Here is a 187,327-nt window from a genome sequence, read left to right on the forward strand (position 1 = left end):
GTCGGCGAACAATTGCCAGATTTTACGGTGGTCGGTTTCTGCTGGCGAACCATCATTGCTTGGTATCCCCAAAGCTTGCAGAGATACGCCCCGACTATAAAGCATCCGCAAAAGGTAGTGATCAGGGATAATCAGTAATTCCGTCGGTGAACCAAAACGGGCTGCGGGATTAGCTAACAAAGCTGGATCTACGTGGCCGTGTGGGCAGACTAAAGGTAACGCAGATATGCTATCAAAAAATTGATGAGCTAATCGTCTTTGAATTGGTTCTGGAGAAAAGCAGCGATCGGGAGATAAACTCGGTTTTTTAGTTAACATAATTTTTGTATAAATTGTTTTGAGTTTTAAATTGTTAATAATGCTGCACTGCTACCACGCTTTAATAGAAAAGGAGATAAAACGCGGTTTTCCACAGTTTTTTCTTCTATTAAATCGAGTAACATTTGCATGGCATAGCCACCAATTTCCAACATTGGCTGGCTGATTGTGGTCAGTGCAGGCGTAACGTAACAACCCAAAGCAATACCATCAAATCCGACGAGGCTTAAATTTCGCGGTACTAAAATACCTAATTCTTGGCAAGCTAACAGAGCACCAACCGCTACCATATCGTTGTAACAAAATATGCCTGTAACTTCCGCAGTCAATAGTTTAGACAGCATATTTTGTCCGGTGTTAACGTCGCTGGTTCTGGTATCATATTCGTCACTAATTGAAACCCAATCAGCATTTTGTGGGATACCAGCTTCTGCAAGGGCCATTTGATATCCTTCTAGGCGCTGCTGGTTCGATCTGCTGCGATCGCCTACACCCAAATAACCAATAGCAGTGTGTCCTAAACTAATTAGATGCTCTGTCGCTAATTTAGCACCTAAGCGATCGTCTATTGCAACTGAATGAAATATTTCTGATTGGTCTTCAGTCTGACTATTAATTAAAACTGTTGGTACAGCAATTTGTGTGAGTTGTTTAGTATGCTGTTTACTAATTCGCGAGTCAGCTATTAAGATTCCATCCACCCTACGGCGATGAAAAGTATCAATAGCTGCCATTTCCTGCTCAAAATCTCGGTGTGAAGCACTCAATAAAACACTCAAACCCGCTGGTCTGGCTATCTTCTCTATTCCCTCTACCACCTCACCATAAAAGGGATCTGAAATTGAAGTTACTACTACACCAATAGTATTAGTACGTTTATTTTGCAGGCTTTGAGCAATAGCATTCGGCACATAGCTCATCTCCTGTGCCAGTCGCTTAATTTCTTCTCGCACTTTCGGGCTAATCAGAGCATTATCTCGCAAAGCACGTGAAACTGTCGAATGAGAAACCCCTGCTCTGCGGGCAATATCTTCAATTGAAATTCTGCGTTTATTCATTATTTTATCTTAGCTTTTAAGCATTGCACACGTGTGCATTCATATGTATTATAGAAAATAATTGTGATTTGTCAAGAGAATTTAGTACAACTCACATTTTGCATGGTAAGGAGTTAAAAGTCCTCACTTTCACCTCCGTCAATGATTACAACTACAAGTTACAAGTTACAAATTCCGAATTCCGAATTAGTTGAACTTTTATTAAGAAAAAAATGATTATTATCGTCATGGGTGTATCTGGTTCTGGAAAAACTACCATCGGAAAACTGCTAGCAGACTCCTTAGAATGGGAATTTAGCGACGCTGATACTTTCCACTCGCCAGAGAATGTTGAGAAAATGCGGCGCGGTATCCCTCTGAGTGAAGAGGACAGAATGCCCTGGTTACAAGATTTGCAAACAGCCATCAAGCATTGGCTACAAGAAAATAAAAATGTGGTGTTGGCGTGTTCGGCTTTAAAAAATAGCTATCGGCAATTTTTGGTAGTGGATAGCGATAGCATCAAGCTAGTTTACCTCAAAGGGTCTTACGAGTTGATTCAAATGCGGTTACAAGAGCGTAGCAATCATTACATGAGTGAAAAACTACTTGATAGTCAGTTTTATACACTAGAAGAACCAGTAGATACTCTATCTATGGATGTTGCACAGCCACCCCAGATAATTGTGCAAAACATTAGAACTGCTCTGGAAATTTAGCTGAGTGATGGCAACCGTAATATTAAGATTAATCACGTATCTAGGAAAACACGAACTTTTGGCAACTAAATCACATCACATGTAAGTCTAAAGAAATATCAAAGCAAGCAGATAACTGTAATGGTAGGAGAAAAGTAGTGTTTATAAGATTAGCGCAACAGCATCAGCAATTCGTTCAAGACTTGGTAATGAACCTGCAAGCCTTGACAATTATACTTGAGCGGCGTGGCTATACTGCGTCTTGTTATACGTGCGGCGAACAAATGAACAGTGCTTCATTTATGGTTAGCCTGAAAGAAAAGCACCTGATTCGGTTTTTAGTGTCTGATTACGGAATTACTTGGATGGAATTGTGGGACGATCGCGAGTTAATGAAGTTGGAGGGTGCAGAAGCGATAAACCAGCTACAAGAGTTGGCTAATCTTGTTAAGTATTCCACGACTGTACAATTGACAAATTGATACTAGGCTGGTTGAGTCAGACATAAATATTCATAATTATAGCTGTTGCACACGTGTGTAACCGAAAAGATTAGCTTATATTTAGTAAATTCATGCACGGTTGTGCAAAAAAATAAAAGCACTGTTTTCAATCTGAACCAAAGAGATTGGGTAAGACAGTGAGGGAAGTGGATTGTGCATAGGTATGCAAAGACGAAATGAAACTTAACACGCATTTTTGCACACGTGTGCAAAAATAAAAAATAAGTCCAATACAGGTTTTGCACACCTGTGCACAAAGGAGTGCGAAAGTACGATTTAACAAACATAATATCGACAACTAGGAAGATATGTCTCAAACTCTAAATAATGTCATTGCTCAAGCTCAAAACAATCCCTTACGTTCGCTAGAAGAATGGGAAGAAGACTTACTTAATCGCTATCCCGATCCAGATAACATCGTTAAAGAAGGTAAAACCACCGAAAAGTACAGGAATTACGAAACGACTATCAGAGATACGGTGAAAGAGTTTTATCGGTTAAATCATATTAATCAAACATATAATTTTGTACTTCAAAAAGAAAAAGAATTTTTGAAGTTTGATAAAAAAGAAATGTCTGTTTGGGATGCGGTCGAATTTTTGAATCAGTTGGTTGATGATTCCGATCCTGATACAGACATGGATCAGTTACAGCATCTATTGCAAACATCAGAAGCTATTCGCGCTGACGATCATCCTGACTGGATGGTACTTACTGGCTTCTTTCACGATATGGGGAAAGTGCTTTGTCTGTTTGGTGAACCTCAATGGGCTACCGTAGGGGATACTTATCCTGTAGGTTGTGCATTTTCTGATAAAATTGTTTTCTCAGAATTCTTCAAAGAAAATCCCGATTATAATAACCCCGATTACAACACTAAATATGGCATTTACGAGCCTAACTGTGGATTGAGTAATGTACATATTTCATGGGGGCATGATGAGTATTTTTATCAGATGATGAAAAACTATTTGCCCGAACCTGCATTGTATATGCTTCGCTATCACTCATTTTATCCTCAACATCGGGAAAATGCCTATGAGCATTTGATGGATAAACACGATCGAGAAATGTTTAAATGGGTACGTTTATTCAATCCCTACGATTTGTATTCCAAAAACCCTATTCCTCCTGATTGGCAGAAATTAAAACCATACTATGAAGATTTAATGGCTAAATATTTACCTGCCACATTAAAGTTTTAAACTGCTGAAAGAAAAATTTGCAATCTTCTATTTCTGAGGGGATAAAGTAAGAACAAAAATTGGTATACAACTTTCTTTATCCCTAATCAAGCTTGAAAATATTATCTTGTTTACTCTTCTATTGCCAATAAATACGCTTGTCAAGCTGATGAAAGTTAATTGTATAAATCTAACCAAAGGATGTTTACATTTTCCAAAATTTCGCACTAACAATCAAAAAACTCTCTACTTTAATAGTATCTTTTCTGAAGGAGATTGATTGAGAAATGTTAACGTTTTTAAAATCTACCCTAATATTGAATAGCCTAATTTATCCGAATGGTTTGGAATAAAGACTTTGAGTTATATCGAGAGATTTAAAACACTTTACATTTGTAAAGTTCGATAAACAAAATTAATGTTTGTACTGGAGCGAGATAAAATGAAAAAAGTCAAAAGAAATAAAGATTTACAAGTTTAATAAAACTAATTTTTGGAAGTTTCACTTAAAAGCTATTTTCAGGCTATGCACTACGAAGTAATTTTGTCCAAAAATAATGTAATTATTTGAAGTAGTGTAATGTTCTGATTTTTGCTTTAAAAATAAAACATTTTGTTCGTGAAACTAATAGTAATAACTCCAATTGGTCAAATCACAGGATTTTTGGAGTTTCAGTTCCAAAAATTAGTAGTAACGCTAGGTTAGGTCTAAGTTTTTCAGACCTAGTTTATCTGGTGATGACCTTTATCCAATTTAAATCAGTTGTTAGAAACAGATGAATATGAAGAGAATTTCGCTCATAGTTGGTATATTAGGTTTTGCGGTTGTTGGTTGCACAAATGGCGCCCAGAATCACAACGCTGCTACTAATACTACTAACAAGGCTACTAATATAAGTGCAGAGAGTCTTAGTACTTCAAATAGGAAATTGCAAACAATCGGCGTCGCTTTGGGTGACTTAGGCAATCCTTTCTATAATGCTGTGCAGAAGGGGGCCGAAACAGAAGCTCAAAAACTTGGGGGTAATATCAGAGTTAATGCGGTTTCCAGTGCCTTCGATCTAAACCAACAAACCAATCAAATCGAAAATTTTACGGCTGCAAATACTGACCTAATTATCCTCAGCGCTGTTGATAAAAAAGGAGTTAAACCAGTTATTGACCAAGCAAGGCTTGCAGGTAGGGTTGTTATTGCATTAGATTCAGCCGTTGATGCAGATGTGGATGCGATGATTAGTTCTAACAATACCCAAGCTGGTGAGGTTGCTTGCCAATATATTGCCGATCGCCTCAAAGGTCAAGGTAGTGTAGTCATCCTCAACGGTACTCCGATGGACTCAATCAATCAGCGAGTCAGTGGGTGTGAGAAATCATTGTCCAAATATCCGAATATTAAACTCATCTCTAAAGAGCAAAACGCTGAAGGGACAAGGGATGGAGGACTAAGAGTCATGAGCGATTTGCTGACAACTTTTCCCAAAATTGATGCCGTTTTTGCCACTAACGACCAAAGCGGTGTCGGCGCAGATTTAGCCGCTAAACAAGCAAGACGTAAAGAATTTTTTATTGTTGGGGTTGACGGATCGCCTGATGCAACCAAAGCAATGGAAGATAAAGATGGTGTGTTTGCTGCAACTGCTGCTCAAAATCCCGCAGGGATGGCTCAAAAAGCGGTTCAGATTGGTAACGATATCATCCAGGGTAAAAAACCTGAATCATCAAATATTCTGATTCCAGTCAAGTTGGTTACTAGAGAGAACCTTAGCAGCTATAAAGGCTGGTAATTTGTAATACTCGCCTCCGGCGAAAAGCAAGCTACGTAATTACAACACACAGAAAAAGGTTTGATACGGAAGGGTTAGAATTTTTGATCCTGTTTAAAAAAAATACATCAGTTCCAAATTTGGTGTAAATCAAAATGACTTTTAGGAGATATATGAATGTCAGAAAGATTGTAATTGCAGCTAGTCTACTAGGTATGATCGGTGGCAGTCTGATCGGCTGTACATATGGTTCTCCCGATGGCAACACTGCTACTAATACTGATATTAAACCTGTTACCAATACTAGTGCAGAAATTAAAACCGCCACTGGGAATAGAAAGTTGCGATCGGTTGCCTTCACCGTTGGCGATCTAAGTAACCCTTTCTTCGTTGTTATGGGACAAGCAGTTGAGGCAGAAGCGAAGAGAATTGGCGGAAAAGATGTCAATGTTATTATAGCTTCCAGTGCCTATGACCTCAACCAACAAGCCAACCAAATTGAAAATTTTACTGCCGCAAATACTGACATTATTGTTTTAAATGCTGCTGATAAAAGTGGAATTAGACCAATAGTTCAAAGAGCAAAAAAAGCAGGTAGAATTGTCATTGCCGTAGACACAGGTGCAGAGGGAGGTGTGGATGCAACCATCACGACTAATAATGTCCAAGCTGGAGAAGTTAGTTGTAAATATATTGCTGACCGCCTCAAAGGTAAAGGCAATGTAGTAATAGTTAACGGCCCGCCAGTGGACTCAGTAATTCAGCGAGTTAGTGGCTGCGAAAATGTATTATCCAAATATCCCAATATCAAAATTCTCTCTAAAAACCAGAATGCAGATGGTAGCCGGGATGGAGGACTGAGAGTTATGACTGATTTACTCACAACCTTTCCGAAGATTGATGCTGTTTTTGCTATTAACGATCCGAGTGGACTTGGCGCAGAACTAGCAGCGAACCAAGCACAACGTAAAGATTTCTTTATTGTTGGGGTTGATGGTGCGCCAGAAGCCATAACTGCGATCGCCAATAAAGATGGTATATATGCAGCAACTGCTACTCAAAATCCGCGAGGGATGGCCGAAAAAGCAGTTCAAGTTGGCAACGACATTTTAAATGGGAAAAAACCTAGCAGTTCTACCATTTTGATTCCAGTTAAGTTGATCGCAAAAGATAACGTCAGTACCGAAAAAGGCTGGAAGTAATATAAATTGTGAAATTACAATTGAAAAATATGCCTTTTGATATCAATCTTTGGGTGCATTTGTAAAGTTTTTGCACATACATAGAATGTCTGGCGGTTTTCACTTAAATTAATACCAAACCTCATCTTTGTTCCTATCTTTTATTTAATCGAAAGATGGGTTTAGAAAGAGGTTAAAACTCTGCTGCACCTAACTGAGAACCGCTATATATGTGCATCAGGGTAAAGTTTGCGTGTTTATTTATAGCACTCAGACTTTCCCAAAAACTTCTATTAAGTAACGTTAACAATCGAGTATGAAAATATCTTTTCCCGATTCCCTATTTTCAACCTAGTATTCAGCTTTTAAAAGATGATTTTGCGATCGAGCAAATATGAGTTTATTAGTTTCTAATTTACAATCGCGCGATGCCTACGGCGGGCTGCGCCTACGCGAATTTTAAATCGTTTTTACAGGTTTTGCTCATGACAACCAATATTGAAACCTCACGTTCTGATACACCAACTAGCATCCCAGTGCTAGAAATGCAAGGAATTACAAAACGATTTCATGGTGTACCTGCGCTCCAAAATGTTAATCTCACGATTTACCCAGGAGAAGTTCACGCCCTGATGGGTGAAAACGGAGCAGGCAAAAGCACATTGATGAAAATCCTGGCAGGGGCTTATATTGCCGACGAAGGAGAAATTCGCATCAATGGTCAACCCTTGAAAATTACCGATCCGGCGACAGCACGTAAATCGGGTATTAATCTTATTTATCAAGAACTGAATGTTGCACCGAATTTAACCGTTACCGAAAATATGTTTATGGGTAGCGAGTTGCGGCGAGGTCAGCTTTTAGACCGCCAAGCGATGCAACTGGAAGCAGAAGAAGTGCTGGACAGCCTTGGAGCTAATTTTACCGCCCAGACAATAGTTGGTACTTTGTCCATTGCCGAACAGCAGCAAGTGGAAATTGCCAGGGCGCTGAAGGATAAAAGCCGCGTTTTGGTGATGGATGAACCAACAGCAGCATTGTCTGACCGTGAGAGCGACCATTTATTTGAGGTCATTCGCAAACTGCGGCGTGATGGTATTGCCATTATTTACATCAGCCATCGCATGGAAGAAATCTATGCCCTAGCTGACCGGATTAGCGTGTTGCGTGATGGTCAATATATTGGCAGTCTCACACGCAGCGAAATTTCTCCACAGCGATTGGTGCAGATGATGGTTGGTCGCTCCATGCAAGACTTTTACGAACATCAACGACAAATGAATCCTGGCCCAGTGGTACTATCAGTCAGAAATATGAGCGATGCCCGCAAGAAGATTGAGCCGGCTAGTTTTGAACTTCATGCTGGAGAAATTCTGGGTTTAGCTGGGTTGGTTGGTGCCGGACGCACAGAACTATCCCGGCTGATTTTTGGTGCAGACCGTAAAGCTAGTGGCGAAGTATTCTTAAATGGCAAAAAACTGGAAATTAATACACCCAGTGATGCCATTGCTGCCGGAATTGGCTACGTTCCAGAAGACCGCAAAGACCAAGGTTTATTTCTGGAGATGAGCGCCCGCAAGAATATTGCTATCAACACACTCAAGCAAGATGCCAAGGGTGGGATTGTTAACTGGCCTTCAGTGAATCGCCTGTCAACAGAAGCGGTGGAAAACTTTAATATCCGCCTAGCCAATTTGGAAATTAGAGCATTGGATCTTTCTGGTGGTAATCAACAAAAGCTACTGCTAGCGCGTTGGTTAGCCATTAAACCGAGAGTGTTGATGTTAGATGAACCGACACGCGGCGTAGATATCGGTGCTAAAAGTGAAATTTACCGAATTATGAGCGAATTAGCAGCCCAAGGTGTTGCTATTTTAATGGTTTCCAGCGAACTATCAGAGATTGTCGGCATGAGCGATCGCGTCTTGGTGATGCGAGAAGGACAACTGGTAGGCGAACTGGATGGCAGTCTTGGCAAAGAAATCACCCAAGAAAAGATTATGCACTACGCAACTGGAGCATCGGAGGTATCAGCATTATGAGTCAGACAGTCAGACCGCCTATCAATAAATCAGCCAACAATCCCGCAGCTCGCAACCGGAAATCAATCAGCACCCTGTTGGAAGTTGCGGGTATTTTGCCAATCTTAGTAATTATCTGCATCTTATTTGCATTCCTTTCTCCCAACTTCCTCACCGGCGGTAACATCGTCAATATCTTGCGTCAGGCATCAATCAATATTGTGCTAGCGACAGGAATGACCTTTGTAATTCTCACCGGAGGTATTGACCTTTCAGTTGGGTCAATATTGGCTGTTTCTGCGGTAGTTGCATTGCTGGTATCGCTACTACCAGCTTTAAGTTGGGCGGCTGTACCTGCTGCGTTGCTAGCAGGATTGCTGTTAGGCTTACTCAACGGGGCGCTCATTACCTTCTTGGATGTGCCACCTTTTATTGTTACGCTAGGTTCACTTACAGCCTTGCGGGGTGTTGCCTTTTTAGTTGCCAAGGGTACAACCCTGATTAACCGGGACATAAATTTTGCTTGGGTGGGTAATACATATATCGGCCCCATTCCTTGGCTAGTGATAATTGCGCTACTGACTGTGATAGCTAGCTGGTTTATCCTGCGGCAAACTGTTTTAGGAGTGCAGATATATGCCGTTGGTGGTAACGAGCGGGCAGCCAGATTAACAGGGATTAAAGTTAATCGGGTGTTGCTATTCGTCTATGGTATTAGCGGATTGCTGGCAGGTTTAGCAGGAATAATGAGCGCTAGCCGTCTTTATAGTGCCAGTGGCGTAATAGGTCAGGGTTACGAATTAGATGCGATCGCAGCTGTTATTCTAGGTGGAACCAGCTTTACAGGTGGTATTGGTACCATTGGTGGCACTCTTCTAGGTGCATTGATTATTGCTATTCTCAACAACGGTTTAACCTTGTTGAACCTATCTTACTTCTGGCAATTAGTCGTCAAAGGACTAGTAATTATTTTGGCAGTAACGATCGATCGGTTACGCAGACGTTCTAGACGGTGAACAAGAGGCAGGGGAGCTGGGGAGCAGAGGATCTGGGGAGCTGGGGAGCAGAGGAGAAGTTGCAGTAAGTCTTTCCCCTCCGCCCCTCCGCCCCTCTGCCCCTCTGCCCCTCTGCCTCCTATACCCAATTCCCAATATATAAACTTATGTCTACCACTACTGTTCGTCGTAAAGCCAGCACGTTTTATGTAATTTTGATTGCTGGTGCTGCTGCCCTCGGCGGTTTTCTATTCGGTTTTGATACTGCTGTAATTAACGGTGCGGTTGGAGCTATTACCAAAGACTTTAACGCCAACAGCTTTGAGATTGGTCTTGCCGTATCCTTGGCATTGTTGGGTTCTGCGGTGGGAGCCTTTTATGCAGGCAAGATTGCAGACCGTTATGGTCGAGTCAAGGCAATGGTTGCATCTTCGGTGTTGTTTACCATCAGTGCCATTGGTTCCGGGCTGCCTTTGGGAATTTGGGATTTTACCTTTTGGCGGTTAGTCGGTGGGATTGCAGTTGGTGCTGCTAGCGTTATTGCTCCAGCTTACATCGCAGAATGTTCTCCCACCCATTTGCGCGGGAGGCTAGGATCTCTGCAACAATTAGCGATCGTAGTTGGAATTTTCATTGCACTGATATGCGACTACTTTATTGCTGTGTCAGCAGGTTCAGCCGAGTCGCCGTTTTTATTTGGTATAAGCGCTTGGCGCTGGATGTTTTGGACAGAAATTCCTCCAGCCGTACTTTACGGAATGTCCGCTTTAATGATTCCCGAATCTCCCCGATACTTGGTTGCTAAAGGACGAGAACCAGAAGCTGCTAACGTTCTGACCAAGATTTTAGGGGGTGACGTACTGCCAAAAATCGAAGAAATTCGGCAGACAGTACTTCGCGAACGGCAACCCAGCTTTTCTGACCTCTTAAGCAGAAGTGGCGGACTCTTGCCAATTGTTTGGATCGGAATAGGCTTATCTGTATTACAGCAATTTGTTGGGATTAATGTAATCTTCTACTATAGCAGCGTTTTGTGGCGGGCTGTTGGCTTTTCCGAAAAAGATTCCCTAACAATCACGGTAATTACAGGAGCCGTCAATATCATTACAACACTGATTGCGATCGCCTTTGTAGATAAATTTGGTCGCAAGCCCTTACTTATAGTAGGGTCGATAGGCATGACCTTTACTTTGGGGACGATGGCTTATCTTTTTGGCCATGCTCCCCTCGATGCTGCTGGGAACCCCAATCTTACCGGAAGCGCCGGGACTATGGCTCTCATCGCAGCCAACCTCTATGTATTTTGCTTCGGTTTCTCCTGGGGGCCAGTGGTTTGGGTACTGTTGGGAGAAATGTTTAATAACAAAATTCGAGCCGCCGCACTTTCGATTGCTGCTGCTATGCAATGGGTTGCTAATTTCCTCATTTCCACAACATTTCCTCCCATACTGCAATATTTCGGTCTAGGTTCTGCCTATGGACTCTATACAATTGCAGCAGCTACCTCATTCTTTTTCATTCTCTTTTTTATTAAAGAAACCAAAGGGATTGAGTTAGAGGATATGTAATTCGTAATTCGTAATACTTCGGCTACGCTCAGTACAAGTTCGTAATTCGTAATTCGTAGAGGAGGAGAGGTATTTTCTCTCTCCTTGCTTTCTTCTGCGATCCTACATCCAGTAAACAAATATCAGGCAATAACTAAATACCAAATTTCGCTTCAGTCAATTACTAAAAAGATGGAAATTATCAATACGGCTCTTTGTTCTTCTGGTTTATCCGGCATGGTATTTCATGCGCCGTTTATTGATTTACATCCCGGATTTAAATTAGCCGATTCTTGGGAAAGAAGCAAAAAACTGATACAGGAACATTATCCTAATGTCAAAAGCTATCCTTCTTTGGAAGCATTGCTAGCAGACGAGCGAGTAATCTTAGTGGTAGTAAATACACCCACTTATACCCATTACGATTATGCTAAACAAGCATTGCTGGCAGATAAACACGTAGTGGTAGAAAAAGCATTCACCACAACGGTAGCAGAAGCAAAACATCTCAAAGAATTGGCACAAAAACAGGGTAAAAAATTATCTGTATATCACAATCGGAGGTGGGATAGTGATTTTCAAACAGTCAAAAAAATTGTTCAAGCAGGCTTATTAGGTGATATTGTTGAAGCAGAATTTCAATTTCAAAAATATAAGCCAACCCTCAGTCATAAACAACATGTCGAAGTTCCCAGTCCGGGGGCAGGAACATTAAACAATTTAGGGCCGCACTTAATAGACCAAGCTTTGCATTTATTTGGGATGCCTGATGCTATTTTTGCAGACATCCGCATAACTAGGCTGCGATCGCAGGTAGATGATTGTTTTGAGTTGATACTATACTACGACAAACTGCGCGTCAAATTAAAAGCAAGTTTCCTTGTGCGTGAGCCTGCACCTGCCTATATCATACATGGCACTAAGGGTTCTTTTCTCAAAAGCAGAGCCGATAAGCAAGAAGAGTATTTAGTGGCGGGTATGAAGCCCAACACACTTGATTGGTATACAGAGCCAGAAAGTGAATATGGCTTGCTGCATACAGAAAAAGACACAAAAGTAATTCGAGAAAAAGTCAAAAGTTCACAGGGAAGCTATTTAGGTTATTACGATGCAGTCTATAAATCTATTGTTAGTAATCAGCCAATTGCTGTTACCGCCGAAGACGGAATTAATGTAATGAAAATTATAGAAGCAGCTATTAAAAGCAGCAATGAGCAAAAAGTCATAACGTTGCTTGAAGTGAGCTAAAACTCCAACTTAAAATATGTAACTTTAATGTTAATTAGCTCATACTTTCGTTCGAGGGTAATTTCTTTCGTTACAAGCTGATAATTCAACCATTTTCAATTAATAAATCAATGCTAAAAACTATTTTTCCTAGCTTTTTTATTTTATTTTTGGCAATTCCAGCAGTTTGGGCAGCACCTCCAGAAGACGATCCTAATGCAGCAGATGCTAATCGGACTTTGCAGGGACAAGTCACTTCTGTTTCCCAGTTTTCTGATGTACAACCAACCGATTGGGCGTTTGGTGCATTGCAATCGCTGGTGGAACGCTACGGTTGTATTGCGGGTTATCCGAATTCCACCTATCGCGGGAACCGTGCCTTAACCCGTTATGAGTTTGCCGCAGGTTTAAATGCTTGTTTGGATCGGATTAATGAGTTAATTGCTACAGCTACTAGCGATTTAGTTAATAAGCAAGATTTGGCAGTGATGCAAAAGTTGCAGCAAGACTTTGCCGCAGAACTGGCAACTCTACGCGGACGAGTAGATACCTTAGAGGCACAGACAGCAACATTGGAGGCGCAGCAGTTTTCCACTACTACTAGGTTGAATGCTCAAATTATTACCGCCGTTAGTGATACCTTTGGCGATAGAGTAGGTGGCGAAGATGATGAATCCCGCATTTACTTTGCAAATCGGGGTCGTCTCAACTTTGAGAGCAGTTTTACGGGCAAAGATTTATTGCGAGTTCGGCTAGAATTTGGTAACTTTGCGAATTCTAATGGTGCAAGCCAAATTGCCGCAGCCACAGGCACAGGGATGACACGCCTGAACTTCGATTATGACAGCAACGAGACAGTTTTTGCCCCCCACATCCGTTATTACTTCCCAGTCAGTGAATCCCTTAACTTCGTTGTTGGGCCTACAGGCATTGGTTACACCGACATTTCCACCACCGTCACTCCCCCCACAATTGCTGATGACGGCAATGGGGTTCCCTCACTTTTTGGATCGTACAGTCCCTTATTCCGGCGAGGTGGCGGTGGTGCAGCCGCTAACTGGAATATTACCAAAGACTTGGTTCTCACCTTGGGCTATTTAGCAAGCAGTCCTAATGTGCCATCGCCTAGCAACGGGTTGTTTGATGGCGGCTACAATGCCCTAGCGCACTTAGCCTATTATGGTAAGGAAGGAGCTATTGGTGTTGCCTACTCTCATGGCTATAGCCCTGGTGGAGTAGTCGATATCTCCGCTGGGACGGGTAGTGTCCTGTCAAACGCTCCTTTTGGCAACAACATTGCTACTTCCAACGATATTGTCGGCACACAGGGATACTATCGCTTCTCCCCGAATTTCCAAGTCCACGCTTGGGGTGGATATATTTGGGCAAATGCCGAGAGTTCTGGTTTGAGTGATATTTCCAATGGTAGGGGTGGATCGGATTCTCTGTTTGTGAACAATGGTGCCAATGCCAATGTCTGGTTTGGGGCGGTTGGTGTGTCGTTTCCCGATGTGGGTGGTAGAGGCAATCTCCCAGGCATTCTCTTTGGTATACCACCCCATGTCTCTAACAGTGATGTCCGTCAAGACCGAGACAACGCTTACCATATCGAAGCATTTTATCGTTATCGACTAAATGACAACATCTCAGTGACTCCTGGTTTTTGGGTGATTCTCAACCCGGAAAACGACAGCAGAAATGATACGCAGTATGTGGGTGTGCTTCGCACAACCTTCGATTTTTAACTGAATGTGAATGGTTTGCTCGTTCTAAAGAGTGCTGAGTATTCAGCACTCTTTAGAAACTTCCAGTGAAAAAACAAAAATTATTCTTCTGTTACTACCAAATTCCACAGCGCATCAATCCCAGCCATCAGATAATTTTAAATCTTCAGCTAAACAAGTACCTGCAAAGAAAAGATTGAGGTGCAGCCATTCTTGATGAGGAGTATCTGGTTGCAGAATTGCTTCAATAATTTGATTTTTAAAGTTTTTTGGGGAATGAATCAGCCCTGCCTGAGCGGTTACGATTTATTTTATATTTTTTCTTAACTGTCCTTGCCTTTAAATGAAATTTAATTTAATATTTCTTATTAACTGTCTTAACTGTCTTAACTGTCCTTGTTTTAAATAAAATATTGTGAAATACTATCAAATAAGTTCATCCGCGCGGAATAGTTGAACAGCAAAGTTGATACAACATTTCATAATAACGGAGATTAAATTATGCCTCTTGTTGAAACTCAAGATTTGTTGGATCGAAAATTCGATGTTTGTTTTACTCATGCTGACGTGAACGGTAACGGCGTTCTAGAACAAGCCGATGTACTCGCTCTCGCCGCTCGTGTTGCTACTTATCTCGGCGAGCCTATGGGCAGTCCCAAAACACAGAAACTGTTCCAAACGTTTGAACACTTTTGGACTCATGTACAAGCCAAGATGGATGTTGATAACGATGGCCAAGTGACTCCGGAGGAATGGCGCAATGGGTTAAAGTCCTTCGCCGAAGATTCAGAAGCCTATAAATCAGCCTTCCATCCCCTTGCAAAAGCGATTTTCACAATCTGCGATCGAGACGACAACGGTTTCCTCGAACAAAGTGAGTTCGCCAAATTCCACCAAGCTTTTGGCTGTAAGGCGGCGAACAGCCAGCTAGCTTTCCAGAAGCTCGACAGCAACGGCAACGGACAGCTTACGGTCGATGAACTCCTGATCGCGTGGCAGGAATACTACACCAGTAGCGACCAAAATGCGGGAGGCAACTGGCTGTACGGCGACGTTTGGGACAATACGGTGGTTGTCGGCAGCAAGACAAGATGACCTACTCAAGCGTCGTTGCCAGACTGACGCCACTCAAGCTTGGGTAGCGCAACGATTCACAAAAAACTCTGCCATATAGCTAAAAATCCTTACCTGAAAAGGTTTTCAGCTTTTAGCTATATGGTACTTATTAGTTATGAATCAACATTGCCTAGTTTGAGCCAATTTAGACAATGTTTAATAACTATTATTTGCAATCATCAGGGTTTTGGGCATTTCTCCGATGAGGTATCAGCTTCCCTTTTAGGCAATGAATAACTAGAATATCGCTCCTAAATAAATATTTTTTTAACTGTCTTAACTGTCCTTGTATTCTTATTTAGAGTCTGAGATGTTAAGAACTGATTTATTTTGAATAGTATAGTCTTTAGGTTGATAGTTTATGAGTTCTGAAATTTTAGATACTTGCATCTCACAGCAAGTGAGTAGTGTTGTAGTTGTTCAGGAGCCAGAAAGAATTTGTGATACAGATCATGGCTATGTTCGAGGCTGGGGTGTAACTGAAGAAACTGTCGGATCGAAGCACCTTAGTATGGCTCACGGCATAATTCCTCCAGGAGCAGGTGCAACCCCACACTACCATCCTTTTGAGACTGCGATATACATTATTACGGGAACGTGCAGAGTTTTGCTAGGTGTTGAGAATGATACATTTGTAGATATCAAAGCAGGCGATTTCCTCTATATTAAAACTGGTGTCGTGCATTGTCCGGTTAATTGCGGGCAGGAAGTGATGGAATATATCGTTGCCCGAAGTTCGCCACAAGAAATTTGTCTTTATCCTGACCAAAAATGTTGAAGCTGAATATTATCATTTTACATCTTTTAGGGAATGAAACAGCCCTGCCCTTGTAAAGGGGGGAAATAAGAAATCTTGTTCCCTCCCCAATGGATCTACCGTGTACACAGAAGTCTTGAAATCCCACCTAAAACTTGGTTTCGTTGCCCTAGCCCTAAAATAAGGGGGAGAAATTGAGTTTCCAGTTGCCCAAAAGTAGGGTATTAATGGGGCTAAAAGGTTTAAAACCCTTGCGGACTATACTTGTGTGTACACCTTAGCCCCAATGGATTGGGGAGGGTTAGGGTGGAGTAAAACTGACGCGAAAAACCAAGTGAGTAAGCTATTTCTGGCGAACTCATTTGTTATTTCGGCGAACGCATTTGTTATTTCGGCGTACTCATTTGTTATTTCGGCGTACTCATTTGCTATTTCGGCGTACTCATTTGCTATTTCGGCGAACGCATTTGTTATTTCGGCGTACTCATTTGCTATTTCGGCGTACTCATTTGCTATTTCGGCGAACGCATTTGCTATTTCGGCGAACTCATTTGTTATTTCGGCGAACGCATTTGCTATTTCGGCGTATTTTAGCCAATAGGCGCTACTTCTGCATATTCCGTTTCATTTGCTCTAACTCATCCTGAGTTTCCCAGTTACGGAACTTCTCTTCTAAGTCATCAAAACCACTAGAAAAAGTGCTAGTTTTATTCGACCAGCCAATGGTTTCCGAACGCTGCTGCGTTTGCGCTTTAGCACGGGCTGTCTGTGCTTCGGCGGCTTTAGCTTGCACTTCCTGCCGCCGTTGCTGAATTTTTTTCAGTAATTCCTGAGATTGGTTAATGCGTTCTTTCAGCCCTTGCATGTGTCCCCAGCGCTGATTACCTTCGCGCAACAGGGCTGCTTCTCGCTCACCCGCTGCTGCCGCCAAATCCTCTCTATTGGCGTTTTTGGCTTTTTGAATGCGGATATGCCAACGCTGAATTTCTTGCGCGGTGGAGAGAATTTCTTCTTCCGATCGCTTTTCTTGTAATTTTAAATCTGCGATTAGCCTTAATGTGTCTTCTTCTTGCTCACGCAGCTGTTCTAGCAGCGCCTCTAACTCCAAATGTGGATTATTACGCAAGAATTCTTCTAAACGGTTTTCTAAAAACCGACTCAAATCATCAAATAAGCCCACTGCTAGAACTCCAGAGATCGGGTGCGTGACTATTTTATTGTAGTAGTCAGGTGGACTTCTGGGTGTTAGTTAGATTCCAAAGTTGGGAAGAATGTATTTGGTGAAACTACGCAAATAACCCTGACTTACAAAATAAGGCTTTAATCAGTATGAGTTCTGATTTTCAACCGCCACCTAAGAGCTTGTCCATACTAGCTACTGTAGGAGGAGTCGTTACCGCTGCGATCGCGATCGCACTTTTAAATGGTTGGTCTAAGCAGCTTTCCAATACTTCTATAAAAAAACCTGAAATATCAACATCCCCAACTGCTTCCCAACCAGAGAAACCCCAAAACCCTGTCTCTAGTGCAGAAGAAGCTGAAATAGTTGCTAGCCTTGATGCTAAATCCGTAGTTTTGCCAGGTCAACCCATTCCCAAGAACCAATTAACAGTAGCCATAATTCCATACGTTGCTCCTGGAGTTGGAAAACTGACTCCAGAAGAAATGACAACAGCCCGTCAAGCTTGGTCATACTTCCAACGCAACTGGAACGATGAAACCGGCTTGATCAATTCTGTTGATGGCTTTGCCTCGATAAGTATGTGGGATCAGACAGCAGCGATCGCAGCTTTGGTCAGTGCTAAAGAACTGAATATCGTGCCTACGGCTGAATTTGAAGCCAAAATGAGCAAAATGTTGAATACACTGGCGTCAATGCCTTTATATAAAGGAGAGCTACCCAACAAAGTTTATAATGCGAAAACTCTCGTACCTGTTAATTATGGTCAACTAGAAAAACGGGAAGAAATTGGATGGTCAGCCATTGATTTGGGAAGAATGGCAATCTGGTTGAAGATTGTCGAGGCAAAGTATCCAGAAATGCGATCGCAAACAGCAGCAGTTTGGAAACACTGGCAAGTCAAGCGTCTGACCACAAACGGTCAAATGTATGGTACTGCTGTCATCAAAGGCAAAGAACAATACAATCAAGAAGGTCGCTTGGGCTATGAGAATTATGCTGCTTATGGTCTAAAGCTTTGGGGCTTGAATGTTAATAAAGCCTTAGATTATCAGTCCCATACTGCTTTTGTCGATCTTTACGGACAGGGAATTCCTTACGACAAACGGGACTATAAAAACTCTGGAGCCAATAACTACGTTCTTAGCGAACCCTATATCTTGGATGGCATCGAAACTGGATTTCAAGCTTTGCCTAAAGCTTATGCCGATCGGATTTTAGCTGCCCAAGCAGCGCGTTATGAAGCGACAAAACAATTAACCGCCGTCACCGAAGATAACTTAGATCGCGCGCCATACTTTGTTTACAGCAGCCTATTTGTCAATGGAAAACCTTGGGCAACCATCGCGGATACCAGAGAACAGCACAACAATTTGCGATTCCTCAGTGCCAAAGCTGCGATCGGCTGGCATGTGCTTTATAACACTGCTTATACCCGTCAGTTATTTGATTTCGTTCAAGGCAATCTTAAGTCTCAAGAAGGCTGGTACAACGGCTTTTATGAGTCTCTTCGTCAGCCGAATAAAACTCTCACCGCTAATAATAATGGTGTAATTTTGGAAAGCTTACTATATAAGCAAGTTGGGCAGCCACTTACCGTTTGGGCAGGAGTCAGGAGCCATAAGTCAACCGAGAAAACTATAAAAAGACCGTAATACCAATTCGCAATTCGCAATTCGCAATGGGCTAACGCAATTGAGAAATTTAGATGCAGCAAGGCAATCTCTGCTTACATCTGTTGCCTTTTTTTAGAGAATTGGTATAAGTTCTTTCATGTCCGCGATCGTATCCCTCCTCAATCCTCTATTTGCTACAGTGGGTAGATGGGTATTGCCCACTCAAAATAAATTGCATAAAAAAACCCCTAGTAGAAATACTAGGGGTGAGAAATAATACCATTTCACTTAATGTTTGTCTGAGATGACCCTGTTTTTGCCTCTGCTCTACGCAAGAGGCTGGAGTGTTTCTCAAATATTACAGTAAAAAGCGATCGGGTATAAAATTAGCCAACATTTGCCAAGAGCAATTCTCGTTTTTCTGATTTTTGTACTCTCACTTGAGAGTCATCATCAACATCGATAAGCGCTGTGTCTCCATCTGTAATTTCACCAGACAGCATTGCTTCGGCGAGAGAATCTTCTAGGAGGCGCATAATTGCCCGACGTAATGGCCTAGCGCCGTAGCTGGGGTTATAACCCTCTTGTACCACAAGCTCTTTGAAGCGATCGCTAACTTCTAGGATAATTCCCTTTTCTGTCAAGCGGCTAGCAACATCGCGCAGCATAATTTCGGCGATTTGCTTAACTTCATCCTTAGAAAGCTGGGTGAAGACGATAATCTCATCAAGACGGTTAAGGAACTCAGGACGGAAGTAAGCTTTCAATTCCTCATTTACCAAGGTGCGAATACGGTTATAACTAGCGTCGGCTTGAGTGTCGAAGTCAAAGCCTAAACCACTACCACCTTTTTCAATCACCTTGGAACCGATGTTGGAAGTCAATATGATCAGCGTGTTCTTGAAGTCCACTTTCCGACCTTTGGCATCGGTAAGATGACCGTCATCCAAGAGTTGCAGCAGCATATTGAATACATCGGGGTGTGCTTTTTCGATTTCGTCGAATAGCAACACTGTATAAGGTTTCCGCCGCACGGCTTCTGTAAGCTGTCCGCCTTCGTCGTATCCTACATAACCGGGAGGCGAACCAATTAGCTTGGCAACGGTATGACTTTCCATGTATTCGGACATATCTAGCCGAATCATCGAGTCTTCCGCGCCGAAGAAGTAGGAAGCTAGTGCTTTCGCCAATTCTGTTTTACCAACTCCAGTAGGCCCAGAGAAGATAAAGCTCGCAATAGGACGATTGGGATTTTTCAAGCCGACACGGGCGCGACGGATACCGCGAGAAACAGCCGTGACTGCTTGCTCTTGACCGATGAGCCGCTGATGCAGAGTGTCTTCTAGGTGTAAAAGCAACTCTGACTCAGATTCAGTGAGCTTATTAACTGGTACGCCAGTCCAAGAGGCAACGATTTGAGCGATGTCTTCTTCGTCAACTACAGTTGAGTTGACAGGTTGCTCGTTTGGTGTAAACGTTGCTTGCAGTTGTTCTGCGAGTTTTAACTCTTGGTCGCGCAGTTCTGTAGCTTTGTCAAAATCTTGGACTCTGACTGCTGCTTCTTTTTCTTTGGTAACGCCAGCGAGTTCGCGCTTCAGTTCTTTATTGGGAGAACTTTGGGAGTTCCGCAAACGAACGCGAGAACCAGCTTCATCAATCAAGTCAATTGCCTTATCGGGCAAGAAGCGATCGCTAATATAGCGGTCTGATAATTCTGCGGCTGCTACAAGTGCTGAATCCAAAATTGTGACTTTGTGGTGCTGTTCGTAAGCACCGCGCAAACCGTAGAGAATTTGTACGGTTTCCTCTACCGATGGTTCCCCGACCTGAATCGGTTGGAAACGACGCTCTAGGGCGGCATCACGCTCAATATGCTTCCGATACTCATCGAGGGTAGTTGCGCCGATGCACTGGAGTTCGCCTCGTGCTAAGGCAGGTTTAAGGATGTTGGCTGCATCCAAGCCACCTTCTGTACCACCAGCACCAACCAAGGTGTGAATTTCGTCAATCACCAAGATGATATTGCCGACAGTGCGGACTTCTTCCACGACTTTTTTGATGCGTTCTTCAAAATCGCCACGGAAGCGAGTTCCAGCTACCAATGACCCCATATCGAGGCTGATAACTTGCTTGTCTTGCAAACTTTCGGGAACATCCTGGTTGATAATCCGTTGAGCTAGACCTTCGGCGATCGCAGTTTTACCAACTCCTGGTTCCCCAATCAACACCGGGTTATTCTTAGTGCGGCGACCAAGAATTTGGATCGCCCGCTCAATTTCCTTCTCACGACCAACTACGGGGTCGAGTCTGCCTTCTTGTGCTAATTTGGTCAAATTTCTGCCAAATTCTTCCATTGTTAATGGTTGGGTGCGCTTTTGATTACCAGTACCAGCAAAAGCTGGTGCATTTTCACCCAAACGGCGAACTATGGCACTGCGGACACTCTTGAAGTCAACTCCTAGATTTTGCAGTACTTTGGCGGCGACACCTTCACCAGCCTCGGTTAATCCTAAGAGTAAGTGTTCAGTGTTAATGTAATTCTGTCCCAAACTATGAGCTTCTTTAAACGATTGCTCGAAGAGGCTTTTTACTTTAGGAGTAAAAGGAATTTCTGGTGGTACAAAGCCAGAACCCCTACCAATAATTTTTTCTACCTCGCGACGTGCATCTTTGAGGGTAACGCCTAATTCAGCTAGCACTTTAGCAGCAACCCCAGTTCCTTCTCCCATTAAACCCAGGAGAATTTGTTCTGTTCCTACAAAGTTGTGTCCCAGGCGACGGGCTTCCTCCTGAGCTAACATAATTACTCTAATGGCTTCGGAAGTGAAGTGTTCAAACATAATGGGTTCTTGCTCCCTCGCTGCTTGGACTTTGGGTGAGATAAAATTCACCCTCATCTAAAGTTTTTTGTATTTTCTTAAGGACTAATGTAACTTTATTTAAAGTTAAGTGGCAGTGGTGAGAGCCGTAAGACATCAGGTGTACTTGCCGTCTACTAAAAGTGTTGAGTAGAGTACGGGGAAAGTCAGAAGTGGCAAAGTTGACAGTTAAACTTTCGGTATTTGACAATTTTCTTTTGTCTGTTCTGTTTTCCACTGTCAGCTAAACTTAAAATTCAGGACTTAGCACTCTAAACTCAGGACTGACAATGACTGAAGCAACGGCCGGTAAAGATCAACAACATCCACTTTATAACCGCGATCGCCCCCTTATTGATATTTTACTCTCTCAAGAGGCGACAGACTATAACTTAGCAGAATTGGCTAGACTGCGAATGCGCTATCAAGGGTTTCCAGGGGCGAGAGACATCCAAAAAGACCTAGATAAAGTCTTGCAACAGTGGGGTTTTACCGAAGCCGAGCTTTTTGATAAAACTCGTCAAATTCACGATTTGGGTGGAATTTACAAAAGCCGTGGCAAGAAAGACGAACAGGATTGGAATTAGTTATTCTTTTCCATTCCTAACTCTTGACTCAGCTCTGGAATCGCGTTGGCAAAGCCCGCCGTAGGCATCGCTAATTCTGTGCCTTTGCCTAATTTAGATGTCACTGTGAATTGTACACCATGTTTTTCTTCTATAATCTACCGGGAAATGGCTAATCATAAGCCAGTATTTTTACTCACTGGTTTGGTGGTAAATGAATAATACCAATTTGAAAAAAGAATGCGACAAATAGACCATTTGTAGAGACGCGATTCATCGCGTCTTTACCCAAGGATGTATTGCTTCGTTTCCAGAACGAGATGAGTTTACACAAGTTTGCTTGGAAATAGTCTAAATCGATTGTGGCGATCGCTTCCTCAATTTCTGCTCCTGCGATCGGGAAAGGTTTGCCAATAAAGCTTGATATCTGCCAGAGAATCGTAAAACTTGAAACATGTTAGGAATTTGTCTTGGCAAAAGTATTACATTTCTGAGGATCGCCCGTTTGGATACCTTGTTTAAACCAACGAACCCTTTGGGCTGAACTACCATGTGTAAAAGATTCTGGCACAGCATAGCCTTTAGCTTGTTTTTGCAAGCGGTCATCTCCAATACTGCTAGCTGCGTTCAATGCTTCTTCAATATCACCTGTTTCCAAAATTTGCCGTGAGCGTTGAGCATGATTTGCCCAAACGCCTGCAAAACAGTCTGCTTGTAATTCTAATCGCACAGAAAGCTGATTTGCTTGCGCCTGACTCACTTGGTTTTGCAAACCTCTAACTTGCTGCGAAATCCCCAGTAAATTTTGGACATGATGCCCAATTTCATGAGCAATTACGTATGCTTGAGCAAAATCTCCCGGAGCCTGATATTGAGTCTTCAAATCGCGGTAAAAACTCAAGTCAATATACACCTTTTGATCGCGCGGACAATAAAACGGCCCAACTGCTGAACGTGCAAATCCACAAGCAGACTCTACCGCTCCTGAGTAAAGAACTAACTTTGGTTCTACATAAGTTTTTCCGTCTTGCCGAAACTGCTCACTCCATGTATCTTCTGTATCAGCCAGTACAACAGATACAAAATCCGCCATTCGATCTTGAGTTTGAGATCCTGTTGTTTGAGGTGACTCAGGTATCGGGCTATCACTTGGCGGGGAATCTTGTTGCCAAAGGGCACTGGGATCGCCACCCAATAGTAAAACCAGTAGCGATATGAGTGCTGCTCCTACGCCCCCACCCACCACAGGAGCGGAAATCTTCATCCCACGCCGATCTTCAACATTTGTACTCCGACGACCTATTTGCCAACGCATAATTACTGCTTACCAAACTGATAAAAAAATACGCCTTGAACTAGGTAGGATGAAATCTACACAAGCCTTTTAGCTATACAAATGAATATTACTTATTCTATGTATCGATCTCTTCTGCCTACGGACAAACTATAAATAAAGGACAGTCAGCCTTTAGAAAGGTTTTGTTAAACTGATTGTCTATCAAATCACACAGAATTCCCGGACTCGTTATAAAAAACACCACAGTCAGGACGGAAGCGGAATTTCAAAGACGTAATTTGCATTCCATGACCAAGCTGTGAGAATTTAAAATATCAACACAGGCGAATGTTGTTATGTCTGCGTTGGATATACACATGTATTTGAAGCTGTCCCGTGCCACTCACTAATAATTCTGCATCAGTTAGAGGTTTTTCCATCTTGGTGTATTTACTTTTTGACTCGCACCCTTGAGGGTGTTATTGCCTACCTCATGAGCGAAAGAATATATTTTATTACTAAGGATAGTTTTGAATTGAACCAACTCGTATTTAATATAACAAGTACTGAAGAATCAACTTTGTCAGTGATTAATCTTTCCCCTGCGACCAAGGAGTAATTATGGTTTTAAGTCAATATCAACGTGCTGTAGGCGTATTTACTCATCGGATAGATGCAGAGCAGGCAATACATGAGTTGAGAGCTTCTGGCTTGGCGATGGAGAAAGTATCTATACTTGTACAAAATTCAGATCGCAATCATGAAATTGCCGATAATAAAGTTAAAGAGGACACTGGTGATAAAGCTGACGAAGGTGCAACAGTCGGAGGGCTTTCAGGAGGCGCTGTTGGTGGGTTAACCGGTTTATTAGTGGGTCTTGGGACTTTAGCAATCCCTGGAGTTGGCCCAATAATGCTGGCTGGGGCGGCAGCAACTGCTTTGGTTACAACCCTTGTTGGGGCAAGTATTGGTGCTGCCACTGGGACTTTTGCTGGTGCATTAGTTGGTTGGGGAATGTCGTCAGAGCAAGCTAGAGCATATAACGAGCGAGTAGAGGAGGGACACTATTTAATAATCGTGGATTGTACATCTTTTGAAATTGCTAGAGTACAAGAAATACTACAGCGTTGGGGTATTGAAGAGTTTGGTATTTACGAACATTTCAACAGTGAATATGAAACTACAAATTCTCTAACCACAACGACTTCTGCTACTACCATTCCTAATAAAAGTGGGATGATGTCTAAGTATAGTGTTAGTTGCTTTAATAGCATAGATAATGCTGAAGCGGCAATTAAGGATATGTGTATCGCAGGTTTTTCAGTAAACCAGATTTCCTTAATTTGCAAAGACTTTTCTCAATTGGTTGTGCCAACAGGCATTAATTTAAGTGAACGCTTTGACGCTATGAGGTTAGGAATAGCAGATGAGTGGGCACGCTTTTATAATGAGCAAATAGAGCAAGGCAATTACATACTTATTGTTAGTGGCACAGATCGCGAGCAAGATATAGCTAGGTCTATTCTGTGTAATTATGGGGTGCAAGAGTCTCAAATTTATGACCCAATGTTAATTCGCTCTTAAAAGCGGGTGCTGTCATGAATGGGAGCAAATTTATTTAAGTTTTGGAAGATACAGCAGAATTCAGAATTCAGGATTAAAACACGCTTTATATCTGGGTAACAGAATTAGCTTGTGTACCTCACTTTCCTTGAAATCTGCTGTATCAATAAGCAATGGGTTTTGCAGCCTGAAAACTCTACTATGCAGACAATCGACACCTTTCAAGGTTATAGCAAGTGGTGTCGATGAGCTTCAATACATTCACCTGACAGTAAAATATCTTACTTAAAATTTTCAACAGTTTGGCTTTGCTCAGGGTCAGCAGTGAGCGAAGCTGAAGGGTCAACCTGTATTGCCTCTTTCTCCGTCTCCAGTTGCTCCCGTTGCTTGCCGTACTCCCGCAGCTGCTTCAAAAGGTTTTCTTGAGATGAGTTCGGGATAGACGGACTAGGAGTTGGTTGAAGGTCGGTGTCGGTACTTGCAAAATTAGCCGCTGAGGGATTAATTTCGTAGACTGATAGCGATTTGTCATTAAACATCGCTTGTTGGGTTGGTGCTGGGGTAGGAATTAGATTCTTTGGTTTGCTTACAGCAGCTTTTACCGAATCTAGAGTAGTAGCAACTTGCACTTGTTGCTGCATCTGTTGTGTGGAAGATACTAAACCACTTAAACCATTCACCAATTGCCGCAGATTTTTACGGAAATTAGGATCGCCTGTCAATTCATCTAAATCAGATGTAATTTTTTGGGTATTTTCAAAGGTTACTCGTGCTGAATCTAAAGTTTGTTGCAGCAACACCGCATTCTTTGGATCGTTTAAGGTTTTAGAAGCATCACGTAAATTAGCTGAGGCTTGGGCTGCATTTGCTGAAAGCGTTTCTAAATTGTTGAGTAATTGTCCTTGAGTCAATCGATTGACTGATGGTGATAAGCTACTGACTGTAACACGCAATTGGTTGCTGGTTTCAGTGATATTGTTCAACGCACCAACCAGCGTCGAACGATTTGTTGTCAACAAATTATCCAGGTTGTTCAGTAATCGATTTGCTTGATTTGCAGTTGCACCGAATTTATTGACTGTTTGATTTGCGGATGCATTAAGTTGGTTTGTCGCCCGTTGCACTGAATTAGCGGTAGCGGAAAAGGTAGTAAGTTGTAGTTGTAAGCTTTTGGTCAAACCTTGTAAATCCTGACTTAGCTCAGTAAAACTGGATGCTGCGCCTGTAGTAGTTTCTAGAACCCTATTGACATTTCTATAAAATTTTGGATCGTTGTATGCACCAGCTAACTCAGTTGAACTACGAATTAGTGCATCAACACTGATGCCAACCTGACCTTTTAACCGAGAGCCATTACACACTATGAGGCTGGTATCGCAACTTTTATCTAGGGGTTTAGCAGTCACAACCCCAGGAGGTAAGGTTGTTCTTGGTGTGATATCAATAATACTTTCGCTAATTAATCCGCTTTGATTAGCTTCCACCACTACATTACGGGGGATAATTAGGTCAGTTTGGGCAATTTCAATCACTACATCAATGGCATTTGCCCCTGGCCGAACCTGGGAAATAGTTCCTACCTTAACCCCACGATAGCGAACTGCTGCTCCCTTTTGCATTCCGCCAGCGTTGGCAAATTCTACAATAATTTTGTATGAACGGCCAGCAGCAGTAAATCTATTTAACCACAGAAAGAGTAATCCAAATACCCCTAGTCCTAGCAGGAGTAATAACCCCACAGAACCTTCTCTAAATGTTCGCCCAGACGCGAAGCGACTTGTCATAAGACCTCGCATTTTTTTGCCTCCACCAACAACCAATAACCAATTAGGAGTTAAAAGTTAGGAGTTAGTAGTTAAATTTAACTCTTTACTCCTGGCTTTTAAGTTTCTAGCCGGCGACTTTAATCGGGCCTTGAACACTTCCACTAATAAATTGTCTGATCAAGGGATGTTCTGTGTTGTATATTTCACTAACTGTACCTTGCCACTGCACTTTACCTTCATAGAGAAATATAAGTCTATCAGATGTACGGCGGATAGTGCTGTCCTGGTGGGTAACAACAGCATAAGTACTACAAACTCCATGTAAACATTGCAAGTGGCGGATTAAATCTTCGATGACTGTCGAGGCAATGGGGTCTAGTCCGGCCGTTGGTTCGTCGTATAGTAGAACTTCTGGCCCTTCATTGGGATTATCAGGGTTAGACATAATCGCACGGGCAAAACTTACCCGTTTGCGCATTCCCCCGGAAAGTTCGGCTGGGTAGAGGTGGCCTATTTCTGGCAAGCCTACCATCTCCAATTTTTCGTTTACCAAATCTCGGATGCGCGATCGCGGCAGCTTTGAATTTTGATAAAGTAAAAATCCTACATTTTCCTCCACTGTCAGCGAATCAAATAGGGCCGCCTGCTGAAACACCATACCAATGCCAACCTGCTGGCCGCCATCCTCAATCAAACCCTCTCGCCGCACCCCTTGCACATAAATTTCTCCTTCATCGGGACTAAGTAACCCCGCTATTACTCGTAAAATAGTTGATTTCCCAGTCCCTGATGGGCCAATAATACCCAGTGCTTCTCCCCGGTAAATGGTCAAGTCTACATTATCTAGAACTTTATGGCTACCAAAGGACTTAGAAACACCTTTCAGTTCAATCAATGGTTCAGTCATTAGTTATTAGTCACTTGTACTGAGCTTGTCCTGAGCGTAGTCGAAGGGCGCAGCCGAAGTATTGGTCATCGATCGTTGGTCATTCGTCAGTAGAAAATAAGCAAATGACTACTGAGAACTAACAAAGGACAAATATGCCCAATAGTGATTTGATGGTGATTGGTAGGACATTGTATAGTGTATTATAAGTAGATAATTAGCATTCTGATTAGCAAACTTTATTTTTTTAGCATAATATTTAGTTACTGGCGATGTTTATCGTCTCAAAGTACCCTCAACCCAAAGCTGAGGAAGACACCGTAGTAATTAAACATCTCAGTGATGTGAAAATAAGATTTTAGTTTTCTGTAGACATCAGCAAAGTCATTTATATATTATTAATATCCTACTTAACTTTATAACGATTCAGGTTGATACAAAATAGAAAAATCAAATTTAAGTTGTGAAAACCAAAAGATTCAGACTCGCTATTTTTTCTATAAGTCACAAACCTTGTTTTTCATTAATTATGAACTAGGGTTATAAAAAAATTAGCTTACTGCTATCCAAAGTTATTGTACTTAGCAGAATTATTAAATAATTGGAAAGATTAATAGTCATTACTCGCCAATGGATTTGGCAAAGTCAAAAATTATTTACTAAAATTGTAACAATTACTGTTAAAAATCAAAATAGAAATTATGAGTAGCCAATTAGAACAGTTTGCAAGTGATAATTCTTCTGGTATTTGTCCTGAAGCACTGGAATATATGATTAGGGCAAATCAAGGTAGTGTTCCAGCTTATGGAAATGATGAATGGACTCAAAAAGCAACAGATTATTTTCGGGAACTTTTTGAAATTGATTGTGAAGTATTTTTTACCTTTAACGGTACAGCCGCAAATTCTTTATCTTTAGCTGCTCTTTGCCAGTCATATCATAGCGTCATTTGCCATGAGACATCTCACATAGAAACAGATGAATGTGGCGCACCGGAATTTGCATCTAATGGCTCTAAATTGTTACTTGCTCACGGTAAGAATGGCAAATTAACATCAGAGTCTATAGAGTCAATTGTCACCAGACGTACTGACATTCATTATCCCAAACCTAAAGTTATTAGCATTACGCAATCAACTGAATTAGGAACTTTATATTCTATTGAAGAACTTTTAAGTATTAAAAAAGTTGCAAACAAATATAACTTAAAACTTCACATGGATGGCGCTCGTTTTGCAAATGCAGTTGCCGCTATGAATAAAAGCCCTGCTGAAATTACTTGGAAAACTGGAGTGGATGTATTGTGTTTTTGTGGTACCAAGAATGGAATGGCATTAGGTGAAGCCATTCTTTTCTTCAATAAAGCGCTAGCAGAAGATTTTGATTATCGATGCAAGCAAGCAGGCCAGCTAGCTTCAAAAATGCGATTTATTTCGGCTCCTTGGTTAGGTTTATTAGAAACTGGTGCTTGGCTAAAAAATGCTAGACATGCCAATCAATGTGCTGAATATTTAGAAAATCAACTATTAAACATAGAAGGTGTTGACTTGATGTTTCCTAGAGAAGCCAACGCCGTATTTGTAAAATTACCTGAAGAAGTAATTCACAGCTTAAAAGCCAATAACTGGCAGTTTTATACATTTATTGGTGTAGGAGGAGTGCGTTTTATGTGTTCTTGGAACACTACTCAATCAAGGATTGATGAGTTGATTGGTGATATTAAAAATGCAACAATGAAATAAGTGCAGCGATTCTAAAATTTAATCCGATTCAGTTAAGGGTTATTGGTGTAGATAATTGGTCTTTCAAGACGCGATAAATCGCGTCTCTACATGAGGGTTTTGTTGCTCATTCTCAACTGTATTGTTTTAAAATTGCTTCAGCTTATTATAATTGATAATGTCAGCGCTTACTTGGTATGTAACTTCAATTGTAATTTTGATTGTTGCCACAAACCCAAATGCTTATTTTTAGCATTGGCTTCTGCAATTAAAAATTGGGTTTTGCTCTCATAGCAATTTTGTAAAGACTCTTGGTCAACGACGGCATTACCTGACTCTACTAATAGCAGATTTACTGACCGATTATCTACAAATACTTCACCCGCTGGGCGACCACTTTTAATTTGTTCTGTGCTTCTAATCACGACAGGAGTTTGAGGTGGTAATAGCTGTTTTAGCCTTTGTGTTGCTGCTAAACCATAGCGCTTGTCAGTTGCCTCTGGTGCATTAATACACGCTAACTTGACTATAGTTGTTTGTCCTGCATTATCTTTAACCAAAATTGTGTTCCCGTCTGTAATACCAACTACTGTACCTAGCACCAACATTAGTTGAAGTAATTCCATCATTTTGTGTATAATATTTTATGCATAAATGGAATTTTATTTCAGTGCTGAGGTTGCTAGTGTGATTTAGCTCACAAGTTGCAAATCAAAATAAAAGTAATAAATATTATCATTGCCAAAACCTAGCGTTTATATCAATAGATATCCATCATTATTAGACTAATTCTGTAAGCAATAATTAGTTTAAAGCTCAATTCAAAATCTATCTTCTTGATTATGAAACTCAGAAATTTATTAATACTAATTTTGTCTTCTCTCGTCATGGTTAGCTGTGTCCGAGAAGTATCAAATAATGGATCTAAAAAAGTTGCGATCGCAGTGAATACATCTGTTCCAAAATCTTCAACTCCGGCGAAGTCTTTAACCCCTTTGGTACAATCTCAAAAGTCAGGTACTTTTGTTTATGGAGAACAGACAACTGAAGGAACAGTCAGTATTACTACCAAAGATAGTAAATCATTTCTAGAGCTTGGAGAATCGTTTAAAACCTCGGAATCAGGCCCGGATTTAGTCGTAATTTTGCATCGTTCAGATAATGTAATCGGTTCAACTAAGCCACCAGCTTATTCTTTAAAAAATGGAGATTATATCATTCTTGCCCCCTTAAAAAAATATAGCGGCGCTCAAACATATTCTATTCCTAACAATATCAATTTAGCAGATTACAAATCTGTCGCTATCTGGTGTCGCAAGTTCAATGCTACTTTTGGTGCTGCTAAGTTGAGTAGTTAAAATTAATTAAACAATCGCGGAGAGTAGGGATCGGGGAATCGCTATTCAGCTACAAAACTTTACACTTTCTCACATTCATAGTCACAAAGATGAAACTTTCTCTATTCAAGAGGTAGAATTAGAATTTCAGTTTGATGACTAGATTATCTGAGCAATTCCTAGAAGCTTTCTTCAATCTTCTAAAAGTCAACTCAACGGAATTACAAATTATCATTGTATTTGAAGAGTTTTAACTTCTAAATCCTAACTTTGTTTGTATGCCAGAACAACAGCAGTGGACTATAACAGCAACTGAACAACCACCAGAATGGTTTATCCAAGCAGTGAAACAGTATACACCTGCATCAAATGGACTGTATGCAGCGCAGTTGTTGTGGCAACGAGGTATTAAAGATCGTCAACAATTAACAGCTTTTATCAACTATAAAGTTTATCAACCAGCAGGTCCCTTTGAGTTTGGACAAGAAATGCATCTGACGATCGCACGCTTGCAGCAAGCATATAATACTAAAGAGAAAATCGCCATTTGGGGAGACTTCGATGCCGATGGCATTACCGCTACATCGGTATTTTGGGATGGATTGGGACAGTTTTATGCTCAAAATACTCAGTTAATTTACTACATTCCCAATCGTCTGAAAGAATCCCACGGACTTAATAATCAAGGAATTGAGAACTTAGCAAAACAAGGTTGCAAATTAATAGTTACTTGCGATACAGGTAGCACAAATGTTGAGGAAATTATCTATGCTAAACAGCTAGACATAGATGTAATAGTTACAGACCATCACACCTTACCAGCCGAACGCCCACCTGTCGCAGCAATTATCAATCCTCGCTATTTTCCAAAAGAACATCAGTTATTTAATCTTTCTGGGGTGGCGGTAGCCTATAAGTTGGTGGAAGCGCTATATCAAACTCTGCCCAATGTTGCAAAATATCCGTTAGAAGATTTATTAGATTTAGTTGCAGTTGGATTAATTGCCGATTTGGTGCAGTTAAGTGGAGATTGCCGCTACCTAGCACAGATGGGAATTCAACGACTGCAAGAAGATTTTAAACAGCCAGCAGCAGCACGGCGGCGGCCAGGGGTAGGAAGATTATTAGAATTGTGCCAGAAAAGTGGCGATCGCCCCACAGATATTTCTTTTGGTTTGGGGCCAAGAATTAACGCCGTTAGTCGCATCCAAGGCGATGCCAGTTTTTGCGTGGAATTATTAACTAGTCGGGATGTCAAACGTTGTAACGAACTGGCCGAAGTTACAGAACTCGCCAACGCCCGCCGCAAATCTTTACAAAAAGATGTGCAGGCACAAGTGGCGCAAAAACTTACTCAACTAGATTTATCAACCACCAGCGTTATTGTCCTAGAAGATGCACAATGGCCTGCGGGTGTATTGGGCTTAGTCGCTGGACAGATAGCACAAGAAACAGGTCGCCCGACGATTTTGTTGAGTACAGAAGGAGCAGGGGAGCAAGGGAGCAAGGGAGCAGGGGAGCAGGGGAGCAGGGGAGCAGGGGAGCAGGGGAGCAATTCTTCTCCTCTGCCCCTCCGCCCCTCTGCCCCTCTGCTTGCAAGGGGTTCCGCTCGTTCGGTGAATTCTGTTGATTTATACCAGCTGGTGAAAGAACAAGCACATTTGTTACATCGCTTTGGGGGACATCCCTTTGCAGCTGGTTTGAGTTTGTTGGTGGAGAATATTCCTTTATTTACAGCGGCGATTAATCAGCAGCTGCGGCAATCTTTAGGTAGTACAACTCTAACGCCAACTGTGCAAGCAGACTTGACGGTAACAGTAGCCGACTTGGGGAAAGAGTTATTTTTGGAACTGAAACTGCTAGAACCTTGTGGAATGGGTAATCCTGTTCCGAAATTGCTAATTCAAAACTGCTGGTTTGAAAATTCTTGGCATCGCAATCAGCAGGATTGGCAAGGGAAAAAGGTACAGTACATTAAAGCTGAGTTTGATATTCGGGATGATTCTAGCAGAAGTGCTTTTCCTGGCTTATGGTGGGGACACTACAAAGATGAATTGCCCATAGGAAGGTGTGATTGCATAGCAGAACTAGACTACAACACCTTCAAAAAACGTTATGAAATTAGATTGATTGCTGTGCGTTCTTCTGCTAACTCAGCACTCAACGCCCCGCTAGCGCTAACACCCTTTATCCTAGACTTACGGAATCAGGAACACTCAGCAACTCAACATTCAGGACTAATTATTGAAGATTGTCCCACGAATTGGGATGATTTACGTATGTGGTTGCGGCGATGTTTGGCGATCAGCCGCTCTACGTCTGGGCTTGACAATCATCCACAATTAGCGATCGCTTGGTCTAAACCTAAGCATCAACCACCTAATCAAATTTGGTTGACTCTTGTCGGAATTGCCAAATATCTCAGTCGCACAAATCAACTAGTTACCCGCGGACAACTTTTAGAGAAAATCGGCATCAGCGACCAAACCTTACTTGTCGGAATCAAAGCCTTAAAATACTTAGGGTTCACAGTTCAACGACAAGACCGTTCTTTACAAATTACCTGGAATCCAAACGATAGTGCCGAAAACCTAGCTGACGAAGCAGTTGCACGATTTTTAGCTGCTGTTCGAGAAGAACAATTTCAGCAACAGTATTTTGCGGAAGTTCCTTTATCTACGATTGTGGCGATCGCCAGCTACGACAGTAAATAATTTAAAGGGTTCACAGCGTTTGCGACACAGCCTCTTTCTCCCTGCCCCCCTGCCCCCCTGCTCCTCTGCTCCCCTGCTCCCCTGCTCCCCTGCGCCCCTGCCCCCTGCGGTCTAAATGATAAGTCTTAGCAGGACACGATATGAGTCCTATCGCGTGTCATCCCTGAAGTTACAGAGGTGTCCCAGAAGGCTGTTGCACCCTCTTGCTAACAGTTTTTCCTTCTACAAAACCATCTCGACCTGTAATCAATCTAGAGCGGCGATTACGAGTGATATAATTCCATCCCCACTGAATTGCTACTACCACTTTAGTGTCAAACTCGATTAAGAAGTAGATATGAATTACTAGCCAAAAGAGCCAAGCAATGAAACCTTTGAGTTTAACTAAGCCTAAATCTACAACAGCTAAATTTTGCCCAATCATCGCCAAAGTACCCACATCATTGTAACGAAACTCTGGCAAAGTCTCACCTTTAAGTCTGCGTTTAATGAGTTTAGCTACATACTCTCCTTGTTGTTTGGCTACAGGTGCAACACCAGGTAAGGGTTTACCATTTTGATGGGAAAAGTTGCCTAAATCTCCCACTACAAAAATGTTGTTATAACCCTTGATAGACAAGTCCGGTTCTACAATCACACGTCCGTCGCGATCGCACTCTACACCTGTACTTTTTGCTAGGGCTTTCCCCATAGGCGATCCTTGAACACCTGCTGCCCACAAGATAGTTTTTGAGGTAATTTCTGTCAATTCATCGCCTTGCTTGAAAGTAACGATGTTACCTTCAATATTTGTCACTCTGGTGTTGGTGTAGACAGCCACACCCAACTTTTGCAAAGATTCTGCTGCTACTTTCGATAATTCTGGTGAAATGTGTGGGAGGATGCGATCGCCACCTTGCAATAGTACAATTCTCGCTTCTGAAGTATTGATGCTGCGGAAATCTTCTGTGAGAGTTTGGTATGCTAATTCTGCGATCGCGCCGGATAATTCTACACCGGTAGGCCCACCCCCGACTATCACAAAAGTCAACAAAGCACGGCGTTTTTCAGGATCGGTTTGTTTTTCTGCTGCTTCAAATGCCGAAAATATCTGGCGACGCATTTCTATGGCATCTTCAACAGTTTTCAAGCCAGGAGCAAATTCTTTCCAGTTGTCTTTACCAAAATAGGAATGGTTAACACCTGTAGCGACAATCAATGTGTCATAAGGTACTACTTCATCACCCAGAATAACTTGTTGCGCTTTTGGATCGATATCATTTACCTCTCCCAACAACACTTTTGTATTCTTGCTTTTGCTGAATACAGATCGCAATGGTGCAGAAATATCAGCAGGTGATAGCGTACCTGTGGCAACTTGATATAAAAGCGGCTGAAATAGGTGAAAGTTACGTTTATCAATGAGAGTAACATTTACATTTGCTTTCTTCAAAGCTTTTGCTGTATACAGTCCACCAAAGCCGCCACCAACGACAACAACCCGATGTGGTGCATTCTTTTCAAGTGAGACTTCCATAAAAAATATTTCCTTGTGTTAAGAAGTTGTAACTATTCTTAACAAAGATGTAACAGCATTATGATAGTGGTTGCTGTCTATTTAGAACAATTGAAGAAATGATGAAAGTAGTCAAAGTTAGTTTTATATCGAGGAAGGCAGGGGGCAGGAGGCAGGTGGTCACTGAGCTTAGTCGAAGTGAGGCAGGAGGAAAACTTCCCGACGCTGGATGACTCACAGGACTTACGCGATAACTCTCTAAAACTCTTATTTCTCTGCGTCCTTTGCGTCCTTCTCTACGAGACGCTGCGCGATGGCGGTTCGTTTTTTCATTATGTTGCGTAAGTCCTAACTCACTACCGGTGTGCTATACGCCAGTCGTAGAGAATTCATTCTGAATTCTGACTCCTGACTCCTGTTCGCTCAATCAAGCCGCTCAAAATGTGCTTTGAATAATTCCGCCATCTACTTGCAGCATGACTCCATTCACAAATGAGGCTGCTGGTGAACTCAGAAATACCGCAACATTGGCAAACTCTTCTGGTGTCCCCATACGGCCCAAAGGGACTGTCCCATTGATTCTAGCAATTTCTGCTTCTTTCGTTTCACCACTTTTAGCAATGCGGGCATCGATCAATTCTTCTACCCGTTCTGTATATGTCCAGCCTGGTAGAATACTGTTGACGCGAATTTTATCGCTACCCAGTTCTTGACTAAGAGTTTTCGTTAAACCAATCACTGCTAATCGAATGGAATTAGATAAAACCAGATTTTGGACTGGTTGTTTAGTTGAGGTTGAGGTGATAGTCAGAATTGCTGGTGCAGTAGATTGGCGTAAGTGAGGTAAAGCGTACTTTACCAAACGTACCGCACTCAGCAAAGTCAAGTCGATCGAAGTTTCCCAAGTTGCCAAATCGATATCATCAAAAGTGCCAGCAGGTGGGCCGCCGGCGTTGGTAACGAGGATATCCAACCCGCCGAATTTTTCGACTGTGGCATTAATTACTCGTTCAATATCTTCTTGACTAGTAACGTCCGCACGCAGAGATAGCACTTCTGTACCTGTTTCGTTTGCAATCTCCGCAGCGGTTTTGTCAATTAACTCACTGCGGGCGCAGATGGCAACTTTTGCACCCTCACGGGCAAATTGCCTCGCTGTAGCTTTGCCCAAACCTTTACTAGCAGCTGTTACTAAGGCGACTTTGCCACGGAGTTGCAAATCCATAATCTTGATTTTCTTATTTACAGCAATTTGAAGCCAAGGTTATTGAGAGTTTCACGCAAGCGATCGCGTCCTCTCAATGATTCTACAGTAGCGATGCGTTGGGCTGAGTGTTCTGACCAATCGCCAGGAACATTCATCTTTTGTTCAGTATAGAATTCTTTGATGATGTCGTTGTAGTGAGCGATCGCTTCTTCTTGCTCTGCCAATTTATAAGTTTCACGATGCAGCACAGCTGACTGGGGCAACCTTGGCTTAATTGCCGCTTCTACTTCAGGATTTGGATAGCCCACACACAGCCCAAATACAGCATATACAGAGGAGGGCAAATTCAATATCTGTGCTACCTCTTGCGGGTGGTTTCGGATTCCACCGATATATACTGTTCCTAAACCAAGCGACTCAGCTGCAACTGCGGCATTTTGCGCCGCTAACGTTGCATCAATTGTTGCCATCACAAACATTTCCAAATATTCCAGCGCATCATGAGATATGCCGCGACTGTCAGCAACATGACTTAGACGCGCCAAATCTGCTAACCAAACCAAGAATAAAGGAACCTGCTTAATATGTGCTTGGTTTCCCGCCAGCTTGGATAACTCTTCTTTCCGCTGTTGATCTTCGACTGCTACCACACTCCAGGTTTGCAAATTCGAGGAAGTAGATGCAGATTGGGCGGCTGCAATTAGCAATTCCAGAGTTCCCGGTGGTAAAGGATCGGCTAGATAAGACCGAATTGAACGGTGAGATAGTAGTGCCGTTAGCGAATCATTCCATGCAATTTCGGGATTGAAGGGAATTTCACCGTAGCGCGATCGCAGTAGTTCTGTAGGATTAGTCATAATCAATTCCAAGATTTACATTTTCAAATTTGCTATTAATACCAATTTCATCTGTAGGTGCATACATCTCTATGCCCCTACAGCCGATTCATTGTACTAATTTAAGTTTTTGGTGAGAAAGCAGCATATTCTTCTTTTGTCAACACTGCATCCTTCACATTTATTTCTTTGGGAATTAACTTCAATTTGTAATATGTATCTGCAACACCTTGTTGTAGATTTATCAAATTGTCGTCAATTGGTACAATCCCAAAAGTCCGCCTGTTAGTTGCTTTTTTCATCGTTTCCAAGTCAATTCCTAACACAGGTGCGAGGGTTTTTGCTACCTCTTCTCGATTCTGTTTAGACCATTCTTCAAGATTTTTAATTTCCTCCACTATTGCCTTGACAGTTTGGGGATTTTCAGTGACAAATTTGCGAGTCATCAAATAATATCCTCCCTGTTTATTAATTCCTGTGCCATCAATCAGGACTCTGGCTTTAGTCGCCTCTTGAGCCGCTGCATAAAATGGGTCCCAAATTACCCAGGTATCTACACTTCCTTTCACAAATGCAGCACGAGCATCAGCCGGAGCCAAATATTTAGGTTCAATATCTGTATATTTTAATCCGGCTTTTTCTAAAGCTTGGACTAACAATAAATGGGCACTAGATCCTTTTTGAAAGGCAACTCTTTTGCCCTTCAAGTCAGTAACTTTTTGAATTTGCGAATTTTGAGGAACAAGAATTGCAGAACCAGCCGGACTAGCAGCAGTACCAACAACATAAGTTAGTGATGCTCCCGCTGCTTGGGCAAAGATTGGCGGTGATTCTCCCACAGGGCCAATGTCAATACTACCCACATTCATCGCTTCTAGTAGTTGTGGCCCCGCTTGAAATTCAGTCCACTTTACAGTTATTCCTTCTGGTGCCAAACGCTTTTCTAAAACACCCCTAGTTCTCAGCAAAATGGTCGATTTTTGATAGCCAAATCTGACTACTGTTGCTTTAGTGGAAGTAGAATTCCCCTGAGATGTGGCATTGGGATTAGGGGCATTAACAGTAGGTGTCGATGCACAAGCAGCAAATAGCAAGCTCAGACAAAGACCTGTAACAAAAGCCCCTACTACTGGTAAAGGAGAAGAAAAGAATAATTTATGTTGGTTGTTAAATGGGATATTTCTGAATTTTATCAACGATATCCACTTGGCAATAAAACGGCGAAAAATTTGGTTAATCATCAAAATGATTTCTCTGAGCTATAGCAATACTATAAACTTATAGGTTTACCGGAGTATATAAATAAATTTAGGTTTAGTTGACATCACAATAGCGGGAAGTGGGTTAACTGGAAACTTCCCCGCCTATTATGCCAATGCCAAAAAACACAGCACTAATTTAGTAAATCGGGTTCTTCGCGCACAATCCGATCGTAAAGCGGCTGGAAACTGAACCACCCACTTACATGTGACCCTACTTGAGTTTGTGTTAAACGGGCTGTTTCGTGTTTGATAGTAGTGGGTCTACCCGCAGCTTCAGCCAGCAGTTGCCCTTGGCACGATCGCTCTAAGCTAATGTACCAAAAGGCAGCTTCATCGACTGTATGTCCCACAGTTAAAATGCTGTGATTACGTAGGATTATGGCCTTCTTTGGCCCCAAGGCTTGCGCCAATCGCTGACCTTCAGAAGTTTCTAAAACAACACCTGTAAAATCGTCAAATAGGGCATGGTCTTCGTAAAAAGCACAAGAATCTTGAGTCAAGGGGTCAAGGAGACGCCCCAAACTAGACCAGGCTTTACCATAAAGTGAATGGGCGTGAGCCGCTGCGATGACATCAGGTCGAGCTTCATGAATCTGAGAATGGATGGCGAAAGCAGCTTGGTTTACCTCAGCATTGCCTTTAACCACTTCACCTTCTTTGTTAACTAGAATCAGGTCAGAAACTCGGATATGACCAAAGTATGCCCCGAATGGATTGACCCAGAAATGGTCTGTAAACTCAGGATCGCGAGCCGTAATATGGCCTGCGATTCCCTCACTGAAGCCAAACTTACCAAACAGGCGAAAAGCAGCGGCGAGACGTTGCTTGCGGTGGAGGCGTTCGTCTTCAACTCGCTCGAATACAGGGGGCTGTGGTCTAATGTAACTGGACATATTCTTTTTCTTCTTCTTTACAGGGAGCGTTGGAATATCCAGAGCGAAAGGATTTGACGCTGTGAGATTCTGGGATGAACTGGTGACGCAAAATACAACCAGTATCGTTACCTAAAATATGGATGGATACAGATGCGCTCTGGGATGTGGTTTTGACGGCGTGGATATCACCATCTGGTGGTAAGAGACGGTAGATATCCCCTAGTTGAAGCGATCGCACTTCAGTTACTTGTAATTGTGCGTGTCCTTCGGTATCACCCGTATCTACACGGCGGTAGACTGTTTCTTCTTGATTACCTTTGTATAAACCAATCAATCCCCAGGCTAAATGATCGTGGACGGGAGTCGTTGAACCGGGGGGAATCACCAAACTGAATACCGACAGCGAACGGTCTTTAGCGCGATAAAGCAGCCATTGACCAATACCGCCACCCATCCGGCTTTCGGGATTGACTTGGGCAAACTTTTGGGGTAGCCATTCCTGTTGAGCAAGGAGTTCTTGAAAATAGGGTTCTAGTCTAGCGAGAGTTTGTGTGCGATCGCTAACAGTACTAGCGCTAATTTCCCGCACTGTTGCGACAAAGGAGCGTAGTTCTTGGCTCTCAATAAACCATTGGTCTTCTGGTAACGGTTCTAAAATAGCGTGGTTCGTCATCTATATTCCTCTGTTTAGGAGGCGACTAAGATTAACTAATTACGAATTACAAATTACGAATTACGATTTATTTTAATACCAGGATGAATCTTGAAGCCAAGTTGCTCAAGTTTTAGATGAGAAAGGGACTCCTTCAAAATGATAGTAAAAGGATATCGCTGGAATACAGTAGCTTTACCTTGTGACAATAGCAGCCTAGCATGGCTGATGCGTACTGGATATAACGGTTGTTTGTTGGCATCGAGAATGAATACTTTAGTCATACAATTTTGAATTTTAGATTTGCGATCGCCAAATTGGGAATTGGGGACTGGACACAAGAGGCAGAGGTGGGGAGATGCAGAGGGAAAAACTTACTGCAACTTCTCCTCTGCTCCTTTTATAAAAGGAGAAGACAAGAATGAGAGTCTAGAGGTAAACTCCAGCACTCTCGTCTTTACCTCTCATTTAGGGATTTCCAAGAAATCAATCATCCAATTTTGTGGAGTGTCCCACAATCATTTGTAGTTGGATATTTTTATTAGGAAGCCTCTTAGCAGTTATATTAATTTCTGTAAGTACTATAAGTCGGTCGGATAACCGTTGAATTAACTACAAGCAGAAATTATCACATACAAATTTAAAAAGCAATAGGCTAGCTGTTAGGAAAGAAAAAGCGTAGCTTTAGCTCTTTGGGTTTCTTGGGATTCAAGGAATTAAGCTAATATACAGCAGAATTCAGGAGTAATATGATGTCTGTTAATGCGTCAGAAGGGCAGAATTGATTGTAAATGCAAGTTTTTTCCTAACTGCGGATGCTTGAAGCTAAGTTCTCTGGCGTGCAAATGTAACCGACTAGTAACTGCACGGCATCCATAAAGGCGATCGCCTAAAATAGTTATCCCAAGTCCTCGCGCATCAGCTGCATGAACCCTTAACTGATGAGTGCGTCCTGTTAGTGGCGTAAATTCTACGCGGGTGTAGTCTCCTTCTCTCGCTATGACCTGGAAGTGAGTCAAGCTGGGTTTACCGTGCTGCCAATCAACTTTTTGATATGGCCGATTTTCGGGATCTCCCCATAATGGGAGTTCAATTTTACCTTGCTCAATTGTCAAAACACCGGAAAGTATGGCTTCATAAACCTTGTGAACTTGGCGTTGCTGAAACTGCTGACTGAGTTGCCGATGGGTTTGGCGATCGCATGCCAACAACAAAATCCCGGAAGTTTCTCGATCTAAACGATGCACAGATATAAGCGCCATACCATCAGGTAAGAAATGACGTAAGCGACTCAAGACACTATCTTGGCGATCGCGATAACGACCGGGTACCGAAAGTAATCCAGCAGGTTTGTTGACAGCAATCAACCATTCGTCTTCATAAATAATCGGTAAAGTGACCTCTCCCCAAACCCCTCCCCTGATAGGGGAGGGGCTTCTTACTCCCCCTTCCCTCGCAGGGAAGGGGGCTGGGGGGTTAGGTCTTAACCCTGAGAGTAAAAACCCCATTAATGGCTGACATCGCTCGGCACAGGCTCCATAAAACTCTCCCGGAATTTTATCCTGATTTACGGAAGACTCACCCCACCAAAATTCTGCCATTGCTAGGGGTTTAAGATTATGTGTTGCCGCATAATGAAGCAGCTTTGGGGCACAACAGTCTCCTGTGCCAGTGGGCGAACCTCCTGGCATCAATTGTTGCAATGATTGCGATCGCCCGGAAAAATTAGTCAGGCTATAGCTAGCGTGCATTTGAGCTTGTAATTGACGGGAAAGTGCTTTGCGCCGTTGTTTCAGTTCGCTAATTCGCGCATCCGTTGCTGCAATTAATTGCTGGAGAGGGTGTAATACGGCATTTTGCTGGCGTTTAAGTTGTCGTCGCTCAATTCCCTGCTGACGACTCTCTTCGTCGAGTTGTTCAAGGGCAACGGTGAGTGCTTCGGGAGTGAGTGTATTGCAGATTTGCTGACGTTTTTCCTGTCGTTGATGTTTGCAATAGCGATGGCGATCGCTCATTGCTTGTAACTGCTGCTCAAAGTCATTAAACAGGATTTCATACTGCTGGCGTTCGGTTAGTTGCTTCAAGGTAATGATTTCTTGCTTAATCGCGTCCAACTCAGTCAAAGTACGGCTTTCCTCGAAAGCAACTTCATCTCGTCCCGGAATTGGTGGAACCCAGCCCTCAACCACACTGCAACCATTCAAAAGACCAGAAAAAGCTTTTAATACCCGTTGTTCGCCATTAGGCAGTTCAACCAATAGGATTCCATACATCTTCCCTTCACGAGAATAACAGTCATTCTTGGCAAGATATTGTATTAGTCCGTGGGCGATCGCTTCGGACATTGAAGTGCGGGGTAATTTTAGGCGATCGCCACTTTGCGGACAACGCCCTTCGTACCAATAGCTACAAGATGAGTCAGCGATCGCAAAATCGCAGTCGATGAAATCTGAAAGTGCGTGCAGAACTACCATACAAAGTATGATTGCAAATTTAGCCGATCATCCTAATATATATAGCGTTTATTTAAGAAGTCTATTGTGTTGAGTGCTTTTGGCAATTTGGCATCCAAAGTTTTTCTGTTGCAGTTTTAATTTATATATCAACAGGGTTACAGGGAGATTGAGAAAATTCTACAAGGGATTAATTCCCATCTCAAAATCCCACCCAATGGCCAGTTGTTGACGTTCGCGCTCTCCCAACCACCTTAAGGTGGATGCAGCACAAGCGTCACCGCTTCACCTACAACTGGCTAGAAATCAAACAGAAAATATATAGTACGAATGCACTGACACAGATATAAGCCGGTGATGGCAGTTTTGAGTCTGTAGTTGTCTGAGTTTATGTCAAGCTAAGTTTGGCGGACAGTAGCCCAATCCACGGATATAACTTTGTCGAAATACTTCAATCTCATTAGGCTGCGGTCTACCATGAGAAACTACTGCTACCTTATAGCGTTCCATAACATTAATTGCTGATTCTCCAGCTTCCAAACTGCTCAGAACATTACTAACGAATTCGGGTGGTGAGTAAACAATTCCCACTTCGCTCAAGAAAGCTTTAATATCTTTATCTTTTTGTTCCGATATAAAAGATTTAATTTTGGCGTTGATTATCCAACCATGAAATTGATTAATTACAGTAATAAATTCCAGAGAAAAGTCATTCCTACTAAAATATTCCACAACCCGCAGTGTCAGACTAGCATTGGCCAGATAGTATAGGTATTGCATAATTTCTAGAGCATAATTGAGACTTTCAAAAAATAATCTATAAATCTAAAGATTTAATGAGGGTTCTAAGTTTTTACAGAAAAAATAATTAGATAAATTTCTCATAATCAAGGTTAAAAGGAGTACTACGTTGTTTATTAAGCTTTATAAACAAATATGTCAGACTGCAAAATCTAAATTAACTTGTTGTATTGTTTGTAACAATATATTAAAATTAAACAAAAGTTTAACTACGCAGAGGGTGTGTCCTACGATCGCGAAGGTGTCATAAGCATCTTCTTTTGATACAACTTATGAAAATTTTGTTGGTAGAGGATGACGTATTACTGAGTACAGCACTCTTCGAGTTGTTGAGTGCAAATCATTATACTATCGACATCGCAAGCAATGGACAAGCTGGATTAGAACTAGCGCTATCGACTGAATATGAATTGATTTTGCTGGACTGGCTAATTCCGAAACTGGATGGGATTACCTTGTGTCGGCAACTGCGATCGCAAGGCTACCGTAAATCTATTCTATTGTTAACAGGGAAAAATTCTAATGCAGATATTGTGGCGGGGTTAGATGCTGGAGCAGATGATTACGTCATCAAACCCTTCGACCCAGAAGCATTACTAGCCAGAATTCGCTCTTTATTACGACGCAATGGGGCGATTTCATTATCTACCTTAACCTGGGGAAATCTCTGTTTAGATCCAAGTGCCGGCAGAGTAACTTGTAATGACCAGGAAATTCTCCTTACAGCCACAGAATACAAACTGTTGGAGTTGTTTTTGCAAAACCCAGACCGGATCTTTAGTCGTGCAGTGATTCTAGATCGGCTTTGGAGATTTGGGGATGCACCGACTGAAAATGCAGTTACGACTCATATTAAAGACTTGCGCAAGAAACTGAAAACAGCAGGTATAGCAGAAGAATTTCTAGAAACAGTATATGGTATGGGCTATCGCCTCAAGCCTGCACCTAATCGCCCCATCTCTGTTGGGGAAAAGAATCAAGATGGAAAGAAAAAACCCGGCCCTAAAGATATGACTTCTGTAAATCGAGTGCTGGAGCGATTTCGTAATTCCTTTGTTGGACAGGTTGCAGTGCTGGAGCAAGCAAAAACTGCACTCTTGGCAGGAAATTTAAATGAAGATTTACAGCAGAATGCATTGCGTGAAGCCCATAAGCTAGCAGGCTCAATGGGGTCTTTCGGTTATCCAGAAGGTTCCCGGCTCGGACAGAAAATAGAACATTTGCTGCTTGAAGATTCCTCGCTATCTCCAGAGCAAATCTCTGATTTCTCGCAACTGGTAACAGCATTACAGCAAGAGTTAACCAAGCCTGCTGTCACTTCCACTGCTCCAAGCGTTCCGATGAAGCAAACTTATCGTCTTTTAGTAATCGATAATGATACTATGCTGACGGAGCAGTTGCAGGCAGGAGCCGATTCATGGGGAATCAGGATGAAGGTTGCACCAAACTTAGCAACCGCCCGATCGCTTTTTTCCTTAAAAACTCCTGACGCAGTTTTACTAGATTTAAGTTTTACAACACCAGAGGAAGACGGATTAATATTGTTGAGCGAGATAGTAGAGCGATCGCCAAATATCCCAGTAATTGTTTTTACCGGACGAGATAGCCTAGCAGATCGACTGAAAGTATCGCGTTTAGGAGCTAGACAATTTTTGCATAAACCAGCGACAACCGAGGAGATTTTTCAGGCGATCGCTCGTGTCTTACCTCAACCTCAAACTTCCGAAGCCAAAGTTTTAATCGTAGACGATGACCCTGTAATGCTGGCTGGATTATCGGCGTTGTTAACTCCTTGGGGACTGGAAGTAATCACCCTCTCTCAATCACAACAATTTTGGAAGGTGCTGATTGCAACATCTCCTGATTTGGTGGTGCTAGATTTAGAAATGCCGATAGTCAACGGGTTAGAATTGTGCAAAGTTGTGCGCCAGGATGCCCAGTGGGGAGATTTACCGATTTTAGTAGTTACAGCCCATACCGAAGCAGAATTTCTTCAGCAAGCTTTTGCTGCCGGAGCCGATGATTTTATAAGTAAGCCAGTGCTAGGGCCAGAACTTGTGACACGGGTACTGAGCCGCATTCAAAGAACGCGTTGGCGCTCTCAGGCAGGGAAAAGTTAAGCATGATGAGAAATTATCAGCAATTATTGAAGTACGGTGTTGCTATTGGTTCAGCTGCGATCGCCCTGCTGCTGTCACTCTGGCTAGAACCGCTTCTTTCCCAAACCATTGGTGCTTTTTTCTATATAGCTATTATTGTAAGTACTTGGTATGGTGGCTTTCGACCAGGGATCGTTACAGTTGTCCTTTCCACACTAGCAATTGATTTTTACTTAATTCCCCCTCAATATCAACTGAGGATTAATCAACCAGGAGATATATTACGGCTAGGTTTTTTCCTACTAGTTGCCTTGATAATTAACCTGGTGACAGGCAATCTTCAGTACAGCAGACGGAAGATTCAACAACTCAACCAACAATTGTCTCAAGAAAATGCCGAGCAACTGCGGATGGCTCTTGACGAGCGCAAACAAGCACAAGAAACGCTGCAACATCAATTTGAGCAACAGCGCTTAGTAATGGAGATCAGCCAGCGCATCCGGCGATCGCTCAATTTACAAGATATCTTGCAAACTACTGTCGATGAAGTGCGGCAATTTCTAGAGTGCGATCGCGTCACAATCTTCCAATTTTATCCAGGTTGGGGCGGAACTACGATTGTTGAGTCTGTTGCACCGGAATGGATGCCAATTTTACCACTCCAGATTCATGACCCTTGCATTGGTAAAGAGAATGTCGAACCCTTTAAACAAGGCTTAGTCACGGCGAAAGCTGATATTTATACTGCTGGAATTAGTCCCTGTCACGTTGAATTTTTGGAAAGTCTCCAGGTGAGGGCAAATCTGGTCGTTCCTGTTTCCGTAGGAGATGAATTGTGGGGATTACTGGCAGCTCATCAATGTGCGGCTCCTCGTGAGTGGAAATCTTCAGAAATTTCTCTGTTGCAGCAGTTAGGAGCGCAGGTAAGCATTGCGATCCAGCAAGCAGATTTGTTTGAACAGGTGCAAACAGAACTGACAGAGCGCAAACAGGCAGAAATTGCCCTGCAACAACTCAATGCCGAACTTGAGCAACGGGTGCAAGAACGTACTGCACAACTCACAGAGACGAACGATCGCCTGCGAAAAACAGTTATAGAGCAGCAACAAACCCAACTCACACTTTTAGAACAGGCTCATCAACTAGAGCTTCAGGCTGTAATCACCCGAAATATGGGCGAAGGCATTTGCTTAGTGAGAATTGATAATGCAATCATTGTCTATGCCAATCCGAAATTTGAGCAGATGTTTGGCTATGACTCTGGTGAACTCAACGGTCAACACGTTTCGATTGTGAACTGTGTCACCAAATCGGTAACTACTAAAAATGTAAATCAAGCCACTTTGTCTGCCGTTTTACAAAATACTGAAGCCACCTACGAAGTCCAGAATCTTAAAAAAGATGGTACACCATTTTGGTGCAATGTGACGACTTCTGTATTCAGGCATCCGGACTACGGCGACGTTTTGGTTGCAGTTCACCAAGATATCACTGAGCGCAAAGGCATCGAAGAAGCTTTACGCGAGAGCCAAGAAAAGTTTCGTCAGATGGCAGAAAACATCCAAGCAATATTTTGGATCAAAGATATTCGCAATCAACAAGTTCTATATGCGAGCAATGCTTATGAAACCATCTGGCAAAGAAGTTGTGAGGACTTGTATCAAAACCATTCAAATTGGTTAGATGCAGTTCACCCAGAAGATCGTCAGCGCGTCGAAATTGAATTCATTGAAAAGTTCAGAACAGGGCAATATGATAACAAATATCGCATTATTCGCCCTGATGGTTCAATCCGTTGGATTCGCGATCGCGCATTTCCGATCAAAAATGAACTAGGCGAGTTAGTTCGGATTGCTGGTATTGCCGAAGATATCACTGAACTAGAACAGATTAATTTGATTAAGAGTGAGTTTATTGGCATCGTTAGTCACGAACTCCGCACTCCCTTAACTGCAATTCGCGCAGCATTGGGTTTACTACAAACTGGTATCTACGACAAAAAACCAGACAAATTCAAGCGGATGATTGAGATTGCAGCCATCGATAGCGATCGCTTAGTGCGTCTTGTCAACGATATTCTCGATTTGGAACGCTTAGAATCGGATCGAGCTGTCTTAGAAAAAACCACCTGCAATGCGGCTGATTTAATTCAACAAGCAGTAGCTGTAGTGCAAGCGATCGCCAATCAGCAAAATATTACCTTTGAGATCCACCCTACCAATGCTCAAGTTTGGGCGGCGGCTGATGCTATTGTGCAAACACTCACTAATTTGTTAGGTAATGCGATTAAATTCTCCCCTGCCGATTCTACTATTACCCTCAGTGTCCAACAGCAAACAGACCGCGCGCTATTCCGAATAACGGATCGAGGCCGAGGTATTCCAGCAGATAAGTTAGAAGCAATCTTTGGAAGATTTCAGCAAGTAGATGCCTCTGATTCTCGCACCAAAGGCGGCACAGGATTGGGATTGGCAATCTGTCGTAGTATTATTGATCGGCACGGTGGGCAAATCTGGGCTGAAAGTACTCTTGGTGTTGGCAGCACGTTTTTCTTCACTCTGCCATTGCCGATAAATTAGGCAGGGGGGCAGGGGAGCAGGGGAGCAGGGGAGGATAATTAAGGGACAAATGACAAATGACAAATGACAAAAAAATTGTTAATTGTGGATGATGAAGAACGAATCCGCGAATTAGTGCAAGCTTGTTTAGAAGATTTGGGAGGATGGGACACCCTGACAGCTGCATCGGGGTCAGAAGGATTAAAAATCGCCCAGACAGAACCTATTGATGCCATTCTGCTTGATGTCTCTATGCCTGACATGGACGGATTTGCAGTCTACGAAAAACTTCAGGCAAATTCAGGAACCCAAGGGATTCCAGTGATTCTGTTAACAGCGAAAGTCCAAGGGAGCGATCGCGCCCGTTTCGCCCAGATGGGAATTGCCGGGATTATCACCAAACCTTTTGAACCCACCTCTATTTGCAACGAAGTTAGTGAGATTCTGGGGTGGGACGATTAATAGTTAAGTTTGGTAACAAAATCTATATCTTTATTAGTTTTTTATTTTTATAATGTATTTTTTTTGGTTACAGATAAAACCTTTTATCTGTAACTAAGAAAGGTATATGAAATAAAATGAACATGCTAGAGGAGGTAAATATAATCGGTAAAACGATATTGCTCATTGATGATGAACTGCATGTCCGTGAGATAGTAAAATTTTGCCTCCAAGATTTAGCTGGTTGGAATGTGGTGACAGCAGATTCTCCATTAGAAGGATTGCAGAATGCAGTACACCATACTCCTGATGCGATTGTATTAGATATCTCAATCCCCGATCTGGCTAGTTTTGAGTTTATGAATAAACTAAGAAATCATCCAGAAACTCAAGCTATTCCTGTAGTCTTGCTCAGTGCGAAAGCGCGATGGTTGGATTCGCAAATTTTGCGACAGTATCAAGTCGCAGGTGTAATACTCAAACCCTTTAATCCAGTTACCCTCCCGGCTCAGGTTGCTCAATTGCTGGGTTGGGATTTTACTTGACTAAAAGATTAAACAAGAATTGATAAAACATCCAATATATAACAGGATTTGCAATTACTTGGAGTACAAAAAATTCCTAGAGACGCATAATATCATGTCCGACTAATTAGTTATAATTCCTAAATCTATGCAGAAAGCCCAAAAACCCCTCCCCTCTGCACCTCTGCGGTCTTAATGATAAGTCTTTAACCGGACATGATATAACTAGCTGTGCGTCCCTAGTGTGTATCTCATGCAAATGAAAATTCCTATAAATTCCAGTCCGAATATCAAGGTTTAGCCTTTAAGCAATTGGTTTGATTTTGAAGTTATTATCAACTACAGTAATCCTAAATCATTAGTAAAAAAGAGAATCGCTGAAACAGTTATAGATACTTACTTTCTGCCTATACATTTTCTCACGTTTCAATTCGGATTGCTATATCAAGTTTAAGCTTAAATTTAACTTAACGTTTTAAATAATTTGGAATAAAATTAAATACTAGGGAAAAGTTTTACATTCAGCTAAGTGCATATACATAGATTATTACTATGCTCTTCAATCGTCTATCGGGTTCTGAAATTGATTTAAAGCAAATCCTCGATCGAATTAGGATGCTGGCCGATCAAATTCATCAGTCACTTGAAGTGGGTGAAATTCTCAAGATTATTGTCAGCGAAGTTAGAACAACATTAGAAAGCGATCGCGCCATTATCTATCGTTTTTTACCGGATGGAGATGGAGTCATCGCAGAAGAGTCTGTAAGTAACGGATGGAAACCGATTCTAGGGCGATTAATTTACGATCCTTGTTTCAGTGCGACATGGGTAGATCGATATCGAGATGGAAGCATTGGTGTCATTGAAGACATTCATACTACAAACCTTGACCCTTGTTACAAAAAATTATTAACGGACTTGCAGATTCGAGCTAATTTAGTAGTACCAATTTTAGTAAACAATCAAGAAATTGATGGAGTTTCTAGTACATATCCTCATTTATGGGGCTTAGTAATTGCTCACCAGTGCAGTGGCTCGCGTCAATGGAGTTCTTTAGAAATTGAGTATTTCCAACTGATAGCCGCAGAGCTAGGAATCGCTCTTGGGGAAGCAGAACGCCATCAGCAAAGGGCTACATCCTGCCAAAAACTAACACTGCAACTCAATCAAAACCTGAAAAATTTGACAGTTCAGCCAAAGTTGAAGTCTAGCTCAATCAAAAGAACTCTGTATCAGAATTTTAGAAAAGTTATTATAACAAAAACAGCATTGCCAAAGAATATATCAGTTGCAGACTTGATTGCATTTGATCGGTTACAAACTCCAGTTTGGATTTATGACATTCAAAACTTGCAGATGTGGTGGGCGAATCAATCGGCTCTGCATATTTGGAATGCTCAAAGTCGAGAAGAATTGCTCAGTCGCAACTTCAGTGATGTTTCTGTGTCTACTCACACTCGAATGCAAAGCTATTTGCAAGAATTTCAGCAAGGGAAAACCATCACTGAAAACTGGACATTTTACCCAGAAGGAAAACCTGTTTCTCTACGCTGCATCTTTTCTGGAATTCAAATTGAAGAAGGGCGAATGGCGATGCTGGTTGAAGGATCGACAGAAATTATCAATCAGATCGATCGAGAAACACTCAGATCGATTGAAGCCCTACGTCACACCACAGTAATGATCTCCCTTTACACGATGGATGGTGTACCTTTGATGCAAAACCCGGCAGCCCTTCGCTGTTATCGGGATACCCTGTACCCTAACTCGTCAGCTGAGAATATTTTCCTGAGTCACTTTGTTGATAAGAGTGTTGGACAAAAAGCTATGAAAGCGATTAATTTCGGTGAGGCGTTCAGCATAGAGGCTCAGGTGTTTACTAATGAGGGAATTCAATGGCATGGGATAGATATACGATGCACCCGCGATCCCGTAACGGGTAACTCCATCATCCTCGTCAACGAAAATAATATTACCAAGCAACAAGCTGCACTACAAGAACACCAGCGTGCAGAATCAGAATTGCGCTGGCGGGAAGCTTTGCTGCGTTCTATGACTGAAACTTCTTTGCTGGGATTTTTTGTTGTTGACAATCGTACCGATGAAATCCTCTATTTCAATCACCACTTCTGTAAAATTTGGGGCATCGAACATCTAGAAGATCGAATGCGTTTGGGTGCTTTAAAAAATAATGACATCATTCGTGATTGCATATCTTCAGTTGTCGATGCATCGGCATTTGTCGAATCCTATAAACCGTTGCAGTCTGAAGAAAATCGTTGCACGATTGAGGATGAAATTTTATTTGTCGATGGGCGAACGATTCGCCGCTTTTCCAGTCAAATTCGGGATACTCAGGATCGATACTTTGGGCGATTATACATTTTTGAAGACATCACCCCACGTAAACAAATCGAAGCCGCACTCAAAACCAGTGAAGAAAGATGGCAGTATGCTTTAGAAGGAAATGGCGACGGAGTTTGGGATTTGAATGCTGAAACTAACGAAGTCTTTTTTTCCCGACGATGGAAAGAAATGTTAGGGTTTGCAGAGCATGAAATTGGAACTACCCTCAGTGAATGGGAACAGCGGGTTCACCCCGATGATAAAGCGAGGGTTTACGAGGAGATTAGCAAGCATTTGTCCAGTGAAACCCAACAATATGTCAGTGAATATCGGATTAAGTGCAAGGATGGAACCTACAAGTGGATTCTAGATCGGGGTCAAGTTTCAAGTCGCGCAAAGAATGGTTTTCCCCTACGGATGCTAGGAACTCATACTGATATTACTGAACGCAAGCGTATGGAAGAAGCGTTGCGAGAAAGCGAACAACGCTATCGTTCTGTAATTACAGTGATGGCAGAAGGTATTGTCCTACAGCAATCCGATAGGCGAATTACCGCCTGTAATGAGAGTGCCGAAAAAATTTTAGGGTTAACAGCCGATCAAATGATGGGACGAACTTCCATCGATCCGCGATGGCGAGCGATTCATGAAGATGGTACTTCTTTTCTAAGCGAAACTCACCCCGCCATTGTCACCTTACGCACTGGAAAACCTCAATTTCATGTGATTATGGGAGTTCATAAACCTGATGGCAGCTTGACTTGGATTTCAATCAATTCTCAGCCACTGTTTGAATCCGATGAATCAAAACCATCTGCGGTGGTGACATCATTTACAGATATCACAGACCGCAAACAGGCACAAATTGCCCTGCAACAGCAAACAGAACGGGAACGCATGGTCTATGCGATCGCTCAACATATCCGTAAATCTTTAGACTTGGGTGAAATTTTAAACACAACTGTTGCTGAAGTCCGACATTTTCTGCAAACCGATCGCGTCATCATTTATCGCTTTAATCGTGATTGGAGTGGTGTGATTGTCACGGAGTCTATAGCAGAAGGTTGGCAATCGATTTTGAATATGGAAATTACAGACAGCTATTTTGTCAAAATACAGGGACAGTCTTATCAAGAAAGTACGCTCAGAGTCACTCCAGACATCTACGCCGCCGGGTTTACACCTTGTCATGTGGAGTTATTGGAACAGTTGCAAGTCAGAGCCAAGCTAGTTGTACCAATTTTACAAGGCGATCGCCTTTGGGGTCTTTTGGTTGCTCATCATTGCAGCGCCCCGCGTCAGTGGCAATCTTGGGCAAGCGAACTGCTTCAGCAATTGGCAACACAGGTAGCGATCGCTATTCAGCAATCAGAACTTTATCAACAATTGCAGCGTGCCAACCAGCAGCTTGAAAATATGGTAATGGTGGATGAATTAACTCAAATCGCCAATCGCCGATGTTTTGATATTAAGCTTAATTCTGTCTGGCAATATCTTTTACGAGAACAAGGTTTTGTCTCACTACTTTTATGCGACATTGATTATTTTAAACAATATAACGATACTTATGGTCATGCGGCCGGAGATGATTGTTTGCGCTTTATTGCCCAAGCTTTCAAACAAAGTGTTAAACGTTCTAGAGATTTAGCTGCTCGTTATGGCGGAGAAGAGTTTGTTGTCATCTTGCCTAACACTGCTAATGATGGGGCTTTTCACGTTGCCCAAGAAATTCATAAAGCTATAGAACAGCTAAATATTCCCCATGCGGCATCGCCTGTGAGGCACCACGTCACTTTGAGTATCGGAATTGCCACAGTGATTCCAACACCCAATATGGTTCCTTTGGATTTGATTGAGGCAGCAGATCGAGCCCTTTATCAAGCCAAAGCAAACGGGCGTAATCGTTCTTGTATAAATAGACTGTCTTAAAGAACGAGCAATGCCTGCGGTTTTTGCGACCCTACGCTAATCAAGTAATTGTTAATATTTTCTAAAGTTTTTTCACTACTGTCGTTTCTTTATTAGTTCTTTATTTTCTGTTTATAAATTAAAGCTGTTGGTAGTTAAGCCAAGAGCAAACTACTTATTTGTGTTTAACTTTTTTAATAAAACAACAATTTTATGACAAACTGCCCTTGCTGTTCTAACCAAATGCTTCGTCACATTCGTTTACAAGAAACCTATTGGTTCTGCCGCCACTGCTGGCAAGAGATGCCTAACCTGAGTTTAGATAAAAGTACTTTAAATTTGACTATAAAAAACACATCATTAGCCAGAGAACCAATTTCAGCCAACCACAAACTTTTGAAAATGAATGTCAGAACAGAGATTTGTGCCTGAGTGAATCAGGAAGTAAACACCAAACGAGCTACGCTTACGCTTTAAGAGGATGTTTGAAAAGTATTAAAAATTATACTTTTCAAACATCCTCTTAAATAGTTATATGTATCATTTTAATACTGACTAAGAGGTTAAAATATCCCTATATTTACAGAATATTTCAAGTAAGTTAAAGACACAATTTCAGTCTCAAAATCGGCTATAAAAACTGCTTTGCTCCTGTTGCAGCAGCGAGGTATAGCCCCTTTTGACTCATGAATTATGAATTTTACTTTATCTAAATTTTATCTACAAAAATTTTAAAAAATTATAAGTTTTTCAATTATTTAAATTTAGAAAAAGAGCGATAAAGCCGTTTTAATGACTATCTTGTATCGCTTGGTAAGTTGCTTTTATCGCTAACGTAGACTGGATTTTAACCACTCTAAATTATGCGAATATTAAATGACTATTAAACCGTGTAATCAGGTACTCTTGCATCTTAGTTAAGTCTGATATCTTCTTGGGAACATCTTTGTTGTCAGGTAGATTGATGAGTCGAATTAATGGATTTGTCGGGCGGCGTAATTTTTTGAAATTCGCCAGTGTTGTAGGTATTGCAGCTACTACTTTTGGTGATAGCTTTTGGAATACAGAGCAAACTGCTGTTGCTGATATTCACCCAGTTAACCCTAATTCAATCAGTCCAGATGAAGCCATCAAACGCTTGCTTGATGGTAATCAAAGATTTATTCATCAAAAACGCCAATATCCCGATCAATCACTAGAACACCTACGATCAGTTGCCAAAGCTCAGTATCCCTTTGCCGCCATATTGGGCTGTGCAGACTCTAGAGTACCTGCGGAAATTGTTTTCGATCGAGGGCTTGGAGATTTATTTGTCGTGCGAGTTGCTGGTAATGTTGTCAGTGACACTGTTATAGGTAGTCTGGAATATTCTACAGCAGTATTGGGTTCGCAGTTGATTATGGTTTTGGGCCATAGAAGATGTGGTGCAGTCGCAGAAGCAATCAAAAACGAACCACTTCCGGGCAGAATTGGTTTGATTATTGAGGGTATCAAACCATCTGTAGAAAGGGTAAAGTTCAGAACTGTTGATAATATGCAAGATGCAGTTATAGCAAACATTCAGTATCAAACTGAAAAATTGCAAGAAAGCTCAACTATTTTAGCTAAATTTATTCGTGAAGGTAAACTAAAAATTGTTGGTGCTTGTTACGATATTGATACTGGTAAAGTCAACATTATTACTTGAATATGTCACACTAATATAGTGTAAGATTCTTACACTATATTAGTGTATTACAATTCATTAAAATCCCGATTATAAATTGAAATAAATCTAGTTTATTTTGAGAAATTGCCATTTCCTATTGCAATTCATCAAAATTCTTATATATAAAGATTGTTTTGCTCCTACCTCTTACATATCTCTCAGCAGATAGCTTGCTTGTTGAGCTTATCCGTGGTTTGATAAAGTACGGTATGTACATTAATTTGTCGTAGTTTATGACTACTCAATTACCTGAATTAACTTGTCAGCCATAAAATAAATATAAAACTTTCCATGCCTATCCAAACTATTGGTATTTTAAGTCCGGGTGATATGGGACAAGCGATCGCAGCTGTTCTCAATCAACATGGATTGAAAACTATTGCAGCCCTAGACGATCGCAGTGAACGAACTCGGCAATTAGCAGCCGCAGCCAACATCCAAGATGTGGGTTCCCTCAGACAACTGGTAATTGAATCTGATGTGGTGCTGTCAGTTTTAGTCCCCGCAGCGGCTACCCAAGCGGCGAAGCAAGTAGCTGAGGCGATCGCCAATGTTGGTAAACCCATTCTCTACGTTGATTGTAATGCGATCGCACCCCAAAAAGTCATAAATATCGGCCACCTCATTGAATCAGTTGGCGGAATATTTGTAGATGCATCAATTATTGGCCCACCACCGCGAGTTCCCAATCGCACCCGCATTTACACTTCTGGAAAACAGGCAAATCAACTCCAACAACTGCGAGATCATGGCTTGGATGTACGGGTAATTGGTGATGAAATTGGTCAGGCTTCCGGGTTGAAAATGTCCTACGCAGCACTGACAAAGGGACTTACAGCAATTGGCACAGAATTATTAATTGCAGCCCATCGTTTAGGTTTAGATAAGGAACTATGGGATGAAATATCTAGTAGTCAACAAGAACTTGCTAACATTTTAACCCGTTCCATTCCAGCGATGACACCGAAAGCGCATCGTTGGATAGGAGAGATGGAAGAGATTGCAGAAACCTTTAAAGAGTTAGGTCTGACAGAGCAGATTTTTTACGGAGCAGCTGACGTTTACCGTTTGGTGAAAGAAACCTCCTTGGGTAAAGAAACACCAGAAAAGTCTAATCGCGATCGCCCGTTGGATGAAATCATTACAATCCTTTCTAATGAAGCAAGTGACACTAAATCGTAAAAACTGAGAATCTATGACTCAAGAGCAGTGGACTGCGGTCGATCGTTACTTTACCGATCTGCTTGTGCCGTCAGATCCCGCACTGGATAAAGCCCTCCAAACCAGTGCCGCCGCCGGACTACCGCCGCACAACGTTTCGCCAAACCAAGGCAAACTGTTGTTACTGTTGGCGCAAATCCAAGGAGCGCGAAGCATCTTAGAGATTGGCACGCTGGGCGGCTACAGTACGATCTGGCTGGCGCGGGCGTTACCCAGCAATGGCCGCCTAATCACACTGGAAGCCGATCCAAAGCACGCCGAAATTGCCCACGCCAATATCGCTCACGCTGGTCTGTCTGACGTTGTTGACCTCCGCCTCGGACAAGCGCTCTCTACACTGCCACAGATTGCCGCCGAAGGTCACAGCTCATTTGACTTAATCTTCATCGACGCTGATAAGCCAAATAATCCCGATTACTTCGCGTGGGCGCTCAAGCTTTCCCGTCGCGGCAGCCTGATTATCGCTGATAATGTTGTGCGTAACGGAGCGGTGATTGATGCCAGTAGCAACGATCCTAGCGTTCAGGGGGTGCGCTGCTTCAACGAACTGCTTGCTTCTGAGCCACGCGTCAACGCCACGGCAATCCAGACTGTGGGTAGCAAAGGATATGACGGCTTTGCGATCGCGATCGTCACGGCTGACCAATAGCCAATATACCTGCCTTGAAAATAGTGTTGGCGATGTTTGAGTCGATCTACACTAACGCAAACTCATGAAAATTTAGAGAAAACTTAAGAGGTTGTTTGAAAAGTGTTTCGCTGTGATTTTAGGCACTTATTGATCCCCCCTAACCCCCCTTAAAAAGGGGGGAACCGGAATCAAAGTCCCCCTTTTTAAGGGGGATTTAGGGGGATCTAAAACGTTTTGCTACCAAGAAGAGAACTTTTCAAACATCCTCTAAAGCTTGTAACAAATAAACCCAGCAGGGACTATATAACAAGTCCCCCTGCCAGGAAGGTATAGTATATTCTGGCCATGTTTGATTAGATTAGCGCTTATTTGTAAAAAATAATTGCGTATCCCTAAATACAGTAGCTAAATACTTCGTAAAACACAGTTAAGAAAAGTTACTAAATAGGTTAATTTCCAATTAAAATCCAATACGCTTGGGTTAAGAGTTCTTCACTCTAGCTGAGTTGGTAAAGTCCTTAACAAACTCTCTAGACGTAAACTGTAAGACTTTAAATATTTAGTGAAATTAAATATGCGTTATCCAGAAGTATAGTAGAGACGTAGCACTACTACGTCTCTATCTTTTATTCCACCAAATGTCTCTTGAGTAGAGTAAGTGGCAGAAGTAAGCTTTTTTAGAATGGGATGAGATGGGTTACTTTTATGTTCGTCGATTAACTAGGGTAGCGCTGGCTTGGTCAACAGGCATTAGCACAACTTCATTAATATTCACATGGGGCGATCGCGTCACACAGAAAAATATCACATCAGCCACATCATCTGGTGTTAGGGGTGTAACTCCTTGGTAGACTTTGTTGGCACGTTCAGTATTTCCGTGAAAGCGTACCTCGCTAAATTCCGTTTCTACCATACCAGGATCGACAGAAGTTACACGGACTTGTGTACCCAACAGGTCTTGTTTTAAACCTTCAGAAATGGCTCTTACAGCAGCTTTGGTAGCACAGTAGACATTGCCACCGGGATAGGTTTGATGTCCGGCGATGGAACCTAAATTTACCAGATGACCGCGATCGCGACTTACCATTCCCGGAACTACATAGCGGGAGACGTAAAGTAAACCCTTAACGTTAGTATCAATCATGTCTTCCCAGTCTTGAAAGCTGCCTTCGTGTAACTTGTCTAAACCACGACTCAAGCCAGCATTATTAATTAGAATGTCGATATCAGACCAGGCAGAGGGTAGAGTCGCAATGGCAGATTCAACAGCATTGCGATCGCGCACATCTAGTTGTAGTAAATGAATTTCAGTACTAAAATCTTTACTCAGAGTATCTGCTAGCTGCTGCAAACGTTCTAACCGTCGTGCTGCTAAAATCAGTTTTGCACCCGCACCAGCAAATATTTTTGCACAAGCAGTACCAATACCACTACTTGCACCAGTAATCAAAATGATTTGATTTTGTAGGGAAGTCATTAGGATAGTTAGGAGTGAGGAGTTAACAGTTATGAATTATGAATTAGCACAAGTTTCATCGTTCATAATTTATCATCAGTCGGTCTATAACTCCTAACTCCTGTACGATTAATCGCGTCTCTCCCAACTCCTGTACAGACGCGATTAATCGCGTCTCTACTTCTTCACCACTTGCAAGCGCTGAGTTACCATCGTCATTCCATTACCTCGCAGAATGACAGCAGAAACCCATTGGCTACCTGGGGTAGATGGTGCTTGTCCTACTTTAAACAGTCCGCCAGATGTCAGTAATTCTAAATCCACGGGTGTAGGATTCAGAAATTTATCTGGTTGGATAGATTCTTCTAGCGCCGTTCCTAGTAGAAAATCATCCCCAAGTGGCTCTTGGACGATCGCATCAAAATTATACTTCTGACCGACTTGCACCTGCTGTGGTAATTTAATATCAATTTGGGGCGGCTTGCTGCCAGAGGTAAGTAAGGTACGTTCTGACAAAATGTCTTGGCGGACTATTTTTCCACCTTCAATGCGCTGACGCGATCTAATCGTGGCATTGAGAGCTAACTTATTACTGCTACCGGAGGGTAAGCCAGTTATTTTTGTTTCTGTTTCAGCAATAATCCCGTTGGCTCCGGGTTTTGAAGATAGCAGTTTCGTGCTGTATTGCAATTTCGGATATCGTTGCCAAAGTGAAGTCAAAGACTTTTCTAAGCTTTGGAGGTTTAATCCATCGCCATGAGTGAAATTGGGGCTGTAGAATTGCAACACCCCTTTAACATCACCTCGGCTAGCAGCGCTATCAACTTGTGTCAATAGATTTGTCAGAGCGGCTGGTGCATTTTGGGGGGTGGTGGCTTGGGATAACTGCTGTGGTGTCGTCGCCTGAGTACGTTGCCAACCGCTTGTTAAACCAATGGTCAGCAGAAACGAAACCAACCAAATATTTGCTGGAAATTTGAGTTGTCGTCTCACTAAGGCGGTAATAATGTTAGTCATTGGTAAGAATTTACTGATTTGATTAGAGAAAGTAAGCAAATTGTTTTATCTTAGTTAAGCTAGACGCTAAACGGTAGAGGTTTGATGGCAAACGCACCGATACGATTATTAATAGCTGCCAGTGGGACTGGTGGACATTTGTTTCCAGCGATCGCCCTGGCACAAAAACTTCCAGATTATCAAATAGAATGGCTGGGAGTACCCGATCGGCTAGAAACTCAACTTGTCCCCAAACAGTATCCCTTGAATACTATTGCAGTTGAAGGGTTTCAGCAAGGGTTTGGACTTTCCTCGATTCGCATTTTGGGTAAACTTACCCTTTCGATTCTAGAAGTTAGACGAATTCTCAAACAGGGACATTTTCAAGGGGTGTTTACCACAGGCGGTTACATTGCCGGGCCAGCCGTCATTGCGGCGCGTTCTCTCGGTTTACCCGTGGTTTTCCACGAATCTAACGCCTTACCAGGTAAAGTAACTCGCTTTTTTGGCCCTTGGTGTAGTGCGGTAGCCTTGGGATTTGAAGTCGCTGCTAAGTATTTACCTCGTGCCAAAAATGTCTATGTTGGTACTCCCGTGCGATCGCAATTTCTTGATGGGGCAATTAATGCGCCACTGGATTTAGCTATTCCTGATGGTGTGCCTTTAATTGTTGTTTTTGGCGGTAGCCAGGGTGCAGTTGCAGTAAATAAGTTGGTGCGCGAATCTGCAAAAGCTTGGTTTGATGCTGGTGTTTATGTAGTACATTTAACTGGCGATCGCGATCCCGAAGCAGATAGTCTCAAACATCCACAGTACATAGCCTTACCTTTTTACAACAATATGGCAGCGTTGTTGCAACGAGCAACTCTTGCCATTAGTCGTTCTGGCGCAGGTAGCTTAACAGAATTGGCAGTGTGTGGAACGCCAGCGATTTTGATTCCTTACCCTTTTGCCGCAGAAGACCATCAATCTTACAATGCAGACGTATTTACTTCATCGGGTGCAGCGTTAACGTTGAAGCAATCTGAGTTGACGACTGAAGTATTGCAAACTAATGTGTTGAATTTATTGCAGTCACCGCAAGAGTTAGCAAAGATGAAGGAAAAAGCTTATGCGATCGCTGTTCCTGATAGTGCGGAAAAGCTGGCGCAGTTAGTGCGTGAGGTGATAGAAACATAACGTTAATTATTTACCATTAAAGAATATGTTATTTAGCAAAAAATTACGCTTTACAGTAGGTTGTGCTGCCTTATTAGTTGTCAGTTTAGCAAGTAGTTATCTATATACCCAGTCAAAAACTAAACAACTAGCTCAAGAAAATCACTCATTTACTCAACAAGAAAATTCTGCCCTACTTCAATCACAGATTTCTCTGACCTCAAATCAAGCTGCCGAACAACTTAACTCAAGGCTTCAAAATACTTTTTCATCTCGACAGAATTTGTTAGCAGCATCTGCACCCTATCCAGTTGTTGATGAGTTCAAAAAATATAAATTTAACATTAATGGCAGCCAGATTGCTACTCCAGGAAAACTGCCAAATAGCAAGGTTAAATTCAATCAAGGAGATTTATTAACCGTTCTCGTTAATACTAGAAAATATTTTCAAGATTATGCTTCCCAAGACCCAGATATTATGCGTGCAGGAGTGCTTGCTACTCAAGGAGTTACTGTACCAGATGTCCTCAAAACTTTAGATTTCATGATTGCTGTTTTGAAGGAGGATATTGCTAATAATCGGGCTACTCGTTTACAAGACTCTAAATTTATTAATACCAATTTTCGAGTCATTAAATGGTCTGCCTACAACCCCAAAAGTAAACAGCAGAAGCAATTACGAATTACCAAATATGCTGTATTTACTCACCCTGGTTCCCGCAAAAAAACCTCTACTTTTAATATACCAATTTATAGCTTAAAAGATAACTCTAATAATGATAGATTCTACACTCGGTACACAAAGCAAGATGTTTTGTCTGGTATTTATGAACCAGGTGGTAGAGAATTTGGAAAAGTTAACACTCTTGCTTATCTAACCAGAAACGGCTTAGAAGAAGCAATTATGGAAGGAACAATCCTGATTAATTTTACCGATGGTGATAAGGCCTTTTTTAATGTAGATAGAAACAATGGAATAGCTTATATCCGCGGATTAAAGGCAACAGCACAAAAGCGTTATTGGTATTTTAGAGAAGTTGATGATATTAAAGGCTATGGATATAAAATAGATGCAAAAATTTCTATTAAACCCGGAGTTACTTTTGCTGGAGATGTTTTAAATATCGGTTTAGGTAAGGTGATTGTGATTGAGCATACTCAAGGTGGTCGCAAACATCTGCAAATGGGAGTCATCGCCGATACAGGCGGAGCATTTTTACCCAATCTTTATCAGCTCGATTTTTTGGCTGGTATTTTTAAGAATAAAACAGAATTTGGGCAGAATATCAGCCAATTACCGGACTATGCCACAGCATATTTCTTAGTCAAGAAGTAATGGGTTGACCTGATGTCAAAAATCTATGCACGGGTTAATAATTCTAAGTTGTGGCCATCGGAATCATAGAAATAGAAGCCGCGACCTTCATTCCAGTGGTTAATTTGCCCTTTCTTCCGATGCATGGGGTCGCTACTGTATTCAATACCCGCTTCTTTGACGCGTGCAAAAATTGCATCAAATTCTTCATCACTGACATGGAATGCATAATGATGTGGCTCGAACGCTTCAGCGTCGGCGAAGTCAAGCGTTAATGCATCATTTATATGTACAGCAGCAAAGTGACCAACGGGAAGCTCGACCTCTAAACCGAAAATTTTTGCAAAGAACCTCGCCGATGCTTCTTTGTCATGTGCGGGCACAATGGTGTGATTTAAAGTAATTGTCATGTCACACCTTCCCTCCTAATTTTGGTGGTAATCCATATCAACTCTCGATTTCAGAGTCGATAAAAACAATGTTCCTTTCTATTTTATCTTTTGGGCGCTAACGCCGGAGTAAATATATCTAGATCCTGTGTTCAATGTATTTGGAACAACCGCAAACACTAAACATCAAGCTTAAATAAGTAAACCTGATAACTCCTATCAGGTTTACTGAAGTAATAAAACTTGATTAAAAATTGTAAAGCATTGTAAAGTAGATTCACAGGCAAAGACGAAACCGCCTGATTCATAAATAACTAACCGCACTTATAAAACAATGACAGCAACCTTACAACGTCGCGAAAGCGCCAACGTATGGGATCGATTCTGCGAATGGATCACCAGCACCAATAACCGGATTTACATCGGTTGGTTCGGCGTAGTAATGATTCCAACCTTGCTAGCCGCTACCGCTTGTTTCGTAATCGCCTTCATCGCTGCTCCTCCAGTAGACATCGATGGTATCCGCGAACCAGTAGCAGGTTCTTTGATCTACGGAAACAACATCATCTCTGGTGCAGTAGTACCTTCCTCCAACGCTATCGGTTTGCACTTCTACCCAATTTGGGAAGCAGCTTCCTTAGACGAGTGGTTGTACAACGGCGGTCCTTACCAATTGGTAATTTTCCACTTCCTGATTGGCGTATTCTGCTACATGGGTCGTGAATGGGAATTATCCTACCGCTTAGGTATGCGTCCTTGGATTGCGATCGCATATTCAGCACCTGTTGCAGCAGCAAGTGCAGTATTCTTGGTATACCCCATCGGACAAGGTTCATTTTCTGATGGTATGCCTTTGGGTATCTCTGGAACATTCAACTTCATGATCGTGTTCCAAGCAGAACACAACATCTTGATGCACCCCTTCCACCAATTAGGTGTAGCTGGTGTATTCGGTGGTTCACTGTTCTCTGCAATGCACGGTTCTTTGGTAACTTCTTCCTTGGTTCGTGAAACAACTGAAACCGAGTCCCTTAACTACGGTTACAAGTTCGGTCAAGAAGAAGAAACCTACAACATCGTTGCGGCCCACGGCTACTTCGGTCGGTTAATCTTCCAATACGCTTCATTCAACAACAGCCGTTCACTGCACTTCTTCTTAGCAGCATGGCCTGTAATCGGAATCTGGTTCACCGCCTTGGGTGTAAGCACAATGGCGTTCAACTTGAACGGTTTCAACTTCAACCAATCAATCATTGACTCTGAAGGTCGTGTGATTGCAACTTGGGCGGATGTAATCAACCGCGCTAACCTGGGTATGGAAGTAATGCACGAGCGTAACGCTCACAACTTCCCTCTCGATTTGGCTGCTGGTGATTCTGCTCCTGTAGCTCTTACCGCTCCTGCTATCAACGGTTAATTCTGAAGTTTAGCTAAATCAAAAAGCGCTCTCCGTAAAAGGAGAGCGCTTTTTGTTTTAATGTATAGGAATTACTAATTGCTTTAACCCACTTTTCCTAACAATTCAAAATATATGGGAATAGACATCACTTATCAATAATAAATTGACGCATTCCTAATTATTTAAGCCAATTACTACGTAAACGACTTGAGTTAAGGAATAAATATATTTCTAGCCAATTTTTCACTACAGGGAACCATATCTCTCCAACATTTATATAATTTAAAGATGAAAACTGTTGAATTTTCTTTCTTCTACTTCCAAATAGTATTGCTATGGTAAAGCTGTAGCCAATGCTTCTATGCTGACAATTTTATCGATTGTAATAAATTAATCAAGATTTTTAGTATTAAATATTTGGCAAGTCAAAGTTCCTGTTTCAGGTGTTTTTCCTAGAATTCAGGAATTTTATCATTAAATAATGCTTATTGCGAATTAAGGCTCTTTATTGTTTTATCATAAATTGCCACATTCTTTAGTATGCAAGCATTTCGGGCTATTTTATCTTCCCCCCAAGCTGTACAAGTGATATTTTCTTAGTGTAAACTATCAGATACATAAAATTCTGAATCAGTAAAAGATTGGCTCGTAAAAAACAAATTTTGCAAAAAAAAATAATAATTATTTTAGATTTGAAATCATTAAATTTTAGTAGATAATAAAAACTTTTATCGCAAAACCACTAATGCTATTTTCTGAAAATGAAAGCCAAAAGAGTTTTAATTTACTTTTCTCTAAAAATCCCAATCCTATGTGGGTATATAACCAGAATAATCTGCAATTCTTAGATGTAAATGAAGCTGCTGTTTTTCACTACGGCTACTCACGAGAAGAGTTCTTGGAAATGCGAATAACTGACATTCGCCCTTCAGAAGATGTGCCTCTCTTGCTTGAATATTTACGACAAAAGCACTTTAGCTTGGACTTTACTGGACGATGGCGACATCAGCGAAAAAACGGACAGATTATTGATGTTGAAATTTTCACACAGACAATAGATTATGGCAGTTATAAGGCTGGCTTAGTTCATATACGAGACATCACAGAACACAAACAAATAGAAAGAACTCTTCAACAAAGTGAAGCTAGATTTCGAGTTATTTCTGAAGCTATTCCTGTTCCATTCATTATTTCGCGTGTGTCTGATGGGTTGATTTTATACGCTAATACAGAGTTGCTTCAAACATTTCAGTTTTCTCCAGAGTATTTAGTTAATCGCAAGAAAATTGTGGATTTGTATCATAATATTACAGATTTCGAAGCACTATTAAAACTTCTTAATCAGCAAGGTTTTATTCATAATTATGAATTGCAATTAAAAAAAGCAGATGAAACTCGTTTTTGGGCGATCGCTTCTTTACAGTATTTAGTTTTTAACAATGAATCAGCCATTTTAACAGTATTTAATGATATTAATGACCGCAAAAATGCCGAAACCAAACTTCAAGAACAAAATGAGTTTTTGCGGATAATTTTTGAGAACATACCATTGATGATTACCCTAGTCAATACCAATGGTGAACTCCAGTGGGTGAACCAAGAATGGGAAAATATTCTTGGTTGGAAATTCCAAGATTTCCAAACTCGTGATGTATTGGAAGCGCTATATCCTAATCCTGAATATCGGCAGTACGTAATTAGTTTTATGCAGTCTGCACAACGCATTTGGGGTGACTTTAAAACTCAGGTGCGCGATGGTCGTTTACTGGATACTTCTTGGACTAATGTTTACCTTTCAAATGGTCAAATTATTGGTATTGGGCAAGATATCACAGAACGTAAGCAAACTGAACTAGCTCTAAAAGCTCAAGCCGAGCGGGAGCAATTGATGCGAACTGTTGCTCAACGGATTCGTCAATCCTTAAATCTTCAAGATATTCTAAATGCAACAGTTCAAGAAGTGCGAGATTTACTTGGGGTCGATCGAGTAATAGTTTATCAGTTTGACTCAGAGATGATTGGCACAATTATGGCGGAATCAGTGGAACCTGGATGGACGGTTTCTTTGGGTGTAGAGATTCATGATACTTGTTTTCAAACAGGCTCAGGAGTGGAATATTATCAGGGACGCAAACGAGCGATCGCTAATATTTATGAAGCTGGACTAACTGATTGCCATATTCGCCTGTTAGAACAATTTGAGGTAAAAGCAAATTTAGTTGTGCCGATTTTACTAGAAGTAAGCTCTCAAAACCCTGGCTCTCACATTTGGGGTTTACTGATTGCTCACCAATGCTCTGGTTTTCGGGAGTGGGAAGAAAATCAACTAGATTTGCTCGATCAAGTGACAGTCCAATTAGCGATCGCAATTCAACAATCCAGCATTTTAGCGCAAGCTCAAACGGAACTTGTTCAAAGACAAAAAGCTCAAATAAAGTTAAAAACAGCCTTAGCTGAAAAAGAAGTTCTTTTAAAAGAAGTTCATCATCGAGTTAAAAATAATTTGCAAATTGTCTCCAGTTTATTACAACTTCAGTCTCAAACACTCAAAGATCCAGAAATAATCAAAGTTCTTCGAGAAAGTCAAAATCGAATTGAGTCAATATCTCTAATTCACAAAAATTTATATACTTCCGCTAATATCGGACAAATTGATGTCGCTGACTACATCAGTAATTTAGCAGCCAGCTTGCTCATTTCCTATCAAATATGCCCTGGTAAAATTTCTCTAGAAACTGATATAGATTCAGTAAGCTTGAATGTCGATCAAGCTATTGCCTGTGGATTGGTAATTAACGAATTAATCTCCAATGCCCTCAAACACGCTTTTCCCAATCAACAAGTAGGTACAATCAGTATTGCTTTACACAATAATGGCAATAGTATCGAGATGACTATCCGAGATAATGGGATTGGTTTACCAGATAACTTAGATTGGAGAAATACTGATTCTTTAGGTCTGTCGTTAGTACATGACTTGGTTACAGAACAACTAGAAGGCGATATTACTCTAGAACGCGATCGTGGAACAGTATTCAAAATTAAATTCACGCAGTTAACTTTGCATCAGTAAATATCAAATGGGTCAAGCTAGGATTTTAGTCGTTGAAGATGAAGTGATTGTAGCTAGAACTATTGCTAGTCAACTCAGTCAACTAGGATACATTGTTACGGGTACAGCTTCATCTGGAAAAGTCGCCATTGCCAAGGCATTGGAAACTCAACCAGAACTAGTATTAATGGATATTATTCTTAAAGGTGAGATGGACGGTATTACTACCGCCAGCCAGATTCGCGAGCAGTTAGATGTACCTGTAATTTATTTAACCGCTTATGGCGACGATCATACTTTAGAAAGAGCCAAAATTACTCAACCTTTCGGATACATCGTTAAACCATTTACTACAAAAGATTTAAAAATTGCGATCGAGATTGGTCTTTTGAAACATCGGTTAGAACGCGAACTGCGGGAGAATCGAGATCAGTTAGCAACCCTTTTAAACTCAATGAGTGATGCTGTAATTGCCGCAAATGAGCAGGGAAAAATAACATTTATGAATCCTGCGGCTGAGGCGCTGACTGGCTGGCAGCAAAAAGATGCTTTAGGAAATGAGGCTGCGAAGATTTTTCATATTGTCAATGAAGTTACAGAGTCTACATTAGAAAATCCTGTGACAAAAGTGCTGCGTGAGCAACAGGTTGTTTATTTAGGGGAATTCACATCTCTGATTACAAAAAACGGCAAAAGAGTTCCCATTGGCGATAGTGCTTCACCACTGAAGCGAGGAACTGACCAGATAAATGGTGTAGTAGTTGTTTTTTGGGATCTTAGCGAACGACGGCAAACAAAATTGCTAGAGCAAGCATTGGAAAAGGAGCAAGAACTTAACCGTCTCAAGTCCCTATTTATCTCTACCGTATCTCATGAGTTCCGTAATCCTCTAACTGTTGTTCAAACGGCAGTAGAACTCATGGAAATGCAAGGAGCAAATTTAACAGATATAAAAAGAGGCATATATTTAAAGCGAATTCAAGGTGCTGTCCAATCTATGGAACAACTCATGGAAGAAGTGCTGTTTATGGGTAGAGCAGAAGCAGAAAAACTCATATTCAACCCTGCTTCTCTTAACTTAGAGCAATTTTGTCGAGAGTTAATCGAAGATTTTTCGATTGTTGAAAATAGCGTGTGTGAAATTATTTTTACCTGTCATAGTGAGAATACGTCGGCTGTCATGGATGAAGGACTTTTACATTACCTATTTGGAAATCTGCTCTCAAACGCGGTTAAATATTCGCCCCAAGGTGGCAATATTCAGTTTGATTTAATATGTGACCCAATTGAGAAAGTAGCAACTTTTTATATTCAAGATCGAGGTATGGGTATTCCCGAACCAGACCAAGCTCGACTTTTTGAATCATTCTACCGAGCTTCAAATGTCAAATCAATTAAGGGTACTGGATTGGGGTTAGTAATCGTTAAAAGGTGCGTTGATACTCACAGGGGTCAAATCAGTGTCACAAGTGAAGTTGGAGTCGGTACTAAATTTACAGTAATTTTGCCCTTAAATTCTGAATCATGAGTTATAAATTATTCTTCAACTCACATCCTGATTTTTGTTACCAACTTGGGTTCGATAGTGGCGCCATTTTTCCTGCTGACGCGCTCTTTTCTCTTCGGTGAGGCTATCAAAACAATAGGGACAGGAAATACCTTGCTCATATTTGGGAGACACTTTATCTTCTTCTGAAATCGGACGCCCACAACATAGGCACAACTCATAATTTCCTTTCTCCAACCCATGACTAACGGCTACCCGCTCATCAAAAACAAAACATTCTCCTTCCCATAAACTTTCTTGTGCTGGAACTTCCTGCAAATACTTCAGAATGCCGCCCTTGAGATGATAGACTTCTGCAAAGCCTTGTGCAAGCATGAAGGATGAAGCTTTTTCACAGCGAATGCCGCCTGTACAAAACAGAGCAACCTTTTTGTGTTTAGTTGGGTCGAGATGGTGGCGCACATAATCAGGAAATTCGCGGAATGATTCAGTTTGGGGATTTTCTGCCCCTTGGAAAGTACCGATATTCACCTCATAATCGTTGCGGGTGTCAATCACGGTCACTTCTGGATTGGAAATTAAATCATTCCATTCTTCAGGGTTGACATAGATACCAACTTGTTCGTTTGGGTCAATTTCTGGCAAGCCCAAAGTGACAATTTCTTGCTTTAACCGCACCTTCATCCGTTCAAAAGGTGGGGTTTCGGTATAGGACTCTTTGGATTCTAAGTCTGCTAGACGGGGGTCAGAACGCAGAAACCAGAGAACTGAGTCAATCGCCTGACGCGAACCGACAATTGTACCATTAATCCCTTCAAGTGCCAGCAAAATAGTCCCTTTGACACCTTGCGTTTGGCAATAAGACAGCAGAGGATCTCGTTTCTCGGCAAAATCTGGCAGCTTAACAAATTTATACAGTGTTGCGACAACTTGGATATTTTCTGGCTTCATCCCTTTGGTAATAGAACGATATAAGTTACAATAACAACGGTAATCAAAGTTATCTACTATTTTAGTATGGGGGTTTAGCTCAGTTGGTAGAGCGCCTGCTTTGCAAGCAGGATGTCAGCGGTTCGAGTCCGCTAACCTCCATTAGAAATTTTTGATTGAAATGTGTGATGCCTGCTATTTTTGCTAGTCTATGCACATTCAAATCAATTAAAACCCCATTCATTTTCAAAAGATGGGATTATTTTTCCATGTTAGGCAGGGGGTTTGGGGAGAGGAATTATAGTTTGCATTCATTGCACCGATTCAAAGCCGTACTTAGTTAGAAGAATCTCTGGATCGGGAGGTGAACTCTGACTTGACAGCACTCAGGTAATTTTGACGTTCAAAATTGGACTTATCTATACTTAGGGGGTTATTTGGAAAAGCGTCCATTGGGGTTAGTGGCAATTGTTCTCTACAAAACATTTACCGCCTTGCTGCTTATGGTTACTTCGATCGCTTTATTATTGACATTAAAAAATTATCAAAATTTAGAGGCGTTTTCAGAAAATTATGTTTTAGAAGGTAAATCGGTCGTTATTGATTGGCTTTTAAAAAAAGTTGTTAACTTAAATCCTAGAACTCTGGCATTTAGCGGCATCGGAACCGGAATATATGCTATTGTTACCACTATTGAAGCCGTTGGTTTATGGTACGAAAAGCGTTGGGCACATGTCTTAGTATTGGGACTTGTCGGTATCAGTATTCCACCAGAGATTTATGAATTGATTCGAGGAATATCTTCGATTAAAACATTAGTTTTTGTGTTAAATTTAGCTGTATTTGTCTATTTATTCCGAAATTTTCCTAAACATCCAAACTAATTTTTGATTTGATAGTTAGAGTCTATCGTTGAAAAGTTTAGGAGTGCTGAGTAACCAAAAGAGCGAAAGGTAGTAATTAAAAAGCTTGACTGCCAAAAGCTCAGGGTTTACGCAAAACACGACCCCACGTTGTACAATCGCTAGAAATATAATCTGGAGAGCGACTTGCCTAGATCGATTCAGTCTACTCAACCACCATTGAAATTTATTCCCCAACGGTTGAATCCGCTGGTACTCCAGATTGTTCGGTGGTTACTGCCGATCGCACTACGGTTTCGCACTCGTCCTTGGCTACCAGCTGGGATTGTCAAAATTGAAGCCACAAATGTTGAAGTATTAGCTGAACTCTATCAACAATTTCAGGCTGGAAAAATTCGCTTTTTGTTGGCATTTCGCCACCCAGAGGTGGAAGATCCGCTCTGTATGCTGTATTTGCTTTCTCGGATTGTGCCACAAGTTGCTCGTCAAAAAGGTATTACATTAAAATCTCTGGTTCACAGCTATTTTCTTTATGACCGAGGTATGACAGTTTGGGCTGGAAAGTGGCTAGGTTGGCTGTTCTCTCTGCTGGGGGGTGTGCCGGTTCGTCGTGGTAGGCGACTAGATCGGCAAGCTATCCAAAATGCACGGGAGTTGTTTGCTAATGGCGCACTACCGATCGCAGTGGCACCGGAAGGCGGTACTAATGGTCATAGTGGCATTGTTAGCCCCTTAGAACCTGGTGTTGCTCAAATGGCGTTCTGGTGTGTAGAAGACTTAGAAAAAGCTAACCGTTCTGAGACTGCGATCGTTGTACCGATCGCCATCCAGTATCGCTACGTTGAGCCACCTTGGTCTCAGATAGATTGGCTATTGAGTAAGTTAGAAGCTGATAGTGGCTTGAAAGTTTTGGAAATTGATTCGGGCGATCGCGAAGAGATTTACCATCAACGCCTTTGTCGGTTGGCTGAATATCTGATTACCGAGATGGAAGAGTTTTATCGTCGCTTCTATCATCAAGATATCCCCAAAACCATCTCAAATGATGAATTGAAGAGTGCTAATCAGGTATTAATTGCCCGACTCCATCGCCTACTAGATAAGGCATTACAAGTTGCCGAGCAATATTTTGGAGTTCAAGGGCAGGGTAATTTTATTGACCGTTGTCGCCGTTTAGAAGAGGCTGGCTGGAGTTACATTTACCGAGACGATTTGCCAGATATCAATGCTTTAGCACCCTTCAAACGCGGTTTGGCAGACTGGATTGCAGAAGAAGCCGACTTGCGAATGCGGCACATGCGGATAGTGGAAAGTTTTGTTGCAGTCACAGCTACTTATATTCAGGAACAACCGACGGCGGAACGGTTTGCGGAAACAGCTTTGCTTGTATTCGATATGCTTTCTAGAATTCAGGATACAAAACTTCCGGGACGACCTCGGTTAGGTTTGCGACAGGCACAAATCACAGTGGGAGAGCCAATTTCGGTTACAGAACGCTTCAAAAATTGTCAGGGCGATCGCCAAGCGTCTAAACAAGCTGTGAGCGATTTGACAAAAGATTTGCAAACCGCTTTAGAGAAGATGATTAGATAATAGAAATTCTCAGATTTTTTCGCTCGAATTTTGTCAACGATTGCACCTTCATCAAAGATTTTTTTTTGAATTTCGCTCCATCCTCTTAGAGGATGTTTGAAAAGTTTTCTTCTCGGTAACAAAACGTTCTAGATTCCCCTAAATCCCCCGATAAATTGGGGGACTTTGATTCCGGTTCCCCCCTTAAAAAAGGGGGGTTAGGGGGGATCGGTTAGTGCCTCAAATCACAGCCAACCACTTTTCAAACAACCTCTTAAATCTTAAGCTTTGAAGATCGTTTTAATTTTAGGAAATTTGCCTTCCATTTCTTTTGTAAGAGTCAAGTCAATAGGACGAAATCTTAATTTGCTAAACTCTCGTTGCCCCTCTGGGGTGTAAAGATAATTCTGCTTTCCAGCGACACTAATTTGCAAATGTACATAAGTGGGCGATACTGGATTTGAACCAGTGACCCCATCCGTGTGAAGGATGTGCGCTACCACTGTGCTAATCGCCCAAGACCTTTTATATTACCATAACTTATTAAATAGCAACGTAAGTTGAAATGTTAAAGGCTGACTTGCTGCATCTACGCAATTGACGTTATTCTTCATCGTTCCCGTATGTCACGCAAGGACTGTCAATTATAAGTGCTGGCTCAAAAGAATCGCAGAAAATGACGGTAGAACAATTAACCCCAAATTCGTCAGGGTGAATGCACTTTATCGCTTCTTCTACTAAGGTATGGAAAGCACAATCATTGCAGATAGTCTGACATTTTTCCACTAAGTATAAATTTTTAAATGGTATTGCGATCGCACTTATATAAGTTAAATGAGAACAAGTAGCGGCAAAATCAAATGTTTAAATCGCGTAGAGCCAGACGAATTTGCTCGACTCGTCTGCGGTTGACACCAAGATCCGACTCTCCCACGCGAGATGCCGATCGCAAATGAATTACTGACTCATTAGGAGGTAAATAAAATTCTACATCATCAACAAATTTGAAGATACGGCTTTTAGAAAGAGCGTGGATGTAATTATCTGTTTGTTCTACAATTTCTGTACGCGGAACAACACCGATAACTTTTAGTAAGATTTCTCTAGCTGCATTGCGGTCTACATGATAAGGAATCGGGTCGATGGCGTGTTTTTGATCTGCGTTTTGACTGACAACACAGTTGTCTGAAGCCGGACAAGAACTAAGATGACCATTATCAACTCCCAAGCTAGAAGCAGCCCAAGTAGCCCCAGGAAGTATTAAACTACTAATCAAAGTTAAGAGTATTGCAAAAGCGATACTCCGCAAGAATTGCTGCCGGAACGCTGTTAGCAGACGGGACATGATAAATTTACTCCTTTTGTGCGGTTATTTTGAATGACTACTGCGAATTGCTGGTTCGCTCTACAGATTATCATCTATCCAGCCGCACTCTGAGTTTGGGCAATCCCAATGTAGCCGCGCCGACTAGTCTCTTGTGCCATTATTCCTACCAATAACGGAATTAAGCCAAAAAAGTGACCAATAATTCAGATTTCCATTGACTACGAACCCAAAATCATTAGCAGGGGTTGCGACTGCATTCCCTGGTGATTCCAGCTTTGACTTGGAAGAATTGGCTGGTATCGGCTTTGTTGTGGCCAATGTTAAAAAGTTTGATGATTGTAGATGAACATAGGAATAATCCAGCCTTACAGTAACGGGTTTTTAGAAGTTGTACCAGAAAGCGATTATTGGCAGATTGCAGCTATACACATAAATGGCCAAGCCTACTGTCCTACTCCTCAGCTTTATCGTTCAGAAAAAGTGGCATTAGCAAAAGCAACACAAATTTATGATTGGATAGCTGACCACGAACACCAAATCAGTGATGAGGCTTACTACTGCTCTGAATTGAAACTCATCCTATGGCAGCAACCAAAAGTATCTTAGTACAGCATTTCATTAATTCGTACCGAATTAAATTGGCAATACACGACAATGTTAATGCATGGGCTTGCGTTGTTAATGCATGGGCTTGCGTTGTTAATGCGTTGGCTTGCATTGTTAATGCGTTGGCTTGCGTTGTTAATGCGTTGGCTTGCATTGTTAATGCGTTGGCTTGCGTTGTTAATACGTTGGCTTGCATTGTTAATGCGTTGACTTGCATTAAAAACGCTACACTTTTACGCAAATCTGTACTTAGTTAACCAGGCAGATTGCTTGCCTTGGGCAAATCTGATACTAGTTTCGTATTAATGTTTCAGAGTCAGCCTATAGTCCCTGCCGCAAATGTGGGGATTTTACAAAGAAAGGCAGAAGGCAGAAGGAAAGAAGTACTAATGAAAACTTTAGTTGTGGGTTATTGCCTACTAGTATAAAAAAAACTGTGTCTCCTGCTACGCATCTCGACACAAGGCGTCCTTACTTCAATCCCATGTTTTTAAACGTGGGTTCCCTCCTGCCTTCTGCCTCCTGCCTTCTGCCTTCTGCCTCCTGCCTTCTGCCTCCTGCCTTCTGCCTCCTGCCTCCTGCCTCCTGCCTTCTGCCTCCTGAATTTGTTGATAGTAAGCATAGGCATACCCGCCCGCTTGAGAAATTCGTGTTAAGTCGAAGTAGCTAGGATCTAGGTGCAGGGGTAACTGAAGATTCATTTCTTTAGTTTATCTAAAGTCGCATCTAAGTTCTCAAATTACCTTTCTAAGATAGAAGCAGCAACTTATAAGTTGCTATAGATGACTAAAACCCAATTAACAGCTAGTGGCTGCGGAGAACATAAAAATGACTAAAGCGCCGGAATCTTTAGACTTATCTGCCTACGATGCTACAGACAGAGCCTTAGATCGTGACTGTACAACTTTATCCCGTCACGTCCTCCAACAACTTCAGAGTTTTTCGCCAGATGCACAGGATTTGAGTGCGCTGATGAATCGCATCGCCCTGGCCGGAAAACTGGTTGCTCGTCGCATGAGTCGCGCCGGTTTAATGGAAGGCGTTCTCGGATTTACTGGGGAAGTTAATGTCCAAGGCGAATCCGTCAAAAAGATGGATGTCTATGCCAATGATGTATTTATCTCAGTGTTTAAGCAAAGCGGCTTAGTCTGTCGCCTCGCGTCTGAGGAAATGGAAAATCCTTACTACATTCCCGAAAATTGCCCCATTGGCCGCTATACCCTGCTGTATGACCCAATTGATGGCTCATCTAACACTGATAATAATCTCAGCTTAGGTTCCATTTTCGCCATTCGCCAACAAGAAGGAACTGATAGCGATGGCAAGGCAACTGACCTGCTCGCCAACGGACGTAAGCAACTCGCTGCCGGATACATCCTATATGGGCCCTGCACGATGCTGGTTTATACTATAGGTAAGGGGGTTCATTCCTTTGTTCTCGATCCCAGCTTAGGAGAGTTTATTCTCACAGAAGAAAATATTCGCATTCCTAACCACGGGTCTGTTTACAGCGTGAACGAGGGTAACTTTTGGCAGTGGGAAGAATCAATTCGAGAATACATTCGCTACGTTCATCGCACAGAAGGCTACAGCGCTCGTTATAGCGGCGCAATGGTGAGCGACATCCATAGAATTTTGGTTCAAGGCGGCGTGTTTCTCTACCCAGGCACAATTCAAAACCCTGAAGGAAAATTACGCTTGCTTTATGAAACGGCTCCTCTTGCGTTTTTGATTGAGCAAGCAGGCGGCCGTGCTACTACAGGACTGGTAAATATCTTGGATGTGGTGCCAAAAAAACTGCATCAACGCACGCCTTTAATTATTGGTAGCAAAGAGGATGTAGCAAAGGTGGAGTCTTTTATTCAAAACGGACACTAGCACTGCAAGGCGGAAGTCAAAAGTTAACACTGAGCCGCTTGCCTTGAGCCTGTCCTGAGCGTAGCCGTTGGCGCAGCCTCTCGTAGAGAAGGGCGCAGTCGAAAGGAGTCGAAGTGTCAAAAGTCAAAAGGCTTTAATTTTGGTCTTTCTGGCTGTAATGAAATGGCTGCTGACCTGTACTAGTGTAAAAAGGTACGATTTAGAAGAAAACAAAGCTTGCAAATAAAGCTTTTTAAACTTTTTCAACTGGATAGTTATTTTTGCCATGTTGCACTAGAAGACGGTAATAAAAGGATCGAGGATGCGTCTAGCATCTGGCATTAATTAAAAGTTAATCATGGTGATTTAGGATTGGGAATGCAGAATCGCACTTCTTGAAGATGTATTAAAGATTATCTCAGCTGGCCGATGCGATAAGTGATTGGCAACGCCACAATTCAAAAGTAAGCATCAAATTTTGATGGGTTTTGCCAACTTACTTAGAATCATCACTATACAGGAGTGAAACAAATTAGAGCTATGTCTACCAATCATCTACTAGAAATTAACCAATACGGTCAAAGTATCTGGATGGATAATTTGACCCGTGACATTATTCAATCAGGTGAACTCAAAGACATGGTTGAAAATCAAGGTATATCTGGGATTACCTCAAACCCAGCTATCTTTGAAAAAGCGATCGCTGGTAACGTTATTTATGATGCCGATATCGAAGCCGGAGTTCGAGCTAACTTACCCATAGACAAAATTTACGAATCGCTAGTTTTTGCAGATATCCGTAATGCCTGTGATATTTTACGCCCTGTTTATGAAGCATCGAATGGATTAGATGGTTATGTGAGTATTGAAGTCCCACCAACCATTGCCCATGATACTGAAGCAACCATAGCCGAAGCCCGACGCTATTTCCAAGAAATTGGTCGGGAAAATCTGATGATTAAAATTCCCGGTACAGAACCTGGTTTGCCAGCAGTAGAACAGGTAATAGCCGAAGGGATGAATGTTAATATTACGCTGCTGTTTTCTGTAGAAAGCTATGTAAACACAGCAATGGCTTATATTCGGGGCTTAGAAAAACGGGTGGCTGAAGGTAAGGACATCAGTAAAATTGCTTCAGTCGCTAGCTTCTTTCTCAGCCGGATCGATAGCAACATTGACGGCAAGATTGATGCTAAGTTGAAAAAAGGCGTTGATGATATTTCCGTGGAAGCAAAGCTAAGAGCTGTTAAAGGAAAAGTAGCGATCGCTAACGCTAAGATTGCGTATCAAGAATACAAGAAAATCATTAGAAGCGAGCGTTGGCAAGATTTGGCAGCAAAAGGGGCTACAGTACAACGGCTACTTTGGGCTAGCACCAGTACCAAAGACCCCAACTACAGAGACGTGATGTATATCGAAGAGTTGATCGGTCATGATACCGTCAACACCGTACCACCAGCGACCATTAAAGCTTGTGCCGATCATTGTAACGTAGGCGATCGCTTAGAAACAGATTTAGATAATGCTTACACGCTGATCGAAAACCTCAAAGATCCCGACATCAACATCGATCTCGATAACGTCATGGATGAACTGTTAGTCGATGGTATTGACAAGTTTATCCAGCCCTTCCAGTCCTTGATGAACTCTTTAGAAGAAAAGATCAAGGTATTGTCACCAGTGTAGGGACTGGGTATTGGGGACAAGGGGAAAGGGAACAAGGAGAATAACCCATGCCCAATGCCCCATGCCCCATACCCAATGCCCAATCTCAAAATCCAAAACCCAAAATCCAAAATTGTTATGGTTAGTCTGCTAGAAAATCCCTTGCGCGTTGGTCTGCAACAACAAGGGATGCCCGAACCCCAGATTATAGTCATTTTTGGCGCTTCTGGCGATCTCACCTGGCGCAAACTAGTGCCAGCACTTTACAAATTGCGGCGAGAACGGCGTATTCCCCCAGAAACGACCATTGTCGGTGTGGCACGTCGAGAATGGAGCCATGAGTACTTCCGCGAACAAATGCAAAAGGGCATGGAAGAGGCACATGCCGATGTCGATTTAGGGGAACTCTGGCAAGATTTCTCTCAAGGTCTGTTCTATAGCCCTGGGGATATAGACAACCCCGAAGGCTACCAGAAACTGAAAAACTTATTGAGTGAATTAGACGAAAAACGGGGCACGCGAGGGAATCGCATGTTCTACCTCTCGGTTGCCCCCTCATTCTTTCCTGAAGCGATTAAGCAGCTAGGAAGCGCCGGGATGCTAGAAGATCCCTACAAACATCGTCTAGTAGTTGAAAAACCCTTTGGTCGAGACTTGGCTTCTGCCCAGAGTCTTAACCAAGTGGTACAGAAATATTGTAAAGAAAACCAAGTATACCGCATTGACCACTACTTGGGTAAAGAAACAGTCCAGAATTTGCTGGTGTTTCGCTTTGCCAATGCGATTTTTGAGCCGTTGTGGAATCGTCAATTTGTTGACCACGTGCAAATTACCGTGGCAGAGACCGTGGGAGTGGAAGACCGGGCTGGTTACTATGAAAGCGCCGGCGCACTACGGGATATGTTGCAAAACCACTTAATGCAACTTTATTGTTTAACGGCGATGGAAGCACCCAACGCAATGGATGCCGACAGCATCCGCACAGAAAAAGTGAAGGTACTCCGAGCTACTCGTTTAGCTGATGTTCACAATCTGTCACGTTCAGCAGTCCGCGGTCAGTATAGTGCTGGCTGGATGAAGGGTCAAGAGGTGCCAGGGTATCGGACGGAGCCAGGTGTTAATACCAACTCCACCACACCTACCTACGTTGCAATGAAGTTTTTGGTAGACAACTGGCGCTGGAAAGGTGTTCCTTTCTACTTGCGTACCGGGAAGCGGATGCCGAAAAAAGTCAGCGAGATTGCCATTCACTTCCGCGAAGTTCCGTCTCGGATGTTCCAATCCGCCGCCCAACAGACAAACGCCAATATTTTGACGATGCGGATTCAGCCGAATGAAGGTATTTCCCTGCGTTTTGATGTGAAAATGCCGGGGGCAGAATTCCGTACCCGTTCCGTTGACATGGACTTTAGTTATGGTTCCTTTGGCATCCAAGCCACATCTGATGCCTACGATCGCTTATTCCTTGATTGTATGATGGGCGATCAAACATTATTCACCCGCGCGGATGAAGTAGAAGCCGCTTGGCAGGTAGTAACGCCAGCCCTTTCCGTTTGGGATGCACCCGCCGACGCCAATACTATTCCCCAGTATGAAGCTGGAACCTGGGAACCAACAGAAGCAGAATTCTTAATTAACCAGGATGGCCGTCGCTGGCGCAGACTGTAAATATGAGTCATTAGTCATTGGTCATTAGTCACTAGTAACAACAAATGACATAGGCGCTTCTCTACGAGACGCTACGCGAACGCCTTCGGGCAGGGTATGACTAATGACCAATGATAAAATCCAAAATCCAAAATCCAAAATCCAAAACTTCCTATGGCTCCCCAAGCTTCTACAATTTATTCACTTCAGGCGCCAAAAGATATTTCGCTTAATGAAATAGAAGCGGAACTTCATAAAATTTGGCAAAGTTATGGCATTACTGGCGAGGACGGTGGGCTTCCTGCTGCCACCCGCGCCACGACATTTACCTTAGTCGTTTACGAACCCGAAGAAACCCAGTATCTTTTAGCTACTTTGGGGTTTTACAACGGCCCGCTTGACGGGATTTTAGGGCCTCAGATGGTAGCTGCCTTGCGCCAAGTGCAGACAAAATATGCCCTGCCAGATACTGGAACAGCAACACCTGAAACCCTGGCTATCTTGAGAGAAGAATTCATCAAACGTCAAGGAAACGGTGCTGCGGGAGACAATGGTTCTATTGAACTTCCCAGCTTAAATGCCCCAAGCCCCAGAATTGCTGATGAAATCGCCCTCCGCAACCCTTGCCGCATCATCGCGCTATTTCCCATTACTGGCGAAGATAAAGGGGTTAAGGCTCAAGTTTCAGCCTATTGCCCCATCCAAAAGCAATCGTCAAGCACACTAATTTGCTGCGAATACATCACTCTTAGTGGAACTGCTGCTGCCTTAGAACGCATCGGTGGTATGATTCCAGCATTGTTGATTGGTGGCTTACCGAAGTTTCTCTGGTGGAAAGCAACACCAGACCCCAATAACACTTTATTCAAACGGTTGGCAGCCGTCTGCAATAATGTGATTGTGGATTCTTGCCGCTTTAACGAGCCAGAAAGTGACTTACTCCACCTCCAAGATTTGGTGGAAAGTGGTGTTCCCTTGGCTGACCTCAACTGGCGTCGCCTGTCAGCATGGCAAGAATTGACAGCTGAAGCTTACGACTCACCTCATCGTCGGGCTTCCCTTCGGGAAGTCGACCGAGTAACTATTGATTACGAAAAAGGCAACCCTGCACAAGCGCTGCTGTTTTTGGGTTGGTTGGCAAGTCGTTTAGGATGGCAGCCAGTTTCCTATAAAAAGGAAACCGGAGATTATGAGATCACTCGTATTAACTTTATTGCTCAAGACCAACGCCAAGTAGAAACCGAATTAGCGGGTGTTCCCCTTGCTGATGTGGGTGAGATTGCTGGCGACTTGATTGCTTTGCGCCTCAGTTCGACCAATCCGAAGGCAGACTGTGGTACAGTAATTTGCTCGGAAACTGGTGGTTGTATGCGGATGGAAACCCACGGCGGCGCTCAATCTGCCGGTCTGTTTCAACAGGTGACTTCACTTTCGGAACAAAAGGCGGAAGCATTGCTGAGTCAGCAGGTACAACGCTGGGGTCGCGAGTCACTTTTTGAAGAAAGTCTGGGAGTGACTGCGAATATTTTCAAATTGGAAACAAATAGTTAGTTTCGCTTGGAAACAATAAAAGTTACCAGAATTGCGAAAACTAAACACGAACTCTTCAGATTTTTGGATATTTCAATAATCTGGAGGGTTTTTCTATTTTCCTTGGAGGCAAGAGACGCGATGAATCGCCGTCTCTACAAGAATCAATCCACGGGGATTTATCGCGTTTTTAGCGATCAATAATTTTTATCAAAAAATCTTAACCAAACCGTATTGCATTAACATAGCAGGTCAATGCATTGGCATAACAGGTCGATGCATTGGCATAGCAGGTCGATGCATTGGCATAGCAGGTCGATGCATTGGCATAGCAGGTCGATGCATTAACATAACAGGTCGATGTATTGGCATAACAGGTCGATGCATTAACATTGCAAGTCGATGCATTAACATAGCAGGTCAAGATGTGGGACAGCTTTAGAGGACTTTTGCGTACACCGTAGCCTTGCTTGGGAGAGGGATTTAGGGTGAGGGTTTCGATTCATGCAAGAAGTCTATTGAAAGGATATGTCGTATTTACCTCCACGCTCCAAGGCGCGTTTGTAAGCAGGTCGTCCATGAATGCGCTCGACAAATTCTTTGAGCTTTGGCCGACTCTCGACTTCTTCAGGAAGCGCAGCGATTACTTCTAGGGGAAAGCTCATTTGGATATCGGCGGCGGTAAATTCATTGCCTACAAACCACGTATTTTTACGGAGTTCGTCTTCTATGTAGTCAAAGTGAAGTTTAATTTGGGGGGCGACAAATCCGCTAACCACGCTGCTGTCGCCTGCCCCGAAATTGTTCAATATCAGCCGCATCACCAGCAGTGGCATTGCCGAGCCTTCGGCGTAATGCAGCCAATACTTGTAGCGCAGATGCTCCGGCGTACCGGATGCTGGGACTAACCGACCATTACCGTAGCGATCGACTAGGTATTCGATAATTGCACCCGACTCAGCGATCGTCAAGTCTGCATCTGTGATAACTGGTGATTTGCCGAGGGGATGAACTTGGCGTAGCGACTCCGGTGCCATCATCGTCTTGGCATCGCGTTCATAGAACTCGATCTCGTATTCGATACCTAATTCCTCAAGCAGCCACAGCACCCGCTGCGATCGCGAGTTGTTAAGATGATGCACAGTTATCATAAAACGTTCCTCTTTTGGTAGCTTATTGCTATCTAAGTCTCGGCTAATCTCCAACTATACTATTAGGCTTTTTCAGCCCAACTCCCCTAATTGGGTGGTTTTCTGGTTTCTAATTGGTATAAGTTTGAGTGAGTTGGTTTGAGAAACTGGTGCATCTGCTTTTGCATAAAGCGACGATGGACGCACAGCCAATAGTCAAAATAGTTGCTGCATAAAAACCTAATTTGTTTCATTTATGGCTTTAGTCATTGCTGGGGAACGTAGTGGGGTGGGTAAGACAACAGTCACGCTCACCCTTTTAGCATCTTTACGCCGTCGCGATCGCCTGGTGCAATCATTTAAGGTAGGCCCAGACTACATCGATCCGATGTTTCATCAACACGTAACTGGTCGTGCTTGTCGCAATTTAGACCCCGTGCTGACTTCTGAAGCCTACATTCAGGAATGTTTTGCCCATCATAGTCAACTGAGTGAATATGCCCTAGTGGAAGGGGTAATGGGGTTGTTTGATGGAGTGAAAGAGGGAGCAGGGGAGCAGGGGAGCAGGGGAGCAGAGGAGAAGAACAATGCTCAATGCCTAACTGACTTTGCGAGTACGGCACACATTGCACGGCTTTTAGATTTGCCTGTGGTGTTGGTGATTGATTGCAGTCGTTTATCTGGTTCTGTGGCTGCGATCGCTCACGGCTATCGATCTTTTGATCCCCGAATTAAAATAGCTGGGGTAATATTAAATCGCGTCGGGAGCGATCGCCATCTCTCTCTGCTCAAAGATTCCCTAGAATCCTTACAATTACCAATTCTCGGCGTAATGCGGCGTCAAGATAACATTACAATTCCCGATCGCCATTTGGGTTTAGTACCCACAGCCGAACTTCCCGAACTCAATGCTTTAATCGATCGCCTTGCCGATTTAGGAGATACTTGCTTCGACTGGCAACACTTATTACCTTTGTTAAAATCAGAACCCCTTTCTCCTTCTCCTTCATCCTCCTTATCTCCCTCATTCCCAGTTAGGATTGCAGTAGCCCGCGATCGCGCTTTTAATTTTTACTACCAGGACAATCTCGATTTGCTGCAACAACTTGGTGCAGAACTGGTTTTCTGGAGTCCCTTAGAAGATACTGATATACCAAAAGATATTCAGGGAATGTATTTTGGCGGTGGTTTCCCGGAAGTATTTGCCCAGCAACTAGCAGAAAATACCAGCGTTCGTGATGCAGTGAAAACGGCAATACTTAGAGGAATGCCTACAGTTGCCGAATGCGGCGGATTAATGTATTTGTGCGAGCAAATTATCGATTTTGAGGGTAAATCTTGGTCAATGGCAGGAGTGCTAGCAACATCTGCTGTGATGGGTGGACGCTTAACTTTGGGCTATCGTCGTGCTGTAGCTTTGCAAGATAATTTGTTAGTTAAGGCAAATACAACTGTTTACGGACATGAGTTTCATCGTTCCCATTTAACCTTAACTCCCACTCAGCCCCTATTTGAAACTTCTCGCTACGATTGCGAAGAAAATATGGGATGCGAAGGATGGGGTTTACCTGCAAATATTCATGCTTCTTATGTTCATCAGCATTGGGGAGAAAGTAGAGAAATTCCCCAGCAGTTTCTTAAAGAATGTCTAAAAGTAGCATCTTCAGGAACGTTGATTTAAGCCAACACAGTTCAGATAACCCCAAAACCCTCATGTAGAGACGCGATTTATACTGCCCCTCCGAGGCGGGTGTGGGGTGTGGGGTGTGGGGTGTAGTGAAAAAATTAGCCCCGTTCGCGCAGCGTCTCGTAGAGAAGCTAGGTTTTAAACCTCGCCCGCAAGTGGTGTGGCTTGTTTCCCCACACCCTAGTTAGAGTCGATGTCCGTATTGCTACGGCGCACCTCTCCTTCAGAACCGGACATGCACCTTTAGGCGCATCGCGGCTCCTAGCAACCTACGGGTAACTGGGTAAAAGCCCAAAATCCCATTCATAGCCCGTTTTCAGGTATTGACCTCCGTTACTTACCGTCTTGAGCCTTCCAGAACTGAAGGGGTATTGCAATCCCCTTTAAGCTGGGCAATTACAGCTTCAATCTTTCCGGCTTGTTCGCATAACTAACGTTTTCCTTAAGTTGTCGGTCTATGTTCCATCTAGTCTTCTCTTAGCCGTTTATTGGGGTTTGGGAGCGTGCCCGTCCGCGTCAATACGATCTGCTAACATTCCCTATGTTATTATCCAGTTACTAGTCCTGGAATGCAGTCCGTTTGTCTACGCATGGTCTAATCCATTTCTAGATTTCTTGGTTGCCGGAGGCAATTTCCGCCCCCATCCTACCCATCATCTTCCGATAGAAGCTTAATCACGGCTTCCCACATAAGTTGTCAACCTTATGGAGTTGATGACGTTTTTCCTCGTTCCGTTCCTTAGATTGTTTTGATACCGTAGGTGTCTCCATTTCGCCTACCATCAACCCAGAGGTTATGCAGCTACCAGGGTGAGGTGCTGCGGGTTTGTAAATGGTGATAGTCAGGATATAGCCAGATTCCTGCTATGGGTGTAAGACGCTTTTTTAGGAGCTTCACATTAAGTTCACCGTAGTATCTCCCCATTAGCGGCAGTGTGCCTAATCTGATTTAGCACTGATTCCGCCCTGCTTCCAGCTTCACTCTGGTGATTAGCCTCGGTGTGGACAGATAGGGAGTCACTTCTAACCTTGAAGGGGAGGGATTGCACCTCCATCCTGGGAACAGTTATGAGATTTTCAAGGTTCTGCCTTGACGTTTTCACTGCGGGTTATGAACCCACATTCCGCACCTACAACTGTCACACCCCAAGGAAACGGATAGATTTAGTACATAAGAACTAATAATTGAGAGAATTGACTAGAATCTATTAGAGATAAATAGGAATTATTATGATTAACTAAGATATACAGTTGAATATTTACGACTAAGTACAAAATTTGAGTTCTTAGGTTATTTTGATGTCAAAATTGGTTCAAAATCATTGAAAGCTTTATCCTCAATGACTATAAAAAGATAAAAAAACATTTTGAATCAACACAATCAGGAGAAAATTTCAACAGATACTTTTGTGGAGTTTCTGTTGCCATGTTTAGTGCTAAAGACCTAGAATTGAAGAAGATAGATCATTTAGGGATAGTAGCAGGAATAGTAGATTCAATTGGGATTGTAGAAATAATTAATAATTCCCTTGGGTCAGGGCCAGGAGAAAAAGTCAGTGCGGGTCAGGTGGTAAAGGCAATGATTTTAAACGGCTTAAGTATGATGTCACAGCCTTTATATATGTTCCCAAAATTCTTTGAATTAATCGCTTGTGAACACTTAATTGGTACAGGAGTAAAGCCAGAATACCTCAATGATGATAAGCTGGGGAGAATCCTAGATAAATTATTTATAAAAGGACTAGATACAGTATTTTTAGCAATCAGTTTAAATGCTGTACAAAGATATCAGATATCACTTTCATCATCACACTTGGATTCAACATCATTTCATGTAGATGGAGAATATGAATATAGTTTACCTGAAGTAATATTTGATAATCAAAAGCAATCAGATTATTTAGGAAAAGAAAATGAAGAAGGGAAATCACCTCAAGCGATAAAACTAACCTACGGTTATTCCCGCGATCATCGTCCAGACTTAAAACAATTTATTACAGAACTAGTATGTTCAGGAGATGGAGATATACCAATATATATCAAATCAGTCTCAGGAAATGAAGTTGATTCTAAAAGGTTTGGAGAAATCGCAGTCGAGTATCAAAAAAGGATACAAGTAGATAGTCTAATAGTAGCAGATAGCGCATTATATACAGAATCAAATATTAAGTTAATGTCGAGTATTAAATGGTTGACGCGAGTACCATTGACGATAAAATTAGCAAAAAGCTTAGTCAGGAGTTTAGCAGAATCGGAATTTGTGAAAAGTGAAAAGACAGGATATTCATACGCTCAAAAGAAAATAACTTATGGAGATATAGAACAAAGATGGTTAATTGTACAAAGTCAAGATAGAAAAAATCTGACTTAGAGGAATTATCAAAGAAAATACAAAAATCTTTGATAAACACTCAAGCTAAGTTAAAAAAACTAGCACAAGAAAAATTTGCCTGTGTTGCTGACGCTAGAAAAGAATTAACCAAAATAAGTAAAGGATTTAAATATCATCAGGTAGAAACTATTGAAACTCTCGAAAAAATTTCAAATATCAAAGAAGAGAATCAATCAAAATACTATCAAATTTCAGCAACTGTTAGTGAAAACAAAGATATTCTTGACCAAGAAATATTAAGTGCAGGAAGGTTTATAATTGCTACAAATGTTTTGTCAGATAAAGAACTGAGCAATGAAAAAATGCTGTCTGAATATAAAGCGCAGCAATCATGTGAAAGAGGGTTTAGTTTTCTCAATAATCCTTTATTTTTAGCAGATAGTATTTTTCTAAAAAGCCCAGAAAGAATAGAAGCATTAGCAGTGATAATGGGGTTATGTTTGCTAGTCTACACTTTAGCCCAAAGAGAAATTAAAGCAGCTTTAAAATCCTTAAACTATACTGTAAAAAATCAATTAGGAAAAGCCATAAATAATCCAACCATGCGGTGGATATTTCAATGTTTTCAATCAGTTCATCTTGTGACTTTTCAACAAAAAACAGAATTTTGTAATTTGACATCTGAAATGAAGTACATTCTCCTGTTCCTCCCAGAAGCTTGTCGTAATTACTATAGATGTATAAGTTGATTGAGCAATATTATTAATATTTTAATTAGACCATTTAGCTCATTAATAAAATTAATGTTCAGAACAAGTTATGGCGTTTTTAACTTTATTTTCAGACAAGCATAAGTTCCAAAGATGTATTGAGCTTGTAAGAATAAAATCGTCTTATTAAAATTTTTCACCCAACCACTCTTATCTTTATTGCTGCTTATTGAGAATATATTTAATAAATTTTTCTATCAAAAATCTGTTTTTTTTAGATAAATGTAATTTTTTACTCCTTTTCTATGAATTAACTTCCGTAATAACCGCTTGTGACAGTTAAGGTGCGGAATGTGGGATGAATTCACCGCAAACGAGTCGCACCACCCTACACCCCACACCCTTTTATCGCGGAGTATGGGGACAAAGAAACACAAAAAGGCAGTGAGATAATTCACCGCCTTCTCTTAGATCAACTCATAGTTCCATGTTAGTTTTGGACTTCAACCCAACGGCGGTAAAGCTTTTGAATTTGTTTGAGAAGCGCAGTGTGAGCTGGTTGATTTGACTCATTCGGCTTCGCCATATCCTGCAATTGCGTCAGGAGTCTGGCTTCTTCAACGGCAACTTCACCATCGCTATAAATTAAGCCACTGATAGCTTCAATCAGATTTTCGCAATCTTCAAGACTGGGGCGATCGCCTAGATACTCCCGCACCCAGTCGTAGCACTCTTTTGGCTGTACAGGAACTAATTCGTACAGCCAAGGCTTAATTTCTGGGTCGTTAGCTAAACCTTTTGCTTGAGCTATTTCGCGGAGATATTGCCGTTCTTCTGGCTGGATTCTGCCATCAATCCAGGCTGCTCCAATCAGGATTTTAACTAAGTTTTTCACATTGGAAGGGGAAACCATTGCTGCCTCCTCTGGTAGATTCAGGCCTCCACCAAATCGTACAATCCCAAACAGTATTCACTCGGAATTATTGGTTTTTCTTAAGCGAACCATAAAAAAACCATCCATATCCTGTCGATGGGGCCAAAGTTTAAACCAACCTTGAGGTGTACTATCGGTAGAATCAGGTAACTCAACGCCAATAGGAGACTCAATTTGCCACTGAGGTGAATCAGCTAAAAACGCCGAAACTACTTCTTCATTTTCCGCTGGATGCAATGTACAGGTGGCATAAACTAGCACACCACCAGGTTTGACAAAAGTTGATGTATGTGCTATTAATTCTCGTTGCAGTACCGAAAGTTCTCGGACGGATTCTGGTGTCTGTCGCCAACGCGCATCAGCATGACGGTGCATAGTTCCCAAACCAGAACATGGAGCATCAAGTAATACCCGGTCTGCGGTGTTTTGAAATTGATTGAAGTGGCGGCTGTCACCAGTGCAAATTTGAATAGATTGTAAATTCAGCCGTTGAGAATTTTCTTGGAGTTTGCGAAGACGAGAAGCAGTGCGATCGCAAGCCCAAATTTTACCCTCATCTGCCATTAACTCAGCGATGTGGGTTGTTTTCCCCCCTGGTGCAGCACAGGCATCAATCACCACCTCACCTGGTTGGGGGTCGAGCAAATGACCTACCAATTGAGCGCTGCTATCTTGTACAGTCCACCAACCTTCTTTAAAACCCGGTAATTTTTGAATCGACCCAGTATTACCAATAAATCGTAAAGCTTGGGGTAAATGAGGAATCCGTCTCACCAAAACACCAGCAGATTCCAAAGCCACCTCAACTTCCTCAATGGAAGTGCGAAGTGGGTTGATACGCAAGTCGATTGTTGGTGATTGGTTCATCCATTCACACAGTTGTTCTGTCTCAGTCAAACCCAATTGTTCTAACCAAACTTGAATAATCCAGTCAGGAAAACTGTGTAAAATACCCAAGCGTTCCACAGGGTTTTCTGGAAGTTCTAACGGATCAAAATGGGGAAGTAACAAAGAATCATTCTCCTCTGCCCCTCTGCCCCCCTGCCCCTCTGCCCCCCTGCCCCTCTGCCCCCCTGCTCCCCTGCTTGTCTAAGATACTGGCGTAATAAACCGTTAACAAAACCCGTGAGTCCAGAAAAACCGTTTTCTTTAGCGAGTTGGACTGTGGTATTAACAGCAGCTGAGGCGGGAATACGCTCTTGATAACGCAGTTGGTAAAAGCCTAGATGTAAGATAGTGCGGAGGTCTTGTGGTTGTTGATGAGATTTCTTTTTGGCGAATTGATCGATGAGAGTATCGAGGGTGCGTTGCCTTCTGACGCTCCCATAAACCAATTCTGTCACCAAGCGGCGATCGCAATCAGCCAAATTAAATTTTTGCAGCACTCTATCTAGGGCAACATCAGCATAAGCCCCCTTATGAACATCTCGTAAGGCGATAAAAGCTAATTGACGGGGGTTTGTCATGAAAACACGATTCAGGAGTCAGGAGGCTTTTGTATTCTAACTCCCAACTCTTGTACAGACGCGATTAATCGCGTCTCTCCAAACTCTCTTATCAAGACATATAGGGGTCTACACTGGCAATTTCAAACTCACATGCTCTAGAAACCTGTTCTGCTGGTAATTTTCCAAAGCTGATTAATGGTAAAAAAGTGGGGTCTGCCATCAGTTCTTTTGCTAATAAGAACCCAGTGATTGTCCAAGTTTGATATTTCCTAGCTTGTTTCCCAATCAGTCGCCCTTTTTTCCCATCGTAATACTCTGGCCATTCATCTGTACTAAGGCGTCCTTGGGCAACTTCAATCGCCTTTTGGGCGAGATTTGTTCTATTAGTTTTTACAGCCGCCGCCGCCAACATCCACATTAAAACAGGCCAACTACCAGCATTATGATACGACCAAGGTATATTTTTGGGGTCACATCCAGTCACAATTCTGTATTCTTCATGTTCCAAAGCTGGGAAACAAATTTTCATTGGCATATCTCCCACCAAATCATCCCATCGATCCTCAATGAGAGTCATAATCGCTTGTGACTGTTCTTCGGTGGCTAAGTCGGAAATGATTGCCATTAAGTTTCCGAGGGAAAAGAAGCGAGTATCTAGCTGCGACGGCCCGACATTACCTGCTAAATAACCACCTTTTTTTGGCAACCACTTATCTAATTCATAATAGGGAACAGAATCTACATATATGTTGAACAGATTAACAGCAGCCTTGCCATATTCTTCACTTTTGAAGCGATAAATTGCATTCAGACGATTAATATCTATCCAGTAATGCTGGCGAATATGAGCGCATAAAAGAGGCAATCGGTTATCAATGGCTTCAACAATATCAGAATTACCTTTACAAATTAGCAGTTCGCGAGATGCACGCAATGCCGTGTAAAAGAGGACTTGCAATTCTAAAGGATGCCCATAAATGCCCATACGACGGTCAATCATACAAGCGCCATCTGGAACCAACAGCGTTGGGTACATATCAAAACGATTCGCCAAGCAGATTTCCATGATTAACCTGATACCATTTTGGAATTCAGGTTGATAGGCGAGAGAAAAATCTTTTGTGGCGACTATATAAGCGCGCAACAAAATAATCCACCATAAGCAAGAATCTACAGGCGTAACTCTAGCGATCGCATGTTCTCCAAAGTCTGCTTCTAAATATTCTTGCCCATTTTCTGACACCACTTTAAAGCTAGCTGGTATTAATCCTCTTCCTGGCTTATAAGCATCTAATGCCCTTTCTTTAGGTTGCAACTTTAAGGTTTCTTCTAAGAAATTACGAACAATATCTGTTCTACCTTTGATCAGAAAAATTAGAGCCGAAGAAACAAAATCTCGGACAAAGCATTGATCGTAATTGAGCGCCTCTACAGAAACATCATAAGCGGCTACTGTCCCAACAGGGCGACCTTGATAATAGAGAATTGATTTTTCTAGTGCTAGCCATGCTTCTTCCACTTCTTTTAAATTCTCAGTAGTTTCCAATTCGTTTAGGTGCATTGCCAGAATAACTCCATGAGGATTGTGAATTTGTGGTAGATGTGTCTTCATTTATTATTTTTGCTATTCTCAGCATAACAAAAACGATTCTTTGAATAGCAAAGATAATTGGGCAAAAAATAATCAACTAACAAGGAATAAACTTGCTGACATTTATGCAACTTTATTATTAGTTAATTGCTTGCCATCTATTACTATTTTGGTGAATTATAATTGTTGTTTTCCACCGCAAGTAGTAAGATAATTCCTAAAAACAGTCACATAAGATATATTTTTAGATTATTTATCGTTCCCTTGTCTGTCCAGAATCATTGCTTTACCAAACAAAAACATCTCTACAGTGCTGTTTAGGAGTTGTGTGAAATTAAAACTGGTTGCAGTATATTTACTTGAGCAGGATTAGTTTTTGACACTAAGAAGTCATATTTTCCCCTATTATTTAATAATTTATAACGTTTTTTCTGAATATGCAAGATGAAGGCTATAAAATTTTAATATGTCAATACTTCTCAAGGGTTAAATATCTTACCCTGCTGATAGATGAGTTCCCGGTACGAAACTCAAAAGCCTTACAGTGATTGAGGTGAGGTAAAGAAAAATATACTCAATCACAAAGCATACTTGAGGTGTTACATAAAAAATATCACATTGACCGGGAGTTCAAAATTATCTTGCTCCTCAGTGGTGAAATGGATGAACAAATGACTCGGATTGACCATCTACTCTGTGATGAAAAGCTCCTGGAGTTAATGTCAGCAGACTTTTCAAAACGTTATCCACTTTCAACTAAAACAGGGAGAAAATCAACTCCTGTAGAAGTGATATTAAGGATGCTAGCCCTGAAACACTTACGCTGCCTAAGTTACGAAAATATAATTAAAAATGTTAAATAAAATTTATAAAACTATTAACTTGCGGATGTTTGGCAATCGTTATCGGACAGCTAGAAGAATATCTAGACAGATTGATAGTTTATCAAAAACGAGAAATGAATCCGGGAAACAAAAAAGAAAACAAGCATACATGAAATTCATTGAAGTTACGAAAGCTGCGTATGTATCTAAAAATTTAAAATAATGACTTATGCTTGAATATCTTCTCTTGAAGCGAGTAAGTATTTATAAGCTGATGCTCTTAGCTTTGATGTGGATACAGTTTGATGAAGACAGCCAAAACCAGCTAACTCCTGACTACTCCTCTCCTACTCCTCTCTTTTGCGGATAGAAAATCATACGTGGTACTGTCGAGAATGAACTCATCAGTTTCTCTTCTTTAGCAATTCATACTTTGGTAATTTTGACTGCATCACAACCAATCGACTCTCGACGGTCGTGTGCATGAGCGAATGGCACTAAAAAAAGCTGAAACCTCGTCAGGGCAGGGTGTAGGGGGTAGGGTGTAGTGTTTAAGACAATTAAATTTTAGTTGTGTCAAGGAGTTAAACATCTTCTTAATTCCCCACACCCCAATACCTACACCCCATACCCTTTCATCCAGTTATATCATGGATTTGCCGTTATCTTAGTGCCATTCGTGCATGAGCGTTGTTATGCGGCAATCGCTCACTAGTTGCCGCTACCGCGATGCGATCGTGTTTTCAGAATGCCAATCTAGTCGGTTCAGGCAATAAACAAAACAGTCATCGTCACCAAACCTCCGCGGTTCAACAAATTGGAAGCCAAGACGTTCATAGAAGCGGTGAGCGCGAGTATTGCTGGCAAGTGGATCGATGAGGACAGTCGTCACACGCGGATCGGCAAAACATCGAGCTAGGGCAAGCTGCATCATTCTTGTGCCGTAGCCTTTGCCCAAATCTGTTTCTTCCCCAATCCAGATATCAATGGCACGAAGATCCGGTGCAACATCGCCCCAATAACGGCTTTCCTCACGCGCTGGATCGATAATTTGGACAAATCCAATGGGACGACCCTCGATCTGGGCAATTAGTTGCTCTCTCCAGTCAGGATTGCGACTCAGTTCTACCTCCCAATACCAATCATCGTTGGGATCTGAGGCAATAACATGAGGTTGTCGATCCCAGTGTTGCAGCAGGTTCAAGTCAGCAGGGGTGGCAGGGCGTAGATTAATCATCACTACACAAGCCTCGTCCGCAGCTGTTTGCACATCCAGAAAAAGCCAGCGCGATTGCGAGCCACAAAACCATTTACAAAAACGACTGCTTCTGGGCTTTCTGGAAGATTGATTCGGTAAACAGAATAACTCATACATCTAGGACTTACGCACACTTTACGAATTCTTGGCGTCTTGGCGTCTTGGCGGTTCGACAAATTAAGCTTTTGGGCGATTTTTGCGTAAGTCCTAACATCAATACTCCTAACCGTTACAAGTAGGCACAAGCTAGATGGACAAAACAAACATTGCCAAATTGCACGAGTTAAGCGTAGACGCTCTTAGCGGCTTGTTCTATCTCAGCTAGCTTGACTAATGCTCGGTAGTCCTCATAAAGATAGGGTAGTGTATAAAGTAATCATCTTCTCAAACTTCTCCTTCGATCGGTAAAGCTTTAGCCACAATCACAACTGTGTGGGGACTTTTGAAGGTTTGCCGCGCTTCTGGTTTTTGGAGTGCCTGCATTGTTTGCACATGTTCACATTCGTCATCGCGGATGTTTACAAACACGTCGTAGAGATTATCTACACTAGGACGGCGAAATTTACGATCTGATGTAAACTGAGTTTCTTCAAACATATAGAGATCGCCATCGCGATAGTAGTTAATTGCGATTTGGGGCGCTTTTTGAGCTTTCAGTTCTGCTTCATGGGCTTTCAAGTAGTTGTCATAGGTATGGTAGGCATGATTTTCAATCAGTTCCATCAGGTAGTAAGCATACTTGGGAAGCAACATATAGAGTGGGACGACTACCCAGTAGTACGCCACTGCAATGTGTTGAGCGACGAAGCGATCGATCCAGTAGCGATCGCCCCCCATTGATTCCATAATTAACAGATGATGTAATTCGTTCCAGGTTTCGGCGAAATGAACCTTCAACAAGTCAGCTTTGCGCCAGTAACCCAGTGTCTCGTAAAGATGCAGCACCGAGAGATAGGAAAAGTAAGGAACGCGAGCGATCGTTTCCAGCACATAAAACCGAGGGTAAGAACGATTTCCGTAGACGAAATCGACAATAAATACAAAAAAACTGACGATCGCTTGAATCAAAACTTTCATAATGCATTCCTCCAAAATCAGAACAGATTACTAAATTTAAGAGGCAAACTATTAGCCTTTATCGGCAAAATTCTCGATTGCGATCGGCTTTTACTAGTAATTAGACTTCTTGCAGAAGTAGGGGAAAGGGGAAGGGTTAAAGGGAAAAGGGATGGAATTTCCGCTTTACCTTTAACCTTTAACCTTTCCCCAACCGGAAAGCAAAAGTTACTTTTGCAAGATGTCTATTATTGAAGCCATAAGTTCTACTCGCAATATGTTGTTTTGTAATCAGTAAACATTTAGGGAAACACGAGTTTGGATGTAGGTGAATGACCCAAGTAAATGTGAGCAGACGATTTCAGCACAATTTCGGAGTAGAGAATTTTTTGAATTTCTAAACTGGGGACTCGATTTGCTAGTGTACGATAAGCAGTGATTTCTCCTTCAAGGCTAAAGTCAGCATCCGCTACACAGTGGTAATAATCGTGAATTGCCAGGAACGCAAAACCATAAAACGGATTCGGATAAATCTCGCTATCGTAACTATCAGCCGACACCCAAAGCTGCTGTTGGGCAATATCCGCACACATTTGGGCAGCTGTGGGATAGCGCATGTAATCAGAGAACATGGGATTAATCGGAAGTTGTTGGAACTCGCTTATCAACCAGTCACAGAGTTCTAATTGAGCTATGTCTGAGATTTCGACAGATTCTCCTTCTAGGTAGAGTTTGGCAAGGGTTTTTACTTTGGGTGTCATTGAAATCACCTCTGAGCAAATTACTGATTTGACGCTTTCGAGATATTATTTCCGCCAGTAGTTATTAGCTGCGGCGATCGTGGCAAACTCTGTTGCAACCGTTTGTCCAACGGCAATTAGCATCATGGCATCATTACCATATACATCTCGTAACTGGTTGCGTTTTTCTTCATCCGGTTGAGTCAGTTTAATAATTAGCCGGGCCATTTTGACTGCCAGTTGTCGTCCTTCCTCTGGTGTCTCAGTCAACAATGAGTTATTAGGAACCAATGTAACTTCGTATGATGTTACAACAGGTGAGTTGGTTGGAGCAATTACATTATCCATGTCAAAATATCCTGAATTAGTGTTTTTTTGAGGCATTTGGTAGGCGATAGAGAACAGCAGAAGACGATGGTGATTAAAATCATCAAGAGAACTCCTATAACCAATGGCACTAAGATAACGGCAAATCCATGAGATAACTGGATGAAAGGGTATGGGGTGTAGGTATTGGGGTGTGGGGAATTAAGAAGATGTTTAACTCCTTGACACAACTAAAATTTAATTGTCTTAAACACTACACCCTACCCCCTACCCCCTACACCCTGCCCTGACGAGGTTTCAGCTTTCCTTAGTGCCATTCTCGTATAACCTTCTTTGGTTGCTGAACAGCCTTTTTCAATCGTCGATAAACGAGACATTTTTCTCAACAACCTCACGGTTTATATGCAGATGATTAGCGGGAAAATCAGGATCGGAATAGCCAACGGCTAAACCACAAATGATCGATAATTCCGGTGGAATATTCAACTCGTTGTGGATGATTTCGGGATAAGTCGCTAGCGAAACCTCTACGCAAGTGCCAATGCCACGAGCGGTTAGGCTTAACACCAGCGTTTGTAAATACATCCCCACACTTAAAGCATCGGCAAGGCCCAAATCTTGGTGCATACAGACAATAGCAACCGTTGGTGCGCCAAAAAATTCGTAATTACGCAGAACGGCCAACTGTCTGTTCGCTTTATCGTCACGAGTAATCCCCATCGCCCCGTAGACTTGCGCTCCCAGTTCCTGGCGGTAATGCTGGAAGGCGGAAGGCAGAGGAGAAATGTTGGGCTGCTGTTTGGCAAGGTTTAGCAAAGCTTCTTGCAAGCGATCGCGGCGATCGCCTTGGGCAAATACTAACCGCCACGGCTGGATGTTTGAATTCGACGGTGCCAACTGCGCTAGAGCCAGGGCTTCATCGAGCAAAGCCCGTGGTACTGGTTGGGATAAAAATTTGCGTGTTGAGTGGCGGTTTTTAATAGTTTGGTCGAGATCAAACATATTTTATCAACCTCTATGAGAAATAAATGCGATCGCTCAATCGGGCAGCAGTTATGCGCTGAACCCTCCGTCAATTTATATAACCTTTTCAGGTTCCTGAATCGTTTTCAATGCCCAGATACCAACCCAACAGCCAAATGCATCCACAATTAATATCAGGATGGCGGTGATTTGGAATAGCATTCCCCAACCTGCAAAGGCAACTTGAGACACATGATCGGGGCTAATTACGATGAAATGATTGTAAATTCCAAAAAGCAGCGATCCTGCCATTGAACTCACCAATAGCCAGCTACCAAGGCGGTAAAACTGCATCCAAAGTAAAACAGCGGCAATGGTGGGAGTTAGAAAAATCGCAATCCCCACAAATGAACTCTGAAGCAAAGATAAGGCAACTGGGATTTCTATATGTGCTAAACCATGCAGTCCGTTGGCGATCGCATGAAGAACCGCGATCGCTGTTCCATATTGAGCAATCTTCATTTTTCTTCTACTTAAATTTTTAACTGGTATGAAGAATCGTCACTTAGTAACTTTTAAATTGTCCGATCGTTGAGCGAGTCAGCCCCAACTCTTGGAGACGCTACGCGAACGGGGAAGTCAAAAGTCAAAAGTCACACATTCAAAAATTTTGAACCCGATAAATAAATTTACTTGCCCTGTACCTTTTTATTTCCGGTCAGTTGGCAATTGCTTTCTGTGCTTGCTTTGAAAAGCTACCTGCTGTTTTAATTAAAGCAGCTGCTTTTTCGCCAATCATCATACTGGCCGCGTTCGTATGTCCCGTAATTACAGTTGGCATGATTGAAGCATCAACGACACGCAACCCCTGAACTCCATGTACCCGTAGTTCGGGGTCTACAACTGCCATAGAGTCAGTTCCCATTTTACAAGTGCCGATTGGATGAAACACCGTACCGCAAACGTTGCGGATATAAGCTTCGAGTGCTGCATCACTCTGAACGTCGGCACCAGGAGCAACTTCCCGACCTCGAAACGGATCGAAGGCACTGGTATGAAATAATTGGCGCATTAATTTAATTCCCTGAATTAGCTTTTTCACATCGGATTGACTTTGCAGATAGTTCAATCGAATCATTGGTGCATCTTTGGCATCCGGCGAACGCAAACTGACACTGCCAATATTTTGAGGATGAGTCAAAATGACCAGACCTGTGAAGCCTAAAGAGTTGGCATCGCCAGGAGGCGCCCACAGAATCGGGCCGAAGATCAGCTCTAAATCCGGCGCAGTTTCCAAATTACCTTCGCTATGCAAAAACAATACAGCTTCGGCGATGCCATTGCTGGTAATTGCCGTGTGTAAATCACCAGTTGCTTCGTATGGAATAGGAACGACAATGTGGTCTTGTAGATTTTGACCGACACCGGGCAAATCAACGACAACAGAAATCCCCATTGCTTGTAATTGTGCTGCATCTCCAATGCCTGACAGCATCAGCAACTTGGGCGAATCGAATGCGCCTGTACTAACAATCACTTCCCGATCGACCCTGGCCTGGTGCAGTATTCCTTTGTGCAGGTATTCTGCTCCAACGGCGCGAGTTCCTTCAAATAACAACCGAGTTACGCAAGCTCCAGTCATTGCAGTCAAATTGGGGCGATCGAGAATCGGCAGGAGGAAGGCAGCCGCAGCACTATGCCGTTTCCCATCTTTGACCGTCAATTGAAATGGCCCTGCTCCTTCCTGCTGGATGCCATTGAAATCAGGATTGTAGTCATAACCCAGCGTTAATGCTGCCTCTACAAATTGTTGAGATATTGTGGCAGGAGCAACCAGATCGGTGACACTCAACTCGCCATCTACACCGTGGTATTCGGAGACACCGCGTTGCTGATTTTCAAATTTCTTGAAATAGGGCAATACATCCTGGTAACTCCAACCAGGATTGCCTAATGACTGCCAGCGATCGTAATCGTGATGATTCCCTCGGACATAAAGCAGGAAATTGATTGAACTGCTGCCCCCCAAGACTTTACCACGAGGACAAAAGATTTGGCGATTGTTGAGATACGGCTCTGGTTCAGAGAAGTATCCCCAGTCCACCTCGGTGCCAAGTAGAGTTGTACAGTCCAACGGAATGTGAATCTCTGGTTTTGTATCTGGATTGCCCGCTTCGAGCAATAGCACAGTCGTGTCAGGGTCTTCGGTCAGACGGTTAGCAACCACGCAGCCTGCCGACCCAGCACCAATCACAATATAGTCATAGTAAGTCATGATGATTTCTCCTCCTTGATTATCTGTCGCAGTTTGCTGATTGCTAAAATTCCTAACTGGCATGAGCGACAGCATTTCCAACCAGCCATTCCAAAGGTCGCGGTTGAAAATTCAGTTCGCGTTTTGCCTTGACGTTTGATGCGCCGCGCATTTGAGTACCGTAGTAAACAGCATCCGCACCACCTATTTCTAGAGCCTCTTGAACTGATATCTGGGGAGGTGGTGGCGCATTCAACCAACGAGCAAAAGCTGGGAGCCACTCGCGCACTTCTAAGGGGCGATCGCCCGTAATCAGGTAAATGCCAGGATTGCCTCGTTCTGCTGCCGCAATTGTAGCGATCGCTGCATCTTCAACGTGTAACCATGACCATACACCTTCCCCATTCCCGACAATTGGGAACTGTTGCTGTCGCACCTGGTTTGCAGCATCGCCATCGGCAGCAAACCAAGTACCAGGCCCGTAGAAGAAGCCATACCGCAGGGCAATCCCTTCTAGATTGGGCGTTTCAAGGAGGCGATGCTCAATTTCGGTGACTGTGCGTGCATCTGCCGCAACTGCGGGGGAAGCATCCAAGGATAGCGGTGTTTCTTCATCTGCCAATCCAGTACCGGGAACCCCCCAGAATGCGATCGACTGTCTCAGGTAACGGCGCACGCCTGCCGCTTGTGCTGCTGCCAACACATTAGCACCCCCTTCTAAACGAATACGCTGGTTGAATGGTGCGGCAGCACTCATTGATTCGCCAGTGTAGGTTTTGGGTAGAGCGGTGAGTTGTTCAATCACTACTTCTGGTTGAACGCGAACGAGAGCCGCTTTGACAGCATCAGCATCAAATACATCTGCGATCGCAGGTTCTACACCTTGTTCGGCTAAAGTTTGCGCGTTTTCTGAAGAACGGGTCAATGCAACTACATCATGACCTAGGCCGCGCAATTGCGCGATTAGCGGACGACCAATCACTCCCGTTGCCCCTGCGACAAAAATCTTCATCTGTGAACCTCCTGTTAAAACCTGTGAAACATTTTATAAATAAGACGAATTAAACCAACTTGTTAGGCTGATGTCAGTGCGGTTTTCATTGCATCAGTGTCGATGTAAACTTCTAACCGAACAATTTTTGCTTCCTTGACTGTCCAAATGTGAGCCAAGTTACAACTGCACTTTTTTCCAGTTAGCTTTGCTACGCCACTCGTCTTACCGATCGCAACTATTTACTCACCAGCTTGGATGTAGCGAGATATTTCGACGGTCGAATCAATTAGTGGAGAAAACTTCGAGAAAAAAACCTTACTTTCATCAAAGCCACGATAGTGACCGCCCCAAGGGAGTTCTTCAGTTTGATAGAACTCGACATTAGGAGACATCAGAGAAAAATAATCAGGAATATCTTTTTCGTTTAGGTCAATTTAAGCCTGCTTGACAATTTCTAGAGCGTTCATTGGCATCTTTTCCTCATTGAGTAAGCCTGGTTAGGTGTTACTGCTTCAGCGCCAATGGCGAGGGATTACCCCATTTCCCAACATATCCATATCTTACGCTTCGCATTACACATGAATCTCTTGAATCATCCTGTTAACTTCACCACAGGAAACCCGGATTTCTCACCACACTTCGAATGGAGGAGTAATGAGTAGTGAGTAAGGAGTAATGAGTAGTGAGTAAGAATGTACAAGTTCTTGCACTGGGATTGCGCCTGTTGCTCTTTTACTTATTACTCATTACCCATTACTTATTACTCATTATCAAACGCTTCATAAGCTTGTGAGAAATGCGGGGAAAGACATTGATAATCACCGTATTCCACTAAAATTACTGACGCATCCATTCCTCCTTGGGTACGATCGTGTTCTGAAATTGGCATGAGCAGTCTGTCACCATTACTTGTCTGATATCAAGTCCGGGTAATTAGTTATGATTTCCACAATCATTGCACCCCACCCCGCTCTTCGGGAGAGGAGACGAAGCGTAGCTTTGGCGGGGTGGGGTTCTTGGGGTTTAGTAAGTAATCAAGCGGACATGATATGACTCATCGTTAGCATCTTGGTGATGAAAATGCTGGAAAAAACAGTAAGAAATTGAATATCGTTTATTGATTCTGAGAATATGGAAATTGCTCCTACTTTGTCACATCCCCTGCGAGAAGTTTTTACACTAGCAATAGGGATAGCGATCGCCTGCCTCTTAGGACTAGAAATAACCTATCTTCAAGAGCAGGTGATAACTTTAGAGCTAAATTTTTAAAGCCTAATAATGCCGCGCTTGAGAGCAACAATCATCGCTTGAGTGCGATCGCTCACTGCCAGCTTGCTGAGAATATTTTTAACATGAAATTTGACCGTTCCCTCAGCGATACCCAAGGCAATGCTAATCTCTAAGTTGCTCTTACCCGTTGCCATCAGGCGCAGCACTTGCAACTCGCGATCGCTTAGTTCTGGACTCCGCATCCGCTCTACCAGTTTTGCTCCCACGGCAGGAGGAATGTACTGCTGACCGTTATGAACTGCCCGAATTGCTGCCAGTAGTTCGTCTGGTTCTGCATCTTTTAAGACATAGCCTTTTGCGCCGGCTCGCAGTCCCTGATAGATGTCTTCGTCACCGTCGTAGGTTGTCAGGACAATAATCCGAGCCTCGGCAAACTCAGCACAGATGGTAGCGATCGCGTCAACGCCACTCAGTTCAGGCATTCGCAAATCCATTAATGTAACATCGGGTTGATGTTGGCGGAACAATTCTACTGCTTCGTAACCGTTGCAAGCTTGCCCAATTACGGTCATATCCGGTTTATAATCGAGTACGGCTGTTAGACCCTCTCGCATAAATGGATGGTCATCGCCAATCAAGATGCGGATCGCAGAGGAGTCAGGTGTAGCGGTTAAGCGGTGCGTCATGGCATTTGTACTCTCACTACAATTTCTGTACCTTGTCTAAGGTGACTCACAATCGTCAATTCTGCTCCAATGCGTTGGGCGCGTTCGGTCATTCCCAGTAACCCAAAGCCCCGACCGATAGACAGGCTGCTGCTTTCAAACCCTTGACCATTATCTTCGATCTGCAAGACGAACTGTGATAGCTCATACCGCAACTCAACGCAGATTTCGCTCGCATTTGCATACTTAAAAGCATTGGTTAACGCCTCTTGCCCGATGCGAAGCAGATTCACTTCGACTTCATTCGGTAAAGGATATGGTTCGCCGATCGTGGTACAAACTACCCGAACGGGTGTAAGGTAAAACATCTGAGTCCCGAATCGTTCAAGGGCGCTATACAAATCCCCTTCTTCTAATATCTGCGGGCGGAGTGCTTCTACCGAGCGGCGAGCATCGGCAAGCCCAGAACGCGCCAAAACGCGCCCTGTTTTTAGGTGTGACTGGGCGGCATCTGGATCGAGCTTGAGGCGCTGGGAGGCGGCATCTAAGTGAACAATGATACTAGTAAAAGCTTGAGCTAGTGTATCGTGTATTTCTCGCGCCATACGGTTGCGTTCTTCCAGGATTGATGCATCTTCTGCACGTTTGCGTTCGCGCAGTGCAGCGTTTCGCTGTTCGCTAATATCTGTAATCAGACCATAGTATCCTCTCACCTGAGCATTGAGATCGAAATCGGGGATGGAGGTGACAGCAACAGACTTTTTGCCCAACGGCAAAGGGATTTCTGCCTCATAGGTTATAATCTCCCCTGCTAGCGCTCGATTGATGTACGGTTCAATAATTTCATAAGCTGCTTCACTCATGACTTCACGAACCTGCTTACCCAGAATTTCATCTCGACTACAGCCATACCAGTCCTCATAAGTTCGGTTGGCAAATCGATAGCGCCGATCTGTATCTATATAACAGATACAAGCGGGGAGAGCGTCGGTAATCAATCTTAATTCCTGTTCTCGCTCGCGCAGTTCTGCCTCGCTTTTCTGTAAAGCGGCTGTTCGTTGAGCTACCTGTTGTTCTAAGGTACGATTATAATTTGCTAGCAATTGCTCTGCTTGTTTGCGTTCGGTGATGTCTTGAAAAGCTGAGATCGCATAAATCACATTGCCCTGTTCGTCGAATACTGGAGTTCCCCACCCTTCAACTGGAACGATCGCATTATTTTGGCGAATTTCTAAATCGTCAATTCTCGTGCGATCGCCTTTCAACGCCTGCATCACTGGCAAGTTCTCAATGGGATATGGTTGCTCTGTCCCCGCTAGATAAAGTTGATAAATTTCTGCTAGTTGCTCTGGTGTTGCACCAGGAATCATCCCTTTGCCCAATAGTTGAATTGCCTGTTGATTGGCGTAGCAAGGGCGACCCAGTGTATCTACGACTCCAATTGCTACCGGCACTGCTTCCAGGAATTGAGCCATCTGACTTTCGCTCTTCCGTAGTTTGGAGTAGAGTTTGGCATTTTCAATGGCGATCGCTGCTTGGGTTGATAACAGATGCAAAACTTGCGATCGCTCTGGTGTAAATGCTCCAGTTGCCAATTGATTTTCTAGATACAATACGCCGACAAGCTTACCTTGATTCAGCAGTGGCAAACAGAAGATTGATTGAGTTTGGTTGTGTTGAATATATGGCTCATTTATAAAATTACCTTCACGAGTGGCATTATTTAAAATCACAGATTCATGAGTCCGGAGCGCATAATTAATAATTGATTCGGGAAGACGATTTTCTATTGGGATAGATTGCAGCACTCGCGTAGTACAGACGTTTTCAAGATCGTTTAGTTCGCAAGCAGCCTCAATCGCCCATTTTCCTAAATTTTCCAAAATTAAAAATCCGGTTTGTGCGCCAGCATTTTCAATTAAGATTTTCATCAAAGAACTGAGCAATCGATCCAGTTCAATTTCACTCGAAATCGCTTGTAAGGCTTTGAGTACTGCCGCTAAATCAAAAGCAATGTCCGAGTTGTTAGAAGTAGTTTTAGAAACTTTGGGAATTAATGTGTGAGTTACGTTCGATAACTGAGTAAATAGCTGCGAATAGCGAGTTTCTAAATCTTTGACCTTTGCAGTTGCTCCCCAACGCTCATAGCAGTAATGAGCTTCCTTCATATATGTTTGGGCAAACTTTTCCCGACCTCGTGCCAAATAATGTTTTGCAGCCAATTCATAAGCTAATGCCTCTTCTTGGATATATCCATTTTCTCTAGCTCCAAGAATTGCTTGTTCGTAGAATTCTTCTGCCTCTAATAACTGACCTAAAACTCTTGCAATCTCTGCTTGTACTAAGTGATATTTATGCAAATGATTCATTGGCGCATAATTAGCCCACTCCTTTATTTTCTCTTGATTAACATCAACATTTTTGAGGATTTCCGCTTGCGTTTGAGCGCTGCTTTCGGGGTATATTACTAGCTTTGCCAGAGAGTCATAAAGGTAGTACAAAGGATAAAGCGCTGTCCCTCTTGCTTTGAGTAAATGTCTTTGTGCTTTGCTCCCGTTTTCAAGTGCCTGAGAATACTCATAAAATAGATAGCATAGGAAAAGTTTGTTGAAATGTACTAGAAAAATTACGGCTCCATCTGTTTCATCCTGTGGCAGTCTATTCCCTTCATTGTAAGCTTCGCCAATTAGACTCGTTAGACTGATCGAGCGTCCCATCAAATTTAAGACAGACTGCTGAAATATTTGATTCCAGGCGAGTGGTGTTTCTTGTTTGATTTGATGGATTGCTTCACCGTAGGTTCTCAAATCGCATTCAAGTTCCACGAGTTCCTTTCCGGCGATAAAGGATTGCAAGCAATAAGTATGAGCGCAATAGGCAGCAAACTCTAAATCTCCAGTTTCTAGCCCACTTTGATAACCTTCTGGTAATTGCTGGGATGTTTTTCTAATATGTTCTTTCCAGTGGATAATGAAGACATATACAATGAAAAATGTCTTAGCTGTGAGTGCATGGGTCTTAGACCGCGACAACAACCTCAGAGCAAGCTGTCCAAATTGGTAGCCAGATTCGATATTTCCAACCATCCCACAAAGAATTAGCCCAAAGTTGGCGTATGCAAAAGCAGAAGTAAAGGCATTGCCATACTGGATTGACAAGTTGACTTGTTTCGATGCTAGTAGCGGCATCAAATCAGGAGCAGCTATTTGGGCAGCAATCATGATGCTTGATAAAATTCGCATTGCTGCTAACTTGTCCGGGTCGGTCATTTCTGGTAAATGGCTCAAGTCTCCAATTGACTTTTCACCAAGAAGTGATGTAATTGTGTCTATCTCAAGCTGAATATATGACTTACTTGGTGTTTCAAGAAAACTGATCCCTAGTTGCTGCAAAACTTGCAATGCAGTATCGATCGCTTTCAATGGCTGGCTCTGCGCCATGTCGGTTTGAATTTTGACTTCGTAAACTTTTACGATATCGAGAACAGTTTTGGCTGATTGCACAACGATCGCCACCCAATATTCTACCTGGTCAAAATCGCCACACAAATATGCTACTTCTGTAGTTTCTACATATAGCTCTAATATCAGGTGATAACTAGTTTGCCAGCTGGTAGCTGCCAGCCATGCTCTGCCTGTAGCTAAATATTTTTTGGCGACATGATAGGCGATCGCTGCTTTTGCTTTTTGACCTGCGATTAAATTTAATCGCGCAATTTCATTGCGTTCGGATTGCTCAGTAACAAGCTCAATTCCATGATTGAGATGATCGACAATTTCAAATATTCGTTCTGATAGTTGTTCTGGCAAGGTTTTTGTCAGCAGATTTTGACCAATTTGTAAATGAACAACTTGTTTATGCGCCTCATCAATTAAAGCATAAGCTGCTTGCTGTACGCGATCGTGGAGAAACTTATGCTCTTTAATTAACAAGTTTTCATCTAATTCAAATAGGGGTTGAATTAATCCATTTTGTATGGCTGCGAGTAATTCTAAAAAAACTAATTGAGGTGATTGGTCGCAAACAATCGATAAAACATCTAAATTAAATTCACCCCCAATACAAGCAGCTAAACGCAGAATTTGCTGTGTGGACTCTGGTAATTTCTTCAACTTGACCAGCATTAATTCCACCACATTATCGGTAATATTTTGGGCTTGGATTCGAGCAATGTTCCATTGCCACCCCCCCTTACTAATGGAGGATTGAGGGGGGTCAAAGGTCAACAAATTTTCGCTATACAGCATTCTCAAAAATTCATTGACAAAAAAAGGATTACCCTCGGTTTTACGCAGCACTAACTCAGCCAAAGAATGAACAGTGTCAGTATTTTGATGTAGCGTCTCGGCAATTAACTGACTCAACGGTTCCAGCGTTAAGGGTGTCAGGATAATTTCTTGAAAAACTACTCCTTGTTTTCGCAGTCTTTCTAGCATTAATGCCAGTGGATGCGTTGAATTTACCTCATTATCTCGATATGCTCCAATTAAAAATAGAGATTGGATTTGCTCATCTAGCAGCATCAACTCGATTAACTTTAGCGTTGCTGAGTCTATCCACTGCAAATCATCTAGAAAAATTACTAGGGGATGTTCCTTGGAACAAAACACCCGTACAAACGATTGAAAAATCCGATTGAAGCGATTTTGAGTTTCAGTTGCACCAACTTCCGGTGCAGGTGGCTGCTTGCCAATAATTAACTCAACTTCTGGGATGACATCAATAATGATTTGTCCGTTGTTTCCTAAAGCTGCAAGCAGACGCGATCGCCACTGCTGCACTTGCTCGTCTGACTCACCGAGTAGTTGCTGTACTAATTTTTGCAGAGCATCTGCGATCGCACGGTAGGGAATATTGCGCTGAAATTGATCGAACTTCCCAGATATAAAATAGCCCCGCTTTTGGGTGATTGGTTTATAAATTTCCTGCACTAACGCTGATTTCCCAATTCCAGCATAGCCAGATACCAACATCATTTCGACTGGGAATGTTGAGTTGCTATTTTGTTCCTGTTCTGAAAGATTTTCTGCATGGTTTGGTGAAGCAGCAACGCGCTCAAAAGTCGCTATTAACATTGCAACTTCTTTGTCTCTTCCATAGAGTTTTTGAGGAATTTGAAACCGATCTTGAATGTCTTGCAGACCCAGTTGAATATTATCAATTTTACCAATTTCTGTTAATTGCTCGGTACAAATTTCTAAATCTGCTTTGATTCCCCAAGCACTTTGATAGCGATCCTCGGCATTTTTTGCCATCAGTTTCATAATTATATTTGAAACTGCTTTGGGAATTGTTGCATTCAATTCATGAGGTGGAGGTGGCTGTTTAGCAATATGACAATGGACTAGTTCAAGAATGTCCGTTGTGGGAAAAGGCAGTTGTCCGGTTAGCAGTTCGTAAAAGGTCACACCCAGCGAATAGAAATCAGTGCGGTAATCGAGCAAACGATTCATTCTCCCAGTTTGTTCTGGAGACAGGTAGGGGAGAGTTCCTTCTAAAGCATAGTGGCTTTTGAAAGTTGGATTCGTGCGGTTAAAGCGGGTGGCAATCCCAAAGTCAATGATTTTTACAACACCAGTATGTAGATTGAGGACAATGTTGCCGGGGTTGATGTCCTTATGAATCACATCAGCTGCGTGGATTCTGCCTAAAATGTCTGTGAGGTCAATGGCAAGCCGGAAGAAAGTAGATAAGGGCATGGGGGAGAAAGTCTCTGGACACTTGTGCATCCATTGTTCTAAAGACTCTCCACCAAAGTCTTCTAATAAAATTACAAGCGTGCGTTGATATTCCTGCTGGTTGTATGCCTTGATGACTCCTTGCAGCTTGAGGGAGCGGGTAATTTCATATTCTTGTTTGTAGCGAGTCAGTTCTTGGGTAGAGGGATAATCAAGCTTTAGCATCTTGACGATGAGCGATCGATTATCTTGCACTTTGATCGCCCGATACACCAGAGATGCCGAACTCTCATAGATTTTGCTTTGGATGGCAATTCCAGGTAGGGCAATCATTGCGATCTTTTTCGATAATTATCATGAGCCGCATTGCCAATTATACAGTTTGCGATTTATTTTAATGATAACGATCAAAATTTGTATACTTGTAGAGCAATAAAAATTGTAGAGCAATAAAAAAGTTCAACAATAGACTTGTCCGAAAGCTACAAAGCCATATTGTTCAAAGCTTTAAAACTCAGCTTTGATATTTACGTGAAAACGTAATCATAAGGGTTTGAGATAGTTACTGATAGTTTAAAGCCATAAATAACAATATATTGGTTGTTCCAGGCTATCGACTAATAACCTAAAATTTGTTAACACTTTTTGAACAAACAGTAAATCACTTTCATTGTTTGAGACTTGAATGGAACTACGTTGCTTGCCAAAACCTACTATTCAGGATTTGCGTGCGAGCATTAGGTGAATTTATCGGCACTCTTCCAGTCTCAATGCATTCCCATATATGGTCGAACAGTAAGCCAGGATTACCATTTTCATCCTTATCAAAGTAGCCATGACCAAGTGGGGAATCGTAAGTATTATTGAAATCCGCGCAGTCAAGTGCATAAACATTTCTAGCTACTTTGTCAATCCATTCTGGACCAGTATGTCCAAGCCGAGGAGAAGTAATTGAATTACCTATACCATTTGCGACCTTACTAGAGCGCAGAGCAAAATCATCTGCGGCATGATAAACCACTACATTCCGCGAAGCTTGAGGAATAAACTGACCCTCCTGATTAGCTTCAAGTGCGTTGTTGACTAAATCGGCTGCAACCATGAATGTATTGCGGAAGATCAGAGGTACTGCCCGCATTTGATAGTACTGAACCGCACGGTTGAAAGCACCTCGTAACACTCGATTGCCTAGCGAATGAGCTAATATATTAATCCTTTTGATGCAGGGATCGTCCAAAGTGCTGTTGTCTTCACGCCATGTCAAAAACTTCTCAAATAAACGCATAAAGGCCATATCACTGGCATCGGCTGCTTTTTGGTCATCAAAATAATCTTGAACAATACCAAAATCATTGTCTGAGGGCCAAATGAGTGGGATAACCAAAATAAAATTACCAGCCTTTTGCTCGAACAAAGCCTGAAGTTCTTCTACTTTCGGAAATACATTATCTTCAGGCAAACTATTAAAGCCATGTAAAAATAGCAGGATCTGCTGAACATTTGCCGCCTTCAATTCATTAAAAAAAGCTTCATTTCCAATTTCGGTATAGTCACCTTTAGCATTGCGTCGGCAGAAATAGACAGATTGTTCAGCCTGATTATTTGAAATCGTAAAACTAATTGTTCGAGGTACATCAAAAGAACCGTCTGGATTTACATGAGTTGGCCCTTCATTCAGTACACGATTTGTAACAAATAGCATAGTTTTTGTACTAAGAGTAGTTTTGTTGCAAAAACAGAGTAGGCTGGTAAATTCAGAAAACTAGTAAACTGCCAAAAGTCAAGCACCTCACTAATATAGTGGAATAAGACCACCTATTTATCAAGTATTTTGTCAATCCAGGCATAGAACTAGATCGCTTTATCTGTATTTACAACCCATTTCGATCGCACCTCAAATTGAAGCCGGATTCAGTGTGTTCCATGCTGTCTCGCAGTCGGCTACAGAATGCATCCCTGCCCTTTTGCTTGAGGTTTTGTCTTGCGGTAACTTTATCCTTTAAGCTACATATATTAAGACTGTGGCGAGATTAACCCTTGTGGAGGTCTAAATGGCGATAGTCAAGCGTCGTATCGGTCTGGAGCAAGAATTTTTTCTGGTAGACGAAGCTGGTAGCTTGAGCGATCGCGCCGATGAGTTTTTAAAGAGTTGTCACTTCAAAGCTCAAGCACAAGGTTTAAACCCAAATTACTTTGTGGCAGAGTTCGTTAAAAGCATGGTAGAAATTAACACACCTCCTGCCGACACTGCCAAGGAACTGGCTAGAGTTTATCTCAAAAATCTCAAATTGGCGATCTCTGTAGCGCAACAGATGGGTTTACGCCTTTACCCTCTGTCTAGCTATCCTTTGCCTACTATGCCAGTTATGCGAGATCGCCCTAATTACCATATCCAAGCGCAGACTGTCGGCATTTCAAAATTTTTGCACGCCGGAAAATGTACAGGTACACACCTGCATTTGGAAGTCCCGCCTGGGGTAATTGATCCTCGTGTTGCAGTATCCTACAACTCGACATCAATTGAGCGAGAAGAACTATTAAATATCTATAATTTAGCTACAGCTTGCGACTCGGTACTTATTTCTCTAACGCGGGCGTGTCCCTTTTATGAAGGACAGGCGTTAGGATTAGCCGCACATACAATTCGTTATCGAGGTAGCGAAACCTTCGGTTGGGAGGGAGTTTATACTAATTTACAACCTGTCGGTGGACTCATGCCTTATGCCGAAAGTGTTGAGGGTTTAGTTGAGCAGCAGTTCGCTCGTTATTATGCTTGGCTGCAAGCGATGGAAAAAGCCGAAATTCAACCGAACCTGTTCAAAGAAGCAGGAGTTAGCTTACTCAAGTCAGCTTGGAATCCAGTTCGACTCAACAAACTCGGCACAGTAGAAATCAGATGTATAGATAGCAACTTTCCCTCTGTAATTTTACTCGTGATTACATTGCTGGAAAAATTGGCCGATCGAGTTAGGCACGAGAAGTTAACAGTAAGACCATCTAAAGGAATGCAGATATTTGAACTAGTTGGCAATCGCTTGTATGTACCAGATTTTGAATATCTTAATGGGGAATTGCTCTTAGCCTCAGCTACAGAAGGAATTAAAAACCCCAAAGTTAGAGCTTACGTCGATTCCATTTTGCAGTTTGCCAGCGCTGTTGGTGGCGAAGGAGCAAATTTTCTGGCAAAACTCAGCAGAAACCTCGATCGGTATCAGACGATAGAAGCCAGCATCTTGCAAGAGTTTACCCCAACAACTACTCAACTTTCATTAGATGCCGGTTTGCGTTTAGTGCGCTCAAGTTGTGACAAGCTAGAAGCTATTGTTTCATCGATAGATATAGAAAATCCCCTCGCAGCTTTGGATACTGATGAAGGATTATTGCTACAGCAGCATTAATCGAATTTTACAAAACTGCTAGACGAAATAGTGAAATAGCATCAAGATGAGTAGAAAATCTCGAAAACCATTGATTGGGATTACAACTTACGATGCTGATATGTGCCGTCGCTGTGCTGAATCTTGTCAGCAAATGTCAATGGCAACTGCATAAATCACTGTAAATGCTGGCTGCTGTAATCCGGTAGTCAGCGAGTACAAAACCACTATGCATGATCGGTAGTTAATTCGATCGGATACCAGTTCATGTGAATTGCTGCATTGCTGCTTGGGTATTAGGGATTCCCGCTTCCACCCGATGCGCCCAACACTTGCCCGGTAGCGTAGCTTGATTCCTGTGAGGCAAGGAGTACGTACATGGGAGCAAGCTCTGCTGGCTGTCCGGGGCGTCCAATCGGTGAGTCACCGCCGAACTTCTCAATTTTACTCTGCGGTTGACCGCCGCTAACCTGGAGCGGTGTCCAATAAGGCCCAGGCGCGATCGCATTCACACGGATACCCTTTTTCGCAAGCTGCTTTGCCAGTGACTTGGTAAAGGCGACAATCGCCGACTTGGTTTGGGCATAGTCGAGCAGGTTCTCGCTAGGGTCATAAGCTTGGACTGAGGAGGTATTGATGATGCTTGCACCGGGACTGAGGTGCGGCACAGCAGCTTTGGTAATCCAAAACATCGCGTAAACGTTGGTCTTAAACGTTGAGTCGAACTGCTCGGTTGTGAGATCGAGAATCGAGTCAACAGATTGTTGTTTACCAGCATTATTGACCAGAATATCGAGTCCGCCGAGTTCGCGCACGGCATTAGCGACAAGCTGATTGCAGAAGTTTTCGTTCCGAATATCGCCAGGAATCGCCACGGCCTTGCGTCCTGCTGCCTGAATCAGTTGGATAACTTCACGGGCATCTGGCTCCTCAGCAGGCAGATAGTTGATCGCAACATCAGCACCTTCACGCGCAAAGGCGATCGCTGCTGCCCGACCAATACCAGAATCCCCGCCTGTGACAAGCGCCTTGCGTCCTACTAGCCGTCCAGAACCCTCATAACTTTTCTCACCGTGATCGGGTCGCGGGATCATTTTACTGGCAAGACCGGGTGGCTCCTGCGGTTGTTGCGAAAAGGGCGGACTCGGATATTGCTTAACTGGGTTCTGCTTGACAGATTGGTTGGGTGTTTCCTGGTTAGGTGTCACTTGTCGATTTGCTGGGGTAGATGTTTGTTGTGCGAAGACTGGTACCGTTTGTGCTGCGACAACGCCAATAGATAGTCCACCGAGAACTTGACGACGTGAGGCTTTTTTGAAGATATTTTTTTGTTCCATACTGAGTTTATTGACTTGGATTTCGCTCTACTGAATTGATTTGAAAGTAGGTTCTCGGCAGATCCGCAAATGTCAGGGCAGGTAATGCTTCTTATCCGTGTTGTTTGATTCTTTATTTTTGCTACTTAATAATTAACTATGTATTCTTTTACCCAACCTCTAACTACAGAATGAGATTAGTTGTAAATTATTGCTGTGTGTTTCCGAATACAAATGCATTTAAATAAATTGAGAATTACCTCATGGCAAACCTATCTAAAGTAATGCTTAATAAGACTTGGATACAAAACTTTAGCTAGATGATATATATAGTTGTATTCAACTTTTAGTTGTTGAAGCGATTTCGTGCTTTATCTATCACTAGGAGCGATCGCCATTATTAAGAAATGGGGAATGGGGTGATTTCAGGCAAGATAATAAGCAATGGACGGTTAAGCAGATGACCATACAATTGACATTAGAAAAAGTCAAAAAGTAAAAGCTATAAAATTCGGTTTAAAGACTTCTTTAGCGTAAATGCAAGACTCAAAGAATTGCCCTACCTTTTGGCTTAAATCTGAATTGGTATAAAGAGCAGTTTGCAATCGCGGGTGCTTGGAAGTGAACTTAAGCTAGATGCTTGTATTGATACAAAAGGCTTTAATCCAACTAGTGAGATTGTCTTCGCAGTCTGGCGGCTGACAATCTCCTGTCGAATCTAAAAACACAAGACATCATGAGTCAGGGAGCTTATGTTCTCTCATAACAACACTTACGACTCCAAAGATGCCTGGAGCCTTGTTTTTGACGGGTACGATCCAAAGGATGAAGGGCATCGGGAAGCGCTCTGTGCGGTGGGTAACGGCTATTTTGTCACTCGTGCGGCAGCGATCGAGGCGACAGCCGACGAGATCCACTACCCTGGAACCTACCGAGCAGGTCTTTATAACCGCTTAGTTACTTGTATTGAAGGTGAAGCGTCCGAGGATGAATCCCTTGTCAATCTACCCAACTGGCTGCCGCTAACATTTCGCATTGATGGCGGAAACTGGTTTTCTATTGATGCAGTTGAAATTCTAACTTACCGCCAAACGCTGGATCTCAAAGGCGGGGTTCTACATCGTGAGATACAATTTCGCGATCCGCAGGGACGACAAACTAAACTGCACGAGCAACGGTTTGTCAGTATGGCTCAACCCCACCTTGCCGGATTGCAACTTCAGCTAACCGCCGAAAACTGGTCGGGTGAACTGGAAATTTGTTCAGCGATCGACGGAGGGGTGACGAACAACAATGTCAAACGCTACGAACCCTATAATCAGCAACATTTGGAGCCATTAACAACTGGAACCATTCAACCAGAGGGCATCTGGTTGATGGTGCGAACCAAGCAGTCTCGAATCGAGATAGCTGTGGCAACCCGTACCCGTGTTTTTGTGGATAGCCATGAAGTAAAGTCCCGAACTGTCGATCGCAAAACTGCACAAATTAGCGAGCAGTTACGGCTTCAGGTCGATCGAGGTGCAGCAATCCAAATTGAGAAAATTGCTGCCCTTTATACCTCTCGTGACCACGCGATCGCCGAAAGTGCTGAAGCAGCAAGGCAGGCAATCCAGGATGCTCCCAACTTTGCCGAACTGCTAACTGCTCATCAATGTGCCTGGAAACGGCTCTGGATGCGCTGTGATATTGAGCTTGAGCCAGTGGAAAATTTACGGGCGTTACGGTTGCATATCTTTCATATCCTGCAAACAGTTTCGCCTCATACAGCAGATTTAGATGTGGGAGTCCCGGCGCGGGGGTGGCACGGGGAGGATTATCGCGGACACATTTTCTGGGATGAAACCTTTGTGCTACCGTTTCTGGCCTGTCGCTTTCCAGAAATCGCGCGATCAATGCTGCTATATCGTTACCGTCGCCTCAGTGCAGCAAAAATTCTCGCCCGTCAACACGGTTACAAAGGGGCAATGTTTCCCTGGCGCAGTGCCAGTACGGGGCGTGAAGAAACACCCCGTTTTCAGTTCAGCCTGCTTTCAGGACATTGGATGCGCGATCGCACAAACTTGCAGCATCACATTAACGCTATCATTGCCTGTAATCTGTGGCGCTACTACAATCTCACGAACGATCTTGCCTTTTTGATGGACTACGGGGCAGAGATGATGGTTGAGATTACCCGCTTTTGGGCGAGTATTGCCACCTATAATCCTGACTGCGATCGCTACGAAATTTGCGGGGTAATGGGGCCAGATGAATATCATACCGCTTATCTAGATGCCGAAACTCCCGGCATCAACAACAATACTTACACAAACGTCATGGCAGTCTGGACGCTCTGTAAAACACAGGAAGTCCTCGATCTATTGCCACCTTCGTGTTGTCGTGAATTTTACACTCGCCTCAACCTGAGCCAAGAAGAAATCAACCATTGGGATACTGTGAGCCGAAAGATGCACGTAGTTTTTGACGACGACGGTATTTTAAGCCAGTACGAAGGGTTCGATCGCTTGCAAGAATTTGATGTGCAGCCATTCTATAATCAGCAGGTGAATTTAATCTTGGAGGCAAAAGGGGATGATGTCAATCGCTATCAGGTTAGCAAGCAAGCAGATACCGCGATGCTGTTTTTCTTACTGTCTGAAGCAGAATTGACAAAATTACTAGAGCGGAATGGTTATTCCTTTAATCGCACACAAATGCAGAGGACGATCGCTCATCATCTCCAGCATACGGTGCATGAGTCCAGCCTTTCCCGACTTGTGTATGCTGGAGCAGTTGCCAGATGCGATCGCGAAAAATCCTGGCAGCTATTCATGGAAACACTGTTTGCCGATTTATCGGGGGCAAGTAGTGAAGAGACAAAAAATGGCATTCACTTGGGAGCAATGGCAGGCACACTGCATCTCCTTCAGCACCATTACCTTGGGTTACACGCTTACGGTGGTAAAATTTGTCTCGATCCGTGCCTTCCAACTTCACTAAACCGATTTCGCGTTAGCCTTCAGCATCAAGGGAACGATTTAGAAATTGAAGTTATCGATAGTAATCTAAATGTAATAGCATCGCCAATTAACTCATCATCCGTCCAAATTATTTGCTGGGGTGATGTGATGGATTTACAACCTGGGACTTCAATTACTATTAACCTGCTAGATTCGATTTCTTCAGTTAAGAGCCATTGAACTTGAGAGGTAGACGTTCTATTAATGACTCTCAAATACACAGTTGTTCTCTTTCACTAGGAAGACGCGATGCCTACGGCGGGCTGCGCCTACGCCCAACTGCTTCCGTAGGATGGTAAGAGTTAAAAGCTTGTAATCGGCTCAAGCTTTTGAGGAACTAGGTGACATTTTGCAGACTCATTAAAAACAAAAATTCAGGGCAATATCAGAATCGTTGTAGTGAATACTATCAAAAATAAATAATAGCGTAAAACTACTGTTTTGATATTAGCTAAGAAGTAATCGCACACAAGAAAAAATGCTATGGTTAGTCAATTGCAGAAGCTTCCAACAGATGAATCATTAGGCACACTGGAGCCAGTTGCCCACTTTGACGGTGCTATGCCAACGGGTGTAACGGTATCTCATCAAGGACGCATCTTTGTCAACTTTCCTAAATGGGGCGATGAAGTTGAATTCACGGTGGCAGAAATCCGAGATGGTCGTGCGGTGGCTTATCCCAATGAGGTAATTAATCGCACGAACCCAGATAACCTTGCAGAAACGCTAGTATCTGTGCAAAGTGTTGTGGTTGACCCTCGCGATCGCCTGTGGATTCTCGATACTGGTAGTCCGATGTTCCAACCGACGCAGTACGGCGGCCCCAAGCTGGTTTGTGTTGATTTAACAAGCGATCGAGTCATCAAAACGATTCTTTTTCCCCAAGATGTAGCATTGCCAACAACCTACCTTAATGATGTCCGGTTTGATTTGCGGCGCGGTGCTGAGGGTACAGCATTCATTACCGATTCATCAGATCGAGGCGCAAATGGGATTATTGTTGTAGATTTGGCATCGGGTGAAAGTTGGCGCAAGCTACACGATTATCCTTCCACAAAAGCTGAAGAACTATCCACCTTTCTGCCTGTAGTTGAGGGTCGCCCATTCATGGAACGTCAACCAGATAGGTCAACCAAACCCGTCAAAATGGGGTCAGACGGAATTGCCATTAGTGCAGATGGATCGCGTTTGTATTACTGTCCGCTTGCCAGTCGTCGTCTCTACAGCGTTGCCGTTGACGCACTTGTAGATCGAGCGATCGACGATGGTGCTGTTGCTGCAACAGTAATTGATGAGGGGGATAAAGGCGGCGGTGCAGATGGACTCGAATCAGATGCAGCTGGATATATTTACGCGACGAACTATGAACACAATGCAATTTTGCGTCGTCATCCTGATGGAGCCTGGGAAACGGTAGTACACGATCATCGCCTGCTTTGGCCTGATACCCTTTCAGTAGCAACAGACGGTTATCTTTACGTCACAGCCAACCAGTTGCACCGTCAAGCAAGCTACCAAAAGGGCCGCGATTTACGTCAGAAGCCTTATAGTCTTTTCCGCATTCGCATTAATGCTCAACCTGTGCTGCTGCGATAAATTCTTCAATGCAAGTGATTGTTGCTAAAGGAAATACATAATGGCGTTGAATATCAAAGATTTACGGATTCACAGCCCTGCATTCACTTCTCTTGAGCGTATCCCGAAACAGTATACCAGCGACGGTGAAAACATCTCACCTCCCTTGGAATGGAGTGGACTGCCAGCCGGAACCCAGCAATTAGCACTCATCTGTCACGATCCAGATGCGCCCCTACCACAGGGGTTTACTCACTGGCTAATCTATGGGATTCCGCCAACGGTTAACCAGATTGCCGAGGGGGGTGGTAGCAAATTTACTGAAGGTATGAACAGTACCAATCAGCCAGGGTATACCGGGCCTGCTCCACCAAAAGGGCACGGGCCTCACCATTACTATTTCTGGTTATATGCCCTAGATGCAAAGCTTGACCTGAAGCCAAATATCAACCGTGAAGAACTACTTAATGCGATCGCTGACCATGCGATCGAGCAAGCGCGGCTGGTTGGAGTCTATGAGTCCTGACATCTATAGCACTTACGCACACTCTACGAATTCTCGGCGCTCTTCTCTAACGAGACGCTACGCGATGGCGGTTCGATAAATTAAGCTTTTTAGCAATTTTTGCGTAAGTCCTAATCTATATAGATAGTTCTAGAAATCCAAGGAGGGTGCAAGCATGGGAGAGATGAGAGATAACTACACACCGCAAGAGCACAAAAACATTGAGCTTGTTAAGGAGTATATGCAGATCGCATACGATCCCAAACGTGCCAGCGCCGAGGCAGTAGGGCATCTGTGTGCATCAAACAACAAGTTTATCGCTCCCACTACATTTCTTAATGTCCATACATTGGAGGAATATGCCCAGGATCATGGTGGAATGGCACGCTTGATAACGGCAAACCCCTTATATATCAGGCTTTTGGGTGTGGGGTGTCGGGTGTTGGGTGTAGTGAGGAGAAAATTTATTTCTATCCCCACTCATATAAAATTTTCTTGATTTTTCCCTACACCCAACACCCTACCCCCTACAAGATAGCCCAGACGAGCTTTCAGCTTTTCAAGCGTGCCATTCGATAATGGGCGTTGCTATCTCAAGGACAATCCTACTCAGGGACAGACCTATGTAGAAATTTTGCAGCAGCACCAAATGGAATCGATTTCAGCACAGGAACAGGTTCAGCCTGATGAAGAAACCAAGAAATTTACTCACTACTCCTTCGGCGCACATTTTGCCGAGGTACAATTCCATCCAGGATTAGCCGAACTGCGAATCACTCGTTATGTCGGCGCATTTGCTGCCGGAAGGATCGTTAACCCCAAAACTGCCCACAGCCAGCTGATTGGCGGAATTATTTGGGGTATTGGCATGGCATTGATGGAGCAGAGCGTTGTCGATCCGCATTCGGGACGAATTGTGAACTCGAATCTCGCTGAGTACCTAATTCCGGTGAATGCCGATATTCCCCCCATTGATGCCTTTTTTGTCGAGGAGGAAGCTTTGCATCTCAACCCGATTGGTAGCAAGGGTATTGGCGAAATTGGCACAGTTGGATCTGCCGCCGCGATCGCCAACGCCGTCTATCACGCTACAGGCAAACGGATTCGCGATCTGCCCATTACATTAGATAAGCTACTGTAACAAGGGTGCTTTCAAAACGACTTGTAGTTTTGATAGAAAAAACGAGCAAATAAGCAGGCACAACCAATGACTAGTTCAATTAACCAACAAATCTTACTCCAAAGCCGTCCGGTTGGAGAACCGAAAGAGAGCGACTTTGCCCTTGTCGAAACACCAATTCCAGAACCAGGGGAAGGTGAAGTTCTCAATCGGACGATCTACCTGTCCCTTGACCCTTATATGCGCGGTCGGATGAGCGATCGCGAGTCTTATGCTGCTCCAGCAGAACTGGGGTCTGTAATGGTCGGTGGCACAGTTAGCCAAGTGATGAAATCTAACCATCCCCAATTCTCAACCGGAGATTTTGTGCTTGGTTATGACGGCTGGCAAGCCTATGCCATATCGAAAGGCGAAACATTGCGTAAGCTTGACCCCAATCAAGCTCGCATCTCCTATGCGTTGGGCGTAACGGGAATGCCCGGAATGACGGCATATTTTGCTCTGCTTGATGTTGGGCAACCCAAGGCTGGCGAAACGGTTGTTGTTTCTGCTGCCTCTGGCGCGGTCGGTTCTGTAGCAGGTCAAATTGCCAAACTCAAAGGCTGTCGGGTGGTAGGAGTGGCTGGGAGTGATGCAAAATGCGATTATGTGGTGAAAGAATTAGGGTTTGATGCCTGTATTAACCGTAAAACTCAAGACCTGAGTTCAGCCCTAAAAGCCGCTTGTCCAAACGGAGTCGATGTTTACTTTGACAATACAGCTGGCCCTATTCTAGAAGTGGTGTTGCAGCAGATTAATCAAGGAGCAAGAATCCCATTAGTTGGTTTAATCTCGCAGTATAACGCCGAAAATTCTCCTCCTGGCCCTAATTTAATGCCATTGTTGGTTAAACGGGCGTTAATCAAAGGATTTCTTGTGGGTGATTACCAACATCGGCAGGCAGAGTTTGTCAAAGATGTTTCTGGGTGGTTGCAAGAAGGTAAGCTCAAGTATAAGGAAGATGTTGTAGAGAAACTGGAAAACGCCCCGCACGCCTTCATAGGCTTACTACAAGGGAAAAACTTCGGCAAGCTGATTGTTCAAGTCAGCGACGATCCGACACGATAAGCATACTTTTTGAATCAATTATCAATTACGTCCGCAATTGCTCTCTTCGTAGCGGTAGCGACGTAGAAGCGTCATTGTAAACTGCGAATTGTTCAGTTATTGTTAATGCCCAGTTTTAATCTGAATTACTTGCCTCATGGGACGTAAAAACGTAGCAAACAGAACCATCACTGGAATAATTTCTACTCGTCCCATCCACATAAACAAAATGAAAATTAGTTTGCCTGTCCAATATGGCTTTTGGTGCTGGTGTGCTAATTTCGGCACTAGCGTTTGAACTAATGGAATCGCTTCTAAAAATTGAGTCATTCGACTTTCGCTCGCGCGTAGCTCAGAATAGAGTTTGGCATTTTCAATATGATACGTTTTTAACCGGACAGTACATACTATATTCATTATGTCAAGCGAACCTGCGCTTTTATTAATCAGCAAATAGGCTAACTTGAACCAAAACCCATACGCAATCAGGGAATTTTCAACAACCCTGATGAAATCTACCGAAAAGATGGAATAACATTTGTGTGTGCTTCAGCAAATTGTGTATAAGAGTTGAAAATGACGATATGGCAACATCTAATATCCTCAAAGAACCACAGCTTTTGCGGCTGGGTAGCTTGTTCGGTGGACTGCGTGGCGATTTGACGGGAGGACTAACAGCAGCGGTGGTGGCATTGCCTTTGGCTTTAGCTTTTGCGGTGGCCAGTGGTGTGGAACCAAAGGCGGGACTTTACACCGCGATTGTGGCGGGAATTGTCGCCGCAATTTTTGGTGGTTCCTCAGTACAGATTACAGGGCCAACAGGTGCAATGGCTGTGGTTTTGGTGGGAATTGTCGCCAAGTACGGCCTTGAGAAAGTTTGGATTGCTGGGGTGATGGCTGGAATTATCCAAATTGCCTTGGGGGTTGCCAAACTTGGACAGTTAGTCAAGTTTATTCCCTATCCGGTAACGGCAGGTTTTACTAATGGTATTGCCGTGATTATTTTTTGTGGTCAGTTAAATAATTTCTTTGGTTTAAAATTACCGCGTAGCGAACATTTTTTGCCAGGACTTTGGCAAAGTCTAACTCATGTAGAAGCTCTTAATTGGGCAGCAGTTGCCTTAGCAGTTGTGGTAATTGCAACTAATTTTTTATGGCCGAGGATCAATACGACAATACCAGGTTCTTTAGTGGGACTGGTGTTAGCAACAGCGATCGCTTCTGCTTTCCATCTGAATGTACCAACAATTGGCACTATTCCTCAATCTTTACCGATGCCTCAAGGTATTCCGCACTGGAATGATTTTAGCGTGATTCGAGAACTAATTAACCCGGCTTTGGCTTTAGCTGCACTGGGAAGTATTGAATCTTTGTTATCGGCGGTGGTGGCTGATGGCATGACTGTCAGCGAGAAACATAATAGCGATCGCGAATTAATTGGTCAAGGTTTGGCTAATATGATTGTGCCATTTTTTGGGGGCATCCCCGCCACAGGTGCGATCGCTCGAACTGCTGTGAATGTCCGTTCTGGCGGCAAAACCCGACTATCTGGGGTAATTCACGGTGTTGCCTTAGCCATAATCGTTTTAACTTTAGCACCCCTAGCAGCCCAGATTCCTTTAGCAGCACTTGCTGGGATTTTAATGGTGGTTAGTGTGCGGATGGTTGAGTGGGAAGCCATTGGTTTATTGATGCGTGCTACCTACTCCGACTTTGCTGTAATGATTCTCACCTGGCTAGTGACAATCTTGTTTGACTTAGTTCTCGCTGTCGAAGTGGGATTGATTGCAGCCGGAGCCTTGTTCATCAAACGGATGAGCGAATTGAGCCTAGCCAAAATACCTGAAACCGAAGTATTTCCCCCTGGTACTCCTCTGGAATTAGGTAAAGAAATCGCCGTTTATCGGGTAGATGGCCCCGTATTTTTTGGTGCTGCTGAACGATTTGCTACCTTCCTCCGCGATGAACCGGAAGTAAAGTATTTAATTCTCCGGTTGCGGTTTGTACCAAATATGGACACAACTGGATTGGTAGCCCTAGAAGATATTTATCATGACTTGGAACGCCACAATTGCCGCTTAATTCTCACAGGTTTACAACCTGAAGTCCAACAATTACTAGAACGTACAGGATTGTTAAAAACAATTGGGTTATCAAATTGTTTTGAAACAACCACAGAGGCGATTTGCTCTATCTCTCCTCAGATTGCATGTTCTCAACCTGTAGCAGCTGATTTGAAAACAAAAGAATTGCTGGAATTAGAATTAATTGACTGATAATACAGCAGAATTCAGGAGTCAGAACTGTCGAATTCAGAAGTAATATTATGTCCGCTTGATTCTTGATTACTTATTAAACCCGAAGAACCCCACCCCGCCAAAGCTGCGCTTCGTCTTTGCTCCCGAAGAGCCTACGGTGTACACACAAGTCAGAAAAACTTCATCTACTAAAGATTTGCAGTGGGTTACGGTGGCGTGACAAAGCTAAATCTACGCATTTGTTATTTCGGCGTACTCATTTGTTATTTCGGCGTACTCATTTGTTATTTCGGCGTACGCATTTGTTATTTCGGCGTACTCATTTGTTATTTCGGAGTACTCATTTGTTATTTCGGAGTACTCATTTGTTATTTCGGAGTACTCATTTGTTATTTCGGAGTACTCATTTGTTATTTCGGAGTACTCATTTGTTATTTCGGAGTACTCATTTGTTATTTTGGTGTATCCATAACGCACCCTACGAAACTACTAGAAGAGTTGAAACCTATGTTGGTCATACTTGGTGTACATCGTAGGCTTGTGGAGAGGGGATTAATATCATGTCCGACTAATTAGGTATAATTCCTAAATCTATGCAGAAAGCCCAAAAACCCCTCCCCTCTGCTCCTCTGCGCCTCTGCGGTCTTAATGATAAGTCTTTAACCGGACATGATATAAGAGGTGGGGTTCTTCTACCTCACAAGAGCAGAGAAACGCTATAACAATTACCCGGACATGATATAAAACACGCTTTATATCATTAAAACCGTGGCAACCGAAGCGATCGCGGCGACCTTATAAATATTAAAATAAAGCCTGTATTCATTATTGAATCAGGCTTTTAAGGTTTTTTAGAAAACTTGTATGGAGAACTTCAGTTTAATTACCGAATAGCAAATCCTTCCGGTCTGATTGCATCTTCCAAATCAACGCCCATCAGGTTAGCTCCCTGGATGTTTGCATTTGTCAGATTTGTATTTTCCAAGTCTGCGTTTTGTAGGTTAGCGGTTTGCAGATTGGCTCCCAAGAGGTTGGCTTTTTCTAGGTCTGCATCAAAAAGGTTTGCTCCGACCAAGTTTGCTCCCCAAAGGTTTACCTTGCCTAAATCTGCTCCTTGAAAGTTAGCCCCTTGTAAGTTTGTTTGCTGCAAGTTAGCCCTTTCTAAGTCTGCATTTTGTAAGTTAGCACCTTCCAAGTTTGCCGCTTGCAGGTTTGCATCCTTTAACATTGCTCCAGCAAGGTTACAGCCGACACATTCATTGGTTTGTAATAAATGCCTAACGTTATCTGCTACAGACACTATTGGCGATACAATCGGTGATATGACTGGTGCTGGTGATACAACTGGAGATGTTGCTGGTGCTGGTGCTGTTACAGACTCCATTGGTAATTCAACTGGAGCTAGTTCAGATTCCGTAGGTATGGATGGTGTTAGTGTTTGTGCTTTAGCGCTGGGCTGGATAAGCAGAGTAAATCCCGCTACAACTACCAGAAATACTGCTTTTACGAGCCACTGAGTTAATTTTTTAAAGTTTGATTGATTCATTAGTTCCTTCATAATCTGATTCCTATTGGTGCGCTTGCTTTTATAAGAGCCATCGATAATGTGCTTTATTTTCACTTTAGATAAGTTGATTGATAAGAGCAAATATTATTGTTATTCATATTGATAACTTCAAGTGATTAATAAATCTTTTTGGATGGGAAACGATCGCTGATTTGTTTGCTTATATCAAGAATTGCGATCGCGTGGAGCGTCCACTGGAGGGGAGCGATCGCCTCATGCTAGTTCCCAAGCATTGCCAGACTAGGTAAAAGTCGATATGTTTCACTTTTAATTAAGATAGAAAGTCCCAAGTAAATTAAGACAAAGGGGAAGATTTTGCGACCATAGCGAGTTAAAACGGGAGTCATCAGAGGATTACGAGTCAGGTTGTAAGAGAGTAAGCACCACATCCCAATACTGCAATAGCAAACACAGACAATTACGCCCAAACTTGGAAGATTACTACTAGCAAACAACGGTACATAAATTCCAATGTTGTTTCCTCCATTGGCAATGGTGACAGCAGAAACACGGTAAGTTTGAGGATCGCGGATGGTTGCGAATAGTGATTTCTTCTGGCGTCCAGATTTTACCGGAGAGTTTAAGTCAACTGACACTGCTTGCACTGTTTCTCCTTCCTCTTCTCGACTGATGAGATTACTGATACCAATGGTGATGGGAAGTAAACCTAGTAAACCAATCCAGCTGCTGGGAATGAGCAGACCACCGAAGAAACCAGGGAGACTAGCACATACTAAGGTAGTAAATCCCAAAAATTCACCGATAACAATATGCTTAGGACGAAAGTTACGATTGACTTTCCCGAAGAAAGCTGTCAAATATAAGTTGTCGTCAAAGGTAGTTGCAAAAGCGACAGAGATTCCAATCAATAATGTACTAATTAGCCAAGCCATAATTGTTGCTCACAGTAATTCAATGCTGTTTGTCTTAGTCCTCTCTGCTTCTCGATCTGAGGGCAGGTTAGGAGATTTTGTGACTGTTTTTCTAACGACAACCAATCGATAATCGTTGTTTATCAGCCAATTACCCAATTTTTAGAGGCATCGCCTCCAATCAAATTGGTGATTTTTTTCTCAGCAAGGTACCTTGGGAGCTCATGAAGTCAATATTATGGCTTTCAGCCAAATAAGAGCAAATACTCTTGTTTTTTAAAATGATAAATAAAGGTGATTGACAATTTTACTATACTTATACTCTTTGACACTCATGAGGAAAAACGGAAAGAAAAAACCTTTAACTTTTCCCTAAACTAAATTCTGAGTTCAAAATGCACAAAACGAGTAGTATTGAATACTGAGCTATTGTTTGAGAAACTTCTATGCATAGTTTACCGCCGTAGGCATCGCTCTTATTGAAGAGAACCCTTATCAGATGGTAAAGGCTCGGATATCCTTGACGGCTAGCATTCAACATCGGTAATATGACTAATCGCCCTCTGACTTCAGTTTTGAGATGTTCAGTAATGTTGAATTTTTAACTTGTAATTATGCTAACCAGTGTTGACCGTTTATTATTTGTCCGGCGAGTCCCGATTTTTAAGGAATTGCGGGATGATTTTATTGTGCGGCTCACTTCAGTGATGAACGAATTGTCATTTCCAGCTAATTACACCATCTTTCGACAGGGAGAAGAAGGGCGATCGCTCTATATTGTCGTCTCCGGTCGAGTTAAAGTTCACATTGGGAATAAACAGTTGGCAGAGGTGGAACAGGGAAAATATTTTGGTGAAATGGCAGTATTCGATACTCAACCTCGATCTGCCACTGCCACGACTCTAGAACCTTGTGAATTTTTAGAACTGACGCAAGAGCAATTATATGATGCGATCGAAGAAACTCCCGAAATTGCAGTGAATATCATTCGTGAGTTATCCCGTCTGATTCGCAGATTGAACGACGATATGAATGTAACCTCTTTGCGGAGTTAATACACAAATATAGAGACGTAGCACTACTACGTCTCTACAAGGCTTCTGGATAATGTAAAATGTGGTTCAAAATAAATGAAAACTGCTGTAAGTTTGATTATTAAACTCAGCACTCATCACTGCTTATTATTTAGGTTCACCCAGACCCGGAGTTTCTTCTTTATCAACTTTAGGCACAAAATCAGGACGTTCTTTGCTTTCCCAACCTGCGGGGCGTTTCGAGTTGTACCAAGCTATTGACCCAATGGTGACAGCGGCAACAAAACCAACGACATACACCAAGGTAAAAGCAACAGGAAAATGAGGGGCAGCATCTATAGCTGGTGCTGCTGTTTGCATAAATAATAAATTCATGAGTATATTCTCCACAGTTAGGTAACACTATTGAACACCCTATAAGATGAGCGTATCACCTAACATCCCTCTGTAGTTTAGTTTGAGCAACTTCATATTGCATAAAAAAGGGCAGAGGGGAGGGGGAGGTCGCTGACAGGTATAGGTTTGTTGCACCTGCTAGCCTTCCCCACTGCCTCTTCTTCAGCATTTATATCTTTGCCATGCAGACTCGACTATTTCAGCAATGATTTCTGTATAGGTCATACTACCCAAACGTCCCATAATTGGCAAGTCTGAGCGGATATGATGTAGCCCTGGCAATGGGTTAACCTCCATAAACTGCAACACACCGCTAGGATCGCAGCGCAGATCCACGCGGGCAGTGTCACGGCAACCAAGAGTATGGTAAGCATCCAGCGCCAGTTGCCTTGCCTGTGCTGCCAGTGGTTCGGGATCTATGAGCAAACGATAAGATACTCGTTCCAAATACTCATCTTTATTGAGGGTGGTGTAGGCGAAAGCTTCTACTTGTCCTGTAAAAATTACTTCCATCACACCTACTACCCGTGAGTTGCTACCGTTGCCAATAATGCCTACTGTTACTTCTCTACCAGGAAGAAAGGTTTCCACGAGTATTGGTTGCTGAAAAAGTTCGTGTAACACTTGATAAGCATTTACTAGCTCCTGATGTTCTTTGACAAGAGAACGCCCAGTTACCCCTTTAGAACTGCCTTCCGCCATAGGCTTAAGGAAAAGTGGCATTGGTAGCGACACAGCCGCTGCTTCTGCGGTAGTATTCACGACCTCAAAGGGGGCTGTTGGCAAACCGCGATCGCGCACTACTCTCTTAGTTAGTGCTTTGTCTAACGTCAGGGCGCAGGTAAGCGGATCGGAAAAGGTGTAAGGTTGAGCGAATAATTCGCAGATTGCCGGGACTTGAGCTTCACGAGAACGACCCTTTAAACCCTCAGCAATATTGAAAACCAGATCCCAGCGATCGCCTTTTGCCAAACGCAGAGCAAGTTCTCTACCATTACCGACACGTTCAACCTGATGACCTAACTGCAATAATGCAGTTTCTAGCCCGATGATGGTTTCTTCATCGTCGAACTCCATCACCTCTGAGGCACTGAAACCAGCCTGAAGATAGTCCGCCTTCAAGTCATAACACAGACCAATAAATAACCCCATAGCCCGATAATTCCCAGTGAGAAAGCTTTCTCTGTTAGCTTTAATGTACAAATTAGGTGTCTTAATTAAAGAATTTCGATTACTAAATCCTTAATTAAGTGAAAATATCTCATCAACAACATCAAACCATATAGGAGATTTATCATCAGGAGAACCGTTGTAGTTAGCAGTAATTTCTTCTCCCACTTCTATATCTCGGTAGGCAATCAGATCCAACTCTCGGTCAGCGAATTTTTTCACATAATAAGTATTGGGATTGTAGGAATGGTTGATCAAGGAAGATAAACCTAGAGCGATCGCCGCAGCTTTATCTTCCCAATCGTAGTAATAGTTGCCTAAAATTGTTTTATCTAGGAATTCAAGCTGGTCTGCGGGTATAACAACAACTGGCACTCTCTCAACGATCTCTCCTTTGAAAAAGCGCTTCTGTGCGAAGACACCTCGACCTTTTAGGTTGGTATTACCCACAATCAACATTCCAACTACTCTCCTGCGATTACTTAGTTTTTTGATTCGCCATCATCCAACACAACCATCCCGACTGGCTCTCTTAGATGATGGCGATCGACTCACATATTATATATAGATAGCATCAGCCCTACTCCACTGGATCTACATAGGTGTACGTCTTACCTGCCCAGTTTTGCACTGTAGCTGTACCATTCTCATAAGCAACTAGAGTCTCAGCTTGAATCGGGACTTTGCCACCACCACCAGGGGCATCAATTACATAGGTTGGTACAGCGTAGCCAGTAGTATGACCGCGTAATTTAGAAATTAAATCAAGCCCAGTTTGCACACTCGTTCGCAGATGTGCAGTCCCAACAACTGGGTCGCATTGATAAAGATAATAAGGTCGCACACGCAGCTTCAGAAGACCGTGAAACAGATTTTTCAGGGCTTTTTCAGAATCATTCACACCTTTTAACAGCACGGTTTGACTGCCTAAAGGAATGCCGCCATCAGCGAGGCGATCGCAAGCTTGTGCGACTTCTGGGGTAAGTTCCTGCACATGACAAAAGTGCACAGATAGCCAGACACGATGTTTACGAAGCAAGGCAACCAGTTCTGGTGTAATTCGTTGCGGTAAAAAACTCGGCACGCGCGAACCAATGCGGATAAATTCAATATGCTTAATGGCACGCAGCCGCCTAAGCAGGTTGTCTAAAGGTTCATCAGCCATCAAAAGAGGATCGCCACCGGAAATTAGCACGTCACGGATCTCGGTGTGTTCCTCCAGGTAAGCGGCGATCGCATCCAACCGCCGTGTTACTGGGTACATCTCACCTTGGCTCACCAAACGAGAGCGGGTGCAGTAACGACAATAAGCAGCACAACTATCTAGAGCAAGCAGCAACACTCGGTCGGGATAGCGGTGTACGAGTCCTGGTACTGGAGTGTCGCCATCCTCACCGCATGGATCTACCATGTCTGCTGGACTAACTATTAGTTCTTCTTGCCGTGGTATCACTTGTAACCGTAGCGGGCAAAGGGAATCTTCTGGATCGAGTAGCGATGCAAAATATGGAGTTACGGCTACAGCAAACTTCTCTGGTGCAATTAAAAGTCCCTGTTCTTCGGTAGCACTAAGCCTTAATAACTTCTGAAAGTGTTCCAGCTTAGTCAACCGATGCCGCATTTGCCAGCGCCAATCGTTCCAGCGTTCTTGGTTGTAAGTCTCTCCCAAAATCTGACAAATTTCTTCACACCGAATATCAGTTACTAGAGGATCTAGAGTAGTGTTTTTGATCATGATTAGACCGAAATTAAGCTGAGAATAATAAACCAATCACAGCCTAACAGAGTGCGGCGCAAATCCAGCTACCATCTCAATTAAGCAAGCAGACAAGTAGGGGCAATTCATGAATTGCCCCTACTCAAGTCCCTTGTTAAAGGTAAGCAAATTTTTGTCACAGTGTATTAGTATGTTTACTTAGATTTTTAGGTAAAATAAAAAAATCTACTTTCAGGTTTACGACAAGTATTTTTTCTATACACGATCTACTTCTGCTGTGATAATAGCGATCGCTCATACAACTTGTGTAAATAATGCAGCCAGCTAGATCGCATTTGATTACTGTTGGGCTAGCGATTGTGCCAAGAAGACAATATACATCTTGCAAAAGTAACAAATGCCAAGATGTTGGGGAAAGGTTAAAGGTTAAAGGGGAAATTCCATCCCTTTTCCCTTTAACCCTTCCCCTTTCCCCCACTTCTGCAAGAAGTCTAATATACTCGAAATTCTGAACTGTATTGAACTCTAGAATTGAAGCAACTGGTTAACTTTAATATTTAGTCATTCGGTATTTGCTTGAGTAAAGCTATCCACATATCAGATGGAGCGGAGTAATAATCAATTTCTTCAACTTGATATTGATAAGATTCACAACCTTCTCGTAAAATAATGCGATCGCAAGCTTTAATGCTTTTCCCTACTCCAGTCATGTACCCGATTGTTCCTTCATTGAGGCGCTCAAATATGTAGTCGCCTCCACAAACTTGTTGTCTGTAATCATGGATTTTATTCTTTTGTTTTAATTCTGTTACTGGAGAAATAACCAGAGCTAATTTATTTAAAAAACTAAAACTTAAGTTCATACCTATTATGATTGAAGAGAAGGCACTTAAAAACATTTGGAAAATAGAACTTATAATTTATTTAAAAGCCATTTTTTTAAATTTACAGTATTCTTAACCGCAGATTCAACTGTAAAATCACCTAACTGTTAGACAATATTTGGTGAGATATAAGTTTTTTGCTTAACTATCTAGTATTAATTAATAAGCTTTTTATGTCTTGAAAATGTCATATATGTATATATTTTAATATCAATATAATTTAGTCACTACTTGTCGTAGCTAGAGCTACATCTATCTGCTTCAGTAGTATTTCTAGGGTAGAAGAGTTATCTAAAACGACATCTGCATGAGCCACTTTTTCTTCGATGGACAATTGGCTGTTAATCCTGGCTCGTGCCTGTTCTGTATTTAAATAGTTTCGTTGTATCAATCTTTGTAGTTGTTGCTCTTGAGAACAACGCACTACCCAGATTTCTGTTACCAAATCAGTCATCCCAGCTTCAAATAATAGAGGCACTACTAACACCAGTATTTGTGACGAAGACTGAGCAATTGCTTTGAGAAAGCGATCGCGCACATCAGGATGAATCAAATTGTCTATCCAGTTGCGTTCATCTTGACGATTAAAGATAATTTCGCCTAACTTTTGGCGGTTGAGGCTGCCATCTGGTAGTAAAATTTGTTCGCCGTAACGCCCTGCGATCGCACCCAAAATAGGCGAACCTAAAGATACTGCCTCTCTAGCATAAATATCTGCATCCAAAATCGGCAGGTTATAAGTGCTAGCTAAATAATTAGTGACAGTAGTTTTGCCTGTGGCAATACCTCCAGTTAAGCCGATTATACGTTTTGTCATTTGTCATTCTCCCCTGCTCCCCTGCTCCTCTGCTCCCCTGCTCCCTCATCTAAGAATTTGTCGCCCATGCGATCAGTGCTTGGGTTAAACCATCTAAAGTGTATTCTTCGGCTTCTACATCCACACGTCCGAATAAATCATGGCAAGTTTTAGAGGTTTGGGGGCCGATAGAGGCAATACAAACTCCCTCTAATAATTGGCTAGCATCAGAGTTGTTGGAAAATATACTATTAGTAAGTTGACAAAAAAATTGTACAGTTTTAGAACTGGCAAAGGCGATCGCATCTACCTTGCGGTTTTGGAGAGCTAACTTTGCCGCAGGTGGAATACTACTAGGACAACAAGATTGATATGCCGCAACTTCTATCACCTTTGCTCCCTTGAGAGTTAATTCCTTGATTAAAACTTCTCTGCCACCGCTTTCAACTCTGGGAAATAACACCTTTTTACCATCTAATTTATCTGGGAAATTTTCCACTAAAGAATCGGCAACAAAGCTGGGGGGAATAAAATCTGCTTGCAGAGAGCGTTGTTTGAGACTTTGGGCTGTTTTCTCACCAACGACGGCAATTTTGATGCCAGCTAAGGCACGGCTATCTTTCCCTTGGGTAGTTAGCCTTTCAAAAAAGTAGTCTATGCCATTGGTAGAAGTAAGAATTAACCAATCGAAGTCAGATAAATGAGCGATCGCATTATCCAAAGCTTCCCAACTGGAGGGGGGGCCGATTTCTAAGGTAGGCATTTCGATGACTGTTGCACCTGATGCAATGAGGCGATCGCTAAATTGACTCGATTGGCCAACTGAACGTGTCACCAAGATCATTTTACCAGTAAGGGGAGATAGGGAGAAATTGCTTGACATAGCAGGGGGGCTAAAAGTTTTGCCTGTAGTAGAAACCTGACAATCTATTTTCTCAGGTTGTAAGTACTTGCGTAGCCCAACAACTTCGCCAATCACAATTACTGCTGGGGAAAGGGATAATCCGGCGGTTTGTTCCAGAATATTGCCTAGTTGCGCTGTCCAAATTTGTTGATCGGGAGTTCCTGCCCAACGGATGATGGCAATGGGTGTTAAGTGCGATCGCCCATGCCGCACCAGTCGATCTACAATCTCTCGTAGATGTTGCCCTCCCATCAAAATTACCAGTGTCTCTAAACGTGACAGCGCCTCCCAGTCTAAAATCTCTGGTTCGTGAGCTGTAAGCACTGCAAAAGTGCGGCTTAACACCGGATCTGTTAAAGGAATTCCTGCCAACAAAGGTGCTGCAAGGGCTGAGGAAATTCCTGGTACTAGTTCAAAATCACAACCGGATGCTTTCAAGGCTTCAATTTCGGAAGTGCAACGCCCAAAAATCAACGGATCGCCTGATTTGAGCCGTATAACTTGTTTTCCTTGCAGACAGTGCTTTACCAGTAACTTGTTAATCTCTGCTTGGCTTGTACTGGGTTTGCCACCGCGTTTGCCAACATCTAACTTTAGGCAATCATCTGGTACGCACTGCAATAATTGAGCATCTACTAAAGCATCGTAGACTAACACTTGAGCAGTAGCTAAGAGATTGTAAGCTTTTACTGTCAGGTATGCTGCATCTCCAGGCCCAGCACCTACGAGGTAGACTTTGCCTTTGTCATTTGTCATTTGTCATTTGTCATTTGTCATTAATTATTCTCCCCTGCTCCCCTGCTCCTCTGCTCCTCTGCTCCTCTGCTCCCCTGCTCCCCTGCTCCTCATGCCCCATGCCCTTGATTCAATTCGCCTGGGTATTAATTTTTTGGATTAGCCGATCGACTTGCTCAACCATTTCCTTGTTTTTCTCAGCTTGGAATAATTCTCTGGCTTTTGTGAGATTAACGATCGCTTCTTTTGGCTGTTGTTGTCTTCCCAAAGTGATTCCCAAATTATAGTAAGTGAATGCATCGTTAGGTACAAGGCTAATGGCTTTTTTGTAATGTGCGATCGCTTCTTGAGGTTTACCTCGATCGTCCATCGCATTTCCTAAACCTGTGTAAGCTTGTGCGTGTTTGGGATCGAGACGAATCGCTTCGGTATAGTTGGCAATTGCTTCTGTGAGCTTGCCTTGAGCGTAAAAAGCACTTGCTAAATTATAATGAGCGTCTGCATAGTTGGGAGCGAAGCTGATGGCTTTTTTGTAATGTGCGATCGCTTCTTCTAGTTTGCCTTGAGCGTAGAGAGTATTTCCCAAGGCATTATAACCTGCTGGATTTTTCGGAGCGAGGCGAATGGCTTCGGTATAGTTGGCGATTGCTTCTGCTGGCTTTGCTTGAGCGTACAAGGCGTTTCCTAAGTAATAGTAAGCGTCTGCATACTTAGGATCGAAGCTAATAGATTTTTTATACTGGGTAACTGCTTCTGCTAGCTCACCTCGATCGTAGAGAGCATTTCCTAAACGGGTGTAAGTCGGCGCATAATCTGGTTTTAGACGAATAGCTGCTGTATATTCGGTAACTGCTTCTTTTAGCTTGCCTTGAGCGTAGAGAGCATTTCCTAAGTTATAGTGAGCTTCAGCATACTTGGGTTCAAGGCTAATGGCTTTCTGATATTGGGCGATCGCAGGTTCTAATTGATTCAGTCTTGCTAAAGTCAAACCCAGATTAAAATATGCTCTAGAGTCTTGAGGATCGAGACTAATGGCTTTATTGTATTGAGCGATCGCTTCTTGTGGTTTCCCTCGATCGTCGAGAGTATTTCCCAAGGCAATATAAGCTTGTGCAAAATTGGGTTCTAGTTCAATTGCCTTCCGAAAAGCCGCCTCCGCTCCTTTTAAATCTCCCTGTTTATAGAGATTGCTTCCTTGCTCGAAGTTAGCAACTGCGTTTTTGTTCCGAATAACTGCGGACTGAGTATTTTGAATTTTTGCTAAAATAACGCCAACATTTTGACCAAAGGCAGTATTTCCATTACTCAAACACAAGCAGATAATAGCTGCTACCAGTAAATTCTTGTTTTTCAGCATTTTTCTTACCTTACCTGCTTGGTTTACATCTAATATCAAGTTCGGTTAATTGCCATCAGAAAAATACCCCATCTCAGCCCTTCCTTACTTGCTATTCGGGGAGCAAAAGCGTAGCTTTGGCGGAGTTATAGCAGGAATTATAAGTGATTAAGCTAACTTGATACAAGTGTAATCTCATATAAATGTCTATTTGTACACAATACCCGGATTTCTCACCACACCTCGAATGCAGGAGTAATGAGTAGTGAGTAAGGAGTAATGAGTAGTGAGTAAGGAGTAATGAGTAGTGAGTAAGGAGTAATGAGTAGTGAGTAAGAATGTACAAGTTCTTGCACTGGTATTGCGCCTGTTGCTCTTTTACTTATTACTCATTACCCATTACTTATTACTCATTATCAAACGCTTCATAAGCTTGTGAGAAATGCGGGAATAGACATTTCAAAGTCCCTCTCCCAATCTTGGGAGAGGGATTTAGGTTGAAAGCTCATTGATTGATGCAAAAAGTCTAATAGATAGTTCTTTATTAAAACTAAAAAGTCGTTTTTTAAGTAATTGCTGACACTTTTGTTTCCATCAATTTAACAATCGCTGCAATTAATTTTTCTGGGTTAAGAGGTTTGGATAAATGCATCTGAAACCCAGCCTTGAGGGCTTTTTCTTGGTCATCGTTTCTCGCAAAGGCAGTCAAGGCAATTGCTGGAATTTGCCCACCTTGTTCTGGTGTCCGAGTTCTCACTTCATGTATTAACATATAGCCATCCATATCGGGCATACTAATATCGCTTACCAACACATCTAGCTTGACCTCTGCTAAAGTTTGTAATGCTTCTTCAGCGGAAGATACTGCCATTACAAAAGCCCCATCTTGCTCTAATACAAAAGCAACAAAATCTCGTGAATCAGTATCATCATCGACAACTAAAATCTTGATGCCATTCAGAGGTAAGGAGTTACTAGCTAAGAATACAGGGTAATTTTGTCCATCCGTCAGCCTTGGACTTGCATCTGGCAGAAGCGGTAAGCTAACAGTAAATATTGCCCCTTGACCCTCACCGTGGCTATCTGCTTTGACGATGCCGCCATGCATTTCGATGATATTACGCACAATTGCTAATCCCAGTCCTAATCCACCAAAATTTCTCGTAGAGGTGCTATCTGCTTGGCGGAAGTAATCAAACACGAATGGCAAAAAGTCAGCGCTAATTCCCTTACCCGTATCGCTAACGATTATTTGAGCATAGCCATCAGTTTCCTGGAGTCGCACTTCTACCTTTCCTCCTCTGGGTGTAAATTTGATTGCGTTAGAAAGGAGATTCCAGAAGACTTGCTGCAAACGAGTCGAGTCGCCCATAATTTGTCCCACACCCGGTTCAAATACTGTATTCACCTCAATCAACTTTGTTTCTGCTGCTAACTGCATTGTCTCCAGTGCCGACAATACCGTAGACTTGAGGTTAATTTTCGCAGTATTCAGCGTCAGTTTGCCTTGTAAAATTCTGGAAATATCCAGCAAGTCCTCAATAAGTTGAACTTGTAAGGTAGCATTTCGCTCGATTGTGGCTAGGGCTTCAGATGTCTTTTTTTGGTCTAACCTGCGGGTTTGCAACAACTTTGACCAGCCGAGAATTGCGTTGAGTGGAGTGCGTAGTTCGTGAGAGAGGACGGCTAAAAATTCATCTTTAATTCGATTGGCTGTTTCTGCTTTCGCTCGTGCTATTTGTTCTAATTCCAGCAGGTGCGCTCGTTCTTCGAGTATTTGTTTTTGTTCGTGGATATCCGTACAGGTTCCAAACCACTTGACTACAAAACCTTGCTCATCTTTGAGTGGTAAACCTCGCGCTAGCTGCCAACGATAGGAGCCATCAGCAGCTCGTTTAAAGCGATATTCGTTGTTATACATAGTGCTATTTTCGACAGCATCAGACCAGACTTTATCAGCTCTTTGAACGTCATCTGGATGCAATGCAGCCAACCAACCAGAACCCAAAGATTGTTCTAACGTTAGCCCAGTGTATTCGCACCAATTTTGATTAAAAAAATCGCATTCACCGTTAGGTTTAGTTGTCCAAACAAGTTGAGGAATTGCCTCAGCCAAGTAACGGTAGCGTTCTTCGCTTTGTCGGAGAATTTCTAAAATGCGTTGACGTTCAAGAATTTCTTGTTGTAATTGTTCGTTAGTCTTAGTAATTTCATTGGTGCGAACAGCAACCATTTCTTCGAGATGATTCTGGTATTTTCGCAGTTCCTCCTCTACCCATAAGCGCTCGCTTATTTGTGTTTGAAGTTCTTGATTTGTCTGTTCTAATTGAGTAGAGCTAGGAAGTGCCAATGCTTGTGGAACTAAAGGCATAAGCTCTAATGCTGTAATTACAGATATTGTGGCAGTTACTGCTTTGACAAACCCCGACACCCAATAGATTGGATGCCAAAGTGTCCAAATCTCCATTAAATGAGTGGTACCGCAAGCTACGATAAATCCACTAAATAGTAGAAAAATCCAATCAAAGGGCAAATCTTTTCGCTTGCGGACAAAGTAGAAGAGTGTAGCTGGAATCGAATAATAAGCTAGTGCAATGAATGCGTCAGATAATATATGTAACCAAACTAAATTCGTTTGCCATAGATAGCAGTGCCCATGTGGAATAAATGAGTCTGATGTCAAAAAGTTAGCCCACAATTCTGATATTATATTTGACATAAACACTTGATTGTTTCAGCTATAAAATCTACTATTAAATCTCTGTACTTGCTTAAATACTATTCTAGTACCAAAATATTAGTAATACAGTGTATCTAATTTCTGTACTGCTTAAGGAGACTACAATATGTCTTTACAAAACAAAAAGGCTGTTAGGATCATTGCTGTTTTGCAAAAATAAATCATTTAAGATTCCCAATATTTTCTCTTCTAAAGCCTAAATAAATTCATTGTGGTTATGGAGCTTGTCGCGCATCCGATTGCAATTGTAAGGGCTGTGAAGAGAGCGGTCAAACTTGTGGAACTTGCGGACATAATTATGGTATACAATAGTAAGTTACCAAATAAAAACCATTCTCACCATAATGATGGGAATGGCAAAAAATTAGGAGACACAACAGGAAAACTTAATCTCTGCAATTCTCATTAAACTTAAGATTCGCTTGACTTAGCACTCATTTTATCTAACAGCTGAGTGATTTTTTTAGCTTTTTCAGGTTGGCGCTGTTTTTGTAATAAATCTTTAGCTTGTATCAGGTTAGTTTTAGCTTCTTCTTCTCGCTCTTGCTGCATGAGGATATTCGCCAGACGCAAGTAAGCATCAGGATTTTTCGGACTGCGGCGAATTACTTCCCGAAATAATTCTGTTGCTTCTTCTACTTGTCCTTGCTGGTTTAAAACATCTCCCAAAAACAAGCGCACTACATCATTAGTAGAGTTGATGGAAATCACTTTGCGAAAAGCTGCTTCTGCGCCTTGGTAATCTTTTGCTTGGGCAAGATTGATACCTTTTTGAAACAAGTCTGAGGTTATCAAAGTTTTCCAAGCGAAATAGCCAAGGATTGACAGACTCAGAACAACTACAACAGCAGCGATAATCGAACTAGTAGGAAAGGTTTCTAGCATTGTCTAAGCCAAAAGACAGGCGATAGGAAAAATCAGATATTCCATAAAAAAGAGTTTCCAGATAAATTGGTAGAATTGAGCGATCGCACTTTTCTCTTGTAAGTCTACCGTCAAACTCCGCAACCACAGCCAAGCCAACAGTCCCAAATGAGTAACTACCAAGAATATAGCGTTAACTGAGGCGACGTTTAGCACCCCAACCAGAATTATTCCCAGATAGCAGGCAGTTATTACCCAAAGAGACAGATTGAACACAGCTTGAGGGCCAAGTTTGATGGTGAAAGTAGTAATATTGTAGAGGCGATCGCCTTCCATATCGGGGATATCTTTAAAGATAGCGATCGCAAAGGTAAACACCAAAATAAATAACGTTAGCACCCATACCACAGGCGGAATTGTTTGGCTTTGTTGCAACGCCCAACTGTAATGCAGATATAAACCTAAGTTCACAATCGTACCGCGCACCGAAAAAATACACAGCGCCGCCCAAACAGGAAACTGTTTTAAGCGAATTGGCGGTAAAGAATAAGCACTACCAATGGCCAAACTAATTGCTACCATGCCCAATAAAAACGGGCCAGTTAGCCACGCCACAACCAGCGCCAAAATCCCAGTAGAAGCGACAATTAATTGCCCTGTTTGCTGAGAAAACTCACCAGACGCTAAGGGTAAATGAGGCTTATTAATCTTGTCAATTTCTACATCTTCTAATTGATTCAGCCCCACAATATAAACATTGCCACACAGACAACCAATCCATGCACCAAAGACAGGGAGTAGGGAATAGGTAGAGACGCTATTCATTGTGTCTGTAGAGATATGATTAATCGCGTCTCTATTTATAGCAATGGCAATTAAATATAAACCCAAAACACTCAGACTTGTACCAATAATTGTGTGAGGACGAGAGAATTTCCAGAAGGCGTATAACCACTGGAAATATGATTGAACAGGTTTGCCCGGTAAAGGGCTGTTTTGAGAACTTTGGCTCATGAGTAGCTTAAATACAGTATTCTGATTGGTTGTTAATCATTGTCACAGAATTTGGTCATTAGACTTCTTTCATGAATCAATGAGCTTTCACTCTTCTTCTCCGTGCCCTTTGCGGTAGCCTGCGACAAGCCGAAGCGTCTACGTTATTCTAAACTTATAACTTCTTGCGCCAACTCAAATCAAGAATGCAATTAATTTTATACAGTAAACCCGGCTGTCATTTATGTGAAGGCTTGCAAGAAAAGCTAGAACAAATCCAAAATCTCAGTTTCGAGTTGGAAGTTAGGGATATTACGACTCGTGAAGATTGGTTTGCGGCGTATCAGTATGAGGTGCCGGTGCTTTATTTATCGAACCGCCAAGGCGCAGAGGACGCGGAGGGAAGTGAGAAACCATTGCCGCGTCCTTCTCCTCGTGCTAGTGTGCAGCAGTTGGAGCAAATGTTGCGTAAATATTTAGCCAATTAGAAAAAAATAATGCAGAATAAGCGCAAGATCAAGAATGTGACGAGGTTCACAAAATGAAATTGCGGGAATTACTAACAGCGGTGGACAGTGTTGAGCAATTGCCTAGTTATCCAATGGAAGATGTGGAAGTTAGGGGTTTAAAGACGAATTCTCATGCTTGTCGTGTGGGAGATTTGTTTATTGGGATGCCAGGAACGCGGGTTGATGGTGGGGAATTTTGGCAAAGTGCGATCGCATCGGGGGCTGTAGCTGCGATCGTTTCTCCCGAAGCTGCACAAAAAAATCCTCCCACAAATCAGGCTGTGGTCATTAGTGCAAGTAACATCACTCAAGCTTGTGCGCAGATAGCCAGTGCTTTTTACGGTTATCCAGGGCGAAAACTCAAGTTGGTAGGCGTGACTGGTACAAATGGTAAAACTACAACAACTCATCTAATTGAATTTCTACTCAACAAAGCTAATTTAGCTACAGCTTTGATGGGAACTCTTTACACTCGTTGGGCAGGTTTCGAGCAAACTGCTGCCCACACTACGCCCTTTGCAGTAGAACTGCAACAGCAGCTAGCAGAGGCTGTAAATGCTGGTAGTGAGTTCGGGGTGATGGAAGTCAGTTCTCACGCTTTGGCCCAAGGTAGAGTGTTGGGTTGTGAATTTGAGGTGGCGGTATTTAGTAATCTTACTCAAGACCATCTCGACTATCACAGCGATATGGAAGATTACTTTGCCGCCAAAGCGTTGTTATTTAGTCCTAATTATCTCAAGGGACGGGCAATAATTAATGCTGATGATTCTTACGGGAAACGGTTAATTGCGTCGTTAGATTCCGAACGAGTTTGGAGTTACAGCGTCAACGACAATAGCGCTGATTTATGGATGAGCGATTTAAGTTACCAGCCAAATGGTGTTAGTGGGACATTACATACACCAAAAGGTGATGTAGCTTTTCGATCGCCCCTAGTTGGACAATATAATTTAGAAAATCTTCTCGCAGCCGTCGGAGCAGTTTTACACTTAGGGCTAGATTTGCAGTTAGTGGCAGCTGTGATACCTGAGTTTCCCGGAGTTCCTGGACGGATGGAACGGGTACAGATTAGTACTGAGCAAGATATTAGCGTGATTGTGGATTATGCCCACACGCCCGATAGCTTGGAAAATTTATTGAAAGCTGCGCGTCCGTTTATACCTGGCAAAGTGATTTGTGTATTTGGTTGTGGAGGCGATCGCGATCGCACTAAGCGCCCAAAAATGGGTAAAATCGCTGCTGAGTTAGCTGATGTGGCTGTGGTGACATCAGATAATCCCCGAACTGAAGATCCAGAAAGGATTTTGCAAGATATTTTGGCGGGAATAGCTGACACAGTGCAGCCAACAGTAATTTGCGATCGGGCGATCGCAATTCGTACCGCTATTTTACAAGCACAACCCGGTGATGGAGTGCTGCTTGCTGGTAAAGGTCACGAAGACTACCAAATTCTCGGTACCGAAAAAATCCATTTTGACGACCGAGAACACGCCCGCGACGCTTTACAGCAAAGACTTAACGTACAAGCTTAATTTGGGCATTGGAAGAGGCAGAGGGGCAGAGGGGCGGAGGGGAAAGACTTACTGCAACTTCTCCCCGCTCCCCTGCTCCCCTGCTCCCCTGCCCCCCTGCTCCCTCGTGGGTAGAGTTTTTTATAGTTAATGTTTCTTTCCGTGGTGATTTTGTAAAAAATGCACACATAAAGGTGAAAATCGAAGACAGAATTATTTCTTGCTTCATCCAAGTTGTGCTTGACTCATGAATGTTTCTCTGGCTAAGGATCTGTCTGTTTATCAACTGGTTATGGGAGTGCAAGCGCCTCCGAAACCATTGTCCCTCAGTCCTGCTACTCTGCTATCGCTGGTGAGAGCGCAAATTGACTTACTCATTGAGCAGCAAATTGCAGCCACTCTATGGGTGAAGCTACCACCAGATAAAATTTGGCAATCAGAATTAGCGCGTTATCAATCCTCGGTAGGTGCGTCTAGTCTCATTTATACTTGCCAGATTGACGAGAGTATGAAAGGGGAAGCAGGGGAAGCAGAGGAAGATAAGGGAGAGGGAAGATTAAATATCTCCTCATCTCCCTCATCTTCATCATCTCATTATGTCCCCGTTCACCTACCACCAGATAGCCAAATGCGACGGGAAAACTTTCTGATGGTGTTATCGCCACAGTTTTGCAGTTTAATTTTGGCTCATCGACCACTTAAAAAACGTAAAAATAAGACATTGGGGAAGGTAAATACTAATAAAAACCAGCCGTTGCTGATTATAACTACTGTTGAGGGGAGAGTAATTCAGCAAGTATTAAATAGTATCCAACAAGCAATTGTACCAGAATCATCCTCAATTTTACCTGCTAGTTTTATTTGTCCAACCGTGCCCCAAGGCGCACTCATGAATCAACTGTTGGCAAAACAACTCCTCCGACAAGATGAAATTAATCGTCAAATCATCACAGTACGCACTAATAAGTTGGAGCAGCAAAATCAAGAACTGCACAACAAAGAGCAACTCAAAGATGAATACCTGAAAAATGTCTGTCAGGAACTACGTATACCCTTGACGCACATGAAAACAGCACTTTCATTATTAAATTCCCCTAATCTTAAACCCCCGCAACGACAACGTTATTTACAGATGTTAAATACCCAGTGCGATCAGCAAAACTCCCTGATTACTGGTTTCTTGGAACTAGTGCAGCTAGAACAGAATTTGGACGGGACGACTTTGGAGTTGGTGCGTCTCTCAGATATAGTACCTGGAGTAGTTAGTACCTACCAACCTGTAGCCCAAGAAAAAGGAATTATGCTAGCCTACACCGTACCGACTGAACTCCCATCTGTTTGGTGCGTGACTGGTAAGCTCAGGCAAATTGTGATTAATCTGTTGCACAACAGTCTTAAGTTTACTCCTAATGGAGGTCAAGTATGGGTGCGCGCCCGTAATCAAGGCGATTATGTCCAATTAGAATTCCGCGACACAGGTATCGGTATTGCCGAAAACGAAATTCCCAAAATCTTCGATCGCTTTTATCGCGTGCGTACAGCAGCAACCGAAGATTATGGTGGTGCTGGGTTAGGGTTAACGATAATACAGCAATTGCTGCTGCGCTGTGGTGGATCTATTTCTGTAAAAAGTAAATTATCTGAAGGTTCTACCTTTACAGTACAACTGGCAACTGCTGGTAATATCCCAAGAGCGATCGCTACAGAAAATGAGTTATGAGTTATGAGTTATAAGTGATGAGTTAAAAATTCATAATTCATAACTCATCACTCATAACTTATAACTCCTATTGCATGGGTTCAAAAATCAGAAGATAGCTTGTGGAGATATTTTATATTCGTAGCGAGAGACAAAATAAGCACCAACTTGTTTGTCACTGTGATGACGGAAACCAAAACGTTCATATACTGCTCTAAGGCGCGGACGTGAAGCATCGCAATATAATGTCTACCAAGTGTTTGTGCTTGTTCAACAGCCCAAGCTAGAAGTGCTGAAAAGATTTTACCGCCAGAGTAATGCCGTCGAACTGCAAGACGATGTACAAATGCTGACTCTTCCTGAGAAATGTCGGGCCAGAAAAGTAAATCTTCTAGTTGAAACTTGATTGTACCAGCTGGTTCACCTGCCCACTCAGCAATAAAAAACAAGCCGTTAGCAACATCTTTAGAGATACTTTCTCGCGAAACCTCACTCTCATGCCACAGAGGCCTACCACTCTGCTGGAGCCAGAAAGCTGCTTCTAATAGCACATCCGAAACGATCGCCGTATCTTGTATGGTTGCTTGACGAATTGAGATGTACATTTAGTTATCAATCGTAGTTTGAGTAAAACAACAGTAAAATTCAAAAAAAATTTTATAGTTTATTTTCCAATACAAAACCTGCTAAAAATCCTCTCTAAAACGGATTCTGTTACTTCCTCTCCAGTAATTTCTCCTAAAGCTTGAATTGCACCTCGTAAGTCAATTGTCCAAAAATCAAGAGGTAACTGATGAACAATTGTTGCTTGCACCTGTTCCAAAGACATTTTAGCTTGAGTTAAGGCTGCTGCCTGCCTCTGATTAATAGCCAAATCCATATCAGCAGCTTGCACTTTTCCAGATTGAACTATCTCTAAAATTGCTGTTTCTAAAGCATCAATCCCTTGATTTTGGGCTGCGGCTGTGACAATTTTAGATTTTGGATTTTGGATTTGGGATTGAAGAGTTGTTCTTTTGCTTTCTTCCACTAAATCGATTTTGTTAATCACTATAATCAACGGACGGTGTTGTACTTTTTCATAAATTTCTTCATCGCCTTCTGTCCAACCTGCGGAAGCATCGATGGTAAGCAAGACTAAATCAGCTGCATTGGCAGCACGACGCGATCGCTCGACGCCAATTTTTTCCACTTGGTCTGTTGTTTCCCGAATTCCCGCTGTATCTAGCACTTGTATGGGAATTCCTCCGACAACTAACTGAGATTCGACAACATCGCGGGTTGTACCAGGTAAATCAGTCACAATGGCGCGATCGCTCCGACTCCAAGCGTTCAATAAACTCGACTTACCCACATTTGGACGCCCGACAATTGCCACTTTTAAACCAGTGCGCAGCAACTCACCTTTATCTTTGGTTTCCAATAACTTAGTTATTTCTGCGGCAATTTTATCGATTGCTGATACAATCGCTTTATCATCCAACGGCGGAAGGTCTTCCTCAAAATCAATCCGAGCTTCAATTTCTGCCAAGATATCCAAACAGTTAGCGCGTAACTGCCGAATCGGATGAGCTAATTTTCCTTGTAAACCAGCTAAGGCACTTTGAGCCGCTTGGGGCGATTTAGCTCCCACTAAATCAGCAATACCTTCGGCTTGAGTTAAATCTAATCGTCCATTCAAAAAGGCGCGGAGAGTAAATTCTCCCGGTTGCGCTAGTCTAGCGCCATTTTCCAAACACAGTTGCAACACCTGCTGCACTGCCATAATTCCCCCGTGGCAATGGAATTCTACAACATCTTCACGGGTGTAAGAACGGGGTGCTTTCATAATCAACAACAGAGCTTCATCCACTATTTGTTGCGTCTGGGGATGGCGAATGTAACCGTAGAGAATCCGGTGACTTTCCCAAACTTGTCGCCCTGGTGCATGAAATAGACTTTGGGCGATTGCCATTGCTTGAGAACCGGACACCCGCACAATGCCAACACTACCCTGTTGGGGGACAACAGCAGTGGCGATCGCGGCTATAGTTCCAGTAGTAGCAAACAGTTCTGACATGAGCGCCCTTTATTAAGAGTGAGGAGTAAAAATCATAACTTATAACTCATAAGTTTCTAAATAGTGAGTATTTAGACTAATGAGATACCAACTGGCAAGGTAAAATTTACCTGTAGGTCATACCTGATAGTAAAGAGTTAAGAGTGAAGAGTTAGAGATAAAAATCATGACTCACAACTTATAACTCATAACTTTTAGAGAGAGGAATGTACTGTGGAGCAAAAGATTAACTGCGCTGTAGCCTGTGTTAATGGGTGTGTTTTAGGGGATAAATGCCCCAATACCGAGTTTAGAGAGTCAGCCGCAAAATTTATTGAGGAGACTCCCTTAGACAAAATGCTGGAGTTGGCACAAGAACGTCTGCGGAAAAAAATGGCAGAACCGCCAAAATGGGTTTTTCCTGAAGATCCATAGCATTTGAGCCAACAGGCACAAGCAAGACAGCGTGGAAGTTAAATAGTATCTGGATCTATATTTAATTCTCGCAGTTTTGCTGCCAAGCGATCGCTGTGTTCCTTGTCCTGTTGTGTCACTTGTTCTGGTATCAGAACTATTTCTCCTTCAGGAGTATAGGGTTAAAGCATTCTTTAGCACCTAATTATTCATCACCGCATCCAAAAGCACATTGGCATCAAAGCGGACTACATCAGTGCAAGGTAGCCCAGTTTCTGCTATTGTTTGAGCAATGCTTTCCTGAGCCGCAGACCGATCTAAATGAGCTGTGTTCAGAGCTATACCCACCACAGGGGCAAATCCAAAAGCGCCACCAGCACTAGCGACAGTTTCATAAAGCTTAATCACTTCTGGTAAAGGCGGAATTGGTACATGGGGATTGTTGCGGTTATGGGTTTGTCCTGCTCGATGTACCAACACTAGTTGGGTTGGTTGCGAACCACGGATTAAGGGTAAGGTTGCTGTTGAAGCAGGGTTTAACAGTGAGCCTTGTCCTTCAATGTGTAAGATGTCGTAATTTTTGCCATAGCGCATAACTATTTGTTCTACAGCACCAGCTGCAAAGTCTACCCGCACTGCATCTAATGCCACACCATCGCCTTCTAACATCACACCAGTTTGACCTGTAGCGAGAAATTTAGAACGCAAACCCCGCAGTTGTGACGCTCTATGCAGTTCTAGGCTAGTTGACATTTTTCCGATCGCCATGTCAGTTCCCACTGTCAATACTCGCCGACAGGGGAGGGTGCTTGCGATCGCAGTACCAACATTTAAATTAGGTGGCTCTTTCCGCACATCCCAAATTAATTGCCCTGGTTTGAGCAGTTCATTTAACTCTGGAATAGTTGCTAATGGTGTGTGCAAACCATTTATCAGCGACATTCCAGCTTTGAGAGCATCTTTGATTTCATCCCATAAATCACTTGGTAAAGCACCACCTCCTGGAGCGATGCCAATAACTAAGACTTCAGGTTGATACTCCAGCGCGGCGGCTATAGATGCCATAATTGGCACATATCGCTTGATACCTGTTAATTCCGGCAGTGATTTACCAGCAGTCTCGCGATCGATGACTGCAACTATTGGGGCTTCACTGTAACGTAAAATTGCTAGCCCTGTTTTGCCATTAGGCCCGATAATTCCTTCATGCAGTAAAATAGCTACTCGTTGATTAAGCGGCAGACGCACTGTGTTGTACCCCCAAGCCAGGTAAATCGTTTGGTAAAATTTTCCCCTCTTGCACTAATGCACCTGTAAAGGGATCATCAATTAAGTTTAGGTGACTGTCTAAATCTAAATAATCAGCTAGTGGCGCTAGCTGTAATGCTGCTGTATTAGCTAGCGAACTGTCAGAATAGCAACCGAACATTATTTGCAACCGATATGCTCGTGCTGTATGTACCATTCGCATTGCCTCTGTTAGCCCCCCTGATTTCATTAGTTTGATATTAATGCCATCCACGTAATTTGCCAAATCGGGAATATCAGCGCTGATGAAACAACTTTCATCGACAAAGATAGGCAGGGGAGAGTGTTCTTTGAGTTTTGCTAAACTTTTTTCTTCTCCCCGTGGCAATGGCTGTTCTACATACTTTATACCTAAATCAGCCAGCCAATTGCACATGGCGATCGCATCTTCTAAACTCCAACCGCCGTTGGCATCAACGAAAAATTCTAGTTCAGGTGCTTCTTCTCGCACCGCTAAGAGCATTTTTTGATCTGCATCTATGCCATCTGGGCTACCTAGCTTCACCTTGAAAAGACGGACATCTGTAAACTTTAACCAGTCTCGCGCTCTCGCCCTGGCAGCTTCCGGCGAATTAATCCCAATTGTGACTGAAGTCGGGACTATTTGATTGCGATCGAGTCCCCAAATTTGCCACAAGGGTAAACCTACGCGCTTACCCAACCAGTCATGCATTGCTATATCCAAGGCTGCTCTTGCAGCAGAAGGAACCTGGTTTTGTATTAAAACTTGCTCAATTTCCTGACGTTGTAAGGGGCTGAATGTTTGCAACAGTGGCACAACTTGCTGTAGGGCATCTTTGATTGCATCAGTTGATTGCCGATGATTACCTACACCAAATGGCGATGCTTCCCCCCAGCCTTCGATATCATCATATAAAATTTTCACCCACACATTCGTAGTTTGTGCCGTCGTGCCTCGACTAATGGTCAACGGAAATCTTTTGTTTACTGTAAATAAATTTACATTTATTTGCATACTTCTTTTACATATTATGTTATTGCAAAAGCCAGTGTAAGTTCAAAATTTAGATTATCGGATGCATCTGTTATACTTTTTTACATTCATTGATTAATGACTAAAGTTTTTATACATTATTTTTATTTATGAACAACTTAAAAAAATGGAAGATTTTGAAATCAAAAATGGTTTTAGATAATCCTTGGTGTCAGGTGAGGCAAGATGAAATAGAATTACCAAATGGTAAAATTATAGATGATTATTTTGTCAGTATTAAGCCTGACGTTGCAATGATTTTACCTATCACTAGTAATAGAGAAATTATTTTTGTCCGGCAATATAGACACGCTGTAGGTGAATTTTTCTTAGAACTACCGGCAGGTAATTTCGATCCCACAAAAGAGAGTGCCGAAGTAGCTGCAATTAGAGAACTCAGAGAAGAGACTGGTTATATTCCCCAAGAATTTAGAAAAATCGGAACTTTATACGATAAGCCGAGTAAAGATACCAATAAAATACATTTATTTTTAGCAGAGAATGTGAGCAAAGTTGGAGAGCAAGAACTAGATATTACCGAAGAAATTGAAGTTGTATTAATTCCTGTAGAATCAGTTTTAGATAAAATCGCCCAAGGTGAAATTTCTGTGGCAGGAACTATTGCGGTTATATTTTTAGGTTTAAAGTTTATCAGTTGTTAATATCAATGTAGATTTTTAGTATTTTGCTCATTGCTTAAGTCAGGTATACTAACGCACGAACTCTGTATGTATTTATAGGCGTAATCTTGACTAATGCGTTCTTGCTCTAAGCGTTTATTGTGAATACAGAGATAGGAATATAAATCTTGTTCTTCAGGAGTCAGATAAAGTAAATTTTCGGCAGTAGATTCTGTAACAGTAACAGCAAATTCTTTGAAAGTTTCAAACGTTTTTACATCCATCATTATGGAAATAGTTTGAGGAAAATAAGAGCGGAGTTGAGACAGTATCTTAAATCCATCAGTATCCAAGTCACCCCAGTAGAAGATAGGACAATTGGCCAGCCAGTTTACCGATTTCAATATTTGAATAGCGTATCCGCTACCAAATAGCGCAAAGCTATTTTCTAAAGCAGGTAGGGTTAGAAAATTCATCAAATTTTCAGCAATAAAGAAGCGATGCGCCTTGAAATTAAGTTGTCTAAACTCGGAAATAGGGGTACTTATGTCAGAAAGCGGAAAGTCATACTTAGCTTTTAATGCTCGATCTAAAATTATGAATCGGATGAGAGGCTCACGATACCTGAGAGAAAATCGCTTTTCAAAAGTATATTCTTTCTCCCTTTCTACTGACGAAAGCAGTTCAGGAGGTAGGATAGCTTCTAAAAGATTGCTAAGGATACCCTTATTCTGTTCGATAAATTTAGTGTGAATCTGAATAGGCAATTCTCGAATATAAAGATAAGGTTTTGGATTGCATTGAAAGTATCGACAAACCTTTAGCAAATCACTCCAGCGATCGCTATATTCAATCACTTTTAGAGGGTTGCGATCAAGCCAGTAATTCAGTTCAGGAACTTCTGAGCGAATTAATTCTATATCTACCTTGAATTTTAAGAATTCTTTCTCTTTTTTTAGCAGTTTTAAGTAGTCCTGTTCTGTGTCTATACTAATGCGTTCAGGCAAAGACTGCTGTCCAAACTTATGAGTCTTACTAGTCTTCAGTTCAAGTGTGTAGCCATAACCTAAACTCTGTTTGGACTTGCTGATTAACACAGTAACAGCTTTTCCTGAAGCGAGATAATCTTTAGGGCGAGAACCAATTGGGAAATTATCGATGGGAAAAAATTTCTCCCCTCTAATAACAGAACTGAGAAAGGAGGGATAAAGTCGTTGAGCTTTTTGCAGGATTTCAGAAGGAGTAATCATAAATATTTCAGGTTCTCAATGATCCTTTTACCTTTTCTCTAACTTCTTCTATACCAGTTCCCGAAACAATACCAGAATAGCTACCTTCGGAGTTATTATGTATGAAATGGAAACTAGATATATAGGGTTCAACTACATGAATTTTATCCAGAGGAGTAACTACTAATAACTGTAAGTTTAAGTTCTTAAATAATTCCATCGCATACCGAGCATTTTTATCATCTGATTTACTAAATGCTTCGTCAATGACGACAAACCGGAAGGATTTATTTTTTGCAGCGTCTTGATTTAAACCAAACTGATAAGCGATGGATGATGCCAAAATAGTGTATGCTAATTTAACTTTCTGCCCACCAGATTTACCAGATGAGTCGGTATGATGTTCTTTTTCGATATTGTCTGAACGATAGCGTTCACTCACTGAAAAATCCAGCCAATTTCGGACATCTGTTACTAAGTTTGTCCAACGCTGATCCTGTGATTTGAACCTTTCAATGAGGCGAGTTTGAATATTGTGAAAACGTTGCTCGTTGTCTTCAGGACTTTGCTGAATATAATCACCCAAGCAAATTTTTAAATCTTCCTTAAAATCTTTAATTTCCTGATTATGGCTTGGTTCATAACACAACTCAATGTAGGTATCTTTTGTATAATCAACTTGTAGTAAAGATTTATTTAAATCATCAATATTTTCCTGTATTTCTTCTTCTTTTTTATCCAATTGCCCCTTAAATCCTACAATTGCTTCGACAACTTTGCTAGTCATCAAACGCTTAAACCGTTCTTCGTGACGAGGTAAATCATCATGCTCAATTTGATTTTTTAGCTTCAGATATTCGTCTAAAAAATCAAGCGTTGTTGCAAGTTCTACTGTTATTTCAGGAAAAGCATTCTTGAAGTTGAGCATTCGCATCTGCAAAGCGCTACGCGAGTCATTCTGTTGTTGCTCTCTTTGGCGAAGTTGTTGCTCAAGATATTCTCGCAAGTCTAACTCATCTTGAGCGATCGCTTCTAGTGTCATAGTGTACTGTCTAAGTTTTACTGCCATACGCGTCGCAAATTCATCAATGTCTGAAGCAGCAACAGATTGAAGTTTAATTTGACAATCCTTTTGCTCAGTTTGGCCTTGGCGGTGTCGATCTTCAAGAGTCCGAATTTCTCCAATCAAAGCTGTACGTCGTTGTTCGACTTGGGCTATTTCTTCCTGGGTTGACTCAAGTTGCGCTTCTAATTGCTTAAGATAGTCAGAACTGGCTTCTAGCTGCTGCTTTTGTTTTTGTAGGTTCTGGCAATCAAGTTCAACCGATCGCCAATCAATTTCGCTGAAGTCGGTAAATCTCATGAAATTTTCTAGCGAGGATGTTTGCTGACGGCGCTTTTTAAGCTGACTATCTAGCGATTGAATTTCTTTCTCAATCTGAGTAAGTTGTTTATTAAACTGAATTAAGTCAATTTCTAGCGCGTTGATTTTGCTGGCATTATTCCAACCCAGAATGTACTGGCTGCGATCGCTAATCCGAGATCGGTCATCTTTCTCGTGGCGTTCTTTGCCATGTTTAATCAGCCCAGTGCGAGTAATGGCGCGTATTTCATGCTGGAACTGTTTTTCATCGCAACAAACATAATTGAACTGGCGCACTAACTCATCGCGTAACCCATGGGAGAATCTGCCATTATCTTGCTTGATTTCTAACTTGTAGGGAACGTGATGGTGTTTGAGGTCGCGTTGTGTTGGATTGGGAGTTGAAGCAGTAACGCGATAGTAAACTAAACGTCCCTTCAAATCGGTCTGATGCACATAGGCATTGACTGCTTGATAGTGTGCTTCAGGAACAAGAACAGATAAACCAAAGCTATGGAGAAGTCGCTCGATCGCACCTTCCCATTCCTGTGCTTCTTTGCGGATTTGCAAGAGTTCTCCGACAAATGGCAGATCGGTATCATCTAAGTTTAAGTCACGGGCAAGGCGATCGCGGATATCTAGACTCCTTTTAGGAATCTGACTCTTGCGACTGCGAAGCGATTCTAGCTCATCGTTGAGTTTAGCCTGCTGTTTTTGCAAATCACTGCGAAGCAAAATTTGTTGATCTCGTTGTGCTTCTAATTTTTGTAAAGCTGTATCAATTTCGCGCTTAAGTTCCTCTCCTTGAGTTCTATTAGCGAAGAAAGTGGTGCTATCAGTGTACTGAGTAAGGTTCAGGTGTTGGGCGGAGCGATCGTAATTCTGTGCCTGAGTGCGTTTGCGGTTCACCTCATCCTGGCATTGCTTGATTTCCCGCGTAAGTTCCTGTAAGCGTTGCCCATCACTATCTTTATCAATGGCGGAGTATAACTGTTTCTCTTGATCGCGCAGTTCTGATAAGCGACGATCGCTTTCGACTCGTTGATGTCGCAACTGAGTCAAATCTTGTTCAATTTTTTGCAGTTCTTGAGTTAACAAATCAAGCTTCTTACGAGCAAAGAAGGCAGGGGCAACGTCTTTATATTCTTGAAACTTTGCAACTTCTTTTTTCAGTTTTGTATATTTTTCTGCTTCTGCTGTCAGTGGCAAAAGTGCCTCTAACTGTTTTCGTGCATTCTGAATTGCAGTATGGGAAATAGTTAAGTTCTCATAACTTTCTTGCAACTCACGGATTTTTGTTAGCACATCCGCTTTCTCTAACATGTGATTGCGAACAAAATCATTCAATCCACCAATCTCTTTGATACTGACTGTTTGATTGAACAAATCTAATGCTTTTTCAGATTCCAAACCAAAGCGTTTGCGAAACTGCTGACTATAGTCCACAAATTTATCAAACGTTTCTGCGCCCAGCGCTTTGAGTTGTTTCTTTAAGTCTGCAATCCGAGTAAATTGGGTGAAATGGGAGGCGATTGTTAACTCGGCATCTGCAACAACAAAGAACTTTTTCACTGAGCCATCTTCCATCCATAGCACTTGTGCCAGCGTCACATCTTGTTTGCTCAAGCGATCGCTAAAATAGGCAAGTAACACCGAAGGTTTTCCTTTGTCTCGCAGTACTTTGGATTTTGAACGATGGAATTCTTCATCACGAGTGTGACTGTAAGCCCCCTGAACATAGCTTTTCTCATGCCGCTCTTTTTTGCCAGTCATACTGGAAGCTTGGTTATAATTCCGGCGTTGATTTGCAACAAGTAATGTCAGCAATCCATCCACCAGCGTGGATTTTCCTGAGCCGTTTGCTCCAGTCAGCAAGGCAATATTTCCCTGCAAATCCAGTACCCAAGGGCGTTGGTCAAAGGTTCCCCAATTCAGCACTTCAAAGCGTTGGAGGCAAAAACCTGCCAGCGCTTTGTCATTGAAATCATCCATTTGTTCAATCGGCAGGACGAGTTGCATAAGCCGCTAACTTTTGTTTCAGGAGTTCGAGGGTATCAGCATCAACTTTGGCTTTGAGGATGGGACGCACTTCGTAATTTTCATCTTGTACAGACAGGCTTTTTAGAAATCCTAATTCCATCGCCTGCTTCACCAGTCCATCCACCTCGCGCCGAAATCTTTCCTCATTATTCCCTTCAGGTAGGTAGGGTTGTAACAAATCTCGGATTTTTTCTATACTAAGAACCAATCGCCCTGTAGCGTCGCTGGCATCGAACTGTCGCAGTTGTTCACGCAGCAATACGCATAAAACGGTGATTTTAAAGCTCAACTTATGGCGGGCGGTTAGCCGGGGAAGGGCTTCAGTTTGGTCTTCCGGGTCAGGATCGGGTTGTTCCAGGTAGGCAAATCCTTCAGTTTCGTAATGTCGGACTTGCAGACCAATCTTGCCAAAATATTCTTTAACTGGAGTTAAATAACTTTGCAATTGCTCCCAATGTGAATCATCACTGTAAATAGCTCCCCGCAAAAGTTTGAGAATGACGTGTGCATAGGGTAGAGGCGGTTGAGGTTGCATTGTTTGGGCAGTTAACGGTGAAAGATAACTTGTGGTAAGGTCAGCTGGATCTGCTTTTCTGGCTCCAGGCTGGTAATCACGATCGCTTCAATTATACTGGTATTAATTAAATGGCGATCGGATTGAGTGGCGATCGCCAGATACGCAACAATCTCTGGTAATCCCTGCGTAACTGGATAGAGTTGGAGTAGTTCTGTCAGCAATATTTCTGTTCGCTGTTCGAGTGTTCGTTCAATGCGTTGCACCAACGTCTCCTCATCCACAAAAAACTGCTGATAAAGTGCAGTAATTTCCTCATCCAGCATGACTTCTGGTAAATCACTGAAATCCATTGAGAATGTCGGCATTTCTGACTCCTCCAGTGGATGCAAAGGACGTGCCATCAACAGATTTACGGTTGGTTCGCCTTCTAATATCCAAAAATCTGGCTCTGCTGGCGCAAGAGTTGCAACTTGTAAAGCAAGGCGTTGCACTTCGGTAATCAGTTCAGCCACACGTCGATTTTCCATGAGATTGTGTTCATCCAACATCTGACGTAGTTTTTCTGCCAGTCGGTGATTGGATTGCACGATGTATTCTCCTCTATCAATCAAAATGCGCTTAATCCGACGCAGTAGCCCATACTCCTGAGTTAATGGCTGCAATTCTTCTAGGGTATAAATCTTTTGAATCAGAGATTTTAGCTCCTTTTGGTTACTGTCTGACATCAGGAAATTCCAGAATGCATAGAAACTGCGCCCTTGCTCAGAATCTTTCAATTCCTGATCTGCGTCCAGCACTCGACTGATTACTGTTCCTTTGCGAGTATCTTGCTGAAGTTGAGCTTCTTGTACGGTACGAGTTAAACTGCGAAATTTTTGCTCAACTGCACTAAAATCTGCAATTAACTGGCTGGTGACTTGGTTTGCCAGAAGAAAACGTTCTTGCAGTTGTGTCGGATTGTAGGGATCAACCACTCCTGTCTGACGAATCTGGTCAATCTCTTGTTGAATGCGATCGCGATCCTGTTCCAGTTGAGTAATTCGTGTCTCGATATCCGTTGTACTGCGATCGCGAATTTCCTTTAATAGTGAGAAAATCTGCAAGAAGCGAGATTCAGTTCCCACAAACTCTTCTCGCCGCTTCAGGTCTTCTAACCACGCGATCGCTTTCTCAGCAGCCGGAGTTAGTGTAAATACTGGATCGTCACTGCTGTTAAACGTTTTTCTCAAAAGCTGTTCATCACACCATTGGCTGAGATACTTTTTAGGCGATTGATGAGCAAAATTTGGATCAATTTCTTGCAGAAACTCCAGATAGTCCCCCAGTTTACTTTCTAACACTTCTTGAGTAATAGAAATGCGCTGAGTTACCTTAAACTGGTTGTAAAAAAAACTCAGAATTAGAGCAGTGTTGTTATCGTTATGGGTTCGTAAAAGCTTCAGGGTGGGAGAGTTTTTTAATTCATACTTAATTTGTTCATATTCCATAGCAGTTTTTAATCATGAAGGAAAGCAGAGTTAAGAAAAGGTAATGCAAACAACTATAGTCGTAATTTCTCAACACAGCTAACTTTGAAGTTTAATTTATAATTTTTAGTTTTTCATCTTGCCCATTGCTGCAAGATGTAAGCGTAAAAAGCTTCTTTATCTACCTTATCCATCGCATAAATTTTACGCCCACCAGAAACTACTTTAGTCCGCCCCTGACTAAGACCAGTAGTAATAATTTCTGTTTCCCATTCGCGCAATTGATAGAATTCTGGATGTCCCAAATAAGCCGTTGCCAACACATCCCAGAAATAATAATCTTGGGGGATAACTAGTGCATAACATTGTCCAGCTAAATCAGAGATGGGATAGTGGCGTTGTCGTCCCATTTTGTATACTAACTCCGATGTGACTGGGACATTGTTTGTTAAATCCAAAGGACACATAATAATTTCAATTTGGGTTTGCCATACCTGCGCTGCTGAAATTGCGTCCCAATAAACATTCCATTCGGCAGAACCATCTTGTCCTGCTTCCAGACTTTTTTCCACATTACCACCAACATTTAGCGCACCCCCCATCCACACAATCTTGTGAATCTTGGCTTCAATGTCTGGTGCTTTGTCTAAAGCTGCGGCTACCGTCGTCAAAGGGCCAGTTACCATCAATGTTACGGGACTTGATGCGTCGCGTAACACCTGTATCATGAAATCTTGACCTGTTTCAGCAACCAGAGGCGTAGTGATGGTTTCGCTTTGATTGAGAATGGGGAGATGGTCAACGATAAACGAATCACGGCGATAGAGAGTAGGAAATGGATTGATACCGCGCACAGTGCTTTCTGCTACCGAGATATGAGAAAATCCCATCAAATCTATAATTTTACGTGTGGCGCTAACAGCCGGTTGAACGTAGCAATCTGCTGGAGTGACGACAACACCAAGGAGTTCAATACGATCCATCGTCAACAGCAGCATAGTTGCCAGATAATCATCTACACCGCCATCGTGATCCATTAATACAAGTTGTTTTGTCATAAAAGGAGAATTAATATGGATGAGTTTATGGAAGCCGCAATTCAAGAAGCAAAACAAGGCAGACAAGAAGGGGGAATTCCCATTGGTTCGGTTCTCGTCAAGGATGGCAAAATTCTCGGCAGAGGACACAATAAACGCGTACAAGACGCCGATCCTGTTACCCACGCCGAAATCGATTGTCTCCGCAATGCTGGGAGAGTTGGCAGCTACAGGGGTACTACACTCTATTCAACTTTAATGCCGTGTTATCTGTGCGCTGGGGCAGTGGTGCAATTTGGGATAAAAAAAGTCATCGTCGGAGAATCCAGAACTTTTCCTGGTGCTAAAGAATTTATGGTATCTCACGGTGTGGAAGTAATCGATCTGAATCTTGACGATTGCGAACAAATGATGAGTGAGTTTATTGAAACTAACCCCGAACTTTGGAATGAAGATATTGGTAAATAGTCATTTGTCATTAATTATCCTCTCCTGCTCCCCTGCCGCCCTCCCGCCCTCCTCCCCTGCTCCCTACTACCCACCTTTAAAGGATAGGTATTTTAAAATCAGCCAGTAAAAAGAGTAATGTGATGCCAGGAAAAGTCACTGCGTTTACTATCTTTAAATAGACATTTAATCCCAGAAGGTATGGAATGAAATTTGAGAAACAAACCCCAGAGACAATTGAGCAAAACTATCATATCATGTCCGTATAATTAGTTATGATTTAGATGGTCATTGCACTTCGACAATCATAACGATCGCAATATTTTGTTGAAGTCTAGCACATTAGGAAAATATTGATAATACTTACGAAAGAAGCTGCAAATCCTTTTGGATTACACAATAATTTTAGTGACTGTACCCAGAAGAAACTAGAAAACTGTGAAAATGGCAAATTTAACTGAATTTACATTATTTGCTCCTCGCAACAAAGGAGCAGCTTTAATTGGGTCTTTTTCAGATTGGAAAGAAATTCCAATGTCAAAAGGTGAAGATGGTTATTTTCGCACGAAAATCAAACTGGAAGACGGCGTTTATCAATATAAATTTCGCATTCAAACCAAAAGTTCAAATTTTGCACCTGATGAATGGATAGATATTATCGATCCTAAAGCGATAGATGTTAATGTAACAGAAAAATACGGCATAGTACGCATTCAAGATGGACAACGCATTGTTGATACTTACATTTGGAAAAACGATGAAATGCCGTTGCCTGATAACCGGAAATTAGTAATATATGAAATACACGTTGCCGATTTTACTGGTGATGAAGTTGATTTTAACGAGCGAGGCAAATATTTAGGGATAATCGCTAAGTTAGATTATCTTTGCGAATTGGGAATTAATGCAATTGAATTAATGCCAGTTAATGAGTACCCTGGTGATTATAACTGGGGCTATAAAGTTCGCCACTTCTTTGCTACAGAATCTAGTTACGGTTCAACAGAAGATTTGAAGCGGTTGATTGACGAGTGTCATGGTAGAGGCATCCGCGTCTTTATGGATGGAATTTATAACCATACAGATGAAGAATGCCCATTAATACTAATTGACCGAAATTACTGGTACTACGAACACAAACATTATCCTGAAGACCCAGATAACTACTGGGGGCCAGAGTTTAACTATGATAATTACGATGAAAACTTAAATATTAAGCCTGCATGGGAATACATCGGCGATGTGGTAAAGTTTTGGATTCAACAGTATCACATTGATGGAATTCGCTTTGATGCAGTGCGGCAATTGGCTAACTTTGAATTTCTCAACTGGCTGACTGAGGAAGCGAAAAACCATGCTGCACCCAAACAGTTTTACAACATTGCTGAACACATTCCCGATACAAAAACTGTCGTCAAGCCAGATGGGCCATTAGATGCTTGTTGGCATGAGAGTTTTCGCTACTTTATAATTCCGTATATTTGTGGGAAATCATTTGAATTAGAACAACTCAAGCAGATTTTAGATCCCAAGCAGCAGGGTTATGCGATCGCAACCAATGTAATTAATTATTTGGCAACCCACGATCGCGAACGTGTATTACGAGAATTAGGCAATTGCGGCATCTTTGACGCAGCCGCATTTGAACGAGCCAAATTAGCAGCTGCTGTGTTAATGACAGCGATGGGTATACCAATGCTGTGGATGGGAGAAGAGTTTGGCGAGTATCAGCAAAAAAGCGAAGATGTGACTAAGCCGCGCAAGATTAATTGGTCTTTGTTGGCAAGCGACCAGAATCATGATTTATTTGAGTATTATCAAAAGCTGATTGCTCTACGCCAGCAAAATCCAGCTTTGCAAAGTGACAATATTAAATTTTTCTACGAAAATGCAACTGAGAAAGTGCTGGCTTACACCCGTTGGGATGAGCAGAATTCTCATGTCGTCGTCGTGGTAAATTTCTCCGACCAAAATCTAAATCAATATAAAATTTCAGACTTCCCAACTGCTGAGTATTGGCGAGATTGGGTTAGTAATCAAGAAGTGAAATCTAGAGAGGATGGTTTCGTGACTGACTTGCCAAGCTATACAGCTAAGATATTTGTTTTGCAGTAATTATCTCACTAGTTGTCCAGCAGATTTACAAGCAATGTGTAGTCTGTCAAGGCAGTGCGATCGCTCCCCAAACAAACTACTTGCCTCGCAACGGAGTAACAAGAGTGGCTGTGGGAGCAACAGCAAATAAAATAACATTATGTCCAAATAATTAGTTATGATTCCCACAGTCATTGCACACCTGCCAGCAAAGTCTTTGGGATTCATCGGGTTTAATTAACTAATTAAAAACATGATATAAGACCATCTGCGAATAAGGCGTCGGGCAGTAATAAACAGGAGGCTTTATGGTAGTTGAGAATTTACGCTTTCCTTTGACGCTGTTCACAGCACTAGGCTGCGGATTGGTGGCTGGCGTCTTCTTTGCCTTCTCGACTTTCGTGATGAATGCCCTTGCACGACTCCAGCCAAAGGAGGGCATTATCGCCATGCAATCCATCAATATCACCGCGATCAATCCGTTGTTCATGTTGGCACTCTTCGGAACGGCTGTGGCTTGCATTTTTCTAGCGGTTTCCTCGGTATTAAAGTGGCATCAACCTGGTGCTGCCTATTTGCTTATCGGTAGCCTCCTGTATCTCATTGGTACGGTTCTAGTGACGATCGCGTTTAATGTGCCGCTCAATGATGCATTAGCGATCGCCAAACCGGATAGCACTGAAGGCGCGAACCTATGGGCTAGATATCTTACCAACTGGACGTTCTGGAACCACGTTCGGACAATAGCGGCACTGGCGGCAGCACTCACGATCGGACTGTGCGATCGCACTGTGCGATCGCACGGTGAAATAGGAATGATGAATAGGTATAATACCTTTTGCTCGGCAAAATGAAGCTATATGAGTATTCAAGCAGCATACGATAATTGGTCAGCCACATACGATGCTGACGAAAATCTGACGCGCGATCTGGATCAAACCGTCACCAGAGAAACCTTGATGGGTTTGAAGTGTAAATCAGTCGTGGAAATTGGCTGTGGCACTGGTAAAAATACACTTTTGCTTTCACAAATTGCTCTGAAAGTTTGTGCGATCGATTTTTCAGCACAGATGATCGAAAAGGCAAAAGAGAAAGTGAGGTCTGCTAATGTGACGTTTATTACAGAAGACATTACCAAGCAATGGACTTGTCATAATGAGTCTGCCGATTTAGTCACTTGTAATCTGGTTTTAGAACACATCGAAGACCTCAGTTTGATATTTTCAGAAGCATCTCGTGTCTTAGTCAAAGGAGGATACTTTTTCATCTGTGAGCTTCATCCATTCAAGCAATATCAAGGAACAAAAGCTAATTTTCAAAGACAGCAAGAGAATTTTGAAATTCCGGCATTTGTGCATCATTTATCAGATTTTTTTAACACAGCGAAAGTTCATGGCTTTCTGCTTGAGGACTTCAAAGAGTGGTGGCATGAAAAAGATCAAAATAAACCACCAAGGCTTGTATCGTTCTTGTTTAGAAAGTAAAGACAATTTTGGTGCATTGAAATTTAGAGCAGTTGCAGAGATACTTGCAAGAGTGATGGAAGATGGGCAACTAATTATGGAATTTCCAAAACAGGTAGAGAATATTTCTGTCAGCGCTGACAATTGCTTAACATCAGAATTATCAAAAAAGATTCATCAGTCATTAACACAGCGAGATGCTCAATTTATTGAATTACTGATGCCTGTATGGGAATGGTTTTACCGTTATTACTTTCAAGTAAAAACTGATGGATGGCATCATATACCAACAACAGGAAAAGTACTACTGGTTGGCTCTCACAATGGGGGCATGGCTTCTCCAGATTTAATAATGATGATGTACGATTGGTTTTCTAGATTTGGAACCGAGCGTTTGGTGTATGGTCTAATGCACCCTTCTGCTTGGAAAGTGAGTCCAGAAATAGCAGGATTAGCCCAGAAATTCGGAGCAATTATTGCACATCCCAAAATGGCTAGCGCGGCTTTCGATCGAGGTGCTAGTGTTCTGGTATATCCTGGAGGACAATATGATATGTTTCGTCCTCATAGCCAACGCCATAAAATTCATTTTGCCGATCATCAGGGCTTTGTCAAGCTAGCTTTAAAACAAGAAGTTCCGATTATTCCTGTAATCTCGGTAGGCGCTCATGATAGCTTGATAGTCTTATGTGATTGCTATGATTTCGTCAAACAATTGCATCAATGGGGATTGCCGTGGTTATATCAAATAGACCCTGGAGTTTTCCCAATTTACTTAGGTTTGCCTTGGGGCTTGTCTATTGGCCCTCTGCCAAATATTCCTCTACCTGTGCAGATTCACACTCGTGTCTGTCATCCAATTACTTTTGAAAGATATGGTCGAGATGCAGCTAGAGATCGTAACTATGTGAATGCTTGTTATGAAATAGTCCAAAGTCAAATGCAGCAAGAGTTAAATAATTTGGTTAGAGATACTCAGAAATCTAGCTAAAACACGAATATTAGTGACGAAGTGATGCCTCCCCCAGTATTTCCAAAAGCGATCGCTCCATAACTTCACTGACAAATTTATTACCTTGCAAGTTGAGGTGAATGTGGTCGTGAAACAAACTTTGCGGCTTGGTAGTTGAATTGAAATTCGGTAAAAAGTCTATATAGCTAATTTGCTGTGCTTTGGTAAAATCGCTCAAGCGCTGACGTGCTTTTATTTCGTAATCGCGGGGGCCTGGTTCACCAATTTCTCGTAGTAAAGGAGTCATCACAAGCAGAAATTTGCTGTTAGATTGGCAAGTCAAGGCTTGAATTTTAGCGATCGCCTCCAGATTAATCCCCACGCGATCGCCTGATTCATTTTGCACGGCTTGCAGTTCTGGTATTGGCTTTTGCTTGACGATATAACGCTGCCACACTTCCACTAATGCCAGAGGAGGTTTACGATCTGGATAATTGCGATCGCGTCCGACTGGTAAAGAAGTGGGAGGAGTTGCAAACAAATCATCGGTATTAATTAATAACACCACTGCTTGCGCGTTAAAGTTGCCAAACTTCTCTAAATAAGCTAATTCATTTCTTGGCCCCCAAGAGTTAGCTGAAGCATTTAGCACTTCTACTTCCTGGTAATTACTGTTAGTGGATGATGCTAGAGAACGCATCATCAAACTAGATATTGTATTAGTTTGATCTGTCCACCAGCCACCATTAGCAATAGAATCACCTAAGAGGAGAATTCGCAGTCCAGAAGGTGCAGGTATCTTTTTTATCGGACTACCTCGCATAGAATATTCATTAATTTCAATGCGATTCCCAAAACGACGGGTACGTTGGTTAGGAGCCAACAAATAACCAATCTGCTCATCGCCAATATAAATCAGGGGATTACCAAAACCAAAGAGCGATCGCAGTCCAATCTCGATCGCCAAAAACAATCCCACAACCACCGCCAAAATTACGCTCAGTGCTATTCTCACCTACTCACACCCTCTTATACTGAGTTGCTTTTCAATGATACTGGGGGATTGGGGATTGGGCATAAGAGGCAGAGGGGCAGAGGGGCGGAGGGGCAGAGGGGAAAAACTTACTGCAAGTTCTCCCCTGCTCCTCTGCTCCCCTGCTCCCCTGCTTCCTCCCACTACTCACTTCTAAATTTTTAAAGTGAATTTAACGTCATCCGCAAATAGAAGGACTACAATCAAAACGGACAAATATTTCATGCTCCAACAACAGAGGATTACAAAGCTGTGTCCGACTTAAATCGCGGAATTATGAAATTTAAGGGGGCAGATTCCCCAAAAGTAGTCACTATCTCTACCGTGTTGCTTCTGGGATCGATCGCTGCTCTCGTAATCTGGGCGCTGCAAGCTGCCTATGCGCTAAACTAAAACCATTAGTAGTCTAGAAGGACACTTGTCTTAAACGGTTTCCGTTTTAGCCAGGTGTCCATTTAGCAACTAATAAATAAAACTCCCCTAATAACCATCAAAAATTTCAGCAAAATTTTAGATTTGAGGTTTTAGATGGAAAATTTAAATCTAAAATCCAAAATCCAGAATGTTTGAACCTTGGGGTATTTTCGTTATTTTAATTATCTGCCCCCTTTTGGGCGGATTACCCCTGATTGCATGGATAACTTACGCCCTCAAACGGAAGCAGTTATCACAAGTTGGTACAGGAAACATTAGTGTATCAGCTGCCTTTTATCATGGCGGTAAAATTGTCGGAATTTTGGCAGTCTTGTCAGAAGCTTTTAAAGGAGTTGCGGCAGTCTTACTCAGCCGCATTTTCTTCGCAGATGGATCGTCTTGGGAATTGGTTGCCCTAATCGCTCTGGTAATCGGTAGATACTGGATAGGCAGAGGAGCAGGTACGACAAATGTTGTCTGGGGATTTGTCGTACACGATCCACTGGTTGCGATATTTGTATCTTTCTTTGCAGGTATAGCTTTTACAATTCTGCAATCAAGAAAGATAGTCAAATTTGTGGTTTTGCTGCTTTTTCCTTTGTTTGTGGCACTTCTGCACTTTAGCGATATTCCCAGAATACTTGCTGCTGTGGCCTTAGCTAGTTTAATGGGCTGGATTTACACCAAAATTCCTGATGATATGAAACTGCCAGCCCAAGAGGCACAAACAGAATCGCAAGCGATGTTGGAATTTTTACGCGGCGAGCGCACAATGGTTTCTCTAGATGAAGAGTTGAATGCTGCCATAGTCGGAGAAAAGGCGGCAACATTATCTCAAATTAAACGCTGGGGCTATCCAGTGCCGAAGGGATGGGTACTAGCACCTATCGACGATCCAGAAGGGTTAACAGAATTTCTCCAACCATCAGAATTATCTCCCTTGGTGGTGCGTTCCTCCGCTATTGGAGAAGACTCAGAACACGCTTCTGCTGCTGGACAGTATGAAACAATTCTAAATGTTACTAGTCCAGAGGCATTACAGTCAGCGATCGCTCAAGTTCAAGCTTCCTACAATCATCCATCTGCTATCCAATATCGGCGCGATCGCGGCTTAAATGATACAGCAATGGCTGTGTTGATTCAGCAACAAGTCCAGAGTGTGTATTCTGGCGTTGCTTTCAGTCGCGATCCCATTACCCAGCAAGGCGATGCGATCGTGATTGAAGCCCTTCCAGGTAGCCCGACGCAAGTCGTTTCGGGAAGAGTCACACCAGAACAATATCGCGCTTTTGTCGTTGAAACAGAAAATTCTTACTCTGTACAATTAGAGGGTCAAGGACGAGTCCCACAATCATTAATTAAGCAAGTTGCATACTTAGCTTACCGACTCGAAAAACGTTATCATGGCACTCCTCAAGATATCGAGTGGAGTTATGATGGTCAAACGCTTTGGGTGTTGCAATCTCGACCGATCGTTACTCTGTTGCCTATCTGGACGCGCAAAATCGCTGCTGAAGTGATTCCCGGAGTAATTCACCCCTTAACATGGTCAATTAATCGTCCCTTAACTTGTGGAGTTTGGGGAGAATTTTTTACTTTAGTTTTAGGCGATCGCGCCTTGGGGTTAGATTTCACGAAAACAGCAACTCTGCATTATTCAAGAGCTTACTTTAATGCTTCCCTCTTAGGAGATATTTTTCTCCGTATGGGATTGCCGCCGGAAAGTCTGGAATTTTTAACCAGAGGAGCTAAATTAAGTAAGCCCTCCTTGCAGTCAACTTGGGAAAATTTGCCAGGACTAGGGAAGTTGCTGAAGCGAGAATTCAGTTTAGAAAAGGACTTCAAGGAAGATTATCACAAACGGTTCATTCCTGGGTTGTCGCAGTTGACGCAGGAAGATGTAGATAGCTTGGAACCACCGAAGCTGTTGGCAAGAATTGATTTTATTCTGGAGTTACTGCGTCATGGAACGTATTACAGCATTTTAGCTCCTTTAAGTGCTGCCCTAAGACAGGCGATTTTTCGGGTAAAGGATAAGCAAATCGATCATAGCGTCACCCCAGAGGTAGCGGCATTGCGATCGCTCAGTGCGATCGCTACAGATGCCAAGCAGGTATTGGTTGAGTTTGAGCCACAGCAAGTATTTGAACAATTAAAGCAAACCCCCGAAGGAGAGAAGATCCTCCAAGCATTTAACGAATTGCTGCAAGATTACGGCTACTTAAGTGAAGTAGGAACCGATATCTCCGTTCCCACTTGGCGGGAAAACCCCCAGATGATTCAGCAGATGTTTGTACAGCTAATGCAGGGGAACGAACCACAAGCAGGTGCTAAAGATGCGATTAATAGTATCTTTGCTGGTAGACGCAAACGCTCTTTTGTGCAACGGCGCGTGGATATCAAAGGACGAGTCACCGAAGTTTATTCCCGACTTTTGGCTGAATTGCGTTGGAGTTTTGTGGCTTTAGAGAAGATTTGGTTAAAGTCTGGTTTACTCAAGAAAACAGGCGATATCTTTTTTCTCAACTTTGATGAAGTGCGGCGTCTAATTGGAGATGAAGATTCCAGCTTAATTGAGCAGTTAGATGAGTTAGTCGAATTTAGGCGATCGCAATTTCTGCAAGATAGCGAAATTATTCAAATACCTGTTTTAGTCTACGGCAATACACCTCCTCACCCCTTAGCTCCCTCCGAACTCTACTCTGACCAAATTTTACAAGGTATTGGAGCCAGTCATGGGCAAGCCGAAGGTAGAGTGAAAGTGTTGCGAAATTTACAAGACATTCCAGAAGTCGATCGAGATACGATTCTGGTAGTACCTTATACAGATTCCGGCTGGGCACCATTATTATTAAGGGCTGGAGGATTAATTGCCGAAGCTGGAGGAAGACTTTCTCACGGTGCGATCGTTGCTCGTGAGTATGGAATTCCTGCCGTGATGGATGTTCGCGGTGCTACATGGCTTCTGCAAGATGGTCAACGAGTCAGGATTGATGGGTCTAGGGGTATTGTGGAATTATCTAATGATTTAAGACCAGAATGATTACCACTTCTCTGAAAGACTTGCCTGAAGAATCGGTTTCTCACAATGCCGAAATCAAGAAAAAGGTGATGTTACGCTTCGGCGATTTACCTCACCTAACTAACTTTTCTCAAGCACGTTTTGCTCCTGGACAAACCGCACCAGCACACGCGCATCAAGATATGTGCGAGGTATTCTTTGTAGAAGCTGGTTCAGGAGTAATTCACATTGATGGTACAGAATATCCCTTGCTTCCGGGAAACTGCGTAGCCATCGAACCGGGAGAAGTACACGAAGTTGTCAATAGTGGCTCAACTGAGCTGGTTTTGACATACTTTGGTTTGCGAGTCGAAAAATCGAGCTAATCATTCAGTTAGGATCGTTAACTAGCAATTGAGGTTAGTTTGATTTTGAATAAAACACGCACTGGGAGCATAACAATGTTATGTCCTTAGAAAAATTTGCGGATGTTGTTTATAAATCAATACAGTTCAAATCAAACCAAAATCCTGATGTAGAGACGCGATTTATCGCGTCTTCAAAGATCGATGGTTTACTAATATACCAAGGGTGTCGCGTTGCGCATCTGACGCAAAGAATTTATACAAGCAGGACAATCACAGCCAAATAAGTCGATTGCCACATTGCTTTCTTCATCATTGAACTCCAGCATGGGAGCATCTTCTTGAGAAAACTCTATTTCACGCTGATAATTAGGAATTTGAGCCAATACAGAAGCCCTGGCACATACTAAACCCACTTTATGTTTATTGCGTATACAAGATAGACGATCTGTGGTTTTGGCTCCTGGTTCTGGCTCCATAGCTTGTGCGTGATTTAGCATTACTCCCATAGAGAGAAGAGAGCTAATTAGCACTGGAGAAGAAAGCAAACTCAGTATGAATTTGTTCATTGGTTTTCTTGAAAAACAATCTTGATTGCTCAGATTATCCGATTAAATCTTACAGTGCAAGTAAATGTCTATCAGGAATAGCCGAAAATCCAAATGTAGAGATGCGATTTATTGCGTCTTGAAAGACTAAGGGACTTCCAACTCAAAAATTGTAGGCAGTGTTTCGACTCCCTTCTCTACGAGAGGCTGCACTTCGACTACGCTCAGTACAAGTCAGGGCAAGTCGCTCAACAACCAAGCAGGGAGCAGGGGGAGCAAGAAGAATATTATCTGAGTAAATTGGATAATTTCTTTTCTGGAAGTCCGCAATTATCTACACCAATAACCCTTCATTGAACCGTATTGTCATACAACGCAAGTCTGTTTCTGATAACGTGAAAGCAGAAGTTGCTACAGGCTGCGCGAAACACGGAAACGTGAAAGCAGAAGTTGCTACAGGTTGCGCATAACACGGAAACGTGAAAGCAGAAGCTTTTACAGAGAAGACGGAAGTTGCTACAGGCTGCGCGAAACACGGAAACGTGAAGACGGAAGCTTTTACAGGGAAGACGGAAGTTGCTACAGGCTGCGCGAAACACGGAAACGTGAAGACAGAAGCTCTTACAGGGAAGACGGAAGTTGCTACAGGCTGCGCATAACACAAAAGTGTTAAAGCAGAAGTTGCTAAAAGGAAGGCAAAACAGAGAAGTTTATTGTTATACAAAGAATTTTATCTGCCATTGTCATTTGTAAACCTACTCAGTAATAATAGAATTTTCAACAGAGTCTATCAAAAATTAAAGAGGTTGATAGTCAAGCTAAGTATTTTTTGAGCGCTATTGATTGCCATGTTTATCTTCAATAAAAAATATTTTTACCTTACACTTTTACTATTTTTAATAGAGGTATGTATTGCTGTTTTTATAAATGATAGTTTTCTTCGTCCTTTTATCGGTGATGCTTTAGTAGTTATATTAATTTATTGTTTTGTCAAAGCTTTTTGGAATATACATTCATCCATCGTCGCTTTATCAGTTTTTGCCTTTTCTTGTGCAATCGAGATTCTGCAATATTTTAATTTTGTAAATAATTTAGGATTACAAAAATACAAGATTCTGGCTGTTGCGTTGGGAAGTGTATTTGATTGGAAAGATATTATTGCTTATGCAATAGGTATCATAACAGTCCTATGGTTGGAAAATAGAACATGATTACTCGTTCGAGTATTTCGCGGCGTTCAATATGGAGAGTAAATTCACGAATAATATTCTAAATTCAATCATATCCATCTCCAATACAGGTCAGTATAGGAGCTATGATTTGGCTGTTAACCCAATTGACTACAAGATTATTTTTTTGGAATGAGGCTGCGATCGCAGCCTAGTTGTGAAGACGTACAGCTTTATAACCTTTCCAGTCACAGGGTTGTCCAATTACTCCCTTACCTCATATTTCTGTGACAATCTTTTGGTCTTAATTATTTATTGTTGCTGGGAGAATAAAAACTGGGATGCATTGGTTTTCTTCCTTTTATCTGGATATTATAAGGCATTTCAAAAACTAGTTTATTACCCATCACATAGTATTGAAATCTACGTTTGATAATATCGTTAAATTTAAAAATAAAATCATAAAAAAAGCTCGGATTTTTCCTGAGTTCTCTCAATGCTAATAACCATTTTCCTTCTTTAATAGAGAATGAAACTTGATAGTAAGCTAAAGTTCTGTTGTAAACTGTAATATTATAAGATAGAGCACGCATTAAAGCTGGATTTTTTTTCACAGCTTTTTGCTGCATGAAAGAAGAAGTAGCTATGCAAGATTGATTTAGACGTTTAAATGGGCTTTCACGTACAAGAGAAAAAGAGCGCGAACGGTAGAAATAATAGGCTTCTGGCACTAGAAAAAAGCGAGCGCCATTAATTAAGCATTTCATGTCAAGCCAAAAGTCCTCAGCTATACTTAGGGTTTCATCGTACTCAATGCTGTGTTTAACCAAAAATTCTCGTTTGAACATAGGCTTACTTAAACCAAGATGCAGCCCTGCTTTTCCATAGACATCAGTCTCTACGAAATGAACAATATCAATTTGGAGAATTTTATCTATATGTTCTCCACTTTCTTGAATCAAGGTACTCCAAGGAGATGTTGCACCATCTTTGATAAAATAAACATCATCTGCAATCATATCTGCATTTGCTTGTTCTGCCAGCAACACAAGCTTTTCTAATCTTTCATGAGCATACCAGTCATCTGAATCAAGAACAGCAATCCATTCTCCTTGGGCTGCTTTGATAGCAAGATTACGTGCAGCAGAAACTCCAAGGTTTTGTGGATTAACTATCACTTTGAGACGTGGATCGGTAAAACTCTTTGCAACTTCTACAGTTTTATCAGTTGAACCATCATCGACAACGATAACTTCAAGCTCAGTGAGTGTTTGATTTAAGACTGACTTTATTGCCTTCTTAATATAAACTTCAGTGTTGTAGGCAGGGATAATTACAGAGACTTTAGGATTCATGAAACTAAACTCCTGACTAATTGTTATATGCTTAGATCACAATCTTAAAATTCCAAAGAAAATGTGTTGAAGTAAAAATTCAGAAGTCATAATCAAGACACTTAAGAATTCCTTGGCGTTCGCGTTAGCGTCTCTGAAAGAGAAGCCTTTGGTAGAGAAGGAGCTTCGTTCTCAATCGGGGATTTAGACCCACTAATGAATTCTTGCATCACCAAATTTTCTTGTTTTGTGAGGTTCTTAAACCTGATGATTCATCCGCTAATTGTACATAATTCAGAATAAATTCTGACTCTTGACAAATGTATTCTGTTTGAGAATAATTTATTTTTTCATAGCGTCATAACCAATCATTTTTACTCATTTACATTGCAGGTAGGTGAAATCTATTGGGATTTTTATTTGAATGAACTACATACACGAGTTGTATCGTAACACAACTGTGACTGCTGTTGTGAAAATTAAAAATTTTGACGATGTATCAGTTGCTGTTGCAGGCTTTTGGGAACTTATATGCATGTTCCTCAGATTTTCCTGTGTGTTAATAACCTGGTAATTGATGAATTAAACAAAAACTAATGTTGGGCATATTTTCCACGGCTGCTTGTGTTGCATTACTGTGATGTACATCACACTCAAGAATTCCAACTCGCTTGATTTGTCCTATTTCTAAAGCATAAAGGGTAGCGATCGCGGCATTACAGAAAATGCAAAATCCCATCCCTTCATCTTTGAGTACTTTAAAAAAGTGCTTATCTTGCCTTTTTTGCTCTCTTCGGTGACAACGCCAATCGTGCCTAATATTCGGTATAGCGACGCGGCGTATAAACCCAGATATTACCATCAGGGCGCTTGATAGTTCGGGTTTTTGTGGAACCAACGAGAATAATTGTCCGCATATCAGCACTTGCTGGCGTTAACTGCTCAAGTGCGATCGCTTTTACCGTTTGTCCTGGCCGACCGAGATTCCGAGCCAATACTACTGGTGTATCTGGTGTTCGATGTCGCAGCAAAATATTTCTTGCTTCTGCTAGTTGCCAGGTACGCTCTTTGGAAACAGGATTGTAAAAAGCAATGACGAAATCAGCCTCAGCAGCCGCCGCAATTCGTTGTGCGATCGCAGACCAAGGTTTCAAGATATCAGAGAGAGAAATAGCACAGAAATCATGTCCAAGAGGCGCACCAATGGCTGCGGCGGCTGCCTGCATTGCAGAGATGCCTGGGGCCACATGAATGTCGATACTGTCCCATTCTGGTTTAGCATAGCGATCGCATACCTCAAAAACCGCTGCTGCCATTGCATAGATACCGGGATCGCCAGATGAAACTACAGCTACATATCGCCCAGATGCAGCCAAATCAAGGGCCATCTTTGCTCGTGCTTCTTCTTCGCGGTTGTCAGACTCATGCCGTTGCTTGCCATCAGCCAGAGAACCAATTAAATCTAAATAAGTTTTATAACCCACTAGGTCGGTTGCCGACTTGAGTATCTCTTTCACTTCGGGAGACATCCACAGCGAACCACCAGGGCCCGTACCAATAACCGCTAACCGTCCGCGTGGCTGACCGATGGTATTGGGGTCAATCACTTGAGGAGCAATAGCGATCGCAATGTTAGGAGAAGGGGAAGATAAAGGGGATGTACCTGTGGCGGCGATCGCTGCGGCTTGGGCGTGGCTATAACCTTGTGAAAGTAGACTTTCTAGCTGATTTGGGGTGAAAAAGCGGGCGGGCACTTTTAAGGCGCTAGCTACCGCGTGGATTGCGGGATCGGCTGCGGCGGCGATCGGTACAAATATCCCGGCAACCGATGCTGTTTCTAGTTTGGCATCAGCTAGTAGCTGTTGTACTAAAGCTACTGCATCATCAATCATGCCACTAATTGCGATCGCGATCGTTGCTGGATGATAGACAAGACAGTTGGCTGTAGGAGTCACCAAACGTTCTGTAACTTGGATGGTCAAATCTCCCTTGGGATCTATTGGTAATTTACTATCACTTAACCAAGGCGCTATTCCTTCGAGATTAACTTGCGCCCCAGCTAGCACATCTGAGATAAATTTCTTCGCATCGTCTGGGTTTGCCAAGTGGTATCCAGGAGGAGGAGATAACAACGTTGTACCCAAACGTAAATCGCCTGTGGTTGTAATTGCAGCTTTGACATCCAGCGCTTCAGCAATGCGGCGAGCCAAATCGTTGACTCCACCAAGTCCGCCCAAGAGAGGGACAACAGCGCTACCATCTTCAGCCACAGCTAGCACTGGTGGTTCCTGTCGTTTATCCGAGATTAAGGGAGCTAACGTCCTAATTAAAATGCCGGCAGCACAAATACCAATCAACGGCCTTCCCTGGACAAATAACTCGCGGAGCATCTCGCCAAAATTCGTGAAGCTGACATCAACTTCCGATGTGCGACCCTCTAAACCGTATAGTGTTGCCCCTGGTAAGACGCTGATTATTTTGCGTGCTACTGTCACGCTATTTTGACCCAGTATTACAATGGCAGGTGCAACATTCATCATCATAAATAGATATCTTGCAAAATTTGATATCCTTAAAATGAAACCACAGATTTAGACATACAGCGACTTCATATTTACAAGCTTGGAGAACTGAGAGTGTCATGTCTACGACGGGCAACTCTTGGAGAGGTTATGCCAACACCTACGCGCGTGCTGTCTTCAATAATAGCTGTTAAAAACCTATTTTGGGTTTATCCCATGTTAGGTTTTAAAATTTAACTTCACAACCAAGCTATTGGTAAAGCGTTTGTTAATTTAATTGATGAAGCTTTTATAAATTATGCTCTTCGGGTTTGAGACTCTTGACTCAACCAGTTACAACGATTGGGTCAATCAATTCAAATCTAAGTTGCAATCCTCTAAGCTGCTGGAGTACGGCATTTATTTCTAATCTTAGCTCGTTATCAAAGATCCCAAATGGGTTCTATAGATAAAAAGTAAGAAGGTAGGAAAAGTAGGAAAAGTAGGATGTTTTCTATCACCTCTTGATTATCAGGTTATTACACGGTAATTTGAATCTTATGTGCCGCTTGGGAAAAGGAGTTTAGGGGTATGTAAAAAAGTCAGTGCAATTTTGAAAGGAAAATTTCCAGATAGAAAAACTGAAATAAAATAGGTAACATAGAGTTAAAAAATGCGCTTTTTTTAACTCCTTTTATATTAATAATCTAGCTTTCCGGGGCAATTGCAAAAACTGCGAAAAACTTTTATACTTTCAGTCGGCTCTTGCACTCAATGAAAAATTACGTAGCAATCTCCAGCGATAACCATTGGTTGCGATCGCATCAATCAAGAGATGCAAAAAAATCTAATATTTGATAATCCGCAACTTAATTGGATAAATTCAAGAACTATGTCTATTGCAATAAATGTTAAGAGGTTGTTTGAAAAGTGTTTCGCTGTGATTTTAGGCACTTATTGATCCCCCCTAACCCCCCTTAAAAAGGGGGGAACCGGAATCAAAGTCCCCCTTTTTAAGGGGGATTTAGGGGGATCTAAAACGTTTTGCTACCAAGAAGAGAACTTTTCAAACATCCTCTAACGGCGATTGCTCACTTTCGCCTGATATGTAGCTTTTTAGGGACTTCTAAAAAATAAATTATCCCAAATTATTTATAGATTTGTAGGGGCGCAAGGCCTTGCACCCCTACTTAACCTGGTGGGACTGCTTCTTCAAAGGGACGGATAATCGCCGGCGCTGGTGTAACTTCTGGTTTAAAGATTCCCTGCAATGCCTGTTCTAAGGTTTGCGCCATGACAATCCGGTTTTCGTAAGCAACTACTACCCGTACTAAGGTTGGCAGACTATTCTGTGTGGCTTCTAGATAGATTGGCTCGACATACAGCAGCGATTGCTGAATGGGAATTACTAGTAGATTGCCTTGAATCGCTCTCGAACCCTGGCGATTCCACAAGGAAATTTGCTGAGAAATTACTGGGTCTTGGTTAATCCGCGCCTCGATTTGCTCTGTTCCGTAAATCAGGCGTTCTTTAGGAAAGACATATAACACCAACTTACCGTAGTTTTTGCCATCCGATCGCGCCGCTAACCAAGCGATTAAATTAGTCCGCTGTCTGGGAGTGTAGGGTAAAAACAGAAGAAATTCTTCAAAGTCTACGGTGGGTAAACTAGTAATCAAATAATACGGCTCTACCGGACGGGGTTCACTGCCATAAATTTCATTAGGAATCTGCCACTGGTCTTCCCGATTGTAAAATACTTGGGGGTCGGTCATGTGGTAAGTCATCAACCGCTCAGATTGAATTTTGAAAAAGTCCACCGGATACCGAGTATGACTGCGGAGATTGACTGGCATTGTACTGAGCGGTTTGAACATATTGGGAAATATCGCTGACCAAGTGGCAATAATCGGATCGCTCCGATCGGCAATGTAAAACTTCACAGTGCCGTGATAGGCATCAATCACTACTTTGATAGAATTGCGAATGTAATTGATACCATCGCTACCAGTATCTGAGTAGGGATAGCGATCGCTCGTTGTGTAAGCATCAACAATCCAGTAAAGATAACTGGGATTACTTGGAAAATCTTGATTAGCAGCAGCAGCAACTAAATAGGGGTCGCTGTCAAATTTCAGGAAAGGTGCGATCGCTTGAATTCTTTCCTTGACATTTCGTCGCAGTAGCACTCTTGTATCTGGCAAAAAGTCCCGCGTCAGCACCATCTGCCAATCTTTCAAATACATCGCAAATAGCCACCGTCGCCATACTGAACCGATTTCAACACCACCTAGACCCTCGTAAGAGTTGTAAACATTATCACTACCGCTAGGATAGTCTAGCTCTCTAACTCTTGTACTAGTCATTACATAAGTATTAGTAATCTCACCGTAATAAATCCGGGGTTGTCCAATCGGAATACTTTGACGAACGGCTTCATTAGAAGTTGTGAGAGCGCTACTATTACCGCTAATATCTTTAACAAAATATTCTGGTAGCCCACCCGGCCCAACTGTATTAACTGGACTAACAGTAAACCCAAAACCGTGGGTATAAATTAAATGGCGATTAACCCATGTTTGAGCTTCCTGTGGTACGGCACTGTAATCTAATTCTCGTGCGGCAATCAGTACCTGCCGCCGTTCTGTTGATTCAACTGCTTCCTGCTTAGGTGGCGGCTTTGGCGGCGCAGAGGGTCGGCGGGAAGTTATATCTGTTTTGAGAGTATATCGATCGATATCGGCATCGGGAAACCGATAATACGGTCGAATTTGTTGCAGTTGACGGTTAGTTTGTAATAGTGGTCGCTCATCCCACAGGCGAATATTGCGAATTGTCAAGTCATTCTTTTGAATATCAGCTTCAGTCAGTGTTCCTTGCGGGTTGAAGCTTCTAGAATCGATCGCCTCTAAATCGAATGCTTGACGAGTTAAGGCAATAGTCCGCTGAATGTAGGGTTGCTCTCGTTGCAACTCATTAGGTTGGACAATTAAATATTGCACCACAGTAGGTAAAACAACATCAGCAGCTACAACTAGTACTAGATAAACCCCTAACCCGTAAAAGACAAAGTGACGATACTGAGATTTGGGTTTCCAGAAAAACGTTCGCCAAAGTAGGTAAAAGGCGATCGCTACTGCCACAATGCACAAAACGGTGTAAGCTGGCAACTGGGCTGTCACATCGGTATAGCTAGCACCATAACTCACTCCACGGCTAGAATACACGAGTTCATAGCGACTCAGCCCATAACTCAAAGCTACTACCAGCATCAACAAGCCACCCATACCGAATAAATGACGCTGTTGCTGGGGCGAAAAACCGGGGAAAATTCCTTGACTCAAACTGTCAGCCGATAAGAGATAAGTGAGGGTAACGGCGACGAAGCCATACAAACATAATCCCATCAGCCAGAGTTCTAGCAGTTCCCAAAAGGGTAAGGAAAATACGTAAAAGCTGATATCTCGACCAAATAAAGGCTCAGTGCTGTTGAAAAGGGTAGGGTGCAAATATTGCAGCACCTTTGGCCAGTGTCGGAATATGATGAAGGCAAAAATGGGACTGGAGAGAATTGCGATCGCAGTGAGTAAAAATTGGGGATAGATTAAGATGGCGATCGCTACTCCCCCAATTAAACCGAGATACCAGACTTGAGAGACAATCTGCTTCAAAAGTTGCCAGATTGTCTCCGGTCGAAATAGGGCGGGAACGGGTAGAATAGCCTGATTAACTGGAGAATGCCAATAGAAAAGAGCAATTTGACCATAGTGAGCCAGCATTAACCCAATCAACAAGCTCAATATCAGAGTTAAGGATAATAACCAGCGCAATTTTAATGCTTGAGGGCGTTGCGACCCAAGTATCCGGGTTTCGTTGCGTCTTGGATAATTAGGACTGAGAAAATTTGTTAATTCACTGTTGAGTTCTGCTTGCTCAATCTTTAGAGACTGGGAATATTTTAGCCGTTGTGCTAAAGCCAGATTTAGCAGTAGATAGGCAGCAGTTATCCCAGCCACGACTATCCACAAAATACCACGAGTCAGCAGCCTCAACAAAAATACTTGGAGATACCCGACTTCCCGAAACCAAAAAATTTCTGCTCCCAGACGGGAACCCAGATCCAACAGTAGCCACAGCCCCAAAAATCCGATTAATAGCCTAAAGCCCCATTTCCGATACATTGATATGTAATTTAAGAAGAACGCCAATTCTCTATTTGCAAGCCGTTTACTCTTTGAAATTCTCGAACATTAGATGTTACATGTTGCTGCGATCGATACATCATAAGAACCGATAGGAGTACCCGCTGTTTTCAAAATACTTCTAATTTTGGCAGTTCGTTCTGCTTCTTCCACACTAAAAGGTAAAATTGTAATCTAACCTAACAATGCTTCAATCAATGATTGGATTTTTAAGGCATCTTGAGGATTAATTGCTAATCCGTACTTAACCTCCATTACTGTTAAGGAAGAAATAAAAATATCTCTGGGAATAGTAGACTTTAATAACTTGAGAGTATTTTTTTCTCCCTTGACAAAATCACTAATTACGCAGGTATCGAGTAAATAACCCATGATTAAAACTCGATTTCATTAGGTGGTAGCAGTTCGTCTCGGTAGGACTCAAAAATAATACTTTCTACTACACCTTGATGTTGCATAATAGTTTCTGGCCAAGTCATGGGTTTTGTTTCTAAGAAAGTAACAAAGACTTTGCTTTCAGTAATATCTTGTGGTTTTTCAGCTAGTTCGATTTTGCCGTTTTTATAAATTCCTTCAATAGTTCGTAGCATTGTTTTTACCTCCTATCGAAATTCTAGTAGTATTTATAAATCAGAACGCGTAGCTTGTGGTGATGCACATTTCATGATGCCTTGTCGAACTCAATATTGAGGTGCTTCAGTGTCCGCATGAGTACGTTCGGTAAATATTGGTATCCTTCTTGTGCCAAGCGAATGTCCTTCAGGCGTAGCAGCAAACGCTGATATGCAATCTGCATTTCCTTACGAGCAAGCATAGCACCCAAACAGAAATGAATCCCATGACCAAAAGATAGGTGGTTGCTGGCATTATGGCGGCGCACATCGAAACGCTCACCTTCAATAAATTTTAGCGAGTCGCGGTTAGCAGCATCGAAGCGGAGCATTACTAAAGACCCAGCTTTGAGATCGACATCTTGAAGCTTTGTATCTTCCGTCACAACTCGCCACATTCCTGCTGTCGGACTTTGCATTCGTAAAACTTCTTCAACAAAGTTCTCTAACAGAGAAATATCTGTTTGTATCAACTTCATCTGCTCTTTGTTGTTTGTCAGCAACAACATCCCACCTGCGATCGCACTGGTGACAGTCTCATTGCCTGCCACTAATATTTGCTGAATTATACTCAGCAGTTCAGCAGTGTCGAGCGATCGCTCTCCATCCACTTTTGCTTGTACCAAGTCAGTAATCAAATCATCTTGAGGCTGTTTTTGGCGTGACTCTATGACATCATGAAAATAATGCTGGAAAGCGACAACATCTTTAGCACACTCGATCTCTTGCTCTCTAGAAAGTATGTGACCTAAACGCGCAATAAAAGAATCAGACCATTGCTTGAACTTCGGCAAATCTGCTTGCGGCACACCTAACTGTTGAGCAATAACTTTGAGCGGTAAGGGTACGGCAAACTCACTGACGAATTCACACTTGCCGCGATCGATAAAGCTGTCAATCAGTTCATCAACAATCTGCTCAATCAAGTCACGCATTTTGTTGATACGCGACGAGGTGAATGCCTTATTTACCAGCGAGCGAAATCGCTCGTGTTCTGGTGGATCTGCCGTCAGTAGGGTGTTCATCTGAGGCCAGCCTTGAGCAGAAATTTTCTGTAACTCTCGATCGTGTTGTTCTTTGCCAGCTAGTAAAGCCGAGAAATTGCTAGAGAATACTCTTGTATCCTTAAGAATTTCGATCGCTAAGTCATAGCGAGTCACAAGAAAGAGTTTTGCTTCCGTTGTGGGACTTGGTAGCTCCATAATTGGTGCTTGCTCCTGTGCCAGCTTGTAGAATTCATAAGGGCACACAAGCACTTCTGGATCGAAGAAGTTGTAGTCTGACAGATGCTTCATGCTTCTAATGGCGATCGGTGATGGTTTGCTTTGACTGATTTTGAGTCAACATCATCTTAACAAGTTACTCACCGTCGGCTCATTTGCGATCGCAGTTTAGGTGCAACGAAAACTGCAATGGTCATCAATGCAAATTCTGATGCAGCCGGAGCGCGATGGCGCGATCGCAACTTCCACGAGCTACTTCCGACTTCCACCAACTAGTTAATGAAGTTGTAAGTTGAAGTCGGAAGTCAAACTAGGTACTAGTTTGAAAATTACTTTCAAGTCATTTCCGATCGTTCCAGAACGTTCGAGAGACATTCGAGAGACATTCGAGAGACATTCGAGAGACATTCGAGAGACATTCGAGAGACATTCGAGAAACATTCGAGAGACATTCGAGAGATATTCGAGAGACATTCGAGAGACATTCGAGAGACATTCGAGATCGATTTGAACTTGGTCTAAGTTCAATTTTCGATGATCTTATATCGAATAATACAAGTTGATTTGTATTGCTATTGCAATACATTAAAAATTGTCAAAAAGATAATACATCACCATTTCAGAGTTTTACCCCCAAAAAAATGTGACTATAAATGGGATGACAGTAATGTTTTAAGGATGATTTAGTTACTTTTGAAATATTTTCAAAGGATAATACTGAATTTTGAAAATAAAAATTCTTAAAGTTCAACTCATAAGTAACTTTCTTGTGTTACTCTTACTATTTAAGGGAGAGAATATACACAGCAAAATAGGCACAAAGTTGAAAATTAACTTTGCGCCCTTCAGACTGAAGCAATAAACCAGCGCCAACTGGTGTACGCAACAGTGCTGTATGTGTATTCTTTTTAACTCAACAATGCCTCTGGTTGCTCCCAACTAGAGGTCTTATCACTAACAAGTGGATTCCATGAAAAATCACTTTAATTGTAGCCTATCCAGGTTGCAAAACAGTTCATATTGTCAATCTCCTAAACCAAAACCACCAAAACTAATTGCCTTGGTCTTGGTACTGAACTTCTTGGGAAGCCTCAACCTTGAGATGACAACTCCAGTTTTTCAGTTCAAATCGCAGCCAGCACAGAATTCTATGGTCGCAATGGTGAAAAAGCTAGTCGATCATAAATAATCGATTTCTCCTGAATCACCGTTAAAGAGTGGCTTTTTACTCAAAAAGCCACTCTTGATTTTGTAAATAGTTTACAAAATCAAAAGTCATTGCAGCGCGTCCCTTTAGGTGAGAGAGTTTCGGTAAAAAAAATCTTTAACCGACAAGTGTTATGTGGGGATTCTAGCCAGTTGCCCTCGCCTGACAAGCGTGCTATATCAATCTTAGTAGCTACTACAGCACTCTCATAACTGGCACGCGCCAGGACAATGGAACGACGATGAACTCACAAGGATCTCAGTCGAAGGTTGAACTACGAGATCGAGGGATGTCTCCTTTGAACAACCCCAAGGATTGGTCATGGCCATTCTGGGCTGCTGTCCCACTTTACCCCTACGGCAGGCGGCGGACACTTCGTCAGGAAATAGTTAAGGACACTATCTGGACATTCGATCAGCTTCACGGCATTCTCTACACCATCGTGCCGATTCGCATGACTATCGTCAAGCTCTCTGCTGGAGGACTTCTGGTCTATGCACCCGTTGCTCCAACAACTGAGTGTGTCCGCTTGGTGAATGAGTTGGTAGCAAAGCACGGTGAAGTTAAGTACATCTTACTGCCAACCAGTTCTGGTCTGGAGCATAAAGTCTTCGTTGGTCCCTTTGCTCGTCGCTTTCCTCAAGCACAAGTCTTTGTTGCCCCGCACCAGTGGAGTTTCCCGTTCAATCTACCACTTAGTTGGCTAGGCTTTCCCCAAAAACGAACTCAAGAACTCCCAGAGGACTCAAGCCTTGCTCCCTTCGCTCTGGAGTTTGACTATGCAATATTGGACATCGACTTGGGACGAGGATCTTTTGCAGAAGTTGCATTGTTTCACAAGCGATCGCGCACTCTGCTTGTAACTGATTCTATCCTTTCTGTTCCATCTGACCCACCAGAAATCCTCCAATTAGATCCTTATCCCTTACTGTTTCATGCCAGGGACAATGCCTCGGAGATAATCGAAGACAATGAAGACAACCGTCGCAAGGGATGGCAACGCATTTCACTGTTTGCGCTTTACTTCCGTCCGAGTGCCTTAGAAGTTGCTTCAATCGGACAGATGTTTCGTGATGCTCTCAAAGCACCACAGCGATCGCTAAAAACGTACTTTGGTTTATTTCCTTTTCGCTGGCAAGAAACCTGGAAGCAGGCATTCGAGGCTCTACGAGGTCAGGGGCGACCATTTGTCGCACCGATTTTGCAAATCCTCATTTTTCCTCAATCACCAAGCCAAGTCCTCAAATGGGCTGATACAGTTGCAAGTTGGGATTTTCAGCAGATTATTCCCTGTCACTTTGACTCGCTAATTAAAGCAAATCCGCGTCAATTCCGGCAAGCATTTGCTTTTCTGGGAAAAAATCTTTCTTCTAGCGAAAGCCAGCTTCTATCAGAGGAAGACTTAAAATTCATTCAGGAACTTGAAGCGGGTCTAGTTAAACGCGGTATCGCAACGCCAGCTAAAGAGAAATTGTAATCAATTAGCTGAATTATTTAAAACCTCAGCGATCGCCTGGGAAACCGGTAAGCCAGGACAGCGTTCCAGCCAGAAGAACTCGCCAACTGGGTTAACTTCAAGGAATACATGACGACCATCAGGAGTCAAAATAATATCAAGCGCCCCATAGTTTAAACCAAATTCTGCCATGAGTTTGAGCAATTTCTCTTCAACATCTTCGGGCAAAGTGTATGACTCCCAAGCGTCGAGTAAGGCGATTCCCTGTTTGCGCCAGTCGTAACGTGCCTTATCCAAAGCTTGAGAATCAACCGCAGCCGTTAACACACGCTTACCTACAATAATTGTCCGCAATTCCAATGCCTTGGGAATCTTCTCCTGAAATGTCATTGGGCAGAAACGTAAGCCATCAAGGTTGTCTAGATCCTCTGATGAAATTGGATTTGTAAACACAACTTTTTCTCGCCCTCGTTCATCATAAATAGCGAAGGAAGAGAGCATTTTGGTAATCATTCCCTGCTGACATTCTTGGGCAAATTGCTTTACTGCTATTGGATTATTTGTAGTCAGAGTGCGAGGCGTATCTAGACCGATATCTCTTGCTATTTGTAATTGCAGTTGCTTATTTTCGGCACGGCGAATATTTGGCAGAGGGTCAAGATGAAACCCCCTGATACTAGCAATCATTCCCTCAATACTGACGCGAGATTCTTTCAGTGAGGCTTGTCTAAGTTGCCTGTCCATCGAGTTGGGAATTTTTGACCCAATTGCAATGCGCCGATACCAAACTGCTGAAACTTCATTTAAATCTAATGTCTGGTCATCGACACTCAGAATCACTCGCTTAGTACTACCATAGTAAATATCTAACTGCATTTCTGTGGGAAATCGGTCTGTGTCAAAACGAAATGCTTTTTTTCCTTGGGCTTCAATTGCTTGAATAACTAGAGGAATACTTTCGTTATCTTGGCTGTGAGTAATGATTAAAGCAGTCATTTACAAATATGGATAATGAGGTACGCTACAGATAAATATAAGGGTTATCAGTTGGTTGGGAATTTTTAAGTAAGAGTATTTTACTTCGGGTTTTTTGAAAGTAGTGCAGATGCGATCGCTAGAGCAATTGGATAGTCCAAATCTCTCTCCAGCATCCCCCACTCTCCTGTAGGATTAATTTCTAAAAAAACATATTCTCCTGATGGCGTTTTAATCAAATGCGCCTAGTTTTGATAATGCTTCTGCAACTCTATCTATTGTAAAGTAATCACCACTATGGGTAATTAATAAAACTACATCACGAGCGAGGTGCATAAAATATTTTTATTAGTTTTGGTATTTTCACTATTATCAATTTTTGAGAAAGCAAAATATTAAAAAAGTGAACTTAATTTTAATGAGAAGCCAACCCCTAGATGAAGTTGGCACTAAATGTATTTTTATACTAACAATAGTTTTAAAACCGCATCTCTGGTGTAATCAAAAGTATGCAGCTATACAGGTTTAGACGGCGAACTGTCATCACCATCTGAAGGATACTTCTGAGTAACAGCGTATTCATCACTATCAGAAGGGGACTTCTTGGTTACTGAAGTGGCATCTTCTTGATCGGATGGAAACTTCAGAGTTTGGACAAGTTCATCCTTATTCTTGTTTGTGGCATTATTGCATCCACCACCGATAATCGCTTTTGAGTCTTCATCAGAAAGGTCTTCAAGGCTTTGCCCTTCCAAGAATCGAGCAAAGAATGGTACTGCTTGTGGATTCAACTCTTCTGGTTTGTTTTCAGACACAATCTTCCTCCTATAACAAGTGAATCTAAATTTATACTGTACCTGTATGATATGACATCATGCTTACCAATATCTTTGCCTAAATAAGAGTTTATACATCAACGAAATGTTTACCTAAATCTGACATTAGGGTTTTGGAGTTTGCAGACATGAAAGCGTTCTCGCCTGTGCTTCGGTCTACAAGGGATTGGTGCAAATGCCAGCCATTGGAAGAAGAACCTTGCAATCCTGGACGACACATAAATGATGCGATGTAACCTTGTTGACGGCAGATTTGCTTGGTCGCCATTCAGAATATCATCATTGTATCCGCAGCTTGCAACGCCGGAATCGGGTCAAAGGTAAATTCAAATTGACCGACACCTCTTTCGTTTTCTACACTCCTTAAAGGCAATCCCATTTCAACTAAATTTTCTGCTAAAACGCGTAGTAAGTCGTGAATTTCTGGATTGTGGGATTCTAAAAGATATTGGAAACTATGCTCTACAGCGCTAACTTTGGCAGGTTCACCAGGTTTTCCAGAAGTACCAACATTAGCGATCGCTAACATCGGATCTTCCAACTTTGCCAGATACCACTCAACTTCTAAGCCGACAATATGCTCCAATCCTCTTTGATGTAACTCTACCAATGATTGGCGCAAAATACCGCGACTGGAAAAGGGCATTACCTGACCATTTTGAAAGTACTCGTTACAGAGGATAAAAGCAGTACGTTTTGCCCAAGGCAGAATTTTAAAGGTATCAGGGTCAGGAACAGCCACAAGATTTGGCGCACCTGTCATCAAAGGCATATCTAAACTACCGCCAGGAACAAACGGGTTAAATACTATCGCACCACCAGTATCAAACAGGAATGTCCCTGTGCTGATTTGCATACCGTTTTCTAAGGCGCTGAAAAATGTCTGCGGTAAGAGCGATTTACTGCGAACAACCCCATGCTGGTCTGACCAAGCGGTACGAATCAACAATAAATCCCGTTCTTTGACAACAGCCTCGATCTTTTCAGATGCTTCTTTTTGGATTTCTGTCCACAGGTGATGACGCTCAATAAATCCAGGTCTTTTCATTTAGATTGCCTAATCATGTTCAACTGCTTGTGCGGTTAGTTTGAAATTAGCTTTCATCAGGCGCTTTCATTTTTGGCGATCGCCAAGAATTGCTAACTCATCTGTTACAGGCCCGGCGATCGCATCATCTTCATCTACATGATGGCGATCGCTAATGCCAAACCCGCACATAATAGTAATCTCGTGAACTTTTGGGATTTTCTTGATTATATGAATTAATGTCAGTGTGTACGTTGTTGACAAAGCCAGAGATTGCATCATCGCCAGTGCCCGTATCGATGATGTCCCCGCTCTTATTATAGATACCGATGGGATTGTATCCTTGGTTGGTTTCTATATCAGTGATTGTGTAGTTGCCAGCGCCAGTTTTATGGAGAATTTAGAAAAAGTAAGTTTATTAAATTATCGCATCTCGCCAAATTCCTTGATATTGACTAGATTACGAGTAATATATACTACTCTCTAGCCAAAGGATTGTACCACTGATCCTTTGGTAAGAGCAGTTGATCTGACTCAGGTGGCCCCCATGTATTTGGCTCATACTCGTAAACGGGTGTGACGTTATCGAGAATTGGCTCGACAATCCGCCATTCCTCTTCTACAGTATCTTCACGTACAAACAAGGTGGGATCGCCCCGCATAGCATCACCCAATAGACGTTCATAGGGTTCCATCTCGTCGCCACCCCCATAGAAGGCCAGGAGTTCAACCGCAGAGCCGATCATATCTTCTCCAGGGATTTTAGTGCGAGCGCCCAATCCCACAATTACTTCCGGATCTAGTAAAAAACGAACATAATTAGCGTTTTCTTTTCCTCCCTCCTGGAACACATCTAGAGGTGGACACTTAAGCTTGACCATCACTTCAGTAGTTTTAACAGGCAATTTCTTCCCAGCCCGGATGTAGATGGGAACTCCTGACCACCGCCACGTATTAATAAATAACCGCACAGCAACAAATGTTTCTACTTGAGAGTCAGGAGAAACACCTTCTTCGTTGCGGTAATCAGAAAATTGACCGCGAATAATATCATCGGGTTGCAGTGAAGGTATAGCTTTGAGAATACGCTCTTTTTCATCTCGAATGGAATCGGTCGCCGTACTAGCAGGAGCATCCATACACACTGAAGCCAATACTTGCAGCATGTGGTTTTCCACCACATCCCGAATTGCACCAGTCTCCTCATAGAAGCGCCCCCTTCCTTGAATGCCAAAGTCTTCTGCCATTACAATCTGGATGCTTTCAACATAATTGCGATTCCAGATGGGTTCGAGAAGAGAGTTGGCAAACCGAAAATAGAGTAAATTCAGCAGTGGTTCCTTGCCCAGATAATGGTCGATGCGATAGATGGCTGATTCGGGAAAAACTGATGCCAGAATTTGATTTAACTCGCGTGCTGATTTCAAATCCCGTCCAAATGGTTTTTCAATTACCACCCGCGCATTTTGAGCACAACCTGATTCACCCAATCCTGACACTACTTGTGCAAACAGGCTCGGTGGAATTGCCAGATAGTATAGGGGATGAGTGGCATCACCAAGGGCTTGACGTAATTTTTCGTAAGTTTCTGGTTTGTTGTAGTCACCAGCAACGTACTGGAGTAGACCGGAAAGTTTATCAAATGCGTCTCGATCTATACCACCATGATGTTCTAGGCTATCACGTGCCCTTTCTCTAAGTTGCTCCGTCGTCCAAGATCGTCCGGCAACTCCAATCACTGGGACATTAAGATTGCCCCGTCGTACCATTGCCTGAAGGCTGGGGAAGATTTTCTTGTAGGCCAAGTCACCTGTTGCCCCAAAAAATACCAGTGCGTCTGAATCAGGAGTTCCCATGACTAACCTCTTTAGGAATTAGCTTTTTTATGATGCCCGCCAAACTGATAGTGCATGGCTGATAAAAGTTTGTTGTCATGCACTTAACACCGATTCATCAATTGCTGCGATCGCACTCCAGCGACCTTCGCCAGAATTCTCTTGCTTGCATTGGAGTCCGACTGGTGGATAAATTATAGGGCTTTAAGACCCTCACTACGAAAGTTGTGACTTTTGAATTCTGGCTTCTAGATTTTTTTAATAGGTATAAGAATTATACTCAGGGATTTACGAAAAATAAATCATACCAATTTGGGATTTTAGATGAAAAATCCTTGGATTTAAAATCCTGGTTATTGCTAGTGGTAAAGCAATTCATCTTTGCCACTTTTAGCATTACGCTCATGACACCAGCAAATGTCCCAAATTAAAGCTGATAAAGTGGTTTGGAACATCTACTCAAAAATCAAGTTAACACTATCTGCATTCATGTTGCAGCCAAACAGAGGTCGTTCAATAGACAATCGATATTCTTGCAGCAGCTTCAATAGTTTGGGTGATGTCTACGCCTTGCTTTGAGAGCGAGCGCTCTTTCTCCATCCCCAGATTTCCTTACTCAGCACCCCAATCAGATTTCGTTGTGTAATCGACAACGGTGAGTAATTAATTAACGCCGACCCTTCACAAGGATGAATAGAGCGATCGCACTCACACCTAAAAGCCATCTCCCTGATGCTTCAGGTACGCTAACTTTCAAGGGATTAATGGGTTTAGAGAGATTTTCCTTACCATTCTCAAAAACACGTTCGAGTAGCAAGACAATATCACCTTTTCCCCTTGACTTTTTTCAGTGCCGCTTGTCTTACTTCCGCATTGAGCAAATAGCCAAAACCCACCTTTTCTAAACGCAGCACAAATTCCTCTCGTGTATTGCCCAATTTACTAGCTGTAGCATCCAAATTCCAATTATGATTTGCTAAATGACTCAGCAAATAAACTCGGCGAGTCTGCATTCCTGATAAGCGATAAGTCTTCAAATACTCCAATTCACCATTCTCTCGAATAATCGCTTCCCCAATATGATTTTCTTCGTTGGGGTTGAGGTCAGTAATAAATCTTTGTAACATGAACGAACCAGCAGTATAGACTTTTTGGGAAATTAACTTACGTCCTAACAGTCCCTCTGCCATGAAACCCTGAAACGATGCCCAATCTGAACGCATATTTTGTACTGCTGCTCTCAAAGCTTTTAAATCATTAATTTTTGACTCATCTAAAGATACACTCATAGGAAAAGTTGTATCGTGCAGCAACGCGTATTGGTACAATAACTCACCATAGAAATCTTCTAACAAGCTATTGTGTAAAAGTCGATAGTCCTCTGGTGTCGGTACTACAAAAGCTGATGCTAATGCTTCGGCAACAAATACTAATACCCCAACCTGTCGAGAGTGAATTTCAAATACCCGCAAAGCATCTTCAAGTCCAGCAATGTAACGTCCACTAAAAGAGCTTTCCATTCGACTACCCAGCCCATGAGAAAGGGCATACTTAGAATATTCACTCCAGGCGATATCAGGGCCAGAGAAAAACATTGATAAAAAGCCTTCCATTGCCAAGTGCAGTGGCAAAAATCTCAGTTGATTAGTAGATTCCCGCTTCACCATCCGGTGCATTAACCGGACACTGGCGCAACCATAGTTTAGCTGTTTCCCATCTGTTTTAAAAAGCTGTCCCCCAAAAGCCCCCACAGGACTGCCGTCATTAGTCCAAGACAACACTAGTCCGTGAGGAACATAAGAAAAATATTTCATTCCTGGTGCTGTCATTTCTCCTGCTAAGGAAACAACTGCTAAATTTTCATCGTAGCTACGACGCAGCAAGCGCAAGTCGTTACGTACTTGATGGCGCAATAATGGCACAATCCGCACTGCTCCCCGTATTTGAGAAGGAGCAATTTCTAGTCCTTTGAGTGATATGTCTGCTAACAGATTGCTTTTGGATGCCATAGGATAGGGTGTGGGGTGTGGGGTGTGGGGGTGTAGGATAAGTTAGTATAAGTTATGGGAAATTCCAAAATTCAATCTTACCAAGACTTAAAAGTTTGGCAGGAGGCGGTAAATTTAGCTGAAATTTGCTATCGTCTTACCAAACCATTTCCCAAAGAAGAACTTTATGGAATGACTTCACAGATTCGTCGAGCTTTTGTGTCTATAGCAGCGAATATTGCTGAGGGGTATGGACGCAAATCTAGGGGAGAATATATCCATTTTTTATATATATCGCAAGGTTCTTTCAAAGAGTTAGAGACTCATTGGTTAATCTCTCAAAGAGTTGAACTAGCTTCTTCTGAGACTACCAACAGCATTCTTAATCAATGTGAATTAGTTGGTAAACTCCTACTAGGTTTAATTCATGCTCTTGAAAGTAAATAAACCTGCTTGCTAGCAGGGTGTAGGGTGTAGGGTGTAGGGTGTAGTGTTTAAGACAATTGAATGTGAGTACGTCAAGCAGTTCAACACATTCTTAATTCCTCCCATACCCTACACCCCGCACTCAAAAGCCATCAATACCAAGGATTTACGCTTTACAAGCGTGCCATCGGGTATGGGATGTAGTGAAGGAAAGATGTTGTTCTATCATTGATGCACTAAAATTCAATTTTCTTAAACACTACACCCCACACCCTACACCTTTAACATTTGCTTGACTCGCTCTGCTAAATATGATTCCAATTCGGCTAAAGATGCAGAACCTTCAGCAAATCGGGCAAAGCCCAACATCGTAGGTAAATCTTCTGCATCCCGTAATCCTACTGTGGGGATTGTGGGACTCAGAGGATGTAAAGAAAAGTCATCGGCGTTGTAAACAGGATTGCAATGAATAATGGAAGTTTTTTGTTTCGGGTCTAAACGATCGCGATATACACGCAGAATTTCTGATGCTCCACTGGGAGGATCGTTTTCCCAACCATCGGTGACAATTACTATTAAATCTGCGCCCCAGTCCAAAGCATCCAGTAGGGGAGTAGCTATGTCTGTTTGTCCACGAGCTAGAATCAGCAGTGGATCGCTGGTTGATGCTGTCCAAAAAGCTTGGTATTCCTGGGATGCTGCTTTTAGTAAGTAATGAGTAGCTAAGGCTACCCCTAGAGGACGACGATGTTTTTCGGCTGAACCGGAACTGGAGTAGCTGCAATCTAGAACTGCGGCTACTCGTCCTAGTTTTAGGGGTGATTTTCTTAATGTGAAGGCAGCAGATTTCTCTAATGCTTGGTTTAAGATATCCCACTGCTGTTTGCGAGTATCCAATGGCAAAGATAGGATATACAGCGCCAAACGAGTTAGGGGGAGACGACCTAAATTAATGTCGATTTCTACTTCTGTGCGGTTGGCTGAACCTTGAAAGCGCAATTTTTCATTCAAAGTCATTTGTTCTTGAATACGAGATAAAAAGACCTCTCGTTTAATTCCGTGTTTTGCTGCTAAACCTTCGGCAACTGTAAATGGTAGTTGATAAACTGCTTGAGCGCTATAGTGTGCTTGGCGAAATTTCTCGAATAGCTCTGTTTGATAAACTTGCTGTTTCCATTTACCAAAAAGAAAATTACCTAATTCCCCTGGTAGGGTGAGGTGAGCATGGGAGGCGATCGCTCGAAATTTGGAGCGATACTTCACAGCATCAAAGTTAATGTCACGTTTTTGCTGGAGATAATCACGAGCGATCGCTCTGCTACGACGATTATTGATACTTCTTTTCCGCAATTGTTGCAATACTTCCCAACCTCGTTGTGGTGGTAAGGCTGTTAATGCTGCGGCAATTAATGCACCTTCTTCTTGTCGATGTTCAGGGGGTGTATGTTTTCCTGTTGCTAGTAATTTGAGGATAATCTGCGCTTGGTTGAAGTGGTTAATTCCTGCTGCCAATGTTCGGGTATAGAGTAAACGGTAATTACCTAAAATATAGTCGTGCAAAAAATCAATAGATACGCGCTGCCCGTAACCATCACCATAGAACTCACGCTGTCCTGTGCAGGAGAGGCAGGCATTAATGAACATGACTAAATCTTCCCTTGCCACTTGCTGATGTTGGTTCGCCCGATTAATGTCCATTATTGATCGAAAACAGGGGGTAGGGGGTAGGGTGTGGGGTGTAGTGTTTAAGACAATTAAATGCGAGTATGTTAAGCAGTTCAACACATTCTTAATTTCCCACACCCGAACCTGCAACCCAAAACCCAGAAATACCAAGCATTTACGCGTATCAAGCGTGCCATTCGTGAAGAATATTGCATCACACTCTTCCCCTACACCCTACCCCCTATCCCCTACACCCCTTTCTTTGGGGCTACTGTTCGGGGAATGACGGCACGACAAGCTAGGATAGCTTCAGATGCTAGGTTCGGAAGTCACACCAAAGTCCCGCAAACAGTATTAACGACTATTTTAAGTTCTAGATAAGAAAATAGCTAGAGGAATCAGACTTAAATATTACTCAGTATACTGTCACTTTAGGCTGTATCACACATTAAAGTTGAGTACTTCAGAGAGCAAGGTACGAGCAGATTGCGCTTTAAATAGTGCAGCTTGGCGATCGCTATAAGACCGAGGTTTTAAGTGGGATAGGTTCTAGTAATCTTTATGTGCTAACAATGTATTTTAATCTGAACTGGGGTCATATTAAGCCTCCCCCATAACAAGTCCTTTGATCGTATGCGCTTGTACGATAGGTTCTAGTTCGTCAACGATCCGGCAGGCGAAGTGCTTTCGGTGTTCTACAGGGATAGTCTCGTAGAAAGACCGAGTAAACTGGAGATCGTGCCGCTTTGCGTTTTGGGCATCTGGAGCATCCACACCAAGCACTAGCGCTGGCCGCGATTTTTGGGATTGGTTGGCTGTACCCCGATGAATGGTCAGCGCTGACCGGACAGATATATCTCCACGCTTTGGGATCTTCCTCACAGTGCGCCCCTGGTATCGACCGTAAAGAGATTTGGGCGGAAACATTTCGTGTTTGAAGCCGATTGGTTGATCCCATTGGGTGCCGAGCGCTATCTCGAACGGCCCCATGTCCTCTTCAACGTCCACGGTGGTCAAGTTGAAGGCAAGGGAGTTGAGCCTGCGTCCTGTCAGGGTGGCTTCAGGCGCGGGAAAGTCGCGGTGCCACGGCTGATTCATGGAGCCAGTCAGAGGCACGTCGAACCCAATCTCTACGATTTTGTAGTCCTTAGAGAGAACCGCAGTTGACACTGCGACTACCCAAGGATGTGTCACGAGGTCGAGAAACCCCCTGATTCTCTCCGGGTGAATCTCTACATAGTATCGATTAGGTCCGCGCCCCACCGCTCCTCTAGGACGCGCGAGCGCTTCTGAGAAGAGAACCTCAATATCCTCACCGAGGCGATCTGCCCACGTCGGCTCAAACGCCCCTTTCAACCCAATGATCCCGTCGCCGTAGAGTCCGCCCATTATGGTGGCAGTATCGTACTGCTCATCGAGCGCGGTTGGGGAGATGTCTTCTGTTTTCTCGGCTTGGACGGTGTTAATGTAGTCAAGGGCAACTTCGTGTGCTGCGGTATTCATCCCAATTTCCTTCTGAGAGCGTTTTAAAACAAGGTTATAACAGGGTCGCTCTAATCATATATTTCTTTAGCTATATGGGGCAGCTTAAACATTTTGCAAAAGATTTAAAAGTCAGAACGTTAACAATCATCTTTTGCTGCCGTAGCCCTAAAGAAGTGCGAACACTAAGCCTCTTGTTTTAGCAACGTTAAGCCTCTTTGTATGCGTAATCAATATACAAATTGTTTAAATTTAGGTTAACCAAAGTTTATGTAATGGATGGCAACTATCTTCAGGGTAAGCGCGTCTCAAACACTATTGACAAGCGGATTCTGAGACATCATCATGTTGAGATAAACAAGCAGCAAGAATAGTAAGCATGTAGTTATTATCCATTGCGGCTCGATTCGATTTTTGGCG

General features: G+C 42.5%; 151 protein-coding genes, 2 tRNA genes and 5 pseudogenes (1 of these 158 only partly in view). 70 read left to right on the forward strand and 88 right to left on the reverse strand.

The annotated features are described in order from the left end of the window. Both uxaC and AC1F2U_RS10030 read right to left on the reverse strand, forming a co-directional pair. Positions 1-318: the start of a glucuronate isomerase gene (uxaC, locus tag AC1F2U_RS10025; RefSeq protein ID WP_480260968.1), read on the reverse strand. The gene continues 1,110 nt to the left of window position 1, outside the view; only the first 318 of its 1,428 coding nucleotides appear in the window; the start codon lies at positions 316-318; the stop codon falls past the left edge of the window. Positions 319-344: 26 nt separating this feature from the next. Further along, the gene (locus tag AC1F2U_RS10030) at positions 345-1,376 is read right to left on the reverse strand and encodes a LacI family DNA-binding transcriptional regulator (protein ID WP_480260969.1); all 1,032 of its coding nucleotides are present in this window, start codon (positions 1,374-1,376) and stop codon (positions 345-347) included. A gap of 212 nt (positions 1,377-1,588) precedes the next feature. Here AC1F2U_RS10030 and AC1F2U_RS10035 point away from each other — a divergent pair, with 212 nt between their 5' ends. The 12 genes from AC1F2U_RS10035 to AC1F2U_RS10090 all read left to right on the forward strand — a co-directional run bounded on the left by AC1F2U_RS10035 (position 1,589) and on the right by AC1F2U_RS10090 (position 16,092). Beyond that, the gene (locus AC1F2U_RS10035) at positions 1,589-2,074 is read left to right on the forward strand and encodes a gluconokinase (protein ID WP_480260970.1); all 486 of its coding nucleotides are present in this window, start codon (positions 1,589-1,591) and stop codon (positions 2,072-2,074) included. 137 nt (positions 2,075-2,211) lie between these two features. Then, positions 2,212-2,535, forward strand: a complete 324-nt coding sequence (locus AC1F2U_RS10040) for a DUF1815 family protein (protein ID WP_480260971.1) — start codon at positions 2,212-2,214, stop codon at positions 2,533-2,535. A 329-nt stretch (positions 2,536-2,864) separates the two neighbouring features. Continuing rightward, entirely contained in the window at positions 2,865-3,761 is an 897-nt protein-coding gene (locus tag AC1F2U_RS10045) for an inositol oxygenase family protein (RefSeq protein ID WP_480260972.1), read from the forward strand. A 761-nt stretch (positions 3,762-4,522) separates the two neighbouring features. Then, a complete protein-coding gene (locus tag AC1F2U_RS10050) occupies positions 4,523-5,524 on the forward strand; it encodes an ABC transporter substrate-binding protein (RefSeq protein ID WP_480260973.1) in 1,002 nt (333 codons plus the stop codon). Positions 5,525-5,658: 134 nt separating this feature from the next. Continuing rightward, on the forward strand, positions 5,659-6,705 hold the full coding sequence (locus AC1F2U_RS10055) for an ABC transporter substrate-binding protein (RefSeq protein ID WP_480260974.1): 1,047 nt from the start codon (positions 5,659-5,661) through the stop codon (positions 6,703-6,705). Positions 6,706-7,169: 464 nt separating this feature from the next. Further along, the gene (locus AC1F2U_RS10060) at positions 7,170-8,726 is read left to right on the forward strand and encodes a sugar ABC transporter ATP-binding protein (protein WP_480260975.1); all 1,557 of its coding nucleotides are present in this window, start codon (positions 7,170-7,172) and stop codon (positions 8,724-8,726) included. Next, a complete protein-coding gene (locus AC1F2U_RS10065; RefSeq protein ID WP_480260976.1) occupies positions 8,723-9,721 on the forward strand; it encodes an ABC transporter permease subunit in 999 nt (332 codons plus the stop codon). The genes AC1F2U_RS10060 and AC1F2U_RS10065 overlap by 4 nt, the downstream gene beginning before the upstream one ends. A gap of 146 nt (positions 9,722-9,867) precedes the next feature. Next, positions 9,868-11,268, forward strand: a complete 1,401-nt coding sequence (locus AC1F2U_RS10070; RefSeq protein ID WP_480260977.1) for a sugar porter family MFS transporter — start codon at positions 9,868-9,870, stop codon at positions 11,266-11,268. A gap of 171 nt (positions 11,269-11,439) precedes the next feature. Continuing rightward, positions 11,440-12,495, forward strand: a complete 1,056-nt coding sequence (locus AC1F2U_RS10075; protein WP_480260978.1) for a Gfo/Idh/MocA family oxidoreductase — start codon at positions 11,440-11,442, stop codon at positions 12,493-12,495. Between the two features lie 110 nt (positions 12,496-12,605). Next, positions 12,606-14,219: an iron uptake porin gene (locus AC1F2U_RS10080; RefSeq protein ID WP_480260979.1), complete on the forward strand. Its 1,614-nt coding sequence runs from the start codon at positions 12,606-12,608 to the stop codon at positions 14,217-14,219. Positions 14,220-14,699: 480 nt separating this feature from the next. Further along, positions 14,700-15,293: an EF-hand domain-containing protein gene (locus AC1F2U_RS10085; protein WP_114083411.1), complete on the forward strand. Its 594-nt coding sequence runs from the start codon at positions 14,700-14,702 to the stop codon at positions 15,291-15,293. Positions 15,294-15,675: 382 nt separating this feature from the next. Next, the gene (locus AC1F2U_RS10090; RefSeq protein ID WP_162400179.1) at positions 15,676-16,092 is read left to right on the forward strand and encodes a cupin domain-containing protein; all 417 of its coding nucleotides are present in this window, start codon (positions 15,676-15,678) and stop codon (positions 16,090-16,092) included. 583 nt (positions 16,093-16,675) lie between these two features. On the opposite strand, the gene AC1F2U_RS10095 is transcribed toward AC1F2U_RS10090, so the two are convergent. Beyond that, on the reverse strand, positions 16,676-17,251 hold the full coding sequence (locus AC1F2U_RS10095; protein WP_480260980.1) for a TIGR04376 family protein: 576 nt from the start codon (positions 17,249-17,251) through the stop codon (positions 16,676-16,678). 149 nt (positions 17,252-17,400) lie between these two features. Here AC1F2U_RS10095 and AC1F2U_RS10100 point away from each other — a divergent pair, with 149 nt between their 5' ends. Further along, a complete protein-coding gene (locus AC1F2U_RS10100) occupies positions 17,401-18,906 on the forward strand; it encodes a DUF3131 domain-containing protein (protein ID WP_480260981.1) in 1,506 nt (501 codons plus the stop codon). A gap of 347 nt (positions 18,907-19,253) precedes the next feature. On the opposite strand, the gene AC1F2U_RS10105 is transcribed toward AC1F2U_RS10100, so the two are convergent. Further along, positions 19,254-21,707 carry an ATP-dependent Clp protease ATP-binding subunit gene (locus AC1F2U_RS10105; RefSeq protein ID WP_480261109.1) on the reverse strand — a complete coding sequence of 818 codons (2,454 nt, stop codon included), beginning with the start codon at positions 21,705-21,707 and terminating at the stop codon, positions 19,254-19,256. 308 nt (positions 21,708-22,015) lie between these two features. On the opposite strand from AC1F2U_RS10105, the gene AC1F2U_RS10110 reads away from it, so the two are divergent. Continuing rightward, positions 22,016-22,312: a DUF3288 family protein gene (locus AC1F2U_RS10110; protein WP_480260982.1), complete on the forward strand. Its 297-nt coding sequence runs from the start codon at positions 22,016-22,018 to the stop codon at positions 22,310-22,312. A gap of 436 nt (positions 22,313-22,748) precedes the next feature. Here AC1F2U_RS10110 and ypfJ read toward each other — a convergent pair whose 3' ends face one another. Continuing rightward, positions 22,749-23,606 carry a KPN_02809 family neutral zinc metallopeptidase gene (gene ypfJ, locus AC1F2U_RS10115; protein WP_480260983.1) on the reverse strand — a complete coding sequence of 286 codons (858 nt, stop codon included), beginning with the start codon at positions 23,604-23,606 and terminating at the stop codon, positions 22,749-22,751. 582 nt (positions 23,607-24,188) lie between these two features. Between ypfJ and AC1F2U_RS10120 the strand changes: the two genes are divergently transcribed. Next, the gene (locus tag AC1F2U_RS10120; protein ID WP_480260984.1) at positions 24,189-25,151 is read left to right on the forward strand and encodes a hypothetical protein; all 963 of its coding nucleotides are present in this window, start codon (positions 24,189-24,191) and stop codon (positions 25,149-25,151) included. Positions 25,152-25,411: 260 nt separating this feature from the next. Here the strand turns inward: AC1F2U_RS10120 and AC1F2U_RS10125 are convergent, their stop codons facing one another. Next, a complete protein-coding gene (locus tag AC1F2U_RS10125; RefSeq protein WP_480260985.1) occupies positions 25,412-26,926 on the reverse strand; it encodes an MlaD family protein in 1,515 nt (504 codons plus the stop codon). Positions 26,927-27,020: 94 nt separating this feature from the next. Next, the gene (locus AC1F2U_RS10130) at positions 27,021-27,803 is read right to left on the reverse strand and encodes an ABC transporter ATP-binding protein (protein WP_335007175.1); all 783 of its coding nucleotides are present in this window, start codon (positions 27,801-27,803) and stop codon (positions 27,021-27,023) included. A 680-nt stretch (positions 27,804-28,483) separates the two neighbouring features. On the opposite strand from AC1F2U_RS10130, the gene AC1F2U_RS10135 reads away from it, so the two are divergent. Beyond that, complete coding sequence (locus tag AC1F2U_RS10135) at positions 28,484-29,524, forward strand: threonine aldolase family protein (protein WP_480260986.1); 1,041 nt, start codon at positions 28,484-28,486, stop codon at positions 29,522-29,524. A gap of 167 nt (positions 29,525-29,691) precedes the next feature. Here AC1F2U_RS10135 and AC1F2U_RS10140 read toward each other — a convergent pair whose 3' ends face one another. Next, positions 29,692-30,132, reverse strand: a complete 441-nt coding sequence (locus AC1F2U_RS10140) for a thermonuclease family protein (protein ID WP_480260987.1) — start codon at positions 30,130-30,132, stop codon at positions 29,692-29,694. Positions 30,133-30,345: 213 nt separating this feature from the next. Here AC1F2U_RS10140 and AC1F2U_RS10145 point away from each other — a divergent pair, with 213 nt between their 5' ends. After that, entirely contained in the window at positions 30,346-30,861 is a 516-nt protein-coding gene (locus AC1F2U_RS10145) for a DM13 domain-containing protein (protein WP_480260988.1), read from the forward strand. A 257-nt stretch (positions 30,862-31,118) separates the two neighbouring features. Beyond that, positions 31,119-33,554 carry a single-stranded-DNA-specific exonuclease RecJ gene (locus tag AC1F2U_RS10150; RefSeq protein ID WP_480260989.1) on the forward strand — a complete coding sequence of 812 codons (2,436 nt, stop codon included), beginning with the start codon at positions 31,119-31,121 and terminating at the stop codon, positions 33,552-33,554. Between the two features lie 169 nt (positions 33,555-33,723). Here the strand turns inward: AC1F2U_RS10150 and AC1F2U_RS10155 are convergent, their stop codons facing one another. The 9 genes from AC1F2U_RS10155 to AC1F2U_RS10195 all read right to left on the reverse strand — a co-directional run bounded on the left by AC1F2U_RS10155 (position 33,724) and on the right by AC1F2U_RS10195 (position 43,114). Continuing rightward, the gene (locus AC1F2U_RS10155; protein WP_480260990.1) at positions 33,724-35,070 is read right to left on the reverse strand and encodes an NAD(P)/FAD-dependent oxidoreductase; all 1,347 of its coding nucleotides are present in this window, start codon (positions 35,068-35,070) and stop codon (positions 33,724-33,726) included. 415 nt (positions 35,071-35,485) lie between these two features. Further along, positions 35,486-36,274 (reverse strand): SDR family oxidoreductase, encoded by a 789-nt coding sequence (locus AC1F2U_RS10160; RefSeq protein ID WP_480260991.1) that lies wholly within the window; start codon positions 36,272-36,274, stop codon positions 35,486-35,488. Positions 36,275-36,291: 17 nt separating this feature from the next. Beyond that, positions 36,292-37,113 (reverse strand): NADPH-dependent oxidoreductase, encoded by an 822-nt coding sequence (locus tag AC1F2U_RS10165; protein ID WP_480260992.1) that lies wholly within the window; start codon positions 37,111-37,113, stop codon positions 36,292-36,294. Between the two features lie 101 nt (positions 37,114-37,214). Then, positions 37,215-38,333, reverse strand: coding sequence for a sulfonate ABC transporter substrate-binding protein (locus tag AC1F2U_RS10170; protein ID WP_480260993.1), 1,119 nt, complete (start codon positions 38,331-38,333; stop codon positions 37,215-37,217). Between the two features lie 152 nt (positions 38,334-38,485). Continuing rightward, positions 38,486-39,247, reverse strand: coding sequence for a class II aldolase/adducin family protein (locus AC1F2U_RS10175; protein ID WP_480260994.1), 762 nt, complete (start codon positions 39,245-39,247; stop codon positions 38,486-38,488). Then, positions 39,231-39,902, reverse strand: a complete 672-nt coding sequence (locus AC1F2U_RS10180) for a cysteine dioxygenase family protein (RefSeq protein ID WP_480260995.1) — start codon at positions 39,900-39,902, stop codon at positions 39,231-39,233. The genes AC1F2U_RS10175 and AC1F2U_RS10180 overlap by 17 nt, the downstream gene beginning before the upstream one ends. A 53-nt stretch (positions 39,903-39,955) precedes the next feature. Next, a complete protein-coding gene (locus AC1F2U_RS10185) occupies positions 39,956-40,165 on the reverse strand; it encodes an RRXRR domain-containing protein (RefSeq protein WP_292812782.1) in 210 nt (69 codons plus the stop codon). A 483-nt stretch (positions 40,166-40,648) separates the two neighbouring features. Then, positions 40,649-42,355 (reverse strand): RluA family pseudouridine synthase, encoded by a 1,707-nt coding sequence (locus AC1F2U_RS10190; protein WP_480260996.1) that lies wholly within the window; start codon positions 42,353-42,355, stop codon positions 40,649-40,651. Positions 42,356-42,727: 372 nt separating this feature from the next. Continuing rightward, on the reverse strand, positions 42,728-43,114 hold the full coding sequence (locus tag AC1F2U_RS10195) for a hypothetical protein (RefSeq protein ID WP_480260997.1): 387 nt from the start codon (positions 43,112-43,114) through the stop codon (positions 42,728-42,730). A gap of 293 nt (positions 43,115-43,407) precedes the next feature. On the opposite strand from AC1F2U_RS10195, the gene AC1F2U_RS10200 reads away from it, so the two are divergent. The 9 genes from AC1F2U_RS10200 to AC1F2U_RS10240 all read left to right on the forward strand — a co-directional run bounded on the left by AC1F2U_RS10200 (position 43,408) and on the right by AC1F2U_RS10240 (position 56,589). Beyond that, positions 43,408-45,255, forward strand: a complete 1,848-nt coding sequence (locus tag AC1F2U_RS10200) for a response regulator (RefSeq protein ID WP_480260998.1) — start codon at positions 43,408-43,410, stop codon at positions 45,253-45,255. A gap of 2 nt (positions 45,256-45,257) precedes the next feature. Further along, a complete protein-coding gene (locus AC1F2U_RS10205) occupies positions 45,258-47,813 on the forward strand; it encodes an ATP-binding protein (protein WP_480260999.1) in 2,556 nt (851 codons plus the stop codon). A gap of 63 nt (positions 47,814-47,876) precedes the next feature. Beyond that, a complete protein-coding gene (locus AC1F2U_RS10210) occupies positions 47,877-48,254 on the forward strand; it encodes a response regulator (RefSeq protein WP_480261000.1) in 378 nt (125 codons plus the stop codon). A gap of 116 nt (positions 48,255-48,370) precedes the next feature. After that, positions 48,371-48,778, forward strand: a complete 408-nt coding sequence (locus AC1F2U_RS10215; RefSeq protein ID WP_480261001.1) for a response regulator — start codon at positions 48,371-48,373, stop codon at positions 48,776-48,778. A 531-nt stretch (positions 48,779-49,309) separates the two neighbouring features. Continuing rightward, positions 49,310-53,032, forward strand: a complete 3,723-nt coding sequence (locus AC1F2U_RS10220; RefSeq protein WP_480261002.1) for a diguanylate cyclase domain-containing protein — start codon at positions 49,310-49,312, stop codon at positions 53,030-53,032. Between the two features lie 192 nt (positions 53,033-53,224). Continuing rightward, a complete protein-coding gene (locus tag AC1F2U_RS10225) occupies positions 53,225-53,443 on the forward strand; it encodes a hypothetical protein (RefSeq protein WP_480261003.1) in 219 nt (72 codons plus the stop codon). A gap of 532 nt (positions 53,444-53,975) precedes the next feature. Continuing rightward, a complete protein-coding gene (locus AC1F2U_RS10230; protein WP_480261004.1) occupies positions 53,976-54,698 on the forward strand; it encodes a carbonic anhydrase in 723 nt (240 codons plus the stop codon). A gap of 312 nt (positions 54,699-55,010) precedes the next feature. Further along, a complete protein-coding gene (locus AC1F2U_RS10235; RefSeq protein WP_480261005.1) occupies positions 55,011-55,901 on the forward strand; it encodes an NAD(P)-dependent oxidoreductase in 891 nt (296 codons plus the stop codon). 13 nt (positions 55,902-55,914) lie between these two features. After that, the gene (locus AC1F2U_RS10240) at positions 55,915-56,589 is read left to right on the forward strand and encodes an O-methyltransferase (protein ID WP_480261006.1); all 675 of its coding nucleotides are present in this window, start codon (positions 55,915-55,917) and stop codon (positions 56,587-56,589) included. 685 nt (positions 56,590-57,274) lie between these two features. Here AC1F2U_RS10240 and AC1F2U_RS10245 read toward each other — a convergent pair. Both AC1F2U_RS10245 and AC1F2U_RS10250 read right to left on the reverse strand, forming a co-directional pair. Then, on the reverse strand, positions 57,275-58,048 hold the full coding sequence (locus tag AC1F2U_RS10245; protein WP_480261007.1) for an SDR family oxidoreductase: 774 nt from the start codon (positions 58,046-58,048) through the stop codon (positions 57,275-57,277). Positions 58,049-58,204: 156 nt separating this feature from the next. Continuing rightward, positions 58,205-59,044 carry a nuclear transport factor 2 family protein gene (locus AC1F2U_RS10250; RefSeq protein WP_480261008.1) on the reverse strand — a complete coding sequence of 280 codons (840 nt, stop codon included), beginning with the start codon at positions 59,042-59,044 and terminating at the stop codon, positions 58,205-58,207. A gap of 84 nt (positions 59,045-59,128) precedes the next feature. On the opposite strand from AC1F2U_RS10250, the gene murG reads away from it, so the two are divergent. Together murG and AC1F2U_RS10260 are read left to right on the forward strand one after the other, a co-directional pair. Then, the gene (gene murG, locus AC1F2U_RS10255; RefSeq protein WP_480261009.1) at positions 59,129-60,202 is read left to right on the forward strand and encodes an undecaprenyldiphospho-muramoylpentapeptide beta-N-acetylglucosaminyltransferase; all 1,074 of its coding nucleotides are present in this window, start codon (positions 59,129-59,131) and stop codon (positions 60,200-60,202) included. Positions 60,203-60,227: 25 nt separating this feature from the next. Next, entirely contained in the window at positions 60,228-61,517 is a 1,290-nt protein-coding gene (locus tag AC1F2U_RS10260) for a hypothetical protein (RefSeq protein ID WP_480261010.1), read from the forward strand. 23 nt (positions 61,518-61,540) lie between these two features. Here AC1F2U_RS10260 and AC1F2U_RS10265 read toward each other — a convergent pair whose 3' ends face one another. Further along, entirely contained in the window at positions 61,541-61,906 is a 366-nt protein-coding gene (locus tag AC1F2U_RS10265; RefSeq protein WP_480261011.1) for a VOC family protein, read from the reverse strand. A gap of 313 nt (positions 61,907-62,219) precedes the next feature. Here AC1F2U_RS10265 and psbA point away from each other — a divergent pair, with 313 nt between their 5' ends. Beyond that, positions 62,220-63,302, forward strand: coding sequence for a photosystem II q(b) protein (psbA, locus tag AC1F2U_RS10270; RefSeq protein WP_480261012.1), 1,083 nt, complete (start codon positions 62,220-62,222; stop codon positions 63,300-63,302). Positions 63,303-63,504: 202 nt separating this feature from the next. On the opposite strand, the pseudogene AC1F2U_RS10275 reads toward psbA, so the two are convergent. Then, positions 63,505-63,694: pseudogene (locus tag AC1F2U_RS10275) on the reverse strand (IS4 family transposase); the annotation flags it as partial. A gap of 335 nt (positions 63,695-64,029) precedes the next feature. Here AC1F2U_RS10275 and AC1F2U_RS10280 point away from each other — a divergent pair. Both AC1F2U_RS10280 and AC1F2U_RS10285 read left to right on the forward strand, forming a co-directional pair. Continuing rightward, on the forward strand, positions 64,030-66,357 hold the full coding sequence (locus tag AC1F2U_RS10280) for a PAS domain S-box protein (RefSeq protein WP_480261013.1): 2,328 nt from the start codon (positions 64,030-64,032) through the stop codon (positions 66,355-66,357). A gap of 7 nt (positions 66,358-66,364) precedes the next feature. Beyond that, positions 66,365-67,864, forward strand: coding sequence for a hybrid sensor histidine kinase/response regulator (locus tag AC1F2U_RS10285; protein ID WP_480261014.1), 1,500 nt, complete (start codon positions 66,365-66,367; stop codon positions 67,862-67,864). A gap of 15 nt (positions 67,865-67,879) precedes the next feature. On the opposite strand, the gene trhO is transcribed toward AC1F2U_RS10285, so the two are convergent. Next, positions 67,880-68,794 carry an oxygen-dependent tRNA uridine(34) hydroxylase TrhO gene (gene trhO, locus AC1F2U_RS10290; protein ID WP_480261015.1) on the reverse strand — a complete coding sequence of 305 codons (915 nt, stop codon included), beginning with the start codon at positions 68,792-68,794 and terminating at the stop codon, positions 67,880-67,882. Positions 68,795-68,862: 68 nt separating this feature from the next. Here trhO and AC1F2U_RS10295 point away from each other — a divergent pair. The 3 genes from AC1F2U_RS10295 (at position 68,863) to AC1F2U_RS10305 (ending at position 71,229) form a co-directional block, all read left to right on the forward strand. After that, a tRNA-Ala gene (locus AC1F2U_RS10295) sits at positions 68,863-68,935 on the forward strand. A gap of 275 nt (positions 68,936-69,210) precedes the next feature. Then, positions 69,211-69,657, forward strand: a complete 447-nt coding sequence (locus AC1F2U_RS10300) for a DUF2127 domain-containing protein (RefSeq protein ID WP_480261016.1) — start codon at positions 69,211-69,213, stop codon at positions 69,655-69,657. Positions 69,658-69,822: 165 nt separating this feature from the next. After that, the gene (locus tag AC1F2U_RS10305) at positions 69,823-71,229 is read left to right on the forward strand and encodes a lysophospholipid acyltransferase family protein (protein ID WP_480261017.1); all 1,407 of its coding nucleotides are present in this window, start codon (positions 69,823-69,825) and stop codon (positions 71,227-71,229) included. Between the two features lie 424 nt (positions 71,230-71,653). On the opposite strand, the gene AC1F2U_RS10310 is transcribed toward AC1F2U_RS10305, so the two are convergent. Continuing rightward, a tRNA-Val gene (locus tag AC1F2U_RS10310) sits at positions 71,654-71,725 on the reverse strand. Between the two features lie 339 nt (positions 71,726-72,064). After that, complete coding sequence (locus AC1F2U_RS10315; RefSeq protein ID WP_480261018.1) at positions 72,065-72,553, reverse strand: DUF1499 domain-containing protein; 489 nt, start codon at positions 72,551-72,553, stop codon at positions 72,065-72,067. 196 nt (positions 72,554-72,749) lie between these two features. Here AC1F2U_RS10315 and AC1F2U_RS10320 point away from each other — a divergent pair, with 196 nt between their 5' ends. From AC1F2U_RS10320 to opcA, 6 genes are all read left to right on the forward strand, one after another. Then, positions 72,750-72,881 carry a hypothetical protein gene (locus AC1F2U_RS10320; RefSeq protein WP_480261019.1) on the forward strand — a complete coding sequence of 44 codons (132 nt, stop codon included), beginning with the start codon at positions 72,750-72,752 and terminating at the stop codon, positions 72,879-72,881. Further along, positions 72,878-73,141, forward strand: coding sequence for a hypothetical protein (locus tag AC1F2U_RS10325; protein WP_322674816.1), 264 nt, complete (start codon positions 72,878-72,880; stop codon positions 73,139-73,141). Before AC1F2U_RS10320 ends, AC1F2U_RS10325 begins: the two co-directional genes overlap by 4 nt. A gap of 828 nt (positions 73,142-73,969) precedes the next feature. After that, positions 73,970-75,019 carry a class 1 fructose-bisphosphatase gene (gene fbp, locus AC1F2U_RS10330; protein ID WP_194043026.1) on the forward strand — a complete coding sequence of 350 codons (1,050 nt, stop codon included), beginning with the start codon at positions 73,970-73,972 and terminating at the stop codon, positions 75,017-75,019. Positions 75,020-75,538: 519 nt separating this feature from the next. After that, entirely contained in the window at positions 75,539-76,684 is a 1,146-nt protein-coding gene (tal, locus tag AC1F2U_RS10335) for a transaldolase (protein ID WP_480261020.1), read from the forward strand. Between the two features lie 117 nt (positions 76,685-76,801). Next, positions 76,802-78,331 (forward strand): glucose-6-phosphate dehydrogenase, encoded by a 1,530-nt coding sequence (gene zwf / locus AC1F2U_RS10340; protein ID WP_480261021.1) that lies wholly within the window; start codon positions 76,802-76,804, stop codon positions 78,329-78,331. Positions 78,332-78,484: 153 nt separating this feature from the next. Next, on the forward strand, positions 78,485-79,861 hold the full coding sequence (gene opcA, locus AC1F2U_RS10345; RefSeq protein ID WP_480261022.1) for a glucose-6-phosphate dehydrogenase assembly protein OpcA: 1,377 nt from the start codon (positions 78,485-78,487) through the stop codon (positions 79,859-79,861). A gap of 231 nt (positions 79,862-80,092) precedes the next feature. Here the strand turns inward: opcA and AC1F2U_RS10350 are convergent, their stop codons facing one another. After that, positions 80,093-80,248 (reverse strand): hypothetical protein, encoded by a 156-nt coding sequence (locus tag AC1F2U_RS10350; protein WP_480261023.1) that lies wholly within the window; start codon positions 80,246-80,248, stop codon positions 80,093-80,095. 107 nt (positions 80,249-80,355) lie between these two features. After that, a complete protein-coding gene (locus tag AC1F2U_RS10355) occupies positions 80,356-80,991 on the reverse strand; it encodes a glutathione S-transferase family protein (RefSeq protein WP_480261024.1) in 636 nt (211 codons plus the stop codon). Positions 80,992-81,226: 235 nt separating this feature from the next. Here AC1F2U_RS10355 and AC1F2U_RS10360 point away from each other — a divergent pair, with 235 nt between their 5' ends. Beyond that, a complete protein-coding gene (locus tag AC1F2U_RS10360; protein ID WP_480261025.1) occupies positions 81,227-82,651 on the forward strand; it encodes a cobyrinic acid a,c-diamide synthase CobB in 1,425 nt (474 codons plus the stop codon). Between the two features lie 1,432 nt (positions 82,652-84,083). After that, positions 84,084-85,738: pseudogene (locus tag AC1F2U_RS10365) on the forward strand (IS1634 family transposase). Between the two features lie 451 nt (positions 85,739-86,189). Here the strand turns inward: AC1F2U_RS10365 and AC1F2U_RS10370 are convergent. From AC1F2U_RS10370 to AC1F2U_RS10380, 3 genes and pseudogenes are all read right to left on the reverse strand, one after another. Then, complete coding sequence (locus tag AC1F2U_RS10370) at positions 86,190-86,612, reverse strand: tellurite resistance TerB family protein (protein WP_194043291.1); 423 nt, start codon at positions 86,610-86,612, stop codon at positions 86,190-86,192. A gap of 57 nt (positions 86,613-86,669) precedes the next feature. Continuing rightward, positions 86,670-88,099, reverse strand: a pseudogene (locus AC1F2U_RS10375) (16S rRNA (cytosine(967)-C(5))-methyltransferase). A gap of 91 nt (positions 88,100-88,190) precedes the next feature. After that, a complete protein-coding gene (locus AC1F2U_RS10380) occupies positions 88,191-89,642 on the reverse strand; it encodes a glycoside hydrolase 100 family protein (RefSeq protein WP_480261110.1) in 1,452 nt (483 codons plus the stop codon). Positions 89,643-90,268: 626 nt separating this feature from the next. Between AC1F2U_RS10380 and AC1F2U_RS10385 the strand changes: the two are divergent. Continuing rightward, positions 90,269-90,689: pseudogene (locus AC1F2U_RS10385) on the forward strand (transposase); the annotation flags it as partial. A gap of 528 nt (positions 90,690-91,217) precedes the next feature. Here AC1F2U_RS10385 and AC1F2U_RS10390 read toward each other — a convergent pair. From AC1F2U_RS10390 to AC1F2U_RS10435, 10 genes are all read right to left on the reverse strand, one after another. After that, positions 91,218-91,766, reverse strand: coding sequence for a GNAT family N-acetyltransferase (locus tag AC1F2U_RS10390; RefSeq protein ID WP_480261026.1), 549 nt, complete (start codon positions 91,764-91,766; stop codon positions 91,218-91,220). Between the two features lie 372 nt (positions 91,767-92,138). Continuing rightward, entirely contained in the window at positions 92,139-92,831 is a 693-nt protein-coding gene (locus AC1F2U_RS10395) for an alternative oxidase (protein ID WP_480261027.1), read from the reverse strand. Positions 92,832-93,112: 281 nt separating this feature from the next. Next, positions 93,113-93,571: a hypothetical protein gene (locus tag AC1F2U_RS10400; protein ID WP_480261028.1), complete on the reverse strand. Its 459-nt coding sequence runs from the start codon at positions 93,569-93,571 to the stop codon at positions 93,113-93,115. A gap of 45 nt (positions 93,572-93,616) precedes the next feature. Next, positions 93,617-93,898 carry a hexameric tyrosine-coordinated heme protein gene (locus AC1F2U_RS10405; RefSeq protein WP_480261029.1) on the reverse strand — a complete coding sequence of 94 codons (282 nt, stop codon included), beginning with the start codon at positions 93,896-93,898 and terminating at the stop codon, positions 93,617-93,619. Between the two features lie 333 nt (positions 93,899-94,231). Then, positions 94,232-94,879, reverse strand: a complete 648-nt coding sequence (locus tag AC1F2U_RS10410; protein ID WP_480261030.1) for a nitroreductase — start codon at positions 94,877-94,879, stop codon at positions 94,232-94,234. Positions 94,880-94,954: 75 nt separating this feature from the next. Next, a complete protein-coding gene (locus tag AC1F2U_RS10415) occupies positions 94,955-95,362 on the reverse strand; it encodes a hypothetical protein (RefSeq protein WP_480261031.1) in 408 nt (135 codons plus the stop codon). A gap of 196 nt (positions 95,363-95,558) precedes the next feature. Continuing rightward, entirely contained in the window at positions 95,559-97,115 is a 1,557-nt protein-coding gene (locus tag AC1F2U_RS10420; protein ID WP_480261111.1) for a GMC family oxidoreductase, read from the reverse strand. A 52-nt stretch (positions 97,116-97,167) separates the two neighbouring features. Beyond that, entirely contained in the window at positions 97,168-98,106 is a 939-nt protein-coding gene (locus AC1F2U_RS10425) for an NAD-dependent epimerase/dehydratase family protein (RefSeq protein ID WP_480261032.1), read from the reverse strand. Between the two features lie 221 nt (positions 98,107-98,327). Next, a complete protein-coding gene (locus tag AC1F2U_RS10430) occupies positions 98,328-98,480 on the reverse strand; it encodes a hypothetical protein (RefSeq protein ID WP_480261033.1) in 153 nt (50 codons plus the stop codon). 368 nt (positions 98,481-98,848) lie between these two features. Next, positions 98,849-98,977 carry a hypothetical protein gene (locus AC1F2U_RS10435; RefSeq protein ID WP_480261034.1) on the reverse strand — a complete coding sequence of 43 codons (129 nt, stop codon included), beginning with the start codon at positions 98,975-98,977 and terminating at the stop codon, positions 98,849-98,851. A 242-nt stretch (positions 98,978-99,219) separates the two neighbouring features. Between AC1F2U_RS10435 and AC1F2U_RS10440 the strand changes: the two genes are divergently transcribed. After that, positions 99,220-99,357, forward strand: coding sequence for a hypothetical protein (locus tag AC1F2U_RS10440; protein WP_480261035.1), 138 nt, complete (start codon positions 99,220-99,222; stop codon positions 99,355-99,357). On the opposite strand, the gene AC1F2U_RS10445 is transcribed toward AC1F2U_RS10440, so the two are convergent. From AC1F2U_RS10445 to AC1F2U_RS10455, 3 genes are all read right to left on the reverse strand, one after another. Next, positions 99,354-100,004 carry a response regulator gene (locus tag AC1F2U_RS10445; protein ID WP_480261036.1) on the reverse strand — a complete coding sequence of 217 codons (651 nt, stop codon included), beginning with the start codon at positions 100,002-100,004 and terminating at the stop codon, positions 99,354-99,356. The two genes, AC1F2U_RS10440 and AC1F2U_RS10445, sit on opposite strands and share 4 nt — an antisense overlap. Then, complete coding sequence (locus AC1F2U_RS10450) at positions 100,001-105,994, reverse strand: AAA family ATPase (RefSeq protein WP_480261037.1); 5,994 nt, start codon at positions 105,992-105,994, stop codon at positions 100,001-100,003. Before AC1F2U_RS10450 ends, AC1F2U_RS10445 begins: the two co-directional genes overlap by 4 nt. A 358-nt stretch (positions 105,995-106,352) precedes the next feature. Continuing rightward, complete coding sequence (locus AC1F2U_RS10455; RefSeq protein ID WP_480261038.1) at positions 106,353-107,363, reverse strand: alpha/beta hydrolase; 1,011 nt, start codon at positions 107,361-107,363, stop codon at positions 106,353-106,355. A 349-nt stretch (positions 107,364-107,712) separates the two neighbouring features. On the opposite strand from AC1F2U_RS10455, the gene AC1F2U_RS10460 reads away from it, so the two are divergent. Further along, positions 107,713-109,059 (forward strand): glutamate-cysteine ligase family protein, encoded by a 1,347-nt coding sequence (locus AC1F2U_RS10460; RefSeq protein ID WP_480261039.1) that lies wholly within the window; start codon positions 107,713-107,715, stop codon positions 109,057-109,059. Positions 109,060-109,334: 275 nt separating this feature from the next. Here AC1F2U_RS10460 and AC1F2U_RS10465 read toward each other — a convergent pair whose 3' ends face one another. Continuing rightward, positions 109,335-110,375: an SDR family oxidoreductase gene (locus tag AC1F2U_RS10465; RefSeq protein ID WP_480261040.1), complete on the reverse strand. Its 1,041-nt coding sequence runs from the start codon at positions 110,373-110,375 to the stop codon at positions 109,335-109,337. A 731-nt stretch (positions 110,376-111,106) separates the two neighbouring features. Here AC1F2U_RS10465 and AC1F2U_RS10470 point away from each other — a divergent pair. From AC1F2U_RS10470 to AC1F2U_RS10495, 6 genes are all read left to right on the forward strand, one after another. After that, positions 111,107-113,536 carry a glycoside hydrolase family 65 protein gene (locus tag AC1F2U_RS10470; RefSeq protein ID WP_480261041.1) on the forward strand — a complete coding sequence of 810 codons (2,430 nt, stop codon included), beginning with the start codon at positions 111,107-111,109 and terminating at the stop codon, positions 113,534-113,536. A gap of 303 nt (positions 113,537-113,839) precedes the next feature. Further along, positions 113,840-114,952 carry an L-dopachrome tautomerase-related protein gene (locus AC1F2U_RS10475; RefSeq protein ID WP_480261042.1) on the forward strand — a complete coding sequence of 371 codons (1,113 nt, stop codon included), beginning with the start codon at positions 113,840-113,842 and terminating at the stop codon, positions 114,950-114,952. Between the two features lie 40 nt (positions 114,953-114,992). Next, positions 114,993-115,457, forward strand: coding sequence for a YbhB/YbcL family Raf kinase inhibitor-like protein (locus tag AC1F2U_RS10480; RefSeq protein WP_480261043.1), 465 nt, complete (start codon positions 114,993-114,995; stop codon positions 115,455-115,457). A 163-nt stretch (positions 115,458-115,620) separates the two neighbouring features. Beyond that, complete coding sequence (locus AC1F2U_RS10485) at positions 115,621-115,935, forward strand: hypothetical protein (RefSeq protein ID WP_480261044.1); 315 nt, start codon at positions 115,621-115,623, stop codon at positions 115,933-115,935. A 66-nt stretch (positions 115,936-116,001) separates the two neighbouring features. Further along, the gene (locus AC1F2U_RS10490) at positions 116,002-116,577 is read left to right on the forward strand and encodes a xanthine dehydrogenase family protein molybdopterin-binding subunit (protein WP_480261045.1); all 576 of its coding nucleotides are present in this window, start codon (positions 116,002-116,004) and stop codon (positions 116,575-116,577) included. Positions 116,578-116,643: 66 nt separating this feature from the next. After that, positions 116,644-117,663 (forward strand): NADP-dependent oxidoreductase, encoded by a 1,020-nt coding sequence (locus AC1F2U_RS10495; RefSeq protein WP_480261046.1) that lies wholly within the window; start codon positions 116,644-116,646, stop codon positions 117,661-117,663. A gap of 102 nt (positions 117,664-117,765) precedes the next feature. Here AC1F2U_RS10495 and AC1F2U_RS10500 read toward each other — a convergent pair whose 3' ends face one another. After that, positions 117,766-117,972: a hypothetical protein gene (locus AC1F2U_RS10500; protein ID WP_480261047.1), complete on the reverse strand. Its 207-nt coding sequence runs from the start codon at positions 117,970-117,972 to the stop codon at positions 117,766-117,768. Between the two features lie 254 nt (positions 117,973-118,226). Between AC1F2U_RS10500 and AC1F2U_RS10505 the strand changes: the two genes are divergently transcribed. Beyond that, positions 118,227-119,918, forward strand: coding sequence for a SulP family inorganic anion transporter (locus tag AC1F2U_RS10505; RefSeq protein ID WP_480261048.1), 1,692 nt, complete (start codon positions 118,227-118,229; stop codon positions 119,916-119,918). Positions 119,919-120,783: 865 nt separating this feature from the next. Here the strand turns inward: AC1F2U_RS10505 and AC1F2U_RS10510 are convergent. Both AC1F2U_RS10510 and AC1F2U_RS10515 read right to left on the reverse strand, forming a co-directional pair. After that, positions 120,784-121,446 (reverse strand): pentapeptide repeat-containing protein, encoded by a 663-nt coding sequence (locus AC1F2U_RS10510; RefSeq protein ID WP_480261112.1) that lies wholly within the window; start codon positions 121,444-121,446, stop codon positions 120,784-120,786. A gap of 239 nt (positions 121,447-121,685) precedes the next feature. Continuing rightward, positions 121,686-122,360 (reverse strand): cadmium resistance transporter, encoded by a 675-nt coding sequence (locus AC1F2U_RS10515; protein WP_480261049.1) that lies wholly within the window; start codon positions 122,358-122,360, stop codon positions 121,686-121,688. 593 nt (positions 122,361-122,953) lie between these two features. Between AC1F2U_RS10515 and AC1F2U_RS10520 the strand changes: the two genes are divergently transcribed. Next, positions 122,954-123,394, forward strand: a complete 441-nt coding sequence (locus tag AC1F2U_RS10520; RefSeq protein ID WP_069074674.1) for a Crp/Fnr family transcriptional regulator — start codon at positions 122,954-122,956, stop codon at positions 123,392-123,394. Between the two features lie 126 nt (positions 123,395-123,520). Here AC1F2U_RS10520 and psb35 read toward each other — a convergent pair whose 3' ends face one another. The 11 genes from psb35 to AC1F2U_RS10575 form a co-directional block, all read right to left on the reverse strand. Then, positions 123,521-123,748 carry a photosystem II assembly protein Psb35 gene (psb35, locus tag AC1F2U_RS10525; protein ID WP_480261050.1) on the reverse strand — a complete coding sequence of 76 codons (228 nt, stop codon included), beginning with the start codon at positions 123,746-123,748 and terminating at the stop codon, positions 123,521-123,523. Between the two features lie 183 nt (positions 123,749-123,931). Next, a complete protein-coding gene (locus AC1F2U_RS10530) occupies positions 123,932-124,921 on the reverse strand; it encodes a D-alanine--D-alanine ligase family protein (protein ID WP_480261051.1) in 990 nt (329 codons plus the stop codon). A gap of 90 nt (positions 124,922-125,011) precedes the next feature. Then, on the reverse strand, positions 125,012-125,398 hold the full coding sequence (locus AC1F2U_RS10535; RefSeq protein ID WP_480261052.1) for an SET domain-containing protein: 387 nt from the start codon (positions 125,396-125,398) through the stop codon (positions 125,012-125,014). Positions 125,399-125,519: 121 nt separating this feature from the next. Continuing rightward, on the reverse strand, positions 125,520-126,674 hold the full coding sequence (locus AC1F2U_RS10540; RefSeq protein WP_480261053.1) for a KamA family radical SAM protein: 1,155 nt from the start codon (positions 126,672-126,674) through the stop codon (positions 125,520-125,522). 539 nt (positions 126,675-127,213) lie between these two features. Further along, positions 127,214-127,519: a hypothetical protein gene (locus tag AC1F2U_RS10545; RefSeq protein WP_480261054.1), complete on the reverse strand. Its 306-nt coding sequence runs from the start codon at positions 127,517-127,519 to the stop codon at positions 127,214-127,216. 241 nt (positions 127,520-127,760) lie between these two features. Continuing rightward, positions 127,761-128,357, reverse strand: a complete 597-nt coding sequence (coaE, locus tag AC1F2U_RS10550; RefSeq protein WP_480261055.1) for a dephospho-CoA kinase — start codon at positions 128,355-128,357, stop codon at positions 127,761-127,763. 49 nt (positions 128,358-128,406) lie between these two features. Then, on the reverse strand, positions 128,407-129,996 hold the full coding sequence (cobA, locus tag AC1F2U_RS10555) for a uroporphyrinogen-III C-methyltransferase (RefSeq protein ID WP_480261056.1): 1,590 nt from the start codon (positions 129,994-129,996) through the stop codon (positions 128,407-128,409). Positions 129,997-130,105: 109 nt separating this feature from the next. After that, positions 130,106-131,332, reverse strand: coding sequence for a tetratricopeptide repeat protein (locus AC1F2U_RS10560; RefSeq protein ID WP_480261057.1), 1,227 nt, complete (start codon positions 131,330-131,332; stop codon positions 130,106-130,108). 544 nt (positions 131,333-131,876) lie between these two features. Beyond that, positions 131,877-134,030, reverse strand: coding sequence for a hybrid sensor histidine kinase/response regulator (locus tag AC1F2U_RS10565; RefSeq protein ID WP_480261058.1), 2,154 nt, complete (start codon positions 134,028-134,030; stop codon positions 131,877-131,879). Between the two features lie 432 nt (positions 134,031-134,462). After that, positions 134,463-134,936 carry a tetratricopeptide repeat protein gene (locus tag AC1F2U_RS10570; protein WP_480261059.1) on the reverse strand — a complete coding sequence of 158 codons (474 nt, stop codon included), beginning with the start codon at positions 134,934-134,936 and terminating at the stop codon, positions 134,463-134,465. Between the two features lie 3 nt (positions 134,937-134,939). Further along, on the reverse strand, positions 134,940-135,929 hold the full coding sequence (locus AC1F2U_RS10575; RefSeq protein ID WP_480261060.1) for a homogentisate phytyltransferase: 990 nt from the start codon (positions 135,927-135,929) through the stop codon (positions 134,940-134,942). A 185-nt stretch (positions 135,930-136,114) separates the two neighbouring features. Between AC1F2U_RS10575 and AC1F2U_RS10580 the strand changes: the two genes are divergently transcribed. Both AC1F2U_RS10580 and AC1F2U_RS10585 read left to right on the forward strand, forming a co-directional pair. Continuing rightward, positions 136,115-136,396: a glutaredoxin family protein gene (locus AC1F2U_RS10580; protein ID WP_480261061.1), complete on the forward strand. Its 282-nt coding sequence runs from the start codon at positions 136,115-136,117 to the stop codon at positions 136,394-136,396. 53 nt (positions 136,397-136,449) lie between these two features. Further along, positions 136,450-137,949 carry a UDP-N-acetylmuramoyl-L-alanyl-D-glutamate--2,6-diaminopimelate ligase gene (locus AC1F2U_RS10585; RefSeq protein WP_480261062.1) on the forward strand — a complete coding sequence of 500 codons (1,500 nt, stop codon included), beginning with the start codon at positions 136,450-136,452 and terminating at the stop codon, positions 137,947-137,949. On the opposite strand, the gene AC1F2U_RS10590 is transcribed toward AC1F2U_RS10585, so the two are convergent. Then, complete coding sequence (locus AC1F2U_RS10590) at positions 137,933-138,157, reverse strand: hypothetical protein (RefSeq protein WP_480261063.1); 225 nt, start codon at positions 138,155-138,157, stop codon at positions 137,933-137,935. The genes AC1F2U_RS10585 and AC1F2U_RS10590 overlap by 17 nt on opposite strands. Before the next feature lie 18 nt (positions 138,158-138,175). Between AC1F2U_RS10590 and AC1F2U_RS10595 the strand changes: the two genes are divergently transcribed. After that, complete coding sequence (locus AC1F2U_RS10595) at positions 138,176-139,648, forward strand: DICT sensory domain-containing protein (RefSeq protein WP_480261064.1); 1,473 nt, start codon at positions 138,176-138,178, stop codon at positions 139,646-139,648. Positions 139,649-139,728: 80 nt separating this feature from the next. On the opposite strand, the gene AC1F2U_RS10600 is transcribed toward AC1F2U_RS10595, so the two are convergent. Further along, positions 139,729-140,232 (reverse strand): GNAT family N-acetyltransferase, encoded by a 504-nt coding sequence (locus AC1F2U_RS10600; protein ID WP_480261065.1) that lies wholly within the window; start codon positions 140,230-140,232, stop codon positions 139,729-139,731. Positions 140,233-140,291: 59 nt separating this feature from the next. Continuing rightward, positions 140,292-141,686 carry a tRNA uridine-5-carboxymethylaminomethyl(34) synthesis GTPase MnmE gene (mnmE, locus tag AC1F2U_RS10605; RefSeq protein WP_480261066.1) on the reverse strand — a complete coding sequence of 465 codons (1,395 nt, stop codon included), beginning with the start codon at positions 141,684-141,686 and terminating at the stop codon, positions 140,292-140,294. Positions 141,687-141,899: 213 nt separating this feature from the next. Here mnmE and AC1F2U_RS10610 point away from each other — a divergent pair, with 213 nt between their 5' ends. Then, positions 141,900-142,100, forward strand: coding sequence for a hypothetical protein (locus tag AC1F2U_RS10610; RefSeq protein ID WP_480261067.1), 201 nt, complete (start codon positions 141,900-141,902; stop codon positions 142,098-142,100). Positions 142,101-142,280: 180 nt separating this feature from the next. Here AC1F2U_RS10610 and AC1F2U_RS10615 read toward each other — a convergent pair whose 3' ends face one another. Continuing rightward, positions 142,281-143,327 carry an N-acetyltransferase DgcN family protein gene (locus AC1F2U_RS10615; protein WP_480261068.1) on the reverse strand — a complete coding sequence of 349 codons (1,047 nt, stop codon included), beginning with the start codon at positions 143,325-143,327 and terminating at the stop codon, positions 142,281-142,283. Further along, entirely contained in the window at positions 143,311-144,363 is a 1,053-nt protein-coding gene (locus tag AC1F2U_RS10620; protein ID WP_480261069.1) for a dipeptide epimerase, read from the reverse strand. The genes AC1F2U_RS10615 and AC1F2U_RS10620 overlap by 17 nt, the downstream gene beginning before the upstream one ends. Before the next feature lie 128 nt (positions 144,364-144,491). On the opposite strand from AC1F2U_RS10620, the gene AC1F2U_RS10625 reads away from it, so the two are divergent. Beyond that, on the forward strand, positions 144,492-145,043 hold the full coding sequence (locus AC1F2U_RS10625) for an NUDIX hydrolase (RefSeq protein WP_480261070.1): 552 nt from the start codon (positions 144,492-144,494) through the stop codon (positions 145,041-145,043). A gap of 2 nt (positions 145,044-145,045) precedes the next feature. Here AC1F2U_RS10625 and AC1F2U_RS10630 read toward each other — a convergent pair whose 3' ends face one another. The 5 genes from AC1F2U_RS10630 to AC1F2U_RS10650 all read right to left on the reverse strand — a co-directional run bounded on the left by AC1F2U_RS10630 (position 145,046) and on the right by AC1F2U_RS10650 (position 152,674). Further along, positions 145,046-146,251, reverse strand: a complete 1,206-nt coding sequence (locus tag AC1F2U_RS10630) for a Wadjet anti-phage system protein JetD domain-containing protein (RefSeq protein ID WP_480261071.1) — start codon at positions 146,249-146,251, stop codon at positions 145,046-145,048. A 7-nt stretch (positions 146,252-146,258) separates the two neighbouring features. Further along, positions 146,259-149,612: an ATP-binding protein gene (locus AC1F2U_RS10635; protein WP_480261072.1), complete on the reverse strand. Its 3,354-nt coding sequence runs from the start codon at positions 149,610-149,612 to the stop codon at positions 146,259-146,261. Further along, entirely contained in the window at positions 149,590-150,168 is a 579-nt protein-coding gene (locus tag AC1F2U_RS10640; protein ID WP_480261073.1) for a DUF4194 domain-containing protein, read from the reverse strand. Before AC1F2U_RS10640 ends, AC1F2U_RS10635 begins: the two co-directional genes overlap by 23 nt. An 11-nt stretch (positions 150,169-150,179) precedes the next feature. Beyond that, complete coding sequence (locus AC1F2U_RS10645) at positions 150,180-151,637, reverse strand: DUF3375 domain-containing protein (protein WP_480261074.1); 1,458 nt, start codon at positions 151,635-151,637, stop codon at positions 150,180-150,182. A 113-nt stretch (positions 151,638-151,750) separates the two neighbouring features. Next, complete coding sequence (locus tag AC1F2U_RS10650; protein ID WP_480261075.1) at positions 151,751-152,674, reverse strand: nucleoside hydrolase; 924 nt, start codon at positions 152,672-152,674, stop codon at positions 151,751-151,753. A gap of 15 nt (positions 152,675-152,689) precedes the next feature. Between AC1F2U_RS10650 and AC1F2U_RS10655 the strand changes: the two genes are divergently transcribed. The 5 genes from AC1F2U_RS10655 to AC1F2U_RS10675 all read left to right on the forward strand — a co-directional run bounded on the left by AC1F2U_RS10655 (position 152,690) and on the right by AC1F2U_RS10675 (position 157,648). Continuing rightward, positions 152,690-153,121: a nucleoside deaminase gene (locus tag AC1F2U_RS10655; protein WP_480261076.1), complete on the forward strand. Its 432-nt coding sequence runs from the start codon at positions 152,690-152,692 to the stop codon at positions 153,119-153,121. A 423-nt stretch (positions 153,122-153,544) separates the two neighbouring features. Further along, complete coding sequence (locus tag AC1F2U_RS10660) at positions 153,545-155,215, forward strand: alpha-amylase family glycosyl hydrolase (protein WP_480261077.1); 1,671 nt, start codon at positions 153,545-153,547, stop codon at positions 155,213-155,215. A gap of 287 nt (positions 155,216-155,502) precedes the next feature. Further along, entirely contained in the window at positions 155,503-156,048 is a 546-nt protein-coding gene (locus tag AC1F2U_RS10665; RefSeq protein ID WP_480261078.1) for an anthrone oxygenase family protein, read from the forward strand. 6 nt (positions 156,049-156,054) lie between these two features. After that, positions 156,055-156,678, forward strand: coding sequence for a class I SAM-dependent methyltransferase (locus AC1F2U_RS10670; protein WP_480261079.1), 624 nt, complete (start codon positions 156,055-156,057; stop codon positions 156,676-156,678). Further along, positions 156,623-157,648 carry a lysophospholipid acyltransferase family protein gene (locus tag AC1F2U_RS10675; protein WP_480261080.1) on the forward strand — a complete coding sequence of 342 codons (1,026 nt, stop codon included), beginning with the start codon at positions 156,623-156,625 and terminating at the stop codon, positions 157,646-157,648. The genes AC1F2U_RS10670 and AC1F2U_RS10675 overlap by 56 nt, the downstream gene beginning before the upstream one ends. A gap of 10 nt (positions 157,649-157,658) precedes the next feature. Here AC1F2U_RS10675 and AC1F2U_RS10680 read toward each other — a convergent pair whose 3' ends face one another. After that, positions 157,659-158,624 (reverse strand): SGNH/GDSL hydrolase family protein, encoded by a 966-nt coding sequence (locus AC1F2U_RS10680; RefSeq protein WP_480261081.1) that lies wholly within the window; start codon positions 158,622-158,624, stop codon positions 157,659-157,661. A 270-nt stretch (positions 158,625-158,894) separates the two neighbouring features. On the opposite strand from AC1F2U_RS10680, the gene AC1F2U_RS10685 reads away from it, so the two are divergent. The 3 genes from AC1F2U_RS10685 (at position 158,895) to AC1F2U_RS10695 (ending at position 162,443) form a co-directional block, all read left to right on the forward strand. After that, the gene (locus AC1F2U_RS10685; RefSeq protein WP_190240958.1) at positions 158,895-159,035 is read left to right on the forward strand and encodes a hypothetical protein; all 141 of its coding nucleotides are present in this window, start codon (positions 158,895-158,897) and stop codon (positions 159,033-159,035) included. 169 nt (positions 159,036-159,204) lie between these two features. Then, positions 159,205-162,099 (forward strand): glycerol-3-phosphate acyltransferase, encoded by a 2,895-nt coding sequence (locus tag AC1F2U_RS10690; protein WP_480261082.1) that lies wholly within the window; start codon positions 159,205-159,207, stop codon positions 162,097-162,099. Further along, the gene (locus AC1F2U_RS10695) at positions 162,096-162,443 is read left to right on the forward strand and encodes a cupin domain-containing protein (protein WP_292867633.1); all 348 of its coding nucleotides are present in this window, start codon (positions 162,096-162,098) and stop codon (positions 162,441-162,443) included. The genes AC1F2U_RS10690 and AC1F2U_RS10695 overlap by 4 nt, the downstream gene beginning before the upstream one ends. A gap of 191 nt (positions 162,444-162,634) precedes the next feature. On the opposite strand, the gene AC1F2U_RS10700 is transcribed toward AC1F2U_RS10695, so the two are convergent. Further along, on the reverse strand, positions 162,635-162,991 hold the full coding sequence (locus AC1F2U_RS10700) for a hypothetical protein (protein WP_480261083.1): 357 nt from the start codon (positions 162,989-162,991) through the stop codon (positions 162,635-162,637). Positions 162,992-163,818: 827 nt separating this feature from the next. Here AC1F2U_RS10700 and AC1F2U_RS10705 point away from each other — a divergent pair. After that, on the forward strand, positions 163,819-164,181 hold the full coding sequence (locus tag AC1F2U_RS10705; protein WP_480261084.1) for a ribosomal maturation YjgA family protein: 363 nt from the start codon (positions 163,819-163,821) through the stop codon (positions 164,179-164,181). Between the two features lie 266 nt (positions 164,182-164,447). Here the strand turns inward: AC1F2U_RS10705 and AC1F2U_RS10710 are convergent, their stop codons facing one another. The 9 genes from AC1F2U_RS10710 to AC1F2U_RS10750 form a co-directional block, all read right to left on the reverse strand. Continuing rightward, positions 164,448-165,494: a glycosyltransferase family 2 protein gene (locus AC1F2U_RS10710; protein ID WP_480261085.1), complete on the reverse strand. Its 1,047-nt coding sequence runs from the start codon at positions 165,492-165,494 to the stop codon at positions 164,448-164,450. 538 nt (positions 165,495-166,032) lie between these two features. Continuing rightward, positions 166,033-166,212, reverse strand: a complete 180-nt coding sequence (locus tag AC1F2U_RS10715; RefSeq protein WP_480261086.1) for a hypothetical protein — start codon at positions 166,210-166,212, stop codon at positions 166,033-166,035. A gap of 76 nt (positions 166,213-166,288) precedes the next feature. After that, complete coding sequence (gene cobJ, locus AC1F2U_RS10720; RefSeq protein ID WP_480261113.1) at positions 166,289-168,013, reverse strand: precorrin-3B C(17)-methyltransferase; 1,725 nt, start codon at positions 168,011-168,013, stop codon at positions 166,289-166,291. A gap of 1,151 nt (positions 168,014-169,164) precedes the next feature. Next, the gene (locus AC1F2U_RS10725; protein WP_480261087.1) at positions 169,165-172,155 is read right to left on the reverse strand and encodes a UPF0182 family protein; all 2,991 of its coding nucleotides are present in this window, start codon (positions 172,153-172,155) and stop codon (positions 169,165-169,167) included. A gap of 195 nt (positions 172,156-172,350) precedes the next feature. Then, positions 172,351-172,548 carry a PIN domain-containing protein gene (locus tag AC1F2U_RS10730; protein ID WP_480261088.1) on the reverse strand — a complete coding sequence of 66 codons (198 nt, stop codon included), beginning with the start codon at positions 172,546-172,548 and terminating at the stop codon, positions 172,351-172,353. 2 nt (positions 172,549-172,550) lie between these two features. Beyond that, positions 172,551-172,766, reverse strand: a complete 216-nt coding sequence (locus AC1F2U_RS10735; RefSeq protein ID WP_480261089.1) for a hypothetical protein — start codon at positions 172,764-172,766, stop codon at positions 172,551-172,553. A 71-nt stretch (positions 172,767-172,837) separates the two neighbouring features. After that, on the reverse strand, positions 172,838-174,082 hold the full coding sequence (locus AC1F2U_RS10740) for a cytochrome P450 (protein ID WP_480261090.1): 1,245 nt from the start codon (positions 174,080-174,082) through the stop codon (positions 172,838-172,840). 68 nt (positions 174,083-174,150) lie between these two features. Continuing rightward, a complete protein-coding gene (locus AC1F2U_RS10745; RefSeq protein ID WP_480261091.1) occupies positions 174,151-174,282 on the reverse strand; it encodes a hypothetical protein in 132 nt (43 codons plus the stop codon). 4 nt (positions 174,283-174,286) lie between these two features. Then, entirely contained in the window at positions 174,287-174,538 is a 252-nt protein-coding gene (locus AC1F2U_RS10750) for a hypothetical protein (protein ID WP_480261092.1), read from the reverse strand. 920 nt (positions 174,539-175,458) lie between these two features. Between AC1F2U_RS10750 and AC1F2U_RS10755 the strand changes: the two genes are divergently transcribed. Then, positions 175,459-176,694 (forward strand): DUF4336 domain-containing protein, encoded by a 1,236-nt coding sequence (locus AC1F2U_RS10755; protein WP_480261093.1) that lies wholly within the window; start codon positions 175,459-175,461, stop codon positions 176,692-176,694. Here the strand turns inward: AC1F2U_RS10755 and AC1F2U_RS10760 are convergent, their stop codons facing one another. The 8 genes and pseudogenes from AC1F2U_RS10760 to AC1F2U_RS10795 form a co-directional block, all read right to left on the reverse strand. After that, a complete protein-coding gene (locus AC1F2U_RS10760; protein ID WP_480261094.1) occupies positions 176,695-177,669 on the reverse strand; it encodes an MvdD family ATP-grasp ribosomal peptide maturase in 975 nt (324 codons plus the stop codon). A gap of 210 nt (positions 177,670-177,879) precedes the next feature. Further along, positions 177,880-177,984, reverse strand: coding sequence for an MvdC/MvdD family ATP grasp protein (locus AC1F2U_RS10765; protein ID WP_480261095.1), 105 nt, complete (start codon positions 177,982-177,984; stop codon positions 177,880-177,882). Between the two features lie 179 nt (positions 177,985-178,163). Then, positions 178,164-178,463, reverse strand: a complete 300-nt coding sequence (locus AC1F2U_RS10770) for a microviridin/marinostatin family tricyclic proteinase inhibitor (RefSeq protein WP_480261096.1) — start codon at positions 178,461-178,463, stop codon at positions 178,164-178,166. Positions 178,464-178,554: 91 nt separating this feature from the next. Then, positions 178,555-179,532 (reverse strand): annotated as a pseudogene (locus AC1F2U_RS10775) (type I glutamate--ammonia ligase). Positions 179,533-179,598: 66 nt separating this feature from the next. Beyond that, the gene (locus tag AC1F2U_RS10780; RefSeq protein ID WP_480261097.1) at positions 179,599-179,793 is read right to left on the reverse strand and encodes a hypothetical protein; all 195 of its coding nucleotides are present in this window, start codon (positions 179,791-179,793) and stop codon (positions 179,599-179,601) included. A 194-nt stretch (positions 179,794-179,987) separates the two neighbouring features. Next, entirely contained in the window at positions 179,988-181,367 is a 1,380-nt protein-coding gene (gene zwf / locus AC1F2U_RS10785) for a glucose-6-phosphate dehydrogenase (RefSeq protein ID WP_480261098.1), read from the reverse strand. 646 nt (positions 181,368-182,013) lie between these two features. Continuing rightward, positions 182,014-182,163, reverse strand: a complete 150-nt coding sequence (locus AC1F2U_RS10790) for a hypothetical protein (RefSeq protein ID WP_480261099.1) — start codon at positions 182,161-182,163, stop codon at positions 182,014-182,016. 7 nt (positions 182,164-182,170) lie between these two features. Beyond that, a complete protein-coding gene (locus AC1F2U_RS10795) occupies positions 182,171-183,355 on the reverse strand; it encodes an ARPP-2 domain-containing protein (protein ID WP_480261100.1) in 1,185 nt (394 codons plus the stop codon). Between the two features lie 54 nt (positions 183,356-183,409). On the opposite strand from AC1F2U_RS10795, the gene AC1F2U_RS10800 reads away from it, so the two are divergent. Beyond that, complete coding sequence (locus AC1F2U_RS10800) at positions 183,410-183,781, forward strand: four helix bundle protein (RefSeq protein ID WP_480261101.1); 372 nt, start codon at positions 183,410-183,412, stop codon at positions 183,779-183,781. Positions 183,782-184,033: 252 nt separating this feature from the next. Here AC1F2U_RS10800 and AC1F2U_RS10805 read toward each other — a convergent pair whose 3' ends face one another. Both AC1F2U_RS10805 and AC1F2U_RS10810 read right to left on the reverse strand, forming a co-directional pair. Next, entirely contained in the window at positions 184,034-185,458 is a 1,425-nt protein-coding gene (locus AC1F2U_RS10805; protein ID WP_480261102.1) for a hypothetical protein, read from the reverse strand. Between the two features lie 567 nt (positions 185,459-186,025). Further along, a complete protein-coding gene (locus AC1F2U_RS10810; protein ID WP_480261103.1) occupies positions 186,026-186,928 on the reverse strand; it encodes a phytanoyl-CoA dioxygenase family protein in 903 nt (300 codons plus the stop codon). Between the last annotated feature and the right edge of the window lie 399 nt (positions 186,929-187,327).

This window comes from Nostoc sp. LEGE 12454 (genome assembly GCF_056620565.1).

What these genes read in the sequence shown, in the direction of transcription:
- AC1F2U_RS10030 (WP_480260969.1), bottom strand. Translation starts at nt 1,376, where the DNA reads ATGAATAAACGCAGAATTTCAATTGAAGATATTGCCCGCAGAGCAGGG.
- AC1F2U_RS10035 (WP_480260970.1), top strand. Translation starts at nt 1,589, where the DNA reads ATGATTATTATCGTCATGGGTGTATCTGGTTCTGGAAAAACTACCATC.
- AC1F2U_RS10045 (WP_480260972.1), top strand. Translation starts at nt 2,865, where the DNA reads ATGTCTCAAACTCTAAATAATGTCATTGCTCAAGCTCAAAACAATCCC.
- AC1F2U_RS10050 (WP_480260973.1), top strand. Translation starts at nt 4,523, where the DNA reads ATGAAGAGAATTTCGCTCATAGTTGGTATATTAGGTTTTGCGGTTGTT.
- AC1F2U_RS10055 (WP_480260974.1), top strand. Translation starts at nt 5,659, where the DNA reads ATGACTTTTAGGAGATATATGAATGTCAGAAAGATTGTAATTGCAGCT.
- AC1F2U_RS10060 (WP_480260975.1), top strand. Translation starts at nt 7,170, where the DNA reads ATGACAACCAATATTGAAACCTCACGTTCTGATACACCAACTAGCATC.
- AC1F2U_RS10065 (WP_480260976.1), top strand. Translation starts at nt 8,723, where the DNA reads ATGAGTCAGACAGTCAGACCGCCTATCAATAAATCAGCCAACAATCCC.
- AC1F2U_RS10070 (WP_480260977.1), top strand. Translation starts at nt 9,868, where the DNA reads ATGTCTACCACTACTGTTCGTCGTAAAGCCAGCACGTTTTATGTAATT.
- AC1F2U_RS10075 (WP_480260978.1), top strand. Translation starts at nt 11,440, where the DNA reads ATGGAAATTATCAATACGGCTCTTTGTTCTTCTGGTTTATCCGGCATG.
- AC1F2U_RS10080 (WP_480260979.1), top strand. Translation starts at nt 12,606, where the DNA reads ATGCTAAAAACTATTTTTCCTAGCTTTTTTATTTTATTTTTGGCAATT.
- AC1F2U_RS10085 (WP_114083411.1), top strand. Translation starts at nt 14,700, where the DNA reads ATGCCTCTTGTTGAAACTCAAGATTTGTTGGATCGAAAATTCGATGTT.
- AC1F2U_RS10090 (WP_162400179.1), top strand. Translation starts at nt 15,676, where the DNA reads ATGAGTTCTGAAATTTTAGATACTTGCATCTCACAGCAAGTGAGTAGT.
- AC1F2U_RS10100 (WP_480260981.1), top strand. Translation starts at nt 17,401, where the DNA reads ATGAGTTCTGATTTTCAACCGCCACCTAAGAGCTTGTCCATACTAGCT.
- AC1F2U_RS10105 (WP_480261109.1), bottom strand. Translation starts at nt 21,707, where the DNA reads ATGTTTGAACACTTCACTTCCGAAGCCATTAGAGTAATTATGTTAGCT.
- AC1F2U_RS10110 (WP_480260982.1), top strand. Translation starts at nt 22,016, where the DNA reads ATGACTGAAGCAACGGCCGGTAAAGATCAACAACATCCACTTTATAAC.
- ypfJ (WP_480260983.1), bottom strand. Translation starts at nt 23,606, where the DNA reads ATGCGTTGGCAAATAGGTCGTCGGAGTACAAATGTTGAAGATCGGCGT.
- AC1F2U_RS10120 (WP_480260984.1), top strand. Translation starts at nt 24,189, where the DNA reads ATGGTTTTAAGTCAATATCAACGTGCTGTAGGCGTATTTACTCATCGG.
- AC1F2U_RS10125 (WP_480260985.1), bottom strand. Translation starts at nt 26,926, where the DNA reads ATGCGAGGTCTTATGACAAGTCGCTTCGCGTCTGGGCGAACATTTAGA.
- AC1F2U_RS10130 (WP_335007175.1), bottom strand. Translation starts at nt 27,803, where the DNA reads ATGACTGAACCATTGATTGAACTGAAAGGTGTTTCTAAGTCCTTTGGT.
- AC1F2U_RS10135 (WP_480260986.1), top strand. Translation starts at nt 28,484, where the DNA reads ATGAGTAGCCAATTAGAACAGTTTGCAAGTGATAATTCTTCTGGTATT.
- AC1F2U_RS10140 (WP_480260987.1), bottom strand. Translation starts at nt 30,132, where the DNA reads ATGATGGAATTACTTCAACTAATGTTGGTGCTAGGTACAGTAGTTGGT.
- AC1F2U_RS10145 (WP_480260988.1), top strand. Translation starts at nt 30,346, where the DNA reads ATGAAACTCAGAAATTTATTAATACTAATTTTGTCTTCTCTCGTCATG.
- AC1F2U_RS10150 (WP_480260989.1), top strand. Translation starts at nt 31,119, where the DNA reads ATGCCAGAACAACAGCAGTGGACTATAACAGCAACTGAACAACCACCA.
- AC1F2U_RS10155 (WP_480260990.1), bottom strand. Translation starts at nt 35,070, where the DNA reads ATGGAAGTCTCACTTGAAAAGAATGCACCACATCGGGTTGTTGTCGTT.
- AC1F2U_RS10160 (WP_480260991.1), bottom strand. Translation starts at nt 36,274, where the DNA reads ATGGATTTGCAACTCCGTGGCAAAGTCGCCTTAGTAACAGCTGCTAGT.
- AC1F2U_RS10165 (WP_480260992.1), bottom strand. Translation starts at nt 37,113, where the DNA reads ATGACTAATCCTACAGAACTACTGCGATCGCGCTACGGTGAAATTCCC.
- AC1F2U_RS10170 (WP_480260993.1), bottom strand. Translation starts at nt 38,333, where the DNA reads ATGATTAACCAAATTTTTCGCCGTTTTATTGCCAAGTGGATATCGTTG.
- AC1F2U_RS10175 (WP_480260994.1), bottom strand. Translation starts at nt 39,247, where the DNA reads ATGTCCAGTTACATTAGACCACAGCCCCCTGTATTCGAGCGAGTTGAA.
- AC1F2U_RS10180 (WP_480260995.1), bottom strand. Translation starts at nt 39,902, where the DNA reads ATGACGAACCACGCTATTTTAGAACCGTTACCAGAAGACCAATGGTTT.
- AC1F2U_RS10185 (WP_292812782.1), bottom strand. Translation starts at nt 40,165, where the DNA reads ATGACTAAAGTATTCATTCTCGATGCCAACAAACAACCGTTATATCCA.
- AC1F2U_RS10190 (WP_480260996.1), bottom strand. Translation starts at nt 42,355, where the DNA reads ATGGTAGTTCTGCACGCACTTTCAGATTTCATCGACTGCGATTTTGCG.
- AC1F2U_RS10195 (WP_480260997.1), bottom strand. Translation starts at nt 43,114, where the DNA reads ATGCAATACCTATACTATCTGGCCAATGCTAGTCTGACACTGCGGGTT.
- AC1F2U_RS10200 (WP_480260998.1), top strand. Translation starts at nt 43,408, where the DNA reads ATGAAAATTTTGTTGGTAGAGGATGACGTATTACTGAGTACAGCACTC.
- AC1F2U_RS10205 (WP_480260999.1), top strand. Translation starts at nt 45,258, where the DNA reads ATGATGAGAAATTATCAGCAATTATTGAAGTACGGTGTTGCTATTGGT.
- AC1F2U_RS10210 (WP_480261000.1), top strand. Translation starts at nt 47,877, where the DNA reads ATGACAAAAAAATTGTTAATTGTGGATGATGAAGAACGAATCCGCGAA.
- AC1F2U_RS10215 (WP_480261001.1), top strand. Translation starts at nt 48,371, where the DNA reads ATGAACATGCTAGAGGAGGTAAATATAATCGGTAAAACGATATTGCTC.
- AC1F2U_RS10220 (WP_480261002.1), top strand. Translation starts at nt 49,310, where the DNA reads ATGCTCTTCAATCGTCTATCGGGTTCTGAAATTGATTTAAAGCAAATC.
- AC1F2U_RS10225 (WP_480261003.1), top strand. Translation starts at nt 53,225, where the DNA reads ATGACAAACTGCCCTTGCTGTTCTAACCAAATGCTTCGTCACATTCGT.
- AC1F2U_RS10230 (WP_480261004.1), top strand. Translation starts at nt 53,976, where the DNA reads ATGAGTCGAATTAATGGATTTGTCGGGCGGCGTAATTTTTTGAAATTC.
- AC1F2U_RS10235 (WP_480261005.1), top strand. Translation starts at nt 55,011, where the DNA reads ATGCCTATCCAAACTATTGGTATTTTAAGTCCGGGTGATATGGGACAA.
- AC1F2U_RS10240 (WP_480261006.1), top strand. Translation starts at nt 55,915, where the DNA reads ATGACTCAAGAGCAGTGGACTGCGGTCGATCGTTACTTTACCGATCTG.
- AC1F2U_RS10245 (WP_480261007.1), bottom strand. Translation starts at nt 58,048, where the DNA reads ATGACTTCCCTACAAAATCAAATCATTTTGATTACTGGTGCAAGTAGT.
- AC1F2U_RS10250 (WP_480261008.1), bottom strand. Translation starts at nt 59,044, where the DNA reads ATGACTAACATTATTACCGCCTTAGTGAGACGACAACTCAAATTTCCA.
- murG (WP_480261009.1), top strand. Translation starts at nt 59,129, where the DNA reads ATGGCAAACGCACCGATACGATTATTAATAGCTGCCAGTGGGACTGGT.
- AC1F2U_RS10260 (WP_480261010.1), top strand. Translation starts at nt 60,228, where the DNA reads ATGTTATTTAGCAAAAAATTACGCTTTACAGTAGGTTGTGCTGCCTTA.
- AC1F2U_RS10265 (WP_480261011.1), bottom strand. Translation starts at nt 61,906, where the DNA reads ATGACAATTACTTTAAATCACACCATTGTGCCCGCACATGACAAAGAA.
- psbA (WP_480261012.1), top strand. Translation starts at nt 62,220, where the DNA reads ATGACAGCAACCTTACAACGTCGCGAAAGCGCCAACGTATGGGATCGA.
- AC1F2U_RS10280 (WP_480261013.1), top strand. Translation starts at nt 64,030, where the DNA reads ATGCTATTTTCTGAAAATGAAAGCCAAAAGAGTTTTAATTTACTTTTC.
- AC1F2U_RS10285 (WP_480261014.1), top strand. Translation starts at nt 66,365, where the DNA reads ATGGGTCAAGCTAGGATTTTAGTCGTTGAAGATGAAGTGATTGTAGCT.
- trhO (WP_480261015.1), bottom strand. Translation starts at nt 68,794, where the DNA reads ATGAAGCCAGAAAATATCCAAGTTGTCGCAACACTGTATAAATTTGTT.
- AC1F2U_RS10315 (WP_480261018.1), bottom strand. Translation starts at nt 72,553, where the DNA reads ATGTCCCGTCTGCTAACAGCGTTCCGGCAGCAATTCTTGCGGAGTATC.
- AC1F2U_RS10325 (WP_322674816.1), top strand. Translation starts at nt 72,878, where the DNA reads ATGAACATAGGAATAATCCAGCCTTACAGTAACGGGTTTTTAGAAGTT.
- fbp (WP_194043026.1), top strand. Translation starts at nt 73,970, where the DNA reads ATGACTAAAGCGCCGGAATCTTTAGACTTATCTGCCTACGATGCTACA.
- tal (WP_480261020.1), top strand. Translation starts at nt 75,539, where the DNA reads ATGTCTACCAATCATCTACTAGAAATTAACCAATACGGTCAAAGTATC.
- zwf (WP_480261021.1), top strand. Translation starts at nt 76,802, where the DNA reads ATGGTTAGTCTGCTAGAAAATCCCTTGCGCGTTGGTCTGCAACAACAA.
- opcA (WP_480261022.1), top strand. Translation starts at nt 78,485, where the DNA reads ATGGCTCCCCAAGCTTCTACAATTTATTCACTTCAGGCGCCAAAAGAT.
- AC1F2U_RS10350 (WP_480261023.1), bottom strand. Translation starts at nt 80,248, where the DNA reads ATGCATCGACTTGCAATGTTAATGCATCGACCTGTTATGCCAATACAT.
- AC1F2U_RS10355 (WP_480261024.1), bottom strand. Translation starts at nt 80,991, where the DNA reads ATGATAACTGTGCATCATCTTAACAACTCGCGATCGCAGCGGGTGCTG.
- AC1F2U_RS10360 (WP_480261025.1), top strand. Translation starts at nt 81,227, where the DNA reads ATGGCTTTAGTCATTGCTGGGGAACGTAGTGGGGTGGGTAAGACAACA.
- AC1F2U_RS10370 (WP_194043291.1), bottom strand. Translation starts at nt 86,612, where the DNA reads ATGGTTTCCCCTTCCAATGTGAAAAACTTAGTTAAAATCCTGATTGGA.
- AC1F2U_RS10380 (WP_480261110.1), bottom strand. Translation starts at nt 89,642, where the DNA reads ATGCACCTAAACGAATTGGAAACTACTGAGAATTTAAAAGAAGTGGAA.
- AC1F2U_RS10395 (WP_480261027.1), bottom strand. Translation starts at nt 92,831, where the DNA reads ATGAAAGTTTTGATTCAAGCGATCGTCAGTTTTTTTGTATTTATTGTC.
- AC1F2U_RS10400 (WP_480261028.1), bottom strand. Translation starts at nt 93,571, where the DNA reads ATGACACCCAAAGTAAAAACCCTTGCCAAACTCTACCTAGAAGGAGAA.
- AC1F2U_RS10405 (WP_480261029.1), bottom strand. Translation starts at nt 93,898, where the DNA reads ATGGATAATGTAATTGCTCCAACCAACTCACCTGTTGTAACATCATAC.
- AC1F2U_RS10410 (WP_480261030.1), bottom strand. Translation starts at nt 94,879, where the DNA reads ATGTTTGATCTCGACCAAACTATTAAAAACCGCCACTCAACACGCAAA.
- AC1F2U_RS10415 (WP_480261031.1), bottom strand. Translation starts at nt 95,362, where the DNA reads ATGAAGATTGCTCAATATGGAACAGCGATCGCGGTTCTTCATGCGATC.
- AC1F2U_RS10420 (WP_480261111.1), bottom strand. Translation starts at nt 97,115, where the DNA reads ATGACTTACTATGACTATATTGTGATTGGTGCTGGGTCGGCAGGCTGC.
- AC1F2U_RS10425 (WP_480261032.1), bottom strand. Translation starts at nt 98,106, where the DNA reads ATGAAGATTTTTGTCGCAGGGGCAACGGGAGTGATTGGTCGTCCGCTA.
- AC1F2U_RS10430 (WP_480261033.1), bottom strand. Translation starts at nt 98,480, where the DNA reads ATGTCTCCTAATGTCGAGTTCTATCAAACTGAAGAACTCCCTTGGGGC.
- AC1F2U_RS10435 (WP_480261034.1), bottom strand. Translation starts at nt 98,977, where the DNA reads ATGCCAATTTCAGAACACGATCGTACCCAAGGAGGAATGGATGCGTCA.
- AC1F2U_RS10440 (WP_480261035.1), top strand. Translation starts at nt 99,220, where the DNA reads ATGGAAATTGCTCCTACTTTGTCACATCCCCTGCGAGAAGTTTTTACA.
- AC1F2U_RS10445 (WP_480261036.1), bottom strand. Translation starts at nt 100,004, where the DNA reads ATGACGCACCGCTTAACCGCTACACCTGACTCCTCTGCGATCCGCATC.
- AC1F2U_RS10450 (WP_480261037.1), bottom strand. Translation starts at nt 105,994, where the DNA reads ATGATTGCCCTACCTGGAATTGCCATCCAAAGCAAAATCTATGAGAGT.
- AC1F2U_RS10455 (WP_480261038.1), bottom strand. Translation starts at nt 107,363, where the DNA reads ATGCTATTTGTTACAAATCGTGTACTGAATGAAGGGCCAACTCATGTA.
- AC1F2U_RS10460 (WP_480261039.1), top strand. Translation starts at nt 107,713, where the DNA reads ATGGCGATAGTCAAGCGTCGTATCGGTCTGGAGCAAGAATTTTTTCTG.
- AC1F2U_RS10465 (WP_480261040.1), bottom strand. Translation starts at nt 110,375, where the DNA reads ATGGAACAAAAAAATATCTTCAAAAAAGCCTCACGTCGTCAAGTTCTC.
- AC1F2U_RS10470 (WP_480261041.1), top strand. Translation starts at nt 111,107, where the DNA reads ATGTTCTCTCATAACAACACTTACGACTCCAAAGATGCCTGGAGCCTT.
- AC1F2U_RS10475 (WP_480261042.1), top strand. Translation starts at nt 113,840, where the DNA reads ATGGTTAGTCAATTGCAGAAGCTTCCAACAGATGAATCATTAGGCACA.
- AC1F2U_RS10480 (WP_480261043.1), top strand. Translation starts at nt 114,993, where the DNA reads ATGGCGTTGAATATCAAAGATTTACGGATTCACAGCCCTGCATTCACT.
- AC1F2U_RS10485 (WP_480261044.1), top strand. Translation starts at nt 115,621, where the DNA reads ATGAGAGATAACTACACACCGCAAGAGCACAAAAACATTGAGCTTGTT.
- AC1F2U_RS10495 (WP_480261046.1), top strand. Translation starts at nt 116,644, where the DNA reads ATGACTAGTTCAATTAACCAACAAATCTTACTCCAAAGCCGTCCGGTT.
- AC1F2U_RS10500 (WP_480261047.1), bottom strand. Translation starts at nt 117,972, where the DNA reads ATGACTCAATTTTTAGAAGCGATTCCATTAGTTCAAACGCTAGTGCCG.
- AC1F2U_RS10505 (WP_480261048.1), top strand. Translation starts at nt 118,227, where the DNA reads ATGGCAACATCTAATATCCTCAAAGAACCACAGCTTTTGCGGCTGGGT.
- AC1F2U_RS10510 (WP_480261112.1), bottom strand. Translation starts at nt 121,446, where the DNA reads ATGAATCAATCAAACTTTAAAAAATTAACTCAGTGGCTCGTAAAAGCA.
- AC1F2U_RS10515 (WP_480261049.1), bottom strand. Translation starts at nt 122,360, where the DNA reads ATGGCTTGGCTAATTAGTACATTATTGATTGGAATCTCTGTCGCTTTT.
- AC1F2U_RS10520 (WP_069074674.1), top strand. Translation starts at nt 122,954, where the DNA reads ATGCTAACCAGTGTTGACCGTTTATTATTTGTCCGGCGAGTCCCGATT.
- psb35 (WP_480261050.1), bottom strand. Translation starts at nt 123,748, where the DNA reads ATGAATTTATTATTTATGCAAACAGCAGCACCAGCTATAGATGCTGCC.
- AC1F2U_RS10530 (WP_480261051.1), bottom strand. Translation starts at nt 124,921, where the DNA reads ATGGGGTTATTTATTGGTCTGTGTTATGACTTGAAGGCGGACTATCTT.
- AC1F2U_RS10535 (WP_480261052.1), bottom strand. Translation starts at nt 125,398, where the DNA reads ATGTTGATTGTGGGTAATACCAACCTAAAAGGTCGAGGTGTCTTCGCA.
- AC1F2U_RS10540 (WP_480261053.1), bottom strand. Translation starts at nt 126,674, where the DNA reads ATGATCAAAAACACTACTCTAGATCCTCTAGTAACTGATATTCGGTGT.
- AC1F2U_RS10545 (WP_480261054.1), bottom strand. Translation starts at nt 127,519, where the DNA reads ATGAACTTAAGTTTTAGTTTTTTAAATAAATTAGCTCTGGTTATTTCT.
- coaE (WP_480261055.1), bottom strand. Translation starts at nt 128,357, where the DNA reads ATGACAAAACGTATAATCGGCTTAACTGGAGGTATTGCCACAGGCAAA.
- cobA (WP_480261056.1), bottom strand. Translation starts at nt 129,996, where the DNA reads ATGACAAATGACAAAGGCAAAGTCTACCTCGTAGGTGCTGGGCCTGGA.
- AC1F2U_RS10560 (WP_480261057.1), bottom strand. Translation starts at nt 131,332, where the DNA reads ATGCTGAAAAACAAGAATTTACTGGTAGCAGCTATTATCTGCTTGTGT.
- AC1F2U_RS10565 (WP_480261058.1), bottom strand. Translation starts at nt 134,030, where the DNA reads ATGTCAAATATAATATCAGAATTGTGGGCTAACTTTTTGACATCAGAC.
- AC1F2U_RS10570 (WP_480261059.1), bottom strand. Translation starts at nt 134,936, where the DNA reads ATGCTAGAAACCTTTCCTACTAGTTCGATTATCGCTGCTGTTGTAGTT.
- AC1F2U_RS10575 (WP_480261060.1), bottom strand. Translation starts at nt 135,929, where the DNA reads ATGAGCCAAAGTTCTCAAAACAGCCCTTTACCGGGCAAACCTGTTCAA.
- AC1F2U_RS10580 (WP_480261061.1), top strand. Translation starts at nt 136,115, where the DNA reads ATGCAATTAATTTTATACAGTAAACCCGGCTGTCATTTATGTGAAGGC.
- AC1F2U_RS10585 (WP_480261062.1), top strand. Translation starts at nt 136,450, where the DNA reads ATGAAATTGCGGGAATTACTAACAGCGGTGGACAGTGTTGAGCAATTG.
- AC1F2U_RS10590 (WP_480261063.1), bottom strand. Translation starts at nt 138,157, where the DNA reads ATGAAGCAAGAAATAATTCTGTCTTCGATTTTCACCTTTATGTGTGCA.
- AC1F2U_RS10595 (WP_480261064.1), top strand. Translation starts at nt 138,176, where the DNA reads ATGAATGTTTCTCTGGCTAAGGATCTGTCTGTTTATCAACTGGTTATG.
- AC1F2U_RS10600 (WP_480261065.1), bottom strand. Translation starts at nt 140,232, where the DNA reads ATGTACATCTCAATTCGTCAAGCAACCATACAAGATACGGCGATCGTT.
- mnmE (WP_480261066.1), bottom strand. Translation starts at nt 141,686, where the DNA reads ATGTCAGAACTGTTTGCTACTACTGGAACTATAGCCGCGATCGCCACT.
- AC1F2U_RS10620 (WP_480261069.1), bottom strand. Translation starts at nt 144,363, where the DNA reads ATGCAAATAAATGTAAATTTATTTACAGTAAACAAAAGATTTCCGTTG.
- AC1F2U_RS10625 (WP_480261070.1), top strand. Translation starts at nt 144,492, where the DNA reads ATGAACAACTTAAAAAAATGGAAGATTTTGAAATCAAAAATGGTTTTA.
- AC1F2U_RS10630 (WP_480261071.1), bottom strand. Translation starts at nt 146,251, where the DNA reads ATGATTACTCCTTCTGAAATCCTGCAAAAAGCTCAACGACTTTATCCC.
- AC1F2U_RS10635 (WP_480261072.1), bottom strand. Translation starts at nt 149,612, where the DNA reads ATGCAACTCGTCCTGCCGATTGAACAAATGGATGATTTCAATGACAAA.
- AC1F2U_RS10640 (WP_480261073.1), bottom strand. Translation starts at nt 150,168, where the DNA reads ATGCAACCTCAACCGCCTCTACCCTATGCACACGTCATTCTCAAACTT.
- AC1F2U_RS10645 (WP_480261074.1), bottom strand. Translation starts at nt 151,637, where the DNA reads ATGGAATATGAACAAATTAAGTATGAATTAAAAAACTCTCCCACCCTG.
- AC1F2U_RS10650 (WP_480261075.1), bottom strand. Translation starts at nt 152,674, where the DNA reads ATGACAAAACAACTTGTATTAATGGATCACGATGGCGGTGTAGATGAT.
- AC1F2U_RS10655 (WP_480261076.1), top strand. Translation starts at nt 152,690, where the DNA reads ATGGATGAGTTTATGGAAGCCGCAATTCAAGAAGCAAAACAAGGCAGA.
- AC1F2U_RS10660 (WP_480261077.1), top strand. Translation starts at nt 153,545, where the DNA reads ATGGCAAATTTAACTGAATTTACATTATTTGCTCCTCGCAACAAAGGA.
- AC1F2U_RS10665 (WP_480261078.1), top strand. Translation starts at nt 155,503, where the DNA reads ATGGTAGTTGAGAATTTACGCTTTCCTTTGACGCTGTTCACAGCACTA.
- AC1F2U_RS10670 (WP_480261079.1), top strand. Translation starts at nt 156,055, where the DNA reads ATGAGTATTCAAGCAGCATACGATAATTGGTCAGCCACATACGATGCT.
- AC1F2U_RS10675 (WP_480261080.1), top strand. Translation starts at nt 156,623, where the DNA reads ATGAAAAAGATCAAAATAAACCACCAAGGCTTGTATCGTTCTTGTTTA.
- AC1F2U_RS10690 (WP_480261082.1), top strand. Translation starts at nt 159,205, where the DNA reads ATGTTTGAACCTTGGGGTATTTTCGTTATTTTAATTATCTGCCCCCTT.
- AC1F2U_RS10695 (WP_292867633.1), top strand. Translation starts at nt 162,096, where the DNA reads ATGATTACCACTTCTCTGAAAGACTTGCCTGAAGAATCGGTTTCTCAC.
- AC1F2U_RS10700 (WP_480261083.1), bottom strand. Translation starts at nt 162,991, where the DNA reads ATGAACAAATTCATACTGAGTTTGCTTTCTTCTCCAGTGCTAATTAGC.
- AC1F2U_RS10705 (WP_480261084.1), top strand. Translation starts at nt 163,819, where the DNA reads ATGTTTATCTTCAATAAAAAATATTTTTACCTTACACTTTTACTATTT.
- AC1F2U_RS10710 (WP_480261085.1), bottom strand. Translation starts at nt 165,494, where the DNA reads ATGAATCCTAAAGTCTCTGTAATTATCCCTGCCTACAACACTGAAGTT.
- AC1F2U_RS10715 (WP_480261086.1), bottom strand. Translation starts at nt 166,212, where the DNA reads ATGGGATTTTGCATTTTCTGTAATGCCGCGATCGCTACCCTTTATGCT.
- cobJ (WP_480261113.1), bottom strand. Translation starts at nt 168,013, where the DNA reads ATGATGAATGTTGCACCTGCCATTGTAATACTGGGTCAAAATAGCGTG.
- AC1F2U_RS10725 (WP_480261087.1), bottom strand. Translation starts at nt 172,155, where the DNA reads ATGTATCGGAAATGGGGCTTTAGGCTATTAATCGGATTTTTGGGGCTG.
- AC1F2U_RS10730 (WP_480261088.1), bottom strand. Translation starts at nt 172,548, where the DNA reads ATGGGTTATTTACTCGATACCTGCGTAATTAGTGATTTTGTCAAGGGA.
- AC1F2U_RS10735 (WP_480261089.1), bottom strand. Translation starts at nt 172,766, where the DNA reads ATGCTACGAACTATTGAAGGAATTTATAAAAACGGCAAAATCGAACTA.
- AC1F2U_RS10740 (WP_480261090.1), bottom strand. Translation starts at nt 174,082, where the DNA reads ATGAAGCATCTGTCAGACTACAACTTCTTCGATCCAGAAGTGCTTGTG.
- AC1F2U_RS10755 (WP_480261093.1), top strand. Translation starts at nt 175,459, where the DNA reads ATGAACTCACAAGGATCTCAGTCGAAGGTTGAACTACGAGATCGAGGG.
- AC1F2U_RS10760 (WP_480261094.1), bottom strand. Translation starts at nt 177,669, where the DNA reads ATGACTGCTTTAATCATTACTCACAGCCAAGATAACGAAAGTATTCCT.
- AC1F2U_RS10765 (WP_480261095.1), bottom strand. Translation starts at nt 177,984, where the DNA reads ATGCACCTCGCTCGTGATGTAGTTTTATTAATTACCCATAGTGGTGAT.
- AC1F2U_RS10780 (WP_480261097.1), bottom strand. Translation starts at nt 179,793, where the DNA reads ATGATGCAATCTCTGGCTTTGTCAACAACGTACACACTGACATTAATT.
- zwf (WP_480261098.1), bottom strand. Translation starts at nt 181,367, where the DNA reads ATGGGAACTCCTGATTCAGACGCACTGGTATTTTTTGGGGCAACAGGT.
- AC1F2U_RS10795 (WP_480261100.1), bottom strand. Translation starts at nt 183,355, where the DNA reads ATGGCATCCAAAAGCAATCTGTTAGCAGACATATCACTCAAAGGACTA.
- AC1F2U_RS10800 (WP_480261101.1), top strand. Translation starts at nt 183,410, where the DNA reads ATGGGAAATTCCAAAATTCAATCTTACCAAGACTTAAAAGTTTGGCAG.
- AC1F2U_RS10805 (WP_480261102.1), bottom strand. Translation starts at nt 185,458, where the DNA reads ATGGACATTAATCGGGCGAACCAACATCAGCAAGTGGCAAGGGAAGAT.
- AC1F2U_RS10810 (WP_480261103.1), bottom strand. Translation starts at nt 186,928, where the DNA reads ATGAATACCGCAGCACACGAAGTTGCCCTTGACTACATTAACACCGTC.